Annotated in this window: 232 protein-coding genes, 1 tRNA gene, 11 pseudogenes, 7 riboswitches and 1 other annotated feature (1 of these 252 only partly in view); of the genes and pseudogenes, 71 read left to right on the forward strand and 173 right to left on the reverse strand. The window is 46.5% G+C overall.

Going from position 1 to position 225,198, the window contains the following annotated elements; genetic code table 11:
* From QMZ64_RS07150 to fadH, 6 genes are all read right to left on the reverse strand, one after another.
* Window positions 1–514, reverse strand: the 5' portion of a protein-coding gene (locus QMZ64_RS07150) for a ribonuclease H-like YkuK family protein (protein WP_020451199.1). 5 nt of this gene lie to the left of the window's left edge; 514 of the gene's 519 nt are visible here — the first part of the coding sequence; its start codon is at window positions 512–514; its stop codon lies beyond the left edge, outside the window.
* A 57-nt stretch (window positions 515–571) separates the two neighbouring features.
* The gene (locus tag QMZ64_RS07155) at window positions 572–721 is read right to left on the reverse strand and encodes a hypothetical protein (RefSeq protein WP_165395389.1); all 150 of its coding nucleotides are present in this window, start codon (window positions 719–721) and stop codon (window positions 572–574) included.
* Window positions 722–732: 11 nt separating this feature from the next.
* The gene (locus tag QMZ64_RS07160) at window positions 733–975 is read right to left on the reverse strand and encodes a YkuJ family protein (RefSeq protein ID WP_003181299.1); all 243 of its coding nucleotides are present in this window, start codon (window positions 973–975) and stop codon (window positions 733–735) included.
* A gap of 458 nt (window positions 976–1,433) precedes the next feature.
* Window positions 1,434–2,060 carry a DUF3993 domain-containing protein gene (locus QMZ64_RS07165; protein WP_265627167.1) on the reverse strand — a complete coding sequence of 209 codons (627 nt, stop codon included), beginning with the start codon at window positions 2,058–2,060 and terminating at the stop codon, window positions 1,434–1,436.
* Between the two features lie 95 nt (window positions 2,061–2,155).
* Window positions 2,156–3,376, reverse strand: a complete 1,221-nt coding sequence (locus tag QMZ64_RS07170) for an EAL domain-containing protein (protein WP_265627168.1) — start codon at window positions 3,374–3,376, stop codon at window positions 2,156–2,158.
* A gap of 68 nt (window positions 3,377–3,444) precedes the next feature.
* The gene (gene fadH / locus QMZ64_RS07175; protein WP_065644033.1) at window positions 3,445–4,209 is read right to left on the reverse strand and encodes a 2,4-dienoyl-CoA reductase; all 765 of its coding nucleotides are present in this window, start codon (window positions 4,207–4,209) and stop codon (window positions 3,445–3,447) included.
* 145 nt (window positions 4,210–4,354) lie between these two features.
* Here fadH and QMZ64_RS07180 point away from each other — a divergent pair, with 145 nt between their 5' ends.
* The 4 genes from QMZ64_RS07180 to QMZ64_RS07195 all read left to right on the forward strand — a co-directional run bounded on the left by QMZ64_RS07180 (window position 4,355) and on the right by QMZ64_RS07195 (window position 7,880).
* Window positions 4,355–5,212, forward strand: a complete 858-nt coding sequence (locus QMZ64_RS07180; RefSeq protein WP_165426871.1) for a metallophosphoesterase — start codon at window positions 4,355–4,357, stop codon at window positions 5,210–5,212.
* Between the two features lie 177 nt (window positions 5,213–5,389).
* Window positions 5,390–5,887, forward strand: coding sequence for a L,D-transpeptidase family protein (locus QMZ64_RS07185; RefSeq protein ID WP_165426870.1), 498 nt, complete (start codon window positions 5,390–5,392; stop codon window positions 5,885–5,887).
* An 88-nt stretch (window positions 5,888–5,975) separates the two neighbouring features.
* Window positions 5,976–7,277 (forward strand): MFS transporter, encoded by a 1,302-nt coding sequence (locus QMZ64_RS07190; RefSeq protein ID WP_165426869.1) that lies wholly within the window; start codon window positions 5,976–5,978, stop codon window positions 7,275–7,277.
* Window positions 7,278–7,418: 141 nt separating this feature from the next.
* Window positions 7,419–7,880: a YkyB family protein gene (locus QMZ64_RS07195; RefSeq protein WP_003181285.1), complete on the forward strand. Its 462-nt coding sequence runs from the start codon at window positions 7,419–7,421 to the stop codon at window positions 7,878–7,880.
* A 29-nt stretch (window positions 7,881–7,909) separates the two neighbouring features.
* Here QMZ64_RS07195 and QMZ64_RS07200 read toward each other — a convergent pair whose 3' ends face one another.
* From QMZ64_RS07200 to QMZ64_RS07210, 3 genes are all read right to left on the reverse strand, one after another.
* Entirely contained in the window at window positions 7,910–8,827 is a 918-nt protein-coding gene (locus QMZ64_RS07200; RefSeq protein ID WP_075753085.1) for a chemotaxis protein, read from the reverse strand.
* Between the two features lie 73 nt (window positions 8,828–8,900).
* Window positions 8,901–10,220 carry an MFS transporter gene (locus QMZ64_RS07205; RefSeq protein ID WP_243940052.1) on the reverse strand — a complete coding sequence of 440 codons (1,320 nt, stop codon included), beginning with the start codon at window positions 10,218–10,220 and terminating at the stop codon, window positions 8,901–8,903.
* Between the two features lie 96 nt (window positions 10,221–10,316).
* Complete coding sequence (locus QMZ64_RS07210) at window positions 10,317–10,841, reverse strand: RDD family protein (protein ID WP_165426867.1); 525 nt, start codon at window positions 10,839–10,841, stop codon at window positions 10,317–10,319.
* 171 nt (window positions 10,842–11,012) lie between these two features.
* Here QMZ64_RS07210 and QMZ64_RS07215 point away from each other — a divergent pair, with 171 nt between their 5' ends.
* Window positions 11,013–11,171 (forward strand): hypothetical protein, encoded by a 159-nt coding sequence (locus tag QMZ64_RS07215; protein WP_301441211.1) that lies wholly within the window; start codon window positions 11,013–11,015, stop codon window positions 11,169–11,171.
* A 190-nt stretch (window positions 11,172–11,361) separates the two neighbouring features.
* Window positions 11,362–12,584, forward strand: a pseudogene (locus QMZ64_RS07220) (aminotransferase A).
* On the opposite strand, the gene QMZ64_RS07225 reads toward QMZ64_RS07220, so the two are convergent.
* Complete coding sequence (locus tag QMZ64_RS07225; protein WP_265627169.1) at window positions 12,562–14,370, reverse strand: PAS domain-containing protein; 1,809 nt, start codon at window positions 14,368–14,370, stop codon at window positions 12,562–12,564. The pseudogene QMZ64_RS07220 and the gene QMZ64_RS07225 sit on opposite strands and share 23 nt — an antisense overlap.
* A gap of 161 nt (window positions 14,371–14,531) precedes the next feature.
* Window positions 14,532–16,640 carry a peptidoglycan D,D-transpeptidase FtsI family protein gene (locus tag QMZ64_RS07230; protein WP_301441212.1) on the reverse strand — a complete coding sequence of 703 codons (2,109 nt, stop codon included), beginning with the start codon at window positions 16,638–16,640 and terminating at the stop codon, window positions 14,532–14,534.
* Window positions 16,641–16,985: 345 nt separating this feature from the next.
* Between QMZ64_RS07230 and QMZ64_RS07235 the strand changes: the two genes are divergently transcribed.
* Entirely contained in the window at window positions 16,986–17,747 is a 762-nt protein-coding gene (locus QMZ64_RS07235; protein WP_301441213.1) for a CAP domain-containing protein, read from the forward strand.
* A 43-nt stretch (window positions 17,748–17,790) separates the two neighbouring features.
* On the opposite strand, the gene QMZ64_RS07240 is transcribed toward QMZ64_RS07235, so the two are convergent.
* From QMZ64_RS07240 to QMZ64_RS23285, 4 genes and pseudogenes are all read right to left on the reverse strand, one after another.
* Window positions 17,791–18,663, reverse strand: coding sequence for an NAD(P)-dependent oxidoreductase (locus QMZ64_RS07240; RefSeq protein ID WP_265627172.1), 873 nt, complete (start codon window positions 18,661–18,663; stop codon window positions 17,791–17,793).
* Window positions 18,664–18,676: 13 nt separating this feature from the next.
* Window positions 18,677–19,468 (reverse strand): SDR family oxidoreductase, encoded by a 792-nt coding sequence (locus tag QMZ64_RS07245; RefSeq protein ID WP_265627173.1) that lies wholly within the window; start codon window positions 19,466–19,468, stop codon window positions 18,677–18,679.
* A 95-nt stretch (window positions 19,469–19,563) separates the two neighbouring features.
* Entirely contained in the window at window positions 19,564–20,511 is a 948-nt protein-coding gene (locus QMZ64_RS23280) for a methyl-accepting chemotaxis protein (protein WP_409365409.1), read from the reverse strand.
* Window positions 20,506–21,429: pseudogene (locus QMZ64_RS23285) on the reverse strand (HAMP domain-containing protein); the annotation flags it as partial. The pseudogene QMZ64_RS23285 and the gene QMZ64_RS23280, both read right to left, overlap by 6 nt.
* 221 nt (window positions 21,430–21,650) lie before the next feature.
* Between QMZ64_RS23285 and QMZ64_RS07255 the strand changes: the two are divergent.
* Window positions 21,651–22,343: a GNAT family N-acetyltransferase gene (locus QMZ64_RS07255; RefSeq protein ID WP_265627823.1), complete on the forward strand. Its 693-nt coding sequence runs from the start codon at window positions 21,651–21,653 to the stop codon at window positions 22,341–22,343.
* A gap of 7 nt (window positions 22,344–22,350) precedes the next feature.
* Here the strand turns inward: QMZ64_RS07255 and splB are convergent, their stop codons facing one another.
* The 8 genes from splB to QMZ64_RS07295 form a co-directional block, all read right to left on the reverse strand.
* Window positions 22,351–23,379, reverse strand: a complete 1,029-nt coding sequence (gene splB, locus QMZ64_RS07260; protein WP_023857297.1) for a spore photoproduct lyase — start codon at window positions 23,377–23,379, stop codon at window positions 22,351–22,353.
* Window positions 23,380–23,452: 73 nt separating this feature from the next.
* Window positions 23,453–23,686: a transcriptional regulator SplA domain-containing protein gene (locus QMZ64_RS07265; protein ID WP_025808421.1), complete on the reverse strand. Its 234-nt coding sequence runs from the start codon at window positions 23,684–23,686 to the stop codon at window positions 23,453–23,455.
* A gap of 119 nt (window positions 23,687–23,805) precedes the next feature.
* Window positions 23,806–25,524 carry a phosphoenolpyruvate--protein phosphotransferase gene (gene ptsP, locus QMZ64_RS07270; protein ID WP_243940034.1) on the reverse strand — a complete coding sequence of 573 codons (1,719 nt, stop codon included), beginning with the start codon at window positions 25,522–25,524 and terminating at the stop codon, window positions 23,806–23,808.
* Window positions 25,524–25,790: a phosphocarrier protein HPr gene (locus tag QMZ64_RS07275; protein ID WP_003181247.1), complete on the reverse strand. Its 267-nt coding sequence runs from the start codon at window positions 25,788–25,790 to the stop codon at window positions 25,524–25,526. The genes ptsP and QMZ64_RS07275 overlap by 1 nt, the downstream gene beginning before the upstream one ends.
* 100 nt (window positions 25,791–25,890) lie before the next feature.
* Entirely contained in the window at window positions 25,891–27,987 is a 2,097-nt protein-coding gene (gene ptsG, locus QMZ64_RS07280; protein WP_265627177.1) for a glucose-specific PTS transporter subunit IIBC, read from the reverse strand.
* Between the two features lie 222 nt (window positions 27,988–28,209).
* A complete protein-coding gene (gene glcT / locus QMZ64_RS07285) occupies window positions 28,210–29,055 on the reverse strand; it encodes a glucose PTS transporter transcription antiterminator GlcT (protein ID WP_265627178.1) in 846 nt (281 codons plus the stop codon).
* 132 nt (window positions 29,056–29,187) lie between these two features.
* Complete coding sequence (locus QMZ64_RS07290; protein ID WP_265627179.1) at window positions 29,188–30,159, reverse strand: LacI family DNA-binding transcriptional regulator; 972 nt, start codon at window positions 30,157–30,159, stop codon at window positions 29,188–29,190.
* Between the two features lie 209 nt (window positions 30,160–30,368).
* Window positions 30,369–31,094 (reverse strand): NPP1 family protein, encoded by a 726-nt coding sequence (locus QMZ64_RS07295; RefSeq protein WP_243940030.1) that lies wholly within the window; start codon window positions 31,092–31,094, stop codon window positions 30,369–30,371.
* A gap of 479 nt (window positions 31,095–31,573) precedes the next feature.
* Here QMZ64_RS07295 and QMZ64_RS07300 point away from each other — a divergent pair, with 479 nt between their 5' ends.
* Window positions 31,574–31,708, forward strand: a complete 135-nt coding sequence (locus tag QMZ64_RS07300) for a hypothetical protein (protein WP_003181237.1) — start codon at window positions 31,574–31,576, stop codon at window positions 31,706–31,708.
* 70 nt (window positions 31,709–31,778) lie between these two features.
* Here QMZ64_RS07300 and QMZ64_RS07305 read toward each other — a convergent pair whose 3' ends face one another.
* From QMZ64_RS07305 to QMZ64_RS07330, 6 genes are all read right to left on the reverse strand, one after another.
* Window positions 31,779–32,873, reverse strand: a complete 1,095-nt coding sequence (locus QMZ64_RS07305) for a M24 family metallopeptidase (RefSeq protein WP_105978966.1) — start codon at window positions 32,871–32,873, stop codon at window positions 31,779–31,781.
* Between the two features lie 176 nt (window positions 32,874–33,049).
* Window positions 33,050–34,957, reverse strand: coding sequence for a heavy metal translocating P-type ATPase (locus tag QMZ64_RS07310; protein WP_301441215.1), 1,908 nt, complete (start codon window positions 34,955–34,957; stop codon window positions 33,050–33,052).
* Window positions 34,958–35,212: 255 nt separating this feature from the next.
* Entirely contained in the window at window positions 35,213–35,704 is a 492-nt protein-coding gene (gene stoA, locus QMZ64_RS07315; RefSeq protein ID WP_265627181.1) for an endospore biogenesis thiol-disulfide oxidoreductase StoA, read from the reverse strand.
* Between the two features lie 63 nt (window positions 35,705–35,767).
* Window positions 35,768–37,108 (reverse strand): polysaccharide biosynthesis protein, encoded by a 1,341-nt coding sequence (locus tag QMZ64_RS07320; RefSeq protein ID WP_075753111.1) that lies wholly within the window; start codon window positions 37,106–37,108, stop codon window positions 35,768–35,770.
* A 179-nt stretch (window positions 37,109–37,287) separates the two neighbouring features.
* Complete coding sequence (locus tag QMZ64_RS07325; protein WP_265627182.1) at window positions 37,288–37,887, reverse strand: cell wall hydrolase; 600 nt, start codon at window positions 37,885–37,887, stop codon at window positions 37,288–37,290.
* A gap of 228 nt (window positions 37,888–38,115) precedes the next feature.
* The gene (locus tag QMZ64_RS07330; RefSeq protein ID WP_371268714.1) at window positions 38,116–38,334 is read right to left on the reverse strand and encodes a hypothetical protein; all 219 of its coding nucleotides are present in this window, start codon (window positions 38,332–38,334) and stop codon (window positions 38,116–38,118) included.
* Between the two features lie 142 nt (window positions 38,335–38,476).
* Here QMZ64_RS07330 and QMZ64_RS07335 point away from each other — a divergent pair, with 142 nt between their 5' ends.
* Window positions 38,477–38,665, forward strand: coding sequence for a YkvS family protein (locus QMZ64_RS07335; RefSeq protein ID WP_003181225.1), 189 nt, complete (start codon window positions 38,477–38,479; stop codon window positions 38,663–38,665).
* Window positions 38,666–38,924: 259 nt separating this feature from the next.
* Here QMZ64_RS07335 and QMZ64_RS07340 read toward each other — a convergent pair whose 3' ends face one another.
* From QMZ64_RS07340 to QMZ64_RS07345, 3 genes and pseudogenes are all read right to left on the reverse strand, one after another.
* Window positions 38,925–39,779 carry a DUF1672 family protein gene (locus QMZ64_RS07340; RefSeq protein WP_301441216.1) on the reverse strand — a complete coding sequence of 285 codons (855 nt, stop codon included), beginning with the start codon at window positions 39,777–39,779 and terminating at the stop codon, window positions 38,925–38,927.
* 413 nt (window positions 39,780–40,192) lie between these two features.
* Window positions 40,193–40,506 (reverse strand): annotated as a pseudogene (locus QMZ64_RS23290) (MafI2 family immunity protein).
* A gap of 205 nt (window positions 40,507–40,711) precedes the next feature.
* Complete coding sequence (locus tag QMZ64_RS07345) at window positions 40,712–40,933, reverse strand: hypothetical protein (RefSeq protein ID WP_483298498.1); 222 nt, start codon at window positions 40,931–40,933, stop codon at window positions 40,712–40,714.
* A 107-nt stretch (window positions 40,934–41,040) separates the two neighbouring features.
* Between QMZ64_RS07345 and QMZ64_RS07350 the strand changes: the two are divergent.
* From QMZ64_RS07350 to QMZ64_RS07395, 10 genes and pseudogenes are all read left to right on the forward strand, one after another.
* Window positions 41,041–42,467, forward strand: a pseudogene (locus QMZ64_RS07350) (lipase).
* Window positions 42,468–42,478: 11 nt separating this feature from the next.
* Window positions 42,479–42,811, forward strand: a complete 333-nt coding sequence (locus QMZ64_RS07355; protein ID WP_020451163.1) for a hypothetical protein — start codon at window positions 42,479–42,481, stop codon at window positions 42,809–42,811.
* A 553-nt stretch (window positions 42,812–43,364) separates the two neighbouring features.
* On the forward strand, window positions 43,365–43,847 hold the full coding sequence (locus QMZ64_RS07360; RefSeq protein WP_301441217.1) for a DUF2975 domain-containing protein: 483 nt from the start codon (window positions 43,365–43,367) through the stop codon (window positions 43,845–43,847).
* 10 nt (window positions 43,848–43,857) lie between these two features.
* Entirely contained in the window at window positions 43,858–44,079 is a 222-nt protein-coding gene (locus QMZ64_RS07365; protein ID WP_020451161.1) for a helix-turn-helix domain-containing protein, read from the forward strand.
* Between the two features lie 110 nt (window positions 44,080–44,189).
* A complete protein-coding gene (locus tag QMZ64_RS07370; protein WP_023857306.1) occupies window positions 44,190–44,981 on the forward strand; it encodes a DUF817 domain-containing protein in 792 nt (263 codons plus the stop codon).
* A 365-nt stretch (window positions 44,982–45,346) separates the two neighbouring features.
* Window positions 45,347–45,856, forward strand: coding sequence for a DinB family protein (locus QMZ64_RS07375; RefSeq protein WP_301441218.1), 510 nt, complete (start codon window positions 45,347–45,349; stop codon window positions 45,854–45,856).
* Between the two features lie 53 nt (window positions 45,857–45,909).
* A complete protein-coding gene (locus tag QMZ64_RS07380) occupies window positions 45,910–46,122 on the forward strand; it encodes a DUF3967 domain-containing protein (protein WP_301441219.1) in 213 nt (70 codons plus the stop codon).
* A 616-nt stretch (window positions 46,123–46,738) separates the two neighbouring features.
* Window positions 46,739–46,910: pseudogene (locus tag QMZ64_RS07385) on the forward strand (DUF8096 family protein).
* A 179-nt stretch (window positions 46,911–47,089) separates the two neighbouring features.
* Complete coding sequence (locus QMZ64_RS07390; protein ID WP_101560800.1) at window positions 47,090–47,659, forward strand: hypothetical protein; 570 nt, start codon at window positions 47,090–47,092, stop codon at window positions 47,657–47,659.
* A gap of 24 nt (window positions 47,660–47,683) precedes the next feature.
* The gene (locus QMZ64_RS07395; protein ID WP_180806801.1) at window positions 47,684–47,857 is read left to right on the forward strand and encodes a hypothetical protein; all 174 of its coding nucleotides are present in this window, start codon (window positions 47,684–47,686) and stop codon (window positions 47,855–47,857) included.
* A gap of 261 nt (window positions 47,858–48,118) precedes the next feature.
* On the opposite strand, the gene queF is transcribed toward QMZ64_RS07395, so the two are convergent.
* The 5 genes from queF to QMZ64_RS07420 form a co-directional block, all read right to left on the reverse strand.
* Window positions 48,119–48,616, reverse strand: a complete 498-nt coding sequence (queF, locus tag QMZ64_RS07400; protein ID WP_009328607.1) for a preQ(1) synthase — start codon at window positions 48,614–48,616, stop codon at window positions 48,119–48,121.
* A gap of 21 nt (window positions 48,617–48,637) precedes the next feature.
* Window positions 48,638–49,369 (reverse strand): 7-carboxy-7-deazaguanine synthase QueE, encoded by a 732-nt coding sequence (gene queE, locus QMZ64_RS07405; protein ID WP_265627191.1) that lies wholly within the window; start codon window positions 49,367–49,369, stop codon window positions 48,638–48,640.
* Entirely contained in the window at window positions 49,362–49,802 is a 441-nt protein-coding gene (gene queD, locus QMZ64_RS07410; RefSeq protein ID WP_243940007.1) for a 6-carboxytetrahydropterin synthase QueD, read from the reverse strand. The genes queE and queD overlap by 8 nt, the downstream gene beginning before the upstream one ends.
* 2 nt (window positions 49,803–49,804) lie before the next feature.
* On the reverse strand, window positions 49,805–50,464 hold the full coding sequence (gene queC / locus QMZ64_RS07415; protein WP_020451152.1) for a 7-cyano-7-deazaguanine synthase QueC: 660 nt from the start codon (window positions 50,462–50,464) through the stop codon (window positions 49,805–49,807).
* A 139-nt stretch (window positions 50,465–50,603) separates the two neighbouring features.
* Window positions 50,604–50,648: riboswitch (PreQ1 riboswitch) on the reverse strand.
* A gap of 81 nt (window positions 50,649–50,729) precedes the next feature.
* Window positions 50,730–51,767, reverse strand: coding sequence for a YkvI family membrane protein (locus QMZ64_RS07420; RefSeq protein WP_065644015.1), 1,038 nt, complete (start codon window positions 51,765–51,767; stop codon window positions 50,730–50,732).
* A 220-nt stretch (window positions 51,768–51,987) separates the two neighbouring features.
* On the opposite strand from QMZ64_RS07420, the gene QMZ64_RS07425 reads away from it, so the two are divergent.
* The 3 genes from QMZ64_RS07425 (at window position 51,988) to motB (ending at window position 55,858) form a co-directional block, all read left to right on the forward strand.
* Window positions 51,988–54,084 (forward strand): ATP-dependent Clp protease ATP-binding subunit, encoded by a 2,097-nt coding sequence (locus QMZ64_RS07425; protein ID WP_265627192.1) that lies wholly within the window; start codon window positions 51,988–51,990, stop codon window positions 54,082–54,084.
* Window positions 54,085–54,282: 198 nt separating this feature from the next.
* Window positions 54,283–55,086 (forward strand): flagellar motor stator protein MotA, encoded by an 804-nt coding sequence (motA, locus tag QMZ64_RS07430; RefSeq protein ID WP_265627193.1) that lies wholly within the window; start codon window positions 54,283–54,285, stop codon window positions 55,084–55,086.
* Window positions 55,079–55,858 (forward strand): flagellar motor protein MotB, encoded by a 780-nt coding sequence (gene motB, locus QMZ64_RS07435; RefSeq protein WP_243940001.1) that lies wholly within the window; start codon window positions 55,079–55,081, stop codon window positions 55,856–55,858. Before motA ends, motB begins: the two co-directional genes overlap by 8 nt.
* Window positions 55,859–56,086: 228 nt before the next feature.
* On the opposite strand, the gene mhqR is transcribed toward motB, so the two are convergent.
* Window positions 56,087–56,542: a MarR family transcriptional regulator MhqR gene (mhqR, locus tag QMZ64_RS07440; protein ID WP_020451147.1), complete on the reverse strand. Its 456-nt coding sequence runs from the start codon at window positions 56,540–56,542 to the stop codon at window positions 56,087–56,089.
* 237 nt (window positions 56,543–56,779) lie between these two features.
* On the opposite strand from mhqR, the gene QMZ64_RS07445 reads away from it, so the two are divergent.
* Window positions 56,780–58,291, forward strand: a complete 1,512-nt coding sequence (locus QMZ64_RS07445; RefSeq protein ID WP_265627194.1) for a sporulation kinase KinD — start codon at window positions 56,780–56,782, stop codon at window positions 58,289–58,291.
* Window positions 58,292–58,349: 58 nt separating this feature from the next.
* On the opposite strand, the gene QMZ64_RS07450 is transcribed toward QMZ64_RS07445, so the two are convergent.
* Window positions 58,350–58,592 (reverse strand): aspartyl-phosphate phosphatase Spo0E family protein, encoded by a 243-nt coding sequence (locus QMZ64_RS07450; protein ID WP_075753135.1) that lies wholly within the window; start codon window positions 58,590–58,592, stop codon window positions 58,350–58,352.
* Between the two features lie 215 nt (window positions 58,593–58,807).
* Between QMZ64_RS07450 and QMZ64_RS07455 the strand changes: the two genes are divergently transcribed.
* Together QMZ64_RS07455 and fosB are read left to right on the forward strand one after the other, a co-directional pair.
* A complete protein-coding gene (locus QMZ64_RS07455; protein ID WP_301441220.1) occupies window positions 58,808–59,128 on the forward strand; it encodes a YkvA family protein in 321 nt (106 codons plus the stop codon).
* Entirely contained in the window at window positions 59,115–59,579 is a 465-nt protein-coding gene (fosB, locus tag QMZ64_RS07460) for a metallothiol transferase FosB (protein WP_165426845.1), read from the forward strand. Before QMZ64_RS07455 ends, fosB begins: the two co-directional genes overlap by 14 nt.
* Before the next feature lie 27 nt (window positions 59,580–59,606).
* Here the strand turns inward: fosB and QMZ64_RS07465 are convergent, their stop codons facing one another.
* From QMZ64_RS07465 to QMZ64_RS07485, 5 genes are all read right to left on the reverse strand, one after another.
* Window positions 59,607–60,143 carry a 1,2-dihydroxy-3-keto-5-methylthiopentene dioxygenase gene (locus tag QMZ64_RS07465; protein ID WP_265627196.1) on the reverse strand — a complete coding sequence of 179 codons (537 nt, stop codon included), beginning with the start codon at window positions 60,141–60,143 and terminating at the stop codon, window positions 59,607–59,609.
* Window positions 60,144–60,162: 19 nt separating this feature from the next.
* On the reverse strand, window positions 60,163–60,786 hold the full coding sequence (locus QMZ64_RS07470; RefSeq protein ID WP_265627197.1) for a methylthioribulose 1-phosphate dehydratase: 624 nt from the start codon (window positions 60,784–60,786) through the stop codon (window positions 60,163–60,165).
* Entirely contained in the window at window positions 60,747–61,445 is a 699-nt protein-coding gene (mtnX, locus tag QMZ64_RS07475) for a 2-hydroxy-3-keto-5-methylthiopentenyl-1-phosphate phosphatase (protein WP_265627198.1), read from the reverse strand. The genes QMZ64_RS07470 and mtnX overlap by 40 nt, the downstream gene beginning before the upstream one ends.
* Window positions 61,442–62,659: a 2,3-diketo-5-methylthiopentyl-1-phosphate enolase gene (gene mtnW, locus QMZ64_RS07480; RefSeq protein ID WP_265627199.1), complete on the reverse strand. Its 1,218-nt coding sequence runs from the start codon at window positions 62,657–62,659 to the stop codon at window positions 61,442–61,444. Before mtnW ends, mtnX begins: the two co-directional genes overlap by 4 nt.
* A gap of 84 nt (window positions 62,660–62,743) precedes the next feature.
* A riboswitch (SAM riboswitch) is annotated at window positions 62,744–62,843 on the reverse strand.
* Between the two features lie 49 nt (window positions 62,844–62,892).
* Window positions 62,893–64,083, reverse strand: a complete 1,191-nt coding sequence (locus QMZ64_RS07485) for a pyridoxal phosphate-dependent aminotransferase (protein WP_265627200.1) — start codon at window positions 64,081–64,083, stop codon at window positions 62,893–62,895.
* 95 nt (window positions 64,084–64,178) lie between these two features.
* Here QMZ64_RS07485 and QMZ64_RS07490 point away from each other — a divergent pair, with 95 nt between their 5' ends.
* From QMZ64_RS07490 to mtnA, 3 genes are all read left to right on the forward strand, one after another.
* On the forward strand, window positions 64,179–64,958 hold the full coding sequence (locus QMZ64_RS07490; RefSeq protein ID WP_265627201.1) for a carbon-nitrogen family hydrolase: 780 nt from the start codon (window positions 64,179–64,181) through the stop codon (window positions 64,956–64,958).
* A gap of 83 nt (window positions 64,959–65,041) precedes the next feature.
* Window positions 65,042–65,185: riboswitch (SAM riboswitch) on the forward strand.
* A gap of 83 nt (window positions 65,186–65,268) precedes the next feature.
* Entirely contained in the window at window positions 65,269–66,465 is a 1,197-nt protein-coding gene (gene mtnK / locus QMZ64_RS07495; protein ID WP_265627202.1) for an S-methyl-5-thioribose kinase, read from the forward strand.
* A 5-nt stretch (window positions 66,466–66,470) separates the two neighbouring features.
* The gene (mtnA, locus tag QMZ64_RS07500) at window positions 66,471–67,532 is read left to right on the forward strand and encodes an S-methyl-5-thioribose-1-phosphate isomerase (RefSeq protein ID WP_265627203.1); all 1,062 of its coding nucleotides are present in this window, start codon (window positions 66,471–66,473) and stop codon (window positions 67,530–67,532) included.
* Window positions 67,533–67,539: 7 nt separating this feature from the next.
* Here the strand turns inward: mtnA and QMZ64_RS07505 are convergent, their stop codons facing one another.
* The 3 genes from QMZ64_RS07505 to QMZ64_RS07515 form a co-directional block, all read right to left on the reverse strand.
* Window positions 67,540–67,653, reverse strand: coding sequence for a hypothetical protein (locus QMZ64_RS07505; protein WP_003181063.1), 114 nt, complete (start codon window positions 67,651–67,653; stop codon window positions 67,540–67,542).
* A 91-nt stretch (window positions 67,654–67,744) separates the two neighbouring features.
* Complete coding sequence (locus tag QMZ64_RS07510; protein WP_301441221.1) at window positions 67,745–68,242, reverse strand: methylated-DNA--[protein]-cysteine S-methyltransferase; 498 nt, start codon at window positions 68,240–68,242, stop codon at window positions 67,745–67,747.
* Window positions 68,243–68,249: 7 nt separating this feature from the next.
* The gene (locus QMZ64_RS07515; RefSeq protein ID WP_265627204.1) at window positions 68,250–70,463 is read right to left on the reverse strand and encodes a PAS domain-containing sensor histidine kinase; all 2,214 of its coding nucleotides are present in this window, start codon (window positions 70,461–70,463) and stop codon (window positions 68,250–68,252) included.
* Between the two features lie 308 nt (window positions 70,464–70,771).
* Here QMZ64_RS07515 and QMZ64_RS07520 point away from each other — a divergent pair, with 308 nt between their 5' ends.
* Entirely contained in the window at window positions 70,772–71,797 is a 1,026-nt protein-coding gene (locus QMZ64_RS07520) for an acyltransferase family protein (protein WP_265627205.1), read from the forward strand.
* Window positions 71,798–71,849: 52 nt separating this feature from the next.
* Here QMZ64_RS07520 and QMZ64_RS07525 read toward each other — a convergent pair whose 3' ends face one another.
* The 5 genes from QMZ64_RS07525 to htpX form a co-directional block, all read right to left on the reverse strand.
* Window positions 71,850–72,032, reverse strand: coding sequence for a hypothetical protein (locus QMZ64_RS07525; protein WP_145652504.1), 183 nt, complete (start codon window positions 72,030–72,032; stop codon window positions 71,850–71,852).
* A complete protein-coding gene (locus tag QMZ64_RS07530; protein WP_243939976.1) occupies window positions 72,029–72,244 on the reverse strand; it encodes a hypothetical protein in 216 nt (71 codons plus the stop codon). The genes QMZ64_RS07525 and QMZ64_RS07530 overlap by 4 nt, the downstream gene beginning before the upstream one ends.
* A 47-nt stretch (window positions 72,245–72,291) precedes the next feature.
* The gene (locus QMZ64_RS07535; protein WP_265627206.1) at window positions 72,292–74,292 is read right to left on the reverse strand and encodes a penicillin-binding transpeptidase domain-containing protein; all 2,001 of its coding nucleotides are present in this window, start codon (window positions 74,290–74,292) and stop codon (window positions 72,292–72,294) included.
* A 112-nt stretch (window positions 74,293–74,404) separates the two neighbouring features.
* Window positions 74,405–75,754, reverse strand: a complete 1,350-nt coding sequence (locus QMZ64_RS07540; RefSeq protein ID WP_265627207.1) for a TrkH family potassium uptake protein — start codon at window positions 75,752–75,754, stop codon at window positions 74,405–74,407.
* 148 nt (window positions 75,755–75,902) lie between these two features.
* On the reverse strand, window positions 75,903–76,796 hold the full coding sequence (htpX, locus tag QMZ64_RS07545) for a protease HtpX (RefSeq protein WP_101560786.1): 894 nt from the start codon (window positions 76,794–76,796) through the stop codon (window positions 75,903–75,905).
* Window positions 76,797–76,937: 141 nt separating this feature from the next.
* Here htpX and QMZ64_RS07550 point away from each other — a divergent pair, with 141 nt between their 5' ends.
* Both QMZ64_RS07550 and QMZ64_RS07555 read left to right on the forward strand, forming a co-directional pair.
* A complete protein-coding gene (locus QMZ64_RS07550; protein WP_265627208.1) occupies window positions 76,938–77,657 on the forward strand; it encodes a DUF1836 domain-containing protein in 720 nt (239 codons plus the stop codon).
* Window positions 77,658–77,789: 132 nt separating this feature from the next.
* On the forward strand, window positions 77,790–77,987 hold the full coding sequence (locus QMZ64_RS07555; protein WP_020451125.1) for an alpha/beta-type small acid-soluble spore protein: 198 nt from the start codon (window positions 77,790–77,792) through the stop codon (window positions 77,985–77,987).
* A gap of 12 nt (window positions 77,988–77,999) precedes the next feature.
* On the opposite strand, the gene QMZ64_RS07560 is transcribed toward QMZ64_RS07555, so the two are convergent.
* From QMZ64_RS07560 to QMZ64_RS07575, 4 genes are all read right to left on the reverse strand, one after another.
* Entirely contained in the window at window positions 78,000–79,091 is a 1,092-nt protein-coding gene (locus QMZ64_RS07560; protein WP_265627209.1) for an anti-sigma-I factor RsgI family protein, read from the reverse strand.
* Window positions 79,088–79,843, reverse strand: coding sequence for an RNA polymerase sigma factor SigI (gene sigI, locus QMZ64_RS07565; protein WP_265627210.1), 756 nt, complete (start codon window positions 79,841–79,843; stop codon window positions 79,088–79,090). Before sigI ends, QMZ64_RS07560 begins: the two co-directional genes overlap by 4 nt.
* A gap of 295 nt (window positions 79,844–80,138) precedes the next feature.
* The gene (locus tag QMZ64_RS07570; RefSeq protein WP_020451122.1) at window positions 80,139–80,906 is read right to left on the reverse strand and encodes a TerC family protein; all 768 of its coding nucleotides are present in this window, start codon (window positions 80,904–80,906) and stop codon (window positions 80,139–80,141) included.
* Between the two features lie 271 nt (window positions 80,907–81,177).
* Entirely contained in the window at window positions 81,178–81,819 is a 642-nt protein-coding gene (locus tag QMZ64_RS07575; protein ID WP_265627211.1) for a DedA family protein, read from the reverse strand.
* A 288-nt stretch (window positions 81,820–82,107) separates the two neighbouring features.
* Between QMZ64_RS07575 and QMZ64_RS07580 the strand changes: the two genes are divergently transcribed.
* From QMZ64_RS07580 to QMZ64_RS07590, 3 genes are all read left to right on the forward strand, one after another.
* Window positions 82,108–83,760: a diguanylate cyclase domain-containing protein gene (locus QMZ64_RS07580; RefSeq protein WP_265627212.1), complete on the forward strand. Its 1,653-nt coding sequence runs from the start codon at window positions 82,108–82,110 to the stop codon at window positions 83,758–83,760.
* Window positions 83,761–83,908: 148 nt separating this feature from the next.
* Window positions 83,909–84,781 carry a non-homologous end joining protein Ku gene (ku, locus tag QMZ64_RS07585; protein ID WP_265627213.1) on the forward strand — a complete coding sequence of 291 codons (873 nt, stop codon included), beginning with the start codon at window positions 83,909–83,911 and terminating at the stop codon, window positions 84,779–84,781.
* Window positions 84,782–84,784: 3 nt separating this feature from the next.
* The gene (locus QMZ64_RS07590) at window positions 84,785–86,635 is read left to right on the forward strand and encodes a DNA ligase D (RefSeq protein WP_265627214.1); all 1,851 of its coding nucleotides are present in this window, start codon (window positions 84,785–84,787) and stop codon (window positions 86,633–86,635) included.
* Window positions 86,636–86,640: 5 nt separating this feature from the next.
* On the opposite strand, the gene QMZ64_RS07595 is transcribed toward QMZ64_RS07590, so the two are convergent.
* The 3 genes from QMZ64_RS07595 to QMZ64_RS07605 form a co-directional block, all read right to left on the reverse strand.
* Window positions 86,641–87,102, reverse strand: a complete 462-nt coding sequence (locus QMZ64_RS07595; RefSeq protein WP_020451117.1) for a MarR family winged helix-turn-helix transcriptional regulator — start codon at window positions 87,100–87,102, stop codon at window positions 86,641–86,643.
* Between the two features lie 174 nt (window positions 87,103–87,276).
* Complete coding sequence (locus QMZ64_RS07600) at window positions 87,277–87,456, reverse strand: hypothetical protein (RefSeq protein WP_025812004.1); 180 nt, start codon at window positions 87,454–87,456, stop codon at window positions 87,277–87,279.
* Window positions 87,457–87,560: 104 nt separating this feature from the next.
* Window positions 87,561–87,716, reverse strand: a complete 156-nt coding sequence (locus QMZ64_RS07605) for a hypothetical protein (protein ID WP_095323572.1) — start codon at window positions 87,714–87,716, stop codon at window positions 87,561–87,563.
* A 190-nt stretch (window positions 87,717–87,906) separates the two neighbouring features.
* Here QMZ64_RS07605 and QMZ64_RS07610 point away from each other — a divergent pair, with 190 nt between their 5' ends.
* Complete coding sequence (locus QMZ64_RS07610) at window positions 87,907–88,239, forward strand: MerR family transcriptional regulator (RefSeq protein WP_020451114.1); 333 nt, start codon at window positions 87,907–87,909, stop codon at window positions 88,237–88,239.
* Between the two features lie 32 nt (window positions 88,240–88,271).
* On the opposite strand, the gene QMZ64_RS07615 is transcribed toward QMZ64_RS07610, so the two are convergent.
* The 3 genes from QMZ64_RS07615 to QMZ64_RS07625 form a co-directional block, all read right to left on the reverse strand.
* Window positions 88,272–88,679, reverse strand: a complete 408-nt coding sequence (locus QMZ64_RS07615) for a hypothetical protein (protein ID WP_301441222.1) — start codon at window positions 88,677–88,679, stop codon at window positions 88,272–88,274.
* An 89-nt stretch (window positions 88,680–88,768) separates the two neighbouring features.
* Complete coding sequence (mgtE, locus tag QMZ64_RS07620; protein ID WP_243939953.1) at window positions 88,769–90,124, reverse strand: magnesium transporter; 1,356 nt, start codon at window positions 90,122–90,124, stop codon at window positions 88,769–88,771.
* A 248-nt stretch (window positions 90,125–90,372) separates the two neighbouring features.
* Window positions 90,373–90,537, reverse strand: a riboswitch (M-box (ykoK) riboswitch).
* A 139-nt stretch (window positions 90,538–90,676) separates the two neighbouring features.
* Window positions 90,677–90,832, reverse strand: coding sequence for a transcriptional regulator SplA domain-containing protein (locus QMZ64_RS07625; RefSeq protein ID WP_243939950.1), 156 nt, complete (start codon window positions 90,830–90,832; stop codon window positions 90,677–90,679).
* A gap of 292 nt (window positions 90,833–91,124) precedes the next feature.
* Between QMZ64_RS07625 and QMZ64_RS07630 the strand changes: the two genes are divergently transcribed.
* The 4 genes from QMZ64_RS07630 (at window position 91,125) to QMZ64_RS07645 (ending at window position 96,067) form a co-directional block, all read left to right on the forward strand.
* Window positions 91,125–92,078 carry a S8 family peptidase gene (locus QMZ64_RS07630; protein ID WP_243939948.1) on the forward strand — a complete coding sequence of 318 codons (954 nt, stop codon included), beginning with the start codon at window positions 91,125–91,127 and terminating at the stop codon, window positions 92,076–92,078.
* 130 nt (window positions 92,079–92,208) lie between these two features.
* A riboswitch (cobalamin riboswitch) is annotated at window positions 92,209–92,397 on the forward strand.
* A 149-nt stretch (window positions 92,398–92,546) separates the two neighbouring features.
* Complete coding sequence (metE, locus tag QMZ64_RS07635; RefSeq protein ID WP_265627217.1) at window positions 92,547–94,835, forward strand: 5-methyltetrahydropteroyltriglutamate--homocysteine S-methyltransferase; 2,289 nt, start codon at window positions 92,547–92,549, stop codon at window positions 94,833–94,835.
* A gap of 207 nt (window positions 94,836–95,042) precedes the next feature.
* Entirely contained in the window at window positions 95,043–95,357 is a 315-nt protein-coding gene (locus QMZ64_RS07640; protein WP_265627218.1) for a DUF5082 domain-containing protein, read from the forward strand.
* Complete coding sequence (locus tag QMZ64_RS07645) at window positions 95,354–96,067, forward strand: hypothetical protein (protein ID WP_265627219.1); 714 nt, start codon at window positions 95,354–95,356, stop codon at window positions 96,065–96,067. Before QMZ64_RS07640 ends, QMZ64_RS07645 begins: the two co-directional genes overlap by 4 nt.
* 167 nt (window positions 96,068–96,234) lie before the next feature.
* On the opposite strand, the gene QMZ64_RS07650 is transcribed toward QMZ64_RS07645, so the two are convergent.
* On the reverse strand, window positions 96,235–96,867 hold the full coding sequence (locus tag QMZ64_RS07650; protein ID WP_265627220.1) for a histidine phosphatase family protein: 633 nt from the start codon (window positions 96,865–96,867) through the stop codon (window positions 96,235–96,237).
* A gap of 146 nt (window positions 96,868–97,013) precedes the next feature.
* Here QMZ64_RS07650 and guaD point away from each other — a divergent pair, with 146 nt between their 5' ends.
* Window positions 97,014–97,484 carry a guanine deaminase gene (gene guaD / locus QMZ64_RS07655; protein WP_020451105.1) on the forward strand — a complete coding sequence of 157 codons (471 nt, stop codon included), beginning with the start codon at window positions 97,014–97,016 and terminating at the stop codon, window positions 97,482–97,484.
* Window positions 97,485–97,517: 33 nt separating this feature from the next.
* Here the strand turns inward: guaD and QMZ64_RS07660 are convergent, their stop codons facing one another.
* On the reverse strand, window positions 97,518–98,180 hold the full coding sequence (locus QMZ64_RS07660; RefSeq protein WP_265627221.1) for a hypothetical protein: 663 nt from the start codon (window positions 98,178–98,180) through the stop codon (window positions 97,518–97,520).
* A 70-nt stretch (window positions 98,181–98,250) separates the two neighbouring features.
* Window positions 98,251–98,664 carry an organic hydroperoxide resistance protein OhrB gene (gene ohrB, locus QMZ64_RS07665; RefSeq protein ID WP_265627222.1) on the reverse strand — a complete coding sequence of 138 codons (414 nt, stop codon included), beginning with the start codon at window positions 98,662–98,664 and terminating at the stop codon, window positions 98,251–98,253.
* Window positions 98,665–98,824: 160 nt separating this feature from the next.
* On the opposite strand from ohrB, the gene QMZ64_RS07670 reads away from it, so the two are divergent.
* Window positions 98,825–99,277: a MarR family winged helix-turn-helix transcriptional regulator gene (locus tag QMZ64_RS07670; RefSeq protein ID WP_265627223.1), complete on the forward strand. Its 453-nt coding sequence runs from the start codon at window positions 98,825–98,827 to the stop codon at window positions 99,275–99,277.
* Window positions 99,278–99,319: 42 nt separating this feature from the next.
* On the opposite strand, the gene QMZ64_RS07675 is transcribed toward QMZ64_RS07670, so the two are convergent.
* From QMZ64_RS07675 to QMZ64_RS07735, 13 genes are all read right to left on the reverse strand, one after another.
* On the reverse strand, window positions 99,320–99,745 hold the full coding sequence (locus QMZ64_RS07675) for an organic hydroperoxide resistance protein (RefSeq protein ID WP_265627825.1): 426 nt from the start codon (window positions 99,743–99,745) through the stop codon (window positions 99,320–99,322).
* Between the two features lie 108 nt (window positions 99,746–99,853).
* Window positions 99,854–101,101, reverse strand: coding sequence for a glutamate-5-semialdehyde dehydrogenase (locus QMZ64_RS07680; RefSeq protein WP_265627225.1), 1,248 nt, complete (start codon window positions 101,099–101,101; stop codon window positions 99,854–99,856).
* A gap of 12 nt (window positions 101,102–101,113) precedes the next feature.
* Window positions 101,114–102,211, reverse strand: coding sequence for a glutamate 5-kinase (gene proB, locus QMZ64_RS07685; protein WP_243939928.1), 1,098 nt, complete (start codon window positions 102,209–102,211; stop codon window positions 101,114–101,116).
* A gap of 60 nt (window positions 102,212–102,271) precedes the next feature.
* Window positions 102,272–102,490, reverse strand: a binding site (T-box leader).
* 55 nt (window positions 102,491–102,545) lie between these two features.
* On the reverse strand, window positions 102,546–103,448 hold the full coding sequence (gene purU / locus QMZ64_RS07690) for a formyltetrahydrofolate deformylase (RefSeq protein WP_265627226.1): 903 nt from the start codon (window positions 103,446–103,448) through the stop codon (window positions 102,546–102,548).
* Between the two features lie 112 nt (window positions 103,449–103,560).
* Entirely contained in the window at window positions 103,561–103,875 is a 315-nt protein-coding gene (locus QMZ64_RS07695; protein ID WP_165426808.1) for a DMT family transporter, read from the reverse strand.
* Window positions 103,875–104,204 (reverse strand): DMT family transporter, encoded by a 330-nt coding sequence (locus tag QMZ64_RS07700; RefSeq protein WP_165426807.1) that lies wholly within the window; start codon window positions 104,202–104,204, stop codon window positions 103,875–103,877. The genes QMZ64_RS07695 and QMZ64_RS07700 overlap by 1 nt, the downstream gene beginning before the upstream one ends.
* 59 nt (window positions 104,205–104,263) lie before the next feature.
* A riboswitch (guanidine-I (ykkC/yxkD leader) is annotated at window positions 104,264–104,366 on the reverse strand.
* 46 nt (window positions 104,367–104,412) lie between these two features.
* Window positions 104,413–104,934 carry a DinB family protein gene (locus tag QMZ64_RS07705; RefSeq protein ID WP_265627227.1) on the reverse strand — a complete coding sequence of 174 codons (522 nt, stop codon included), beginning with the start codon at window positions 104,932–104,934 and terminating at the stop codon, window positions 104,413–104,415.
* Between the two features lie 4 nt (window positions 104,935–104,938).
* Window positions 104,939–105,439, reverse strand: coding sequence for a small multi-drug export protein (locus QMZ64_RS07710; RefSeq protein ID WP_243939922.1), 501 nt, complete (start codon window positions 105,437–105,439; stop codon window positions 104,939–104,941).
* 92 nt (window positions 105,440–105,531) lie between these two features.
* Entirely contained in the window at window positions 105,532–106,281 is a 750-nt protein-coding gene (locus QMZ64_RS07715) for a DUF1129 domain-containing protein (protein WP_265627228.1), read from the reverse strand.
* A 4-nt stretch (window positions 106,282–106,285) separates the two neighbouring features.
* Window positions 106,286–106,618, reverse strand: coding sequence for a PadR family transcriptional regulator (locus QMZ64_RS07720; protein WP_265627229.1), 333 nt, complete (start codon window positions 106,616–106,618; stop codon window positions 106,286–106,288).
* A gap of 336 nt (window positions 106,619–106,954) precedes the next feature.
* Window positions 106,955–108,262 carry a pectate lyase family protein gene (locus QMZ64_RS07725; protein ID WP_301441223.1) on the reverse strand — a complete coding sequence of 436 codons (1,308 nt, stop codon included), beginning with the start codon at window positions 108,260–108,262 and terminating at the stop codon, window positions 106,955–106,957.
* 210 nt (window positions 108,263–108,472) lie between these two features.
* Window positions 108,473–109,207, reverse strand: a complete 735-nt coding sequence (locus QMZ64_RS07730; RefSeq protein WP_165426802.1) for a DUF421 domain-containing protein — start codon at window positions 109,205–109,207, stop codon at window positions 108,473–108,475.
* Between the two features lie 117 nt (window positions 109,208–109,324).
* Window positions 109,325–109,843 (reverse strand): acyl-CoA thioesterase, encoded by a 519-nt coding sequence (locus QMZ64_RS07735; protein ID WP_023856769.1) that lies wholly within the window; start codon window positions 109,841–109,843, stop codon window positions 109,325–109,327.
* A gap of 191 nt (window positions 109,844–110,034) precedes the next feature.
* Between QMZ64_RS07735 and QMZ64_RS07740 the strand changes: the two genes are divergently transcribed.
* Window positions 110,035–110,901, forward strand: coding sequence for a dimethylarginine dimethylaminohydrolase family protein (locus QMZ64_RS07740; RefSeq protein ID WP_265627231.1), 867 nt, complete (start codon window positions 110,035–110,037; stop codon window positions 110,899–110,901).
* Between the two features lie 80 nt (window positions 110,902–110,981).
* Here QMZ64_RS07740 and QMZ64_RS07745 read toward each other — a convergent pair whose 3' ends face one another.
* The 11 genes from QMZ64_RS07745 to proG form a co-directional block, all read right to left on the reverse strand.
* A complete protein-coding gene (locus tag QMZ64_RS07745; protein ID WP_265627232.1) occupies window positions 110,982–112,646 on the reverse strand; it encodes a patatin-like phospholipase family protein in 1,665 nt (554 codons plus the stop codon).
* 64 nt (window positions 112,647–112,710) lie between these two features.
* Entirely contained in the window at window positions 112,711–113,724 is a 1,014-nt protein-coding gene (locus tag QMZ64_RS07750) for an ABC transporter ATP-binding protein (protein ID WP_265627233.1), read from the reverse strand.
* Window positions 113,725–113,743: 19 nt separating this feature from the next.
* Window positions 113,744–114,631, reverse strand: coding sequence for a C40 family peptidase (locus QMZ64_RS07755; RefSeq protein WP_265627234.1), 888 nt, complete (start codon window positions 114,629–114,631; stop codon window positions 113,744–113,746).
* Window positions 114,632–114,645: 14 nt separating this feature from the next.
* On the reverse strand, window positions 114,646–115,725 hold the full coding sequence (locus tag QMZ64_RS07760) for a mandelate racemase/muconate lactonizing enzyme family protein (RefSeq protein ID WP_265627235.1): 1,080 nt from the start codon (window positions 115,723–115,725) through the stop codon (window positions 114,646–114,648).
* Between the two features lie 18 nt (window positions 115,726–115,743).
* Window positions 115,744–116,676, reverse strand: a complete 933-nt coding sequence (locus QMZ64_RS07765) for a S66 peptidase family protein (RefSeq protein ID WP_265627236.1) — start codon at window positions 116,674–116,676, stop codon at window positions 115,744–115,746.
* Window positions 116,677–116,749: 73 nt separating this feature from the next.
* Entirely contained in the window at window positions 116,750–118,375 is a 1,626-nt protein-coding gene (locus QMZ64_RS07770; protein ID WP_265627237.1) for a peptide ABC transporter substrate-binding protein, read from the reverse strand.
* Between the two features lie 31 nt (window positions 118,376–118,406).
* Window positions 118,407–119,405, reverse strand: coding sequence for an ABC transporter ATP-binding protein (locus QMZ64_RS07775; protein WP_301441224.1), 999 nt, complete (start codon window positions 119,403–119,405; stop codon window positions 118,407–118,409).
* A gap of 6 nt (window positions 119,406–119,411) precedes the next feature.
* A complete protein-coding gene (locus tag QMZ64_RS07780; RefSeq protein WP_265627238.1) occupies window positions 119,412–120,371 on the reverse strand; it encodes an ABC transporter permease in 960 nt (319 codons plus the stop codon).
* 4 nt (window positions 120,372–120,375) lie between these two features.
* A complete protein-coding gene (locus QMZ64_RS07785; protein WP_243939902.1) occupies window positions 120,376–121,302 on the reverse strand; it encodes an ABC transporter permease in 927 nt (308 codons plus the stop codon).
* A 15-nt stretch (window positions 121,303–121,317) separates the two neighbouring features.
* Window positions 121,318–122,142, reverse strand: a complete 825-nt coding sequence (locus tag QMZ64_RS07790; protein WP_265627239.1) for a M55 family metallopeptidase — start codon at window positions 122,140–122,142, stop codon at window positions 121,318–121,320.
* Between the two features lie 218 nt (window positions 122,143–122,360).
* The gene (gene proG, locus QMZ64_RS07795; protein WP_265627240.1) at window positions 122,361–123,173 is read right to left on the reverse strand and encodes a pyrroline-5-carboxylate reductase ProG; all 813 of its coding nucleotides are present in this window, start codon (window positions 123,171–123,173) and stop codon (window positions 122,361–122,363) included.
* Between the two features lie 158 nt (window positions 123,174–123,331).
* Between proG and QMZ64_RS07800 the strand changes: the two genes are divergently transcribed.
* Window positions 123,332–124,636 (forward strand): S1C family serine protease, encoded by a 1,305-nt coding sequence (locus tag QMZ64_RS07800; RefSeq protein ID WP_265627241.1) that lies wholly within the window; start codon window positions 123,332–123,334, stop codon window positions 124,634–124,636.
* 83 nt (window positions 124,637–124,719) lie between these two features.
* Here the strand turns inward: QMZ64_RS07800 and QMZ64_RS07805 are convergent, their stop codons facing one another.
* On the reverse strand, window positions 124,720–125,673 hold the full coding sequence (locus QMZ64_RS07805) for a ring-cleaving dioxygenase (protein ID WP_265627242.1): 954 nt from the start codon (window positions 125,671–125,673) through the stop codon (window positions 124,720–124,722).
* A gap of 320 nt (window positions 125,674–125,993) precedes the next feature.
* On the opposite strand from QMZ64_RS07805, the gene QMZ64_RS07810 reads away from it, so the two are divergent.
* Window positions 125,994–127,322, forward strand: coding sequence for an APC family permease (locus QMZ64_RS07810; RefSeq protein WP_265627243.1), 1,329 nt, complete (start codon window positions 125,994–125,996; stop codon window positions 127,320–127,322).
* Window positions 127,323–127,358: 36 nt separating this feature from the next.
* On the opposite strand, the gene QMZ64_RS07815 is transcribed toward QMZ64_RS07810, so the two are convergent.
* The 22 genes from QMZ64_RS07815 to ggt all read right to left on the reverse strand — a co-directional run bounded on the left by QMZ64_RS07815 (window position 127,359) and on the right by ggt (window position 157,208).
* The gene (locus tag QMZ64_RS07815; RefSeq protein ID WP_265627244.1) at window positions 127,359–128,243 is read right to left on the reverse strand and encodes a carbohydrate ABC transporter permease; all 885 of its coding nucleotides are present in this window, start codon (window positions 128,241–128,243) and stop codon (window positions 127,359–127,361) included.
* 18 nt (window positions 128,244–128,261) lie between these two features.
* Window positions 128,262–129,215 carry an ABC transporter permease gene (locus QMZ64_RS07820; protein WP_326131547.1) on the reverse strand — a complete coding sequence of 318 codons (954 nt, stop codon included), beginning with the start codon at window positions 129,213–129,215 and terminating at the stop codon, window positions 128,262–128,264.
* A gap of 41 nt (window positions 129,216–129,256) precedes the next feature.
* On the reverse strand, window positions 129,257–130,780 hold the full coding sequence (locus QMZ64_RS07825; RefSeq protein ID WP_409365393.1) for an extracellular solute-binding protein: 1,524 nt from the start codon (window positions 130,778–130,780) through the stop codon (window positions 129,257–129,259).
* A gap of 86 nt (window positions 130,781–130,866) precedes the next feature.
* Window positions 130,867–133,458: an exo-rhamnogalacturonan lyase family protein gene (locus tag QMZ64_RS07830; RefSeq protein WP_265627245.1), complete on the reverse strand. Its 2,592-nt coding sequence runs from the start codon at window positions 133,456–133,458 to the stop codon at window positions 130,867–130,869.
* Window positions 133,459–133,618: 160 nt separating this feature from the next.
* Window positions 133,619–135,616 carry a beta-galactosidase gene (locus QMZ64_RS07835; protein WP_265627246.1) on the reverse strand — a complete coding sequence of 666 codons (1,998 nt, stop codon included), beginning with the start codon at window positions 135,614–135,616 and terminating at the stop codon, window positions 133,619–133,621.
* Window positions 135,613–136,257 carry a rhamnogalacturonan acetylesterase gene (locus QMZ64_RS07840; protein WP_265627247.1) on the reverse strand — a complete coding sequence of 215 codons (645 nt, stop codon included), beginning with the start codon at window positions 136,255–136,257 and terminating at the stop codon, window positions 135,613–135,615. The genes QMZ64_RS07835 and QMZ64_RS07840 overlap by 4 nt, the downstream gene beginning before the upstream one ends.
* 15 nt (window positions 136,258–136,272) lie before the next feature.
* Window positions 136,273–137,265, reverse strand: a complete 993-nt coding sequence (gene mgrA, locus QMZ64_RS07845; protein ID WP_265627248.1) for an L-glyceraldehyde 3-phosphate reductase — start codon at window positions 137,263–137,265, stop codon at window positions 136,273–136,275.
* 122 nt (window positions 137,266–137,387) lie between these two features.
* The gene (locus QMZ64_RS07850; RefSeq protein WP_301441225.1) at window positions 137,388–139,274 is read right to left on the reverse strand and encodes a rhamnogalacturonan lyase; all 1,887 of its coding nucleotides are present in this window, start codon (window positions 139,272–139,274) and stop codon (window positions 137,388–137,390) included.
* A 68-nt stretch (window positions 139,275–139,342) separates the two neighbouring features.
* Window positions 139,343–140,974, reverse strand: a complete 1,632-nt coding sequence (locus QMZ64_RS07855; protein ID WP_265627249.1) for a rhamnogalacturonan acetylesterase — start codon at window positions 140,972–140,974, stop codon at window positions 139,343–139,345.
* 19 nt (window positions 140,975–140,993) lie between these two features.
* Entirely contained in the window at window positions 140,994–142,862 is a 1,869-nt protein-coding gene (locus QMZ64_RS07860) for a rhamnogalacturonan lyase (RefSeq protein WP_409365394.1), read from the reverse strand.
* 180 nt (window positions 142,863–143,042) lie between these two features.
* Window positions 143,043–143,654, reverse strand: a complete 612-nt coding sequence (locus tag QMZ64_RS07865) for a YesL family protein (protein ID WP_265627250.1) — start codon at window positions 143,652–143,654, stop codon at window positions 143,043–143,045.
* 14 nt (window positions 143,655–143,668) lie between these two features.
* Window positions 143,669–144,328, reverse strand: a complete 660-nt coding sequence (locus QMZ64_RS07870) for a YesU family protein (RefSeq protein ID WP_265627831.1) — start codon at window positions 144,326–144,328, stop codon at window positions 143,669–143,671.
* Window positions 144,329–144,347: 19 nt separating this feature from the next.
* Complete coding sequence (locus QMZ64_RS07875) at window positions 144,348–145,064, reverse strand: rhamnogalacturonan acetylesterase (RefSeq protein ID WP_265627251.1); 717 nt, start codon at window positions 145,062–145,064, stop codon at window positions 144,348–144,350.
* A gap of 13 nt (window positions 145,065–145,077) precedes the next feature.
* Complete coding sequence (locus tag QMZ64_RS23295; RefSeq protein ID WP_265627252.1) at window positions 145,078–147,363, reverse strand: AraC family transcriptional regulator; 2,286 nt, start codon at window positions 147,361–147,363, stop codon at window positions 145,078–145,080.
* Window positions 147,364–147,408: 45 nt separating this feature from the next.
* Window positions 147,409–148,443 carry a glycoside hydrolase family 88/105 protein gene (locus QMZ64_RS07885; protein ID WP_265627253.1) on the reverse strand — a complete coding sequence of 345 codons (1,035 nt, stop codon included), beginning with the start codon at window positions 148,441–148,443 and terminating at the stop codon, window positions 147,409–147,411.
* An 18-nt stretch (window positions 148,444–148,461) separates the two neighbouring features.
* A complete protein-coding gene (locus QMZ64_RS07890) occupies window positions 148,462–149,271 on the reverse strand; it encodes a carbohydrate ABC transporter permease (RefSeq protein ID WP_265627832.1) in 810 nt (269 codons plus the stop codon).
* Between the two features lie 87 nt (window positions 149,272–149,358).
* Window positions 149,359–150,276, reverse strand: coding sequence for a carbohydrate ABC transporter permease (locus tag QMZ64_RS07895; RefSeq protein WP_265627254.1), 918 nt, complete (start codon window positions 150,274–150,276; stop codon window positions 149,359–149,361).
* 34 nt (window positions 150,277–150,310) lie between these two features.
* Window positions 150,311–151,606 carry an ABC transporter substrate-binding protein gene (locus QMZ64_RS07900; RefSeq protein WP_301441226.1) on the reverse strand — a complete coding sequence of 432 codons (1,296 nt, stop codon included), beginning with the start codon at window positions 151,604–151,606 and terminating at the stop codon, window positions 150,311–150,313.
* A 146-nt stretch (window positions 151,607–151,752) separates the two neighbouring features.
* Window positions 151,753–152,919, reverse strand: coding sequence for a response regulator transcription factor (locus QMZ64_RS07905; RefSeq protein WP_265627255.1), 1,167 nt, complete (start codon window positions 152,917–152,919; stop codon window positions 151,753–151,755).
* A 2-nt stretch (window positions 152,920–152,921) separates the two neighbouring features.
* Window positions 152,922–154,658, reverse strand: a complete 1,737-nt coding sequence (locus QMZ64_RS07910; protein ID WP_265627256.1) for a sensor histidine kinase — start codon at window positions 154,656–154,658, stop codon at window positions 152,922–152,924.
* A 13-nt stretch (window positions 154,659–154,671) separates the two neighbouring features.
* Window positions 154,672–155,316 (reverse strand): YesL family protein, encoded by a 645-nt coding sequence (locus QMZ64_RS07915; RefSeq protein WP_265627257.1) that lies wholly within the window; start codon window positions 155,314–155,316, stop codon window positions 154,672–154,674.
* A gap of 134 nt (window positions 155,317–155,450) precedes the next feature.
* Window positions 155,451–157,208: a gamma-glutamyltransferase gene (gene ggt, locus QMZ64_RS07920; protein ID WP_165426773.1), complete on the reverse strand. Its 1,758-nt coding sequence runs from the start codon at window positions 157,206–157,208 to the stop codon at window positions 155,451–155,453.
* Window positions 157,209–157,540: 332 nt separating this feature from the next.
* Between ggt and QMZ64_RS07925 the strand changes: the two genes are divergently transcribed.
* The 5 genes from QMZ64_RS07925 to QMZ64_RS07945 all read left to right on the forward strand — a co-directional run bounded on the left by QMZ64_RS07925 (window position 157,541) and on the right by QMZ64_RS07945 (window position 160,425).
* Window positions 157,541–158,158, forward strand: coding sequence for a DUF47 domain-containing protein (locus tag QMZ64_RS07925; protein ID WP_165426772.1), 618 nt, complete (start codon window positions 157,541–157,543; stop codon window positions 158,156–158,158).
* 12 nt (window positions 158,159–158,170) lie between these two features.
* On the forward strand, window positions 158,171–159,169 hold the full coding sequence (locus QMZ64_RS07930) for an inorganic phosphate transporter (protein ID WP_026586618.1): 999 nt from the start codon (window positions 158,171–158,173) through the stop codon (window positions 159,167–159,169).
* Between the two features lie 109 nt (window positions 159,170–159,278).
* A complete protein-coding gene (locus tag QMZ64_RS07935; protein ID WP_165426770.1) occupies window positions 159,279–160,025 on the forward strand; it encodes a type II toxin-antitoxin system SpoIISA family toxin in 747 nt (248 codons plus the stop codon).
* On the forward strand, window positions 160,025–160,198 hold the full coding sequence (locus QMZ64_RS07940) for a type II toxin-antitoxin system SpoIISB family antitoxin (protein ID WP_265627258.1): 174 nt from the start codon (window positions 160,025–160,027) through the stop codon (window positions 160,196–160,198). Before QMZ64_RS07935 ends, QMZ64_RS07940 begins: the two co-directional genes overlap by 1 nt.
* 95 nt (window positions 160,199–160,293) lie before the next feature.
* A complete protein-coding gene (locus QMZ64_RS07945; protein ID WP_265627259.1) occupies window positions 160,294–160,425 on the forward strand; it encodes a hypothetical protein in 132 nt (43 codons plus the stop codon).
* A 68-nt stretch (window positions 160,426–160,493) separates the two neighbouring features.
* Here the strand turns inward: QMZ64_RS07945 and QMZ64_RS07950 are convergent, their stop codons facing one another.
* From QMZ64_RS07950 to QMZ64_RS08150, 41 genes and pseudogenes are all read right to left on the reverse strand, one after another.
* The gene (locus tag QMZ64_RS07950) at window positions 160,494–161,765 is read right to left on the reverse strand and encodes an MFS transporter (RefSeq protein ID WP_265627260.1); all 1,272 of its coding nucleotides are present in this window, start codon (window positions 161,763–161,765) and stop codon (window positions 160,494–160,496) included.
* A 51-nt stretch (window positions 161,766–161,816) separates the two neighbouring features.
* Window positions 161,817–162,828: pseudogene (locus QMZ64_RS07955) on the reverse strand (zinc-binding alcohol dehydrogenase family protein).
* Between the two features lie 27 nt (window positions 162,829–162,855).
* Window positions 162,856–163,704, reverse strand: a complete 849-nt coding sequence (locus QMZ64_RS07960; protein ID WP_265627261.1) for an SDR family oxidoreductase — start codon at window positions 163,702–163,704, stop codon at window positions 162,856–162,858.
* Window positions 163,680–164,777 carry a mannonate dehydratase gene (uxuA, locus tag QMZ64_RS07965; protein WP_301441227.1) on the reverse strand — a complete coding sequence of 366 codons (1,098 nt, stop codon included), beginning with the start codon at window positions 164,775–164,777 and terminating at the stop codon, window positions 163,680–163,682. Before uxuA ends, QMZ64_RS07960 begins: the two co-directional genes overlap by 25 nt.
* Window positions 164,778–164,797: 20 nt before the next feature.
* Window positions 164,798–165,814: a zinc-binding alcohol dehydrogenase family protein gene (locus QMZ64_RS07970; protein WP_265627263.1), complete on the reverse strand. Its 1,017-nt coding sequence runs from the start codon at window positions 165,812–165,814 to the stop codon at window positions 164,798–164,800.
* Between the two features lie 22 nt (window positions 165,815–165,836).
* Entirely contained in the window at window positions 165,837–166,514 is a 678-nt protein-coding gene (locus tag QMZ64_RS07975; protein WP_265627264.1) for a GntR family transcriptional regulator, read from the reverse strand.
* Window positions 166,515–166,614: 100 nt separating this feature from the next.
* The gene (locus QMZ64_RS07980) at window positions 166,615–167,679 is read right to left on the reverse strand and encodes a peptidoglycan recognition protein family protein (RefSeq protein ID WP_265627265.1); all 1,065 of its coding nucleotides are present in this window, start codon (window positions 167,677–167,679) and stop codon (window positions 166,615–166,617) included.
* Between the two features lie 52 nt (window positions 167,680–167,731).
* Window positions 167,732–167,995 (reverse strand): phage holin, encoded by a 264-nt coding sequence (locus QMZ64_RS07985; RefSeq protein WP_265627266.1) that lies wholly within the window; start codon window positions 167,993–167,995, stop codon window positions 167,732–167,734.
* A 14-nt stretch (window positions 167,996–168,009) separates the two neighbouring features.
* A complete protein-coding gene (locus QMZ64_RS07990; RefSeq protein WP_265627267.1) occupies window positions 168,010–168,279 on the reverse strand; it encodes a hemolysin XhlA family protein in 270 nt (89 codons plus the stop codon).
* Window positions 168,280–168,322: 43 nt separating this feature from the next.
* Window positions 168,323–169,282, reverse strand: a complete 960-nt coding sequence (locus tag QMZ64_RS07995; protein WP_265627268.1) for a hypothetical protein — start codon at window positions 169,280–169,282, stop codon at window positions 168,323–168,325.
* A 37-nt stretch (window positions 169,283–169,319) separates the two neighbouring features.
* On the reverse strand, window positions 169,320–170,525 hold the full coding sequence (locus tag QMZ64_RS08000) for a pyocin knob domain-containing protein (RefSeq protein ID WP_265627269.1): 1,206 nt from the start codon (window positions 170,523–170,525) through the stop codon (window positions 169,320–169,322).
* A gap of 15 nt (window positions 170,526–170,540) precedes the next feature.
* Window positions 170,541–170,927: a phage tail-collar fiber domain-containing protein gene (locus QMZ64_RS08005; protein ID WP_265627270.1), complete on the reverse strand. Its 387-nt coding sequence runs from the start codon at window positions 170,925–170,927 to the stop codon at window positions 170,541–170,543.
* A gap of 13 nt (window positions 170,928–170,940) precedes the next feature.
* Entirely contained in the window at window positions 170,941–171,861 is a 921-nt protein-coding gene (locus QMZ64_RS08010; RefSeq protein ID WP_265627271.1) for a putative phage tail protein, read from the reverse strand.
* Window positions 171,848–172,891 (reverse strand): baseplate J/gp47 family protein, encoded by a 1,044-nt coding sequence (locus QMZ64_RS08015; protein ID WP_265627272.1) that lies wholly within the window; start codon window positions 172,889–172,891, stop codon window positions 171,848–171,850. The genes QMZ64_RS08010 and QMZ64_RS08015 overlap by 14 nt, the downstream gene beginning before the upstream one ends.
* On the reverse strand, window positions 172,884–173,309 hold the full coding sequence (locus tag QMZ64_RS08020; RefSeq protein ID WP_265627273.1) for a DUF2634 domain-containing protein: 426 nt from the start codon (window positions 173,307–173,309) through the stop codon (window positions 172,884–172,886). Before QMZ64_RS08020 ends, QMZ64_RS08015 begins: the two co-directional genes overlap by 8 nt.
* Window positions 173,310–173,327: 18 nt before the next feature.
* Window positions 173,328–173,636 carry a DUF2577 domain-containing protein gene (locus tag QMZ64_RS08025; protein ID WP_165426754.1) on the reverse strand — a complete coding sequence of 103 codons (309 nt, stop codon included), beginning with the start codon at window positions 173,634–173,636 and terminating at the stop codon, window positions 173,328–173,330.
* The gene (locus tag QMZ64_RS08030) at window positions 173,633–174,613 is read right to left on the reverse strand and encodes an XkdQ/YqbQ family protein (protein WP_265627274.1); all 981 of its coding nucleotides are present in this window, start codon (window positions 174,611–174,613) and stop codon (window positions 173,633–173,635) included. Before QMZ64_RS08030 ends, QMZ64_RS08025 begins: the two co-directional genes overlap by 4 nt.
* A 56-nt stretch (window positions 174,614–174,669) precedes the next feature.
* Window positions 174,670–175,326, reverse strand: a complete 657-nt coding sequence (locus QMZ64_RS08035; RefSeq protein ID WP_265627275.1) for a LysM peptidoglycan-binding domain-containing protein — start codon at window positions 175,324–175,326, stop codon at window positions 174,670–174,672.
* Window positions 175,319–179,083, reverse strand: coding sequence for a transglycosylase SLT domain-containing protein (locus QMZ64_RS08040; protein ID WP_265627276.1), 3,765 nt, complete (start codon window positions 179,081–179,083; stop codon window positions 175,319–175,321). Before QMZ64_RS08040 ends, QMZ64_RS08035 begins: the two co-directional genes overlap by 8 nt.
* Before the next feature lie 3 nt (window positions 179,084–179,086).
* On the reverse strand, window positions 179,087–179,242 hold the full coding sequence (locus tag QMZ64_RS08045) for a hypothetical protein (protein ID WP_265627277.1): 156 nt from the start codon (window positions 179,240–179,242) through the stop codon (window positions 179,087–179,089).
* A gap of 23 nt (window positions 179,243–179,265) precedes the next feature.
* A complete protein-coding gene (locus QMZ64_RS08050; RefSeq protein WP_003180832.1) occupies window positions 179,266–179,715 on the reverse strand; it encodes a phage tail assembly chaperone in 450 nt (149 codons plus the stop codon).
* Between the two features lie 123 nt (window positions 179,716–179,838).
* Window positions 179,839–180,282 carry a phage tail tube protein gene (locus QMZ64_RS08055; protein WP_020451024.1) on the reverse strand — a complete coding sequence of 148 codons (444 nt, stop codon included), beginning with the start codon at window positions 180,280–180,282 and terminating at the stop codon, window positions 179,839–179,841.
* Between the two features lies 1 nt (window position 180,283).
* On the reverse strand, window positions 180,284–181,630 hold the full coding sequence (locus QMZ64_RS08060; RefSeq protein ID WP_265627278.1) for a phage tail sheath family protein: 1,347 nt from the start codon (window positions 181,628–181,630) through the stop codon (window positions 180,284–180,286).
* Entirely contained in the window at window positions 181,630–181,854 is a 225-nt protein-coding gene (locus QMZ64_RS08065) for a YqzN/YkzM domain-containing protein (RefSeq protein ID WP_152849058.1), read from the reverse strand. The genes QMZ64_RS08060 and QMZ64_RS08065 overlap by 1 nt, the downstream gene beginning before the upstream one ends.
* A complete protein-coding gene (locus QMZ64_RS08070) occupies window positions 181,855–182,295 on the reverse strand; it encodes a phage portal protein (protein ID WP_265627279.1) in 441 nt (146 codons plus the stop codon).
* Window positions 182,296–182,307: 12 nt separating this feature from the next.
* Window positions 182,308–182,796: an HK97 gp10 family phage protein gene (locus QMZ64_RS08075; RefSeq protein ID WP_243939811.1), complete on the reverse strand. Its 489-nt coding sequence runs from the start codon at window positions 182,794–182,796 to the stop codon at window positions 182,308–182,310.
* Window positions 182,793–183,149 carry a YqbH/XkdH family protein gene (locus QMZ64_RS08080; RefSeq protein ID WP_265627280.1) on the reverse strand — a complete coding sequence of 119 codons (357 nt, stop codon included), beginning with the start codon at window positions 183,147–183,149 and terminating at the stop codon, window positions 182,793–182,795. The genes QMZ64_RS08075 and QMZ64_RS08080 overlap by 4 nt, the downstream gene beginning before the upstream one ends.
* Window positions 183,146–183,520 (reverse strand): protein YqbG, encoded by a 375-nt coding sequence (yqbG, locus tag QMZ64_RS08085; protein WP_165428641.1) that lies wholly within the window; start codon window positions 183,518–183,520, stop codon window positions 183,146–183,148. Before yqbG ends, QMZ64_RS08080 begins: the two co-directional genes overlap by 4 nt.
* Before the next feature lie 115 nt (window positions 183,521–183,635).
* A complete protein-coding gene (locus QMZ64_RS08090) occupies window positions 183,636–184,571 on the reverse strand; it encodes a phage major capsid protein (protein WP_265627281.1) in 936 nt (311 codons plus the stop codon).
* Window positions 184,572–184,588: 17 nt separating this feature from the next.
* The gene (locus QMZ64_RS08095) at window positions 184,589–185,437 is read right to left on the reverse strand and encodes an XkdF-like putative serine protease domain-containing protein (protein ID WP_265627282.1); all 849 of its coding nucleotides are present in this window, start codon (window positions 185,435–185,437) and stop codon (window positions 184,589–184,591) included.
* Window positions 185,438–185,444: 7 nt separating this feature from the next.
* Complete coding sequence (locus tag QMZ64_RS08100; RefSeq protein WP_265627283.1) at window positions 185,445–186,959, reverse strand: phage portal protein; 1,515 nt, start codon at window positions 186,957–186,959, stop codon at window positions 185,445–185,447.
* Between the two features lie 3 nt (window positions 186,960–186,962).
* A complete protein-coding gene (locus QMZ64_RS08105; RefSeq protein ID WP_265627284.1) occupies window positions 186,963–188,261 on the reverse strand; it encodes a PBSX family phage terminase large subunit in 1,299 nt (432 codons plus the stop codon).
* The gene (locus QMZ64_RS08110) at window positions 188,258–189,058 is read right to left on the reverse strand and encodes a terminase small subunit (protein WP_265627285.1); all 801 of its coding nucleotides are present in this window, start codon (window positions 189,056–189,058) and stop codon (window positions 188,258–188,260) included. Before QMZ64_RS08110 ends, QMZ64_RS08105 begins: the two co-directional genes overlap by 4 nt.
* Window positions 189,059–189,200: 142 nt before the next feature.
* Window positions 189,201–189,704: a sigma-70 family RNA polymerase sigma factor gene (locus tag QMZ64_RS08115; protein WP_265627286.1), complete on the reverse strand. Its 504-nt coding sequence runs from the start codon at window positions 189,702–189,704 to the stop codon at window positions 189,201–189,203.
* 116 nt (window positions 189,705–189,820) lie between these two features.
* A complete protein-coding gene (locus QMZ64_RS08120) occupies window positions 189,821–190,024 on the reverse strand; it encodes an XtrA/YqaO family protein (protein ID WP_165426741.1) in 204 nt (67 codons plus the stop codon).
* A complete protein-coding gene (locus QMZ64_RS08125; protein ID WP_265627287.1) occupies window positions 190,021–190,362 on the reverse strand; it encodes a hypothetical protein in 342 nt (113 codons plus the stop codon). Before QMZ64_RS08125 ends, QMZ64_RS08120 begins: the two co-directional genes overlap by 4 nt.
* A gap of 98 nt (window positions 190,363–190,460) precedes the next feature.
* Entirely contained in the window at window positions 190,461–190,631 is a 171-nt protein-coding gene (locus tag QMZ64_RS08130) for a hypothetical protein (protein ID WP_265627288.1), read from the reverse strand.
* Window positions 190,631–191,431, reverse strand: coding sequence for an ATP-binding protein (locus QMZ64_RS08135; RefSeq protein ID WP_265627289.1), 801 nt, complete (start codon window positions 191,429–191,431; stop codon window positions 190,631–190,633). Before QMZ64_RS08135 ends, QMZ64_RS08130 begins: the two co-directional genes overlap by 1 nt.
* The gene (locus QMZ64_RS08140; protein WP_265627290.1) at window positions 191,331–192,155 is read right to left on the reverse strand and encodes a helix-turn-helix domain-containing protein; all 825 of its coding nucleotides are present in this window, start codon (window positions 192,153–192,155) and stop codon (window positions 191,331–191,333) included. The genes QMZ64_RS08135 and QMZ64_RS08140 overlap by 101 nt, the downstream gene beginning before the upstream one ends.
* Complete coding sequence (locus QMZ64_RS08145) at window positions 192,156–192,452, reverse strand: hypothetical protein (RefSeq protein WP_265627291.1); 297 nt, start codon at window positions 192,450–192,452, stop codon at window positions 192,156–192,158.
* A complete protein-coding gene (locus tag QMZ64_RS08150; protein ID WP_265627833.1) occupies window positions 192,442–192,774 on the reverse strand; it encodes a helix-turn-helix transcriptional regulator in 333 nt (110 codons plus the stop codon). Before QMZ64_RS08150 ends, QMZ64_RS08145 begins: the two co-directional genes overlap by 11 nt.
* Before the next feature lie 100 nt (window positions 192,775–192,874).
* Here QMZ64_RS08150 and xre point away from each other — a divergent pair, with 100 nt between their 5' ends.
* Both xre and QMZ64_RS08160 read left to right on the forward strand, forming a co-directional pair.
* Window positions 192,875–193,228, forward strand: a complete 354-nt coding sequence (gene xre / locus QMZ64_RS08155; protein ID WP_265627292.1) for an HTH-type transcriptional regulator Xre — start codon at window positions 192,875–192,877, stop codon at window positions 193,226–193,228.
* 188 nt (window positions 193,229–193,416) lie between these two features.
* A complete protein-coding gene (locus tag QMZ64_RS08160) occupies window positions 193,417–194,073 on the forward strand; it encodes an ImmA/IrrE family metallo-endopeptidase (RefSeq protein ID WP_165426734.1) in 657 nt (218 codons plus the stop codon).
* Window positions 194,074–194,085: 12 nt separating this feature from the next.
* On the opposite strand, the gene QMZ64_RS08165 is transcribed toward QMZ64_RS08160, so the two are convergent.
* On the reverse strand, window positions 194,086–194,733 hold the full coding sequence (locus QMZ64_RS08165) for a poly-gamma-glutamate hydrolase family protein (protein ID WP_243939785.1): 648 nt from the start codon (window positions 194,731–194,733) through the stop codon (window positions 194,086–194,088).
* 335 nt (window positions 194,734–195,068) lie between these two features.
* Here QMZ64_RS08165 and QMZ64_RS08170 point away from each other — a divergent pair, with 335 nt between their 5' ends.
* From QMZ64_RS08170 to QMZ64_RS08190, 5 genes are all read left to right on the forward strand, one after another.
* A complete protein-coding gene (locus QMZ64_RS08170) occupies window positions 195,069–195,551 on the forward strand; it encodes an immunity protein YezG family protein (protein WP_265627293.1) in 483 nt (160 codons plus the stop codon).
* Window positions 195,552–195,925: 374 nt separating this feature from the next.
* Entirely contained in the window at window positions 195,926–196,339 is a 414-nt protein-coding gene (locus tag QMZ64_RS08175; RefSeq protein ID WP_023856707.1) for a regulatory YrvL family protein, read from the forward strand.
* Window positions 196,340–196,439: 100 nt separating this feature from the next.
* The gene (locus QMZ64_RS08180; RefSeq protein WP_301441228.1) at window positions 196,440–196,607 is read left to right on the forward strand and encodes a hypothetical protein; all 168 of its coding nucleotides are present in this window, start codon (window positions 196,440–196,442) and stop codon (window positions 196,605–196,607) included.
* A gap of 110 nt (window positions 196,608–196,717) precedes the next feature.
* Entirely contained in the window at window positions 196,718–197,296 is a 579-nt protein-coding gene (locus QMZ64_RS08185; RefSeq protein WP_265627294.1) for a TetR/AcrR family transcriptional regulator, read from the forward strand.
* Window positions 197,297–197,312: 16 nt separating this feature from the next.
* Window positions 197,313–198,737, forward strand: coding sequence for a DHA2 family efflux MFS transporter permease subunit (locus QMZ64_RS08190; RefSeq protein ID WP_265627295.1), 1,425 nt, complete (start codon window positions 197,313–197,315; stop codon window positions 198,735–198,737).
* Window positions 198,738–198,793: 56 nt separating this feature from the next.
* Here QMZ64_RS08190 and QMZ64_RS08195 read toward each other — a convergent pair whose 3' ends face one another.
* The gene (locus QMZ64_RS08195) at window positions 198,794–199,537 is read right to left on the reverse strand and encodes a LysM peptidoglycan-binding and 3D domain-containing protein (RefSeq protein WP_243939776.1); all 744 of its coding nucleotides are present in this window, start codon (window positions 199,535–199,537) and stop codon (window positions 198,794–198,796) included.
* Window positions 199,538–199,976: 439 nt separating this feature from the next.
* On the opposite strand from QMZ64_RS08195, the gene QMZ64_RS08200 reads away from it, so the two are divergent.
* On the forward strand, window positions 199,977–200,525 hold the full coding sequence (locus QMZ64_RS08200; protein ID WP_243939774.1) for an IseA DL-endopeptidase inhibitor family protein: 549 nt from the start codon (window positions 199,977–199,979) through the stop codon (window positions 200,523–200,525).
* Between the two features lie 44 nt (window positions 200,526–200,569).
* Here the strand turns inward: QMZ64_RS08200 and QMZ64_RS08205 are convergent, their stop codons facing one another.
* On the reverse strand, window positions 200,570–200,947 hold the full coding sequence (locus QMZ64_RS08205; protein WP_243939772.1) for a VOC family protein: 378 nt from the start codon (window positions 200,945–200,947) through the stop codon (window positions 200,570–200,572).
* 48 nt (window positions 200,948–200,995) lie between these two features.
* On the reverse strand, window positions 200,996–201,868 hold the full coding sequence (locus QMZ64_RS08210) for a DMT family transporter (RefSeq protein WP_265627296.1): 873 nt from the start codon (window positions 201,866–201,868) through the stop codon (window positions 200,996–200,998).
* 91 nt (window positions 201,869–201,959) lie between these two features.
* Here QMZ64_RS08210 and QMZ64_RS08215 point away from each other — a divergent pair, with 91 nt between their 5' ends.
* Window positions 201,960–202,847 (forward strand): LysR family transcriptional regulator, encoded by an 888-nt coding sequence (locus QMZ64_RS08215; RefSeq protein ID WP_265627297.1) that lies wholly within the window; start codon window positions 201,960–201,962, stop codon window positions 202,845–202,847.
* 56 nt (window positions 202,848–202,903) lie between these two features.
* Here QMZ64_RS08215 and cysI read toward each other — a convergent pair whose 3' ends face one another.
* Window positions 202,904–204,622 carry an assimilatory sulfite reductase (NADPH) hemoprotein subunit gene (gene cysI, locus QMZ64_RS08220; RefSeq protein WP_265627298.1) on the reverse strand — a complete coding sequence of 573 codons (1,719 nt, stop codon included), beginning with the start codon at window positions 204,620–204,622 and terminating at the stop codon, window positions 202,904–202,906.
* A 27-nt stretch (window positions 204,623–204,649) separates the two neighbouring features.
* Window positions 204,650–206,479, reverse strand: coding sequence for an assimilatory sulfite reductase (NADPH) flavoprotein subunit (locus QMZ64_RS08225; RefSeq protein ID WP_265627299.1), 1,830 nt, complete (start codon window positions 206,477–206,479; stop codon window positions 204,650–204,652).
* A gap of 318 nt (window positions 206,480–206,797) precedes the next feature.
* Between QMZ64_RS08225 and QMZ64_RS08230 the strand changes: the two genes are divergently transcribed.
* Together QMZ64_RS08230 and QMZ64_RS08235 are read left to right on the forward strand one after the other, a co-directional pair.
* On the forward strand, window positions 206,798–207,688 hold the full coding sequence (locus QMZ64_RS08230; protein WP_243939762.1) for a LysR family transcriptional regulator: 891 nt from the start codon (window positions 206,798–206,800) through the stop codon (window positions 207,686–207,688).
* A gap of 135 nt (window positions 207,689–207,823) precedes the next feature.
* On the forward strand, window positions 207,824–208,174 hold the full coding sequence (locus tag QMZ64_RS08235) for a hypothetical protein (protein WP_243939760.1): 351 nt from the start codon (window positions 207,824–207,826) through the stop codon (window positions 208,172–208,174).
* Between the two features lie 103 nt (window positions 208,175–208,277).
* Here QMZ64_RS08235 and QMZ64_RS23300 read toward each other — a convergent pair.
* The 3 genes and pseudogenes from QMZ64_RS23300 to QMZ64_RS08245 form a co-directional block, all read right to left on the reverse strand.
* A pseudogene (locus tag QMZ64_RS23300) lies at window positions 208,278–208,427 on the reverse strand (DapH/DapD/GlmU-related protein); the annotation flags it as partial.
* A 187-nt stretch (window positions 208,428–208,614) separates the two neighbouring features.
* On the reverse strand, window positions 208,615–208,824 hold the full coding sequence (locus QMZ64_RS23305; protein ID WP_409365395.1) for a maltose acetyltransferase domain-containing protein: 210 nt from the start codon (window positions 208,822–208,824) through the stop codon (window positions 208,615–208,617).
* A 35-nt stretch (window positions 208,825–208,859) separates the two neighbouring features.
* Window positions 208,860–209,039 (reverse strand): hypothetical protein, encoded by a 180-nt coding sequence (locus QMZ64_RS08245; RefSeq protein ID WP_011197793.1) that lies wholly within the window; start codon window positions 209,037–209,039, stop codon window positions 208,860–208,862.
* Between the two features lie 173 nt (window positions 209,040–209,212).
* On the opposite strand from QMZ64_RS08245, the gene QMZ64_RS08250 reads away from it, so the two are divergent.
* Window positions 209,213–209,285 (forward strand) — tRNA-Val (locus QMZ64_RS08250).
* 479 nt (window positions 209,286–209,764) lie between these two features.
* On the opposite strand, the gene QMZ64_RS08260 is transcribed toward QMZ64_RS08250, so the two are convergent.
* Window positions 209,765–210,271: a hypothetical protein gene (locus QMZ64_RS08260; RefSeq protein WP_265627300.1), complete on the reverse strand. Its 507-nt coding sequence runs from the start codon at window positions 210,269–210,271 to the stop codon at window positions 209,765–209,767.
* 124 nt (window positions 210,272–210,395) lie between these two features.
* Here QMZ64_RS08260 and QMZ64_RS08265 point away from each other — a divergent pair, with 124 nt between their 5' ends.
* Window positions 210,396–210,626 (forward strand): hypothetical protein, encoded by a 231-nt coding sequence (locus tag QMZ64_RS08265; RefSeq protein ID WP_265627301.1) that lies wholly within the window; start codon window positions 210,396–210,398, stop codon window positions 210,624–210,626.
* A gap of 63 nt (window positions 210,627–210,689) precedes the next feature.
* Here QMZ64_RS08265 and QMZ64_RS08270 read toward each other — a convergent pair.
* The 4 genes and pseudogenes from QMZ64_RS08270 to QMZ64_RS08285 all read right to left on the reverse strand — a co-directional run.
* A pseudogene (locus tag QMZ64_RS08270) lies at window positions 210,690–210,779 on the reverse strand (peptidoglycan-binding domain-containing protein); the annotation flags it as partial.
* A 129-nt stretch (window positions 210,780–210,908) separates the two neighbouring features.
* Window positions 210,909–211,040: a hypothetical protein gene (locus QMZ64_RS08275; RefSeq protein WP_301441229.1), complete on the reverse strand. Its 132-nt coding sequence runs from the start codon at window positions 211,038–211,040 to the stop codon at window positions 210,909–210,911.
* A 40-nt stretch (window positions 211,041–211,080) separates the two neighbouring features.
* Window positions 211,081–211,380 carry an N-acetylmuramoyl-L-alanine amidase gene (locus QMZ64_RS08280; protein WP_301441230.1) on the reverse strand — a complete coding sequence of 100 codons (300 nt, stop codon included), beginning with the start codon at window positions 211,378–211,380 and terminating at the stop codon, window positions 211,081–211,083.
* A gap of 252 nt (window positions 211,381–211,632) precedes the next feature.
* The gene (locus tag QMZ64_RS08285) at window positions 211,633–212,028 is read right to left on the reverse strand and encodes an immunity 22 family protein (RefSeq protein ID WP_301441231.1); all 396 of its coding nucleotides are present in this window, start codon (window positions 212,026–212,028) and stop codon (window positions 211,633–211,635) included.
* A 1,243-nt stretch (window positions 212,029–213,271) separates the two neighbouring features.
* On the opposite strand from QMZ64_RS08285, the gene abnA reads away from it, so the two are divergent.
* The gene (gene abnA / locus QMZ64_RS08290; protein WP_409365396.1) at window positions 213,272–214,213 is read left to right on the forward strand and encodes an arabinan endo-1,5-alpha-L-arabinosidase AbnA; all 942 of its coding nucleotides are present in this window, start codon (window positions 213,272–213,274) and stop codon (window positions 214,211–214,213) included.
* Window positions 214,214–214,308: 95 nt separating this feature from the next.
* Here the strand turns inward: abnA and QMZ64_RS08295 are convergent.
* From QMZ64_RS08295 to QMZ64_RS08310, 4 genes and pseudogenes are all read right to left on the reverse strand, one after another.
* Window positions 214,309–214,741, reverse strand: a pseudogene (locus tag QMZ64_RS08295) (SMI1/KNR4 family protein).
* A gap of 100 nt (window positions 214,742–214,841) precedes the next feature.
* Window positions 214,842–216,215 (reverse strand): annotated as a pseudogene (locus QMZ64_RS08300) (serine hydrolase).
* A gap of 110 nt (window positions 216,216–216,325) precedes the next feature.
* On the reverse strand, window positions 216,326–216,676 hold the full coding sequence (locus tag QMZ64_RS08305) for a hypothetical protein (RefSeq protein ID WP_301441232.1): 351 nt from the start codon (window positions 216,674–216,676) through the stop codon (window positions 216,326–216,328).
* Window positions 216,663–217,232 (reverse strand): MarR family winged helix-turn-helix transcriptional regulator, encoded by a 570-nt coding sequence (locus tag QMZ64_RS08310; protein ID WP_265627306.1) that lies wholly within the window; start codon window positions 217,230–217,232, stop codon window positions 216,663–216,665. Before QMZ64_RS08310 ends, QMZ64_RS08305 begins: the two co-directional genes overlap by 14 nt.
* A 168-nt stretch (window positions 217,233–217,400) precedes the next feature.
* Here QMZ64_RS08310 and QMZ64_RS08315 point away from each other — a divergent pair, with 168 nt between their 5' ends.
* Window positions 217,401–218,591, forward strand: a complete 1,191-nt coding sequence (locus QMZ64_RS08315; protein WP_265627307.1) for a DUF819 family protein — start codon at window positions 217,401–217,403, stop codon at window positions 218,589–218,591.
* A gap of 44 nt (window positions 218,592–218,635) precedes the next feature.
* Here QMZ64_RS08315 and metC read toward each other — a convergent pair whose 3' ends face one another.
* Entirely contained in the window at window positions 218,636–219,811 is a 1,176-nt protein-coding gene (gene metC / locus QMZ64_RS08320) for a cystathionine beta-lyase (protein ID WP_265627308.1), read from the reverse strand.
* Window positions 219,801–220,925 (reverse strand): methionine biosynthesis PLP-dependent protein, encoded by a 1,125-nt coding sequence (locus QMZ64_RS08325; RefSeq protein ID WP_265627309.1) that lies wholly within the window; start codon window positions 220,923–220,925, stop codon window positions 219,801–219,803. Before QMZ64_RS08325 ends, metC begins: the two co-directional genes overlap by 11 nt.
* 64 nt (window positions 220,926–220,989) lie before the next feature.
* A riboswitch (SAM riboswitch) is annotated at window positions 220,990–221,106 on the reverse strand.
* Window positions 221,107–221,233: 127 nt separating this feature from the next.
* Here QMZ64_RS08325 and QMZ64_RS08330 point away from each other — a divergent pair.
* The 6 genes and pseudogenes from QMZ64_RS08330 (at window position 221,234) to QMZ64_RS08355 (ending at window position 225,050) form a co-directional block, all read left to right on the forward strand.
* Window positions 221,234–222,180, forward strand: a pseudogene (locus tag QMZ64_RS08330) (helix-turn-helix transcriptional regulator).
* A gap of 80 nt (window positions 222,181–222,260) precedes the next feature.
* Window positions 222,261–222,749: a DinB family protein gene (locus QMZ64_RS08335; RefSeq protein WP_243939743.1), complete on the forward strand. Its 489-nt coding sequence runs from the start codon at window positions 222,261–222,263 to the stop codon at window positions 222,747–222,749.
* Window positions 222,750–222,760: 11 nt separating this feature from the next.
* Window positions 222,761–223,216 carry a helix-hairpin-helix domain-containing protein gene (locus QMZ64_RS08340; protein WP_265627310.1) on the forward strand — a complete coding sequence of 152 codons (456 nt, stop codon included), beginning with the start codon at window positions 222,761–222,763 and terminating at the stop codon, window positions 223,214–223,216.
* 111 nt (window positions 223,217–223,327) lie between these two features.
* The gene (locus QMZ64_RS08345) at window positions 223,328–224,050 is read left to right on the forward strand and encodes an esterase family protein (protein ID WP_107661697.1); all 723 of its coding nucleotides are present in this window, start codon (window positions 223,328–223,330) and stop codon (window positions 224,048–224,050) included.
* A gap of 64 nt (window positions 224,051–224,114) precedes the next feature.
* Complete coding sequence (locus QMZ64_RS08350) at window positions 224,115–224,624, forward strand: YjcG family protein (protein ID WP_165426709.1); 510 nt, start codon at window positions 224,115–224,117, stop codon at window positions 224,622–224,624.
* Window positions 224,625–224,633: 9 nt separating this feature from the next.
* On the forward strand, window positions 224,634–225,050 hold the full coding sequence (locus tag QMZ64_RS08355) for a GNAT family N-acetyltransferase (protein ID WP_265627311.1): 417 nt from the start codon (window positions 224,634–224,636) through the stop codon (window positions 225,048–225,050).
* Window positions 225,051–225,198 lie beyond the last annotated feature (148 nt).

The following is a 225,198-nucleotide window of genomic DNA, read 5'->3' on the forward strand; positions in this document are numbered from 1 at the left end:
TTGTGTACCGGTTTGCATAGCTTGAAGCTGTGTAGGAGTCAGGTTTAATTTTAGCGCAGATCCCCATCGAGGTGATCCGACCTGTCATTTCCTGGATTAAGTCCTTTGTCATTCCTTTTTTTCCGATATCCAAATGAACTTCAAGGGTTAAATCTGCTCCCTCGTCTGTAAACGGAAGAAGCAGATCCATAATTTCATTAAAGTAATCATTTAAAAGATATGCGGCAATCTCTTGGCTGTAAGCTGTTTCAAGCGATATTTTCTCCCTGAGGCTATGTATCGGTCTGTTGACAACCGTGTTTTTCAGACAGCCCCACGCTCCTTTGCCCTTGCGGTGCAAATGGATAGCCGTGATAAACTTTGTGCAGTTCTGATGGATTTGCGAGTCTGTTCCGACGGACAGCAAATAGCTTGCCCGCGGATCTTGGCGTATGAACGCCTTCAGTCTCCCGATCACTTCAGGAAATGTCATTTGATCTTCAGAAAGATTATAAAAAAGAAAAGAATCAGCCATTGGAATGCCCCTTTTCATTTTTGATCTGCACCGAAGATGGAACGATTCGTCTGTCTGCTATCCTTTTTTGGTCGGTATATTTTTCAAGCTGAACCCGCAGCTGTCACATCTGTAAATCACATTCTGATTGGACTGGGCTGTCAGAACTTGATCCATATGCTCGGTTGTTTTGCAATGCGGACAAATAACGCTTGGAAAAGCTTTCATGCCATATCCTCCTATTGCTGAAGCAGTTCAAAGATTTCGATTGAAATCATATCGATGTTGTCAAACGGAAATGTGGTAGGCTTATCGCCTTTTTGATAAACTGTCAGCTCAAATGTTTGGTTTTTTTCAAAATATTTTACGCTGCAAATTTTTTCTCCGTTCACTTCAAAATTGCGCTGCGTCGGTTCTCCGGCAGCCTCCGCAGTCTCCTGCAGGCTCTGCAGTCTCGTGATGATACCCATTAATTGTGACATTCTAAAAAAGACTCCTTTCAAAAAAACAACTTCAGGATCAACAAGTATTAATTATAATACAAGTTCTACAAAGCATCATACCACAAAGTATCAGCCGATGACATTTTTCCTTTCTGATCATGAAAAAGAAAAACCGCTTTTCATAGTTTGAGTTTTCTTTTTTCATGTCATACATGAAAAATATTTTTTTGACTGCAAAGGAGCCTATTTTAACCACCAATTTAGATTTATGGAGGAACAGGATTGTCTTATTCCTGTCCCACACCTAAAGCCCAAAAATCCCGCAGCCATTTGCAGTGCGGGATTCCATGCAAATAAAAAACTTGGCGGGGGCAGCGCCAAGTTTTTTAAATCTTGATCTGATAGAGGGGTTGGGGAACAGAGAGGTTCATCTCTCTATAATTAAATGATAATGATTATCAGTATCATTGTCAATGAATTTTTTAAAAATTCTTTTTCTAGCTGAAAAGTTCGGACAATGTCCAGTTAATATCGATGGCAAACAGCGGGAATACAGCGTGGTCTGCTTCCTTGTTATCCGCAAAATTCGAGTTTGTTTCTTTCTCATCCGGTTGTTCGGACATCATGTCTTCTCCAGCCGGTTTTGTATCAGATTGGCCGATAGCCGTTACTTTGAAGCTGCCGCCGATATTCTCCAGCGTCACCGTCTGATAATTTTTTTGATATGAAACAGGACCGCCGTCTTGATCTCCAACACATTCATATACGGTATAGCTTCCGTCTTTCACCGCCACTTTTGTGTGTTCATCATAGCTGAAGAAAGGGATTGCAACTTCCGGCGCGTCTGTCCCGTAAAAAATCCATCCCGCTTGTTCGGGAAAGGCGTTCGCCTCTACGTACTTCGCTGCCATGGCGTGTTCCATATAAGGTTCCAAGAGGGATATCATGTCTGTTTTCGTTCTTTCCTTTTCGGTCAGCTGAAAATGGATGTCAGATACGGATTGAAGGGTCTCAAATAACGACGCTCTTGTCGGTTTTTCTCCGGCTTCGGCAAAATCCGCACAGAGGAATACAAAAGCCGCAGTCAATAGTCCGCACAGTAAGGATGACCAAACGTTCTTCATATGATCCGCCCCTTTTTTAGCATATATATATTCACATTTTCCTTTATATACGCAAAGCAAACCTCTCGAAAGAAAAAGCGGCGAAAGGCCGCCGCTTAAATTAATCCGTCTTGTTCGTATAAATATGAGTAGGACAGGTCAATGAACAGATACACTTCTTCATCCATCGGATAGGAAAACGTTCTGATCATTTCCCCCGTTTCGATATCGCTGTACAAATCGCTGAAAAACCCTTTTCTCATCGTTCTCATCCTCATGATATTCTCGAGAAAATAAGGGCGCCAGCTCCAGTTTTTGCCGATGTACTCAGGCTGAAATATCCATGCTCCGTCATGTTTAAACACGTTTTTCGTCAGCTGAATCCCGTCTTCATCGCACATGTAAATTCTAAAGCTGCAATCGGTCAGTTCTTTTCCGAGATTGAAGAGAAACTCATCGTCAGACTGAGCCGTTTTCTTTAGCGATGTGACAAGCTGATGAATCCGTTTGTAAAACTGCTCAGAGTGGTCGTACAGAATGGTTAGCTTCTTCTTCTCACGCGTGATAAATTGGTGAAACTCGGCCTGCAACCGGTCCTTTAATACATCCCGTTCGATAAATTCATCCTTCGGCAGTTCAAGATACTGCCCCTGAAAATACCGGCCACCGTTTCTCCATGCGTATTGCAGCTGAAAGCTCGCCTCAATATCCTCGTAAAGCAATGCGGCGCCGATTTTTCTGGCAAGGAGCGATATGCTGTAAAGCACATATTCATAGGATGGTGAAGGAGAAGACAGCTTGAGCGGCTGAAGGTCGATCTTTAACAGATCCGGGGAAAGAAGAGCGATTCTGTCGAGATTGCTGCTTTCTTTTCCGATATTATCAACAGCCACTTTAATTCCGTATGTACGGTAATAGGTCAGCAAATGATGCAGCTGTTCAATATCCCCTTCAAACTTTTGCTCCGTGATTTCGATAACGAAACGGCTAAGCTCGAGCCCTTTATCCTGATATTCCATCAACAGGTCGAGGAACGATTCACCGTGATCCATCATCAGCACATTTGCATCTTGATTGACGAAGATGAGCAGGTCGCGACCGCTCTCCAAAAAATGATCAAGCGCCTGGCGGATCACCTTGAGATCAACCTCTTTCTTGTATTCTTCCGGAATTGTCGGATCAGAAAAAAACGGCCCGAGGCTCTTCACTTCAGATTCTACCTTGATACGCCCCAGCACTTCATAGCCGATCACCTTTTGTTCTTCAGCACTGAAGATCGGCTGATAGTATGGAATGACATCTTCAATGTTCGTTAAAATATCGAGTGGATCCAACATGGCATATCACCTGCTTCTAATCTTTGTCTGATTATACCATACCGGCCCGCACCTTTGAATTTGAAATCTTAAAACGGACGGGGATTCAGCCATTGACCGCCGTCCATCGTCACACACTCCCCGTTGACATATCCCGCCTGTTCAGAAAGCAAAAATGCGGCGAGCCCCGCGATTTCTTCAGGGGTTCCCAGCCTGTTGAGCGGAACGCTTTTGATTGTCGCGCGCGCGGCTTCTTCCGATTCGAACAATTTTTCGGCACCGCCCGTCCGCTCGATCGGACCGGGCGCGATGGCATTGCACCTGATCCCGTATGCACTTCCCCACTCGACGGCAAGCGTCCTCGTCAGCGACAGCACACCTGCTTTGGCCGCCGCGGAATGAACGACACCGGCACCGGCGCCCCATGCATATGTCGCGACCATATTTAAAATCTGGCCGCGTTTTTTTTCCTTGATCCAGTAGCGGCCGGCTGCCTGACTGCAATAAAATGTCCCGTTCAGCACAATATCGATGACCGCCTTCCAGCCGTTGACCGACAGTTTTTCAGCAGGGCAGATAAAGTTCCCTGCGGCATTGTTAACCAAAGCGTCGATCGTGCCAAAGCGTCCTGCCGTCTCTGTGATCATCTGTTCCACATCTTCAACAGACCTGACATCCATCCGGCATACAGCCACCTGCCCCGCAAATGTTTCAATTTCTTCTTTCGCCGCTTCAAGCGTTTCTTGTGTTCTGCCTGTAATCATCACATTCCAGCCTTCTTCAGCCTGCTTTTTGGCGATCGCTTTTCCCATTCCGCTCGACCCGCCGGTCACGATTACAACTTTTCTGTCCATATCCATCCCCCTTGTCATGAATGATCATTCATTCAATTCATAGTTTATCATATTAGTTAAAAAAAATTAACAAAACACGCGGACTGTCCTAAAACGGCTTTTCTGGATGATATAATGTAGAGATTCTATTAAAGGTTGGTTGCTTATGAAAAATCCGTCCAGAAGACAATTTTTAAAAGGCTTCTTAGGCCTTGCTGCAGCAGGGCTCTTTACCGCTGCCGGCGGCTTGGGCTATGCGCGCTATCTCGAACCGCATATGCTTGAAACGAACTTGATCCCCATTCGGCATCGGCTCATTCCTAAAGGGTTTGACAAGTTTCGGATCGTTCAGTTCAGCGACACCCACTTAAGCGAATACTTTACAGCAGACGAGCTTTCAAATGTTGTCAGCCAAGTAAACGCCCTCTCCCCGGACCTTATCGTATTCAGCGGGGATTTAATAGATAAACCGCATCGCTACCGGGAACACGAGCGTGCTGTCAACGCCTTAAAAAAGCTTGCGGCCCCCTATGGAAAGCTGGCCATATTCGGAAACCATGATCACGGCGGTTATGGAACAAAAGTCTATCAGACGCTCATGGCATCGGCCGGTTTTCGGGTGCTGCGAAACGACTTCATGAAGCTTGAATTGATAGACGGAAGCGTCATTGAGATCGCTTCACTCGATGATTTGATGCTCGGCAGGCCGGACTATGAAGGCATCCTGTCAAAGCTGAGCGAAAAAGCCTTCTCGATTTTGCTCGTCCATGAGCCGGACGCTGCTTTAACAGCAAAACAATACCCCGTCAATTTGCAAATATCCGGACACACCCATGGCGGACAAATTCAGATTCCCGTATTCGGTCCTTTAATCACGCCTCCGTACGGAGAAATTTATACGGAAGGGATGTATGAAACAGCCGGATTGAAAATCTATGTCAATCGAGGAATCGGCACGACCAGGCTGCCGCTCCGCTTTCTGTCAAAGCCCGAAATCACCGTGTTCCAGCTTGAATCCATTTAAATTTTGACCGGCCTTTTGGCTCAAAACGCAAGACATCTGCATACATTAAGTAAAAACATTCCCGCTCCTTTCATCCAATCCTCATTAAAAAAACGAAACTTCCCCAGCCTCTTTCCGTCTATATATTAGCAGCGGAAAAGGCTCTCTTTTCGTTTTGAAAAGGAGATGTGCTGATTATTGCTGATGTACCAAGTAAAACCTGGAGAAACTCTGGAAAGCATCGCCGCCGATTTCAGAACGACCCGGCAGGCTTTGCTGCAGGCGAATCCGGGCTTAAACGGCAGCCAAGTGTCCGCAGGCCAATCGATTATCATTCCCGGCATTAGAAACCCGGACACAATTCCTTATCGGATTGTCGTGTCTCTTAGCGGAAGAACGCTCAGATTATATGAGCAAGACAGACTTGTAAAAACATATCCGATTGCCGTCGGAAAAATCCTCACACAGACGCCGAGAGGCGAATTTGTCATTGTCAACCGGCAGCCAAATCCGGGCGGCCCGTTCGGCGCCTACTGGCTGAGCCTCTCAAAACAACACTACGGCATCCATGGAACGAATAACCCGGCGTCAATTGGCAAAGCTGTTTCAAGGGGATGTATCCGCATGCACAATCAGGATGTTCTGGAACTTGCTTCTATCGTACCCAACGGAACCCGAGTGTCCATTACACCTTAGGCCAGTACATTTCCAGACAAATGCAATTTGAACAATCCAACATCTTGTATTAAGATATAATGGGACCTTTAGGGTAAGGAGCGTATATATGGATCTTTTTAAAAATCGTAATTTCGTCCGACTTTTTTTCGCAGCTTTCGCTTCTCAAATGGGAACGACAGTCGGAAATATGGCTTTCGCTTTTTTCTTGCTCGACCGGTTCAGCAGCCAGCCGGCCTACACGACAATCGCCGAGCTGATGTATTCCTTGCCGACGGTTTTTGTATTCTTTATCGTCGGGGTGGTCGCTGACCGTTTTGACCGCAAGAAAGTCGCGGAAAACTGTGATTGGATCAGAGCGGGATTGACTGTCGTTCTTTTCTTTGTACTGTATCTTCAGATCATACCGCTTGTGTTTTTAGTTCTATTTATCAGAAGCGCGGTTACAAAATTTTTCTACCCGGCCGAAGCAAGTTTGGTCCAGGCCATTTTAAGAAAGGATCAGTATGCAAAGGCAGCCGGACTGAACCAGATGCTTTTCAGCCTGTTTCTATTGTTCGGCGTAGGAATTGGAGCTTTTATGTACAAGACGATCGGCCTGCATGGAGCTATCGCTCTTGATTTTGTGAGCTTTATCGTATCCGGCATTTTAATCCGTTCCTGCGATATTCCGCTTGAAGCGCGGCAGCCGAACGGGCAAAAAGGCTGGAAAAACATGACCGTCAAAGATTCGATGCGCGATTTTAAGGAAGGCATCGTTTATATACTAAAAAATAAATTGCTTGCCTCACTCGTATTCGGATATTTTATCTTCGGGCTTGTCAGCGGCGGACTTTCGGTTCTGCCGATGTTTAAAATGAAGTATGAGCTGTCCCCTGACAGTTATGAGTGGCATACATCCCTCTTTACAATCGTACTGGGTATCGGACTTTTGACAGGGATTGCCGTTGCCGCTTTGCTTGAAAAAAAAGTGCAGCCGGCATACATGATGTCAGTCCCGATTTTTATAGCGGGTGCCTTTATCATTCTGCTTGGGTTTACAGATCAATTGCCCGTATATTACTCGGCTGCGTTTCTTGCCGGGATATGCATCGGGCCGATCAACACAGCGCTTGGCGGCTGGATTCCCAAAATCGTCCACCCGAGGCTGATGGGAAGAGTCAGCGGGTGGACCGATCCGCTGACAATGCTGGCGCAATCCTCAGCGCTTGGCGTGATCGCTGTTCTATTCCCGGGGATCATCGCCGATGTCGATTATATATATTACGGTTTGGCGGGAATTATTCTGCTGGCGGCGATGTACTATTTTATCGTCCTGCCTAAATTAAGCGCCGAGAGCGCGGAAATCGACGTTCAAGCGGCGCTGAAGAGACAAAAAAATACAAAAGCGAAAATGAACTCTGTTTTATAAAGATGAAAACGCGCGATTCCTTAAAAAATCGTGCGTTTTTTCTATGAGATATTTGCATTTTCTGTTCTATTTCGTATAATTTAGACATAAGCCTTGCATCTTTAGGAGGTGATCTAGAAACGAATGGATAGGAGAGAAAAGATGGACGACCATAATCATACGAAAGAATTAAAACCGACAGTTGAAAACCTTTCAAAAGCGATTTATACAGTTAATCGCCATGCGAAAACCGCGACTAATCCCAAATACCTGTATCTTCTGAAAAAGAAAGCTTTGCAAAAGCTGCTTAATGAAGGAAAGGGTAAAAAGGTAGGCCTTCACTTTTCGAAAAATCCAAGATTCAGCCAGCAGCAGTCAGATGTGCTGATTTCTCTCGGAGACTACTTTTTTCACATGCCTCCAACAAAAGAAGACTTCGCAAACCTTCCACACTTAGGTACATTAAATCATTCGTATCGGAACCCTAAAGCTCATATGTCTTTGAATATAGCGAAACAGCTTCTTCAAAACTACACGGGAATTAAGGAAAAACCGCTCGTCACAAACCGGAAGCGCCCTGCCTCAAAGCCCGTCTTCAAGAAGCTTGGCGAAAGCTATTTTTAATAAAAAAAAGCCTCGAAAAGAGGCTTTTTTTATTCCTTGAAAATATATTTATCAAGCTTTTCGATCAGTTCGTTGAGCTCTGGCTTGCTGATTTGTTCGTCAGCTCCGACTTGTTCCCCTTTATGGCGAAGATCGTCTGTAATCAAAGAAGAGAAAATCAAGATCGGCAGCTCCGAACTCAGCGGGTTATCTTTTAACAGCTTTGTGAGCCGGTGTCCATCCATCTGCGGCATTTCAATATCCGTGATCATGAGATCGACTTTTTCGTGAAGAGCTGTGCCGTCTTCCATCAATTGAAGCGCATGCTCGTAAGCCTCTTTTCCGTTTTCAAAAGATACGATGTTGTTATACCCCGCTTCATTCAGCTTTTCCACCAAAAGCCGCAAGAGGAGCGGAGAGTCTTCGACAATCATCAGCTTTTTGTCAGTCCGTCTCTGATCAAATTTTTCATCTTTCATTTGGTAAGGGTCCGTACCTGACTCAGACTCAAGATCAAAAATGATTTTTTCGTAATCAGGCAGGAAAATCATTGTGCCGTCAAGCTTAATGATGCCGGTAAGGTGACGGTCCATTCCTTGGTTTAAAGCGGTCGGCTTCTCGATTTCTTCCCACGACACCCGGTGAATCTGCGAAACCGATCCTGTGTGAAAGACGATTTTCCGCTTGTTGAATTCCGTCACAATGTATTTTTCCTGATGCTCGTCCTCACCGTGCTCGACGCCGAAGAAAGAGAATAAATCAATGACGGGAAGAATTTCCCCGCGCAATGTGATCATGCCCTCCATATGCTTGTGCGAATGAGGCACTTTCGTGATGTCAACCGGCTGAATGATTTCTCTGACTTTCATGACATTTATGCCGAAAATGTTGAGACCAACTTCGAACTTCACGATTTCTAATTCATTGGTTCCCGAACTTAATAAAATTTCCTGTTGGTTTGAAGACACTGATATCCCTCTCTATCCTACTTTGTGTTTACTTTTTATATCGGCGTCTTTTGTTAAAAGTTGATGCTCTGGGTTAAGCTTTTGCCTTAACATTTTGATGAATGATCAGGCCGATCGCTGCCAATAACACTAAAGATCCGAAAGCCATTCTGCTGGCCATGTTCCCCAGATCCCTGAACAGCAAAGTAATCGATCCGTACAGGACCGGACCGAAAATGGAAGAGATTTTCCCCGACAAAGCAAACAATCCGAAAAATTCGCCTCTTTTATGTTCGGGCGTCAGTTCGATAATCAGTGTCCTTGATGCGACCCATGTGCCTCCAAGCGAGATGCCGAACAAGCTTCCCGCAATCCAAAACAAGACCGTTGACGTTGTGCAGGCTCCGATCGTCAAAGCGGTGATCATAATGGCGGCGACAAGGCTGACCGCGTGTTTGGCACCGATCTTTTTTGTCACAAAGCCGAGCAGAAATGAACCGATGATGCTTGAGACCGTTGAAACAAGGTAAAGCAATACAAATTGTCCGGTCGTAAAACCGATGACCGTTTTTGAATAAACAGCCATCATGGCCACTGCTGTAGCAAGCGCGTCATTCAGGAAAAAGTAGGCGATCATGAACAAGAAGACCGGTTTGTACAGGCGAATGTCCTTGAACGTCTGCACGATTTCCCTGTATCCGCTGAAAAACGATTTCTTTTCTTTCGGTTCCGGTTTTCTTTTCTCTTTCGTGAAAAGCAAATACGGAAGTGAAAAAAGCAAAAACAAGAGAGCCGACGGGATGAAAGCGCGGTGAAAATCCTGGTTGCCGACCAGAAGGTAAACCGTTAAGCCGGCTAAAGTGCCGATATATCCGATCGCAATCCCGAATCCTGATAAGAGAGGAATTTCTTCTTTTGTACCCAAATCAGCCAAAATCGTATCATAGAACACCAGGCTTGAATGATAGAAAAACTTTGCGGTCACAAACATGATGACGACAAGGATCAAAGATAACGGAAGCCCGTATATGTCCTTCTGAAACGAGGCGCCCGCAAAAACCCCCATTAAGATGGTGCACAAAACACAAATCATCGTAAACAGACCGATGTATTTTTTCTTTCTGCCCGTCCGGTCGATCAGCACCCCGAATAAAGGCGTGAAAATGACGAGCAGAAAGCTTGCGGCTGCGTTCGAATAGGAGATGAAAGTGCTTGCCACCTGATTCATGCTGGCGTTTTCGCCGACTGCCTCCTGCAAATAAAAAGGAAAAAAGATTGTCACAATGTTTGATGAAAAAATCGTGTTTGCAAAATCGTATAACGCCCAAGATAGAATCGGCAGCGTCAAAAAGAGCTTGATTCCCGTTCTTTGCGCCTGCTTTACAGCTTGTTCACGTTCCGGCTGAGTATCCATCTGGATTGATGCCTCCTTATTTTTATTCCTGCCGTGAAACATTTTTCTGAACAAGACAGCACGCATTCATGCTGAAAGCGTGCTGTCTTTTGTCCGTTATTTTTTTACGACAATGGTTCCTGCCAACATATCATGAAGCGCCTGGCGCCTTTCTGTGAAAAAGGCCATAATGTAGCCGATCAACAAAATCGGAGAGAGAAAGCTTCTCGCCAGAAACCTTCCTGCCGCACAGCCAAAAGAGATTCTTCCGCCTTCTGCTTTCGCCACCTGAATGTTCATGATTTTCTTGCCGAGCGTCCCTTGCCATTTGGATGATTCCATCAGCGTGTAATAAAGAAAATAAACAATAAAAGTAATACTTCCAACGATTGCTATGGTTTTGAACATGCTGATGATAAACGTAAAGATTTCCTGATCGCTCAAATACTCGGGATCAGTCTCCATCATGATCATGATATCCGAATTTCCCAACATCAACGCCGCTGTTAAAACGTACGTGAAAATATATGCGGGAATCCCGAGAATCAATCCGTCGAGCAGGGAAGCTACAAAACGCGCGCCGATTCCGGCATACTCGCTCCTTTCAGGAGCAGTTTCGTGTTTGTCTAATTCCAATTCCAATGTGCTTTTCCTCCTAACATCTTAACTTCTATATACTACTAAGACTCGCTGAATATTATCAATACGTATCACGTTTTTTTAAAGTTAAATTAATGTACGGCTCACAAGTTTTTCATTGACTTTGACATTTATCGTGTTACAATGGTCAAGGATTTTTCAGGAAAGGTGTTTATGATGGGAACAATTGTAACGATTAAAAATCATGAAATGACCATTTTAGAAGGGGTCAGCCGGGCCGTTTACACAGAAATGCTCAAGGATGCTTCAGACAGTGAAAAACAAATATATATTTCGTGGAAAGAAGATGTTGACTTCGATTACGGCTATTAACGGAACATCATGTAAGGCAATCGTTTGATTGTCTTATTTTTCTATCTGCCGCCATCCGCATGACCGCATACCTTGGATTGTTTTGCATATACTTGTTACGAGTTTTTATAAAATTGATTGATTAAAAGATGACAATTAGTCTGATGATGGTAAAATAAGATAAACCATAACATTTTTAAGGTGATGCTAAATGGAACATTTGCTTAATCCAAATGTAAAAGAAATCGAAATCTCAGGGATCCGCAAGTTCTCAAACCTTGTATCCCAGTACGAAAACGTAATCTCTTTAACAATCGGCCAGCCTGATTTCTTCACCCCCCACCATGTCAAACAGGCCGCCAAAAAAGCGATAGATGAGAATCAAACATCTTACACTCACAACGCCGGATATCCCGAACTGAGGCAGGCTGTACAGCTTTATATGAAGAAAAAAGCTGATTTAAATTATGAAGCGGAAAGCGAGATCATTGTGACGACGGGAGCCAGCCAGGCCATCGATTCAGCATTCCGCACGATTTTATCACCCGGCGATGAAGTCATTCTTCCCGGGCCGGTATACCCCGGATATGAGCCGATCATCAAAATGTGCGGAGCGTCTCCATTGATCATTGACACCACGTCTCACGGCTTTAAGCTGACAGCAAAATTGATCGAGGAAGCGCTGACGCCGAAGACAAAATGTGTTGTTCTTCCTTATCCGTCAAACCCGACGGGAATGACGCTGTCCGAAGAAGAGCTGAAGGACATCGCCTCCCTTTTAAAAGGCCGGAACGTCTTTGTGCTCTCGGATGAAATATACAGCGAACTCACTTTTGACAGACCGCACCACTCCATCGCGTCTGTGTTAAGGGACCAGACGATCGTCATCGGCGGACTTTCCAAATCCCACAGCATGACAGGCTGGAGAATCGGATTTTTGTTCGCGCCGAAGGAAATCGCCAAACATATTTTAAAAGTCCATCAATACAACGTATCGTGCGCTTCATCGATCTCTCAAAAAGCGGCTCTGGAAGCCGTCACCAACGGGTTTGATGACGCGCTGATCATGCGCGAGCAATATAAAAAACGGCTTGACTACGTGTACGACAGACTTGTGACAATGGGCCTCGATGTGATTAAACCGTCGGGAGCATTCTACATTTTCCCGTCCATCAAATCGTTTGGAATGTCTTCCTTTGATTTCTGCATGTCGCTTCTTGAGGAAGAGGGGCTTGCGATCGTGCCGGGCAGCTCGTTTTCTGAATACGGGGAAGGCTATGTGAGGATCTCTTACGCATATTCTCCTGATACGCTAAGGGAAGGTCTTGACCGGCTGGAGTCCTTTGTTTTCAATAAGAGGCAATCGATACAGACTACGTAAACAACGGCTTTTACGCCGTTGTTTTTTATTTTATTTTGGAAATGAAATCTTAAATGTCGTGCCTTTTTCTGCTTTGCTGTCGACTTCGATTGTTCCGTTGTGATTTTCGATGATATTGAAGGTGACCATCAAACCGAGGCCTGTTCCTTTTTCCTTCGTCGTCAAAAACGGCTCGCCGATTCGCTTCATGACATGTTCAGGTATCCCTTCTCCTTCGTCCTCCACCTCGACGATGACCGAATCATCGGTTTCTCTGACGGTCAAATGGACCGTACCGCCGTTCGGCATGGATTCGACGGCGTTTTTGATCAGGTTGATAAACACTTGCTTTAATTGATTTTGATCCCCTTTAATATAGATATTGTTCGGGAGGATCGTATTGATCAAAATGCCGTTTAAGTTGGCCTGCGTTTCTAAAAGGGCCGTCACTTCGCGGATCAGCCTGATCAGATCTAGCTTTTCTTTCAATGCGTTTTGCTGCGGCTTTGCCAGCATGAGAAGCTCGCTCAAGATCAGTTCGATTCTGCTTAATTCGGAAAAGATAATATTAAAATAATGTTCATTTTCTTCCATCGTGGGCTTCATCAGCTGTAAAAACCCTTTGATCGCGGTGAGCGGATTGCGGATTTCGTGGGCGATCCCGGCTGCAAGCTGTCCGGCGATCGACAGTTTTTCCGAACGGACCATCAGCTCTTCGGTCTGCTTGCGTTCAGAAATATCCCTTAAAATCACCTGAACGGCCGTTTCTCCGAAAAATGTCGTAGGGATGCAAACCATTTCTGTATAGATAAGCCTTTTTTCAAATGTATACCACGTCTGCTTTATGATTTCAGATTCGGATTTTCGGTCTGTAATCCGTTTCAGCCTCGCTTTGACATCTTCGTGATCGCATGGGTGCAGATGTTCATAAATATCTTTGCCGATTAAATCCTCATACGTTTTTGCTTCAAACAGACGAATGCCTGATTCATTCATAAAGACCCATCTACCTTTATGAATAACGGCTATCGTATCGATTGAGTTTTGAATCAAGAGCTGATAGCGCTCCCTGCTTTTTTGCAAAATGGTCTGAAATTTCTTCCTCGATGAAATGTCAATGAGCAGGAGCAGCTCCGCTTTCTGGTTTTGATAAATGGTCGGCGCCGCCTTGACTTCGAGGTGAATCTGCGTGCCGTCGAGCTTATGCCAAGTTTGCTCGATCATTCCGACATCAAGTCCCTGCTGCATCCGCTTGATACGGTTTTTGACGATGTCATGGTACTCTTTCTCGATAAAATCGTAGGAATACTTTCCGATAATTTGCCGTTTGTGCTCGGCTCCGAGCAGGTTGACCATGGCGTCATTAACGTAGACGATTTCCCCTTGAACGCTGATGCACAGAGGGTTTGGCAAGCCTTCCACCATGGCTTCGAATTCCTCTTTTGCCGGCAGCCTGGAAGCTTCTTCCGGTTCGTCTTCCTCTTTTATAGAGCTGCTTTTCTTAGAGGGACGGTCTTCAAACACTTTCATTTTGAGTACAATCTCGCGTTCTTTTTCTCCAACATGGGTCGTCACGAAATCGATCGATGCTTCGATCCAGATCATCGTGTAGTCTTTTTTCACAAATCTGAAGGTGCAAGGCAGCAAATGATGCTCATTGTAAAAATAGCTTTCTACCAGAAAAAGATCGTCTTCGTGTAAATAGTCCTTCAAATACGTACCGATCAGTTCATTCTGCTCGTAGCTTAAGAGCTCTTTGCAATTTGCAGATATGTATATAAAACGGCCGTTAGCTGACAGGACTGCCTGTAAATTCATATGAGGCTTATATTGCTCAAAACGTTTTGTTTTTTGTTCCATCATATCCCTCCTTTATACCCTATTCATGACCAGCATTCATTAAAACTATTTTGCTTAAAAGGATTCGCTAAAATACGGGAAATCTCCTTCAAAACTTCTAGCATTCGTCAAATTTTGATAACAAAAAAAAGAACCCGGAAAAAATCCGTGTTCTTTTTTGTCTAATCCTTGATGTATTTTTTTTGCAGATCGACATAGGCTTTGACGATTTTGGCGGCGATGTTTTTGTTCATCTTCGTTTTGTCGTCAACAGACGGGACGACTACACTGAAGGCAACCTGCGGATTTTCTGATGGGTAATAGCCAGCAAAGGTGATATTATAAGTCGGTGTACCCCACCAATTTCGGTTTGTACCGTAGTAGTTCGTCTGTGCCGTTCCGGTTTTGCCTGATACGTCAAGTGAACCGAATGCGCCGGCTGCAGTTCCCGTCTGGGTTACCCTTTTAAATCCTTGCTTGACGATGGCGATGTCGCTTTGGGAGTTGTTGATACGATTCAGTACATTGGCAGAGCGTTCTTCGATGACAGGACCGAGTTTTTCGCTTTCAGGCTGGTGAATGCTTTTCACGACTCTCGGCTGCAACCTGTATCCGCCATTGGCAATCGTTGAAACATATTGGGCGAGCTGTAAAGGCGTATACGTGTCAAACTGGCCAATCGCTTCATCGAGCAAGAGTCCCCCGACAACCTTAGGATTCGTCTGCATTCCGGCCGATTCCTGCGGCAAGTCGATGCCTGTTTTTACCCCGAGCCCAAATTGATTGAAATAATACCTCATTTTATTTAAGTCTTCGAGGTTTGCGGGAAGAGAACCGCCCGGTTTATACGTGATCCCTGCCATTCTCATGGCTACATAAAACATATAAACGTTTGAACTTTTTTCCAGCGCTCTAACCTCATCAGCCCAGCCGATGGTGTTTCCTCTGTAGGAGCCTTTTTTAACAGGTCCCGCGAAGCTCAGCTCATGATCTAAATATCTCTGCCCATGCGGCATGCCGTCCTGATAGCCGGCCAGTACGGTCGCGCCTTTGACCGCTGATCCCATTTCGTACTGGGTCGTAAACGCGCCGATTGAATAGTCGGTGATTTTGCCGTCGACGATTCGTTTTCCGGCCATGGACAGAATGTCTCCGTTATTCGGATCCATCATGACGACGAACGCTCTGTCCAGCATGTAGTTTGAGCCGCGGAATTTATTAAGCTCCTCTTCGATCGCTTCTTCGACTTTCATTTGGAGCTCCATGTCGAACGTCAGCTGCAGATCGTAGCCGCGTCTTCCTTCATCAACCGTTTCCTGGCTGATAACCTTCCCTGAGCGGTTTTCTGTATATTGCACTTTCGCTTTTTTCGGATTTAAATATTCTTCATATTGATACTCGAGATAGCTTTTTCCCACTCTGTCATTCCGGGCATATCCCCTTGTCAGGTAAAAATCTTCCCGGTCCTTGATAAGCCCTTGCTCAGGCGTTGTGACCCCTCCGAAAATGGAGTAGAGCGTTTTTTCATAAGGGTATTTCCTGGTCCAGTCCATGATGACGTCAACGCCGGGCAGTTCCTCGAGATGCTCGGAAACGCGGGAGACTTCCTCATACGTCAAGTCGTTGGCCGGCATCTGTTTTGAAGCCTTCTCATCAAGGAGCTGCGCATCGTTTTTCCCCGCGGTTTTCGGGCTCATCGCTTTGACGATTTGCGGCTCATATGCATAGCCGCCTGAAAACCTTCTGAAAATCGCGGCGACTTTAAGCTCGTCTTTGTCCTTTTCCAGCGCTTTGATCTCTTCCGCCGGAACGCGGTCCACCTGCAGCTTGTATGTTTGGTCAGACTTGAGGGTTTTCTCGCTGTCTTTCAGAAGTGCAGCAGCTTTTTTCGGGTGCCTGGCAAGCCAGTAATCTTTCAAATCTCTCTCTTTCAGAAATGATGTATCGATATCGATCAATTCTGCGAGTTTTTTGGCTGTGCTGATTTTTTCCTCCGTTTTTGTGCTTGTCATCATCGTATATGTGATCGCGGGAACGCTTTGGTTGTCGACAACCACCCGCCCGTATCTGTCATACATTTTACCCCGCGGTGCCGGGTATGACGCAATTTTCGCCTCGGTTTTCGAAGCTTCCTGCTCATACGCCTCTCCATTGACGATTTGCACGAGGCCCAGCTTGACAATCAGCGCAGCAAACAAAGTGAACACCGCAAAGAAGTACAGGTTGATCCGCCATAAACGCGAACGCCTGCTCTTTTTGATTTCAGCCGGATCATGTTGAGATTCTGTCACTGAAACTCTCTCTCCTCTCACAATATTCAATTTTTACATTAATTAACTGAGATATATTGTAACACTTTTGTAATGGTTGTTACAATCTAAAGTTTTTAAAAAAGCTGTCAATCTCTTTTTATATTAAAATTTAACTAACATATTTAAATTTTACCACGTTTATGACAAGACGCGTAAAAGAACGATCTGGTTGCATATTGGCAGCAAAGGGTTTTTCTTTTTTTATGTCAAAATTAACAATAATACCTTGTCAAAGGAAATATATGGATCTATTATTTCAAAAAAGCCGTGTTATGATTCTAGTGTACGAAACAACAACTACAACATTTAGGAGGATTACTGTTTATGAAAAAAGCTTTTCTTTTATCAGCAGCAGCTGCAGCAACGCTCTTCACATTCAGCGGCGTTCAACACGCTGACGCTAAAGAGCAGCAGCAAGTACAAGTCAAAACCGTTCATTCCATAAATGTAACTGATCTCGCAGGCAAACTGAATATCCAAAACATGAACCAGCTTTCTAAAGCTGACCAGAAAAAAATTCAGTCTCTGCTTCATTCTTATATGAAACAAGCCACTCAACAGCCTAAAACTTCTGCACCGAAGTCTTCTGCACCTAAAGCTTCGAAGCCTGAAAGCAAGCAGACTCAAAAACAGGAAGCTTCAAAGCCTGCGGCTTCAAAAGAGCAGACTTCACAGCAAAAGCAAAATACAGCGCCTTCATCTTCTTCTGTAAGCGCGTATGAAAAAGAAGTTGTTGAGCTGACGAATGCGGAAAGAAAGAAACAAGGGCTAAAACCTCTTACTTTGGATGAAAAACTGAGCAAGGTTGCCCGCACGAAATCTCAAGATATGAAAGATAACAATTATTTTGATCACAACAGCCCGACTTACGGTTCTCCATTTGACATGATGAAGAAATTCGGCATCACATACCGCACTGCCGGAGAAAACATCGCGAAAGGCCAAAAAACGCCTCAGGAAGTTGTCAAAGCTTGGATGAACAGTGAAGGCCACAGAAAAAACATTATGAACCCTAACTTCACACATATCGGTGTTGGATATGTGAAAGACGGCAACTACTGGACTCAGCAGTTCATCGGAAAATAAGAACCAGCAAAAAACCACTTGCATACAGCAAGTGGTTTTTTCGTTATTTGTATTCTGTCCAAAGCTTGTACAGACTTTGGGTGCCGCTGTTTTCTTCGCCTTTTTCCACAAGGGTGTCGTAAAGGCTTTTCGCAAGCTCGAGCCCCGGCATTTTCTCGTCCATCAACTCCGCTTCTTCAAGCGCAATGCCCATGTCTTTAACAAAGTGTTTGACGTAAAAGCCCGGTTCAAAGTCGCCTTTCAGCATTCTAGGCGCGAGATTTGAGAGGGACCAGCTTCCCGCAGCGCCGGTCGTAATGCTTTTTAACACATTGTCGGGATCGAGTCCGGATTTTTTGGCGTAAGCCATCGCTTCCGCGACGCCGATCATACCTGCAGCAATCGCAATCTGGTTGCACATTTTCGTATGCTGGCCGCTTCCGGCCGGTCCCTGATATTGGATGTTTTCACCCATGATCGAAAAGATCGGGTAGCATTCATCAAAGGCTTTCCGTTCTCCTCCGACCATGATGGCGAGCGTGCCGTTTTTCGCGCCGACGTCCCCGCCTGAAACTGGAGCATCCAAAGCGTAAAGTCCTCTCTCTTTTGCAGCAGCCTCGATTTGTTTGGCGAGAGAAGGCTTGGAAGTCGTCATATCGATGAGGAAAGAACCTGTTTTGGCATTTTCAATAATGCCTTCGCTTCCAAAGTAAACTTCTTCAACGTCTTTTGGGTAGCCGACCATTGTGATGATCACATCAGACGACTGCGCCAGTGCTTTGACGGATGATTTCCATTCCGCCCCTTTTTCCACGAGGCTGTCCGCTTTCTGTTTTGTTCTCGTATAGGCGCTGACGGGATAGCCTTCAGCCAAAATATGCGAGGCCATGCTGTTTCCCATTACACCGAGTCCGATAAATCCGATTGTTTTTTTCATGATGTCATCCCCCTTAAATTGCTTTTACCATTCCGCCGTCTATCAGCAGTGTCTGTCCAGTCATATATGTATTGCATTCTGATAAAAGAAAGCTTGCATACTGTGCAAAGTCGTCAGGTTTTCCGTAGGAGCCGAGCGGAATCTCTTTCTCATAGCTTTCCTTCACCTGCTGCTCGGAAAGGCCTGTTTTCTCGGCTTTCAGCCGGTCAAGCTCTGCCACGCGGTCTGTTGCGATTCTTCCCGGAGCGAGCGTGTTGATCAAAATGCGGTTTTCGGCCAACTCTTCAGCAATGGATTTTGTCAGACCGACGATTCCCATTCGAAACGTATTGGAAAGCAGCAATCCCGGAATCGGTTGTTTAACTGATGATGAAGCGATATTAACGATGCGTCCCCCATCCTTTTTTAGATATGGAAAAGCTTCGCGGATTAAACGGACATAGCTGAGCAGATGCAATTCAAATGATGAGGTCCAGTCATCATCTGTCAGATCCAGCAGGCTGCCGCCCTTCGGTCCTCCGACATTGTTGACAAGCATATCGATCATTCCAAATGTGTCAGCCGTCTTTTGAACGATCGCTTTGATCCCGTGGGCGTCTGCAAGATCACATACTTGATAAGAGATAGATCCGCCGCCGAGTTCGCTCAGCTCTTCCGCTGCTTTTTTCAAGTCTGCTTCGTGCCTCCCGGACAGCATGACATTTGCCCCTTCTGTCGCAAGGGCTTTTGCGATCGCATTGCCGAGTCCTTTGCTGCTTGCTGCCACAAGCGCCGTTTTGCCATTCATCTTTAAGTCCACAATCATCACTCCCTTCATACTTATAGTGTAACACGCATATTCTGAAAATTGGGATTGCGAGCGTTGAAAAAGTCCCTCTTTCAACAAGAGGGACTTCTTTATTATACGTTAAACTTATTGATCGCATTTAATAGTTCTTGGTTGGCTTCGCTCAGCGCTTCAGCCGATTTTGCGATGCTTTCCAGCGCTGTCAGCTGCTCGTTCGTCGAAGCGCTGACCTCTTCCGCAGCCGCTGCTGACTGCTGGGAAATGGCTGAAATGCTCTGGATCGAATCGGTCATTTTTTGCTGCTCTCCGCTCATATCCGATATTTCAGAGTAAATGTGGTCAATTGAGTTGACGAGCGCCTGCATTTCTGCAGTAATTTTGCTGAGTGCTTCTCCTGTCTCGTGAATCATTCCATTTTGCTCTTCGTTCATCTTGCTTGCTTCCGTCATCGCTGAAACGGCTTCTTTCGTTTCCAGCTGAATCTGCTTGACCGTTTCGCTGATATGCTGTGAAGAGACCGCCGATTGTTCGGCAAGCTTTCTCACCTCTTCTGCAACTACCGCAAAACCGCGTCCGCTTTCGCCGGCACGGGCTGCTTCAATGCTGGCGTTCAGAGCAAGCAGGTTTGTTTGATCAGAGATCGCCGAGATGGCTGTAACAACGTCTTCGATGTTTTTCGTTTTTTCTTCAAGCTGCAAAAGCATATGTTCCACTTTCTTCGTCTCCGAGTTGGCTTCATTTGATTTTGCAAGCAGCTGCCCGAGAGCATCGATTCCTGTATAGCTTGCATCTTCTGATGTTCTCGAAAGCTTCTTGATGCTGTCGGCATGATGTTCAATTTCTTTAATTTTGACAGACAGCCGTTCGGATTGTTCATTTACATTTTCGACCTCTGCCGCTTGTTCTGTCGCGCCTGTCGCCACCTCTTCGATTGCTTTGGCGATCTCATCGCTCGCAGAAACTGTTTCTTCTGAAACAGCGCTTAATTGATCGGTCGTTTTCGATACTTTTCCAGACGATGTTCCGACTTGCACAATCATTTCTTTCATGTGTTCGACCATCTTATTGAAGTCTTTTGTCAATATGCCGATTTCGTCTTTTGAGGCAGCAGCTGTCTGGACCGTCAAATCGCCGCCCGCGACTGCCTTTGTTTTGGCAATCAGCCGCTTAATCGGGCCTGTGATCGTTTTGGCAAGGAAATAACTTGAAATGATCGCAGCTGCCAAAGCAATGATTGAAACGATGATGACGATTTTGTTCATTTCCTGTGCGACCCACATCAGCTTCGCCGTGTCGAATTGCGTACCGACTTTCCAGCCCGTACCCCCGACGGTTTGATAAGCGATCACCGTATCTTTGCCTACTTTGATTCCGTCTTTGGATGACGGGATATCCCGATATGTTTTGTCTTTCGATATATCGTCACCTTGTTTTGACGGGTGGGCGAGCATTGTCCCGTTTTGGTCCATAATAAATGCGTAGCCGTCATATGGCATCTTTTGATTTTCGATGATTTTGTTTAATGAATTCAATGACAAGTCTATACTGACAACGCCTTCAACTTGATTATTGACGACGATGGCTTTTGCCGCAGTAACTGTCATATCTCCGGAAACCGCATCTTTGTAAGGTTCCGTCCAAACGACTTTGTCGGGTGTTTTTGCAGCTGACATATACCATGGCCTTTCAGCCGGATTATAATCATCATCAAAGGTCGTTTTCGGAAATGTAAACATTTCCTTCTTCTTTGTGCCGATATAAGCTAAATTGACATACTCATTTTTTTCTTTTAATTGTTTTAATTCATCATTGACGATTTTTATAATTTTATTATCACCGTCTTTTAAGAATGAGTGAGCCAATTCTCCATCACTTATACGATTCAAAGAAATCTCGTAGTTTTCTAATTGAAGCTCAATATTTCTTTTAATTGAACCGAGGAGGCTGGACGTCGATTCTTTTGCTTCATCTTCAAGCATTGATTTCAATAAATATGTTGTGGAAAACTGTAGGACGATAACCGTCAAAATCAGCAGGATGGCAACAAATCCAGCAATTTTGACATGCAGTTTTTTAAACAAATGAAACCCTCCTTTACATGCACCTTCATATTCTTTTTATCGGCCAAAATTTCGCAAAATTAAGATAGCCTGCTAAAATAACGATATAATGAAGGAAATATCAAAAGGAGTGATGGGCGATCTATAAACAGTTTTACGTCGATAACGGCACTTCTTATCAGCAGGTGGACATCCGCAACTACAGCAAAAAAGATATTCCCGATTTGATTGCACTTCAAAGAGAATGCTATCCGCCTCCGTTTCCGGAAGACCTTTTGTGGAATGAAAAGCAGCTCTATTCCCATATTGAACGATTTCCCGATGGTGCGCTTTGCGCGGTTTCCGAAGGCCGAATCATCGGTTCGATGACGACGCTTATGACTGATTTTGATCCGCATCATCCGCACCACAGGTGGGACGAAGTGACGGACAACGGGTATATCGGCACACATCAAAACGATGGAAACTCCCTTTATGTCGTCGATATTTCCGTATCCCCACACTATCGAAAACTCAGCATCGGAAAGCGGCTGATGCAATCCATGTATGAACTGACGGTCTTTAAAGGGCTCAATCGGCTCATTGGCGGCGGGCGGATTCCCCATTATCACAAGTCAGCTAAAGAAATGACGCCCGAACAGTATGTTCAAGCTGTCTTGGACGGGGAAAAGCGCGATCCCGTGCTCTCATTCCTGCTCCAGTGCGGACGATCGCCGGTTTGCGTGATCCCCGGCTACATTGAAGATGAGGAATCGCTTGATTATGCGGTCTTAATGGAGTGGAAAAACCCTTTTTTAACATCTCAAAACAAAAAACAGAGCTTTTCCGGCTAAAGCTCTGTTATGTGAAATATTCGATTTTTGCTTCGGGAAAATAGTTATCAATATACGTTTCAAGGGCGCTGCGAAGCTCTGCTTCTTCATCCTTCTGGTATATATATTTGCCAATCCCGTATCTGCCCCATTTGTAGCGCCGTTTTTCTTCATCCAGTTCGAGCTTTGTCTTTGGATAGTTTTTTTCAATGACTCTTTTTGCCGGCTTCGTGAATCTGTGCTGGATCATTTCAAAGGTAATGTCGCGCCTTGCATGCTGCGGCAGCGCACGATCGAGCTTTTCGAGCAGCACTCTGTAGCCTTCCTGCCAGCCGTCATGAATATAAATCGGAGCGATGATAAAACCAAGCGGATAGCCTGCTTCTGCTACTTTCACGGCGGCTTCGATCCGTTTATCCAAAGGGGATGTGCCGGGTTCAAAACTTTTGATGACATAATCTGCATTTACGCTGAAGCGGAAACGCGTTTTTCCGTTGTGCTTGGCATCAAGCAAATGGTCGACATGATGGAATTTTGTCACGAAACGCAATTTACCGTGGTCGGATTGACCGAAATGCTCAATTGCACGCTTTAATGTGTGTGTCAAATGATCAATCCCGACAATATCAGATGTGCAAGAAGCTTCAAACCGCGTATCCTCGGGAGCGCGTTCTTTCATATACTGGTCCGCCTGATCAAGTATTTCCTCCACATTGACGTACGTTCTGATATACGGCTTGCTGCCCATTGTCGTCTGCAGGTAGCAGTAATGGCAGTGACCCATACACCCTGTTGCAAACGGAATCGCATATTCTGCGGACGGTTTTGACGAATCGAATTTCAATGTTTTTCTGACGCCGATAACCAAAGTGGATTTCGCATTTCTGTATTTTTGCAGGTGGCCTTCCCCCGGGATATTCCTTACCTGGTTGTGTGAAGTCGTTTCCCTGATCTCAAGCCCCATGTTTGAAAATTTATCCCTTAGCTCTTTCCCCAGAGGATATTCCAGCGCTCTCGGTTCAATATAGACGAGCTGGGGAACAAACGGTTTTACCATTGGAAACAGACACATCCTTTACTTATTTACGTTACTTTTTGCATTTAGAGGATGCGATATACCGGTAATATCTTCATATCCCGTCAAATAATTCACGGTAAAGCCGTTCCGCCTCTTCATATGAAGAAAAAACGGCATCATCTTCGGCAAAGGCGTGATATGTATCATACATAAACAATGCCAGTTCACCTTCGTGAAGCGGGTGATCAACGACTTCAGCTTCCTTTATATGCGCGACATTGGCGGCATGCGGGTTCCGGTAAATGACATAGACCTCATCACCCGGCTTGAATGGCTGCCTGGGCATATCAAAATCCCCCTTTCTAACAATTGGTCACATGTATTATTTCCGCCGTAGCCGAGATCATTCAGATCAACAAAAAAACCGGACGGGCATTGGTTATGCCGGTCCGGTTTTTCAAGCGCTTATGCCATATTGAAGGTTTCTTTTACAAATTGTACAACCTCTTCTGTTGTGCTCATGGACAGAATTTGCTCTTTGAACGATTCCGCCTCTTTTTTAGAAAGCTTGCTGATTTGCGTTCTTGCCGGCAGGATTGACGTCGCGCTCATTGAGAACTCGTCCAGCCCAAGACCGAGCAGGATCGGGATCGCGATTTCATCTCCCGCCATTTCGCCGCACATGCCGACCCATTTTCCTTCTTTATGAGCCGCTTCAATGACAAGCGTGATCAGGCGGAGAATCGCAGGATTGTACGGCTGGTAAAGGTAAGATACCCGCTCATTCATCCGGTCAGCAGCCATCGTATATTGAATCAGGTCATTCGTTCCAATGCTGAAGAAATCGACTTCTTTAGCGAATTGATCAGCGATCACCGCTGTTGAAGGGATTTCAACCATCATACCGACTTCAATGTCGTCGGAAACTTGTTGACCTTCAGCTTTCAGCTTTTCTTTTTCTTCTAAAAGAATCGCTTTCGCTTCTTTAAATTCGTTTACAGTCGCGATCATAGGGAACATAATTTTTAAGTTTCCATATGTACTTGCCCGAAGCAGCGCACGAAGCTGCGTTCTGAAAATCTCTTGCTCATCAAGGCAAAGACGGATCGCTCTGTATCCCAAGAAAGGATTCATTTCTTTTGGCAGTTCTAAATATGGAAGCTCTTTGTCTCCGCCGATATCAAGAGTACGAACGACAACAGATTTGCCTTCCATACGCTCAAGAACGGTTTTATAGGCATCAAATTGCTCCTCTTCAGTCGGAAGCTGGTCTCTGCCCATGTAAAGGAATTCAGTCCGGTAAAGGCCGACTGCTTCTCCTCCATTTTCCAGAACGCCTTTTACATCATCAGGTGTACCGATATTAGCGGCAAGTTCCACATGATGGCCGTCATTCGTGACAGTCGGTTCATTGACGAGCTTCGCCCATTCGGCTTTTTGTGCCAGGAAGGCTTGATGCTTTTCTTCGTATTCGCTGATTGTTTCCTGGGAAGGATCAACGATGACATCGCCATTGATGCCGTCAACGATCACTGTTACGCCGTTTTGAATGCCTTTCGTTGCCGTTTTTGTGCCGACAACGGCCGGAATTTCAAGCGAGCGCGCCATGATGGCTGAGTGGGACGTCCGTCCGCCGATATCTGTTGTAAACCCTTTAACAAAGTTGCGGTTTAATTGCGCTGTATCAGACGGTGTCAAGTCTTCGGCCACGATGATGACCTCTTCGGAAATCAGGCTCGGGTTCGGAATTTCAACGCCGAGAAGATGCCCTGTGACACGCTTGGTGACATCGCGGATGTCAGCGGCGCGTTCTTTCATATATTCGTTATCCATCGACTCGAACATTGTGACGAACATGTCGGCCGTTTCTTTTAAAGCGAATTCCGCATTGACGGAGTCCGATTTGATTTTGTCTTTAATCGGGTTTAACAGTTCCGGATCGCTTAATACTAACAAATGTGCAGAAAAGATTTCCGCTTTATCTTCTCCAAGCTCTTTCAATGCATGGTTTTTAATGATTTCAAGCTCTTTTTTAGAACGCTCGATGGCGTCTTCAAAACGATTTACTTCCGCATCAGAATCAGAGATGTTTTTCTTTTCAACCGTTAGATCAGGCTCCTCAAGCCGATATGCTTTTGCGATCGCAATACCGGCGGAAGCGCCTATTCCTTTTAGTTCAAGCATTATTCGCCTAAACCTTCGCTTTTCATTGTTTCTTCAAGTGCGGAAAGAGCATCATTTTCATCAGCGCCGGAAGCAGAAATCGTAATTTCAGCACCTTTGGCAATACCTAGTGACATAACACCCATAATTGATTTAAGGTTGACGGTTTTTCCGTTATATTCCAAATTGATATCTGCATCATATTTGCTTGCTGTTTGTACAAGAACAGTCGCTGGACGAGCGTGGATTCCAGAATCTGCAGTTACTTTAAACGTTTTTTGTGCCATTTTTTATCAATCTCCTTTTAATTTAAAGCTTTTAGTACATTCACAATATTATATCATACAGCCGTACATGTCATCTGACAAGTACGGCCATTTTGTGAATTTATTTTTCAACGCGGACGATGTCGTCCTGTGTCAGGCTGACATTGCCTTCTGCCTGTAGGCTCACGCTTTCTCCTTCTTGAAGGTTCGTGAACACGATCGGCGTCATCAGGGAAGGTACACTGTCCTTCACTTTTTCAATGTCGACTTCCAGCAGTTTCTGGCCGGGCTCAACCCGGTCACCTTCAGAAACAAATGCAGTGAAGCCTTCGCCTTTCAGGCTGACCGTATCGATTCCAAAGTGGATCAGAATTTCTCTGCCGCCGTCAGACTGCAGACCGATCGCATGCTTTGTCGGGAACACGTTCAGCACTTTCCCTCTTACAGGTGATACAACTGTGCCTTCTGCAGGAAGAATCGCGAATCCGTCGCCCATCATTTTTCCGGAGAATACTTGATCCGGAACATCTGTAATCGGATGAAGCTCACCAGCAAGCGGTGAAACGAATACTTCTTCACCTGATTCGTTTTGAAGAGGCTCGACCATAGCTTCTTCGATTTGCTGCTCTACTTCCTCGGCAGCGTTTGGAGCTTTTTCAGGACGTGGCGTGCGGCCTGACATAATGTCTTGCATTTGCGATTTTAAATTGTCGGATCTTGGTCCGAAAATTGCTTGGATGTTATTGCCGACTTCCAGCACACCGGATGCGCCGAGTTTTTTCAAGCGCTCTTTGTCAACTTTCTTCTGATCGTTGACTGTGACACGAAGTCTTGTGATACAAGCGTCAAGGTGCTTGATGTTTTCTTGGTCACCCATCGCCTCAAGAATTTGATAAGGAAGATCTCCTGCTGCTTCTTTGCCTTCATCAGCGGATTCTGCGGCAGCATCTTCGCGTCCAGGCGTTTTCAAGTTGAACTTGCGGATGGCAAACCTGAATCCGAAGTAGTAGATGACAGCCAGGACTAAACCGACAGGAATGACAAGCCACCAAGCTGTACGGTTCGGCAGAATTCCGAACAGGAAGTAGTCGATCAAACCGCCGGAGAATGTCATCCCGATCTTAACATTTAAAATGTCCATCATCATGAATGACAGGCCGGCAAACACGCAGTGAATCGCAAACAGAATCGGAGCGACGAACAAGAATGAGAATTCAATCGGCTCAGTGATCCCTGTTAAGAATGATGTCAATGCTGCTGAACCCATAATACCGGCAACAAGCTTTTTGTTCTGCGGTTTTGCTTCATGATAAATAGCGAGCGCTGCCGCAGGAAGACCGAACATCATGAACGGATACTTACCGGTCATAAATGTACCCGCTGTCAATTCGACGCCGTCTTTGATTTGCGCCATGAAAATTCTTTGGTCACCGCGGACAATTTCTCCCGCCTGGTTTGTATAGCTGAAGAACTCATACCAGAACGGCGAGTAGAAAATATGGTGCAGACCGAACGGAATCAGAGCCCGCTCAATCATTCCGAAGATGAGAGCTGCGACCGCTTCATTGGCTGCAAGCAAGTTTGTCGAAAAGCTGTTCAGCGCGCCTTGGATCGGCGGCCAGATAAACAGCATGACAAGTCCCAGCAGCAATGCACAAATCGATGTAATGATCGGAACAAAGCGCTTTCCGGCAAAGAATCCTAAATACTGTGGAAGCTCGATTGTGTAGAATCGGTTGTACATGGCAGCGGCCAGGACACCGACAATAATACCCCCGAATACCCCGGTTGCCAATGTCGGTATGCCGAGCATTGTCGTGTATTGCGGATGGTTTTGAGTAAAGAACTGTGCTCTTTCAACTGCGTCGCTTGGAATCGAACCGTTTTGAAGAAGCACTGCACTCATCGTGACATTCATAACAAGATATCCGATAATAGCGGCGATTCCGGCAACACCGTCGCCGTTAGCCAAACCGATGGCAACTCCGACTGCGAAAAGGAGCGCCAAGTTGGTGAACACGACGTCACCTGAACTTTCCATCACTTTCGCAACAAGCTGAACGGTGCTGTTCGTTAAGAATGGAGCGACTTTTGTCATCTGCGGATTTTGCATGGCATTACCAAGCGCGAGCAGTATCCCTGCAGCCGGCAGGATGGCAACAGGAAGCATCAGCGCCCGTCCAATTTTTTGCAGAACGCCAAATAGCGATTTAAACATGTTTTAACCCCCTCTAAGGATAGTTTGACCTTACAGCAAAAATTCATGACAACTTCGTTCAAAAGACTGCTTTTTCATCCAAATAAACCGTTTACATTTCGCCTTTAGAACGACAAAAAAGGCATGGTGAAAACGGGTACACTGAGAAACATAAGACAGCGTCTTCATTTCTTCCCTTTTTTCACTCATGCCTGATCGAATCAGTAACACGTTATAAAGGCGTTATGAAATTTTATTAGTTAAACGGTACAAATGCAATGTCAAATAAACGGCTTCTGCCTCATGAACAGGTTTCTTGAGCGCTTGCTGCAAGATCTTGATCATCTTCCAAGCAGTATTGTAACACAGCGGATATTCCGTTTTCAACAACAACATTAATTTTTCCGGTTCCTGAATCGGCTCGTCCCGTTTAATCCTGTCAATCGTAAAGCGCAAGTGCCTGATCAGCCGCAAATAGTTCACGCTTTCCCTGTTGACCTGCATCTGGAACGAATCCTCGATGACCTGGACAAGCCTGGAGATCAGTTGTGAATGCTGATTGACTTCAGAAAGCGGGCGGTTCGTCATCGCACTGTGGATATGAAGTGCGATAAACCCGATTTCGCCTTCAGGCAGCTGAATGTCTGATTTTTCATTTATCATATCGACGGCTTCTTTGGCGACTTCGTATTCCTTCGGATAAAGCGATTCCGTCTCAAGCAAAAACGGATTCTTCATATCAAATCCCTTTTCTAAGCGCTTAACCGCAAATGCGATATGGTCCGTCAGCGCGACATGAATGTGTTCGTTCAGCGGCTGGCCGATTTTTTGCGCGATATGGTAGATAACATCATTGGCGATATCAACCATTTTTTCATCGATATAAGTGAGGAGCTTCTTATACTGCGATTGTTCCTTATCATTTTCCAGGATAAACATTTTTTCATAGTTCTCATGTTCGATAAGATCTCCGCGCTTTTTGCCAAAACCGATTCCTTTGCCAATCAAGACAACTTCTCTGTAATCATCATGGAGAGCGATTAAAACGTTGTTGTTGAGTACCTTTTCAACGGTAAAGGATCTGTTCACGATCCTCAGCTCCTTTTTGTCATCAATCTCTCATATCGTACAAAACTCATGAAAGCGCGTCAATTTATTTTGACCTTTTTGATGAAAAATGTCGAATTTTGATCACTGTCTGGAAAATGATTGATGCTTTGATTACACAGTCGCCCTTTTGATCAGCTTGTAAGGAACGGTCTGTTTTTCCGGGCCGGCACCGCCGATTCTTTTTCGCAAAAGACGAAATGCATGCTTCCCCATTTCCTTTATATTCATTTTGATCGTTGAAATGCCCAGCACTTCACTGATTGGCTGGTTGTCACAGCTTAAAATGGCGAGGCTTCCGGGAATATCCACCTGATGACGCTGCGCTTCAAGAAACATACCGGCTGATACTTGGTCGTTGGCGATAAATACAGCTGTCGGCTTCTCCTTCATCTCTCGCCATTCAGAGAACAGCTTTTGTCCGTCGGTAATCGTCAGCGACCGCTCGAATACCCATTCTTCCCGGTAAGGCTCCCCGATCGCGGCCAAAGCTTCCTTGTATGCCTCGAGGCGAAAGTGGCTGTTCATGCCATTTTTCCTTGCCAAACCAATGGCGATTTTTGTGTGCCCCTTTTCAATCAAAAAATCCAGTCCTAATCGGAAAGCATCTTTATGCGGAATGCTGACCGTTGAAAAATGCTGTTCGCTTGAGCCCTGGCACAGGATGAACGGACCGGTCTCATGCCAGTCCAACAGCGCTTCATCAGACATCGCTTTTGAACAGAAAATCAGGCCGTCCACCTGTCTTTGTTTCAGCTGCTCCAATGCAAAAACTTCTTTTTCCAATTGATAATTTGTTTGATAAAGCGAAAAGTGAACGCCTTCCTTCGCGGCTTCTTCAGCGATTCCTTCCAGCAGCTCGCCGAAATAAGGGAGGCCAATGGTCGGCAGCACAACACCTATCATATTGGAAAAGCCTTTGGATAAATGAACGGCATGCATATTCCTTGCGTATTCGAGCCGTTCAATCGTCTCAAGAACTTTTTGGCGTTTTTCTTCTTTGACATACGGGTGGCCGTTGAGAACCCTTGAAACAGTCGTGATGGAAACCCCTGCGGCTTCAGCTATTTCCCTGATATTCGCCATTCGTTTCCCTTCTTTCTTTCAAATCTTTTCATACATGCCGGATCATTTCGCGTCATAAAGAAATTATATCGCTTGGAGCCGTGGATTTTGATCCTTTTCGGGAATTTTTTCGAGGTTCTATAAATATGAAGAAAACAGCAAAGAAGATGTACGGAGAAAAATCGGCTGATATGAAAATATTTCACAATCAGCCGATACACGAAATATTTTTATCTAAACCATGCTTTTCCAAGGTTATTCGTGAAATTGTGATCATTGAAAGGAACGTTTGCGCTTCCGAAATCCGTAGTGTTCAATGCGTTTCTTGCGGCAGGCGTCAAATCTTCCCATCCGATGAGAGGCTGGGTTCCGCCCTTTGCGCTGTCCACATATAAACTGTGGTTAATCGGTGGTTGCGGAGCATCATAGCGGATTTTCGGATGATCACCTTCCATAATCTTGTTGTTTGGAGCTGTTTTTTGAAATTTACCGTGCTGAGAATAAGCGATGGAAAACACTTTTGGATTTTGATTTGCCGGGTTATCGATCCATACGACGATTCCTTCCCAATCATGTCGATGGCCGAATGCTTTAAAAGGCAGAGGTGAATCTTTAGGAAAATACCATGCGTACATAATCGCCCATACTCCATTGTACCATGCAGAGCGGGAGTACACTTGCCCCACGCTTTTGCTGCAGTGGCCTTCGGGCGCTCCGGTAGGCTCCAGGCCTCCGCTTGTATTGCCTTGTGCGTCAACTGCGGGAAAAGGCACGCAGCCGCTTGCGACCTTTAAATAAGGCTGAAAACGTTTGGCCGCTTTTTGAGAAATCGTCACAGGGGTTACTTCACTGAAGCCTTGCACTTTGTCATGATCAATCACTTTCGCGTCAGCTGCCGGTACGATACTGACAAAAGCAAATATCGACAAAAACAGTACATATCCTAATGTTTTCACTCTTCGCTATCTTCCTTTCATTGGTAATGGACATCAAATCATTAAAAAAGTTTTTAATGCTTATTTGTTGTGGGGGTGAATCCGCAATCGTTGCGGGACTGAAATATCTCGATGAGAGATGAAAAGATATTGTCTGCGGCAGATTTAATTCATCAGCGTTTTTCCCATTTAATCCCCCCCTTCTTCTGAGCTTAGTATACAAATTTTTCACATGAGAATAATGATGCAATCCGATTATCTTTTGATCAATCTAAATCACCATAATAAAAACAAAAAGACGCAGTAGATTCTTTCATCAAACGATCATCACAGGACTTTTTCAGCGTCAATCATATGAAGCGGCCCGGCAAAATTCCTGAAATCCCTGACATCAGGGTTTTCTTTATTGATTTAGGGCTTGCTATGGAAAGCGTTTCATAATTTAGAATAAAGGCAGCACCGGTGCTGAACACGTTTTCATTCCAGAAAGGGGAAGAAAAATGGGTATCTTCATTCTGATTCTATTATGTATCGTTATCGTACTGTCTTCAAAAGCAGCGATGAAACCGCTTAAAGAAAAACACGAGATCAAACCATTCCGTTCCTTTGACGATTTTTTCATTTCAAAGGATTGACACGGGTAATAAGACAAACGATTCACGTCAGCATAAAAAAGAACCCGCACGCGGGCGCGGGTTCCGTTTTTTATGAAATGACAGTCAGCTCTTTTGGATACTTTGTCAGCGCTTCTGCTCCATCGGCAGTGACAAGTACATCATCCTCGATGCGCACCCCTCCGATTTCCGGCACATAGATGCCGGGTTCAATCGTGTATACCATACCTTGTTTTAAAAGCTCGTCATTGTTATGGCTCATGGACGGGTATTCATGAGGCGAAATCCCGAGCCCGTGCCCGAGACGGTGAGGAAAGTAATCGCCATAGCCCGCTTTTTCGATGATGCCGCGCGCTTTTAAATCAAGGTCGCCGATTCTGACACCGGGTTTGCTCATCTTAAGCGCCTCCGTTTCGGCCTGAAGCACCGTATCATATATTTCTTTTTGTTTTTCACTCACATTTTGATACACGAGCGTTCTTGTAATATCAGAGCAGTATCCGTCAATGATCACGCCTAAATCAAAGAGGACGAAATCGCCCGGCTTAAGCGTGCGGCTGCCCGGGTTTCCGTGCGGCTGTCCTGACTTTTCTCCGAAAAGGACCATTGTGGAAAATGACATCCCCTGAACTCCTTTTTTCTTCAGCTCATACTCGATTTTCGCGACGACATCGATTTCCGCTATCCCTTCTTTTAATGCGGCGGCTCCTGCTTCGACCCCGTAGTCGGCAAGCTTGGCCGCTTCACGGAGGATGCTGATTTCTTTTTCGTCTTTGATGACGCGGATTTGGTTCAGCCTTTCTTCTGCAGAGACAAGCTCCGCACCGTTTGTGACCGCCTGCAGCATTTCGGCGCGCGACAGAGCAAGCGTTTCTTTTTCAACCGCCACTTTTGAACATTGGCCGTTTCGCTTTTGAAGCGCTGAGGATATGAGTTCCCAAGGGTTTTGATGATCCCCGTATCCGATGATCTCATACGCCCAGCCGGCTGCTCTCGCCTGACCGGCCTCCATTTGCGGACAAACAAAAAACGGCTCTTCATCTTGAAAAATAAAAACGCCCATCAGCCGTTCGTGCGGTTCTGTATAAAAGCCTGTAAGATAAAACACGTTTTCTTTTGAATGAATAAAAGCCGAAGATATGTTTTTTTCTTTCAGCCAGGAAGAGATTTGTTCAATTCTTTCCATGCTCTTTTCACTCCTTGAGACAGTTTCCGTACCATACATTTAACATGTAAAAGCATCACATCCATTGTATCAGTTTTTCCCGTCTCTTGCTCACCGCTTATGTATGTGTTGCCTCTTTCTCAAAAAGCGTTCTGATGTGAAAAACGGCTGCCGTTAATGTGCAGCCGTTTTTTTGTTTAGGATTTCAGCAGCCTGAGGCCGTTTAAAATAACAAGCAGCGTGCTGCCTTCATGGCCGATGACACCGAGCGGCAGATCAAGAATTTGAAGAAAGTTGCTGCAGATTAAAAGACAGATCACACCAAGAGAGAACATCACGTTTTGTTTAATGATCGTATTCATTTTCCGGGAGAGCCGAATCATTTTGGTCAGTCCTGTCAATTCGTTTTTCATTAAAACGACATCGGCTGTTTCCAGTGCGACATCTGTGCCTCCCCCCATTGCGATCCCCACATCAGCGGCGGCAAGGGCCGGTGCATCATTGATTCCGTCTCCCACCATCACGATTGTTCCGTATGTTTTTTTCAGCTTTTGCGCTTCCTCTACTTTTCTGTCAGGAAGACATTCTGAAACGACGATTTTCAAGCCCGCTTCTCGTGCGATGGCCGCTGCGGTTTCAGGCTGATCCCCGGTCAGCATCGCCGTCTGAACACCAAGCGCGTTCAGCTCTTCGATCACCGCTTTTGCTTCCGGTCTGATTTGGTCTTTTAATGCAAAACACCCTGCGATTTTTTCGCCTTTTTTCACGAACACAATTGTTTTTCCCTGCTTGGCAAACTTCTGAACAGCAGCCGTGAGAAATTGCCCGGCTGCCTCTTCCCCGACAAATCCGGCTTTGCCGATCAGCCATGTCTCTCCATTGTACCGAGCCTGAACGCCAAACCCCGACGTCTCCTCGATCGACACATTTGCGGCAGGTTTGATGCCTTTTGCTTCTGCATACTCGACAATCGCTTTGGCAAGCGGATGGCCTGACTGCTTCTCAATCGCAGCTGCAGCATCCAAGCATTCGCGCTCCTCGATATCAGCAGCTAAAAGCATATCCTCTACGCCGGGCTTTCCGTTCGTAATCGTTCCCGTTTTATCCAATGCAACAATTTTGCTGTTTCCGAGCTTTTCAAGGAAGACGCTGCCTTTGACAAGCAGGCCGTTTCTTGCGCCATTAGAGATCAAGGACAGCGCGGCAGGCATGATCGAAGCGACAAGGGCACACGGCGAAGCGACGACCATAAACACCATCGCTCTGTAAAATGTCTCGCTCCAGCTCCAGCCAAGCAGAAAATGCGGCAGAAAGAGCAGCAGTCCGACAGCAAGCAATACCCCTTTAACGTAAATATTTTCAAATCGCTCAATGAACGCCTGTGACGGCGAAACGCTGTTTTGCGCAGACTCAACGAGCCGAATGATCTTTTTGAACAACGAATCTTCATTTGTCTTTGTGACACGGACGGTTAGCGATCCGCTCAAATTGACTGTCCCCGCAAAAACCGCGTCTCCGAGGTTTTTTTCCGCGGGGATTGATTCGCCCGTTAGTGCCGATTCGTCGATACTCGTTTTTCCCGATTCGATCTCCCCGTCTGCCGCAATGCGTTCCCCGGGTTTAACAAGAATGAGGTCGCCCGCTTGAAGATCGGCTGCCGCCACGGTTCTTGTTCCTTCTTCTTCAAGTAAAACGGCTTCCTCCGGCTCCAATTTCATCAGCGATGTCAAATCGCGTTTGCTTTTATTTAATGTATACGTTTCAAGCGCTCCGCTGAGAGAAAAGATAAAAATCAACACGGCCCCTTCAGCCCAGTAGCCTATCAGCGCAGACCCGACCGCCGCAAAAATCATCAGGAGTTCAACATTCAGCGTTTTTTCCGCCAGCGTTTCTTGTATACCTTCTTTCGCTTTGGCAAAGCCGCCGATACAAAAAGCTAAAATAAACAGAACAACGGACAATGTGTCATTGCCGGACAACAGCCAGCCTAAAAGAATCAACAAACCCGACAAAAGCGCAGCAATCAATTCTCCGTGCTGCCTCCAATTTTCAAAGTGAAACGTGTGACGGTTCTGCTGCGATTGTTTCCCGATCTCTAATTGCATCTCCAATATCCTCCCTAATTGAGAATGTAATTCATCGTCAATTTCCTTCTTAAAAAACAAATTGCCGCCTCATCGGCAGCATAAACATGAAGTATTTTATTTATATAAAGGGTATGACTGCTTCTTGTCCATTGAACACACCCTTTTCTATTTCTCATTATAGCACGGCTTTCTACGTTTTCAAATAATAATTATTATAATTTCTTCATGATATTAATTATCATTTACATTCCAAAAAAAAGCTGAACTCCCGGCTCAGCTTTTCCCTGCCCATTCTTTCATTTGTTCCACAGTAATGGGTCCGACAACCGATTTCTCCAGCTCTCCTTTTTCGTTAAAGAAAAAAGTCGTTGGAATCGTCATGACATTGTAGGCTTTCATCATTTCGCCCTTTTTGTCAAAAACGATCGGAAATGTCAGCTTGTTTGCTTTAATAAACTGTTTCACCTTCTGTTCGTTTTTTTCGGCATTCAGCAAATTCACGGTCACGAGCTTTACGCCGGATTGCTTGCTTTCATAGTAGGATTGGAATCGCGGAAGCTCTTCACGGCACGGCGGACACCAGGTCGTCCAAAAATGAACGATCGTCTTTTGGCCTTCGGCGGGAATGACGACGCTCTGACCTTCCACCGTGTTCATCTGCATAACTGCCGGAGAAGCATGTTTTGCAGAGGCCTGCGGCTGAAATACGAAGGCTCCGAAAAAAAGCACCAGGATGAGCGGGTAAATAAGACTGATTCTTCGCATATGAACTCCCCTTCTTTTTAGTATTAGCTTCCCCGCAAAAACCAAAACTATGAAGAGGGTCAATCAGCGGCTTTCGATTCTCGGAGATCGGGATTTGTTTGTCAACAAAAGCGTGACGCCCAGCTCTTTGCAAATCGTTACATAATGCAGCGCCGTCAGCAAAATCATCCCGGTATTCATCGCAAGGATGATCCCCGTCATCTGCAATGTCTGCATAGATCCGAGAACATACATCATCAAAAACGACAAGACACTGGCCCATACGTTATGATAAAAGGCATCTTTGGCCAACCCCATTCCGATTAAACAGGCCTGAAACGGCATCGCAAAAAAGTGGAATAAAAAGTACGGCCACAGCATTTTTAGGTAAAACGACGCCTTGACCGAATCGAAAAATAAGTGGGTCAGCGGCTCTGCAAAGTGATACATCACCATAACGGACGGTATGCCGTAAAACAGCGTGATGAAGATCGCCTGTTTAATCCGTTTGATCACTCTTTCGTATTGTCCGTAAGCGTAGCTTTCGGAAATGCTCGGGATCATGACGACCATCAGTGAATGGGCGATAAAAGCCGGAAAAAAGCCGATTGTCATCGCCACCCCCGAAAGCATGCCGAACTGGTCGATGGCCGATGTTCTCGATACGCCAGCGGCAAGCAGCGTCCCCTTCACCAAAAAAGGTTCAACGGCGTTTGTCACAGCGTGAAAAACGCGCAGCCCCGTCGTCGGGATCGAAACAGTGAGCAGGCGTTTTAAAACATCGTTTCTCCGCAAGTGGATCTGCTGCCCTTTTTGAGCGGCGCGCCTGACCAAAACAAACTGCGAAAACAAATAAACAAACACGACCACTTCACTTGCAACGAGGACAAACAATGAGATCAGAAGAGAAGTATCCAATTCAAAGGAATACCATTGAAAAAATAAAAACAAGCCGATGAGCTGAAAGATTTTTTTCAGGGCATTCGCCGTTGCGATTTTACCCATTTGCTGAACGCCCATGAAATAGCCTCTCGCGATCGACGTAAATGCAACCGTAGGGATCATCCCGATCACAAGCCCTCTGATCAGAGGATGGTAAGAATCAAAAACCGGAATAAATGGAAGAATGATCACTGCAGCTGCCGTGGAAAAAACCGTGCAGACCGCAGTCATCCGCAATGCATGTTTCAGCATGCTTTCGTGCAGCTTCGGGCTGGACTCGGCGATAAACTTCGATATCGATACAGGCAGCTCAAGGCTCGCAATCACCACAACTAAAAAAATGGAAGGCAAAACACTCATGTAGAGCCCCATGCCATGCTCGCCAAGCTCCCGCGCAAGAATCATGTTGATGACGAATTCAAGACATTCTGCAAAAAAAGCAGCTAGCGAAAGAAGAACGATTCCTTTTACAAAACGGTTCATGAGGTCTCTCCTTGTCTCACGGGTTTATCCCATCATATGAGACAAGTCTAAAAATTATTTTCTTTTTCATTGAAAATTGATTTTCATAAAGGATCAAAAACAATTTTTTCTTAGGCTGTGAAAAGTGAGAAAGAATCGCATATAAAAAGCAGTCAAGGCGGATGGCCCTGACTGCTTTTTTAGATCGCAAAGACATGATTGCCGATGCGCTTCACGACTTTTCTCGTTTTAATCCAGTCATCAGAAGCGATGTCGGGATTATAGAAAAATAAAGCGTCTGTTTCTTTTTTATTTTGATCTACCGCTTCTTCCACAGCTTCAACTGATTCGCGGTCTGCTTTTTTCTCGATGCTGCCGTTTAGAACGGGCTCAAAAGCGTTTCTTTGATAGATCACGCTTTTTACGCTGTCAGGAAATCGGCCGTCTTCCACCCGATTCAGGACGACATTGGCAACAGCCACTTTTCCTTCAAATGACTCGCCTTTTGCTTCGGCATGTACAAGCCTTGATAAAAGATCTTTTTCTTTTTGTGTAAGATCTGTCGTCTCTTCTTTTTCCTCCTCCTCTTCAGCTGGCAGATGCGCGGCTTCAACGAAGCTTTTTTCATCTGTCAATTGAGAAAAAGCAGGATTTTCTTCCTGTTTAAGGCTTTCCATCAGCCGTTCCATTTCCTGTTTATCTTTTTTCGAGAACAACATGACAGCTTGAGCATGTTCGATTCTTGCTGCCGGCAGCATGCAGATTAAAAACGCAGCTAGCGCAGCAAATTTCGATTTCATTTCCTTCCTCCTTGTCAAATCTTCATCGAAAAAACATATGTTTTACACTAACAAGACGAATCGCTGATTTCATTGCCAAAATGTTGGCATGCCTTCCATCAAACCGTCCGGTTGTCACATTATTGCAGACGGCCGGACGATTTCATGCAGAAAACACCAAAATCTCCAGAAACATATGGCTTCACACAAATAAAAAAAGCTTTCTCAGCCGGTCTGAGAAAGCCTTTTTCAGCTTCTTGCCTCTTTCATATATTGAAATATAATATCTCCGCCATGCTGGGCAATGCCGCGAAAATGCTTAAAATCTTCCTGCTTTGTTAAGATGGCTCTGAAAGAAAGAAAATCTTCTTTTTTCACATGGAGTTCATGAATGCTCCCTGACCTTAATTGCTCGATCTGATCGATGGCATTTTGCTCTGTCACCTGTTCTCTCCCCTTTTCTCTCATCATCTTTAACTAATTAACTATAACATTAAGTCACACCAGGTACAACAATAGTGATGCCGCTTCCCAAATCGCTTTACTTCTCCAAGAAAATATTGCAAAATACTTTCAATAGGTTAATTTACTTTAAAGGAGAGGAAGTCACTTGAAAATTGCAAAAGTCGGGAACGTCATCGAATTTAAAAACGGACTCACCGGAATCGTAGAGAAAGTAAACGAAAACTCTGTGATCGTCGATGTCACGATTATGGAAAACTACAGAGACTTGGAACTGGACTCCTTAACCGTCGTCAATCATAAAAACTATAAAATTATTAAAGATTCCCTGCATTAATCAGCCGCCCTTTACAGCAAATATTCACGATTTCCACGCAGCTTTATTTCCACAAGTTTTTCTACAAAAGGAAAAACCGCCTGCCACCCGGCTTCGGCGGTTTTTTTCCACTTTTCCCTACACGTCCCGAAAAAGTTTGCGCAAATCGCCGTAATCGACTTTACTTTTAACTAGACAGCTGAAAAACCCGGCGACCGCGAGGAATGAAATGCTGACCGCTTTCCGGCTCATATCAATACATGATCAGCTTAGGAAGACATTATCGTCCAAGCGTGCTTTTTCTTCGATTATATCCTAAGTTTTTATCGATCCTATTGTCATTCAAGTAAATGCTGTATGTCCCTGGAGCCAGATCTTCCATGTCTTCGATATCCTGCACCACTTGATTATAAATGCGTTCGCTTGGCCTTGTATGTGCTTTTTTCATATATAACTGTATATTGATATCACATGATTTTGGGGTGATTTCTTCATCTTCTAATTTTTCCTGCCAGTCTTGTTTGCTTCTTTTCGGGTTCTCTAAATATGCTGAATAAAGGTCATCCTTCCAATCAGCAGTTAAAGAAACAGCATAATATGGCGTCTGATATCCCTTACCGCTTGTATTATCAACAGCTGCCTGCGTTTTGCCTACAATCGGTTCTTCTTCTGTCAGCTTCTCTAAATAGTAATCTAGCGCGGCAAATTCGTCTTCAAAAGCCAATGCGTATATTGCGCTCGTAATCGAGTCTTTCACATCGAACTCCGATGAGCTGATCGCGTCAGTCTGCACCTCTTTCTTGTCCAAATCAATTTTAATTTTTGCGCTTGTGTAGAAATGCAATTCTCCGACCGATTCAGCATACACCGTAACAAATCCATGCCCTCCGACAATGTTATGGACTTTTACCTTCGTTCTATATTGATCCAAGAAATACTCTCTTACAGTTTTTTCAACCTCATCTCGATGCGCTTCTGCGACCTCAGCAGTTTCTTTCTGATAACCCCTGCTCTGAATATGAAAGTCTTGTCCTTTGTAATCTTGGACGCTAATTTCAGAATCCTCTCTGTTCTGACATCCGCCTATAAATAAAAGTAAACCCATTCCAAGCGCTGCTGCTTTTTTATATTTCAAAAATGTATCCTCCAGTTCATACTGCAATGACCTTATACGTTTTTATTGAATCACGTTCCATGTTTGCTAATTATTAGGCACGCTTCATTATAAATCATTTGAAGTGTATTTTTGGTATTACGTATAAAAAATAAGACAATAGAACTAATAAAATTTGTGTCATTCTCGCTTTTTGAGTTCTTTAGTTCTAGGTAAAAGTTCTTTCCAAAAAGAATAGACATGCAATGATGCACGCCTAATCAACATGAATATCTTTTTATTATTGTGAACTTGTGCGTTTTTGAAAGTGGTTTCCCGATAACCAACTATGCATATTAAAGCTTTAATCCCTATAACCTTAAAATGAATTCACCTTTCGTTTATTACACTTGACACCAAACTCCGTAAAAAATAATAATAAAGTGTTTTACAGCTTATCCTATTTCATCATGCTCGTTGTCTTCCCATCTTAAAAATGCCCAAAACTGTAATTTATCCATTTTTAAAGGAAACTTATGATTGATATACTCTTCTTCACAGTCCTTAATATGTGGAAAGTCAGCAAGTACCTCTGTACAAGCTACGCTCAGCATTTCTATTTCATCGTCTGTCGGTTCCCGTTAAAATAGCCTTTCCAGTATAACGTTTCATTTTCTAACTTGACTGCGAGTCCCCTTAATTTGTATGGAATTGCCCCCAATAAAGCGTAATGGCAACTGATGATTAAATTATTCAATGCCGAATCCATATTTTCAATATTCACCTCAGTATATTAAGCTTTTTCTAAAGTATACCCTTCCTCACAAGATTGAGCTGAGCTAAATCGTTCCGGCTATTCATGGGAACGTTGTAGAAGTAAGGAAAAAGGTTCACTCATTTTAAAAGGGTTCTTTAATATCCGCAATCTTTATCTCTACACTCTTTTTTCATAACAGCGTCAACACTATGACTCATTATCTTATCATTAGACGGATCGTATATACCATCAAATTTATTATTTTTATCTTTATTATAATACCCAAACACCTGTACGCCCCCATTGGATCTATTTCATATCTATCCTCGAACTGAACACTATCTATCCCTTCATAATTTGACTTCAAGAATTTTTCCATATGTATTTTTGCAGTTTTAAACTCTTCAATTTCTTCATTATGTTGTGCGTTGTTCTTCACAATAAAACCTCCGACTGCTATAATTACTAAAGCTAGAATAATAAGGTATTTTTTCAAAGTTATTCATCCTTTCAAGACCATTTTACACTAAATTTGCGAGGGTTTGTATGAGTAAAAACATAAAAGTTCCAAATTTGTCGGATAGCACATTTTATTCATTAAGCAGAAATGCGTATAAGTATGATCAACTTAAAGAAAAGTTAAAACGTAACACGCCAATTGTAACAGAAAACAAGATTGGTTGGTACGTTGAGCGCGTTCGAAACGACGACGACACCGGACTTGATGCGGTTGTTCTGTCACAAGCCGAAAAGAGAAATGGCAAGTGGGTAAAATCCGATAACCCGAAAAACGTCGTTGTAGCTTTTGCTGGAACAGATCCAGGAAAGGACCCGTTAAGTGACGTAGAACAAGCGGACGTTAACCATATTGTCTTAGGAAACGATCCTAAAGATAAAACACAATATGTCGTCAAGAAAGATGCGAAAGATACATCTACGACACTTGGGAGATATACTGGTTCGATGGAACAAACTGCCATGCTTGAGTCCGGAGATTATAAATTAATTACAAAAACATCGCAAATCGATCAAGCCGATCAACTTGTGCGGGAAGTCAAACAAAAGTATAAAGGTACCTCAACGATTATTTCAACAACCGGACATTCTCTCGGCGGCGCAGAGGCGGAATACAGCGCAGTCAACAATGATATTTACTCTGTTTCATTTAACAGCCCATCAATTGTAAAATTACATTCAGAGGAAAAACAAAAGGAAATTAATAACAGAGACTATCACCCTTATGTAAAGTCAATTGTCAATCCGGATGATATGGTCGGTGCCGGTTGGTGGGACGAATTTGATCGCCACAATGGAACTACTATTTACACAAAAGATCCTTCTATCGCAATGGCTAATCGCGAAAAAGGCTTGACGGTAATAAACTCCAACAAGTCGGAAGAAACCTTCTGTATTTCGCAAATACGCTAATCTTTCAAAATCCCGATACACACTGGGTCGGCAGCAATAATTTCTCTTTCGACGAAAACGGCAACGTTCAAAATATAGAGGGCGATGAGCTCGTTTATGACAAAAATTTAAAAGCGATGCTCCCACCGGAAGTTGCATCCGGAAGTGGCGCAATTAAAGTAACACCCGCAGTTGCCAAACAGCTCGCGCAAAAAGTAAATGTGATGATCAACGATCTGCGGACGATGAAACGCGAAGCCGAAAACGCTTATCAGGAACACGACGCTGCGATCAACGACCTGAAACACGATACCTACCGTCAAGTCGGCCACGGTCTATACGACAAGCTGACACTCGAAGATGTAAACAATACGCTGAAAAACCTGGCGCAGTCGTTTGACAAAAAAGGCAATCCGCTCTTTTACGATGTTCATGCCGAAAAAGCGTACATCGCCTCATTACAAAATACGATTTCAGATTTAGAAGACATCAGCAGGTACCTTGCTCAGATCGCAAAAGATTTTAAATCAAAAGATAAAATGCTGGCAAACTGGCTTAAGCTTTAGGAGATGACATAATGGAAAATTTCAATAAACTAGCCTCACTCAACAACTTAAACGGTGATCAAGAAGATACGCTCCTCATACGGCGCAATCAGCTTCAAATGCTGAAAACGGGCATGAGGGTATCAGCCGCAACGAAGCTTGAAGGCATTAAAACGACACTAAGACCGAAGTTTAAGATAGACGATATACAAAAAGAAATGAACAGCGTCTATTCATCGCTTCTCTACAGCTTTGAAGGAAAAGCGCAAGAGGCGCTTGCTCAACGAATCAGCCAAAGCGCCCAGCAGCTTATTAACACGGAGCAGGACGGAGAAAGTTTTGTGAATGGATTTAAGACGAGATGAAGGCGCCTTAATTGGCGTCTTATTTTTATTTAAATCTAACAACATTCTCTTTTCTGTTTTCACCACACTAATCGTCTTCGGTCTTCACCTCAAATAACTCCTCGACTTCAACCCGAGTCTTCACGTTATGGGCAAAGACATGCCAATCGGAAGCTGTTTTATTGTCTCCTTGTTGACACATATTCCTTTATGGTACGTATGAGCTTTTTCACCCTAGGATTTATTTGACGATATGGTTCTGCTGAGTTCCGGTTAACTAACGCATAACCAGCGTTTTTCAATTCATTGACTGTCTCGAACCTGCGTTCATATAAGCTATCGTTCGAGACCCTTTAAGCTTGATCTTTTCGTTTGGCGGAAGCCGCAAATGTCCAAAAGAGGTGATGTATACTCCGCTGACGTATTTCTTTGCTTAGCTTTATAAACGCTTGTCTAAAATCAAAAAGGTATCATACCATAACAACAATAAAATTACCTTTATCAATATTTTTTTATTGTAAAACGATAAATAATGTGTTAAATTCAAATCGACAAAATAAGTGAGGTGCTTTTAATGAAACGGGGATCAACACTCTTTTTAAAGATGTCTGTTATTCTTATTGGAATCCCAGTTCTTGCTTTGTGCATATTTTTCGTGCCGAAGATAGCGAATTTTGCAGCTGATTTGTATCCAGATATTTCTTATCTGAAATATCTCGTTTATATCGATTTGTATGCAGCGGCGATACCTTTTTACTTTGCTCTGTATCAAGCCTTTAAACTTTTAAGCTATATTGACCACAATAAAGCTTTCTCGAAATTGTCTGTACGGGCTTTAAAGAATATAAAATACTGTGCAATCACCATCAGTATTTTATTAGCGGCAGGCATGCCGCTCTTCTATCTCATCGCGGAGATGGACGACGCTCCTGGCATCATACTAATCGGACTGGTCCTTATTTTTGCTTCAATGGTTATCGCCGTCTTTGCTGCTGTTCTCCAAAGGCTATTGCAAGAAGCGATTGATATAAAATCAGAAAATGATTTAACAGTCTGAGGTGAAAACAATGGCAATTATTATCAATATTGACGTGATGCTTGCTAAAAGAAAAATGAGCGTAACGGAACTTTCTGAGAGGGTTGGAATCACAATGGCGAATCTTTCTATATTAAAAAACGGAAAGGCAAAGGCTATTCGATTATCAACTTTAGAGGCGATTTGCAAGGCTTTAGAATGTCAACCCGGAGATATTTTGGAATACCGAAGTGATGAAGACACCCATGATTAAAAATTTAGCCTATTCGGCGGTGATCTTATGCGCATACCCGTAAATCTGTTTAGCTGCAATACTAAGCTGGCCTCGCATATATTCAGAAAAAAACTTCGGAGGCACACATGATGAGAGCACTAAATCAACTCGTTCGTTTTGGTTGGGAGCAGTCCTTGTCATGTTTATTTCCTGTCGTTATTTTTGCCTCTTTGGCAATTACACAAATCATCCCTCTTCCCTTCCTGCCGCGGTATGACTGGCTGCTCATTATCTGCCTTCTCATGCAGTGGTGGATGGTGTATTCCGGGCTTGAAACACGGGATGAACTAAAGGTGATCACATTGTTCCACCTTATTGGACTAGCTCTTGAACTTTTCAAGGTGCAAATGGGCTCCTGGTCTTATCCAGAGGAAGGTTATTCCAAAATCTTCGGAGTACCTTTATATAGCGGCTTTATGTATGCAAGTGTCGCCAGTTATCTTTGCCAGGCGTGGAGGAGGCTTAAGGTTGAACTGGTTAAGTGGCCGCCGTTTTTTGTCGTTGTACCTCTTGCCGCTGCGATTTATTTGAATTTTTTCCTCCATCATTATTGGATTGACGTCCGCTTTTGGTTATCTGGACTTGTAGTAATTGTCTTTTGGAAATCATGGGTCATATACGAGGTTAATGGAATTCGTTACCGTATGCCGCTCGCACTTTCTTTTGTGCTCATCGGATTTTTTATATGGATAGCCGAAAATATCGCAACGTTTTTTGGAGCCTGGACATATCCAAACCAAACCAGCGCGTGGAGTCTCGTTCATCTAGGAAAAGTGAGTTCATGGCTCTTACTAGTGATTGTCAGCTTTCTAATCGTGGCCACATTAAAACTGGTTAAGGAGAAAGATTCCACTAGAGTGGATGCCGGTCAATTTTTATAACTCTTTATTTTAAAGGGTATCAAGGAGTTTATGACGCCATAGTTGGCGTCTATTTTTAGTATTCGCAATCTTGGTCTCTGCATTCTTAGCTCATTATCTTATTATTTGTCGGGATGTATATACCGTCATGTTTTCTTCAATGATTTCCCATATGTATTTTCGCAGTTTTAAACTCTTCAATTTCTTCATTTTATCGGTCGCACTTGGCTATGTATCATTATTATGTATCTTTTCCCCCTCAAAATAGAGCGCCTTGATTTGCCTGCATTAAAGTTCGATTAAATCAAGCATTTAATGATGGTACACCTTTGTGTATAATTAGAAGAATATTTTGATATTTATTGTTTTTAAGGGGTGGGATAGTGATGGAAAAACACGAATATGATTGGGTGAAACAAACAAGACAGATTTTACTAGACCAGTGTAAAGTATTGAATAAAAATGATTTTACAAAAGAGTTTGGATTTGGTTTTCAAAGTATAAGAGATTCTTTAGTTCATGTGGCTGGTTGTTATCATGCTTGCCTGGGTTCTTTTGTGCTTTCAAAAACAACTTCACCACTCATAACAAAGGAAGCACTCCATAATATGCAGATAGAAGATATTCAACGTTATTTTCAACAGGCTGATATATATGTGGATACTGTGTTTGAACAATTCACTGAGAAATTTGATGATTTTATCGAAAAAGAGCCTTCTTGGAAAGCGGGCAGTGGAATCGTAAAAAAAACACCACACCAATTACTAGTCCATTCTATTACGCATGAGTTTCATCATAAGGGGCAAATTGTAGCAATGTTACGGTTGCTTGGTTATATTCCTAATAATACAGATATTTTGGGACTGCCTGAAAAAGAATTTTCTATAGATCAATAATAGATAACAACTGCGTATCTGTTACGTTCAGGCCACTGTGTAGACTAAAAGATATGCTGGACGGCCTGAAAATAGATCACGCCTTATCTCAATTTGTCAAACAACAAGAGGAATTCAATAAAATGATGCTGGAACGCATTGAACTTTTTGAGCAACGGCAGAAGGAAAGAGACGAAATGCTGATGAAATCCCTTCGTGAATCCCAGGAAACTCAAAAAATGCTGGCCGCCGTCCGCAAGAAAAAGTGGTGGCAATTCTGGAAATGATCTTCCTTGTTAAGTTTATTGAATGAACTAGTGAAAATATGGGGTGAAACTTTAAAACAAAAAAGTGATAATAAGAGAAAAACTCTCATAATGGAAGGATAACTATCTGAATGAATTAAAGAAGTTAACAAATTTACCTCGGATATCTATAATAATTCCTTTCACACTCGTGATAACAGCGTCTTTAATTTTTTCTAAAAGCTTTTTCAATAATAAAGAAATACAAACTCTCTCTCAAAATTGCTTTAATTCAGGAGGGAATCCCACTGTAGAATTAGGGACTCTTAATTTAGATTATTCATTCGAATGTATAAAATAAAAGTTAAAACACGCGACAAGGGATTGCGCAAGGAAGACAATGCGCTGCTTCTTTCGACATGGACGGCCAGTATGCCGGCGTTATGGAGTTTATGCCTTAGGATGCGCGGCGGAAGCTACACGCTGAGAGAAAAGACGTCGAAAGAAACGGAGAAGTACGTTTATATTGAGCCGGTTGGGTGCCGCGTCAAACACCGGGTCAAGACTGAAAACGGATTACTGCGGATTCCTTCGTTCCTTGAATGCGTTGAATTGAACGCACTATTGTCGCATTCTAATAGTTGGAGGTTGAGGCCGAATGGTTTACGAAACAAGAGGCTATGATACGACGATTGTTTACGATTATAAAGAGTATCCTGACGCCATTACGGGGGCTGCGATAACTGCGATTATACGCTGTTTAAATTTCGGCGAAGGACGGCGTTTTCCTACGTGAGTGCCGTCAGTGCGGTATGAAAAAAAGCATATAAAATCTCTAAGACACTGGTTTTCCGGTGTCTTTTTTATTTACAAGACATCATCCCATTCACATCACACTAACTTTTCCCTATTTTATAACATTATGTAAGCCTCATGATAGCCTTTTCCTTATATTGGTACAATTAATCTATCAACTACATATTCAAACAAATGAAAGGGAGATGCGAAGATGAAAAAACTCGTCATAACAACGACTGTTGCTTGTATGTTCGGCACATGTTTAGCGCCTTTTACTTCCGAAGCGCAAGCTAAGACAGACTCACAAATTCAACTAGACACGTTGACAATTGAGGAAGAAATGGAAACGCAACAAATAGCCGAGGACTTAAAGTTCATTTTTGGGGAAGCCTCCTCAGAAGTTGACGGAAAGTTCGTCATCAATAAGGATATGGTCGCGGAAAAATTCGGTCAATCGTCCGTTGCTACAGTGGAAGCATTTGTTAAACTTGTTAATGGAGAGGAGCTTACTGCGGAGGATTTAAAAGGCGTTCCCGATCCCCAAGCTAATTCTAGTCAATTTCAAACGGCTTCATGGTGGGGATGTCTTAAAGAAAAAATCATTGATTTTACCGGCTTAGGATTTATTGGCGGCGGCCTGGAAAAGATGCTTAAAAAGAAACTTTGGAAAAAAGCCGCGACTGAGATAATCAAGATTGTCGGGAAAAATGCAATCCGCGGTGGCGTCCTTGGATTAGCCGGAAGTCTTGCATGGTTTAGTGTGCGGTGCATCGGAAAATAAAGAGAACAAAGGGGATGTTATCATATGGCTAAATACGGGTCATTCTTTATAATTACTTTGGTGCTGCAATTGATTTTGTTTTTTGTTATAAAAAAAGACACAGGCGTGACTATTATCGATATGGTGGTAATGTCCTTACTGTTAGCGCTCTTCTCATTTATCTTAGACAAAGTCCTTAGAAAAGAAAAATCAGCATGAAAATAAAAGACAGGCGCCAATTACGGCCCCCTTTTTCGTTTATACGAACGATAAAGGTTGCGTAGTTAGAGGCGAACTAGCGAACGAAGACGTTAACGAGGCGAGCCGAGATTACATCTTTTTCACAATATGAATTGCGTGTCATATTATGCCCATTCCGTTAAAAGTGATAATTCAACTTCTAAAAAAATAACCCCGTCTATAAAGACGAGGTCACTCCGGTCACACATCGATCACAAACCCTCACTTCTCCTGCACCTCTTACCGATTATCAATCGTTTCCGGATACAGATCATGATTCATCATCCGATACTCGGCCATTTTTTCATACTTTGTGCCGGGCTTGCCGTAGTTGGTGTACGGGTCGATTGAGATTCCGCCCCTCGGTGTGAATTTGCCCCAGACTTCGATGTAGCGCGGGTCCATCAGCTCAATTAAATCGTTCATGATGATGTTCATGCAGTCTTCATGAAAATCGCCGTGATTTCGGAAACTGAAGAGATACAGTTTCAAAGACTTGCTTTCTACCATTTTTTTATCAGGGATGTAGCTGATATAGATCGTGGCAAAATCGGGCTGGCCGGTTTTCGGACACAGGGATGTGAATTCAGGGCAGTTGAATTTCACGAAGTAATCTCTGTTTTCGTGTTTATTCGGGAAAGACTCAAGCACTTCCGGAGAATAGTCAAACAAATAATTGGTGCCCTGATTCCCAAGAAGGGTTACGCCTTCGAGTTCTGAATCTTTTCTTGTGGTCATCATTCATCTTCCTTTCTTAAATCAAACGCCTCGTTTGTTACCCCAGATCAGGGTGTGGAGCTGCGGGAGAACGCGGACGCGGTTCAATTCAGGGTCGCGCGTGACCGCTTCTACCAGCTGTTCATACTTTTGAAGCAGCCGTTCGACGAGCCGCTCTTGGTCTTCTGTATGAACGTCGTCATTTCCGACTTGGAGAAAGAACGGGACATCGGGATAACGCTGGTGAACTTGCTTGGCAAATTGAAGGTCTTCCGCCGTGAATATGACGACCTTCAAACTTGCCGCTGCCGTTCGGCCGTGCTCTTTCAGTTTTTCAACAATATGATCAAGCTTGTTAAAATCGGTTTTCATATTGGAGCTCGGCGGCTTTGGCGAAATTGTTAAATCATCGATTCCGGCAAACCAGTCTTGATAAAACGTCCCTTGCGTCTCAAGCGCTGTCTGTATACCGTTTTCTTTTAAAAGGGAAATCAGTCCGTCCAGCTGTTTTAAAAGCGCCGGGTTGCCTCCTGAAATCGTAACGTGCGAGAAGGCGTTTCCGCCGATGTCTTTAAGAGATTCGTATACTTCTTCCGCGGTCATCCATTTGATGTCTTTTTTCGCCGAACCGTCCCAGGTAAAAGCTGAATCGCACCAGCTGCACGAATAGTCACAGCCGGCCGTTCTGACAAACATCGTCTTTTGCCCGATGACCCTCCCCTCTCCCTGAACCGTCGGACCGAAAATTTCAAGTACGGGAATCGGCTTAGCCATGCTGAACACCCGGTTTCGGACGGTAGACGACATAGCTTGTCGGCGTTTCCCTGACAAACACCTGAACGCAATGCGGACGGTTTTTGAGATCTTTCAAATAAGCCTCTGTTTTATCGTAAATCGTTTTCGCCACCACTTCTGTCGAAGGGATCTGATCCGCGCTTTCACCCGAAAATTCCTGATGGTCATTTAAAAGCGTATGATCGTATTCCCCGTGGATCAATTTTTTAATGGTGCTGAAGTTGACAAGGAATCCTGATTCATTCAATTCATCCCCGGCAATCGTGATATTGATTGTATACGTATGGCCGTGGACTCTGCTGCATGCGCCCGCATCCTCTCTCGGAATAAAATGCGCGGCTGACATCTGCATATCTTTATTTAGTTCAAAAGAGTAAGGATGGCTTGGTTGCGGGTAAATTTGTGTAAGCACTGTTAAGCTCGCTCCTTTTTCATTTTCATATATTCATTGTAGCCATTCGCTCGAAGCTTGCAGGCCGGGCATTCGCCGCAGCCGTCGGCAATGATTCCGTTGTAGCACGTCAGCGTCTCGTTTTTCACGAAATCAAGCGCATCAAGCTCATCGGCGAGCTCCCACGTTTCCGCCTTGTTCAGCCACATCAGCGGCGTGTGGATGACAAACGGGCGTTCCATCGCCAAGTTGACAGTGACATTGCAGGATTTGACGAACTCATCCCGGCAATCCGGATAGCCGCTGAAATCCGTCTCGCATACGCCTGTTATGATGTGCCGCGCGCCGACCTGGTAGGCGAGGATCGAAGCGAACGATAAAAACACGAGGTTGCGTCCCGGAACAAAAGTGGACGGAAGTTCGCCTTCTTTCGCCTCAATCTCGATATCATCCCTTGTCAAAGCATTCGGCGCGAGCTGATTTAACAGTTCCATATCAAGCAGATGATGCTTGACGCCAAGCTTTTCAGCGATCTTTTTCGCGACTTCGATTTCCTCCCGGTGCCGCTGATTATATTGAAAGGTGACCGCTTCCACCTCCTGAAATTGCCGAAGCGCCCACAAAAGGCAAGTCGTACTGTCCTGACCGCCGCTGAATACAACGATCGCTTTTTCCTGTTTCATAATTCCTCCTTCTCCGCTTTTCGTCAGCATTTCATAAAAGAAGAGATTCACTGATATTTAAACGAAAAAAACACCTTTCTCTGTGAGAAAGGCGTTCTAGCAAAAAAACAATAAAAAAGGCCATACCCCAAGGATACAGCTTTCCTTAGTTTTTTATAGAGGGTTTTGCTAGAACCTCTCCCGCAGTGTCAAGCGGATTTTGTTTCAATTTTCCTTCGCCATCTTATCACAAATCGCACGTTTCGCCAAGTGCAATGCCTGCCATTCAACGCTCAGGCACCCTTTTGACGATCAAAAAGAAAATAAAGACGAGGCTCAGCTGGCCGAACAAAGGATAAATGGTCGATATCAGCTTTCCGTAGCCGATCTGTCCCGTCAAGTAGATTGTCAGCAGGATGAACATAAATACATACAGGCTTTTCATATGAAGATATTCATTAATCTGCTTTTCAAGACCATATAAATTGCCGATGACCGATGTGAAGACTTCCCCGAAAATGATAAACAGATAGATGATATGGACAGAATGCTGGACAATGAATACGACCTGCGCCATCGGAACTTCATATAAAAGGACATCAGGCAATGTTGAAAGAGACAGAAAGCTCGCGATCAACACAAGGGTAAGCAGACACCCTCCGATTAATGCTCCTTTTATAATGAGCCGTTCAGATTTCAGTTCAGAAGCGATCGGCACGAGAACCGCCTGTGCGAGCGATAAATTAAAAGCGCCGTACGAAACAGCGGATAAAATCCAATCGGGTTTGGCCGCCGAGAATGCCGCCAAATTGTGAATCTCCCCCCCTCTGAAAATAAACGAATCAAACAGGACGATGACTGTGAACAGGAGCAGCAGCGGAACGACAATGACATTGACACCGAATATCCCTTTGACGCCCTTCATCATGACAAACAGACTCAGGGCAATCGTCGCAATCATCCCCGCTTGGTTTGAAAAGCCGAGCTGCTCCTCAAATATCGCCCCCGCTCCGGACAGCATGACAGACGTCACCCCGAGCAAAATCACGAGCATGAAGACATTGACAAATTTCCCGAGCGTATGGCCGAATAAATATTGATTCAGCTCCTGATAAGATTTGGCATTGATTCTGACCGCAATCAGCATCATTTTTGTGCCGAGAAATGTAAACATCAGTCCGCTGATCAAAATTCCGGCCAATCCCGGCCAGCCGAATCTTAAAAAAAACTCGACGATTTCTCTTCCGGTTGCAAATCCGGCTCCCACGACCGTTCCTACATAAACAAATGCCAGCTGAAAGGCTGATCCTTGTGATTGACTCATACGACTCCTCCGTAAACGAATTCCCTTTCTACACCATATGAGCCATGTCCTTTAAAAAGAAGGACAACTTCTCATTCAGGAACAAAAAGGAAAAAGCATAGAACTTGAAAGTCAAAGAAGGTCAATGTATACTAATAGTCAGAAATGGTCAAACTGCAGACCATTTTTTCAAAGTCAATTGGTCAAAAAAGGTCAAATTCAATAAAGGGGGTTTTGGCAAATGCGTTGTCAACATTGTCAAAAAAATGAGGCGACGATTCGCCTGAACATGCAAATCAACTTTACAAAAAAACAAATGGATTTATGTGAAGACTGCTATAAAGAGCTGACTCAGCCTTCTATGTTTTCAGGAAATCATTTTTTTGGCGGCGGAGGTTCTTTCTTCAGCCAGCCATCACAAGCGCAGACGCAAACCGCTGCCAAAAAAGGCTTGCTCGATGAGCTTGCCGTCAATTTAACGAATGCCGCAAAGACCGGTTTAATCGATCCGGTGATCGGCCGCGATGATGAAGTGGCCCGTGTGATCGAAATTTTAAACCGCAGAAATAAAAACAACCCTGTCTTAATCGGTGAACCGGGCGTCGGTAAAACAGCCGTCGCTGAAGGACTTGCTCTCAAAATCGCCGAAGGCGATGTTCCAAATAAATTGAAAAACAAAGAACTTTACTTGCTTGATGTCGCTTCCCTCGTAGCCAACACCGGCATCAGAGGACAATTTGAAGAAAGAATGAAACAGCTGATGAAAGAGCTGAAAGAGCGCAAAAACGCGGTCTTGTTTATTGACGAAATTCACCTTCTTGTCGGAGCCGGCTCTGCCGAAGGCTCGATGGACGCCGGCAACATTTTAAAACCTGCGCTTGCCAGAGGCGAACTGCAAGTCATCGGCGCTACGACATTGAAAGAATATCGCCAAATCGAAAAAGATGCAGCGTTAGAGCGGCGCTTCCAGCCGATCATGGTGCATGAACCGACAATTGAGCAGACCGCGGCGATTTTAAACGGGCTGAAAGAAAAATACGAAGCGTATCACGATGTAACTTACACGGATGAAGCGATCAAAGCCTGCGTCGTTCTGTCCAGCCGCTATATTCAGGACCGTCATCTTCCCGACAAGGCGATCGACCTTTTGGATGAAGCCGGTTCAAAAGCGAACTTGAAAATCGACACGGCCAGCGGTGAACAAGCTTCCCAACGCCTGAAAGAAATCGAAGCGGAAAAAGCCAAAGCGCTGCAGGAAGAAAACTATGAGCTTGCAGCAAAGCTCCGCGATGAAGAAGAAGCGCTGCACAAAAAAATGGAAAACCATACGGCAGAAAAACGGGCAACCGTTAAAGCGGAAGACATTCAAGCGATCATCGAACAAAAAACAGGCATTCCGGTCGGCAAGCTTCAGCACGACGATCAGAAGAAAATGAAAGAGCTTGAAGCGAACCTTTCAAGCCGCGTGATCGGTCAAAAAGAAGCGGTAAAAAAAGTGGCAAAAGCCGTCAAAAGAAGCCGCGCCGGCCTGAAATCAAAAAACAGGCCTGTCGGTTCATTCCTGTTCGTCGGCCCGACAGGTGTCGGTAAAACAGAACTTTCTAAAAGGCTTGCGGAAGAACTGTTCGGCACGAAGGATGCCGTCATCCGCCTCGATATGAGTGAATACATGGAAAAACACGCCGTATCGAAGCTGATCGGTTCGCCTCCTGGATATGTCGGCCACGAAGAAGCCGGACAACTCACCGAAAAAGTCCGGAGGAACCCGTACAGCATCGTTTTGCTTGATGAAATCGAAAAAGCCCATCCCGATGTCCAGCACATGTTCCTGCAAATCATGGAAGACGGACGTCTGACAGACAGCCAGGGACGGACGGTCAGCTTTAAAGATACTGTCATCATTATGACAAGTAATGCCGGAGTATCTGAAAAGCGGACAACCGTCGGTTTTAACCGGGAAGAACAAGTAATGGGCGAACAATCAATGATTGATTCCCTAAGCGGCTACTTTAAGCCGGAATTCCTGAACAGATTTGACAGCATCATCGAGTTCCAGCCGCTCGAAAAAGAAGATCTGATCAAGATTGCCGACCTCTTGCTGGAAGAGCTTGAAGAAACGTTAAAAGAGCAAAACATGACGCTTGAAGTTTCAGATGAAGCAAAAGAAAAAATCGCTGAAATCGGATACCATCCGGCCTTCGGCGCCCGCCCATTAAGACGAACCATTCAAACAGCGGTCGAAGATCAAATGACCGATCTGCTGCTTGAAGAAGAACACATTAAAGGTTTTGCGGTTATCGTTGAAAACAATGAAATCCTGGTGAAACCAACCGCATAACACACACAACGGCCTCCAATTGCGGAGGCCGCTTTACATACAACGTAAGAATCACAAAAATTCTATTTTTTAACATTAAATAACCCTAAAGTCCCTTTTCACCATGATTTTGAAACAATTTAAGAAACACCCTAAAGTTCCTATCGCGCAACACCGATATTAACGATAGAAAAGTTAGTTAAAGGAATTGGTGAAAAAATGGACAAAACATCGTTAATTGGAATCATCTTAGCTATCATCGGAGTAGGTGTCGGCATGGTCATGAAAGGTGTCAGCCCTTCCGTTCTCGTCAATCCCGCGGCATGGCTGATCATCCTTGTCGGGACAATCGCAGCAGTTGTGATCGCTTTTCCAATCCGCGAGATCAAAAAGGTTCCCAAGCTCTTCGGCATCTTGTTCAAAGAGAAGAAGATGATCGAAATCAACGAATTGATCCCGATGTTTTCCGAGTGGGCGCAAATCGCAAGACGCGAAGGACTTCTCGCTTTGGAAGCAAATTTGAATGAGATCGATGATGAATTTTTGAAAAACGGCATGAGCATGGCAGTAGACGGCCAAAGTGCCGAATTTATCAGGGACGTTTTAACTGAAGAAGTTGAAGCAATGGAAGAAAGACATCATGTCGGAGCGGGCATTTTTACCCAGGCGGGCACATACGCGCCGACACTCGGCGTTTTGGGCGCTGTTGTCGGACTGATCGCCGCGCTTGCGGATATGAGCGACACTGAAGCGCTTGGACATGCGATCAGCGCCGCTTTTGTCGCTACTCTTCTCGGGATCTTCACCGGATATGTACTATGGCATCCTTTTGCCAATAAATTAAAGCGGAAATCCAAACAGGAAGTCAAAGTCCGCGAAGTCATGATTGAAGGCATCCTTTCGATCTTGGAAGGCCAGGCGCCAAAAGTCATTGAACAAAAGCTTTTGATGTACGTCTCTCCAAGCGAACGCTCCAGCATCGTCATCCCAGAAGGAGACAAAGGAGACAGCAGCAATGGCTAGAAAAAAGAAGCACAAAAAAGACCATGAAGAACACGTGGATGAGTCTTGGCTCATCCCATATGCCGACCTGCTGACACTGCTTTTGGCCTTGTTCATCGTACTGTTTGCCATGAGCTCGATCGACGCCAAGAAGTTCGATATGCTGTCTAAATCATTCAATGCCGTATTTACTGGCGGAACAGGAATGATGGATTATTCCAGCTTCACTGAGCCGAAAACGAGCACAACCGAAGATGGAAAAAGCCCTGACCAGGCAAAAGATCTCACTCAAGATCAAAAAGAAAAAGACAAGCAGTCGCTGAAAAAAATTCAGGAGCAGGTCAACCGGTTTATTAAAGAGAAAAATCTTGAAAAACAGGTCAATACGAAGCTGACAGACGAAGGCCTCCTCCTATCCATCGAGGATAATATCTTTTTTGATTCCGGAAAAGCGGAGATCCGCCAGCAGGACATTCCGCTGGCCAAGGAAGTATCCGACCTCCTCGTCTTGAATCCGCCCCGCAATATCGTAATCAGCGGACATACGGACAATGTGCCGATTCGAAATTCTCAATTTAAATCCAATTGGCATTTAAGCGTGATGCGGGCTGTCAATTTCATGGGGCTTTTAATCGAAAATCCCAAGCTTGACGCCAAGATATTCAGCGCGAAAGGCTACGGGGAATTTAAACCGATCGCTTCAAATGACACCGAAGAAGGAAGAAGGAAAAACAGACGTGTTGAAATCCTCATCCTGCCGATCGGCCAGGAAAACTTGAATAAAAAAGAATAGGAAGCTGCCTTTTGGCAGCTTCCTTCAGATTGTTAATAAAATCCCAAAACGGCTCTTAGTTTTGGGATTTTGTCATCCTTTCAGCGTGATTGAAAACCCTTGCAGTCTAGGAAGGCCGAGCATCGGAGCGGAGCGAATGTTGGAATTCGTGAGCACCGACGCGCAGGCCTGACAACGAATGCGAGGGTTTGTCGACACGCTGTAGGAAGCTGCCTTTTGGCAGCTTCCTTATTCTTTGCCCTTATAAATATTTCTTGCGTTCAGTCCGACTTTCTTCAGCATTTCGATGCAGGCTTCTTTCTCCTCATCGCTTAACACGCTGATCATGTGGTGAAGCTCTTCTGCATGACCCGGAAAAATCTTCTCCAGGAGCTTGGTGCCTTTATCTGTAATCTGCGCATAGGTCACCCTGCGATCGGTCGCACAGGCTCTTCTCGCGATCAGCTCCTTTTGCTCAAGCTTGTCAACCACATATGTAATACTCCCGCTCGCCAGAAGAATCTTATCCCCTATTTGCTGAAGGGGCTGATCCCCTTTATGATAAAGGAGTTCTAAAACAGCAAACTCGGTTGGATTCAGACCATGATGATGAATATGTTTATTCATATGATCATTAATGGATCTGTACGCTCGAGATAATACAATAAATAATTTCAAGGACTGTTCCTGTTCTCTATTACTCATATCTCTCATCTCCAAAGAAACAACTACAGGAAAACATTAATAAACTATGAGGAAAATGTCAACTGTTAACATTCAAACCATGTTATGATGAGTAGGAATCGAACATCAAATAGATATATCCGGAAATTCCCCGGTATTGTGTCCTATTTTCACGGTATTGGTTATCTTTTCTATAAATCGGCTCTCACTAGTGATATAATACCTCTATTCCTGTATCGATTGGGAGAGAGTAAAAATATGCGCAATTTGAAAAATCTATGGAAGAAAGTCAGGCTTTATTTGATCTTGGTGATGATCCCCGCCTTCATTATAAGCTTTTTTGTATACGAACAAGAACGAGAAAATATCACTGAAAAGCACCGTCAGACTGCGACTCTCATGCTCAATATTCATCGCAACCAAATCAACTACCTGATCGGCGAAACAGAAGCAAGGCTCAGCTCCCTTGCCACGGCCCTCAACCACCCTGTTAATGAGCAGCATATCAAACGAATCCTGACGGAAACGTATAAAAAAGAACCGCGTTTTTCGGCTTTATACCTTTTAAATAAAGACGGCGATGTCATGGTGAGCACGTCTCCCGTCAAAGAAAAAAAGAAGGTTTCGTACAAGAGCATTCTGCAAAAAGCGGAAAAATCAAAGAAATCCGTCATCACAGACGATATACATACAGTGTCGGACAGGCTGGAGCTGAATATTTTTACTCCTGTCTATGACAGCGAAGGCAGAACGACAAATTTTCTGCTGGCTTCGATCCGCGTCGATTATCTGAAAAATATCATGAACGTCCTGAGCCCTGAGCTTTATATCAAAATTCTTAATCAGAAGAATCAGATTGTCTTTACGGCAGGCCATTCTCCTCCTGAGAAGCCGGACGGCGGCACCGTCGACGCTTTTTTGGACCAGATCGACTGGAAGCTTGAAGTTTATCCTGAACCGGTCCAGCTTGATGAAATCGTTCACAGTCTTCTGCTGTCATTTTTAAGTATTTTCATTCTGCTGAATATTATGTTCCTCATGCTCCAGTATGTGCTGCTGAAGCGGCGGACCAAGCAGGAGCGCGCTCAAAATGAAGCGCAGAAGCTCGAATTAATCGGCACCCTTGCAGCGAGCACCGCTCATGAAATCAGAAACCCGCTGACAGGTATCAGCGGCTTTATCCAGCTCCTGCAAAAAAAATATCAATCAAAAGAAGATCAAATGTATTTCTCAATCATCGACCAGGAAATCCGGAGGATCAACCAGATTGTCAGCGAGTTTCTCGTGCTCGGAAAGCCGACGGCAGAGCAGTGGCAGCTTAACGCCATGAATGAAATGATTGACGAAATCATGCCGATTATTCATTCTGAGGCAAATTTATATAATGTGGAAGTGGAAGTTCAAGACTGCGGAGAAGACCCGGCTTATGTGTATTGTAAAAAAGATCATATTAAGCAGGTTGTCTTGAACGTCGCCAAAAATGCTCTTGAATCGATGAAAAACGGCGGAAAGCTGCTCATTCAAATCGAACATCATCAAGAGAAGGCGCAAATTATTGTGAAGGATATCGGAGAAGGCATTCCAAAAGAACTGATGGAGAGTATTTTCCAGCCTTTCGTCACGTCAAAGGAAAAAGGAACCGGACTCGGCCTTGTCGTGTGCAAGCGCATCATTTCCATGTACGGGGGAACCATTCAGATCGAAAGCGAACAGCATAAAGGAACGACTGTAACGATTACGCTGCCGACTTCTAAGGAACAGGTTGACTGAAGCTTCCCCGTTCCTGCAAAGAGCCTGCCTTCTGCGGCAGCTCTTTTTCGTTCACCCACTATGCCGTATATTTTTCAACGGTCAGACAGTCGATGCAGCCTAAAAAATCTTGCAGCAGATTGTCCGACGCGTTTTCATTCATAGACAGTTTTTGATATTCATAGATTAATTGATCCAGCTCCTGGCTCCGCCTGATCGTTTCATCCCCTGTAAATCCATAGATTTCAGCGGCTTCAACCATCATTTGCCGCTTCTTGCTGATGGAAACGAGCAATGCTTCTTTTTCAACATAACTTTGCATACGCTTCACCCCTTACCGACATATCGTTTCTTAGAACCATCCAGATTTTGCGTACTTGAGCATTATTACAGATTATACTTATTTTGTAAACCTATTTTTCAAAAAATTATTTTGAAATCGAGTATAATAGATTTGTGGAATTAAAGGTGTAATACCCATCGATGAAATACGGCAAACACCTTTAAAAGAGTTCATGCGGATAAAAGGAGGTCTAAATGATGAAAAAACCAGTGTCAAGGCTCCGAACCATCTTTGCCGTGAAAGAAGCGTATTCAGGCCTCTTATTGTTTTTCAAGGCATTTAGAGCCTGGAGAAAGGGAGACTTCCCCTTATTCCCGAAAAAAACGATTTTACTGGCCGCGCTGGCATTGATTTATGTGCTGTCTCCGGTCGATTTGATTCCCGATGTTCTCGCAGGTGTCGGCTGGCTTGATGACGCGGCTGTGCTCGCTTTTCTATTCAGGCAAATCACTAAAGAGCTGGACGGGTTTGAAATCCATCTAACGGAAGGAATAAACGGCAATGGCAAACAATAATATTCTCGGTATCAATCATCTCTTGTTTTCGGTCTCTGACCTGTCCGCCTCTATTTCATTCTATGAAAAGGTGTTTGATGCCAAGTGGCTCGTAAAGGCCGAGAAAACCGCTTATTTTGACCTGAACGGCATCTGGCTCGCATTAAACGAAGAGAAAGACATTAAGAGACAGGAAATCCACGACTCTTACACCCATATCGCCTTTTCGATTCAACAGGAAGATTTGCCGTTCTGGGAAAAGAAATTACGCGATTTAGGTGTAAACGTGCTAAAGGGCAGAAAACGGCATGAAGGCGACAAAGATTCAATTTATTTCTCAGATCCGGACGGCCATAAGTTCGAGCTTCACACCGGCTCTGTGTTTGACCGTCTTCAATACTATCAAAATGAAAAACAGCATCTCTCCTTTCATGAAGGCCACATCAAGGCCCTTTATGACAGAAACAAATAAAAAAGCGTCCACGCGGACGCTTTTTCTTTATCGGCTTACACTCTCTTTCTCATAAATCGGCACCCAGCCCTCTGTCGTCACAAAGATTCTGACAGCCACGACTTTTCGGTCTTCCTGAAGCGTGAAATAATGGCGGGTGTTTTCAGGAACGGAGATCAAATCTCCCGGATTTAAGAGGACATCAAAAAATGTGCCGTCTTTTCCTTCGATCGCAAAGATGCCGTGGCCGCTGACGATAAATCTGACTTCATCGTCTGTATGATGATGCTCCTGTTTGAAATTTTTCAAGAGCTCATCGAGTTTCGGGTTTTGGTCGGAAAGCGAGATGACATCGCTCGCTTTATAGCCGCGGCGTTTTGAAATGTCTTTGATTTCAGCGGCAAAGACGTCTAAAATCTCCTGTTTCTCTTCATCGGTCAAATCGTATTTTTCTTTTAAGCCGGCCGGCAGCTTTGTGATATCCCACTTTTCATAAATGACCTCCTCCCCTTTTAGAAATTGTTCCACTTCTTCCTGCTTTTCAATGGTCGTGTTTTGTTCATCATGGATCCGAATTGTCGCCATGCTTTCTCCCCCTTTTTAATTAAACGTGGTAAGCCTGCAAAGCTTTCAGCTTTAAATGCCAGCTGAACAGAAATTCATACGCTTCAAGCATCCGCTTTGTCTCAAATGCCGTTTTTCCCCAGACAGTAATGCCGTGGCTGCGAATCAGCACTGCGCCTGAATCGCCTGAAAGGTGTCCGGCAAAATCAGCCGCCAAATCCGGAATATGAGCGCTGTTTTCGATAATCGGGATCGTAACCTCCGCATTTTCCTCCCAAAGACCGAGCGCCTTTATGATTTCCTGGCCTCTGAATGTCACTTGCTTTTCTTTTGCGTAAAGCTCTGAGATGACATTGTTGTCAATCGTATGGACGTGAAGACAGCAGCCTGCGTTTGTATTTTGATAGACACGGGTGTGCAGCAGCGTCTCCGCCGACGGTTTCAGCGCATGTCCGGTCTCCGCCGGCCTCCCCTCTTCGTCCGCCAGCAGAAAATCCTCCGCAGACGCTTTTCGCTTATCTTTTCCGCTTGCTGTGATGAGAAATCGCAGCGGGTCTTCTGATACTTTGATTGACAGATTGCCGCTTGTCGCCGGGAACCAATCCCTTACCGCAAGCTCTTTTTTTACCTCGGCAAGTTCGTGCCATTTTTGCTCAGGATCCATTCTTTCACCTCCGCGGTCTCTTCAAGTATTCGCTTTACATCGTGGAAATCGCCGAATTCCGCATGCTTCAGGCCGAGCCCCTCACATTCCCGCAGCAAATAATCGCGCGCGATGCACAAGTCGGAACATTTGGCAGCTTCAACATCTGTAACAGAGTCCCCGATCATGACAACAAAATCGTCCCGGCCTTTCAGCCGGCGGATGATGGAAGGTTTGCAGCAGCCGCATTCATTTCCGCAGCCGCCGTCACACGGATACGGCCAGCGGATCTCGATATTGCGTCCTGAGAAGCCGGCCTCATTGCAGTAAATGCGTTCCTTTTCGACAATTCCTTCAAGCAGAGGATAGACGAAAAAATCTATCCCTCCGCTCACGACGTAAAACGGAAGACTTTTCTCATCAAGAAAAGAGACAAATTCCTCAAACCCGGGGCGGATCTCGGCTTGTTTCAATACATATGCCGTAATGTCTTCTTTCAGGCTTGTCGGCAGCAATTGAAACATTCTGCCGACTCCGTCCTTAATCGATATGTCCCTGGACAAAACCCCGTCTTTTAAAGCGAGCCACTCTTCTGGAGCAAATTGTTTCATAATGCTGATGATGTTGTCGTTTGTTGTGATGGTTCCGTCAAAATCGCAAATGATAAGCGGCTGCCTCATACGGAAACCTCAACCCTTCCCCATTTTTCAAGGGCAAGCTTCAAATCGGGAGAACGCTTTGCTTTTTCTTCGACAGGCTCCGCTTCCAGGACGGCATCAATGATCGCCCGAAACGCTCTTCCTCCGCCTGCCGCTCCGTTTGGATGACCGTGAATCCCCCCGCCTGCGTTGATGATATGGTCAATGCCGAAGTCTTTCATCAAGAGCGGCACCATGCCAGGGTGAATACCGGCCGACGGGACGGCGAATGTCGGTTTAAAAACGTCTTCCTTCGTGCATTCATCATAGACGGCAAGCGCATCCCGCTTCGGCAGAGCAACGCTTCCGTACGGAGAAGGGAACAGGCTGAAATCAGCACCCGCATACCGGTTCAGCTTGCCGAGCAAGAGCGAATGGGAAAAACCGTAATGCGGCGACGAAGTGAATGCGCCGCTTACTGCCGGGTGCGCCATGATCGGTAGCGGGATGTCGTCGTCTTCCGCAAGACTTTGCAAAACATCGAGCCCGTAGGCGAACACATTCAGCAGCAAAACATCGGCTCCGAGCTCGACTGCTTTTCTCGCCTTCGATTTCAGCTCCATTGTCCTGCCCGTCAGGTTGACGGCATACAGCGTTTTGCGCCCTGTTTCTTCAAAAGCTGCCTCAAGCACTTTCTTTCCTTCCGTGATTCGTTTTTCAAAGGGTGCACTGCCTGTTTCGAATAAGATTTCATCGTCCTTGATCAAATCCACTCCGCCGAGCGCCTGCTGCCTCAGCTGTTCCTTCAAGTCTTCCATATCGCGGCCGATGACGCCTTTAAAAATGCTCATCAGCAGCGGCCTTTCAAATTCGCCGATTTTTTTCCGGATTCCGTATACGCCGAATTTCGGACCCGGCAATGATTGTTTAAAAGACTGCGAAAACTCCAAATCCGCCAATTTGATTTTTCCGTCGAGAGACAGCTTTCCAAAAACAGTCGTCAGCACAGCGGGAATGTCGCTTGTAAAATTGGCTTCCGGATAAGCGATGGTGACCGTTGCCTGTTTTTCCCCAAGCGCGCTTTCTGTTTCTTCGACCTTGACGACGCGTCCTTTATGCTTTTTCAGCTGTTCCTGCTTTAAGAGCGGCAGATCTGTCCACGACCCGACCGTCAGTCCGATCGCGATTTGTTCGGCCCGCTTTTCTGCGTCACATCCTTGATCTGTCAAGACATATGTTGCCAAAAGTTCACTCATTCTGTAGCTCCTTCCTGCTTCATGCATATAAAAAAACCTCTTTTGCCGCTTTAGCTAAAAGAGGTTTCGCTTTTCAGGTTCGAATCCTTATCTCTCAGCGTCAGCTGCAAGAATTAGCACCGTGCTTAAAAAGTCGGTTGCCGGGCTTCATCGGGCTTGTCCCTCTGCCTGCTCTTGATAAGAATATTGATTTTATAAATTATTTTGAATTATCCCATCGTTTCTCCCGGTTGTCAATGACTGTGGGCGGTCTTTTTGAATATATTCAGCTTGGCAATACGCGAAGCCGCTTCCCGGAGCCGGTCTTCGCTTGTCAAGAGGCCGACTCTCACATACCCTTCTCCGTGTTTGCCGAAGCCGATGCCGGGCGCTGTGACGACATTCGCTTTTTCGAGAAGCAGATCGGAAAAAGCCTCAGATGTATACCCTTCAGGGACAGGCATCCAGGCGAAAAAAGAACCTTGCGGAGCATCCGCGTGCCAGCCGATTTCGCGGACCGCACGAATCCATACATCCCGCCTCTTTTCGTAGCGCTCATTTTGCTCCTTGACACACGCTTGGTCTGATAGAAGCGCGGCTGCCGCGGCGTCTTGGACCGCTTTAAAAAGGCTGACATACATATGGTCCTGATAAAGGTTCAGCGCTTCGATCACAGAGGCGTTGCCAACTGCAAACCCGACCCGCCATCCAGCCATATTATACGTTTTGGAAAGCGTGTAAATTTCGATTCCTGTGTCTTTTGCCCCCGCCGTTTCGAGAAAGCTGACAGGCCTTTTGCCGTCGTAGCCGATCGCACCGTAGGCAAAATCGTGGATGACGCAAATCCCGTTCGACTTGGCAAACCGGACGGTCTCTTCGAAAAAAACAGGTGTGGCTTGGGCGCCGGTCGGATTGTTCGGATAATTTAAATACATGAGCTTCGCATTTTCTTTCACTTCCTTCGGAATCCGGCTGTAGTCAGGCAAAAACTGATTGCCCGCTGTAAGCGGCATCGTTTCCATGTTCGCTTTTGCCAGTTCAACGCCCGACCAGTAATCGGGATAGCCGGGATCGGGAACGAGCACGGTATCCCCCGGATTTAACAAACATTGCGGAAGCTCGACAAGACCGGCTTTACCGCCGAACAATACAGCGACTTCGCGGTCGGGATCGAGCTCTACGCCGTATTCCCTTTGATAGAACGCGGCTGCCGCCTCCTTGAGTGAACGGCTGCCGCGAAACGAAGAATACTGATGGTTTTCAGGGTTGCGGACGGCTTGCACCATTGTATCAACGATGTGATCTGGTGTCGGCTGATCGGGATTCCCCTGGCCGAGATTGATCACATCATGGCCGGCGGCGATTTTTTCATTCACCTTTTTCACCAAGGAAGCGAAAAACTGCTCAGGGAGCTGTTTCAGCACATCTGAAAGCTCAAATTTCATATGATTCACCCGCTTTTGAAAAATTCTTGAAATGATAGTCCATCATCATATATTGTTAAATGTAAAATGTAAAGAAAAAAATGAGGTGATCCAGATTGAAGCTGACAATTTCATGCCTGCAATTCGATATCGCATACGGCAATCCTTCTGAAAATTTTAAAAAAGCGGAGCAGCTGATCGAACAGGAAAGCCGTAAGGCGGATGTCCTTCTCCTTCCCGAGCTGTGGACGACGGGTTATGATTTAAAAAATCTCGGCTCCATCGCTGATGAAGAAGGCAGGCAAACGAAGAAATGGCTGCAGGAAACGGCAAAAGCAAACCGGGTCCATATCGTATGCGGCTCAGTCGCCGTTAAGAGAAAAAGCGGTGTGTACAATATCATGTACATCGCAGACAAAAACGGACATTTGATCAAAGAATACAGCAAAGTTCACCTTTTTCAGCTGATGGACGAACACCTCTATTTGTCAGCGGGCTCAGGCGACGGGAACTTCGAGCTTGAAGGGATCCCGGCTGCGGGGTTTATCTGCTATGACATCCGTTTTCCGGAATGGATTAGAAAACATACGAAGGAAGGTGCGGGTATCATCTTTGTAACGGCGGAATGGCCGCTTGCCCGCCTCGATCACTGGCAAAGCCTTTTAAAAGCCAGAGCGATTGAAAATCAGTGCTTTGTCGCAGCCTGCAACCGAGCGGGAAAAGACCCGGCAAACGAATTTGCCGGCCACAGCATCATCATTGATCCGCTCGGCCGCACCCTCGCTGAAGCCGGGAGCGATGAAGCGGTCATCAGCGCCGAAATCGACCTTGGAGACATTGAAAAAACGCGGGGGGAAATTCCGGTTTTTGAGGACATTCGCAAAGATTTATATTAAAAAAGTGTTGACAAGAAAACTGAGATGCTGGTAACATTTTCAGCAACTGACCGAACTGAAATTTCAAAATTTTATATTGATTTCTCTTATCGAGAGTTGGGTGAAGGACTGGCCTTATGACCCCAACAGCAACCGACCGTAATACCATTGTGAAATGGGGCGCGAAATTTTGCGCCGCTAGGGCACGGTGCTAATTCCATCAGACTTTGAATTCTGAGAGATAAGAGAGGCGAACGCGACAAATCAGCCTCTTTCTCTCGATGAGAAAGAGGCTTTTTTATTGTTATCGACATTTAGGGGGGAATCACACATGACCGTAACGAAAACCGTAGCATACGAAACTTTGACCGAAAGCTCCGCGGCCGCGCTGGCCGTCCGCCTTGGGCTTTTTCCAAGCAAAAGCACCTTGACATGCCGGGAGATCGGGGACGGAAACTTGAATCTCGTCTTCCGCGTGTATGACAAAGAGCAGCAAAAAGGGCTGATCATCAAGCAGGCGGTGCCTTATGCAAAAGTCGTCGGCGAAAGCTGGCCGCTGTCGCTTGACAGGGCGAGAATCGAAAGCAGTGCGCTGATCCGCCAAGCAGAGCATGTCCCGCACCTTGTCCCGAACGTGTACTATTCTGACACCGAGCTTGCCGTCACCGTATTGGAAGACCTTTCTCACTTGGAAATCGCCAGAAAAGGACTGATTGACGGGAAGGATTATCCGCACCTGTCGGAAGACATCGGAGAATTCCTAGGAAAAACGCATTTTTACTCGTCTGAATATGCGCTTGACCCAACGGTTAAAGGGCGGCTTGTGAAGCAGTTTACGAATCCGGATCTGTGCGATATTACAGAAAGCCTTGTGTTCACAGACCCTTTCTTTGACCATGAGACGAACGATTTCGAAGAAGAGCTTCGCGATGAAGCGGAAGATCTTTGGCGCAATGAAGCATTAAAAATTGAAGCGGCAAAACTGAAACAGCGCTTTTTGTCTGCGGAGGAAACGCTGATCCACGGCGACCTGCATACAGGCAGCATTTTCGCCAGTGAAGAAGCGGAAACGAAAATCATCGACCCTGAATTTGCGTTTTTCGGCCCGATCGGGTTTGACATTGGACAGTTTATCGCCAACCTGCTGCTACACGCGCTTTCCCGCGAAGAAAACAGGCGGGCTCCTTTATACCGCCATGTCGAGACCGTCTGGCATACGTTCAACCGGACATTCAGCGAAGCATGGGAAAACGATGCTCTTGACGCTTGCAAAAATGAGAAAGGACGCCTTGAATCAGTCCTGAAACAGGCGTTTGAAGACGCAGCAGGCTTTGCCGGCTGCGAAATGATCCGTAGGACGATCGGCCTTGCCCATGTGGCGGACCTTGATACAATCGTTCCGTTTTCCCGGAGAATCAGCCAAAAAAAGCTCGCCCTTAAAATAGGCGCAGCATTCATAGAAAAACGCAGCGGTTTCCGGACGCCAAAAGACTTGATTGAAGCGTTTCGGAACGCGCTTAAGGAGTGAATGACATGCCTGAACAATTTGCGGTGCCCCGCTCTGTCGAATGGGAAGAAACATCGGTAAAAATCCTGAACCAGCAAAAGCTTCCCGAAAAGACGGAATACCTGCACCTCACAACAAAAGAAGACGTCTATGATGCGATCCAAACGCTGAAAGTGAGGGGTGCGCCTGCCATCGGCATTACAGCCGCATTTGGACTCGCCCTTAGCGCCCAAAGCATCGATACATCTGACGTTTCCGCGTTTCTGCTGGAACTCGGCAAAATCAAAGATGAACTCAGTCAGGCAAGGCCGACAGCCGTCAATTTATCCTGGGCTCTCAATCGGCTCGTAAAAAGTGCGGAGGACGCAAAATCGGTCAATGAAGCAAAAACAAATCTGATCCATGAAGCCATTCAGATCCAGGTTGAAGACGAAGAAACGTGCCGGCAAATCGGACAGAATGCACTGCATTTGTTCAAATCGGGTGACAGCATCATGACCATCTGCAACGCCGGCTCGATCGCGACTAGCAGGTACGGTACAGCCCTTTCCCCGTTTTATCTTGCCAAAACAAAGGATCTCGACCTTCATATTTATGCCTGTGAAACAAGACCTGTTCTGCAGGGTGCGCGCCTGACGGCGTGGGAGCTTATGCAGGGGGGAATTGACGTGACGCTGATTACAGACAGCATGGCCGCCCATACGATGAAAGAAAAAAACATTTCAGCCGTCATTGTCGGAGCGGACAGGATCGCAAAAAACGGAGATACAGCCAATAAAATCGGAACATACGGCTTGGCAATCCTCGCCAAAGCCTTTCAAATCCCGTTTTTCATCGCTGCTCCCCTGTCAACTTTTGACGTCTCGATTCCATGCGGCGGCGACATTCCGATTGAAGAACGCGATCCGGATGAAGTCAGACAGATAAACGGAACGCTAATAGCGCCGCAAGAGGTGCCAGTGTTCAACCCTGCTTTTGATATCACGCCGCACGATTTAATCTCTGGAATCATTACGGAAAAAGGGATTATCACAGACAGGTTTGAAGAAGAAATTGAAGCGCTGTTTTCCGCTGAAGCCCTTACTTGAGGCCGCTTTAGCGGATTTTAATCGATTTGATGATGTCTTTCTTCTGCTCTTCGGTCAACACGTGCAGCTTGACGAACAATTCCGCGTATCCTGCTATTTTTTTCGGGCGGTTCGTTTTCACTTATTCGTCCTCCTTTTTTACCAAGACCAACATTTTTAACTTAATAAAATTATATGTCGCTGACGAAAAAAAGAAACGGCGTGCTCGTATATTATTTTCCCTTATACGCAATATTTTCGATGTCGAGCAGCGCCGCTTTTTTATCCGTTTCATTTCCGGAGTACCCCGTCAAAGAACGATTTTTGCCGATGACACGGTGGCACGGGACCAAAATCGGCAGCGCATTTCTTTTATTGGCCTGGCCGATTGCGCGAACCGCTTTCGGATTCCCGACGGCGCACGCGATATCTAAATAGCTCCGTGATTCACCGTACGGGATCGACTGCAGCGCCTCCCACACTTTTTTCTGAAACGGGGTTCCATCCTGGCGGAGAGGAAGGGTGAACGTCTTCCGTTCCCCCCTGAAATATTCTTCGAGCTGGAGCTTTGCCTCCTTCAACAATTCCGTTTCTGTCCGGCGAAGCTCCAGGCCGTCTTGTTGAAGCTGTTTTAGTTCATCTTTTTCAAATAGCAAATGTGTAATGTGGTTATTTTCCTCGACAATGTAAGCTTGTCCAAAAGGCGAGGTCATTTCAATATAAAAGCCCACGATGCGATTAAGCCTCCTCCTCCTCATGATGCTGTCTGATCGGGAGAGTCAGGTGGAATGTCGTGCCTCTCCCCTCTTCACTTTCAACTTCAATTTTTCCATTATGCTCTTCAATGATTTTATAACTGACCATGAGCCCGAGTCCAGTGCCCCGTTCTTTTGTCGTGTAAAAAGGTTCGCCGAGCCTCTTCAATTTGTCTTCTGTCATACCGATTCCTTCGTCAGCAAGCGAGATAATGATATGGTCGTCTCCTTTCGGTTTGATCGACACATATACGTTGCCTCCGTCAGGCATCACTTCGATCGCATTTTTCAAAATGTTGATAAATACCTGTTTCAGCTGATTCGGCTCGCAATAAATCAGCGGAATGCCGCCTTCGCACTTCAGATGCATCTGAACGTTGTCAAGGTTTGCCTGTGCGTGCAGCAAATCCATTGTGTCCTGCATGATTTTGACGATGTTTTTTTCTTCATACATAATCGCCTGCGGTTTTGCAAGGATGAGAAATTCCGTAATAATCGATTCAATCCTTTTGAGCTCTGATGTGATGACATTAAAGTAAAGCGCGTGATCCTCATTTTGGATGCTGCCTTTCAGCAGCTGGATAAACCCTTTTAACGCCGTCATCGGGTTGCGGATTTCGTGGGCAATTCCGGCTGCGAGTTCTCCTACGACATGAAGGGTATCAGACTTGCGGAGCCGTTCTTCAAGCTCTTTTCGTTCCGTCACGTCTCTGAGCATCGCCAAGTTCATATTTTGAATGATGTTTCGCTTAAATGAAAATTCAAGAATCCGTTTTTGGTCGCTCAGCAGGAATGGAATATCATTATCCATTTCTTCAAAGGAAATCGTTTTGGCGGGAGAAGCTGCGTTTTCTATATGATAGCCGGAGATGACATCAAGAAGATTGGACGTTTTCAGCTGTTCAAGAGGGGTGCTGAGAATTTTTCCGGCAAGGGGGTTCGCATCGATAATGTCGTACTGGTTGTTGAAAAGAACGATTCCGTCCATTGATCCGTTGAATACTTTTCTGAACTTCAATTCGCTTTCCCGCAATTCTTTTTCCATTCGTTTTCTGTCGCTGACATTCCTCAAAATGGTTAAGTCCTGGCTGTCGAACATGATCCGTTTTGATGTGAACTCAAGCTCTTTATATTGTCCGTTTGCCATACGAAACAGCAGTTCCGCCCGGATTTCCCCTTTTTGATCGTACTGCTTTTGGATAGCATGATACCGCTGATTGGTTTGGTCAATAAAATCGGTCATCTTCTTGTTGAGAAGCTGATCCATCGGCAGTTCGAAGATTTTGCAGGCCGACTGGTTCGCTTTGACGATGCGGCCGTCGTTATTCATCAGGATGATGGCATCCATCGCATTTTCAAAGACTTCCCTAAAGCGTTCTTCGCTTTTAAACAGCTGTTTTTCCATTGAGCGCTTCTCGGTAATATCCCTCATAATCGACATGTAAAAGCCGTTTAAAATATTCGAGGTTATCGTCAGCTCAAACAGCCGGTCTTCTCCTGATCTGAGCCGGACAGGAAGTTCCCCTTTTGCTTTCCCTCTTCTGAAAAGAGCGTTCCAGATTTTATCGAGCCGCCCCTTGTTTTCAGGGGATACGAATTGAGACAGCTTCAGTTTTGAAAGCTCTGTTTTTTCAATTTCGAAGCTCTGGCAAAACGAATGGTTCGCATCAATGAAACAGCCTTGTTTATCAAAGATGACGATTCCTTCAACCGCGCGGTGAAACAAATCTTTAAACAGCTTTTCATTAATGGTGCGCTCCCGCTCCAATATTTTTTTCGACGAAATGTCTCTCATGACGACAAAAAAGCAGTCCTCACCGATTCCTTTGCTAGCAGTAAACTCGATATATTTGACAGATCCGTTGTCAAGCCTGATGGCCACTTCCTTTTTCGCATATCCCCGCTCCAAAAAGCGGTGAATGTTCTGATTTAGTTCATCCGGCGGAACGGCGTGCAGAAAATCGAGCGCCGACCGGTTCAGCAAATTCTTTTTTTGGCTTTGGAGAATCTTGCAGGCAGCATCATTCGCCTGGATGATGTTCATCTGTTTATCCAATATAAAAATAGCGTCCAGCGTCCCGTTAAACAGCAGTTCATACTGATACAAATCCGCTTTCAGCTTGGCGTTTTCTTTCTTCAGTCTGTTCAGCTGGTTTTGCAGATTTAAGGATTCATTCAAATCAAGAGTTTCCTCCATTTATTACACTCCTTCTTGAAAACCTGTCCTCCAATTATTCTACAAACCGGAAAATCTTCCTTCATTTGTTTCGAACTTTTACAACCTTTCCGCCTATTTTACAGGAAGATGACGATATAAAAGTTCCTTACTGTTCAATTACAGCGGCCTAACAATAAGACTTAATGCATAGGAAAACACATGCTTTCTATTTTAAAATTTTAAAATGAGGCAAGACTGGTGGAAGACGTATTCCGGAAAGAATGTTCCAGGGTTCGAACGCTTCCCGCACCGGCGCCTCCTGAACATGTTTGTGAAAGGGTGATGTTATGGCGACTTCGCGCGACAGCTATTTCGACAATGCAAAATTCCTATTAATTTTTCTCGTCGTATTCGGACATATAATCAGGTCCTATATTCATGATAATGATGCACTGCTTCATATTTATAAATTTATTTACACGTTTCATATGCCTGCTTTTATTCTCATATCAGGCTATTTTGCAAAAGGATTCAACCGCCCCGGATATGTCAAAAAAATCGCCTGGAAGCTGATTGTTCCTTATTTGATTTTCCAGGGAATCTATACGCTGTTTTATTCCTTTATCGATGATCAAAGCTTAACTGCCGCAAATCCGATTGAACCGCAATGGTCGCTTTGGTTTTTGCTGAGCTTGTTCTTTTGGAATCTCCTGTTGTTTCCATTCACAAAACTGCCGCCGAAATGGGCGTTTGCCGCAAGCTTTGCGATCGCCGTTCTTGTCGGATATATCGACCTGATCAGCAACACGCTCAGCCTGTCCCGCACGTTTGTTTTCTTCCCGGTCTTTTTGGCGGGCTATTATTTGCAAAAAAACCATTTTAAAATGCTGAGAGGATGGAAAGGCAAGCAGGCCGCTCTAGCTGTTTTAGCAGCAACGTTCGTTTTCTACTTTTTTGTAGACTTCGATTACTCCTGGCTGTTCGGATCCAAACCCTATTCGGAATTCGGCAATGTCGGGATCAAAAGCGGGTTAAACCGAGTGGCGCTCCTCGTCATCACGTTCGCCTCAACCTTCGCGTTCATGGCGCTTGTGCCTGAAAGGCGGTATTTCTTTACCCTGTGGGGAACGCGCACATTTTATGTCTATCTGCTGCACGGCTTTATCATCAAGTCGTTCAGAAAAACGGGTGCGGAAGAATGGCTTGCCGATTATCAAAGTCTGACGCTATTAATCATCGCCACGGCGATTTTAACCTTCTGCTTATCAAGTGGATTTGTCAAAACGGTCGCCCAGCCATTCATCGAATTGAAAATGACGAATTTAATGAGGATGTTGAAAAAAGACAACGGATATAACCCTTATTTAAAATAATTAAAGGTGCAAATCGTTTCCGATTTGCACCTTTCTCGTTTGATCCGCAGTTTCAATCTTTATCCCGCTTCTGTCCGTCCGCCTTTTTGTTCTTCTTTTTATTGTTCTCGATCACATCAATAAATTTAAAGGCGTTGACATCGCCCAGTTCGTTTGAAAATTCCTCTTGAAGCACATCCGGATTCATCGGTTTTTTATGGTTTTGCATATCCTTGCTTTTTTGATGTTTTTTCATTGGTTCGACTCTCCCTGCTTCCCGTGTTTCGAGTTGCGGTTGGCGCCCCTGTCTCCGTTTTCGGCATCATATTGGGTCATGTATTGATGATCATGCATGCTTTCAGCAGGCGTTTTATTGTTAAGAGCCGCTTCATTTCTGGCAACTTTTCTTTTCATGATGACATTCCTTTCTTTTGTCGTTTCATCCATATCCTTTCCGTTTCCGTACATTCCACACATCCAGTTTTCGGCAAAAAAATAAGCACCCTGAAGGGCGCTTATTTAAACACTTTTTTCACTTTATTGACGACATATGAGCTGCCGCCGCGGTCTGACACATCCTCGATCATCATCGTGATTAAAAGGTTTTTGTTCTTGTAATCATAGGCGGTGAACCAGCCGTTTTCTTTACCTTTTTCGTCTTTTTTCGTTTTCAGCTCGGCCGTTCCCGTTTTCCCTGCGATCGTGAGCCCTTTGACAACCGGCTTGTAAGCCGAGCCGCGCGGGTCTTCTACAACGCCTTTCAACCCTTTTGTAATCGCTTCTGCTCCGCCTGTGGGCAGTACGTTTTTATGCCATATTTCTTTCTCTTCGCCGTCCTTTTTGATCAGGTGCGGCTTGATCAGATTACCGTCGTTCAAGAAAGGCGTATAGCTTGCCGCAAGGTGTATCGGCGACATCAGCATTTGCCCCTGTCCGTATCCTGAATCGGCAAGGAGAATATCCGAGTCGATTCCTTCGTTTGATATGGAGGAAGACTTCGTCGGGAATTCATAATCAAGCTTTTCCTCAAAGCCGAATGATTTCAGGCCTTCGACAAATTGATCCTTACCTGTGTCAAGGGCGGTCTGCGCGAAATAAATGTTGTCGGAGGTGATCAGCGCGTTTTCCAGGTTGACATCGCTTAATCGCTCGGAAACCCGTGTGACTTTATATCCGCCCCATGACGAATCTTTCTGCCATTCCTTCCCTTCGATCTTCTTCGGTTCATCCGCTTTGATCGCGTCATTTTTCAGACCGATTGAAGCCGTGATCGGTTTGATCGTTGAACCCGGAGCATAGGTTTTATTAAATTTAGAGGTGAATGGCGCAGACGCATCTTTGTTGAGTTTTTCCCATTCTCCTTTTTTCCAGCCGAACAAAAACCCGTTCGGATCGTATGAAGGCGCGCTGACAAGCGCCAACGTTTCTCCAGTCTGCGGCTCTAACGCAACGGCAGCGCCGGAATCATCTTTTAACTGGTTGTACAGTTCTTCCTGTTTGTTCATGTCGATCGTGGTGTGGATGTCTTTTCCGTCTTTTGCATCCTTTGAGGCAACCGTCGCGCCTGATTCAGGAATCGAAATCGTCCAGCCGATTTCTCCTCTGAGCTCTTTTTCATAAATATGTTCGAGACCGACGATTCCGAGCAGCGAATGCTCGCTGTAGCCTTCTTTATTCTGCTTTAATTCCTCTTCGGTAATCGGCCGTATGTAACCGGTAAGATGTGCGGCTTTTTCACCGTAAGGATAGTATCTTGATTGCGTATCTTGTTTCAAAACCCCGGGAAGAGAGGTCGCTTTTTTGAGAAGCTCTGTGCTGCCAGGCTTCACTTTTTTCAGGGGAACGAATGATTCGTCCGTCACCCAGCTTGCGGACAGCTGTTTTTCGATGTCTTTTTTTTCCATGTCAAGCATGTTCGCGAGCTTTTTGATGACACCGTCTTTATCATCTCCGAGCTGCCCCGGAACGACGCCGATTTCAGGCACTGTCGCATTCGTAGCGAGTTTCTTTCCGTTTCTGTCATAAATGATGCCTCTCGCTGGTTCTTTGGCGGTAATCCGGATGGTCTCCCCTTCCTTCAACTGTGAAAAAATAAAGGATGGGTTCCAGTTGACTTTCCATGATGTGTCACCGTCGTTTTTTTCTTTGACAAGCTTTGCCTTCCCTTCAAAGGAAACGGGGCCGGCCAATGTATTCATGCTGACTTTATACGGTATTGTCACTGCATCTTTTTTCTCTTTATTTTTATCATCTTCATCGTTATCGACGGCTGAAACCTTCAAATCGGAAACTCCGATCTGTTCATAAATGGATTGATTGCGCTTGATGAACTCGTCTTTTGAAATCGATTTTTGCGCTTCAGCCGACAGCTGTTCATACATTTCTTCAAATTTTTGCTCGTTCCATTTGTCTACATATTGATCCATGCTTTCTTTTGCTGTCGGCTCGTTAGAACAGGCTCCGGCGAGCAATAGAAATCCGGCGGCTATAAACAAATGGATGACTCTCTTTTTCATCGTTGCTTCCCCCTTTTTTTCAAGTCCGCCATTTAAGCATTATATCATACAAATAAATACAGCGACCGACTTTATGATCATAAAAAAAGACAGTTTAACTAAACTGTCTTTCTTATCCGATGATAATTCTTTCCTTTGGATAATGGTAATTCGCTTCGATTTCTTTTCTGCCGAACAAATAGAGCAGGGTGACAATACCGATTCGGCCGATGAACATCAGAAGGATGATGACACTTTTGCCAATCGTGCTCAGATCTGGAGTGATGCCCATCGACAAGCCGGTCGTACCGAAAGCGGAACACACTTCAAACAGCAGTTCAAGCAAAGAATGTTTTTCCGTCATTGTCAAAATGAGTGTCGAGCCGAAAACGAGAATGACCGCCATCAGCGTCACAATCAATGACTTCATTAAGTCCGCCTGGTGCAGTTCACGTTTGAAAATCTTCACCGATTTATTTCCCCGCGCGAAGTGATAGAGCGCCAACAAGTTTAAGGCAAAGGTCGTTGTCCGGATGCCCCCTCCGACAGAGCTTGGCGAAGCGCCGATGAACATGAGCATGCACATAAACAAGATGGTCGTATGCGTGAATTGGCTGATGTCGATCGTCGCGAGTCCGCCGCTCCTGGTTGTCGTCGACTGGAACAGCGAATAGAATATGACTTCGTGCCACGATTTTCCTGAAAAGGCAAAGCGCGCTTCCGTGGCGAATATGCCGATCGCGCCTCCTATCACTAAAAGGAAAAAAGTGACTGATGTCAATTTGGTAAACAGGCTGAAAGTGAATTTGCGCTCTTTGCTGAGCAGAAAATCCTTTACCTCAATCAGCACCGGGAAGCCGATCGCTCCCAAAATCAACAGCATGATGACGATAAACTGGACAAAATAATCGTGCTGAAACGGGATCAGCGAGTTGCCGGTAATATCAAAACCGGCATTGGTCGTTGCGCTGATACTCGTAAAAAATCCGTGTATAAAGGCTTCCCCCGGTGTGTCAAAATACTTTAAAAAGTATGTGCCGAGAATCAGCCCGCCAAACAACTCGATCAGCAGGATTAAGCCGAGCACGTGCTTCATCAGCTTGACGAGGCCCGATAAGTTGGATTGATTTTGATCGGTCATAATCAGCCGGCGCTCTTTCAAGCCGATCCGCTTGCCGAAAATCAGCCAGACGAATGTTCCGAGCGCCATCACACCAATCCCGCCAAACTGCAGAACAAACGCCAAAATCCAAATTCCGGCCGTGCTGAATGTATCAGCTGTATCAACAACCGTTAAACCGGTTACACTCACTGCGCTCACCGCAGTAAAAAGGGCATCGATAAATGACCATTCCACATCATTCTTGTGCGCAACGGGCAGACTCAATAATATAACGGAAACCGTCACCGCCAAAAAATAATAGAGCGCGATCAGCTGTACAGGAGACAGCACGCGCAGTAGTTTTCTCAATAAAACCTTCATAATCGTTCCTTCTTTTCAATATTCAAAAGTTGCGCTTCTTGTGTATAACGTGTTCCATTTTAAAGGAAACATGCTCTTATGTACAGCCGATTTTCGATTTTTAAATTTAAAAAGCAAACCCCCTTGAAAAAGGGGGTTTGCATATTGATTATTTTGCTTCAAGACGGCGGATTCTGTCGCTTAAATCAGGGTGTGTTGAGAAAAGCGATGTGTGCTTTTTCCCGTTGATTTTCAAAGTTGCAACAGATGCCTGCTCTTCTTTGACTCTTGAAGTGTACTGCTCAAGCGAGCGGAGCGCGTGAATCATCTTATCCTTGCCTGCAAGGTCTGCTCCTCCTCTATCCGCATGATATTCGCGGTGGCGGGAGTACGCAAACACGACAAGGCTTCCGAGAATGGAAAACACAATTTGGAAGACGATGACCGCGATAAAGTGAACGATCGGCGCCAGCTCTTCACGGACAACGCGTGAAACAGCCCATGCCGCAATCCGGGCGAAGAAAACAACAAACGTGTTGACGATTCCCTGAAGGAGCGTCATCGTCACCATATCGCCGTTTGCGATATGCGCCACTTCGTGAGCAAGCACGCCTTCCACTGCGTCGTCATCCATTTCCTGAAGAAGCCCCGTCGATACAGCGACAAGCGAGCGGTTTTTGGACGGCCCGGTCGCAAAGGCATTCACTTCGCGTGAATTGTAGATGCCGACTTCAGGCATCTTTGTCAGTCCGGCAGCGCGGGACAGCTTATATACCCGGTCAACGAGCTGCTGCTCTTCGTAGCTGAGCGTTTGCTTATCAGGATTCAGCACCTGAACGCCCATCGCCATTTTCGCCATCCATCTTGACATCAAAAGCGACATAAAGGAGCCGACAAAGCCGACAACAGCACTGAATACGAGAAGCGCAACAATATCGATGCCGCCGTCAGCCGTGAAATACGTGCCTACGCCTGTCAGCGAACCGATAATGGACAGCACGATACCGATCGTCGTAATGACTAAAATGTTCGATAAAAGAAAGAGAAAGATTCTTTTTCCCATGATTACCTCCATGTTATAATAAGATCAAATGAACTTGTATAATAAAATTATACGGCATAGAATTGAAAATGCAAGTGATAAGACGTAAGATAATCTTTATATTGTTTGCTATTTCATTTTAATACATAATGAGGTGGAATGATGAAACCTTTTAAACTGACTCGCCTGGAAATGGCCAAACTGATGTACGCTTTAAAAGGGCAGCTGGATGTCAGTCCGCTTGCGATTCTTTTGAGATCCGCCGATTTGGCGCCCGATGAGCCGGAAGACAATTTGGACATCCCCGAATTCATTGTCCGGTACGAACGAAAAAAACCAAAAACGGAACATGGGCTTTCCACAAATGAAATTGTTGAACTTGGAAATTTGTGCGAACTGACATCCTTAAAATCGACAGCCATCCAAAACTGGATCAAACGCGATATAAAAGATTTGATGGGACATCCGGAACTCGGCAAAAAATATTCCATCGACCAAGCCGTCATCCTTCTCATTGTACGAGACTTAAAATCGGTTTATGACTTCGAAACGATCCGGCCGATCTTAACAACGGTTTTTAATACGATTACAGACCGCTCAGATGATGTGGTGAGTCCGCTGCGCTTTTATGAAGGGTATGCGCGGGTTCTCGATTATGTGTACCGGATCAAAGACTATACGCTGAATGAATCGGCGCTTGAAAAAATCGTCATCGAGCAGACTGGACAGCTCCGCGGTTTTTATCAAGATCTGGCCCATCCCGAATGGAACAAAGCGAGAGATATCACCGCTGTCACGGTGCTATCCGTCATCGCTTCGCACATACAGGCGACCGCCCATTCCATGATTGACAGCGTCTTCTTAAAATATGATATGAAGTAATCGCCGCTGACCGGCGCGCCTGGCTGCCAATCGCCAGGCGTTTTTTTGCACCTTCAACAATTGCCAGCATAAAAAGCCTCAGTCTATTTCAAACTAAACAAGCAGTACCAATTGAAAAAGGAGTTGAGAATCATGGCAAGAACGAATAAACTCGTCGTTCCCGGGGCGGAGCAGGTTTTAGACCAGTTCAAATATGAAATCGCCCAGGAGTTCGGCGTCCAGCTCGGCTCGGACTCGGTCGCTCGCTCAAACGGGTCTGTAGGCGGGGAAATGACAAAACGACTTGTACAGCAGGCACAAGCTCAAATGAATGGGCATACTGACAAATAAATACCCTATGGTTTATTCGCCGGGCCCGCTCGGCGGATATTCTTGTTGATTTGTTTGGTCAGAAGGTTTTTTCTCCTTTTGGTAAGGAGTTTTAGGGCTCTCTTGATTTGTGCCGGAACCGCTTTTCTGCGTTCCTTCCTCCGACTGCTGACCGTCTTTGTCATTATGGATATGTTCTTGAGGGTTTTCGGTATTAGGGGATTTTGACTCCTTTTCTTTTTCCATTTCTTGATCAGGTTGAGACTGATCTTGATCTGAAGGTTTTTCGCCATCAGGATGATCTTCCGTATCTGCTTCTTCATCATCCGTATGTTGTTCCGGCTGATCTTCTTCTTTCACAGCTTTCTCTTTTTCTCCTGTATCTCCTTCCTGATTTTGATCATCTTTGTGATCTTCATTGTCATCATCTTTGTTTTTGTCTTCTAATTCATCTTTATGGGAACGGATATAACGGCCTGTTGAGATGCCTTCTTTTTGTGCTTTTGCACGCGTATCAAGGTCTGATTCCACCGCTTCCATCTTATAGTTCTGCTGCTCGTATTTTTTCGCGACATGATCAATTTCGCTTTTTACCGTCGCCTTATATGTGTCATCTTCATTGTTTTCATATACGGTGGCGATAAGCACTTCTTTTGATTCGGTGACATAACCGCTCTTATCGCTGTCATCGACAATTTCACTGATCACCTCTTTAAAGTCAGACTTTTCCCAATTTTCTATACTGCTCATTAAGTCCTTACCATCCTCGTTCAGCGGCACCAAATCGATAACTTCACAGTTTTTGTTGAGTGTCAATTCAAAGCTTGGGTTGATATCGATCGTCATATAGGCGTATGCTTTATTGTTGTTTAACACACCAGGGATGATCATGAAAGCGAGCAGCATGATCGCCGCGATTGAAAAAACGCCTGCTTTCAGCGGACGGAGCGAAAGCAGATCAAAAAAGCCCGCACGCTTCCTCGACATTCTCGTCTCCGCGGGAAAAGCAATTTCCTGACCGATTTCATAATCTTCCTCTGTGCTCTTTGCTTTTAAAAATTGTCCGTCAGGGGTTAGTAATGTGACGAATTTTTTATTTTTTTCTACAATAATTCCTCTTCTCATGAATTGAGCACCCCTTTTAGATAATCTTTAAGGTAAACATAATCGCCCGTTATAATGATCGCCATAGCAATGATATATTTGCGGTTTCTCTCTACAGTTTTTCTGCTGACAGCCACCAGCTTTTCAAGCTGTTTGACGGGAAGCTGCTTTTTTTCAAACAAGATCTTTTTTAATTCTTCATGTTCGACTAGCGTACATGCCACTTTGATGGCGTTTTGCCTTGCATCCGTATGTTTCGGGGAATGCTCCAGCAAATCGGAAAAAGACAGGCCAAAACTTTTAAGCCTTTCTTTAAAATGGAAAATCTCCTCCCGCCTTTGCTCCTGTTCGAGCATGCGGTTGAATTCATGAATGGAAAGCTCCGCTTCAATCATGCTTTGAGAGGATTCCTGCTCTTCTCCTTCTTGCATGTCCATATTGATATTCTGGGCATTTCTCGCTTCTTTTCTGATATAATCAATGACTTTGCGCTTAATGATCAGCTCTGCAAATGCAAGCAGAGAATTTCCTTTATCTGAAGAATATTTTTCAATGGCTTCATTGAATGCAATCAAGCCGATGCTGAATTCATCATCTTTTTCATCTATATATCGTTTGCACACGGATGAAACCGTTTTAGCCACAAAAGGCTTATACTGATGGATAAGCTCGTTTTGCAACTGCTGATTTCCTTTTTGTATGCTTATTACAGACTCTTCTAATGATTGTTTCTTTTTTCCTGTCTTAAACAAAAGGCTAAGCACTGGTTTCACCTCAGTTCCTCCCTATACTACTCATTAATGATAGCTAATTTGATAGGGATTCGCAAAGGAGAAAACACGGTATTCATTTCTAATTTTTCAATTGTGACAATGATTTGTTTGATCTCCTAGAACAATTCGTGATCTGTTTGACGATTAAGGGGGTTTTCCCGCCGTTTTTGTAACACGCCTGTTAATAAAATGAAATCTTATTTCGGTTGGACTAGAGCAATCATCCCCGGCGCTTCCTAGTGCAGGCAAACAAAAAAGACCGCCGGTGAAAGACCGGCAGTCTGGCGAAAGCTGTTTATTCCTCTGCAGCTTTATTCTCGTGTTTGTTCGGATTTGTCATAAACCATCCCCCAAGCGCAATGGCGATCAGCACCGCCCAGAAGATGAACTTCCAAGTACCTGAATGAATAAAATGTTCAGAGACGATGTTGATTTGCGGGTGTGCGAGCGTATAGAGCGTCAGTTTCACACCAACCCAGCCGACAATCAGAAAAGCAGCCGTTTCCAGGCTCGGACGTTTCTTTAACAAGTTCACAAATTGACTCGCAGCAAAACGCATAATAATCAGTCCGATGATCCCGCCGGCTAAAATCACCATGAACTGTCCGCCGTCAAGTCCGCCAATTTGCGGCAGGTTCGTTGCCGGAAGTGTGACAGCCAGGGCAACCGCCGCCAAAATCGAGTCGACGGCAAACGCGATGTCCGCCAGCTCAACTTTGATAACCGTCGGCCAAAAACCGCTTTGCTTCGACTCTTTCACCTTTTCGTCCTTTTTGAAAACATGGGTTTTCAAAATATGGTGAATGGAGATGTAAAGCAGATAGACGGCGCCGATCGCCTGCACCTGCCAGACGTTGACAAGAAAAGAGATCGCAAACAAAGCGCCGAACCTCATCACAAACGCGCCGGCCAACCCGTAGAAGAGCGCTTTTTTTCTGTCTTTTTCAGGCAAGTGTTTAACCATGACCGCCATGACAAGGGCATTGTCCGCGGCCAAAATACCTTCCAGCCCAACTAGGATGAGAAGAACCCAACCATATTCAAGTAATAATGCTGCGTCCATTTTATAATTCCTCCTAAGTGATTGTCTCTTTCTCTTATTCCCGCTAATGCAGCAGGGTATTTTCAGAAAACAAAAAAGACCTCTGCCAACATTAGGCAAAGGTCTTGCTAGACATGGTTATCATTGATTAAATCATGCCAACAAAGCCGATGGATGAACATCCATGAACTGACGACTTTGTTTCCGGTTTAACATCCGGACGCTACTCCCCTTTGGGATAAAAGAAAATATTGAATTATAAGATAATATTAACCTCATATGCGCCCGGCTGTCAATCCTTATTTTTATTTAAAAAGGCCGAAACGCTTTGCGATTTGACTTTGTTCCGCCGGCCTTTCACCCAAAGGTAAAGAACGAACAACACGATGAATCCGATGCCGACCGGAAGAAGGTATCCGTCCAATAGGCTGCCGACCTTGCTCCAGTTTTCGCCGAGGTAAAAGCCTAAATAGACATAGACGAACGTAATCGGTGTGATCGCAAGGAATGTATACATACAAAACACCCACACATTCATTTTAGCGAGTCCGCACGGAATGGAAATCAGCGTTCTGATGCCCGGTATAAACCGGCCGCTGAATGCGACAAACCCCCCGTGCTTTTCAAAAAACCTGTCCGATTTTTCGAGCGCTTCAGGCTTAATGAAAAAGTATTTGCCGTAGCGCTCCAAAAACGGCCGCCCCCCGTACCTCCCGAGCCAGTAAAGCGTCAGCGGACCTGCGACACCTCCCAGTGAACCTGCGGCAACGACCCCGATCAGCAACATATCGCCTTGATACACCCAGTAGCCGGCAAGAGGCAGAACGATTTCAGCCGGCACGAATTCGATGCACAGCGCCAGAAAAATCCCTAAATACGAGAGGCTCTTAAACGCCTCAGCCAATGATAAAATAAACTCCTCGATATCGACCACAACCTTTGACGATTGATAATTTCAAGTTCCAAAGAACGTACAAAAACGATTTTAACACAATTCAGGAAAATTGAAGAGCAAAATGGGAAGTCCTCCTTAGAAAGACCAGAAGGATATCATTTTTTATTGGCGAATTTCATTATATATAGTATAATTCACGAATTATACCGGATGTAGCGCTATTGCCGCTTTTTTATGTCAACGGTTAAGAGTACGGCAGTCTGGCCTTTCATAATACAGTATAGAAATTCAGATTTTTCATCATAGTACAAAAAGGCGGAGAAGAAAGTGACAGAAGTTTTTGGTGAATATAATGGATGGTTCGTTCTTTTATCCTATATCACTGCGGTTTTGGCAGCATACACAGCCCTTGATTTATCGGAACGGGTCGTCCATACAAAGGGCAGGAAAAATATCGGATGGCTTTTGGCCGGATCCCTCACGATGGGGCTTGGTATCTGGTCTATGCACTTTATCGGGATGCTGTCATTTCAGACAGCCGAAGAAATGAAATACGATTTGAGATTCGTCTTGCTTTCGATTGTTGCCGCTTTCGCAGGCTCGCTCATTTCATTTTATGTTGTGAATGGAAAAGAACCGACGAATGCAAGACTGGCGGCGGGCTCCCTTGCAATGGGAAGTGCGATCGCATCCATGCATTTTATCGGGATGGAGGCGATGGAGAATATGACAATCGTCTATCATCCCGTTCTTTATGCCGCCTCTTTTGCAATCGCCATTTTCGCCTCCTTCGCTGCCTTAAAACTGTCAGTGGTATTCGCCAAAAAAACCGGCTCCTTTCGGATCTTGTTCATTAAAATCGGAAGCGCGCTTTTAATGGGCGGCGCCATTTCCGGCATGCACTATACAGGAATGGCAGCAGCTACGCTTTTCATGACTGACGGCCGTGATACAGGCCGCGAAGGAATCGATGCAATTGAACTGGGCATTATGATCGTACTTGTCAGCCTGATGCTTCAATGCTTCTTGATTTTCGGCGCCTTCACTGACAAGCGTCTGCTGTTTCATATCGAGAAAATCAAAGATAATGAGGAACGGTTCCAGTCCTTAATTAACCACAACATTGATCCGATCTACGTGTTTTCGCTTGAAGGCAAAATGCTTTCCGCCAATTCATCGGGATACAGCCTTCTTGAAAAAATGGGAGTTGAGCCTGAGCGCCTGTCTTCGTTTTTTCGAGGGGAGGATCATGACAGACTGCTCAACTGGTTTCTTCAGGTCCAAAATGAAAAACAGGCCCTCAACCGCGACACGGAAATCGAAATAGCTGAAAAGCGTTTTGATGTAAATGTGACGCTGATACCGGTGTACGTCAGAAAGCAGCTTGACAGCATTTATGTCATTTGCAAAGATATGACAAACCAGCGTGAAGCAGAACGCAAAATCCATAGAATGGCTCACTATGACGCGTTGACAGATTTGCCAAACAGACGGTATGCAGTCGACCATCTCGCAAATGCTCTGGAGCGGCAGAAGACGGGGACGGCCGTATTGTTTTTGGATTTAAACCGTTTCAAAGTGTTTAATGACGCCCTTGGCCACGACGTCGGAGATCTGCTGCTGGTGGCAGCAGCACAGCGTTTGGCGCATTGTGTGCCTGATGAAGGCTTCATCGCCCGGTTAGGCGGTGACGAATTTATCATTGTCGCCCCTTTACAAGGGACAGATCAGCTGACCAGGCAATTGATCAGTCAGTTTGAAACGCCTTTTCACATTAAAGAGCACCGCCTCAAAACATCGGTAAGCATCGGAATCGCCGTTTCTCCGGCCGATGGAACAGACGGTGATGAGCTGATGAGAAAAGCCGACATGGCCATGTACGCCGCGAAGCACAAAAGCAAAAGCAGATATCAATATTTTTCTTCTTCTCTCGCCAGAAAGAACAGACCGTCTTTGCAGGAGGAACCCGAGCCGAACTAAGCGCTTTCCCCAAGCAAATCACTGTATCGCCGCAAGCATCCGGGCCGAAGCCTGGATGCTTTTTTTTCGCGCTGTTATCCATAAGTTGCTATTCATGAAACAATCTGCAGAGAGGCATCAATAAAAGAAAAGGAGTTGAACCGAACCGATGCATACGATGTGGAAAGGCTCAATCAGCTTCGGCCTTGTCAATATCCCCATTAAACTGTTCGCAGCGACAGAGGATAAGGATATTAAATTAAGGTCGCTTCATAAAGAATGCCGCGCCCCGATTCAGTATGAGAAAAAGTGCACAAACTGCCACCAGGAAATCGCGCCCAACGACATCGTCAAAGGCTACGAATATGTTAAAGGCAAATACGTCGTCTTATCGGACGATGAGCTGAAACAGCTCAAAGAAGAGCAGGAAGACAAAGCTGTCGAAATTGTTGATTTTGTCCAGCTAAAGGAAATCGACCCCATCTATTTCAACCGTTCATATTTCGTCGGACCGGGAGATAACGGTGTAAAAGCGTACTCACTTTTGCGCGAAGCGCTCAGAAAAACAGAAAAGATCGGAATCGCCCATATGACCATCCGCTCCAAAAAACAGCTCGCCATTCTTCGCGTCTACGAGAACTGCATTTTAATGGAGTCTATCCACTACCCTGATGAAGTCCGAAACGCGGCCCACGTACCCGGTGTTCCGGAGGAAACCGCGGTCAACGAAAAAGAGCTGCAAACCGCGATTTCACTAATAGACGAGCTGACGACGACATTTGCGCCTGAACAATATGAAGATACGTACAGACTTGCGCTGATGGATAAAATCAAAGAGAAAATCGATCATAATGAGGGTGTCACACCAAATGCCGGAGCCGCCGCTCCGCGCGAGGATGTCATCGATCTCGTGAGCGCTCTCCAAGCCAGCATCGAACGGACAAAAGCGCCTGACCGGGAAGCGGCAAAAACGCCTGTTGCAAAAGGAACCGGGGAAAAAAAGAAAAAAACGTCGCGCAAAAAAGCTTCAGAGGCAAAATAAAAAATGGGAATTACGATGCAGCCCGTGTTGACCACATCCGCTCCTTCAGGCGGCAATTGGCGGTATGAAGCCAAGTATGACGGGTATCGGGGGATTTTAAAAATTTCTGCGGCCGGCGACGTTTCGCTCATCAGCAGAAACGCGCAGCCGCTCGAAAACACATTTCCGGAAATTACGCAATTTGCAAAAAGCATGATCGAAAATCTCAAAGAACACTTGCCGATCACGATTGACGGGGAAATTGTGTCGTTGACAAACCGTTTTCGTTCCCGGTTTGAATACGTCCAAAAAAGAGGGTTAAGCAAAAAGGCCGAGTTGATTGAACAAGCTGCCGCGAAGAAACCGTGTCAGTACCTCGCTTTTGATTTACTGGTCTTTAAAGGAGAAAGTTTAACCTCACTCCCCTATACCGAACGAAAACGCGTGCTTTCCGACCTGATGAAAGAACTCGGCTTGCCGATGGCTCCCGATCCGATGGCTCACGCACGAATTCAATACATCCCTGACACTTCAGATTTCCATGCTCTATGGAATGCTGTTAAAAGGTTTGACGGCGAGGGAATTGTTGCGAAGAAAAAAGACAGCCGCTGGGCTGAAAATAAAAAAACAGCCGAATGGCTCAAGCTCAAAAACTACAAAAAAGCAGCTGTATTTATGACAGGCTACAACATGGCAAACCGTTATTTGACAATCGCCGTCTATGACCGCGGTCAAATCAAAGAAGTCGGTTCGGTTTCCCACGGACTCGGAGAACAGGAAAGAAACGCCATTCTTTCAATCGTCAAGCAGTACGGAACCGAAACAAAGCCCGGCGAATATACCATAGATCCGTCGATTTGCATGACGGTCCATTATTTAACGATTCATTACGGGACATTGCGCGAAGTGTCGTTTGTTTCTTTTGAATTTGACATGGCTTGGGAAGATTGTACTTACAAGCGCCTGCTGCTTCATTCAAGAAACGTCCACCCCGATTTGCAGCTGACAAGCCTTGATAAAGTCATCTTTCCTAAAAGCAATAAAACAAAAGCGGATTACATCGGATATCTGAATGAAATCGGCGATTTTCTGCTTCCGTTTCTCGACAATCGGGCGCTTACCGTTATCCGTTATCCGCACGGTTCCGGCGGAGAATCTTTTTTTCAAAAAAACAAGCCCGACTACGCACCCGAATTTATCACGTCGATTCGGGATGACGAGCACGAGCATATCATCTGCAGCGATTATTCGGTTCTGCTGTGGCTTGCCAATCAGCTTGCGCTGGAGTTCCATATCCCTTTTCAAACAGCGGATACGACCCGTCCGACCGAAATCGTTTTCGATCTCGATCCGCCTTCAAGGTCGGAGTTTCCGCTGGCCGTCAGAGCCGCGAAAGAGCTTCACCGTTTATTTGATCAGCTCGGCCTCTTATCTTTTCCAAAGCTGTCGGGGAATAAAGGGATACAAATCTATATTCCGATTTCAAAAAACGCCTTTACTTATGAAGAAACCCGCCTTTTCACAAGCTTTGCGGCTTCTTATTGTGTCTCGCTTTTTCCCGATCTGTTCACAACCGAACGCCTGATTAAAAACAGGGGCGGAAAACTCTATATTGATTATGTGCAGCACGCTCCGGGAAAAACGATCATCTGCCCGTATTCCACAAGAGGCAATGAGCTTGGCACAGTGGCCGCACCACTGTTTTGGGATGAAGTCTATTCAGACTTGGCACCCTCAAATTTTACGATGGAGGCTGTCATCAAACGCACAAAGGAACTCGGATGCCCTTTCGAAAGCTTCTTCAGACAGCCCCAAGACAAACAGATCAAAGCTATTCTCGATCACTTAAAAGAAAATGACCGTACGGAAAACTGACTTTTTCAGCGAAACAATAGGTGCTGGCTGTGGATTCCGGCTTTTTTCAGAAGGGCCATCAGCTGCTCCTGTTCCTCTTTTGTTAAGCCTGAAAAAGCCCGCGCAATTCTCAGGGAGTGGATCGGATAAATCTCATCGAGATATGCCTTTCCCTTCTCTGTCAAATTCGCATAGACAGACCGTTTATCTTTCGGGTCCTGCTCTCGTTTGATGAAACCGTTTTTTTCCAGTTTGTCGATCACATAGGTTACGTTTCCGCTTACAAGGAGCAGCCTCGAGCCGATTTGCTGCAGCTTTTGGGCTCCCCTCGTATACAAAAGCTCCAATACAGCAAATTCTGTAGGATTAAAGCCGTGTTCCTTGCTGTCCCGAATACTATGTTCTGAAACGCTTTTAAAAGCCCTGGCAAAAACCTTGTACAGCGACATAGCACGGTGAACTTCTTCCTCATTAAACGAAAGTCTCATATCATCTACCTCTTATACTATTTTCTTAAAATGAACCCGGGAAATGAAAACCCTTACAAATGTAGAAAAAGAAAGGGTCATGCTTTTCCCATATTCTATATGTATATATTTTCGTTATCCGAAAGAAAACTCCTGCTTATTTTTTTTAAGATATTAAAAAGAAGCCCGTTTTTTTCAAAATGGCCGATTTTGAAAACGGGCTTTATTTTTCCGGAAAAAATAAAAATATTCATTTCTGAGCTCCGTAATCGTCATCCTCTGCAAAACATCCTGATTATACTCACCGAGTGAGTTCAGTTTTTTTAAATAGTGGTTTCTTTCCTTTTCCAAAGCGTTTTTTAACAATCTGCTCATGATCTTCTCCTTTCATTTTCGTGTGTTGTAATATAAGAATAGACCTTATTTATTAACCAGGCTTTAAGGCCGTGTAAAGTTTGCCTTCACACCCACTTCCGGATTTAAGAGGACTTTTGATAAAATCCGTTCTGCACCGCCCTCAGCAGCGGAAACGCATCCTTTCCGGCAAGCTTCATGAATGTCTCGAGCAATTCGTCTCTCTTGATGTCTAAAGCAACGATTTCTTTGGCGAGTGTGACTGCTTTGTGTTCCTTCATCCAACGATTCCTCCTCATCAGTCTGTACCTACAGCATACAAAACACTTTTACCCCTTGCATTGTTCCTGTAAACTTTTCTTCCGCGATTTTTTAAAAAGTTTTTCAACAATGTTAGATTTTCTGACAAACGTCAGGTTTTTTCGCGCGTTTTCTTATATAATACAAAAAAGTCATCTTAGGGGTGGGAAAATGACAGTCGAAGATCTTTCTTATAAAGATAAAAAAGTGATTTCAATTGGCATTGTCAGCGAGCTGACGGGTTTGTCGGTCAGGCAGATCCGCTATTACGAAGAACGCAAGCTGATCTATCCGCAGCGCTCTTCAAGAGGCACGCGCAAATATTCCTTTGCTGACGTCGAACGGCTGATGGAAATCGCAAACAAGCGGGAAGACGGTGTTCAGACGGCAGAAATCCTCAAAGATATGCGCAAAAAAGAACAGAGGCTGAAAAACGACCAGCAGCTCAGAAAGAAAATGCTCGAAGGACAGCTTAACGCTCATTTTAAATACAAAAACCGCTAAAAAAAAACGAATCATTCCCTCCGGATGATTCGTCACCTGTTTTCCTGCTGTTTCGTTTCCTTTATGTATCCAATGAAATCGATCATAACGCCTTTATCTGGATCATTGCGTATCCGAAACGCGATCGTTCCGGGCTGACCGGTATTTTCCATCTTATAAGCGGCATGAAACACATGGATGCTCGCTTCAGAAATTTGAAAATCATCAGCACGAAGCCCGGAAATTCCCCATTTCTGTTTGTTTTCCAGGATTGTTTCCGGAGAGGGGGTTGCGCCCTCCACGTACAACCGCTTCATCTTTGATACATCATCGTTCAATATCGCCTCAAGCATATCCTCGACTGCGACGAGCCGCCTGTCTTTTCCTTCATCTTCATTCTGACAGCCGGCAGCAACCATTGCAACGGCTAAACAAATCAGCACAGGTGCAAATCTTCTCATACCAATCCCCCCTGATCTCTGCCTAAAATATATAGGCTTTTACGGATTCTGGCAAGCAAAAAACCCTCCCTAAAAAGGAGGGCTGCTGCTTACAGCGAATGAATGAATGCAGTTGCAATACCGAAATAGATCAGCAGTGACAAAATGTCATTTAATGTTGTAATCAGCGGACCCGATGCAATTGCAGGGTCGACGTTGCACTTGTGAAGGATGATCGGGACGATCGTTCCAGCCATCGTTCCGATGATCAGTGTGGCAAAAAGCGAAGTCCCTACCACAAAACCGAGCAGCAGATTCCCCTGCCATACAATCGCGATTCCCGTAATCACGACCGCACACACGACGCCGATAATAATCCCGGCTCTGAGCTCCCGGAAAATCAAACGGAAAATCGTTTTTTTGTTGAGCTCTTCTTTTGACAGCCCTCTGATGACGACAGCGAGAGACTGTGTTCCTGTGTTACCCGTCATTCCCGCGATCATCGGCATAAAAAAGGCCAATGCGACAACTTGCTGCAGCGTGTCTTCAAAATAGCTCATGATGCTGCCAGAGATCAAACCGATGAACAGAAGCAAGATCAGCCACGGCAGACGACGGTATGCAGCGACATACGATTTTGTATCAAACGTGATCGCTTTACCTGATGCAGCAAATTTTTCGTAGTCTTCATTCGCTTCCTGGATGACGATGTCGATAATGTCGTCAACCGTTACGATCCCGACCAGTTCATGGTCTTTTTCTACAACGGGAATCGCCAGAAAGTCGTACCGCTCGATGAGCCTTGCGACTTCTTCCTGATCTTGAAGAGCGTCCGCCGATATCACCCTTGTAAACATTAAATCCTGAACCTTCTCATCAGGTTCTGCCAAAATAAGATCCCGGTATGAGATAACCCCGACAAGCTGCTTTTGCTCATTGATAACATATAAATAGTTGATCGACTCTGCGATTTCCGCAAAGCTTTTCAGCTTGACGACCGCTTCTTTTACCGTGTAATGCTGCGGAATCCAGACATAGCGGTTTGTCATGATTCTTCCCGCTGTTTCTGGCGGGTAGTTCATCAGGACCCGGACCGCTTCAGATTCTTCCGCTTCCATGCTGGAAAGAAGCTGGTCTTTCAGCTCTGGGTCCATTTCCTCGAAGAGCGCGGCAAGGTCGTCGTTGTCCATTTTATTCATCACATGGATCGCTTTTTCTTTGCCGACCTTGTTCAAAACGACAAGCTGCTCTTCTCTGTCCAGTTCGCCCATGAGATCGGTAATGTCTTCAACCGTTAAAAAAGACAGATACCGGCCGCGGTGCTTTTCGGGCATCTCCTTAAACAGAATCGCCATATCATAAGGCTGCAGTTCTTCTAAAACGCTTTGAAACTCTTTTCGCTTTCCGTCTCTCAGCAAAATAATAATGCGTAAAATCAGTTCATCATATGTCATGTTTTTTACCATGGCAATCTGTACCTCCCTTTTCAGGAGATCCTTATATCACCATAGCAAAAGGGGTGAAGTATAAGGATCTCCTCATCAATCAATGTGTGATGCTGTAAAATATTTCTCGTATGTTTAAACCGCCTCGAATGGGGAGAATCCATACTTCCACCTCCTTGTTTAATACGGAAAGTTCACTTTCCTCAAAAAATAAAAAAACACCTATTTCATTGAAATGAAGGTGTTAAAAGCCATACAAAATAAAACCCTAACGCCTTCCATCGTAGAGCTTTAGCACTGTATGGCATAGGCAGCATGCCAGCTGCATTAAAAATCACCTTAGATCGATGATTTCTGTTGACCCATTGGCGTCTTTGGACATTTTTGGGCAGCAGCGTATCTCCATACAGGAGCCTCACCTAACGAAGAGCTGTATTTACCGGACACAATGAGATTACAGAAAAAAAGGATAACTGTCAATAAGAAAAGCAAACTTAATGCTCTCTATTATGGTTGATTCCCTTTTTCGTCAAAATTAAACCAGCTCTTTCGCCGAGATGCTGAGCTCCGTTCTTATTTTTCGCTATTCTGTTCAAGGTCGTCCTTTGACAGCAGGTGATAGTTTTCGTGGAGCAAAAGCGCGTATTCTCCTTCATACTTTGGATGCGGCACAAACTCCGCCTGCTCGATTGACAATTCGTCTCTTTTTTCGTTTTCTTGTTCTTTCATCTTGTATCAACTCCTTTTTTTAATAGGATATCCTTTTGCCGTGATAATATGATGAAGCGAAATCTCATATATCTAGTGATTCTCTCGTCCTTTCACCGATTTCACAGGTCTTTTCGCTTACAATTCCAGCATTGTTCGCATTTATTCGACTTTTCTCCTTTATTATCTATATTTTTTAACTTTTCATAAAATTCATACAAATGAACCTTTTTTTAACAAAGTGAATGTTTTACAATAAAATCACGCACCTTGTAACCCATCTAAAGCAGCATATAACAGGGAGGGCTTTGAAATGCAAATGCGATTAATTCCTTATGTCACTGACACAAAGCTGATGGACGTGAATGAATTGCCGGAAGGAATCGATGCGATTAAGGCACCGGAGCTGTGGTCACAAGGTTTTAAAGGAAAAGATATTACTGTCGCAGTGCTTGACACAGGCTGTGACGCAACCCATCCCGATTTGGCAGACCGAATCATCGGAGGCAGAAACTTTACTGATGATGACAACGGAAAAGAAGATCAATTTCATGATTATAATGGACATGGCACCCATGTGGCGGGGACGATTGCCGCAAACGATCAAAACGGCGGCATCTCCGGCGTGGCACCCGAAGCGAACCTATTAATCGTCAAGGTGCTCGGCGGTGAAGACGGCAGTGGCGATTATGAATGGATCATCAACGGGATCAACTACGCCGTCGAACAAAAAGCCGATATCATTTCAATGTCGCTCGGCGGACCTGCCGACGTTCCGGAATTGAAAGAAGCGGTGGCAAACGCCGTGAAAAGCGGAGTGCTCGTCGTCTGCGCCGCCGGAAACGAAGGCGACGGCAATGACCGTACAGAGGAGTACTCATACCCTGCTGCATACAATGAAGTCATCGCTGTCGGGTCCGTGTCATTGACGCGGGAGTCTTCCGAATTCTCAAATGCGAACAAAGAAATTGACCTCGTTGCACCTGGAGAAGAAATCCTCTCTACATTGCCAGATCATCAATACGGAAAGCTGACGGGAACATCGATGGCTACACCGCACGTCAGCGGCGCGCTCGCTCTCATTAAGTCAGCTGAAGAAGAGGCGTTTAAACGGAAACTGACAGAACCGGAACTGTATGCTCAGTTAATCCGCCGCACGCTTCCTCTTGATTACTCAAAAGCGCTGATCGGCAACGGATTTTTATATTTGTCGGCGCCGGAGGTACTGGCGGAAAAAGCCGGCGAAGCAAAACTTCTTTCCCTTTAACAGCCTAAGGAGGCTGCCGACAATGTCGGCGGCCTTTTTCATGGCTGTCGATAAGGCCGAATCTTTTTAATTGCAAGAATTCAAAAATTATTTTGACTAAAAGATCGTGACGGTATATAATCTACTAAACAATTTCATCGCCGGGAACATGGTAATCTAACGAGGTTAGATTTTAAAAGGGAAGTTTGGTGAAAATCCGACGCGGTCCCGCCACTGTGAATGAGGAGGTTATTTCATAAAACCCACTGTTTCTATACGGGAAGGGGGAAATAACCGTCGATTCATGAGCCAGGAGACCTGCCTGTTCTGACGCACCATCAACCTACGGTCGATAGGAGGTGTTCGAGTTGACGTAACAATCGCTACGTTTATTTCTCGTTCGCAAAAATGCTGTTTTCAGGCATTCACCTTCTCATTGTCCGAAGTGTGAGTGTCTTTTTTATTGAACATTAAAAGGAGGAGACCAGAATGACAAATGTAAAAACGAGCAGCTTGGGATTTCCAAGAATCGGCTTGAACAGAGAATGGAAAAAATCGCTTGAGGCTTATTGGAAAGGAAACACAGACCGTGAGACCTTTTTAAAAGAAATGGACGAACAATTTTTAGCAGCCCTCCAGACTCAACTTGATCAGCAAATCGATATCATACCGGTTTCCGACTTTACCCTTTACGACCACGTTCTTGACACGGCGGTGATGTTCAACTGGATTCCAAAAAGATTCAAGGATGTACATGATCCGTTAGATACTTATTTCGCAATGGCGAGAGGCACGAAAGATGCTGTATCGTGTGAAATGACAAAATGGTTTAACACAAACTACCATTATATTGTGCCTGAATTTGAAAAAGGCGCACAATACCGCGTGACGAGAAACAAACCGCTTGAAGATTACAAAAGAGCAAAAGCAGCATTGGGAACAGAAACGAAGCCCGTCATACTCGGCCTTTACACTTTCGTAGCCCTTGCAAAAGGCTATGAACAACAAGATATCAAAGATATTTATAACCAAATGACGCCTCTTTACATCCAAGTTCTGAAAGAGATTGAGCAGGAAGGCGGCAAATGGGTGCAAATCGACGAGCCTGCTCTAGTGACGGCTTCACATGAAGAAGCGGCTGCAGTCAAAGAAATCTATCAGACGTTGACAGAGGAAGTCCCTGGACTGAATATCCTTCTGCAAACCTATTTTGATTCGGTTGACGCTTATGAAGAGTTGATATCGTTTCCTGTCGCCGGGATTGGTCTTGATTTTGTTCATGATAAAGGGAAAAACTTCGAGCATTTAAAAGCGCACGGTTTTCCTAAAGACAAAGTCCTTGCCGCCGGTATTTTAGACGGGCGCAACATTTGGAAAGCCAATCTCGAAGAACGCCTGGACCTGGCGCTTGAGCTGATCCGGAGTGCGGGTGTTGACGAAGTCTGGATTCAGCCTTCAAACAGCCTGCTTCACGTCCCTGTCGCAAAACACCCGGACGAGCATCTTGCCAATGATCTCTTGAACGGTTTATCTTTTGCAAAAGAAAAGCTTCTGGAGCTTACACTGCTGAAGAACGGACTTGTTTCCGGAAAAGCGGCCATCCAAGCGGAAATCGATGAAGCTCACGGACACCTTCAAGCTCTCAAACGATACGGTGCAGCGACAAATTCGGCCTTTGCCGAAGAAAGAGACAAGCTGACCGAGGAAGACTTTAAACGTCCGACAGCTTTTGAAGAAAGACTGCGGATCCAAAATGAATCTCTCGGACTTCCTCTATTGCCGACAACAACGATCGGCAGCTTCCCGCAGACGGCGGAAGTGCGGAGCGCGCGGCAAAAATGGCGGAAAAAAGAATGGTCTGACGAGCAGTATGAAGTATTTATTCAGGAAGAAACAAAGAAATGGATTGACATTCAGGAAGAGCTCGGACTTGACGTTCTCGTTCACGGAGAATTCGAACGGACAGACATGGTTGAATATTTCGGTGAAAAGCTCGGAGGATTCGCCTTTACCAAATACGCCTGGGTTCAGTCATACGGTTCCCGCTGCGTCCGTCCGCCGGTCATCTACGGAGATGTCGAGTTTAAAGAGCCGATGACGGTAAAAGAAACAGTTTACGCCCAATCCTTGACCTCGAAGAAAGTCAAGGGCATGCTGACAGGGCCTGTTACCATTTTAAACTGGTCCTTTGCCCGCTATGATCTGCCGAGAAAAGAGATTGCCTTCCAAATCGCCCAAGCTCTCCGCAAAGAGGTTGAAGCGCTCGAAAAAGCAGGCATTCAAATCATCCAGGTCGATGAACCTGCTTTGAGAGAAGGCCTGCCGCTTAAAGAACGGGATTGGGACGAGTACCTTAAATGGGCTGCCGAAGCGTTCAGACTGTCCACTTCATCAGTGGAAGATACGACGCAAATTCATACGCATATGTGCTACAGCAACTTTGAAGATATCGTAGACACGATCGAAGATCTTGACGCAGACGTCATTACGATCGAACACAGCAGAAGCCACGGCGGATTCCTTGATTATCTGGAACAGCACCCTTACCTGAAAGGGCTTGGGCTTGGCGTCTATGATATTCACAGCCCCCGCGTCCCTTCCAGCGATGAAATGCTCACGATCATAGAAGACGCGCTGAAAGTCTGCCCGGCTGACCGCTTCTGGGTCAACCCTGACTGCGGTTTAAAAACGAGACAGCCTGAAGAAACGATCGCAGCGCTTAAACATATGGTTGAAGCAGCCAAACAAGCAAGAGGCAAACTGGCTCAAACTGTTTAATTTCACAAAAAACCCAACACAAACGCCGCCTGTTCACACGGGCGGCTCTTTTCATGTCCTCAGCCCTTTTTAGGTCGAAAGAACCGTTATATAAGGTGCGTCCGCCCAAAAATCATTAAGACTTTTGATTCATTCGTACGATTTCCTTCCGTATCCTTTTCTTTTAACATATTTGTAGTAGATGATGGAAGGGAAGGAAAATATGTAGTGATTGACGATGGAATAGCGTTAGAACGAAAAATCAAACGAAAAATATATCAGGAAGACATTCACTCTCTACAGTTATACGTAAAAGAAGTGACTGCCGCCATTGATGAGCTGAGGCAGGAAAGTTCTTCTATTTTAAAAGCGCACCAAATGTATATCAACGGATGGCGCGGACAGGCGCGCGAAATGTATGACGCGCTTTTGGACGACCTTGACCGGGCGGAATCGCGCGTGTATGACAAGCTGAGGGCCATTAAGGAGCAGGCGTCCGATGAAATTGAGCGGCTTCAGCTGAAAGCCGAGGAGCTGACATGACGATCCGGCTGAACATCAATGATCTGCAAGCGCTCGCCCGCCAATTTCGCTATTCCCACCAACGAATCAGCGATTTAATACGCCTTTTGAACCGCCATTTTCATGTTCTTTTCTCCAGCGTAAAAACAGCAAGGACATACGGCATCGATCAGGCGCAATCCGAAATGGAACATGAACTCAATGGATTTTTACACACGCTCGATGATTTGCAGCATCTCCTGCACTTTACAGAAATCCGCATGAAAAAGACCGATCAAATGCTTGCAGAGAAGCTCTTCCACAGCGGCGGGCGTCTGGCGGGCTACCTGCCGATCATGTCTTTTTTGGCTGCAGCCAAATGTTCCCCCGACAGCTACAGACTGACCGCGCCGCCGCTGTCTGAACCGCTTGCTCTCATGAAGCAGCTCAAACAAAACGGTCTGTCAGGACTCTTTACGAAAAAACGAGCCGCAGCATATATTCAGTTAGATGAAGAGGGACAGCAGCAGCTGTGGTCAGCACGCCGCATGATCAGCCGCACAATCGCCGATAACCTTTGCCTTCTGGCATATCAGCAAATCGCAAAAGGCCCGCTTTCTCTTACGGTCTTCCTTTTCGGAAAAAAAGCGGAAGCAGATGCGGCAGATGTCAAAACCGTTTGTCTTTCAAAAAACAAAACGATTTCCGCTGCCACGCTCCACAGCTTCAGTGCCAAAATGTATTCCGGCTAAGAGGCTCGGAGCGGACTTCAACAGGATGTGATGACGGCGGCGTTCAGGCAGGACGCCTGGATGGTTTGCCGCCGATCCTTCTCCTATTCGTGAGCGGCCTGCCAACGAATGCGAGGGTTGGCGACACGCTGAAAGCCTGATTGTTGAAATCAGGCTTTTTGGCGTGCTCACCAGGTGGCATTCTTTGCTTCTACTCTATGTTCCCCGTCTCCTTCTCTATCGATCGTGACGCTTCCATCCTCGGAAACTGTTACAACCGCAAGAGCTGTGTCATGAACATAGCTTGAGTTCCACAGTTCACTGACCGGCCTCTTTTTTAACAGATTCAAGAGCATTAAAATAAACACGGAATGGCTGACAATGAGGACATTGCCTTCCCGATGGCGGCGGAGAATGGATTCATACGCCCGGCTGACCCGTCTTTCAAAATCGTAAAAGCTCTCTCCTTCATCAGGCATGTATGTTTCAGGCGCATTAAAATACGCTTCCAGCAAGTCAGGATCGCTTTGTTTGATCTCATCATACGTTTTTCCTTCCCAGCGGCCGATCGAGATTTCTTTTAATCTGTCGTCTGTTATAAAGGGAACACTGCGGTTCTGCAGCATAGCCCGCGCAGAATCAACGGCCCTGCCGCTTGGACTGGAATATGCCGCTTGGAATTGAACATCTTTCAGCCGTTCGCCGAGGGCATTTGCGTTTGCCAGCCCCAAAGCCGTTAAATTGGAGTCTTCCCAGCCTTGCATTCTTTTTTCAATATTCCATTCCGTCTGCCCGTGTCTTGCAATATATAATGTAAGCAAAACATCATCCCCCGTTCATCATTCTAGCATTCATTGTATGCGATGGACCGTCCGAAATCAAACATACTGAATATTCTGATGCGCATTTATTTTGCAGGATTCATCAGCTATAATAAGAAGGCAGGACAACCAAGGAGGATACAGAAATGAATCATGAAACATTTTTGCAGCGCGCAATCGACCTTGCGGTGGAGAGCGTGAAAAGCGGCACGGGCGGACCTTTTGGCGCTGTGATTGTCAAAGACGGCCAAATTATCGCCGAGGGAAAAAACAATGTCACAACAAGCAATGATCCGACCGCGCATGCTGAGGTAACGGCTATTCGGCTCGCCTGTGAAGCACTTGGCGATTATCAGCTGAACGACTGCATTCTTTATACAAGCTGCGAGCCGTGCCCAATGTGCCTGGGAGCCATCTACTGGGCAAGACCGAAGGAAGTTTACTTCGCCGCTCAGCATTCAGATGCCGCATCGGCCGGTTTTGACGATTCTTTTATTTATGAAGAAATCACCAAAACGCAAAGCGAACGGACAATTCCCTTTTATAAAATGGACCTTCAAGCAAAGCTTGAGCCTTTTCTCACATGGGAAACGACCGATCAAAAAGTGGAATATTAAAATAAAGAAAGCTTCCTGGTGTAGGAAGCTTTTTCATTTTGAAGCAGACGGCTCATACCATTCAAGCTTTTGATCTTCAGATTCCAAGTCAAGACTTTCCGCCTTTCCATCCTTTTCAATTTCAAGCCTGACGATTTTCCCTTTCAGTTTTTCAGGTGCTTCGGCGACATCCCTCTCAAAATCAGCTGTTTTCTGATAAGTTTTTTCCCCTGCTTTTGTTTTGATTGTAATGTTTTGCTCCGATTCGCTGACAAACGCGGCAATGATTTTTTGGCTCCCGTCTTTCTCCTGTTCATATACGCCGTTTTGGTCGGCTTTTGACTGCGGCATGAGCTCGGCATCTTCCGCTTCTTGCGTTTTTCCGTCCACCTCTACCTTCACAAGCTTCCCGATTAAGTCATCATGGTCGTCTTCGCTGTGAAAACGGCTGCTTTTCGGGACAATCAGTTCCTTATCCTTTATTTCAAGCGTGATTTGGTCGTCTTCGGCATGAACATACTTGCCTATCAAATCAAAATCTTCTTCAGACCGGATTTTTTTGTCAAGAGAATATGTTTTCAAATCAGGCGCTTTCTGTTTGGCCGTATCAGCGGAGGGTTGATTTCCGTTGTTCTCCTTCGCTCCAGTTCCGCATCCTGCAAGGACGAAGGCGGCAGAGAGCACGGCGAATACAAGCGCTTTTTTTAAATATGCCATTTGCTGCTCCTTTCTAAAAAAGAAAGCAAACAAGCTTGTTTGCTTTCTCGTTTTCATCTTTCCCGTTTGTTTATTTTACTTCAAGATTGACGTCGATATTTCCTCTCGTCGCTTTTGAATAAGGGCAAAAGTCATGCGCGGCTTCGACCAGCTCTTTCGCTTTTTCTTTGTCTACCCCGCCTGATGTGACGATCAGCTTGACGCCGATTTTAAAACCGCCGTCACTCTCATCCTTCAGCAAGCTCACATGGCCCTCGACCTCAGAATCGATGTCAATGCCTTTTTGTTTTGCGACATGCTCTAATGCGCCGCCGAAGCACGCCGCGTATCCCGCCGCAAAGAGCTGTTCAGGATTTGTCCCTGATTCGCCATCTTTTTTTTCATTTGGCATGACAATGTTGTGGTCCAAAACCCCGTCATCTGATTTGACATGTCCAGATCTTCCGCCTTTGGCCGTAACTTTTGCTGTAAATATTGCAGTCATCCTGATTCCTCCTTACGTTTTTTTCCTCTACTCTTTATATTTCACAAAATGAGTTTTTTAAACATCCGTTTTTGTTTTTTCGGATTTTCTGCAGAGCAATGGGAAAAGAACGAAAAATCTTATACAATAAAAAGGAACATAGAAAAGAGTTGGTGAAACAATGACAAACGAATTTGAACATATGAGGCTTGACAGACAGCTTTGTTTTCTCCTTTATGCCAGTTCGCGTGAAATGACGAAGCTTTACAAGCCGCTGCTTGATGAACTCAATATTACGTATCCGCAGTACCTCGTACTCCTTTTATTATGGGAACACGGGGAATTAAACGTCAAAACAATGGGCAAGCTCCTTTATCTCGATTCCGGCACACTGACGCCGATGCTGAAGAGAATGGAGCAGCACGGGCTTTTAACAAGGGAGCGGTCACCTGAAGATGAACGGTCTGTGGTCGTCAGGCTGACAGCAGACGGCCTGGCACTTCAGGAAAAAGCGAGCAGCATTCCGCAACACATGATCGCCCGGACCGATCTGTCGGCTGGCGAACTGAAGAACTTGAAACAAACGCTTGAATCCCTTCTGGCTTCATTGACGAAAAAAACAGATGCGCTGTAAAGACAGCAAAAAGGCGCCTTCGATATGAAGGCGCCTCTCTTTTTAAGAAATCACTTCAAGGCTGACATCAACATTTCCGGAAATCGCTTTTGAATATGGGCAAACGTTATGAGCTTGATGAACAAGTTTTTCGAGTTCCGGCTGTTCGACACCGGTTCCTTTTACTTGCAGCGTGACACTGAGCTTATAGCCTCCATCTGCTTCATCTTTCAGAAGGCTGACGTTCGCCGTCACCTCTGTCTCCATTCGAAGACGCGCTTTTTGGGCGGTCAATTGCAATGCACTGTCAAAGCATGCCGCGTATCCGGCGGCAAACAGCTGCTCCGGATTGGTGGCATTTTCGTTCTTTTTGGCTTTTGGCGTACCCGGCATGGCCAGCTCCAGCTCAAGGACGCGGTCAGATGAGGTGACTTGTCCGTCTCTGCCGCCTTTGGCAGTAGCTTGCGAGGTAAATAGCGGTTTCATGATTAATCGTCTCCTTAATTTAAATTGTGCACAATTTAATTTTATAAAATTAAATACGATAACGCAACAAAAAAACATCCTGTCTGCATGTCAAAACAGGATGTTTCACTTTCATATCCGAATTTGTCCGTTTCCTTTAATGATATATTTAGAAGAAGTCAGCGCTTTAAGGCCCATCGGCCCCCTTGCATGAAGCTTTTGCGTGCTGATGCCGATTTCGGCGCCGTAGCCGAATTCATAGCCGTCCGTAAAACGCGTGGAAGCATTGTGGTAAACTGCTGCAGCGTCAACAGACGTTAAGAAAAACCGGGCGTTTTCCTGATTTTCAGTCAGAATCGCTTCCGAATGACGTGTGCCGTACTGCCTGATGTGCCGGATGGCTTCAGCGATTCCGGCGACCGTTTTGATGCTGACAACCGGTGCAAGAAACTCGGTTTCCCAGTCGGTCTCGCGAGCAGGAACCGCAGATGGCAGCATCGCGCATACGGCTTCGTCTCCCCTGATTTCAACACCTGCTTCTTCAAGCTTTTGAAGCAGCGCTGTCGTATGCTCTTCCGCCCAGTCTTTATGGATAAGCACCGTTTCAATCGCATTGCAGACAGAAGGACGCTGCGTTTTGGCATTGATTACAACCTGCTCGGCCATGTCGGGCTTTGCCGATTCATCAATGAATATGTGACAGTTCCCCGCGCCTGTTTCAAGGACAGGCACTGTGGATTCCCGCACCACCATATCGATGAGGTTTTTCCCTCCTCGCGGAATCAGCACATCCAAGCCGTCGTTTAACGTGAACAGCTGTTGTGCCGCTTCCCTGCTTGTATCTTCAATGAGCTGAACGGCATCCTGCGGAAGCGCAGATTGTTCGAGCGCTTCTCTGATCACGCGGACGAGCGCTTGATTGCTGTTGATGGCTGATGAACTGCCCCGCAGGATGACGGCATTTCCCGTTTTCAAACAGAGGGTCGCAGCGTCGACCGTTACATTCGGCCGGGCCTCGTAGATCATGCCGACGACTCCGAGCGGCACCCTGACATTTTCAATGAAAAGCCCGTTGTCTTTGCGGATCGTTTCAAGCGTTTCCCCCACAGGATCTTCAAGCTTGATGAGCAGCATGACGGCGTCTGCTATATCATTCAGCCTCTCCGGCGTTAAGGCAAGGCGGTCAAGCAGCGCAGGTGAAACGCCTTTTTCTTTTCCGCGAGCGATATCTTTCTCGTTTGCTGCCAATATCTCATCTTGCTTAAAGCGGAGCGCCTCGGCGATGAAGGAAAGCGCCTCATTTTTCTTTTCAGTCGGCTGATGAATCAGTTCTTCTTTTGCAGCTTTAGCCTTTTTTGCTTTTTCAATCACTTCGCTCATTCTTTCATCCCCTTATTCTTTAATACTTACCCAATCATTTCGATGGATGACTTCTATCCCTTCTTCATGATGGAACTCATCGCTTCGTTTCCCTTTCACCTCTTCAAGCTCTGCTGCGGAGTACAGCGTTTGGCCTTTTCCGGCCAAGCCGCTCGGTCCGTAAACTTCGACAACCGCCCCTTTCGGAAAATCCCCGGATATTGCTGTTACGCCGGCCGGCAGCAAGCTGCCGCCATTTTCGGTAATCGCCAGCTCAGCCCCCTCATCAATGGTAATCTTCCCTGAGACAGGAGAATGAAAAGCGATCCACTGTCTATGATTGTTGACGGAAGACAAGTCGGATTGACCGATATAGGTGCCGTCCCCGTTTCCTTTTAAAATCTGAATCAGCTTATCATCTCCCTCTCCGGCGCCTATGAAAACATTGACGCCGAGTGAAAGAGCGGTTTTTGCCGCCAAAAGTTTCGACTTCATTCCGCCCGTCCCGACTTTTGAACCGGCGGAAGCGGCGCAGCCCAAAAGTTCGTCCGTAATTTCGGGAATGTAATCAAAACGGCGGGCATCAGGATGTTCATTCGGATTCGAGTCATAGAGGCCGTTAATATCCGTTAAAATGATGAGTTTGTCGGCATGAATCAGTCCGCTCACCAGGGCGGAAAGCATGTCATTGTCTCCAAACGTCAATTCTTCAACAGATACCGAATCATTTTCATTAATAATCGGGACAAGCCCCCGTTCAATCAGTTCCATTATGGTCGCATATGCATTTCGATACCGTTCCCGTTTGGCAAAATCGTTCCTCGTCAATAAGATTTGCGCAGGCTTGATATCGCGGTCTGCAAAATGCTCGATATATGTTTGCATTAACAAGCTCTGGCCGACGGCCGCTGCAGCCTGTTTCCCCTTTAGCGTGACAGGCCTCGCGGGATAGCCGAGCTGTAAAAATCCCGCAGCGACAGCGCCGGACGAAATAAAGATGACTTCGTGGCCTTCTTTTTTCAGAGCAGCGATCGCCCGAACATGGTCATTGATCTTCTCCTCATCGATGCTGCCTTTCGAGTTGGTTAATGAACTGCTTCCGATTTTAATGACAATCCGTTGTTTTTTCACGTTTTTTCCCTCCGAGATGATCTGGCAGAAGCCAACAAAAAAAGCCCTTTTCGTCCAAATAAAAAGGACGAAAAGAGCTTTCCGCGGTACCACCTTCATTGAATGCGCGAGAAATAAGCGCACTCCTCTTTCCCCTTTAACGCCAGGGTATGCGCCCAGGTTTTCCCCCTGAGACTCTGAGGCAGGTTCGGCAGGTTTCATGTGGTGAAATGTTTCAGCATGCCATTTCACTCTCTTTCACAGAAAGAACTGCTTACTGGCCCTCTTCAACGCTCGTGATTTTTTATTATTATGCCTAGGAAAAACGCCTCTGTCAAGAGGGAGATCAAACAATTTAATTGAAGACGATCGTCTTGTTTCCATGCACGATAATCCGGTCTTCCAAGTGCCATTTGACCGCTCGTGCCAAAACGCTTCTCTCAATCGTACGGCCGATGTTTTTCAATGCTTCCACATTGTCTCTGTGGTCGACCCGTTCGATATCCTGTTCGATGATCGGGCCTTCATCCAATTCGTTTGTCACATAATGCGATGTTGCCCCGATCAGTTTAACGCCTCTTTCATATGCCCGTTTATACGGATTTGCTCCGATAAAAGCCGGCAGGAAGGAGTGGTGAATATTAATGATTTTGTTCGGATGAGCCGAGACAAAATCAGGTGTTAAAATCTGCATGTAGCGGGCGAGAACGATGACATCTGCACGGTACTCTTCAAGCCATTTCAGCTGCTGTTTTTCCACTTCCTCACGGATGTCTTTGTTCGCTTTCATATAAAGGAACGGGATATTGAACGATTCAACGGTTTCTCTTGCCTCTTCATGATTGCTGATAACCGCTGCAATTTCCGCCATCAAATTGCCGCTCTGCCATTCCCATAGCAGTTCATGCAGGCAGTGAAGCTCTTTTGATACGAAGATCGCGACGCGTTTCAGCTCGCTCGCCAAATTCATGCTCCACGTCATTTGGAAGGACTCCGCCACAGCGGCAAACGCCGCTTTCATCTGTTCGATCTTTTCGCGGATGCCTTCGGCTTCAAACTCAATTCGCAGAAAGAACCGGCCTCCTTCGGGGTCTGTCGTATACTGGCTCGATTCAATAATATTCGCGCCGTTTTCAAATAAAAATGAAGATACGGCGGCAACGATTCCAGGCTGATCCGGACAGCTGACCAGAAGGCGGGCCTTATCGTTATTGATTTCCTGATATTGCGATAACTGCTGTTTCATATATGCATTCATTTTCGTAAAACCCTCTTTGCTTGTAATTCGTAAACTATCTTTTCATTATACTGGAGTTTATTGAAAAATCAATTTACGGACGCCCATTTGCCTTAAAGTGCCGGGCCGGACTCTAGCTTATCAGTTTCAGCCCGACGGCAGATCCCAAAATGAGCGCGATGAAAAAGATGCGCTTTCCGTCTTTCGGCTCTCCGTAAAACAGAATGCCGACAAGCGCTCCTCCAACCGTGCCGATCCCTGTCCAAACTGCATACGCCGTTCCCATCGGCAGCGTCTCCATCGCAAGGGAAAGCAAGAAAAACGAGGCGGCAAAACCGATGATCAACAAAAAGATCCATCTCATCCGCTTGTCTTTATGAAACTGGTTCATCATCGTCACGCCGAGCATTTCCAGCAAGCCGGCGGCGATGAGGCAGATCCATTCCATTATGACACCTCCCCTTTCTCTTCATTTGTTACAAGCTTCAAGCCGATCACGCCGCATAGCAAAACACCGATCAGAGCAAGCTTGGCGATATTTGCCGGCTCATGAAACAAGACGATTTCACAGACGACCGTTCCCGCCGTGCCGAGTCCGGTAAATACGGCATACACGGTTCCGACCGGCAGCTTCTCTCCCGCCTTCACCAGTATATAAAAGCTCATCACGACGGCCGCCGCCGTGCCGATCCATTCAAGAGCCGAATCAGCGTGTTTCAGCCCCATGACCCAGCCAATTTCAAACAAGGCCGCAAGTATGACACTGCCCCATCTCATCACAATCCCTCCAATTCATTTTCAGCAAAAGAAAAAACCCGGGTTATCGATGAAAACGATACTCCCGGGCTTTTATCCCTCCGTGTGCATATGAACAAATCATATGTGTTTTCTCTCGGACCAGACCACATCCGAATGCGCGGAACCCTAGAAAACTTTAACGCTATGAAGTTTGCTAATTAGCATCATACCAAATCATTCGAAAAAATCAACTGTTTTGCCTGCGGTACTCCCCTAAGCAGGCTTGGATATGCGCCTGGTGATAGCGGTTATGATCAGACATATGCCAGATTCCCCAGCGGATCGTCGCAAATCCTCCCTCATACGGAACCTTCTTCAGCAAGTCTGTTTCCGAAAAGCCTTTAACGGTGCGTTTCAACATCTTCAGCACCTCGTCATACCACTCGATTAACACGGATAAGGGTAAGCCTTTTACCTCCGCCAATCGTCCGTTTTCATCTGTCATCGGCCCGTATTTCTCTTCCAGCTCTATTGGAAATTCGCTTCCCTTCAGCCTGTATACCCAGCGAATATCGACATTGATTAAATGATAGATCAGCTGGGCGATGCTGTTTTTATCGCCATGCTCCCCCTTATATTCCAGCTCCTCCTGGCTGATGCCGGAGACGATTGATTTCAGCCGTTCGATGTTTTCATTGACCGCTGAAAAAAGCATCCCGACTGTCGGCGCCATCTCTTCAACTGGAGATAAATCTTTCAAAAACGGCATGACTTCACTCCTCTTGTTTAAAGATATTTTTCAGCAGCCCTTCATTTTCAGGAGCGAGGAAACTGAAACCATAGTAGGCAGCGACAGCCGATGCCGTTGTCCATACTGCGAGACTCCCCGTCATCCACAGCGCCGTTTGCCTGCGCTTGGCCCCAAAACCCATGCACATAAACGCGGTTAAGTGGGAGCCGATAAAGAAAGGTCCCACGAAAGAAAGGCCCGGGATGCCGTAGGTCAGCCATATTTTTTTCGCCCTGCTTTTCCTTTTTGAGAGCTTATCGGTCTCTGTTCCCCGCTCCCCGCGTCTTCTTTCAAGCCACGCCTTCACTTTGTCAATTAAAAAAATAAGCAGCAGTACGGTTAACAGATTTCCGAATAGTGCAATAATAGCTGACGGAACCGGTTTAAGCCCGGCAATGATCGCTAGCGGCACGACACCGATCACTTCAAACCACGGAATCGCAGCCAAAATAAAGACGAGTACATAGCCCCACATCGTATCCATATATCGGCCACCTTTCATGCTCTGATCATAAACGTTGTGATCGCCAAAAGGCAAGAGTCTTTACCTTAAAAAATATAATGCTCTTCAATATTTCATTCATAGTGAGCCGTATTTTTCGCACGCTTTGTCTCAATGAACATGACGAGCAACAGCCCGATATAGGGAATATAAGTTTCTGCCATCATGGCTCCGGCTGAATCCCACTTCATATACTGAAACAAAAAATGCGTTCCGGCTAAAAGCAGCGGCAATATGGACAAGGCTGCAGCTTTCAACCTGAAAGACAAAAGTACGATCACGAGAAACGACAGAGCCATAATCAGCCAGCGGCTTCCCCCGTCAAACGAAAGAACAGGTGTCCCGAATTGCCGGTCAATAAAAATAATCGCCAAAATCGGAAAAAACGTCAAAGCGGTGTACATCATCGTATACATGAAGGCCGTTTTCTTCCCTTTAAACGCTGAAACGCGGCCCAAGAGCGGTAACATAGCCGCTGCCAGCAAAATATAAAGCGGATAGCCTGCCAGTACATAGACCGAATAATTGAGGCTGTCGTTCACGGCGTCACTGAATATAAAATAGGATATCGCGCCGATCAAAATGGCAAACAACAACTTGGCGATCTCCCCCGGCCTTGATGAAAGCTCTTTTGACAGCGCTTGAACATATGACTTGGGAGAGTCACCAAAAATTTGCCGGACGGTTTTTCCTTCCTTTTCCCCTTCCAAGGCATGAACAGTCAGCTCATTCATGATCCCTTCAATTTCTTTGTCGCTTTTTCCTACAGACATTAAATACAATCTCATGTCGTCCAATACGTTTTGCATGTCCTTTGATAGCACGATTTCACTTCTCCTTCAGTTTTTTTTCGAGCAGCGCATTGACGTTCCCGGATAATGCTTCCCAACGTCCGATGAACGATTGGAGCTCCGCTTCGCCAAGGGGTGTAAGCCTGTAATATTTTCTCTTCGGGCCGCTCGCCGACCTTTTTAATTCGGTCTCCACCCATTTTTCCTTTTGCATGCGGAGGAGAATCGGATAGATGCTTCCTTCACTGATATCCGAAAAACCGTATCCCGCAAGCACCTTTGTCATTTCATAGCCGTATATCTCCCCTTCGGATATGACGGCAAGCAGACAACCTTCTAAAATCCCTTTCAGCATTTGCGTTGAACTCATAAGCCACCTCTTTTATGTATCTTGCAATACAAGATACAAGAATCATAACATACACTATTTTGCATTACAAGATACCTGAGCAAAAAAAAGCGGAGATCTCATGTCCGCTTTTTTTGTCATCCTTTCAGTGGGACCCGCAACCCTTGCAGTCTAGGAAGGCCAAGCATCGGAGCGGACTTTCACAGGATGTGATGACGGCGGCGTTCAGGCAGGACGCCTGAGCGGTTAGCCGCCGACCCTTCTCCTATTCGTGAGCACCGACTTAGCAGGCCTGACAACGAATGCGAGGGTTTGTCGACACGCTGAGCGGACATCCTCATGTCCGCTTTGCGTGTATTACTTCAGTTTTCCTGCGCCTGCCTGCGCTTCAACGATTGCCGGCACATTTTCTGCGTCGTCGATTTTTTCAAACAGCGTCGGCTTCCAGCCGGCCGTTTTTTTGATAGACGCATTGTTGGCTTTGTTGTATGTGCTGACAACGTCAATTTTTGCGACGCTTTTTTGGTCGTTTACGAGCGTATCTTTTTCATATAAAGCGTCACCTTTAAAGACCTTCATCAATTTTTGAGGCTTCGTTCCTTCCGGCAGGTCGAAGTAGTTGTCCTCAGCATAAATTTTTGAAGAATAGCCTACGCCCCATGAATAATTGTAGCTGTTTTTCGTGCTTTTAAAATAGTTGTTGTAGATGTGCACTTTTCCGTAGCGGACACGCGGCGCCCGCTCTTTAATATTTTCGTAGAGATTATGGTGGAATGTCACCCTTAAATGCCCGTTGTCTGCTTTGTAGCTGTCGCTTGATCCGATAATCGTGTTTTTAGCATGTCCTGAAAATATGCTGTAGGAGACCGTAATAAAATCCGACTGCTTTTTGATGTCCAGCAGTCCGTCATGATGCTGGAATTCGCGGCCGAAATATGTTTCGGTCAGTTCATCAGGCTGATCTCCGTCATTGAATGAGCAGTGGTCGATCCAAATATATTTGGACGTTTCAATCAAAATGTTGTCATATTCTGAATTCCAGTTTCCGCTGCTTCCGTCAGTCGGATCCCAGCCAGGAAAGAAATCGTACGCGTTTTCGAATTCGATATTGCGGATAATCACGTTTTCCGCGTTTTTGACATAAAAGCCTCCGCCGTTGATTTTCGCATCATCTCCGAGCCCGATAATCGTCGTGTTCGAACCGACTCTGATTAAGACCCGTTCCTTCTGATTGTCTTTCGAGCGGAGCCTTGCCTCTTCAAGCTTCCCTGACGGCTCCTTTCCCCCCCATTTCTTCGGATCATAAGCTTTGAGATACGCTTCGATCGAGTATTCAGGGTCTTTATAATCTTCATAGCCTAAAGGATTGTTGTCTTCATCAACACTAAGATTGATTGTTCCCTTCACATAGATGATCTTCGGCGTATCATTTTCGCCGTTCTTTTTGTTGTCTCCCCCTAATGCCTCAACAAGCTGCTTGCGGTTTTCGACCGTATATACCTGATCGGAAGAAGCGTCAGCACCTCCGGTCGTTCCTTTTCCGTAAGCGCCCCAGCCGTCTTTTGAGCCGAGAACGTCGCGTCCGTAGTCTGCCGCTTCGATTGGCACAGAAGTGCCGAGCAGCAGCAGGGCCCCCAAAATCATTACATTAAAAAATCTTTTCATCAATTGCACCTACCATCAAAATTTTTTCACAAAAACTAATATATGCTACAAAAATACAGAAAACAACATATTTTCCTCCTGTTTTTTGTGACACCATTTTCAACTTTTATGACATATGCCCCGTTTCATTTTACGGATGAAGAAAAGAACAGACTCTTAATATTTTTCCGAAATAACAAAAAAATAAAAAAATCGCCTATTCGGCGAAAATTAATGGTCTTGCCCCGGTTTATAAAGATAGGGATCATCGGTTAACGGGCTGCCGGGATCTTCCGTATCAATCATAAGTTCATTTTTTTCGTTCAGGGTGCCGAGTGTAATGGTTGGCAGCATCGCTTGCTCAATCCCTTGATCCTCTAATTTTTGAAACAGCCATTCTTTCGTTTTTTTCAAGTATTTTAAATTGTGTTCGATAATTTCACCGTCTAAAATGAGCGGAATCGGCACGAAATTCCGCTTCGTCTCCAAGCTGAGGTCCCGCGGCTGTACAGGCCTCGCTTCCGATTTGGGAATCACGCTGATCTGGCCCGATTCTTCAATCAGGGCGATGTCGATATCTTTCGGGTCGGCATAGCCTTTTTCGCGCAATTTGCCGAGCAGTTCATTGACGGTCAGCCGCTCTCTTTTTAATCCCCCTTCATCAATATTGCCGTTTCGAATCAGCACAGTCGGGCTGACGACAAGAAACCAGCGCCATTTATTGTGTAATGACAGCTTTTCAATCAACAAATAGAAGATCAGAAAAGTAAGTGCATAATAAATCGACATCGAAATTTTAGAAGTAAGAATCGGTTCGCTGATGATCGTTCCGATCGCAAATGTCAGCAAAAGATCGAAGTTCGTCATTTGCGAAACGGCTTTCTTCCCTGCGATTCGAAAAAGAATATAGGCTATAGAGAACACTAAAGCTGGCTTGGCTAAAAAAGTCCATACAAATTCAAGCATTCAACCAAAACTTCTTTCCGTTTTTTGTCATTTATTTTGAACAGATATTGGTTTGTGTATGCATGACACAGCAAAACCCCGGCAACTGATGCTTGAGCCGGGGTTTTGATCGTATGTTTACCAAGGTTTGTCTACAGCCAGCGCCTGAGCCAGCGCTTTGCTGTGTTTGCGGTGGTTTTTCCGTTCTTCAGCACGCTGACGGGCGGTCTGGTGCAGCATGATTTCTTCTTCAGACTGCGGTACAACTTGAGGAACGGCTTGAGGGTTGCCGTCTTGATCAAGCGCCACGAAGGTTAAAAAAGAAGTCGCCGCAAGCTTTCGTTCGCCTGTCAGCAAATGCTCTTTAATGACTTTGACGAATACCTCCATCGATGTTCTGCCAACCCATGTCACATAAGATTCAAGACAGACGGAATCTTCCTGGCGAATCGGTTCGAGAAAATCGACGGAATCCATGGAAGCCGTCACGGTTTCACACCTCGAGTGTCTCGCTGCCGAAATCGAGGCGATATCGTCGATATAGCTCATCAGCTTGCCGCCGAACAAGGTGTTGTGATTGTTCGTATCAAGCGGAAACACCCTGCTAGTTTTGACAACTTTTGATTCTTTGCAGTATCTTTTCTCAGGTCCATTCATCATCCATTACTCCTTTGATGTCTACTAAGATGCGTTTGTAAAGTGGATTTTTTCTTTATTAAACACTATTAGAATTCATTTGTCTAAACTTTTTTATCCGAGTAACTTGTCAGATTTTCTGGCTAAAATGTTTATTTCCCGCTGCGGGAAGGGAATAATGAAATGACTAAAGAGAGGACGGGGGAATGAAAATGGACTCAGCAATCTCGAAAAAAAACCGCGGCGCGGGCTGCACAAGCGAATACGATGTCTTAAAAAAAGTGGTATTATGCAGACCGGAGTATATGGAGATCGCCGAAGTGATCAACGAAACACAAAAGTATTTCCAAAAGGATAATATCGATAAAACGCTGGCCGTCCGCCAGCATGAAACATTGATAAAAGAATTGGAGAGCCGGGGGATTGAAGTCGCAATTCTGCCCGCTTTAAGCCAATTCCCGGAACAGGTCTTCACGCGCGATATCGGGTTTACGATCGGAGACACCGTGTTTTCCGCTCAGCTTTCAGCCGACATCCGCCAAGGCGAAGAAAACGTCCTCCAGGAATGGCTGGCAAAAGAACAGATCGCCTGGGCCACATTTAATGAAGGATATCAAATCGAGGGCGGCGACATCCTCGTCGACCAAAATACCGTATATGCCGGCATCAGCCACAGGACGACATTTTCGGCCGTCCAAGAGCTGAAGCGCAGGCTACCCTCATATGAAGTCGTACCGGTTCCGTTTGAAGAGACTTTTCTTCATTTGGACTGCGTCTTCAACATTCTTTCGCCGACAGAAGCGCTTGTCTATCCAAAAGCCCTGGGAGAAAGAGAATACGATGTCTTGAAAAAACGCTATGAGATGATCGAAATTACGGATGATGAACAGTTCAGACTCGGCACAAACGTCTTGTCCATCGGCAATAAAACCGTCATCAGCCTCCCGGATAACCGCCACGTAAATCAGGAGCTCAGAAAAAGGGGCTATACGGTCATCGAGATCGACTTATCCGAAATCATAAAATCCGGCGGGTCTTTCAGATGCTGTACATTGCCGATTGAGCGTAGCTGTAAGTAAAAAGAGCCTCCGAATGAAGGCTCTTTTTTTACGCTTTTCTTTTTAACTTTTGCATACTGCCAAAGTATAAGAAGAGCTTATCAAACACTAGAAGGTACATATTCACAAAAATAAATCCCGTTAAAGCGATCAATACCGCAGGAACAATTTTGAACAAAATTTTGATTGCCGGGTTTCTGAGACGACCGGTATATATTGCTTTTAAAAGAAGCACATACAAAATTGGCAAAATTAAAAAGCACTGTTGGCAAGGATATATTAGAAGGAATATTGATGGTAGGCATAAGCATTATTCCTATAAATACCGCAACTAAAATGCCGATATTTTTCAGACCCCTGTTTATTCTAAAAGGTTTAAACAACGTTTTGCTTGAAGCTGTTAAAAGCCTTTTATAATATGGATGAATCTCTTCTGCCGTAAGCCAGCTATCTATTTCGAAAAAGCGGTAATTCTTTGGTTTTATAGGAGACTTTGCGGCAAGATCCTTTATTTGGGAGCGCTTAAACTCGTACTCGCTCATTTTGTACCCGTCAAGCATTAATGAGTAGGCTTCCACTTCAGAAAAAGAGTCAAGATCTGTCCGGACTTTTGAAAGCAGATTTTGAACTTCTTCGTTGACACCGTATGTGTGGTAAGGCCCTTTAAACGAGCAGCCTTGTCTTTCTTGATTTTTGATCGGGATCGAGTCAATTGACAGCCGCTTTTTCAAGTGCAACAATGCTGTCGTGCGATGGTATTTTTTCATATGGCCTGAAATCTGTTTTTCCCTCACCAGATCGGCGAGAATGCTGGCGCTTCGCCCCACCACTCCAGGGATATACGTAGACGGTTCTTTTTCATTTTCCATTTGTTTAGATGCATCACTAATAATAAAATGAGTGCACTTAGGTCTCTCACTCAACAGAGTACTAATCCCTTGGTTATCATGAACACCCCCATCAGCAAGCTGCACCCGAATGCCTTCCTCATAAAGATCACTGATGGCAAGGGGGACAAAGACTCCAGGGACGCTGGCTGAAGCAGCAACAGCATGGCCCAGCCTGAAACAACTATGCTTGCACGGTCCGCGTTTCCGTTTATTTTGTTCTTCACACCGTGAATCACAGTTACTTATACATAAGTCTTGATAGGATTTGACACGTTCTAATTTGAAATTTCCATCAACAAATAAAAGACTTTTATCTCTTTCGATTTCCCCCATTCCCGAATTGGTAAATACCCAATTATGGCCGTTATTTAAAACAGTGGCATTCATCAATAACTTGGGGATTTTCGCATTTTTTATAGTCGTGTTTATTGTTAAATCGTGCATGTAGACACATCGCTTGCATTCGCAAAACGCACCCACTGGTTTGAACATGAATTTTTCAAAAAGTTCGCCTGCATAGTCGCTGCGCGAGTAGTTTGGTAAACACATTTTCAAGTTTTTCAAAGGGTTAATAAAGGTGCGAAGTCTGATGTTGTACTGGACTGCTCTGAGAAAATCGTTTTGTATCTCGGCCATCATATTTTGATAATCTTCATCTTTTACTTCAGATCCTTTTTTACTTTCATACAGCTTTTTTAAACGCAGGTAGTACAGCGTACCGATGATTGACCCTCCTGAAACTGTTGAAATCACGTCAACGTGACGAAGCAGGCCTATATCAGCCATCCTTGACAAAACTCCAATATGAAAAAATCCGGCGCGAAATCCTCCGCCGGATAGAGCCAACCCCAGTTTATACGTCTTATCTTCCAGCATCCTCATGTCTCCTTTTTGATTGTTATTATTCTTATAGAGAGCACGAATTATGCTGGGATCTGCTTCACCTCGCCTGCAGTGTCACCTTCAGGCCGTCGTCCTCTTTTCTCACGTCTCCGTCATACAGATGGCAGGCGACAAAATGACCGTCATCGGCTTCTTTTAAGAGTGGTTTTTTGGCGGCGCAAATGTCCGTCGCGGCGGGACACCTCGTTCTGAACACGCAGCCGCTCGGCGGATCGATCGGACTTGGCAGCTCGCCTTTCAGTATGATTCGTTTCCGCTTATCTTCCACATCCGGATCGGGAATCGGGATAGCCGATAAAAGCGCCTGGGTGTAAGGATGCAGCGGTTCTTGATAAAGCCGGCCGCTGTCGGTGATCTCGACCATGTGCCCGAGATACATGACGCCGATCCGGTCGCTGATGTGCTTCACCATGGAAAGATCGTGGGCGATAAATAAAAACGTGAGCCCTTTTTCCTTTTGCAGCTTTTTCAAAAGGTTGACGACTTGCGCCTGGACGGAGACATCAAGTGCCGATATCGGCTCATCAGCGACGATAAATTCAGGTTCAAGCGCAAGCGCCCTGGCGATGCCGATTCTTTGCCTCTGTCCGCCGCTGAACTCATGGGGATAGCGATTGGCAAAGCTTTTGTGCAGGCCGACTGCTTCCAGAAGCTCGTCCGCTTTTTCAAGACGCGCCTTTTTCCCTCCGTACAGGCCGTGGATTTCCATGGGCTCTGTCATAATATCCCTGACCGTTAGCCGCGGATTTAGTGAGGCATACGGATCTTGAAAAATCATTTGAATTTTGCGGTTGTACTGGAATGATTCATCATCGCTCAAATGGTGGATGTTTTTCCCCCGATATGTAACTTCACCTTCTGTCGGCTGATAAAGGCGCATCAGCACCCTTCCGGAAGTCGACTTGCCGCAGCCCGATTCTCCAACGAGCCCGAACGTCTCTCCTTCTTTAATATCAAATGAAATGCCGTCGACCGCTTTGACCGTTTTGCCCCTTCCTGCGTCAAAGTGCATTTTCAGACGGCTGACTTTCAATAAAGCGCCGGTTTGCATGCCAATCCCCCCGTTTGAATTAAAAATAGCGCCTGATGGCACACAGCTCTTTTTCATAAATTGTGCCTTTAAGAGGTATGACCTCAATCGATTTTCCCGTTTTTGGTGAGTGAAGCATCTCTCCGTTTCCGCAGTAAATGCCGACATGGTGAACCCGCCCTTTGCCTTCTTCATATGCGAAAAACAGTAGATCGCCCCGCTTCGGGCTGCTGAAGGACACCTCTTTTCCGCCGTTCGCCTGATCGCCGGCATCGCGCGGCGCTGAGAGGCCGTTCGCCTTCAGCATATTGAAAACAAATCCTGAGCAGTCGTAGCCAAAACCGCTCATTCCTCCCCAAAGATAGGGCAGGTTCAAAAACGCCTCACCGGTTTGAACGATGTCGTCTCCACTGCCTTTTACAGGTGTTTCGATATCCGCATCTTCTTTTTTCAGCCATCTGCGGCCGAGCGGTGTATCAACCTCAAACCAGATACCGTCCGAAGACAAAACGGGCAGCTTAGTGAGAAAGCTCAGCTCAAGAACTTTCATTTTCTTGTCATCATATAGAAAAGCCGTCGGTTTTTGAATGACGGCGCTTGTCTCAGACTTCGCCGGGCTTTTTTCGACCAGGCAATCCTTTGGTATCCAGCCCGGGTAGCCGCGTTCGTCTTTTGCAGACGGCTGCCCGGGAATGATGACGAACGCCCAGTCTTCCCGCTCTTTTATAAGCTGCACATCTTCTCCGAAAAGCACCTGTGTTTGAACAAGGTTTGCCGTACACAGCTCAAGACGATCATCGAAGGACAATGTGTCAAGCCAGCTTCTTACATGTACGGGATTTGACATCATCAACCGGTCAATGCGGCGCGGTGCTTCCGGACTGGTCCAGACATTGGCGACCGAGACGGCTGTCGTATAAAGGCTCATTCGTCTTCCCCCTCTCAATGGTTGACTTTCGTGATACCGAGTCCTGGAGCATCCGGTATCGTGATCGTTCCTGCATGATAGCGGATGCCACCTTCAACAATATCCTCTTTCAGCATGAGCGGCGCATCAAAATCAAATTTTGTCACATTTTTCTGGCTTGCTGCGAAGTGGACGGCTGCTGTGATGCCGACCCTTGTCTCGATCATGCTTCCGGCCATGCATTCCACTCCGCATGCTTCTGCCATGGCGTTGATCTTCAGCGCCTGGCGGATGCCGCCCGCTTTCATCAGTTTAATATTGATGAGATCGGCGCTTCTCGTTTTCAGCACGTGAAAAGCATCCCTTGGGGTAAACACGCTTTCGTCCGCCATAATTGGCGTATCGACGGCATCTGTCACCTGTTTCAAGCCTTCGAGATCGCACCGGTGGACCGGCTGTTCGACAAGCTCGATCGAAAGCCCCTCATCCTCCATTTTCCGAATCGCTTTGACAGCCTGTTTCGCCGTCCAGCCTTGATTGGCGTCCACGCGGATCCGGACAGCGGACCCCGCTTGTTTGCGGATTTCCCTGATTCGTTCGAGGTCTGTTGCCATGTCGTTTTTTCCTACTTTAATTTTGAGCGTACGAAACCCTTCTTTTACATAACGGGCCGCGTCTTTCCCCATTTCTTCCGGGTCATTGACGCTGACGGTAAAATCCGTCTCGATCTCCCGCCTGTATCCACCCAGCAATTGATACAGGGGAAGACCGCAAAGCTGAGCCAAGCAATCGTAGACGGCTGTTTCTACAGCGGCCTTTGCGCTTGTATTTCCAACAATTAGCTTGTCGATATCATGAAATATCGCCTCCGCCATTCGCAAGTTGCGCCCGGAGAGCGCCGGTGCGAATATCGTGTTGACTGCCCCCTCAATACTGTCAAGCGTCTCACCGGTAATAACGGCTGTCGGAGGCGCTTCGCCCCAGCCTGTCATCCCGTTTTCAGCCGTTAGTTTGACAATGACGGCTTCCGCGGTGCGGACGGTTCGAAGCGCCGTTTTAAACGGCTTTTTTAGCGGCACGGCGATGCGGTTTGTCGTCATTTCGGCAATCTTCATGGCAGCCTCCTTTTTCCATCAAGAAATTCCCGGATCGATAGTAAGCTGTTTTTTGTCGGCGTCAAGGACGGCTTGCACCCCCACCGGAACGGCGATATTCGGTGAACAATGGCCGATGTTAAAGCCTGATAGCGCCGGTTTTCCTGCAGCGGCGATATAATCTTGGAAAACTTCTTTTAATGTAAGTGACTCACCGCGTTTTTTCGGGGTGCAGTTATGAAAATCGCACAGCAGGATGCCGGCGGCGTCCGATAATTTCCCGGCCATTTTCAATTGATTCAGCATCCGGTCGATTCGGTAAGGCTCTTCATCGACATCCTCGATAAACAAAAGCTTTCCTTTCGTATCGATTTCATAAGGCGTACCGAGCGTCGTCACCAGAAGAGCAAGGTTTCCGCCGACGAGCTCCCCTTTCGCCGCACCGTTTCCGAGCGTTTCCAAAGGCGACAGCTCCTCTGTATAGGTGAGCGTCATTTTTTGAAACAGCTGCCGGAAGGAGCGCCGGGTGAGCGGATGCACGTCTTCTTTGCCGATGTCCGAACTGAGCATCGGACCGTGAAATGTAATAAGTCCGGTGTTTTGCCTGATCGCTGTATGTAAAAAAGTGATATCTGAATAGCCCCAAAAAATTTTCGGGCGGCTTTTGATAAGACGGTAGTCAATTTTCTCGGCAATCCGCGCCGTGCCATAACCTCCGCAGGCACAGATGACAGCTTTGACCGAACGGTCTTCAAACATGTCGTGCAGATCCGCCAGGCGCTCTTCATCGCTCCCCGCCAAATAGCCGTGTCTTTCAGCGGCCGAGCGTCCCACTTTGACTTCAAGCCCGAGCTCTTTTAAAAACCGGACGGCGCGGTCAAGCTTTTCGGGGACTGGCGGACTGGCCGGCGCAATCACACCGACCGTATCTCCCTGCATTAATCTTTGAGGCGCAATATTCAACTGAGACATCCCCCTTTATGAAAAGTCCGCCCGCCTCTGTGCGCTAGCGTGCACAAAGAAAGTGGCAGACGGACAAGTTTGATCATGACGTTTTTTCGGCCCATTTCAGTTCAATATAGCCGACCGGATGACGGACGATGCCTTTCACATTCTCCTTTTCCAAATGGACTTGATTGTAGTAGTGGATCGGTATGATCGGCATCCCTTCAAACAGCAGTTCTTCAGCCTGATGCAGCAGCTCTGTGCGCTTTTCTTCATCAGCTTCATTTTTCGCCGCCTTGATCAGCTCGTCATACTCTGAATTGCTCCAGCCGGTTCTGTTCATTGCGTTGCCCGTTTGAAAGCTTTCCAGGAAGTTGATCGGGTCCGCATAATCAGCCAGAAAAGAGCTTTGGGAAAATTGAAATTTGAGCGCCTTCTGTTCTTCAAGGAATGTGTTCCATTCCATATTGGCGAGCTTCACATCGACGCCGAGCGTACTTTTCAGCTTCTGCTGAATCGCTTCCGCCATTTTTTTATGCTCCGGTTTTGTGCTGTATGTCAGCGTAACGGCGGGCAGCTTTTCGTAGTTTTCTTCCTTCATGCCTTTTTCGAGCAGCTGCTTCGCTTCATCGGCGTCATATTTGAGCAAATCGCCGCCTTCCTCGCGAAAATCCTTGCCGTTCGGCCCTTTGATTCCCGGAGACACAAACCCGCGGGCCGGTTTTTCACCGTTTTTTGTGACATAATCGACGATTTCCTGCTGATCGACGGCCATCGCAAACGCTTTTCTGATCTTTTCATTCTGGAACGGTTCTTTATTGACATTGAACCTGTAATAGTAAAGACCTGCCTGATCGAACACCTTCACCTCGTCAGAACCCATCAGCTTCTCGCTCATTTCAGCCGGGACATAAGCCGTATCAAGCTCATTCGACTCGAACATTTGGTAGTCGGTATTTCTGTCATCGACCATCGCCCATGTCACTTTATCAAGCTTCACAGTATCCCGGTCCCAATACGTATCGCTCTTTACCATCGTAAAGCTTTCATCATGCTTCCATTCTGTCAGTTTAAACGGACCGTTGCCGACGAATGTAGCAGCTTCTTCATGCCATTTCGGATTTTTTTCGGCGATTTTCTGAGGAACCGGGAAAAAAGCCGGATTGGCTACAATGCTTAAAAACGACTGCTGCGGACTTTCGAGCGTCACCTTAAGCGTTTTTTCATCCTCCGCTTTGACTTTGACATCATCTTTCGCACCTTTTCCGCTGTTAAAGGCCTCGCCGCCTTCGATAAAGTAGCCTAAAAACGCGGCTGAGGAGCCCGTTTTCGGATCGAGCAGACGCTTCCACGCATATTCAAAGTCCCCAGCGGTTAAAGGGTCTCCGTTCGACCATTTGGCATCATCACGGATTGTAAAAGTATATGTTTTCCCATCGTCGGAAATGTTCCACTTTTCGGCGGACGCCGCTTCCGGTTCATGGTCTGCGCCAAGCCTAGTCAAACCTTCCATCAGATTGTTCAGCGCCTGCCATGAGACATTATTAAAGCCGATCGGCGGATCGAAAGATGTCGGTTCATTTTCATTGTTCAGCCTCAGGACCTGTTCTCCAGCCGTTTCTTTCGCTTTCTTCTTCGTTTCCTGCCCAGCCTGTTCATTTGCCGTACATCCGAACAGCAGAATGACCGCAAATGCGGCAGCCAATACGCTCGCTAGCCTTTTCATCAAATCCCCCCATTAAAAATCGATTTCATGATTATGTCGTCAGTAGAGCCCGTTTCGCCCTTTCATCCTGAAGCCAGCAGCACACACGATGCCCCGCCGAGACTTCTGCAACGGCAGGATAAACCCTGCTGCACACTTCCATTGCATAGGAACAGCGCGCCGTAAACGGACACCCTTCAGGCGGAGAAAACAAGTCCGGCGGCGTCCCGTCAATCGGAACGAGATCCGCACCTTCGAGGTCAAGCCTCGGAACAGAATGCAGCAAGCCTTTTGTATACGGGTGCTGCGGACGGTAAAAAATATCCCTCCTCGCTCCCGTTTCCGCTATTTTCCCGGCGTACATCACGGCGATTCTGTCCGCCGTCTGTGCGACTACGCCTAAATCATGGGTGATTAAAATGATGGATACACCGGTTTTCCGCTGAATGTCTTTAAACAGCTCAAGAATTTGCGCCTGAATGGTAACATCAAGCGCGGTCGTCGGTTCATCCGCAATCAGAATCTCCGGTTCGCAGATGAGCGCCATGGCGATCACGATCCGCTGCCTCATCCCGCCGCTGAATTGATGCGGATACTGCCTCAAACGCTCTTGCGGATTCGGAATCCCGACGAGCTCAAGCATCGAAATGACCGCTTTTCGAGCGTCTGTTTTAGATACGGGCCGATGTTCCAACAGCGCTTCTGTGAGCTGGTCTCCGACGGTCAAGGTCGGATTCAGGGCCGTCATCGGATCCTGGAAGATCATTGAGATTTCGGCCCCTCTGATCTTTCTCATCTCTTTTTCGGACAGATGGCGCAAGTCTTTTCCCTTAAAGCGGACCGCACCGTCTGTGATCGTTGCCGAAAACTTCGGCAAAAGCCGCATAATGCTTTGCGATGTCACGCTTTTTCCGCATCCCGACTCGCCGACAATCGCAAACGTCTCCCCCTCATATAACTCAAAGCTCACACCGCGGACGGCTTTAACCGTGCCGCCGTATGTCGTAAATGAAACATGCAGATTCTCGACTTCCAATACTTTTTTCCGCAAAATACATTACCTCCTCAGCTTCGAATCTAACGCATCCTGCAGTCCGTCTCCAACGACATTAAATGCGAACATTGTTAATGAAATAAAGAAAGCAGGAAAAAACAGCCGCCACCAGTGACCCGACAAGATCACCGGAAGGCCGTCGTTCGCCATGACACCCCAGCTCGCAAACGGGGCTTGAATGCCCAAACCGAGGAAACTGAGAAACGCTTCGGCAAAAATGGCCGACGGCACCGTCAAGGTCATCTGGACGATGATCGTTCCCATCATGTTCGGAAGGAGATTCCGCCTGATGATCCTTACCGTTTTCGCTCCGAAGGTTTTGGATGCGAGAACATGCTCATCATGCTTCACCTTCAAAACCTGACCCCTGACGATCCGCGCCATGCCGACCCAGCCGGTGACGGTCAGCGCCACGATGATTGTCCCGAGTCCAGGACCCATCATGACCATGAGAAGAATGACGACCAATAAATAAGGCAGTCCGTGCAGCACTTCGATGACCCGCATCATGATGTGGTCTGTTTTGCCGCCTTTATAGCCGGAGATGCCGCCATAGATGACGCCGATTGCAAAATCGATCAAAGCCGCCATCACGCCGACAAACAGTGAAATCCTCGCTCCGTACCACGTTCTTGTAAACACATCGCGTCCGAGCTCATCGGTTCCGAACCAATGCTCCGTCGACGGAGGAAGGTTTTGCTCGGAAAGCGTCTGCTGGGTGACGCTGTGCGGAGAAAGAACCGGTCCGAGAACAGCCATGATGAACAGGAAGATTAACACGCTCAATCCCGCCATCGCCAGCTTGTTTTTCCTTAAAATCCGCCAGGCGTTCTGCCAGTATGACAGGCTCGGCCTTGCGACGGATTCACGTTCATCCTGCTTTTGTTTCAGCGGGGCAAACCATTCAACAGGGATATCACTGCCTGAAGACGCTTCGTTTTCTGTGCGGACTGGAAGGCTCATAAGCTCACCCTTTCTTATGCAGTTTAATACGCGGATCCAGGATTCCGTAGGCCATGTCGACAAGAAACAACATGATGATGAGGATGATGCTGTAAAAAACGGTGGTGCCCATAATCACGGGGTAATCGCGGGAGTTGATGCTTTCAACAAAATATTTTCCCATGCCGGGAATCGCAAAGATTTTTTCGATGACGAAGCTTCCCGTTAAAATCGCAGCGGTAAGCGTCCCGAGAATCGTTACGACAGGCATAAGGGCGTTTTTCAAGGCGTGCTTCATGACAATTTTAAAAGGGGAAAGCCCTTTAGCCCGGGCTGTTCGGATATAATCCTGTGTCAGCACTTCGATCATGCTGGAGCGGGTCAGCCTTGCGATAATCGCCAGCGGCCCCATCGCCAAAGCCGCTGTCGGCAGCACCATATGAAGCGGGCTCGTCCATGTCGACGGGGGAAATATGTTCCAATTAACCGCGAATTGCTGTATCAGCAAAGTCGCCATAATAAAGTTGGGAACCGAAATGCCGAGAACAGCAATGGTCATCGCTATATAGTCGATGATGCCGTTTTGCCGCAGCGCGGCAAAGATTCCGAGTGCAATCCCGGAAATGACCGCCATAATCAGCGCCGTCATCCCCAGCTCAAATGAAACAGGGAACCCTCTTGACAGCAAATCGTTCACGCTTTGTGAAGGCTGCTTGATCGACGGCCCGAAATCAAAGGTAACGATCGACTTGACATAATACAAATATTGAACAAAGAGAGGCTCATCAAGCTGATAGTAAGCCTCAAGGTTGCGCTGAACCGCTTCATTCGTGTTTCTTTCTTCATTGAAGGGAGAGCCTGGAATCACTTTCATCATCACAAAGGTCAATGTCGTGATCACCAAAATGGTCGCCAGCATCGACAGGAGCCGCTTCATGATGTAACCCGCCATTTTCATCCCACCTTCCTAGGAGAATGTCGTTCTCATCGCAAGCTCGGTCATGACAAGCATCGCTTGATAGGCTTCAAGAATGTCTTTCGCTTGATAGCGGACAGTCGTCGTTTGCGGTTCGATTTCAGCACCCGGCATCAGACTCGCCCACTCGGCTTGGCCGTAATTGACAAACTCTATCCGCAGCACCGGCCTGTCCGGAGGCGTGAGCGGCTTGACTTGACCGCGGTTTTGAATCGCATATGCCGTCCGCTCTCTTAATAGCTGACCCGCTTTCTCCGGCGTCATGCATTTGACCGCCGAACGGGAAACCGTTTCCTTGACGGCCGCTGTCGTTACGTTCGGAATCAGTTCCTCCGCCTCAGCTGCCGCCTCGCTGTCACCGGCAACCATAATAACCGGGACGCCGTAATAACCGGCAACATAAGCGTTGAAACCCAGCTCACCCACCGCCTGATCGTTTATGTAAAAATGTCTGACGCCGAAAATCATGCTGTGCGACATCACGCCTCTCATCGATGCTCTCGCATGGTAGCCGACGAACACAGCTCCATCGCATGTTTCGTCAAGTCCCTGAACCATCGAAAACGGCTTGACATCTCCGGAAATGAGCTGCGCTTCAGGATGGAGCCGCTCAATTAACAGGTTGTTCATTTTAGAGTGGCTGTCATTGACAAGCACCTCTCTGCATCCGCTTTTGAACGCTTCGTCAATCACATGATTGGCCTCGTCCGTCATGATCTTCCGGCCTCTCTCATAGTTCAGCTTGCTTGAATCGACGAACGTATCATCCGGAAGTCCGGAAATTCCCTCCATATCAACAGACATATACAGCTTCACAAAAAACCACCCCTTATGAAAAACGTCTCAAATTTTTTATTATTTTGGGAATATTCTAACAAATTATATTAGAATTTTAACAGAAATGCAATAACCATTGGTAATTTTAGAAATTTAATATAAAATTGGAATTTTGATGAATGTTGTCGAACTCAAATAAAAAAGCTGCCTGAGCAGGCAGCTTTGGGATGTCCGGATATGTCGATGAATGCCGCGGCTCACTGCCGGCGGACGGCGTCTTTGATGTCTTCATATTTCTTCATCGTTCTGGCGAACAGCTCGTCAAAGACTTCCGGCATGGCATTTTGAATGACCTCCGCCCCTTCTCCGGTGATACCGCCTTTTGTCGCCACCCGATCAAGCGTTTGTGTAAACGTCATGTCTTTTTCCATTAACAGCTTGCCCGTTCCCAGCAATGAATGAATCAGAAATTGAAACGCTTCTTCTTTCGTAAGACTGCTGTTTCTGACGGCAGCTTGAGCAAATTCTTCAAAGATCGAAGCGATGAACCCCGGTGAAGAGCTTGTTAAATTGCTCGCAGCGTCAATATCTCTCTCATGTATTTGTTTGACTGTGCTAAAAGCGGAAAGATATTCTTCCAGCCGGCTTTTGTCCGCCTCAGCGACCCGCTCCCCGTGGACAACAAGCGAAACGCCGATCCCGGCTTCAGATGTAAGTGTCGGAATATATCTCGTCACATGTCCGCTTGTCCAGTCGTGAAGCCGGTCAAGCTCGACCCCCGCGGCAATCGAAACGATGTGGACATCCTCCTGAAGAAACGGCTGTATTTTTTCAAGCGTTTCTTTTACCGCCATCGGCGGTACACAGATGAAGATCAGCCCGCACTGTTTGGCAAGCTCTTCGGCTGATAGACAAACGACATTCGGGTAAAGCTTTCTCAGCTCCTCTGTTTTCCCGTCATTCCTTGAGCTGACGACCACCATGTCATCGCTGATTTTCTCCTGATCAAGCAGTTTCACTGCAATCATCTGTGCCATGCTTCCGTATCCGATAAATCCAAGCTTTTTCAACGTTTAGAACACCTCTGACATGTCATATTATAAATAGCACCCTATTTATTCTATCCTTTTTCTTTGACAATTTCCCACAATGTTTTCATGTTTATCCCACAGTCTTTGATTATGATTAAGGCATCAAAGGATATGATAACAATAGGAGCGTGAAAATGATGGAATATAATAGAGAAGATCAGCTTGAAACGAAAAACGAACTCATCGTCTCCGATCAAAAGCCCGACCAGGCGATAAAAAAAGCAGAACAGCAAAAGCGGAGACTCTCGTGGATGACGCCGATCCTCAGCGGCATCATCGGAGGAAGCCTCGTTCTCGGCGTCACGACATACCAGCACAGCAAAGACGAAACGGCCAATACATCCGTCCAGACGCAAACAAACGAGACGTCGAACTCATCGGCTTCTTCCAATAAAGCGAATACCGAAAAATTGTCCAGCACCAATTCGTCTGACATTTCATCAATGGTGGAAAATGTGTCTCCCGCCATCGTCGGGATTTCAAACTATCAAAAACAAGCGGAGAGCGGTATGTTTGGCTTTGAAAGCAACAGCAGCAACAGCAGTTCAAGCGAACAAGAAACAGGCACAGGCTCAGGTGTCATTTATAAAAAAGCAAACGGCAAAGCATACATTATTACAAATAACCACGTTGTCGAAGGCGCGTCTAAACTGACGGTTTCCCTGTCAAACGGCAAAGAAGTGGAAGGCAAATTGCTGGGCAGCGATTCCTTGACAGACCTTGCCGTTGTTGAAATTTCCGCTGATCACGTCGAAAAAGTCGCATCTTTCGGTGATTCTTCAAGCTTGAAAGCGGGTGAATCGGTCATTGCAATCGGAAATCCGCTCGGCAAAGATCTGTCCCGCACGGTGACGCAAGGCATCATCAGCGGTGTTGACCGGACCGTTTCCGTTGATACGTCCGCAGGCCAAACCGAGATGAACGTCATTCAAACAGACGCGGCCATCAATCCCGGCAACAGCGGAGGCGCCCTTTTGAATACAAAGGGCGAAGTGATCGGCATCAACAGTATGAAAATCAGTGAAAGCGGAGTGGAAGGCATCGGATTTGCGATTCCAAGCAATGATGTCAAACCGATTGCAGAAGAGCTGATGTCTAAAGGAAAAATCGAGCGCCCGTTCATCGGAATCGGCATGATGGATCTTGAGCAGGTGCCGGAAAACTATCAAACAGGCACCCTCGGATTAAGCGGCAGCCAGTTAAACAAAGGCGTCTACATCCGCCAGGTCGCTTCAGGCTCCCCTGCTGATAAAGCGGGCCTTAAAGAGAACGATGTCATCGTCAGCTTTAACGGAAAAGAAACCGATACGGGAAGCGCGCTGCGCAACCTTCTTTACAACGATGCAAAAATCGGGGATACGGTAAAGGTTACCCTCATTCGAAACGGCAAAACAATGACAAAACAAATCACGCTTGACCAAAAAGAATCCGCATCATCTTAACAGCATGCCCCCCCTTTTAGGCTGTCGGCTGCGCCGGATGCCTTTTATATAAAAAAACGAGGTCCTTTTCGGGACCTCGTTTTCTATTGAATCGGTTTCAGCCGCGCTTCAATCTCTTTCCGCCGATGTTCCAAATACGGCGGAAGCGCAAGGCTCCGGCCGAGCTCATCGATCGATTCATCAACGGCAAAGCCCGGCCCGTCAGTCGACAGCTCAAAAAGTATGCCGTTCGGTTCTCTGAAATACAGCGCATTAAAATAATAGCGTTCCACAATCCCCGAATTCGTAAAGCCGTTCTCGCTGATTTTCTCATGCCACTGTTTAAGTTCTTCTTCATCTTTGACGCGGAATGCGACATGATGGACGCTTCCTCTCCCGGGACGCTCTCTCCTGCTGTCATCTGACTCTTTCACATGCACCTCCGCGCCAGCTCCTCCTTCACCCGATTCAAAAATGTGAAGCGTATGGCCGGTTTCATCAGCCTGTTCCTCACCGATTTTATGAAAGCCGAGAATATCGGTCAGCACCGCAGCCGTCGGACCGGCGTCTTTGACAGTCAGTTCGACCGGGCCGAGCCCCCTGATCGCGACATCCTCAGGAATGACGCCGTTTTTCACAGGCACTCCATGATCTTTTCCTTTTTCATCAGCCACAAGCATCATGTTCTGTCCTTCATGGTCTAAAAAGCGGAGAACGCTCCGCCCCGCACGCGTCTCGATGCCGTAAGTCTCTGCGCCGAGCTCATGAAGCCGCTTCTTCCAAAATTCGAGTGTTTGTTCGCCGGGAACCCGAAGTGATACGGCCGAAATGCAGTTCGTCCCTTCCCGCCTCCTGGCAAGCATCGGAATTTCGAAAAAGGTCAAATCTGAACCCGGAGACGCAACTTCATCACCGTAAAACAAATGGTACATCGTCGGCTCATCCTGATTGACCGATTTTTTTATCAGTTTCATGCCAAGCCCTTGGACATAGAAATCCAGATTATGTTGGGCGTTTGCCGTTAAAGCGGATACGTGGTGGATGCCATTTACGTTCATTCTTTCATCTCCTCATTAAATATCTCGAATTCGAGATTTCTTCTTTCTCAAAAATAGGCGATTTGATTTGAAAAGTCAACCAAACCGCCTTACAGGACCTTCCTTCCTGCCGATCCCTCAAAAAACTAACAATAAACCCAAAATCACTTATTAAAGTTCGGTTATTTTCGCCCCCTTCGGGTTTTACGACCTTAAAATGTTTAACATAAACAAGAAATACGAAAATCTGAAAATTTATTTAATTTTTCTTTTTTAAAAAAGGTATTACAATATAAAAATAGTTTTCTATAAAAGAGATTACATCAATGGGAGGCATCGCAATGAATGCAGAAGCAAACGGACTAAAAAAAGAGATAGGCTTGTTATTTGCGCTATCTCTTGTGATTGGAACGATCATCGGTTCCGGCGTGTTTATGAAGCCCGGCAGCGTGCTTTCCTATTCCGGAAACGCACAAATTGCTCTTTTCGCCTGGCTTCTTGGCGGAGTCTTGACGCTAGCCGGCGGGCTGACAATCGCCGAACTGGGCGCTCAAATTCCGAAAACGGGCGGGCTTTACACATATCTTGAAGAAATTTACGGCGAGTTCTGGGGGTTCTTATGCGGCTGGGTGCAGATTATCATCTACGGACCGGCCATCATCGGCGCACTCGGATTATATTTCGGCTCGCTAGTGGCCAACTTGTTTTCCTGGGATAAATCATGGACTGCACTCATCGGCATTATCACCGTCGCCTTTTTATGCATCGTCAACATCGTCGGAACAAAATACGGCGGAGCGGTACAGACGGTCACAACGATCGGAAAGCTGATTCCCATTGTATGTATCATTGTGTTCGGTCTATGGCAGGGCGATGAATATATTTTCAGTACAGTCACGGAGAGCATCGCCAGCAAAAACTTCGGAGCGGCGGTATTGGCGACACTCTTCGCGTATGACGGCTGGATCCTTCTTGCGGCACTCGGGGGAGAAATGAAGAATCCGGAAAAAGTGCTCCCGAAAGCGATGACAGGCGGGATCCTGATTGTCACAGCCTGCTACCTGTTCATTAACTTGGCGCTGCTTCACATTCTTCCTGCCGATCAGATTGTCAAGCTCGGCGAAAATGCGACAAGCACAGCCGCGACAATGCTGTTCGGGCCGATCGGCGGCAAACTGATCTCCATCGGAATTATCGTCAGCATCTTCGGCTGCTTAAACGGAAAAGTTCTGTCTTTTCCGCGCGTGATCTTTGCGATGGCTGAGAAAAAACAGCTTCCGTTCTCCCGCTGGATCTCGCATGTTCATCCGGCATTCCATACGCCTTGGATCGCGGTCATCGTCCAGATGATGTTCGCTGTCATCTTAATGATCATCAGCAATCCGGAAAAGCTGTCAGAGGTTTCGATTTTTATGATTTACATCTTCTATGTCATGGCTTTTTTCGCAGTGTTTATTTTGCGGAGACGGAAAAATGGCCAAGGGAGATCTTACAGCGTGCCGCTCTATCCTTACCTGCCTGTTGCGGCTATTCTCGGGTCATTGTTTGTTCTCGTCAGCACGCTTCTCACTGACTTTTACAGCTGTCTGTGGTCGATTTTGATCGGCCTCGTCGGTCTCCCGGTTTATTTTTGGATGAAAAAAAGAAATAAAAACGGCTCAGCTGCCTGAGCCGTAAGCCGCCGGCTCAAGTGCCCGGCGTTTTTTTTATCCCTTCACAGACCCGATCAGAATGCCTTTGGCAAAATGCTTCTGCAAAAACGGGTACACGGCTAAAATCGGAAGTGTCGCAATGACGATGACGGCCAGTTTAATCGATTGTTCAGGCGGCACCGTTTCCATCATATCATTCGTCGTCCCCGTCAGATCCGAAAGAATCGTCACTTGGCGCAGCACCATTTGCAGCGGCCATTTCGCGCTGTCATTGATGTACAGCAAAGCATGGAAAAAGTCGTTCCAAATTCCGACCGCATAAAACAGCGCAAAAGTTGCAATAATCGGCTTTGACAGCGGCAGCGCGATCCTTAAGAACACGCCGATTTCTGAACAGCCGTCAATCTTTGCCGACTCCTCAAGCTCTTTCGGAAGCTGCTGAAAAAAGTTCTTAATAATAATCAGATTGAACGGATTAATCGCCATCGGCAATATCAACGCCCAGTACGAATCGAGCAGTCCCAGTGATTTGACGACAATATACGTCGGAATCATTCCTCCGCTGAAAAGCATTGCAAAAATAACGAGATTTAAAAGCAGGTTTCTTCCCTTAATGTGCCGTTTTGCAAGGGGATAGGCCATCGTAAATGTAAAAAAGAGCTGGACGATCGTTCCCACAACCGTAATGAACACAGACACCCCCATGCTCCTGATAAATGTCGGCGTTGAAAAAACATAGCGGTACGCGTCAAGCGAGAACGTCTCAGGAAAGATAAAGAAGCTCTTTTCCGCCAGCTCGGCCTCCGTGGCAAAAGACCCCGCGATAATGTACAGAAAAGGCAAGACGGTTATCAGCCCGCAGCAGCCGAGAAAGATCATATTAAACCAATCAAATACCCGACCCGCTTTTGTGTTATGGATCGTTTCCGTACCGGACATCCCTTTCACCTCCATTCATTAAAACAGACCGTCCTGGTCAAACTTTTTCGCGATGTAATTGGCGCCGAATATCAGAATGATTCCGACAACCGATTTGAAAAGCCCGACTGCCGTACTGTAGCTGTATGCGCCTTGCGTAATTCCCACAACATAGACATACGTGTCAAAAATTTCAGCCACGCTCCGGTTTAAGGAGTTGGTCATTAAAAAAATCTGTTCAAAGCCGATGTTTAAAAAACTGCCGATTCTTAAGATGAGAAGCACGACGATCGTGCTTCTGATGGCCGGAAGGGTAATGTGCCACATTCTCCTTAATCTGCCTGCCCCGTCCATCACTGCCGCTTCATACTGCTCCTGGTCAACCGAAGCGAGCGCCGCCAGAAACAGAATCGTTCCCCAGCCCGTCTCCTTCCATATGCTTTGCAGCACAATCATCGGCCTGAACCATTCGGGATCCGAGAGAAATGCAATCTCTTGGCCCGTTATGCTTTGCAGCATTTTATTCATCACGCCCGTATCAACTGTAAAAAAGACAAACGTCATGCTGACGACGATCGTCCATGAGACGAAATGCGGAACATATATAAACGTCTGAATGCACCGTTTATAGATGGCGTGCCGCAGTTCATTCAGCATGAGTGCGACAATCAGCGGAGCCGGAAATGCAAAAATCAAATCGAGAGCGGCCAACATGAGCGTGTTGCGGAGCAGGCGGAAGAAGTCAGGGTTCATAAAGAAATCTTTAAAATACTCGAACCCGACCCATTCGCTCTGCCAAAATCCGAGATAAGGCGAATAATCTTTGAAAGCAATTAACACGCCCCACATCGGCCAATATTTAAAGATGAGAAAATATAAAACACCGGGAACAAGCAGAAGATAAAGCCATTTATCCCGTTTTACGGCTTGCAGCCCAGTCGGTTTCTTTTCTGTCTTAACAGCGGTTTTCCCTGTTTTAGCGGTGATTTCCACGTGCCGCATCCCCCCTTTCGTATGCCAGTTGAAGACCTGAGCTATTTCGTCTCCTTGTAGCGCTTGTTCAGTTCTTTCATCAAATCTTCGCCGCCGCTTTTATACCAAAGCTGAACGGCATCTTGAAAGCCTTTTTCATCGATGTCGCCGATGATAAACTGCGTTTTGGCATCGAGAATGATGTTGTCAAGCTGTGCCCCTTTTTGGGTGTATACATCTGAAACGAGCGATTCAGCCGGATTGAATACGGCGATTTTTTCCCCTTCTTTGAGAATCTGTTCACGGTGTTTGAACAGCTTTGATTCTTGTTTTTCCACATGGTATCTTTGTTCGGGAATGCCCATGCTGAACTGCGCAAGACCTTCGTGCTCATAGAGCAGTTTTTTATTGTTTTTTTCAAGGGACGTGTACGTTCCGTTCTGAAGCTTATAGTTGCGCCCTTTTATACCGTTGTTGGCAATAATTTGTGCCTCTTCATCGTTCATTTTGTCCAGGAAGCCGAGCACTTCTTTTAATTCTTTTTCCGTTTTGACGCTCGCTTTCGGAATGGCAATCATTCCGGCGTATCCCGATGTCGGGAATGTATACGTTCCTTTCGGGCCTTTGACCGTTCCGATGACGTCGATCACATCCTTGTTAGCGGGATCTGCTTCCTCCATTGCACTTTGAATTTGCGAGGACCGCGAACCGGTATCGACGATCACACCCGCTTTTCCTTTGACAATTGGATCGTTCCACTTCGCTGAATCCATGACGGCGAAGTCTTTATTGATCAGCCCCTCATCATACAGCTTTTTGAAAAACCGCAGTGCTTCCATATACTCTTCTGTCGTGAAATCCGGAATGAGTTCCCCTTTTTCGTCTATTCCGTAGCGGTTTGGTGCGCCGAACCATGTCTGCATAATGTCCCACGGGCTGCCGTTGCCAAGCCCCATCCATTTCGGCACCACCATGCCGTACGTATCATCTTTCCCGTTTCCGTCGGGGTCTTTTTCTTTAAACGCTTTCAGCACATCGTAAAATTCGTCGATTGTTTTCGGCATCTCCAGACCGACATTTTCGAGCCAGTCCGTTCTGATGATGATCGAAGCGCGGATCAGGTCCCTCGCCCTGTAAATGCCGTAAATCTCGCCGTTGATGGAACTGTTTTTCATCACTTTTTTATCGGCTTTTCCGAGGTTCGGGTAGTCTTTTAAATAAGGTGAAAGCTCCCAAAACGCACCTGATTTGACAGACTTGATAAATCCCGGCGACTTGTCCGTGACGACGATGGCTTGCGGCAAATCTCCCGAGGCCATGACGATGTTGAATTTATCATTATAGGAAGAGTTCGGAACCCATGTCACTTTAATTTGTTTTTTCGTGTATGTTTCGAGCGCTTTTAAAGACGGGCTGTTTTCTCCCGGACTTTCCGGCGACAGGAGCGGAGCCATAATATGAATGGCATCCTTCTCTTTTCCTTTCCCGTCTTGGTTGGCCGTCTCATTTGCGCTGCACCCCATCAAGAGCAAAAAAACAGCGGGTGCAGCGAGCCATTTGTTTCCCTTCAGCTTCAGTCTTGCCATTGTACAATTCCCCCTTTTGATCGTCTCAATTGTTCCACTCAAATTTAAAGCGCTTACATTTTTCCAGCAACCTTCATTTTTTGCCTTCACACGCGAGCAGGATGTTCTTTCATTGCCTGAATGATCTTTTCTTGCATGTCCTGATCAGGCGGCATATCTTTAAGCAGCTCTAGCACGGCTATTGTGTTGAGGCACCATTGTGAGACGCAGTTTGTCGTGACCCAGGGGATTTCAGTGATCGTTTTCCAGGCATAAATTTGTTTTGGAGTGATCGGCAGCGGTGTATGGCTTTGCTTTTCATCGAGCAACAGGCGCCATGCTTTTTCGGCAAGCTTCCGGTCTTGGCGGAGCCGGGCAGCATAAGCGGCCAGGGCAGCGGAGAACATCGGCCAGTGAAATAAATCATCGTGAAGCTTCCCGCCGCTCCTTTTGCGCTTTTCTTCATCAGTCAGCAAATAAAATTCGCCGAATTCCCCCAGCATCTCTTTCCATTCGATATCCTCAAGCAGTTCTGCAAGCTCCATCCATGTTTGCGGGGCGCCGAAGGCGATAACCATATGATAGCCGCCATGATTCCCGTCTCCCATATGAAGCAGATCCGAAGCTTCAGGATCGTATCCGAAAGTCGGTCCGGACAACAGACGGAGCGGCAGCGCTTTAAGCCGGCTGATCCCCCGTTTGATTTTATCAAGGTACGCTTCATCGCCGGTCCGCTCCCATTCCGTCAGCCAGTTGGAACAGAACGCCGCCCAGTCGGGTCCTACTCTCGCGTGGGCGGGGAACTCTTTTTCCGGATAATAGGCTCTCATCGGATCAAGCGTCTCAAGCGCTCGATCGGCATCTTTCACTTCAGATAACACGTCTCCCGTTCTCTCGTCCGCCGTCAAAAAGTAATAGGGCTTATGAAGGCCGGCCATGCTGATTCTCGCTTCCTTGCACCCGCAGCCCCAATGGAGGACATTGTGCCTTGAACCGAGGCCTTTATACTCCCCGAAATGGTAGCAGTCAACTTCGCTAGTGTGACGGGTCATCGCTTCCGCCATTCTGAAGACGTCTTCCCTCCCGGATCTGAAAAAAGACTGCCAAAGCCAGAGGTTCGGTACGAGTTCTGTATTTTGCCATGCATAGCCGCCAAGGTCGTACCGCCATACATGCCGGACGGCATCATACGTATGCATCACATCACCGTAATGCCAATAGCCGTACCAGCTCCGCTGATCGACTTCATTCATGTAAAACTTGAGAGCCTCGTCAAGCTGATCTTCAAGCGCAGCCGAGAGCGGGCGCCGTTTATCTTTCAGGCTCCAAACGCCCAGCGCGCGGGTGTAATAATAATAGTCAGGCTCACAAATAAGCAGCGGGGGATTTTGCCATTCGTCCGCCGCTCTGTTCAGCTCTTCATCGCTCGGCGGATTCGCAAAACAGGCAAGGCTGACTTCGCTCGTATTGGCAATGCCGACGGCCGTTGATCTCATTTCGGCAAACCCTTCATATGCGCTTTCAACATGAGTGTCTTTTGAATAATGGCGGAAGTCCATCGCTTCAGCTTCAGGAGGCCAGAACCATACCGCCAATTTCGTTTCGCCGCCGGCAAGACCTTTCGCTTCAAGCGATGACGGATATTTTTCAAAGAAGTTCCTGAGTCCAAGCGCGATGCCGCCGTTTTCCCCGCCTGCATACATCAGCCCTTTCGCTCTTCCCCCATGAATCGCGTCCACCCAGGCGCAGCCTTTACCGGTTCGCTTTTTTAAGCGCCAGTGATGCGGGGAATCCTGGATGAGCTTGAAATCGTTCCAGACGGCGTTTCTCTTAGCATCGCGCACAACTTCCGACTCTTCCGGTACAGGCTGTCCTGCAATCTGTTGTTCATAGAGCCCGTTTGTTTCATTGAATCTTCTCGTCACAAGCAGCTGAGAAGCCTCTCCGTAAATCCCTCCATCAGCCGCATAGCGAATATGCCTGTTCCTTGGCGCTCCGCTCAAAACCGCGCTCATTTCGAAACCGAGTCCTTTGATCCATTCCGTTTCTGCTTCACAGTCGATGAAAAGCGTGTGCACGATCCGGATGGACGGAACACCGGCATAGAAAGACAGCCTGACAGTAAAAGGGAGCCAAACATCGATGCCTCCGCCGCGGTGAACGCCTTCAATCTTGACGACTGTCTTAACCGGACCGTTTTGTTCGATTGCCGTACGTTTGATCATGCTCTCAAACCGTTCAATATGATACATGCATTGTGAATCTGAGCCGCTTCTTTTTTCTTTTAAGGCGATGAGCCGTCCTTCTTTCGCCATCATTTCCCCGGAAATGGAAATCGAACGGATGATTGCCGGCCCCGATTTCCCAAGCCTGCAGACGATCGCACCCGTATTCACCGTGATTTCATCTTTCTGCTCACTGACATTCATGACGGTTTTGGGGACGCCGGGCTCTCCTTTTTTCAATGTAAATTGGCTGTCGCTTTCTTTAGGGAATACTGCGGCATGACCCGTCCATTTAAGCGAGCCGTCAGGCCAATATGCGAGCGGCCATGTTTGCAAACACGGGGCGTTTTTCGCAGCAATGGCGACCGTCTCTCCTTTTTGCAGCACTCCTTTTGCCCAAGGCACACCCCAAGTCACCCCGCCGAACGCGGCAGGCGCCCTATTCAGCCATTTTAGTTCAGCCTGTGCTTTCACAAGCGTTCCTCCTTCCTTTCTGTTCAACCGATTGGTCAGTGAACATTTTCCTGTTTAGCCTTTTGACCGTCAATATTCCTTTTTTGCTTATGATAGAAAGGTGCCTGCTCTTGGTTTGTAAAACGAAACAAAAAAGCCGCGGGCAAGCGCCTGCGGCGATTCATTTATTCTCTGAAAACAAAATCACGCGGTATTCGTGCGGGCCGAGTGTCACGCGTCCGGATACGGGCCTGTCGGACAATAAATCGGTTCCGTTTCCGTCAAGTGTCACTGCGCCTCCTTTGCAGTCCATATTGATCGCGACCCAAACGAGACCGTCTGCTCCTTTCCGGGGCGCGACGACTGTTCCGGGAGTGGCCTCGGTTTTCTGTGTAACGCCCGCTTCTTTTGCATAATGGCTGATCAGCTTTTTCATCATGATGTCCCCTGCTTCGCCTGCCGGCATCGACCCGAGCATGACGATTTTTCCTTTTCCGCATTTATGTTCTGTGATGAACGCTTTGCCTGACGCCGGGCCTTTTTCAATTATCCCGACAGCCTCGGTGCCGCCGGCTTCAAAAACAGCGCTCCACAAGCTCAGCGGCGCCTTTACGCCAAACGCCGTTCCGCTCGAGTTCCGCTCATCCATCGGGAATGTATAAAGCGTTTTAACACCGGAACATTTTTCCAATCCCCCTAATCCGCAATCAGTGTGAATCGTATGGTGCTCTGTTCTTCCGCCCGTCAGCGGACCCGCAATCCAAATACCGCCGCTTTGTGCAAACGCTTCGGCTTTTTTGATAAACGCAGGCGGAAGATAGTGAATAAACGGCGTAAACAGCAGTTTATAGCCGTCAAGCGGGCTCCCTTCAAGAATGACATCTCTGTGAATGCCCATCTTTAACAATCGGTCATAAAACTCGGTGATCAGTGTTCTGTAGTGAAGACCCCGATGTGGCTCCGTTTTCAAAAACACCTTTGCACGGTCCGAATAGACGACGGCTGTTTCAGCCTGCAAAGGAGCCGTAGCCAGCATGATGTGCTCAATCTCCCGTCTCGCCCGCTCGACTTCGAGCACATTATCATATCCAACATCAGGCTTCCCCCATGTGCTGAGCACCGATCCGTGCGGCTGTTCGGACCCGGCTCTCTGCTGGCGCCACAGCCAATAGCAGAACGCGGCTCCGCCAAGAGCATAAGAAGAGACCGCTTCAGCTTTCAAATAGCCGTTTTGATGAGGTACCGCATAGCTTTCAAGCGAAGCGCTGTAGGAAGGGCTCGTCTCCATTATCCAAAACGGCCGTCCTTTTTTAATGTTTCTCCATAAATCACAATTAAACAAAAAGGCGGCACTGTTTTCCTGACTGGCGTACGTATCAAACGAGGCAAAATCAAGGCTTTTGAAAAGATCTTCATGATCAACGCCGAACATGACGCTGCTGTTATGGGTGATCGGGGCGTTGGAGTATGCTCTGATCACCTCAGCCTGCTCACGCGCAAATTCAGCAATCTTGTCCATCGAAAACAGCTGATACATCGTCCTTAAAGAAGAATTATGCAAAAACGGGGTCGGTCCGGGCTGCGGAACTTGCTCGAAGCGCTGATACGTTTCGCTCCATACGCCCGTACCCCAAGCCTCATTCAGACGGTCAATCGTCTGATAGCGGTCTTCCAGCCATTTGTGCCATAATGTGTTGCACGTTTCACACATGCATTCTGCGTCATGGCATTTGAATTCATTGTCAAGCTGCCATCCGATCAATCCAGGGAGTTCTCCGAGCTCTTTGGCGATATGTTGGATGAGCAGGCGGGCCCGCTCTCTGAAATACGGATGGTTTGTGCAGGCATGCTGCCTCGAACCGTGTCCCATCGTCTTCCCATTTTCATTCACATGCATTCTTTCCGGGTGCCCGTGGGTCAACCAGATCGGCGGCGTCGCAGTCGGTGTGCACATGACCGTTTCAATTTTGTTGTCGTGGAGCTTTTGGATGACGCCGGCAAAAAACCCGACATCGATCCTTCCTTCTTCCGGCTCCATCCTTGACCAGGCAAACTCCCCGATTCTGACGACATTGATCCCGGCTCGCTTCATCATCTTGATATCTTCATCCAGCACATCCTCATCCCACAATTCGGGATAAAAGCAAGCGCCATGGTACAGTTTGCCGTTCATCTTCATACCGTCTCTTTAACAAACGGCAGCCCGAGCTCTCGAATGCCGATAGCGACAAGTTTCGCCATTTCCCGGGCCCCTTTTTTCGTAAAATGTGTGTAGTCGTTGACATTTTCCGAGATCATAAAATATTTAAATACCTCGCTGTACCCTTTTTCCGCAAAATGCTGCAGGCTTTTGTCCATTAAATCGATCAAGCGGACATTTTCTTCACTTGCCACCTGCTTCATCGCGATGCAGTAGTCCGGGAAGTCGTTCAAAAAAACGCCGTCCTTGTAATGGAGCCTTGCGACAGGCGTGATGAGAAGCGGTGTGGCTCCTTTTTGACGCGCGCCGTTGACGTACATTTTCAAGTATTGTTTATACGTCGTATACGGTTCTGTATAGCGTTCTGGTTTGTCTTTTGACGCGTCATTGTGTCCCATCTGAACGAACAGCCAATCATTCTGTTTGATCACATCCAAAATCGATGCAAGTCTTCCTTCTTCAACGAACGTTTTTGAACTCCGGCCCCCGATGGCCCGGTTGATCACCTGTACATTTCCGGATACATAAGACTGGAGAAATTCGCCCCAGCCTCCCTGAGGCGAATCCGCCTTATAATGCTGTACGGTCGAATCGCCGGCCAGATAGATGCTGATTGTCATCACGACCACTCCTTTTTATGAAAGAATTTTATCAATTGTGTCGAGCTCTTCAGCTGAGAATCGAGCGGACTTAAGAGCAGCGGCATTTTCTTCGATCTGTTCGGTTTTGCTTGCGCCGATCAGCACCGAAGTGACGCGCGGATCTTTTAAAAGCCAGGCGATCGCCATTTGCGGCAGGGATTGTCCGCGTTCGGCCGCCACTTGATTCAGCTTGCGGACTTTGCCGAGCACGTCTTCTGTGATGCCCTCGGCCTGCAAAAACGGACTGTTCATATCAGCGGCTCTTGACCCGGCGGGAATCCCAGTCAAATATTTCGTTGATAAAAGCCCTTGGGCAAGAGGTGTAAACGCGATCGCCCCGGCTCCTTTTTTCTGCAGCACTTGCAGCAGGCCATTTTCCGGTTCTCTGTGGAACATTGAATATTTGGGCTGATGGATGAGGAGCGGAACCCCGTATTCTTGCAAAATATCGGCCGCCTTTTCGGTCTGTTCAGCGCTGTAGTTCGATAGACCGACATATAAAGCTTTTCCTTGCCTGACGATGTGGGCGAGCGCTCCCATCGTCTCTTCCAGCGGTGTATGAGGGTCAGGGCGGTGTGAATAAAATATATCGACATAATCAATGCCCATTCGTTTTAAACTTTGATCAAGGCTTGCCACGAGGTACTTTTTTGACCCCCAATCGCCGTATGGCCCGGGCCACATCGTATAGCCGGCTTTCGTGCTGATGACCATTTCATCGCGGTAGCCGGCAAAATCGGTTTTCAGCGCTTTTCCGAATGTTTCTTCGGCAGAACCGGGGGGCGGACCGTAATTATTCGCCAAGTCAAAGTGGGTGACACCCAGATCGAATGCTTTTCTTAACAGCGCTTTGGCATTTTGAAACGAATTTGCTTCTCCGAAATTATGCCAAAGCCCTAAAGACAGAGCAGGCAGTTTTAATCCTGAATGTCCGCAGCGGTTATATTTCATATTTTCATAGCGTGAATCACTCGCCTGATACCCCATACGAATCCCTCTTTTCATTTTGCAATGAAATCGCTTACTAATCATTTTATGGGAACAGGCTGTGAGATTACAATCATCCTTTTTTGTATATTTCATAATCCTGCCGGTGCCGCCGGTCTCTGTCATTCTTCATGTCTCTTACAAGGAACGGTATAAATATTCGGCCGGGGCGGCTTGTCCATTCCGGTTCCTAAATAAAATCCAGGGTGAGGCGGCTGATTGTAAGCGACATTTTGCCAGGCTACCCCCAAGCGGTAAACGGGATCGTGCATGAACGTATAGAAACGATGTTCAGTCAGCTCGGTCGTTGTGTATATTCGCAGAGCATCGTTTCGCGCGGTGCGGAACACGACATCTTCGCGCCAATCGCCGAATAGATTGGCCTGAAGCACAGGCGTCCCTTTCGTCCAATTGTTAGACAGCGTTCCCTCAGCAGTAAGCAGATTGACCAGCCTGCCGCTGTGATAGTCCCATTTATCAATTTTCGGGATGCCGGCGGGTTCTTTCCAATCGTGATCAAGCAGCTCGCGGAGAAGATCGCCGTCCCACCAAACCGCAAAATTGGCCGAAGCCGGAGCGGCGTCGCTGAGCTTTTCTCCCTTACTCGTATAGAGGCCGTATGATTTGCCTTCATTACCCGGGGGATCGATCGCCCAGACAAGCGCGCCTTTATAACGGGGATCGATATGCGCGGCCATTCCCCGCCCAACATCTGTATCGGCCGGCACTCCCCAGAGGATTTCCCCTGTACCCGCATCGCGAAATGAGAGGCCGTACGGAAGACGCGGGTCTTCATGCACTTGAAAGACTTCTAGCCCGGGCCGATCCGGGTCAAGATCACTCACATGCATGGCATCACCGTGTCCAAGCCCTGTCGTATAAAGTCCCGTTCCGTCATGATCCACAACCATCGCGCCGTAGACGATCTCATCTTTCCCGTCATCGTCGACATCAGCGACGCTCAGACTATGGTTTCCCTGCCCTGCATAGCCTTCGTTACCGGGCTTGTCGCTGTCAAACGTCCACAGCTTGGTCAGCTTGCCGTCCCGGAAGTTGTAAGCGGCAAGCACCGTTCTTGTGTAATAGCCGCGCGCCATAACAAGGCTCGGCCTTTCACCGTTCAAATAGGCGATGCCTGCTAAAAACCGGTCCATCCGGTTGCCGTATCCGTCTCCCCAGTCCTCAAGCCTGCCCCGCGGCGGATCGTAATCCACAGTTGCCAATTCCCTTCCCGTTTCCCCGTGAAAAATCGACAAATATTCAGGCCCATCCAAAATTCGTCCATCTTTATTTCTGTAATCGGCAGCCTGATCGCCGATCACCCGTCCGGTTCCATCAACCGTTCCGTCAGCCGTCTTCATGGCGATTTCCGCTTTTCCGTCGCCGTCAAGATCATAGACCATCAATTGGGTATAATGGGCGCCCGCGCGGATGTTTTTCCCGAGATGAATCCTCCACATGAATGTCCCGTCAAGCTTATAGGCATCGATGATGACTTCTCCGGTATAGCCGTTGTGCGCGTTATCTTTCGAATTGGACGGGTCCCATTTGAGCACAATTTCGTATTCTCCGTCGCCGTCAAGATCTCCGATGCTCGCGTCATTGGCGCTGTACGTATACTGTACGCCGTCAGGAGTTGTCCCGCCATCAGGCTTGTTTAACGGAACATCCAAGTACGGCTTCTGCCAGACAGCTGTTTTGTGCGACTGCTCGACTTCCTTATCTCCGAGAACCTTTGTCACATAATAGACAGATTCTCCGTTTCCGTGTTTATCAAGAAAGTTGGTCGATGATGAAACGGGTGTTGAGTTGATTCTGTGACCGTTGCGATATAGGTTAAAAGCCGTTTCTTCCGGATCGGTTCCTAAGAGCCGCCAGCTGAGAAAAACCCCTTTTTTTGTTTTTACGGCCACAAGTCCGCGGTTTAAGCGTTCCATTTGCCTCGGTTTTGCCGCCGTTTTCAGCGGCCGAACGCGTTCAGCTGCTGCATGTACGTCTTTTTCTCCCATCGTCCTCTCTCCCTCTTTACGGTTTGGAATGGCGAACGGGAGAACCGGAGACCGGCTCTCCCGACACCTTATTTCTTGAGCGAGTGTTTCAGCGGATATATGTTCAAATCGGAAATTTCTTCTGTCACGAGCCTTGCCAACTGGTTTGCACCGAACTCGTGAAAATGCACCCTGTCCTGGATTCCGTCTGGATAATTAGGGCTTTCTCCCGGCTCTAAAAACATAAATACGTTTTTAGTCGCTTCAACGCCGATCTCGTTGTAATAATCGATGCTTTTTTGATTTAAATCGATCACTGGAACGTTCATTTCCCGTCCGAGCTGTCTCATTGCATTCGGATATTCTCCGATGCTGTTGTAAAAAACGCCCGTTTCATCATAGGTTCGTTTACTTTGAGAAGTGACGAGCACAGGCCGTCCTCCTTTTTCGCGGGCTTTGTTAATGTATGTTCTCAAGTATTCCTGAAATGTCGTATAAGGATCTGTATGACGGGCCGGATCTTGCCCGGCGTCATTGATGCCGAACTGAATCAACAAATAATCGCCCCGTTTCATCCGGTTCAAAATCGTATCCAGCGACCGTTCATCCACAAAACTTTTCGCGCTTCTCGCGCGTTTCGCCTGGTTGTCGATGACGATTTCATCCGAGAAATAGCCGCCTAAAAATTGCCCCCAGCCTGCCATCGGCGCATAACCTGGTTCATAATCGGAGACCGTGGAATCTCCAGCCAGAAAAACCGTTGTCTTGTCATCTGTTACATGATAAGCCGTCTTCGTCAAAACCAGCGCATTGAGGTGCGGCGCTGTTCTCGCTGCTAAGGCTTGAATGGAAAGGCGGCCGCCGGAAATCTGAATCGGAAACGTTTTTTCGTTGTATCCGCCCGCTTCCGCTCCAAATGAATACAGCTGAAGCATGCCGTTTGCCCGTACATCCATGTTCGTTTTTGCCCGGGCATCTCCGGTGATCAGCCGGACATGATATTGACCGTCAGGCAAATCGACCGTAAACGCCGTCCCATCCGGTATGCAAAAGTCTGAACGAAGCGGATCGGCCGTACCGCGGTCCGTACAAGTCACCTTTGCTGTGTCGTCAAATCCGTAACCTTTTAGAGGGGTATAAGCCGATTGCGTGTCTACCGGAATAAAGCCCGAAGCAAGAGGCCCGTCACCGAAATCAAACCGATACACCTTCGAAATTTCGACGGCAAACACTTTTGGCTGAGGTCCTTTCCACTCCAAATCGAGACGTCCGTCCTCCACCGTAACGGTGAACGCTTTTTCGGCTGAACTTCCCTTTGCTCCGGCCGGGATCGTTCCCATTTCCTCTCCTTCGGCATAAAGCTTCAATTCACCGCGGGATGAGGCAAATACGGTCACGCGGTGTTCGCCTGGAGAAAGATCCGCCAGAAAAGCCGTCCGGTTCACGACACAATAGTCTTTCTTGAGCGCTTCTTTTTTTTGCGTCTTTTTGCACACAGCGCTCCCTGCCCGTGAAAATCCGTAGCCTGCACCATTTTGATACGCGGAGGCCTCGTTCACTTTCACATAATCCTTTTCAGCGGGACCTTTTCCAAAATCGAACAGAAAAAGATCCTGATTGTGATGTGCGGCAGCGGCTTTCGGCTGCACAGGTCCTCCCATTCCCGTGCTGAAGAAGAAAAGAAGGAGGATGACCCATACGCAGCGAACATATCGCTTCATTATGCAGCTCCCCTTTTCATCAGCGTGTATAAATGTTCGGCTTCTCAGGTGTCTGCATGCCTTCGCCTAAATAAAAGCCGGTGTGCGGCGGCTGGTTGTAGCCGACATTCTGCCAGGCGATTCCGAGGCGATAGACGGCATCATGCATCAGCGTATACAAGCGGTGTTCCGTCACATCTGTCGTCGTGTAGATGCGCAGTTCGCTGCTGTCATCTGCTCGCCAGACCACTTCTTCGCGCCAGTCTCCGAGAATGTCAGCCTGCAGTGACGGCGTCGCTTTTGTTCCGTTATTTGCCGAAGCTCCGGATGCTGTCTGCAAGTTAACGGTTCGCGAATTTCGATAATCCCATTTATCAATTCTGTTGCTGTCCAGAAGCTCTCTTTGGAGATCACCGTCCCACCAAATGCCGAAGTTCGTTGATGAGGGCAATGCGTTCCCGATTTTTACGCCTTTTGCCGTATAAAGACCGCCGTTCGCCCAAACTTCCGCTCCTTCGTAGCGCGGATCGATATCAGCAGCCATCCCGCGTCCGACATCCTTGCCTGCGTGAACTCCCCAGATGATCTTTCCCGTTTTCGCGTCCCGGAAAGACAATCCATAAGGAGAAGTGCTGTTTTCATGCACTTGAAAGACTTCGAGTCCCGGTCTTGACGGGTCCAGGTTTCCTGTATGCATGGCATCCCCATGTCCCCATCCGGTTGAATAAAGACCTTTACCGTCATGATCGACAGCCATCGCTCCGTATATGATTTCGTCCTTTCCATCTCCGTCAACATCAGCGACACTCAAACTGTGGTTGCCTTGACCGGCATAGGCGCCATTTCCGGGGGTGTCCGAATCGAATGTCCACAGCTTGGTCAGCTTTCCGCCTCTGAAGTTGTAAGCGACAAGTACTGTTCTCGTGTAATAACCGCGTGCCATGACAAAACTCGGCCGCTCCCCGTCAAGGTATGCGACACCGGCCAGAAAGCGGTCAACCCTGTTGCCGTAGCTATCTCCCCAATCGGCTACATTTCCCCGGGCAGGTTCGTAGTTGACCGTTGTAAGCTCAGCGCCTGTATCGCCTTTAAAAACCGTCAAATACTCAGGCCCTGACAAAATTCGGCCTTGGGCATTGCGATAATCGGCGTTTGCATTTCCGATCACCTTTCCCTTGCCGTCTTTCGTCCCGTCGGCCGTCTTCATAGCGATTTCCGCTTTTCCGTCGCCGTCAAAGTCATAGACGAGAAACTGCGTATAATGAGCGCCGGCCCGAATGTTTTTGCCAAGGTTGATTCTCCACATCATGGTCCCGTCAAGCTTGTATGCGTCAATCAGCACATCTCCCGTGTATCCGTCATGTGAATTATCTTTTGAATTGGAAGGATCCCACTTGAGAATGATTTCATATTCGCCGTCTCCATCAAGGTCGCCGACGCTCGCATCATTGGCGCTGTATGTGTATGACACCCCATCAGGCGTTTTTCCTCCGGCCGGTTTTTGCAGCGGCACAGATTTGTATGGTTTATTCCAAACTCCGGCGGTTTCAGAAGGAGCCTGCTCCACACCGTTCAAAACGGCGCGCACCTGGTAAACGGCATTCGAATCCCCGCCTGCATCCTGATAGTTTGTACTCGATGTGATCGGGGAACCGTTCAGCTTCTTTCCGTTTCGATACACATTAAATGAAACAGAAGCAGGCTCGGTTCCGAGCAGCCGCCAGCTCACAAAGACACCGTTCCCCGTTTTAACAGCGACAAGCCCCCGGTTCAGCGATTCCATTTGCCTTGCCTGCGCAGCCGTCCGCCCGTCTGCTTCCGCTTGTTCCGAGAAGCCGGTCACAAGCGTGATGAATAAAAGAGATGACGCGGCCAACCGTTTCTTCCACCTTTTCTTTCCTTTTTTCATCATCTTCTCCCTTCGCTTTTTTGTAAGCGCTTACTTAAAGGGATTCTATTACGGCTTCCATTTTTATTCAATTGCACTTTTTTGCCGAAAGGAAAAGATGTGTTAAAGTCCGATTTTAAGCGGTTCAGCCTTTTCAATTGATACTTTTTTGCTCACTTTTCTCATTTTTGCACGGTTCAGCTAGCCTTCCAGACGCAAAAAACAGCGATGTGCGATGAACATTGATACAAGAGCAAACAAACTGACACCATAAAATGGGATCAGTCCCGGAACCGTCAACAGCACATAAGCGACAAAGCCCCCAGCAGCAGCCATTCCGGCCGTCGTCAAAGGACGAACGAGACCGATCAGTGCAGCCTGTGAAAAATAGCGGGCAAACGGTAGCTGAACGTGAACGTAAAGCGGAAAAATATACACGAAAACGACGACATACATGAGCCCGGCCATCAGTGTGGCATAGCCGATGATGATTGAAAATAAATCCTCACGGACGCGGAAAAATTGATAGTTTACAAATAAAATTGTGCCGGCGGCGAGGAGGATGAGGCCAATTCCGTTTGTTTTGAAAAACTCTTTTTTATACGTTTGAAAAAATGTTTTGAATACCGGTGCGTCTGTCCGGCCGAGCAGCCACTTGCGCACGACCGTGAACATCGCGGCCGTGCTCGGAGCCCAGCCGAAAACAATACCTCCTCCCAGCGTGAATAGAACCCAGAGCGCGTTCAGCCAGGCGATTTTCATGATCGCTTCACAAGCGCCGTACATCATCGCCATCACGCCTTTTTCCCGCATGTCCGATCCCCCTTTCAGTCGCGCAGCAGCCTGCGCACTTCAAAGTTGGCGTAGGCTGCTTTCAGCGGAGCCATTTGCCTGAAGCCGATTTTTCCTCCGCCGTAAACCGGGCCGAAACGCCTGCCGTCATCCTCCCATTTCAAAATGGGCAGCCCGTTGATTGAAAAATGAACGCATGCCCCGTCTTTTATGAGCTTCATCCGGTAGGGAGGCAAAGCGTCACTAGCGGGCGGAAGCGGGTCGGCTCCCTCACAGACGAGGTGAAAACCGCGGCTTTTCCTGAGGTTGCATGTTCTGAATGCTCTTTCATCAGCATGCTTATGTCTGAAATACGACAGGTGCAATGTGTGGATGTCCCCTGAATGATATTGCAGATAATTCCCTGTTCTCTCCGCCAGCCGTCCGTCGAATAAATCTTCCCCATTCATGCCGGTTGCTGCAAAAAATATCATGCATAAGCCGGGCTCCCGCACGGGATAGAAATCCCATTTCACAACTATTCCATCAGGGAATGTCTCAGGACACCAGTAAACAAAATGGGCATCGTCCCCATATTGCTCAGCGTCGAGTTCATTCTCCATATGCAGGCGGCCGTGCGGAAAACGAACGATTCCTTTCCCTTCCATCACCCAGCCGCGGAGATCTTCAGGAGATGATAAAGGATTTTGATACATCAGGCTTCCTTCTCTTGCATTACACGCCGGCACGGAAATCTCTCCTTTCACAATGAAGATAAGCCGCTAGAGGCAGACCGAGCTCTCTGATTCCTTCTGTTACCAGCCTGGCGACTTGACGGGCCCCCGCCTCGGAAAAATGGGTATTGTCTTCGATTCCATTTGGATAATGAGGGTGTTCATGCGGCTGAAAGTGGACGAACAGCCGCTTTGAGCCTTCGATTCCGAGAGATTCATAGAGCGCTTTTGTTTTGGACCATAAATCGATCAGCGGCACTTCGAAGCTACCAGCGAGCGCCTTCATCGCTTTCGGAAAATCCCCGAGAGTGTCGGCGGTCTCTCCGTTTTGATCAAAACGTCTGCGCTCTGCGGAAGTGATCAAAACCGGAGTCGCCTGTTTTTCACGAACCGCTTCCACATAGCGGACAAGATGCTCCTGATAGGTTGTATACGGGTCTGTTCCGTACGGCTTTTGATCGTTGTGGCCGAACTGGATCAACACATAATCGCCAGGCGCAAGCCGATCCGTCATGTCATCGAGCCGGCCTTCATCAATGAAGCTGTTCGAACTGGCCCCGCCTTTTGCCATATTCACGACCGCAGCCTCATCTGAGAAAAACAGCGGAAGCATCTGTCCCCAGCCGGCCATCGGCGCTTCATGCGGGGGACAGTCTGCGACGGTCGAATCCCCAGCCAAATATACTGTCACTTTTGGCTTTTTGTCTGTTCGTTTCATAACACTCTCCCTTTCACGAAGATTCCTGATAGATCTGCCTGTAGCGGCTCGGCGGAATGCCGACCTGCTTCTTGAAAATCCGGTTGAAATAGCTGTGTCTGTAGCCGACCTCTTCAGAAACGTCATGGATTTTTTTATTCGTTTCTAGAAGGAGCTCTTTCGCTTTTTCGATTCTGAGACGGGTAACATAGTCGATAAAATTGATGCCGGTTACTTGTTTGAAAGCTTTGCTCAGCGTATACGAATTTGTCCCGGCTTGATCAGCGCAGCTTTCAAGCGAGATATCGTTCATATAATGCTGATGAATCATCTCAAGCACCTGTTCGACAACCCGTTTTTGCTGTCTGTTTTTCCTGCCTTCCATTTCTTTAAGATACGGGCTTACGACACGCTCCATCATCCAGCCGACGGCCCTTTCCGGCTCCCTCAGCTCTGAAAGCTCCTGCAGCAGATTTTTGCGGCTGAACAATTCATAAGGGTGAAGGCCGGAATGAAAGATCTCTTCCTGGATCTTTGCGAACAGCTGCATCATGCCCGGCTGGATGCGGATTTCCGTCTTTCCTTTATCGGACAGCGCCCGGATGAACAGCCTGATCCGCCTTTCGACTTCACCCCTTTCTTCAAGCCGCAACGCCCTGACGACCTCTTTTTCAAGAGTGAACGGATAGTATGATTCAGCGGGAGGCATGTCTTCCCGCCGGCTTAAATCGATCACCTGGCTGGCGTTTTCGAACTGTCTGTAATGCCTGCCTTCTTTCACCTCTTCATACATGCCGGGAATGTCTTTTAACATGTCAGCGGTTTTTGATACCGTCACTGTGACGTGGAGTCTTGATATGCCGCAGATCACATCCGTCAGCTCACGCACAAATTGGGCGGTTTCTTCCTTGAAGGCTGTTTTATTGCCGCTCATCAGCAGCACAGCGAGCGATAACGAACGGACATCGGTCATATAAATATGTTTGAATGTCCTGCCACCCAGTTCGCGCGTAATGTTGCCCAGCAAAAAGCCCGCCAGACTTTCATCCTTTTTTGTAAAAGCTCCGTTCCCTTCGTAGAGTCCCGTCAGCTGGATATCGATGATAGTAAACACATTGTCTTTCGCTTCCCAGCCCCACCTTTTCAGACGATCTCTCAAAGTCCTCTCTGATTCATCTGCAAAGTATCCGCCGAGAAGGCGCTGAAAAAAAACGTTTGCAGCCTGGGGCATTTCCTTTTTCAGTCTGCCGCTTTCTTCAGTCAGGTCTTCCCAGCGCTTCTCGAGCCAATGAAATTCATCCGGAAAATGGGCGGCCTTACCCTCTCCTGAGCAGAGCTTGATCAGCCTCGCAACAGGTGAATAAATTTTGTGTGACGCATACCATGACAGAATGAAAGCAAGAACGATCCCGGCGATGCTGACCGACGCGACGAGCTTCGATAAAAACAACACCGGAGCTGTAATCGCCGACATCGGTGAAGCCGAGACATAGGTCCATTCCTGGTTCAACCTGTCCATTCGTCCGTATGAAACGGAATACACCCCTCCGTCCCAATCCATCACAAAGGAGCCCTGTTGATTTTTTTGTTTCTCAAGCCTTTCTTTTAAAATGCTTTCAAAACCAGCTTTGCCGCGTTTGCTCCCGAAAAAAACAAGCTTTTGATTATGATGAAAAAGAAGCGCTGTTCCCTTTGAATACGGTGAAAGGCTTTCCAGCAAATGCCCCATTTCTTTTTCGTCAAGCGTCAAAATCAGCGCGCCGAACGGCTCTGAGATGCCTCCCGGAATTTTATGGACAAGCGCCATTCCGTATGGCGCGCCGCTCATGTCTTTCCAATAAACGTTTTGACCGCCTTCAAGCAGCGAATGATAGGCCTTTAAGATGTTCCGGTCGGTCATTCCGCTGTATTCCGGGTTTAAGAGAATCGGCTCCTTCCCTTGAATAAACAGTTCAACCTTGTGAATGAGCGGATTTTGATCCTGAAGCACAAACAGCGATTTTGAGAGCCTGTACGTCGTTTGAAAATCCGTTTGCAGATCGGCATCGGCCAGACCGTTCATCAGGCGCGGATCATATGCAAGCTGGGAGAGCATGATCTCAAGCCCTTCCAGCTTGTCATCGATTTGGCTGATTTGGCGTTTCACCTGGTTCTCGTGCATTTGTTGGAGCTCTTTTTCAATTTTTGCAGCGGAAAACAAATAGATTCCTGCACCCGTCAATAAACCGGGAATACACGCAATCAGCAGGATCAGCACAAAGCTTTTTTTGAAAAAACTCCCTTTACGCCGTGAAACATATCTTTGATGCAGCTTTTTCATCCCTCTCCCCCCACTGCAATGAAAAGAATGTTTCTTTTTCAATTTCTATTGGAACGCGCGCGACTTGGAGCGGACGACGTCGGCCAAAAAGGTCAAGGCAAGCCCCTGTCCCCAGCCTTGAATCCGTTTATACGGAACGTCTTTGTAGCCCTGCGCATCCCGCATCACGGCTGTACCCGCTGAAACTCGTTCCACCCTTCCGTCAGGCGCGACCGCATCTGTTATGGCTGAGAACGCCTTCTGAACAGATTTGTGGTATAGCGAACCTCTGGACAGCAGGCCGGAAGCAATCCCCGCAGACCCCGACACTTCAAGATATGAATCAGGGTCCGTCAATACGGTGTGCCATAAACCTGAAGGATGCTGAAGCCTGACAAGCGCGCTCAACAAGTCTCGAAGCGAACCGTCAATGATCATATATGAAGGATGCGTAACATCGATCAAAGGGAGCGCTTTTGCCATTGTCAATGCTGCCCATCCGTTTCCCCTTCCCCAAAATATGGCTGACAGATTGTTTTTGGCCACATGGTCCCATCCGTGATAATAAAGATTGGTCTCCATGTCCTGCAAAAATTCTTCATGGCCGTGATACTGGCGGAGCCCGTCTTCAAAATATTCCTCGCTGCCGACAAGTTTTCCGATTCGGAGAAGGAACAAGCCCGCCATCATCATCGTATCGACCCATGCCTGTTCAGGGAATACATGTTTCTCTGAGTTGACGGTGTGCTGCAAAATCCCGTCTGCGAACCGGGGCGCTTCGCGGAGCACATAGTCCGCCATTTGCTGGGCGGTGTCGAGATAACGGTCATCTCCTGTCGCCTGGTAGAGCGACAGAAGGGTATGGCCGATGGATACCCCGTTGATCGACAGCTTAGGCAAGCCGTCTTCAAGTTTTTCATCCGTCCAGTTTTTCAAAAGTTCGAGGTATTCGTCATTTTCGGTTGCTTCATACGCCTCGGCGACACCGTAAAACGCGACGCCGCCCGGCCAATCCCATTCGAAATCCATCTCAAATGTCCGCTTAACGATTCTGTCGATCACTTCATTCAGCTTTTCTTCATCAAAAACAAGCTTTGTCATGCACTTTTCTCCCCTTTGTTATTTTAATCCGCTCATGCTGATTCCTTGGACGATTGATTTTTGAAAAACGAAAAACACGAGGATCACCGGGACGAGTGAGACGACTGACATCGCAAACATCGCCCCCCAGTTAGACGCCGTTTCCGTATCTAAAAACAGCTTTAGTGCCAGAGAAACCGGGTAAAGCTCCGGCTTGTTCAAGTAAAGAAGCGGATTGATCAGCTCCTCCCACTTCCAGTAAAACGAGAAGATGGCGGACGTCGCGAGGGCCGGCGCGATCAATGGCAAAATAATTCTGAAAAAGATGCCGAGACGGCTGCAGCCGTCAATTTTCGCCGCTTCATCGAGTTCTACCGGGATCGTCCTGATGAACTGAATCATCAGAAAGATAAAAAAAGCGTGCCCGAAAAATTGAGGAACAACGATCGGCTTGAATGAATTCAGCCAATCCAGCTTTGCAAAAATGATGTATTGCGGAATCATCAGCACCTCGTGCGGCAGCATCATCGTCACCATCATGCAGCTGAACCAAAATGCCTTCCCTTTAAACGGAATCCGTGCGAATCCGTAAGCGATGAACGCTGAGGACAAAACCGCGCCGACCGTCGAGAGGCCGACGATGATAAGCGAATTTTTAATAAATGTGATGAACGGCTGTCCGGCGATCCCTTTCCAGCCCTCCGTGTAATTGGACAGGATCAAAGGATCCGGGATGAGCGAATGGGATGTGGCGAATATGCTCGCACTTTCTTTAAACGAGCTTGCGATCAGCCAGATAACGGGATACAAAAGGATGACCGCCAGACCTGCCGTCGCGATATGAAACACGAGATGCCCGGCTCTTTTCTTTCCCTTTCCTGCGGGAAGCGGGGCAGGCGCCGCCCGCCCCGAAATGTCTTTTACCGGCTCCACCGGCTACCCCTCCTTCGATTCGTAATGCACCCATAAGGATGAAGTTTTGAACAATATGAATGTGACAAGGCCGATCAGGATGAGCATCACCCATGCCATCGCCGATGCGTAGCCCATTTGGAAAAAGTTGAAGGCCCGCTGGAACAAATAGAGGGAATACAGAAGCGTCCCGTCAAGCGGACCGCCTTCCCCTTTTGAAATAATGTAGGCCGGCGTAAAGGTCATGAAGGCTGAAATGGTCTGCATCACCAGGTTAAAAAAGATGATCGGGCTGAGAAGCGGGAGCGTAATGAGAAAAAACCGCTGAAATCTGTTGGCACCGTCGACGCTTGCCGCTTCCTGATACATCGGCGGGATATTTTTCAATCCGGCAAGAAAGATCAGCATGGAAGAGCCGAACTGCCACACCGACAAAAGAATTAAGGTCCATAATGCGCTTGTCGGGTCCTGATACCAAAGAATCTTCTTGTCAAAACCGAGAAAGAACAAAAGCGCATTGATAACACCGTCATTGCCAAATACATTTCGCCACATAATCGCAACCGCCACGCTGCCGCCGATAATGGACGGGAGATAAAAGAGCGTCCGGTAAAAGCCGACACCTTTTTCGGCTCTGTTCAAAATCACCGCGATGAAAAGCGCAAACGCGAGGCGCAGCGGAACACCGGCGAGCACGTAATAAAACGTCACTTTCAGCGAGCCCCAGTACTTTTCATCATCTGTCAGCATCGCCTTATAGTTGTCAAGTCCGACCCATTTGGGCGCGGTGAACAGATCGTAGCTTGTAAAAGACAGAAACAGCGAGGCTCCCATCGGAATGACGGTAAAGCACAAAAATCCGATAATAAACGGGGAAATAAAGGCGTAACCCGCAAAATTGTCAATTCTATTTTTTCGCTTCACGTTCACTTCCTCCTGCATTTGATGAGCGGCCTTCCTCCACTTTCCCCGCTTATCATTGTTGATTTCTTTTCAGTATCGCGTCCGCTTCTTTTCTGAACTTCACGGCTCCTTCTTCAGGTGTGATCTTTTTAAACAAAATCTGGTCTGACGTGTCTTTTAGCAGTTTGATAACTTCGGCGCTGCCGATCGGTTCAGGCGGTTCCGCTTCTCCCGCGGACTCGGAAGCCCGTTCGACATATTCGAAAATCTTTTTCTCCTCTTCGCTCAGTTCTTTCTTCACCGTTTCCGCTATTTTGGAGGAAACCGGCACGCCTCTTTCTCCTTTGATCATGGCATTAGCTTTTTCATTGTTAATAAAGAAGTCGATGAATGCAGCCGCTTCTTTTTTTTGCTCGGAGCTTTTCGGGATTGAAAACAGCATGCTCGGCCTTAAAAACAGCGCCTTTTCTTTCGCCTGTTCAGGAGGTAGTTTTAAGGACAGAGGTGCATCGGTCAGCTGTGCGAACGCCGAAAACTGATTTGAATAATTCCATGTTGCAGCCGTTCGGCCTTTAACGATAAAATCGTCCTCCATTCCCTTCACTTGCGCGCTTTCATCAGGTGTCGGCGATGCTTTTTCATCAACGAGCTTCACCTGCCGCTTGAAGTAATCGACAAACAGCTTGTCGTCTGAATAAGCAAGGCCTGTGCCGTCCTCTTTATAAAAGCGCTCGCCCTTCGTCCTCAAGTAATAAGGGAAAAAGACATCAGGCGGATGCATGCCGTTTGAACCGTATTGCCCCGTCTTCTCCTCGGTCTCTAGCGCCAGGTTTTCAAAATCGGTCCACGTCCAGCTGCCGTCGTCAATCTCAACGCCCGCTTCTTTTAGCATGTCGTCATTTGTAATCACCGACAGCACATTCACACCGAGCGGGAAGCCGTATAACTGATCACCGATTTTGCCGCCTTTGATCGTCTTTTCATCAATCGCTTCGGTATTGATGGTCCCGTCCTTGACGTACGGAGTCAGATCTTCAAGCTGGCCTTTCTTGCCGTATTGGGATAAATACGCCATATCCATCTGAATCACATCTGGCAGCTGGCCCGCCGCAGACATCGGGGCAAGCTTTTTCCAATAATCGTCCCAATTCGCAAACTCCGCTTCGACTTTGACATGCGGATGTTCCTTTTCATAAAGCTCGATGATTTTTGAAGTATAATCATGCCGAGGCTGTCCGCCCCACCACGCGACCCTCAAGGTAACCTTCTTTTTGCCGTCCGCTCCGGCCGCCTCTTCACTGTTTGAACTGCATCCGAACAGGCCGAGCATCAGCAACACGCAAAATGAGATAAACACAAATCTTCTCATCAACATTTCCCCTCCTTATTTTGTAAGTGCTTACATTTCATTTTAAATTCAACTTTTTGTCCCAGAAACTCAAAAAACAGAGAAGAATGTTAAAAAAACAGAGATTCCGTCAATACGCAAAAAACCGCCGGATATACCCGGCGGCATTAAAACGTGTTTTCTTCTTTTTTTCGAAATTCAGACGGGGTGAGTCCCGTGTATTTTTTAAAAACAAGGCTGAAGTATTTCGGATTGTGGCCAAACCCCAGCTCCTCTGCCAGCACGCCGATGGCCGTGTTTTTAGACTTCTTCATCTTCGCGATCGCTTTTTCGATGCGCACCTTTGCGACATAGCTTGAAAACCTTTCACCGGTTTCCTGTTTAAACAGCTTGCCGAGATAATCCGGATTCATATACAGCATATTGCGGGCTGCCCATTTTAGCGAAAGCTTCGGATTCGAGGCTTCCTTTTCGATGAGATCGAACATCCTCCTGATTAAAACCGATGTCTCTCCTTCATCTTGGACGATCTGTGCGTATGCCTTTTCATACATCGCGGAGGCTTCGCTGATACTGCCGCTTTCGCTGAGAGATGCTTCAGGTTCAAATTGAAGCAGATGGCGTGAAAGTTCTTGGACGCTTTTCATTTTTTCCTCAAGCACGGCAGGAGCGACTTTTCCGTCTACTGCACAGACAAGCACTTGTTGAACGCGGGCTGAAGCGATGACAGAACCGTTCAGCACCTCATCCGCAATTGACTCAACGCCTTGTGCATAGTCTTTGTCATCTCCGTCCCGGACGGAAAACAGGATCAGCCTGATGACCTTTTGCTCTGAAAAGAATCGCAGGCATGCTTCATCCTCAATGCGGCCGCCGGTGACCAGCTCTTTTAACATTTGCTTCATAAGATGCGGCTTCATCATCTCCAGATCGGTTTTCACTTTTTGCGCCGATTCCTCTTTTTTCAGCTCGCCGATCACGCTTTGAAGCGAGTCTGTAATGTGGCTTTCATTGCAGGGTTTGAGCAAATAATGTCTGACTCCGTATGACATCGCTTTTTTTGCATATTCAAACTGGCCGAAGCCCGTCAGCAAAATAAACCGGATTGACGGGTGGTCGCGGGATACTTTCTCGATCAGTTCGAGTCCTCCCATCCCGGGCATTTTAATATCGCTGATCACAATGTCCGGCCGCTCTTCCATAATCAGGCGGTAGGCGTCAATCCCGTTTTGCGTGGCTCCGATCAAAGACGTCCCGAACGAATTCCACTCGATCATGCTGGAAATGCCGTCGAGAATAATCCGTTCATCGTCCGCCAACAGCACTTTATACATCATCACACCCCGCTTTGAAATGGTATTTTAATCATCATTTCGGTTCCCTTGTTCTTTTCGCTTGAAATCGTCAAGCCGTACCCTTTGCCAAACATCAGCTGAATACGCTCATCGATATTTTGCAGCCCAATTCCTCTGCCTCTTGTCCGGACAAGCTCTTTTCTCGCTTTTTCCAAAAAGTCTTCATCCATGCCCGGTCCGTTGTCGGCAACCGTTAAATAGACAAGCCCGCCTTTTTTATATGCTTTGATTTGAATATGGCATGGTTCAATGAAGGGCTCGAGACAGTATGTAATCGCATTTTCAGCCAAAGGCTGGAGAACAAGCTTAGGTATGCTGCATTTTTTCACCGCCGGCTCAATGTCGACCTCAAAAGCGAGCCGCTCCTCAAAGCGAAACCGCTGAATGGTAAAATAGTGGAGCACAATTTCAGCTTCTTCCTCGATCGTCAGCACGTCGGTTTTCATATTGATGGCATTCCTGAGCAAAAACCCGAGAGATTCCGTCATCTTTGAAATTTGCGGCTGACGGTTCGTTTTTGCCAGCCAGTTGATCGATTCGAGCGTGTTGTATAAAAAGTGGGGGTTAATTTGCGCTTGGAGCGCTTTAAATTCCGTCTCTTTCAGCATCAGCTGCTTCTCGTAGTTCTCGGCAATCAGTTCATTGATCCGTTCAACCATCGTAAAAAAGTTGCGGTTTAAGACGCTGACTTCATCCTGCCTGTCTGAAAGAGCGCGAGTGAGTGGCGCCAGTTTAAAATCGCCGTTTTGGACATTTTTCATAGCCGCAACCAGCTTCTCAATCGGACTCGTAATGCCCCTGGCCATTTTTCTTCCAAAGAGGACCGCAATCAAAAAGAAGAGAATAAAAAGGCAAATCAGGATCGTCTTCATCGCAGAGATTTTCGAAAACATAGCGTCAAAGGGGATCAGGCTCCAATACGTCCAATTCTTATACGCTGATTTGACATATGAAACGAAAAAGCGCTGGCCGTTTTCCTCCACAATGTCATATCCGTTTTCAGCATGGGAAGATAACCGGAGTCCATCGGTTTGGCTGAAAGGCATTTCAGAAAAAAACAGCTCCTGCCCGTCCGACATCGCAATCTTGCCTGCGCCTTCCCCCCAGTCTTTCGGAAGGTCGCCAATGACCCGTTTTAAATCGGCGACAATCACCACTGTTCCCAGGTGGTCAAGGTTTAAACGCTCGTAGGAGCGGATTTCCCGGACAGATAACAGCTCGCCGGTTTCACCCGGCATGGGCTCCCACGTGTTGCTGCCTTTTTGGCGCGACGCTTTTTCGATCAGCGCATTCTTTTGCTCCCGCAATGCTTCGGTCAAATTCGCCCCCGCGGAATACTCTGTGCCTGAAGCATCAAACAAATGAATCGATTTAATGTACCGCTTAGAGCCGGTATATTCGGCAAGCTTATCCCAAATTTTGCTTTTGATCCGGTAGCGCCCGTATTTGTTTTGGCCGCGGCCGGCTTTCAGAAGGTTCGCTTGGATGTCAGCGTCAGTGGTCAGTTGATATGACACATCCTCAATCTTTTTCAATTCATCTTCAATGCTTTTTGATGATAGCATCAGCACCTGTGACGACTTCCTGTAAATCTGCTGGTCATATACACGGAACGCGTATTGAACGCCGCTCAAGATCAAGATGAGCGAAACGGCCATGATCAGTGAAATCAAGATAAACAATTGATCTTTAATTTTTAAATGCTGATAGCGGTTCACCGAACGAACACCTTCATTTCAAGCGTGTGACGGCAGCCTGCTTATCTGTCCGGCGCCCGTCGATTGCGCGGAACGCCTGAAACGAGAGCTTCGTCAAAATGAAGCTTAAAGCGCTGCCGCTGAAAAACAGAAAAAATGTGACATGAAATAAAGCGAGCAGAATCATGCCAAACGCGCTGATCAGCATGAAAAACGAGGTGAGCGGACGGGAAAAGCCGATGATAAAGCTGTATTTCAGCACTGCAATCCGTTTTAAATCGTAGTGGACATCGATTGGAAAAGCGTATAAGAGGATGATGACATAAATGATAAACAAACTGATGAACAGGCTTAAGACAACCGGCTGATCGTGAAAATAGACGGCGGCAATTTGAAAATCAACCATCAGCAATATACCGACCAGACCCAATATCAAACCGAGAACGCTTGCTTTGGCCCATTTCTTTTTAAACGCCTGAAAAAACGTCTGAAACACCGGGATATCCGTCTTTCCAAGCGCCCACTGGCTTGTCACAGCGAACATCGCGGCAGTCGCCGGCGCTAAACCGAAGATGACCGCTCCCGCCAGCGTGAAGCCGACCCACAGCAGATTCAAATAGGCGAGCCGCATCACCCACTCGCAAAAGCGGTAAAATCCATTTGCCAACGTGTGAATCATGGTCTCCCTCCTTCGCAACTTAGTAAACGCTTACAAAAAATATATTTCTCTTCTTTCGAAAAAAATCCTCTTTTCACCGCTGACAGACGGAAGAAGGCTTGATCTAAAAGCCTTAGACCAAGCCCTTGCTTCCGCTATTTAGCCGATGTCTTAATGTTGACGCCGACGGCCGTCCCGTTTCTGCTTGAATCGGCAACTCCCATAAACGTTCTGTTCTCCCGGTCAATGAAAATGCTTTGGACATTGCCGATATCAACCGGATTCGCGCCGAATCTGTGGCCGAAGTCATTGAGCTTCAGTCTGACATCCTTCGGCATTCCCGATTCATAGCGGTACGAAGTCAGGCTGTTCGTATAAATTCTCGGCTCTTCAATCGCATCCTGAAGGCTCATGCCGTACTCAAAGTAATTCAAGATCGTCTGGAAAACGGAAGCAATGATCGTCGTTCCGCCCGGGGAACCGACAGTCAGCACCGGTTTTTCGTCTTTAAACACGATCGTCGGCGTCATGCTTGAAAGCGGCCTTTTATTCGGCTGGACTTCATTTGCTCCGCCTGGTACCGCATCAAAATCGGTCAGTTCATTGTTTAAAAACAGTCCGTAACCTGGCACTAAAATCCCCGTTCCAAAAAGCTGTTCAATCGTAGTCGTATAAGAGACAACATTGCCCCACTGGTCCGTGACGGTAAAATGCGTCGTCTCCCCGATCGTCTTATCTTCAGGCTGAGGCACGATCTCATAATTCGGCTCTCCTGCCTCGTATTTCCACGGATCGCCCGCTTTCACATCGCGGTTCATCGACTCAAGGCTGATCAGCTGCTGCCGCTCCTTAATATAATCGGGATCGAGCAGCCCTGAGAGCGGTACATCGACAAATTCCGGATCGCCCGCATATGCCGCCCTGTCCGCATAGGCGAGGTGCATCGTTTCCGCGAGCAGATGATATTTTTCAAACGATTTTGGATCGTATTGCGATAAATGAAAATCATCAATCAATTTCAGCATCTGCAGCATGAACACTCCGCCTGAGCTTGGTGGAGGCATGCTTGCGATATCATAGCCGTGGTACTCGCCCCAGATCGGCTTATCTGTTGTGACCTCATAGCGGGACAGATCATCAGGTGTCATCGAACCCCCGAAATCCTGCACGACATCCGCAATCGCCCGGCCGATTTCTCCATCATAAAAAGCTTTTGACCCGTCTTTCCGTATCAATTTAAACGTCTTGGCCAAATCCTTTTGTACAAGAATATCGCCTTCTTTCAAAGGTTCACCGTCGGGAAGGAAAATATCCTTTGCGGCCGTTTTGCTCAGCTTGTCCTGATGATCCTTTATCGCGTCAGCCAAAACCGAGTCGATCGGGAACCCTTCTTCTGCAAGCTTAATCGAAGGCGAGATCAAGTCTTCCATTTTCTTTGTTCCCCACTTTTTATGCGCTGCTTCAAGCCCTTTCAGCGTTCCCGGGACACCGACCGCATTTCCGTGTCTCGACCTTTCTGAAAAAGGAATCACCTTTCCGTCTTCATCCAAAAACATGTCAGGTTTGGCACCCTCTGGAGCACGCTCCCTGCTGTTGACGATCGACGTTTCCTTCGTCTCGCCGTCATAGACCATCATGAATCCGCCGCCGCCGATTCCCGACATCATCGGCTCTGTTACATTCAATGCATACTGAATCGCAATTGCTGCATCAATGGCATTCCCGCCCTTTTTCAACACCTCGGCTCCGATTTTTGATGCAAGCGGATGGGCCGTAGCCACCATACCGTCTTTCCCGACGGCGACTTTATCACCATCTCCGCCGCTCATGCCCCCTTCTGCTTTTGACACCGGACTGAACAAGCAACCAACTGCCAAGCAAATCGCAACAACTAAGAAAGCTAACCGTCTCATCAGATCACCTTCCTTTCCAGTTTATTACTACTATAACAGGAAAGAGAACTGAAAATAAGGAAAACTCACAATTTTCTATTTTTTTGAACCTAAAATCCTAAATTCCACAAAAAAATCCTGTCATTCGTTCTTTTGGCACGATGACTCAAAAGGAGAAAACGCCTATTATCATCATAAAATCCCGGATGACTGCTGGTGCTTGCGCCCATCTAAAAGATGTGAATATCTAAAAATTAAATGGTTTTTTTCGACTGCACCTGTTTTTTTTCGACAAAAAGTTATATAATATTTTGATGTGTGCATTGTCTCATTTAAACAATGGAGGGTTACAAATGTTGAAAAGAAAAAAAGACAAGTTTTCCGTGCTTTTGACGGAAATTGCAAAAAATTTAGACGAAACAGCTGAGTATTTTGTTAACTATAAAGTGACGAATCAGACAACCCTTAAAGAATTCGCGGATACCTTAAAAGAGTATGAGACAAAAGGAGATAATTATGTACATACGATGATTAAGGAGCTGAACAAAGCATTTATCACGCCGATCGAACGCGAAGACATCCTTCAGCTTACAAACAGCCTCGATGATGTACTCGACGGCATCGAGCACTTTTCAGCCATGATGGAAATCTTCTCGATCACATCTTCAGATGAGCATATTGATAAATTCAGCGGCTATATCAGAGAATGCGCAAAAGAAATTCTGTTGACGATTGAATTGCTGGCGGAAAATCGCCTGAATGAAATTCAGCCGCACGCCATTAAAATTAAAGAATACGAACATAACTGCGATAACCTGCACCGCAAATCGCTGAAGAATCTTTTCGGGAAAGAGACCGATCCGATTAAAGTGATCCAGTACAGGGAAATCTATGAGACGCTTGAAGAAATCGCAGATTCATGCCAAAGTGTAGCAAACAATTTAGAAACCATCATAATGAAAAATGCGTAACGAGGGATTATAATGGATCTTTTATTTGTATTAACCATATTGATTGTCATCTTTGCTTTGGCATTTGACTTTATCAACGGGTTTCATGATACGGCAAATGCGATCGCCACCTCGGTATCGACAAAAGCGTTAAAACCACGGCACGCCATTATTATGGCCGCTGTCATGAACTTCGCCGGCGCCATGACGTTCACAGGCGTCGCCAAAACAATTACGAGCGACATCGCCGATCCTTTCAAGCTTGAAAACGGATCGATCGTGATCCTTGCAGCTCTTATCGCCGGCATTACATGGAACCTGGTGACTTGGTATTTCGGAATTCCCAGCAGCTCATCCCACGCAATCATCGGAGCGATTGCCGGAGCTGTCATCGCATCGGAAGGATTCGCTGCGATTAAATACCACGGATTTATTAAAATTATTGAAGCACTTATATTATCGCCCATTTTGGCGTTTGTTTTAGGATATTTGATCTACAGCATCGTCAAAGTCATTTTTAAAAACAGCAATCTGGCAAAAACGAATAAGCGGTTCCGGCGCGTTCAAATCGCGACAGCTGCCATTCAGTCCTATACGCACGGCACGAACGATGCACAGAAAGCGATGGGTATCATTACGATGGCTTTAATTGCGGGTAACTTGCACAGTACAACTGACATCCCGTTCTGGGTGCAGTTTGCATGCGCCACGGCTATGGGTCTCGGAACATCTGTCGGCGGCTGGAAAATCATCAAAACCGTCGGCGGAAAAATCATGAAGATCCGTCCCGTCAACGGTGTCTCTGCAGATTTGACGGGAGCCCTTATCATCTTTGGTGCGACGATCGTCCATTTGCCTGTCAGCACGACACACGTCATTTCTTCATCCATTTTAGGTGTGGGGGCTTCCCACCGGGTGAAAGGCGTAAACTGGGGCACCGCAAAGCGGATGTTGATCACATGGGTCATTACCCTTCCTATTTCGGCAACCATCGGTGCATTTGCCTATTTCATACTTGATTTATTCTTTTAATCAGCACACTCCCGTCCGAATCCAGGACGGGAGTTTTCATGTTTAAAAGAAAGCCGGCATAACAATAGAATAGGAACTGCACTATTTCTCGGGAAGAGGGAAACCAGTTATGCTGCTATTTTATCAATTCCTTGTTTGGCTCATTGTTTTGGCGCTGGCTCTGTATGTGGCTGCCGTGTGGCGTTTTGAAAAAAAGCTCACCGAAAAAACGGTCGCGATCCGAAAAACGTGGTACCTGCTTTATGTTATCGGCGCCGTGATTTATTGGACGCACGATCCGCAGTCGATTTTCACGAACCCGCTTCATTACCTGATCGTTGCCGTTTTTTTCACGCTGACAGACGCTTTTATTTTCTTAAACGCCTACTTTAAAAAGCTCGGCAGCTCCGAACTCGCGACAGACACAAGAATGCTTCTCGAAGAAAACAACGACCTCCTCCACACGTATCAAAACAGGCTGAAAACGTTTCAATACCTATTGAAAAACGAACCGATCCACATCTATTATGGAAATATAGAAGCGTATGCAGAAGGGATCGAAAAGCTCATCAAACGGTTTGCCGAAAAAATGAATATATCCGCTGCACTTTGCGAATATAATTCAGAAGAAAGCAAGGATCATTTGCTTGAGCATATGGAAAACCGATTCGATGTTCAAGAAAAGCTTGAGCGCAAAGACGTTTATTATGAAGAAAACGGAAAAATGGTCCTCATTCCTTTTTCCATCCACGATTTTGACTATGTCATGAAGTTAACCTCAGAAGACCTTGTCACAGAATTTGACTACCTCCTGTTTACTTCTTTAACAAGCATCTATGATCTTCTGCTACCAAACGAAGAGGAAGGTGACAACTGATGGAGCCTGCTTTTCAGCAAGACCAGGAAAGCGCAAAAACGCGCCTCGCCTTTAAAATGTTTAAAAAGCAATCCAAAACCAATATCGCGAAATACGAAGTCAGCCCCCATACCGAACGGATTTTCCGGCAAAACGAACGGCTGATCGGCGAGTATAAAAGAAAAAAAGCTTAAACGAGGACGGGAAAATTTCTCCCGTCCTTATTCCGTTTTCCCATTTCATACATACAATAAACCAATCAACTAAAAGCGCTGAATTAGGTGATGCTGTGAAAAAACTGAAAAAACAAGTCAAACACGTCGATTTCGCAAAATTTGGCCTGTCGGACTATACCTCTCTTCTCAGAAGAAGAAGCGAGAAAATCATTAAAACGCTGAACAGAAGAAACAACAAACCGTGAAGCTTGGACTTTTCGCCCTCCTTCCCTGCTGAGTAGGGGGTTTTTTTATGCCTCCAGCAGCAAGAGCATCATAAAGGATGCCCCTGTCCGCCTTCTGCAACAGATTGAGGCAGCTTCTCAGAACGTATCGGTTTCACAAACAAAGCGACGCAAATAGAACCTGCCACCGCCAGCCCTCCCGCAAGCAAAAAAGCGCTTGTGAAAGCCCCGGTGTACTCGACGATGTACCCTGTAACCGTCGGGCCGATAATGCCGGACGTATTGGCAAGAAAATGCATGAATCCGCTCACGCCCCCGACCCTGTCCGGATGAACGATATCCTGTATAATCGCCCAGTATGTGATGCCGGTCAAATACAAAAAGAAAACCGACAGTGCGACAAGGGCAACAGCACCAAACGCAGTCGTGACAAGCCCGGCAAATCCAATGCATACCGCCGCAGCCAAAAGGCAGCACACAAGCACGGCTTTTCTCGAAAACATCTGCTTGCCCGTCAGCTTGAACAGATAATCCGATATAAATCCCCCAAGCGCGAGACCGAGAAATCCGACAACCCACGGTATCATCGTTGCCACGCTCATATCGTGTATGCTCAGCCCCCGGGCTGACGTTAAATAGCTCGGAAACCACGTTAAGAAAAAGAATAAAATATAGTTGTAAGAAAAGAATGCGAACGCCGTAAACAGCACGGTCGGCTGCTTCAAATAAAAAGACAGCGGGATGCCGGTATCCTTTTTCGGACGCGCTTCTTTTTCAGGGGACAAACTGCGGGAATCGTCCGGCTTATCCTTCATGAATTTCATCCAAAACCACGTCCAGATAAGTCCAATGATCATGATCAACACAAAGGAAGCCTTCCACCCCCAATGGATCGCGATCAATCCGACGATTGGTCCTGAAATGGCGCCGCCGAGCGGCGTTCCGCACATCGTCATGCCGAGCGCCCTTGCTCTTTCTTTTTGCGGAAACCAATTGTTGACCGACTTGCTTGTTGCAGCTGACAGCGGACCTTCCCCCATGCCGAAAATGACGCGGATGATAAACAGTGAAACGAAATTATATGTCAGTGCAATGGCGCCGCTGAAAACCGACCATACGACCATTGCAGCCGACAGCGTATGTTTCGCTCCATACTTATCTGATGCCCAGCCCCCGATAAAATTAAAGATGGCATATCCGATGAAAAAACTGCTGAACAGCATGCCCATCTGCGCCGGACGTATGTTCAAATCTTCTTGAATAAAAGGAGCGGCGACAGACAATGCTGAACGATCTAAATAATTAATCACTCCCGCCAAAAAAAGCATCATGATGACAAACCCGCGGCCGTTTGAAAACATGGGCAACCCCCTCTTTCCGAAATTTAGAAAACGCTTTCATTTTATGCAGTTTTACAGATGGATCAATACTTTCACAGGATTGGTTTCCGGAGCAAGTGCTGATTGAAATCCGTCAACAACATCGCGGAACGCAATCTGTCCGGTAACAAACCGGTTCGCATCCGCTCCGCCATCCCTGATGGCTTTCATCACTGTCTCAAAATCGCTTCTTAATGCGTTGCGGCTGGATAAAATCGTCAGCTCCCGCTTGTGGATTTCAGGATCGGGCATGACCAGATGGCCGTGGACCAGTCCGACATAGATCAGCCGTCCCCCGTGTGCGGCGTACTGATAAGCGCTGTTCATCGATCCAAGGTGCCCTGTCGCGTCAAAGACAGCCGCCGGATAGTCGCCGTTCGTCAACCGTTTGATCTCATCCGCCGCATGTTCTCCCGCTAATACAACTTCATCGGCTTCAGCCCATTCACGGCTAAATGTGAGGCGCTCATTCCTGACATCCATCGCGATGACTTTCGCCCCCTTCAATTTTGCGAATTTCATCACGCTGAGCCCGATGGGCCCCGCTCCAACGACAAGCACCGTTTCCCCTTTTTTAATATTTGCCCTTTCCGCAGCGTGGGCGCCGATGCTCAAACATTCAACAACAGCGGCTTCGCAGCGTCAATCCTTCTGTTTTTAGCAGGTGGTCTGCCGGGATGTTTATGTATTCCCGCATTCCCCCGTCTGTATGGACACCGAGGACGTTCAGATTCACGCAGCAGTTGGGCCGGCCGCTCCTGCAGGCGATGCATGTCCCGCATTCCAAATAAGGAATAATTGACACTTGATCGCCCGGCTTGAGCGTTCCGCCGGTATCATCGATGCTGACAATTTCACCGGACAGTTCGTGTCCGAGCACTCTTGGATAAGAGAAAAACGGCTGTTTTCCGCAATAAGCGTGAAAATCCGTCCCGCAAATTCCGATCCGTTTGATGCGGACCAATGCTTCCCCATCCTTAAGTTCCGGCATATTCACATCCGTCATTTTAAAATGATAAGGCTTTTCACACACAATCTGCTTCATGTACCGGCCTCCCCTTTATCGCTTAGTTTAGACACCGGCATAAGCCGTAAACCCGCCATCCACCGGCACTGTTATACCGGTCACAAATCCGGACATCTTCTCATCCGCCAGCCAAAGCAGCGTCCCCAGCAAATCTTCCGGGCTGCCGAAACGCTTCATTGGGGTGTGAGAGATGATCTTCTTTGCTCTATCGGTCAATTCGCCGTTTTGATCAAGAAGAAGCTGTTCATTTTGATTGGTTAGGAAAAAACCCGGGGCAATGGCGTTGACCCTGATCCCCGTTTCAGCCAAATAGACGGCAAGCCATTTCGTAAAATTGTCGATGCCCGCTTTCGCCGCGCTGTATGCAGGTACTTTCGTCATCGGGGTTTGAGCGCTCATTGAAGAAATATTGATCACGGATGCCCCTTTTTGGTTCAGCATCATTTTTGCAAATTGCTGTGTTGGAATGAAAGAACCGAGGAAGTTTAAATTGAGAACCGAACCGACATCATCGCAGTTCAGATCAAATAATGTCTTGATGTTATCCTGGAAGAGGTGCTCGGAGCTGAATGTTTCATCTGATGTCGTACCATTGGGGTGATTGCCGCCGGCCCCGTTCAACAATAGATCACAGCCGCCGAATCGGTCGGCCACAACGCGTTTCGCCCGTTCAACGCTTCGTTGATTGATGACATCACACTCAACGGCAATCGCTGCGCCGCCGGCTTTTCGAATAGCTTCGGCCACAAGTTCGCCGTTTTCAACGGTTCGATTAAGAATCGCAACATTCATACCCTGCCGGCCGAGCTCTCTCGCCATCGCGCCGCAAAGCACCCCGCTGCCGCCTGTGATGACCGCAGTTTTCCCCGCTAAATTTTCATGGATTTCAAGCATTGTGAAGCCTCCCGTTTTTCTCTATTAAGCGAATCCCATATGCCCCATAAATACATAATACCGAGCGCCCTGTCATACAGACCGTAGCCGGGCCTGCACTTTTCATCCCAGATGTGGCGGCCGTGATCCGGACGCACATAGCCTGAAAAACCTGTTTCATGATAGGCTTTGACAATCCCGCAAATGTCAACGGTGCCATCTTTTGTTCTGTGCGATGTTTCGATAAAATCGCCGTTTTCGTAGACTTTGACGTTTCGGATATGGGCAAATGGAATCCGGTCGGCATACGCATGGATCATGGCGGAAAGATCGTTTTCGGGATTGGCGCCCAATGAACCGCTGCACAGTGTCACGCCATTAGCCGGATGATCGACAAGCTGAAGCAGCCTTCCGATGCTTTCTCCTGAAGTCATGATGCGCGGGAGTCCGAAAACCGGCCACGGCGGATCATCGGGATGGATCGCCATTTTGATTCCGCAGCGTGCGGCGGTTGGAATGATGTGTTCAAGAAAATAGTGAAGATGGCTCCAAAGATCCTCCTCCGTCACATTTTGATAGGCTTCAATCAGCCTTGTCAGATGCTCCAGCCGCTCCGGTTCCCAGCCCGGCATCGTGAATTCGGGGTGATTGGCGATTTGATCGACAAGCGCAAAAGGGTCGATTGTGTGCACCTTTGCGTGCTCATAAAACAGAGCAGTGGAACCGTCTGGAGCCTTTTTGTATAAATCGGTCCGCAGCCAGTCAAATACAGGCATAAAATTGTAGCAGATCACTTTAACGCCGGCTTTGGCCAAATTTTCAATCGTGCGCTTGTATTTTTCAATATACAGATCTCTCGTCGGCAGCCCGAGCTTAATATCCTCGTGAATGTTAACGCTTTCAACAACTTCAATGTGAAAACCGTGCTGTTCACACTGCCGTTTCACTTCTAAAATTTCTTCTATTGGCCATTCTTCACCTGGCGGCTGATGATGAAGCGCCCAAACGATCCCCTCTACACCGGGAATCTGCCTGAGCTGCTCAAGGGTGACGGAGTCATTTCCTTCTCCATACCATCTGAAAACCATTTTCATCACACTTCCTCCTCACCGATTCAATAAGATAAAATGATCTTTGTGACCTGATGGGGACAGTTTTTCGCTTTTTTCAACGCCTCTTCTATTTCCATAAAAGGCATGATCTCAGTCACAAAAGACCGGGCTATTTCAGGGTTTTCATTCAAAAATTGAATGACGCCGGGAAATTGATTGACGCTGTGTTTTGTTCCGTAAATTTCAATGTCTTTCTTTGTGAGAAGAAGGCCCGGAATCGTTACATTCTCCCCCGTTAAGCCGACAATGACAATGCGCCCGGCAGCAGCTGCCAAACTGATTGATTGCTCAATCGTCGCGGGAATCCCGGCCGCTTCGAACACAATCCCCGCTCCTTCTCCGTCTGTCAGCTTCAGAATCATTTGCTCGGCATCCTCTTCACCAGGCTGTATAACGGCATCCGCACCGAATGTTTCGGCAAGCTCAAGCCTCTCCAGTACGGGATCGACAACGATGACACGGGAGTCAAAGCGCTTTTTAAGCTGGGCCAAAATTGTTAACCCGATCGGACCCATTCCCAATATGACAATCGTTTCTCCTGTTTGAATATCCGCCCGCCGAACCGCCTGCGCTCCGATTGAAAACGGCTCGCACAACGCGGCGGTCGCAAAATCCATTTGCTCAGGAATCGGATGGACATGCGTTTCCGGGACAATGATAAAATCAGCGAACCCTCCTCTGCGAACCGATCCGATCATATCGATGTTCACACAGGCGTTTGTCCTCCCTTTCCGACAAGGGTAGCAGCTTCCGCACGGAATAGCCGGTTCAATTACGACCCGTTCGCCCGCGGATCGCTCCCTCACCCCGGCCCCCGTTTTTTCAATGACGCCTGCGAGCTCATGGCCAAAAATCTGAGGATACTGTGCATATGGATTTGAGCCGTCGTAAAAATGCACATCACTTCCGCAAATCCCGGCGGCCTTTACCTTGACAAGGACTTCGCCGCTGGCCGGTTCGGGACGCGGAACGTCGCGAAATTCAATTGAAAATGGCTTCGTCATCACCGCAGCTTTCACATCACCACTCCTTTTAAAGCGCTTACTTTTTGAAATAACCGGGAAACTCATCAATGAGCATCTGTTTATCGACGATGACCAGCTGCAAATGCTCTTCAGCGATTTCCTTAGCTTTTGCCTTCTGTTTTGTCTGAATCGCTTCTGTTAATGCTGCGTGCTGCTGATGAATGGTGTTCCAGTTAAAATCGGCGGCAAGCCTTAAAAAGCGGATTCTTTGGAAGGGAACGTTCATCTGCTGAATCGCAGCCCAAACATTCGCTTTTCCGCAGCCTTCAAAAATCGTCTGATGAAAAGCTTCATCCAATTCAAACAAACTTTCATAGTTTTTCTGTGTGATCGATAATTCCTGCATCTTCACATTCTGCTCCAACTTAAACATAGCTTCCTCCGGAAAGCCTTCACACGCCAGTTCAGCTACAGCCTTTTCCAGGTTTTCCCGCATAAATCTCGCTTCCTCCACCAGATCAAGGTCGATCAGCGACACGCGGGTTCCTTTCTGCGGATAGACTTCGAGAAGCCCTTCCCTCGACAGCTGCAAAAAAGCCTCTCTGACCGGAGTGCGGCTGACTTCATACCGTTCTGAAATCTCTTTTTCCGATATCAGCTCACCCGGGACAAGCCGAAACTTCATGATTTCTTCCTTCAGCATCTGATAGATTTGATCTCTGACAGAACGCGGGTTTAATTGTTTCATTGTCATGACTCTCACCTCCTCTCTGCCATGCTACCATACAAGTATGGTTGTGGGGTAGATGTTTTTTGAAAATTTTAAAAATATAAAGGAACTTTCAAAAGTTCCTTTATTTCAAAAGGGCCAGCATTTTCGTTTTTGTCTTCGGTCCGTATATCCCGTCCACTCCCAAACCGTACATCAGCTGAAAACGTTTCACCGCATTTGCCGTCTTCACTCCGTAGTATCCGTCGATCCCGTGATTTTTGGCTCCTTTATCAGGGTAATAATAAAGAGCCGCAAGGGCTGTCTGAATTTGTGTGACAGCCGTTCCTTTCATCAGCGGGCTTTTCACCTTATAAATGCCGTCGGGAAGAGTCCATGTCTTGCTCTTGCCGCCCGCTGACGCTTCAGCGGCTGCGAGGGCTTTTTCGGTTGCCGGGCCGTAAATGCCGTCGGCTTTAATTCCCGCTTTCTTTTGTAAAGAAGCAACCGCTTGCACCGTCTCGTCTCCGTAGCTTCCGTCCGCCCCGTATTTGGGCAGTGAAAAACCGGCCGCGATCAAGCGCGTTTGCAGCTTTTTCACATGAGAGCCTGACATTCCTTTTTTGAGGATAATGCCCGACGATGAACTTGTCTGGCTGGTGGAGGCAGCCGACACGGATACGGTTTTCGTTCCCAAAAGGGCGTCTACTCTTTTACGGAAAGCCGACAATTGGCCGGCATCTTTCACCCACGGGGTTGGACAGCTTTTATTGGTGACATCGTAATGGCGGACAATCCGATCTGCGGACAAACCGTATGTCTTGCACAAATCCGCTACAAGCTCCGCCGCATTGCGAATCGTCTCTTCATGGATAGTACCGTCTTTTTCCACGCACATTTCGACCCCGAGCGCCGTAGTATTGGCATTCGGCTTCAGAAAGCTGACATAGCAGCGGTTTTGATCATGCGCATGATAAGCGACTTCCTGATCGGGAATAATATGCTGCGCCTCATAGCGGTCGACAAAATAGTGAGCCGAGGCATAACGCTTGTCAACAATGCAGGTGCCATTGAAATAATTGCGCTCATTTAAAGCCGAAGCCCCGGGCGTCGCCGTCCAATGCATGACAATGCCTTTGACTGCCGCAAGTTTCAGCCCGGGACGGGTGTATTGATTGACTTTTACAAAGTTCTTGATGACTTTGACCAAACTTCATCATTCCTTTTCACATTCAATTCAGGAAGCCGCCTCAAAGACGGCTTCATTTCGTTAAACCTTTGTTCTGTAAAACTTCTTTTTGCATTTTCCCTTTGCTTGTCACATAATTGTTCCTATACCAGGCAATCAGCGATGCAACGATCGTAAAAGCCGCAGACCCGGCCGAATAGAGGGCATCCGCCAATGTATGAATCTGATCTTCGGCGATCGGCAAGACCGGCTTTCCAAACATGATCAGCGTCTGATTGACCAGCGCAATAAAAAGAAGCACCGTCCTGACGACCGTGCCTTTGTCCATATGTTTCATTATCGTGTCCTCCCTTATTTCTGCAATAAATTATAAAAAACAGCGATCGCTCCGCCTATGATGCCGGTGCTGACCGCCGTTATGATCGCGCCTGTGATGCTACGCTTGATCCAAGTTGTATTCTCTTCGATTTTGTTCAATTTTTCGTTAATCGAGATGATTTGCTGATCGTGGCGGTCTGATGTTCTTTCGAGTGTACTGACGCGCAGTTCGAGTGATTTTTGATCAGCTTTCATTTCCTGAACTTCTTTTTGGAATATATCCAGTTCTGGTGCTTCCGGCATTTTAATTCCCTCTCTCATATTGTTCAAATGATTTTTTGAAAATCTATGCTGCTTTAAAACTAAATCCAAAACTGATATACTCATTTGGATTTACTGTATTTGAGCAGTTTTCGATCACGACATTACCATCAATACTCACTTGTAAGCGATGATACTGCGGAGTATTGGACATGCCCAGTTGAGATGCTACACCTACAAACTGAAAGGCGCGTGACGGCCGATAACCTTTCGGCAACACGAATGCAGGAATATTAAAACCAATCTTTCCTTTTGCAATTGCACCTTCTACGAATACTGTACCGGTGGCATCTTTTGTATAACGGGCTTTCGTGCTGTCCGCGTAGTTAACCCATTCATTTAAAAGCGTTGGAAAGTGCCAAGTTAAATTCGTCAGCTTTGCCTCAAGACTCTCCATGGAAACTAATTCTGTCCACTGAGTCCAGTTCCCCCCGGATATTGTTTTCCGATAGGTTCTATTTGCATTATCAAACGCGATCGCTTGACCATAGTTACCTAAAGCGTTGCAAGTCCAAATTCCTCGAACGGCCGCGCCTGGTCCGTTTGATGCTCCTGAAGCTGCCGTAAAATGTATCAGCCCGGTATACTGTGGGAGAACCGTTTGAAAGTCATCTTCAGCGCTTATATATACCTTTGCCTGTCCATTGTCCCCGGTAATATTAAAAATCTGACTTCCGTTCCATTTATCTCTTTCATCCTCAGTAACATGCCGTGTTTGATCGTTATGATGCAGGTCAAATTCATCTTTTGTGGCCTGCCTTTTGTTGATCACTTCCCCAAGGCCGACCTGGGATTTTGTTACACCATGCGGGTTATCTTTTTTTAAAATGTGTGCATCTGTATAAGCAGTCGAACGTTGTTCAGCTTCCGCGGCAAACTGTGCAATCGACTCATCATTTGTATTCAGCTGATCGATCACCTGATTAAACAAATCAGCGTGGGCTTTGTCCGTAGTGTTGAAAGATCTCGGTTTTTGGATATCCATTTAATTAACCCCCTCTGTGAAAAAGTAATACATTTTGTTATGCAGCCCTGAACTTAAACCCGAAAGTAATAAACTCGTTTGGATTAACTGTATTTGAACTGGATTGAATGCATACCCTTCCGTCAGTATCGATCAGTGTCCGGTGATATTGCGGTGTTGACCCTGTACCTACACTTGATGCAACACCAACAAAGTGCATCATTTGAATCGGGCGGAATCCTTCAGGCAGTATAAACGCAGGAACATCAAAACCAATCGTCCCACCCGTTATTGATCCGATGATTTCTACTTCACCAAGAACATTTTTACAAAACCGGACTTTGTGCGACCCATACTGTTTCCACCCATTTGTTAACGTTGGGGTTTGCCAAGCAACGTTTAAATCAGCGTTTGTGACTACTCTTTTCCATCCTCGAAACTGTCCATCTGTATGAACGGTTCCATGCCATAAAGTATTATCATAGCTCCGCCACGCATGGATGGTCTTTCTTCCGGCACCGGTTTCAATTACATCGTAATTGAACCAGGAGTCGTCGTTTTCTACTAGGTTGTTTTGAACAACATGGCCCATAGCATAATAAAAACCTGTCGGCAGCGTTAACAAATCCGTTCCGTCCGGCAGTTTTGTGCGCGTTCCATTACTATCTGTAATTTTATATAACTGTGCATTGTTCCATTTTTCCCGTTCATCTTCATTCACATGGAGGTTCGTATTTCGTTCATGAGCATCAACCTTGGCTTGCGCACCATTAGTCGTTTCCTGGGTCTGCCATGGCGTCCACGTTGTTGAATCGGATTTTCTAAATCTAAAATACGACTGTTTCCCTTCGTACGATTCATAAGCTGCCTGAACCAAAGTATTGCCGAAGCTCATGACAAGCAAAAATATCCGATTTGATGAAGGTGGTGAATTGATTCCTTCATTATAGATGAGATACATGCCTGTCTCTGTCAAAGTGTTAAAATCTGTTGTTTCTGAACTGCCTCTGTAAAAGACTTTTCCGTTATTTTCGGTTAATTTATATAACTGCCCCGCGCTCCATTTTTCCCGTTCTTTGTCGGTGATGTGAATCGAATGGTCGCCGGCATGCGCATCAGTATACGTTTTAGCCTTTTCTTCAGCTTCCTCAACCCGCTTTGCAATCCGTTCATCGTTCATATTCAGCTGATCTATCGCTTCGTTAAACAAGTCGGCATGGGCGCGGTCTGTTGTTTCAAAGCGTCTCGGTTTTTGGATGTCCACCTTGTTTCAGCTCCTTTAATAAATGTCGTCGATTTCGAAGACGAATTCGATGTCGCCGTCTTTTTGCTTGTCTGTCATCGTTCTGACCGCTGTGAATTTTCCGGCTTCATCGACAAGGGCGAGCTCGTTGATCGTTTCTCCTGCCAGTTCGCTTTCTCCCAATGTACATGTATAGCGGACTTTCGCCGGCTCCATAAAGACAAAGCCTTCGATGTCTTTTTGCAGGAGTTCGTTTTTCAGCGCTTGTTCGTTGCCCTGTAGCGCGATCGGTTCGCCCTTATCGTTTGTACCTCCGTTTCCGAAAGCCATCTTTGTGACTTTGGTGAGCTTGCCGCCCTCAGCCCGTGCTTTTGCCATTTGCTGTCTTGCATAAAGCGTTGTCACTGTTAATTGTTGTGCCATTTTGATTTCTCCTTTACAATGCGATTTTTTGCGCCGCTGCCGCCAGCTGCTTCGTTCCGTCGAGCAAAAATGCGCCGTTTAGCGTCCACCACTTCTCCCTCATTTCAAGCGCGCCTGCTTGTTTAAATTCATGCTCGCATTTGCAGCTGATTTTGAAGGATTGGATCTGTTTGTTTTGATTGGTAATGCCGGTTTTCATACCTGCTTTAGTTTGCTGTTTCCGCCGGTTTTCAGCTGCCGCCTTTATCGTCAAGCTCGAGGCGGACCGGATGTATTGCCGCTTCTTGTGGCGCAGTGTGAGCTGCTGTTTAAACCTGCGGGGCAGACCGTCGATTTCTCGAAAACCGTTCAAGTAGAATGAATCATCAAGCAGATACTGTCCGTCCAAATAAACCGGGATCGTACCGAAAAAGCCGTTTTGGCTTCTTAAAACGAGCCTGTTATGAACGCTTTTCGGCGGCCGACATTCATAATGAAACCCGCCCCGGAATGTATAAGCCAAATGGGCGGGCTTCATATGATTGACGGTTTGAATGATCGAAGGTATAAACTGTAGATCTTCACCGTTTACGCTCAGCAAAAAATGATACCGTCCGGCCGTCAGTCTGACGGAGGCGGACGGCTGTTTTAAAAAAGCATTGACCGCTCGCTCGATCGAGCGGCTTGTAATCGGCGGAATATTGGACATCTTGGTTAACAGTCGTGCCCTTCGAATATCAACGACGTCTGAAGCCTCGCGTCTGACATTCAAAATCTTTTCCCACCTGTCCAGCCCCCATGTGGCCGTCGTGACAAAAAGCTGGTCCGTCATATCGAAAATCTCTTGATTTTGCTTCTCAAATTCGGGCGCCTCGGCCGTTAAAATGTCTTGGATCTCCCGGATTTCCGTCAAGTATGGCGGCAGATGAAAAGCCATTTCATCAATCTTGCTCAATGATCGTCACCTGCCCCAGCTTTGGAATTTCCGTTTCTGTCAACTGCAGATTTTTCGCTTCCCCGTTGATGAAGACTTCCGAATAGTCACTGACAGAGGACGATTCATAGATCATGTTGTTGATCTGCGAGAGACGGATGACGCTTTCTTTAAAGGCCATTTCTTTAAACAACTCTGTGATTTTTTCTGCAATTTCCTGTTTGGCTTCATCGATCGTCCGGCCTGATTCAGGAATGATTTTTGCAGATATGCTGACGTCTTTCCATACCGCGCTTTCAACCGCGGTATAAGCTCCGATCGGCGCCATACCTTCCCCTTTGCCCGGATCGGGATCGATATACTGCTTGACTCTTTCGATTAATGCGTCAGAGGCAGGTTCCATTTTCGCGTTTGTAATGACAACCTTTACGGTTCCCTCGCCATTCCACAGCGGAAAGACCTTCGCTTTACCAACGCCGTCCACCTCTTCGGCCCATTGTTTGTAATGCATCTGATTCGCGCTGACCGCTTCGCGGCGGACGCGGATTAAATACCTTTCATACAGCGATTCATCCGCCTCCTCGTCACGGCCGGGAATTTCAAGGCTTCCCATAACCGCCTTTTCAAGCCCTGGAATGGTATCGAGCGGAAGCAAAGGCCGCCCCGAGAGATTGGCGTTTCCTTTTGTCCCGGCCGTTTCACATTCAAGCTTGCCGTCTTCGAGCATGGTAAAATATAAGTCTTCCAGAAAAAAGCGGGTTCCGGGGGGAACCGATACTCCATCCGTAAAGGCTGCTGACCAAATGGCTTTTGACGCTTGATAGCGCTCAAGGCCGGCCTCAGCCGCCCTTCTGTCCAAATATTCGCCTTCAGCCGTATCCGCATAGACTAAATTCAGCACTTGATCAAGCCAAATATAAGAAAGCGCCAGCTCGGCAGCTGCCGGGGCAAGCGCATTCCAAATGACGCTGTTTTCACGCTTGTCAATCTCATCTGAAATCCGCTCAAGCATGCGTTCCATGATCTCTTCAAATGTCTGGTTTTCAAACATCTTCCCCTATCACCTCCTCGATTTCCAATGTCCCTTCATCGGTTTCAACCGAAAAAGACACATGGAAGGCATCGTCTTGACGCTCAATCTCGAAATCGGTTACCGCAGAAATTCGGTCGTCATATCTGAGGGCTTCCTCGATCAGTCTCGGTATCTCCATTTCTTTATAAGCGTCGGTCGTTTCATGATCTGAAAGAACCTCTTGCAGTTCATTTCCGATGTTATGGCTGTAAACGGCATATGTGTAGCGCTCAGTTCTCAGCGCCATGTAAACCATTTGTTCCACCGCTGCGAGTCCCGAAATCATATCACCCGTCATCTTGCCTGTTTCAAAATCAATTTTGTACGTTTTTGAAGTCTCAATCACGTCGCTGTCATCCTCGATATCTTCAAAAGATATTTCCGGTGAAAGAGCCATCCGAGCCACCTCCTACTCCTACACTCTGTCTATCACGAAAAACGACTGCCCTCCAGGCATGGCCGCAATCATCACGTGGTCACCGGCATGCAATTGGTTGTAAAAGCGAATCGTTTTGTCTTCTCCGTCAATCCGGATCTGTTCCGTATGTTCTGTCAAATGCCTGGCCACCACCAGTAAGTCGGAGGGGATCAACAATTTATCATGATTGCGGAGCTTCAGCTTGAGCGGAGAAGCGGACACGACTTCCGCCGGCATGACATCAACAGGCGATTCAGCGTTTACGGCTCCAAGAGCCAGCTCTTTTATCGCATCGCTTAATTTCATGAAGACGCTCCTTCAGGTATTGTATTTTTCGCGACGACATCAATCGTCATCACATGCTTTGTCCCTGCAAAATCGTGTTTATCTTTATCAACCCAATAGGTTTCTTTAATGCCCGCTTCCGGAATCGATATATAAACCGGAAGTCCGCTTTGAACTTCCGGTATGCCGAGCGCCTGTATGCTTTTCAGCTCTTTTTTGACGCCTTTCTTTTCAGCCTGTATCTTCTTCGCCCGGTCGCGCAGCTGCGCCTCGTTAATATCATCCGATACCGTTTCTGTGTATTGAAGAACGCCGAATCTTTTCATTCCGGCTTCATCGATGGCTGATGCGGTATAGGTTTTGTTATCTTTCTGCTTTCTCAGTTTCACCCGGGTTGCCGTTTCATCGATTGACGTACTGTAAGCGTAATCCGTAATGTTCACACCCGTTTCCAAAACCCAGATATCCTCCGGTTCGGGCCACGCTCGTAAACACAGCTTTCCTTTTTCGGCATACAGCTGATAGTTTTTTCCGGTTTGCTTTTTTGTTTCACGCAGCGCTTTTAAGATGATGTCATACAGGCTCGTATTGTCTTTAAAGACGAGTGATTTAATCGTATGTCCGGTGCTTGCGATCGCGCCTTTGGGAATTTGAAAGTCGCTCGCAATTCGTTTGACAATGTCAGCAGCCGTTTTGTTCGAGAATACATATACATCCTGGTTTTTCACCAAGTACTGAAGCATGTCGTACGCTTTAAACGTGAGCGTGTATTCTTTCGGCACCCTGCTGAAAACAATTCCGCGAAACAGTTCTTTTCCTTTCCATTTAAATAAAACGGTATCGCCTTCCTGCACGCTGTAATATTTGTGGCTTCCCTGCTTGATGACAATCGACGCTTCGATCGAACGAGGCGCCTGATACCTTTCTCCTTCTAAGGTGACGCTTTCGGTGACAAGTTCATACCATTCGCTTTCTTTTATGACAAATAATTCGATCATCGCTATCCCCTGCTTTTGATTTAACAGAAAAACGCCGGTTCACCCGGCGCTTCGTTTTATGGTATTTTCAGCTTTTGCCCAGGAAAAATCCAGTGTCCCGGCTGTTTGATGTTTCGCTTGCTTCGTTTGATCATCGCCTGTTTGTTCGCGTTCCAAATTTTCCGCCATTCCTGGCTGTTTCCGTAAAAACGGCCTGCGATGTGCCAGAGCGTATCGCCTTTTTTGACGGTGTACATTTTTGGAGCCGGTTTGGACGGCCGTTTTTTCTTTGTTTTCTTTTTCTGTTTGATCTTCCGGGGTGATGCTGTTTGATACTCTTTTAATGTGAGATCAAAATCCCGGTCGCCGATATCCTTTTCACCCTCACGATGCGAAAAGTTTTCGATGCTGCATGTGAGATTGATCTTCGTGCCCGTCACGAGAAATTGAACCGGTTTTTTCGCTTTCATCCACTTCTCGATTTTGAGAATCGCGTTCTCCGGCGAAAGAAACCCTTTATATTCCGCAAGCGGAGAATACTTTTTCGGAAAATGAGACGAAAATGAAATCGTCTTTGCTACCGGTTCATTGATAAATGTAACCTCGCCGAACTTTGACACCTTTACAGACTCGTTCGCAAGATTATTGCTGACGTCAAGCTGCTCTGGAAGCACAGGGAGGCGCAGCTTTTCCTTTCCTTGCGACAGCCAAAATTCGTACACGGATTTAGTCATAAGCTACGCTTCCTTTCGTCCCAATATGAATATCCCGTTCAAGCTCATCGACAAGAGCGCGCTTGATTTTCGCAATCAATGTTTCCTGGTCGCGCTCACTGTGGTAATGATTGTCTCCGGTAATATAGATGTTGACTTCTTTGGCGCCGTTTTCAGCCGGCTGCCCGGATCGGGCCCCGCCTGCGGTGGCTGCAGCCGCCTGACCGCTTGAAATGGAACCGGACCCTTCAGCGGGGTCATGCACTTCCATCCCGAGCGCGCCTGCAGCCCGTTGAAGCAAATATCTGCCGCGGATGCCGCGTTCTTCGGGAATGATCCATTCGCGCTTGCCGCCTTCACCCACGCGGGCAATCTGCTCGCTCGTGATCAGGCCGCCGTTGGCATAGCCTTTATAAGCTCCGCCTCTTGCCATGCTTTTAATCCCCGGAGTGTTAAATGGCGACCCGTATCGCGATTTGATGTAGTTGATGGCCGCTACCGCGTTGTGAACAGGATTGAAAATATCATTCATTCCTTTTCCTTTGTACGCATTAAACGTTTGACCGATCGTCTGCATCAAGCCTCTGCTCGGGTCTCCCCGCTTGGCGTTAATGTCCCAGCCGTTAGAGGCGCGCGGATTTCCGCCGGATTCCTTTTGAGCAATGACAGAAAGCGGCTGAAGCCACGACACCGGTGAACCGGTAGCCATGATCGCCTGCATCAGCCACGACTTTACATTTCCGCCGACGGCTCCGATTCCGGAAAACGCAGCGGCCAGCGAGCCTGCTTGTTTTTCCGCAAAACTTTTGACATCGACAGAACTTAAACCTTTGACAATCCCGACCGACGCAAAACGCCCGAGACTCATCATGACCCGGGACGGAGAATGAATATCTAGTTCTTCGCGGAACGCTTTTTCCACTTTTTTCGCCAAGTTTTTTGCAGCTTGAGAAACTTCGCTGCCTTTTCCATTCATGCCGCTGATAAAGTGTCCGACCATTCCTGATCCCCAGCCTGCAGCCGACTGTTTCGAATCAAGGAACGGCTTGTTGATATTTTTATCAACATACTGCGGCGTCCCGGTCGGTGTTGCATTTTGCCCGGATGCGAAGTTTTTGACTGTATTTGCGCCCCAGGAAGATGACGTCTTTACCGTTGTTTGATAAGGCGCATTTACTTTTGTTTGAAGAAAACCGCCCGTTCCGGTCGCTGAAGCATTTTGCCCGGATGCGAACCCGGCAACCGTCTGTTTTCCATAATTAGACGATTCTGCCGGCAGACTGCTAAACGGCTTGCTGATGTTTTTTTGCTTCCATTGATCAAGGGAAGGAGCGTTTGAGCCGATCCCTTTGTCAAAGCCGCCGGTGAATTCCCGGCCGAAAGCCTGCGCCTCTGCCGTTATATTCCCGACGCCGACAGCAGGCGATACAGAAGCCGAATACGAAGCGGTGCTTGAAACCGGAGAAGCAGCTCCTCCGTCTCCCGCCGCGGCCCCCATGTCGTTAACAACGCGCATGCCGAGCTTGGTCGCTGCCTGGGCAAGCAGCATCTTCCCGCGGCCCCGGTTGTTTTCCGTCGGGATGACAAATTCGTTTCCGGCTTCACCGATCCAGGAGATGGTCGGTTTTGTGATGTAGCCGCCTGTGGCATTTTTATCAGGATTATCTCCTGTCATGAAGTTGATGACAGCATCAATACCGCCGCCAACTTTATCCCATATTTTACCTACCCATCCGAATGCTTTCTCAAAACCGTCGCTGATCAATCCGGCAATCTTTACAATTGGCTTTTGAATATTTTTCTCAAACCAGCCGGCGACACCTTCCCAAATGTCTGTTACCGTTTTTTTGGCCGCTTGAAATTTTTCTCCAATGGCTTCTTTTACGGTTGAAAACGTATTTTTTATCGGATTCCAAACCGTATTTATAAACCATGAGGAAACCGCGCCCCAAACTCTTTTGATCATGTTCCAGGTGAATTGAAAACGATCCCAAATCCCAGTTGCCACTTCAATGACTTTTGAAACTACGGGATTCCAAACATTTTCCGCAAACCAGCCGGCGACCGCCGTGAATGTCTCTTGTATCATCGTCCAGGCTGTTGTCAGCTGATTCCAGATCCCTGTCGCTACTTCAATCACCTTGCTGACAACAGGATCCCATACATTCTCTGCGAACCAGCCGGCGACCACCATGAATGTTTCCTGAATCATCGTCCAGGCTGTTGTCAGCTGATTCCAGATCCCTGTCGCTACTTCGATCACCTTGCCGACAACAGGATTCCAGACATTTTCCGCAAACCAGCCCGCCACTGTCATGAATGTTTCCTGAATCATCGTCCAGGCTGTTGTCAGCTGATTCCAGATCCCTGTCGCTACTTCGACCACCTTGCCGACAACAGGATTCCAGACGTTATCTGTAAACCATCCTGCTATCATCGACCAGTTTTCTTGAATGGCTCCGAGTACCTCAGCCGATTTATCTTTTATCGTATTCCACGCTTTCTCGACACCGCCGTTGTCATCGAACATCTTCCCGAAATATTCACCGATACTTGAGCCGCCCAAGCTTCCGACCATACCTCCAATGGCCCCGCCGATTGCCGTCCCCCCCACAGGGAGAATAGCTGTGCCAATTGCAGCACCTGCTGCTGCGCCAGCTAAACCGCCGCCAATTCCTCCGCCTGCCGAACCGACTTTTTCGCCTGCGTTTTCTTTGTTCATATCCATTAACTCAGTCGCTGATAAAAGCGCTCCAGCATATGGGAGGGCTTTGCCTCCAACTTTCCCCACTTTTCGAAGACCTTTCATAAACTTGCCGCCGGATCCGTTTCTTCCCGGTCTTGTTTCTCCATTAGTGGAGGTTTCTTCACTTCCTGGCCTGCTGCTTGTTGCAGGTTCATTGATTATAGAACCTCCGCCTCCACCACAGCAGCAACAACCGCCTCCACTTTCTTCACCTTTAAACACCTTACCGAGGATGGCATCAAATGATTTGTCCCAAATCTTCTCGGGAAGCCCCTTCACCCATTCAACAAATTTACTTTTACCCGCCTTTAGAATTTCAGTCCATATGGCCTCAGCTTTCCCATCCGAATCTTTTTTGTCTTCTTTTTGTTCCGTTTTTACAATTGCGTCAATTTTAAGGATACGTTTAGCCTCGATGCTGTTAAGCTTTTTTTGCAAAGCATTCAATTTCGCGGTCGCCTGGTCGTTAATCGTAAGAGTGGCTTGATATTCCCTTGCTAAATGATTTTTCAAATAGGAGGAAATCCTGCTGGCTGTCTGGGTGATTTTATCAATGACATAGAGCGTTGCAGAGTATCCTTTTTGCAATGCACCCTTCATGTAGCCGGAAATTTTTTGAACAGCCGGGGTGACTCGGTCATTAACAGCTGCAGTTAAGAAGTATTCAGCTGATGACAATTCAGACATGATGCTTCTGATCTTTTGAATACCCGGTGTCGCCTGATCATGTATTACAATTGAAAATTGATAGTTGTCAGGCAGCTTTTGTTTGAGCTGATTTGAAATATTGTCGATGGTTTTGCCGGCCTTATCGACTGCTGAAATTTCAAGTTGCCATGATTTCAGGTTGGCTTTTAAGAAAACATTAAGTTTTTTCAATGTTTTCTCTGCTGTTTTCGTTTTTATTTTCATTGCGAACGGGCGGCTGAGTTTTTTTCGTCTTTTTTCCAGGTCTTTAAACCCCTTCTGAATCCTTCGCAGCTTCTTAGATACCCGGTCTTCAAGTTCAAAACGTGCCGTCAGTTTTGCCATGGATTATATACCTCCTTTCCGCGCTTCTTTATCCAAGATTTGAAGTTTGTAGCTGATGAGTCCGTATAAAAATGATTTAAACGGTTTTGGGGCTTCGTACAGTTCCCGGAGCTGGGATGGAGAATAGTGAAGTTCGTGCATTGCAAAATAGAGATACACCGCTTCTTTATTCCCATCCTTGATTAGTTTTTTGCTTCTTCTTCCAGATCTTCAAGATCGTCTTCAAAGCCGTTGATTTCAATCGCTTTGTTGAGCCAGTTCGCATATTCCCCTCCGACGGACAGAACGCGTTTGGCCACTTCGACCGGATCGGCCGTTTTATAGGCTTCTCTTAATTCCTTTGAACGGAAATCAGGATAGATCGTCGATTCAATGGCGATTCGGGCGTAAAAGCGCTGGGTGTCGAGATCCTTGACGCGGCCCCTGCCTTTGATGTTTTTATAAGTCGTATTTTCTTTTTCAAGCTCGTCAATGCGCTCGGTTGTAATCGGCTTAAACACAAACGGAATGACATTGCCCTTTTTATCTACGAACCGCTTTGAGATCGGCACTTTGATTTCTTCGGCTTCAACGGTTTGTCCCGGCATAAAAAAGGATAAATCATATACTTTTTCTTCTTGTTTTTCGCTCATGTCTGCTTGCTCCTTTAACATTCAATTTTTAAATGAAAAAGCACCCTCGGCTTGACGAGAGTGCTTGGTGTTATATGTCCTGACTACTAGCCTATGTTTGAAAAGCGGGATACGGGGCTCTTTTTAAAACGTATCTTTCAGTTTTTCAGGAACGTCAAAATCTTCAAATGTGAACGGCACTTCTTCTTCGAGCGCTTCTGAGTCGACGTCAAGGCCGGCGATTTTGGCTGAGTCAAAATTCACGTCATACAGTGTGACCCGTTCCGTTCCGCGGCCTGATGACTGGTCGTCAAGGACGGCCTGGAGCGTGAAATAAGGATCTTCGCCTTTTTTCACATAGTTCATCATTAATGTGACAAATTGAGATGTGACTTTATAAAATGTCGCCGTTCCCGTGCCGTTTGCACCTGTTGTCTTGTGGCCCGTCATGCGGCGGCCCATAATATTGACTTCGGCTTTATTCTTTTCGACGTTTGCCTCAAATGTTTTGATGTGAGCCATCTCTTGTCCGTCGAGAAAAAGACGGCCTTCTTTTCCGGAAATCGTGTTTTGCGCTTTTAATGCCATATTATTTTACCTCCACATTAAAGTAGAATTTTTCTGCTGCATCAACCGGCTGAACGGCTAAATCGATTAAAAACCCGTCGCGGTCTTCATTCAGGGTGATGGCAATATCGCTTTCAGAATCAAAACCGGTGATGCCGCCGGCTTCCTGAAGCGCCGTCATATACTGAATGATCAGCGTTTTGACGTACTGCAAACCGTCGTCAGATGCAGGGATGTCGCTGCCGCTTGCTTTTCGCGCTTTGATTAAAGCCTTTAATTCGCGGGTCAAATCATTGTTAACGCCGTCAAGGACGCGGATGATTTTGTTTTTCGAGAATTTTTTGTTCTTGTCGGCAGTGAAACTCGTTAAAGAGTTGATGTCTTTTTCGACGCTGACCGATTGATCGCGTGCATCAAACGTAAATAAAAACTCGCCTTTTTTCAGACGTTCGATGACCTGGTCTTCATCCAGACGGTTCAGGACATCAACAGCTCCTTCGTATTCGACAAATGTCAGCGACTGGTTAAAAGTCGCGCCTGCGCTTGCTCCGGCAACCCATGCCGTCGCTTTTTCAGGAGTGATTTCTGTGCCGTCTTCCAGCACGACGCCTCCCGTTACATTGATGATGCCTTCATAGTCTCCGGCATAATCGGCGACTACGCCTTGGACTTTCTGGCCCTGCTTATCGCGGAGGCGCTTGATGAAAGCGGCAAAAGTGGCTTTCAGCTGTTCATTGTCTGCAACCGGAAGTGCGATCGTATTGAAGTATTCTGTTTCGGCCGCATCTAAAAATGCGGTGTAATCGGCAACGCTTGCTGTTCCGTTCTCTCCGCCTTCCAGCTTTGTGCCCGCTGTCAGTTCAAGCGCGCCTTCCCCTTGAAACGCGACGTACGCATTTGCGGTAAGCTCTTCTGCCGTTTTGACGGTTTGTCGGTCAGCTTCATCTGTTCCGACAAAGGTTGTGACATCAAACTTTTTAGAATCGAGCACATTTTCGGAAATGCGGATCGAGATGTCGTTTCCTTTCTCGCCCCCGTATTTTGCCGTTACGCTCAGCGTTTCGCCGATTTGGGCTTTCGCCGGCACCCCTGTGTTCAGACGGTACAGCAAAACGGTCTGTGCGTTTTTCTTCGCTTCGCGGAAAAGCAGAAGAGACGGATCATCGATGTTCAACCCTACTTTTTTATTTAAATCTTCAATGCTGGAAATCGATACAAATGTTTTCGGTTCCCCCCAGCTCATGACGACAGGGAGGGCAACAGTGCCGCGTTCCCCGACGGAAACCCGTTCCTCTGCTGTCGTTTTAAAATTAAAATAAATGCCGGCACGATCTTTTTCTTTGCCTGGTGTAAATGTTCCGCCGTTCATTAATTCATGACCTCCTTGGCTAAAAATGTTTGAATAAGCTGACTTGCCTCAAGCTTTGAAATCTGCTTTTCTTTCACATGAAAAAGAGCACCGTCGAGAACTTCCGGTTTAATGCCGAAAAGCTCTTTTGCGTGCTCCCTCAGATCTTCGATGTAGAAGAGCGCTTCACGTTCCTCTTGAGGCGCCTTTTTTGCTTCGGTCTTTGTTTTTTTGCTGACTGTCAATTATTTCACCCCGTTTGTAAAATCAATAGTTTCCAAAGAAAGTTCGTTTTCCCGTCTGTACCAGTAGCGGCTGTTCCATTGAATAATAATGGACGCGGTGCCGGAATCCCCTATCCTTGTCTCGATCCGGCTGATCCTCAAGCTGTCCCCTGTGCCTTTACCCGATCGGTCAATGAGCGGGATGGTGTGCCGCGCTTCCCTTACGGCATCTGCAATGCGCTCAGCATGATCGTGGGCCTGCTGCGAATCATGGTGAAACAGTTTCACATTCAGGGTGAAGACTTTTTTAAATGTTGAAACCGTATCATTCTCATCAAAAACAGAAGGGGGAGGAAAATATAGCGACGGTATTTGAAAATGGTCAGGTATTTCCTTTTCATAACAGACGACAGGAAAGACTTGATAAAAGAAATTCATGACAGATCCCGTTTCGTCGTTCAAAGCTTCACCTCCTTAAAGGGAATTCAGCCATGTTTGCAGCCTTTCATGCAGGCGTTTTTCAAATAAACGCTCAAATATGTAAAGCGCATGCTCCCAATAGCCTGTTCCCTTTACCCATTGCCGTTTTAAGGCCATGCCGGACGATGAACCGGGATCATATTGAAACCGGCCGCCGTGCCATTGTCCCGGAATCCACCTGACTTCACCTTTTCCGCCTGACCAATGGCCGTCATTTACGAATGAGGCATACTCTAACTCTGTCCCGACTTCAAGCGTGAGTCCGCCTTTTTCAATTTCCCATCTGTTCCCTTCGGCCCCTCGCTTGAAAGAGCGCAAAAGGCTTCCGGTATCAATCGATCCGGCGCGCACGATTTCGTCACGGACCAGGTCCAAAAAATCGGTTCCCGCCTGTTCAAGCCACTTGGCAGCTTCAGTTCGAAAGCCGCTCTGCCCCGCTTTTTCCAGCGTCTGTGACAGCTGTTTCAATCCTTTGATTTTCATAGTTTTTCATCCCTGACCGCTAAGACTTCCAGGTGATGGCCTTTGATGTTGCGCGGCTGCTGGAGCGTGTAGCTGACACCGTTCCAGACCGCCTGATCGTGAAGGCGCACATCTGCATCCGCCGGAAAATGGGCCAAATAGGAATGATAAATGACCTGTTCGGGATCTTGCTGGACGATCGACTGGTTTTTTTCCGTGAAATAGCAGGGAACGTCCTGAAGATCAGGTATGTCCCCGTATGTGCGGATCGGCTGCAGGTCTGGCGCGGGAATGCCGTACCTTGCTTCCTCGGCCTGGTCTTCCTTTAGATGGTAGATATCGCAGCGGTCGCTTAATAATTTTTTGTAGCTCATAGCGGCCGCACCTTGAATCGAACAGATTCATAATCAAGAATAAATTCTTCGAGCAGTTTATAGACGTCGGGCTTCGCCAGGTCTCCGCTTCTTGAGAGCGTATAAGAGTAGTCACCCAATTTCTCAGATTTGTAGCCTTTCAAAAGCGATTCATCACCGTTTTTCAATGCAAAGTATTGTGCCAGCTGCAGCAAAGCGAGCCTTGCCTTTTCCGGCAGCGGATCATATTTTTCATCTGTAAAACGATGCCCCGTGATCTGTTCGGCTTCCGCTTCAGCTTCAAGGATATCCTGCCGCAGCAATTCCTGCGGCCGGTTTTTCACGGCTTCAATAACGGAATATTGGATGATATCGTCGGGCGTGATCAGCATGTTCATCACATCCTTCCAGAGCTTTTACCTGTTGTCCGGGGCGCTTTTGCTTTTGCCCGGACTCGTTCCCCGCCGATCGGCAATGCTTTCAGTGAAAACGTTCGGACTCAGGGCATTACTCTTTTACATTGACGATTTTTGCAACTGCGTCTTCTTCTTCGAATTTGCTGTCCAGTTTTGCCGTCAGGACAATGATGAATTTGCGTGCGCGAATGTCCTTATCAACTTCAATCCTGATATTGCGCGAGAAACCGAGAATGATATTTTTCGGATGCGTTAACATAATGTCTGATGCTTCGGCGGCTGCATCTCCTTCTCCGTATGCATACGGCTGAATATTTGAGACCCCTTTAACAGGCACGCCAAAAGCGGTTGAAAGCCCGCCCTGTACGGCCGCATCCCCGAGCGTGGTTTGACGGTCTGCGACGCGGTCTTTCCATTCAATCTCCTGACCGAGCGATGTGTAGAATCTGAATTCCTGCGGAACGCGCATATATTTTGCCGGAACAGCTTTCAGCCCCTGTTTGAAAAGCTGTCGGCTGATTTGCTCCCCGCCTGCATCGACGATGTGGGAGACCGACTGCTTCCGGATCCCGTCAAGCTGAGCAAGGTATGGATCTGAAGACGCGACATCACCGTTGACGATCAGTTCTTCAATATCCACGGCAGCCCGCTCCGCCAGCATTTGCATCAGCGTCTGTTGAAGGCCGTCTTTTTCAATGTTATTTTCGAGCGTGTCATAAGTAATGTTGACTTCGGCAATGACTTCTTTCGCATTCAGCTCGACCGTGCTGGTCACCGGTGCGGTTAATTGGTCCTTCGCCAATGCTTGACCTTCATCTGCCGCTCTTAAAATCCGCTGGCCAAAACCGATTTTTTCAAATTTTTGCGAGTCGTTTTCCATTTGAATCACCCGCGACTCGCTGAAAATTGTCGGTGTGTTTTGCACCATGCGAATAAATGCAGAAGCCTGCGCCGGATTCATTAACCCTCCGCTTTTCAGCGTCGCAAGCGACATCTCGGCTTTACGAATAATCTCTTGATTTCTCATTGTCTTCCTCCTCCAAATTAAAGCAATCCGCTCCAAATCGATTTTTTAACTTCTTCTTCCCCGTCTTTTTCAGCCGCTGCCTGCTTTGAGGCGCCTCTCATCTTTTCGAGCGCTTCAATGCGCGCAATCAGAGGGGCGAGCATGTCCTCGACGATTTCCTTCACATGTGCGTCCTGGTCTGTCTGCTGCTCTTTTTCGTCCGCCGCTTTATCCCCTTCCAAATCGTCAAGACGTTTGAGAAGCGGAGCCAAGACGGCTTCAATCGTTCCTTGAACTTCTGATCGTTTCATCTTTTTTTCTTCCTCTCCCGTTTTTTGTTTGTCGCCGGCAAAAAACTGCTTAAACAGCTGAAAGAAACTGCCGGGCTCATCGGTTTCAGAGCCGGCGCGGGGCGGGTGTTCGACCGTTTCGGCAGTGCCCGCCATGCTGTAGCCGGTGATGCTTCCTTTTTTAATCTGTTCCCAGATTTCATCGCCGGCTTTTGTCACCAGCACCCAAGAGCCTTTCACAATCGTTTCGCCGTTTACTTCAAAATCAGCCGGCGCAACATATGACTCCACGACTTCTCCGACGCCTCCCTGGAAATTGTGATCCTTGTCGATCTTCCGGGCATTTTTCAGAAAACCGTGGGCGGCTTTTTGGATTTCGTCAGCCGTCATAAAATCGCCGTGGGCATCCGCAACGTCCGGCTCGTAGACCACGCCGTAGACGAGTTTCTTTTCATCCTCGGCTTTTGCAATCAGCTTGACTTCCTTTTGAAATGTCGGCGGTTCACTCGACTTCGTCATAAAAAATTTCTTTTTGTTCGCCGCTTTGTCGACATAACTGACGAAATTGATCTTGGCATTTTTAAGCTCTCTCGGCACGAAGTGTTCACCTCCTTTCAGTGATCTGTTTCAATGTCTCGACGGCTTCCTGCAGTTCAGGCAGCAGCGCTCCGGCTTCCGCTTCATTATTCTTTGAGCTTTCCTGGTAAACGAGCGGCCTGCTGAATTCTTCTTCCGGCCATTCATCAAGCGTCTTGCCGAGCACTCTTCCGGCCAGGTCGCGCAAATCATTTGCAGATACCGCTCCCGCTTGAATAAAAGGACCGAGCACTTTTGCAATCTCAAGCGGATCGCGAAAGTCCGGTCCTTTCAGCTGGAGCCTCGCGCGGAAAATGTTTAAATCACGGAGAAACAGCGTATTCAGCTTGCCGATCAATATTTTCCGCTCCGGTTCAAAAACCTGTTCTTCGGTGATTTTGCGGGCGGTATCGGCTGTCGCTCTGTTATATTCATGGGCATCACCGGTGTAGAGCGGCGGGAGCCTGAAGGAAGAGCGGATTTTATTCCGCGTTTTCTCGTCATATTCAAGAAACAGGGCATCTTCCTGCAAAATTTCGGCGAGGGATTTGATATCCACTTTCACCGGCGTAATGTCCTGGCTGCCGTGAATGTCTTTTTCCTGGGCGATCCCCTCCGCTTCGATCAGCAAAAATTTGTGGGCATTTTCAACGCCTTCCAAGTCGTTCATGTATTCCTGCAGCTCTCTGTACGAAGCCTCTGAGAGCATCCCGTTTTCAACCGTAATGACGGCGGGTACGTGCCTGCCTTGTCTGAAGTACATATAATTCAGCTCTTCCGCTTTCCGCGCTCCGTACAGGTTGACGATATTTCCGATCCAGCGCGGAACGCCGTAGACGCCGCTGCCGATTTTAAAATGGATCGCTTCATTCGCGCTTCGTTCAGGCGGAGTCTGTCTGTCAAACGCACCGGTGGTCATATCCATGACGCGTGGATCGCCGTACTCTTTAAAGTACACCTTTCTGCCGTCAATCATCTGAACGTATTTGCGGAACCTTTTTTCCCTTTTGATGTTTTTCAGCGATCCGTTTTCCATGTAGGCGAATTCAACTTCGATCGGTTCTGTCAATCCGCATACGCGCATATTTTTGACATCGAGATATTCAACTCCGGCCGGCTGCCCCGCGCCGTTTCTGAGCACCTCCAAAAACCCGTTTCCCGTTTTTTCGCGGTCCTCTATCATATGGCTTAAAATCGTTTCAGCCGATTCATCGAAATGAAGATGGCGGCAAAAATCTTCAAGCCTTGTCCAATCGGTCTCAGCAGCCTTTTTCTGATCGGGCGTCACATCCGCACCATTAAAATCAAAAGCGTACTCGACATCAAGCCCGAACCCCGCAATATTCGTTTTATAGGCGTCAATACACTGCTGGAGAATGGAAGAATATTCGGCAATGGCTTTCAGTTCTTTCAAATTGTACGGCGGTGCGATAATCTCATCTCCGTAGATCTCCGAAAATTGATCTTCATATATTTGTTTTGTTACAGGCTCGTGAAAACGGGATTTCATGACTTTCGCTCTTACCGTTTGCTGAGTGGACATACACTATCTCCCCCTTTTCCTGTTCGGACGTTTTCTCGCTTCCGGCTCAGCCTTCAAATCGGTGACTTCATAATCATCAAGCGCGTACCATAGCGCGGAAAGCGTGTGCGGATCAAATGTAAACTGATCCTCTTTCAGATTGCCGTCTTGATCCGTCGCATACGTCAGCGGCTGCAATTCGTAGATCGTATTGGCACATCGGTCAGAACAGAATATTTTTTTAAACCGCTTGATTTTTTTCGTATATTGCAGGCGCGAGCCTTGGAACTTGCGGGCCGCGGTCATGTTGAAACCGTTCTGCCTGAAAAACTGGATGCTTTTCGGCTCGGCCGGATCGGCTTTGATCAGCTCCTTCGTAACCGCGAATTCGTTAAGCTCTTCAGCCGTCTTGTCGTCTGTCATTTTATTTTTGTAGTACTCCCAATAAATATAGAGATATTTTTTGTCGGGATCGACGGCCGCCCGGACGACGGCATTGTATGATTCCTCAAATCCGAAATCCATTCCGGTTCTCTTCAGCGGGTTGGAAATGGCGGAGATCCGCCTCATGACCTCCTCATGCTTCATCACTTCAAATTGCGGCAAAACCCTGGTGCCGTTTACCCCGAACCGTCCTTTTCTGGCAATCCGGTACAGGTCAGGGTCATATGCTTTCATATCATCAAGCTGTTTGAGGTAGCTTTTCGGCAAAAACAGGTTGTCATCAGCTGTGGAATGGTGGTAAAACGTATCACCGACGACAGCGACCCGTCTTTCATACAAAACCTCATCATCCAAAATAAACCGCTTGTTCCGCTCGTCCTTGAAAAAGTGTCTGTACGTCCAGTTTGACTGGCTGACAGGGTTTGTCGTCAACATCATATACAGCCTGTGATCAGGATGCCTCAGCCGGCCGATCAGTTCCTTGAAGCCTTCATACTTCACTTCCGAACATTCTTCGATCCAAATCAGCGAGATGTTGTTGACGGATTTCAATTTCGCCGGGTTGTCCATCCCTTTAAAAATAATCCGGCTGCCGTTTGCAAACCTGATGTGCATCGGAGAAGAAACGGCCTCGGCCGCCGTTTGAACACCCAGCTCATCGATAATGGTAGCGAATAAAGAAAAAGTCGAATCCCTGTGTGTTTCAAACACTTCCCTTACCACAAGAGCGGTGCGCTTTTCCTGCAGCAGCTTTAATACGACTTTTAAAGCGGTATGATAGCTTTTCGACGAACCGTATCCGCCGACAAGAAATTGAAACGTCTGATCCCAGTTAAACAAATAATCTTCAAAATGCGGATTGACTTCTTTCATGATCAAGCCGAATCACCTTTTCGGGTGATGACCACTTCCACGGGTCCTGATTCCGCATCTTTGTCGGCTTTTTGTCTGGCGAGCTTCAGCTTCTCATTTTCAATTTTCCGCTTAAATGAATCTGGGAAAAGGTCGAAATACTGCGAGAGCTTCTCGAGCGCCTTCATTTTATCGGCCAGCTTGATTGCGATTCCTTCTTTTCCGAGTTTCGCTTCTGTGATGACTGTGCCATCGACGAGGTCGGAATGTTTCACATCGACAAAGCTGATCTCTTTCATAACCGGATTGTTTTCTTCATCAAACAGCGGTCCGGACTTTCCGACAGCCTGTACCTCTTTTTTGCCGAAAGTTACATAGTCGGTCATATCGGCAAATGCGATTTTCACATAGACTTGGAGAACATCCATCGCCTCAACGAATATCTCCCCTACCATTTCTTTTTTGATGCGCCTGATTTCATCGGCCACCTTTTCGTTTTTTAGAAGCCGGCAGCCTGTCACATGAGCGCTGGCCGGGGAATAGCCCGCTTTTACCGCCGCTTGGGTGGCATTGAAGCTTTTCACATAGTAGATGCAAAACAGCCGCTGCCGTTCATTCAGCCGTTCATTGCGGATGTCTGCTTTTCCTCGGCTCGTATCATCCCCGTTTACAGCCTCTTTCCAGCGGTCGCGGGTTTTCCAAACGCTGACTTTTTGATTTGAAACGCCGAGTTCTCTTGCGATTGCGAGATTCGTAATGTTTCCCCCGTATTGTTGATAGAGACGAAAAGCTTCATCCCTTTTTGGATCCCTTTTCCTTGGCATTGTTCATCTTCACCGCCTCTCATTCTCGGAAACAGTAATATTTCATCGCTATATGAATCTTCCTTTATGAACAGGATGCTTTGTTATTTTTTTCTCTTTTCACTTATAGGTGGCAAACGTATGACAAAAGACAGATATACCGTTATGCCATACAATCGAGAGGCTTTTCGATTTGTTTCGCGATTTTCAGCTGCGCCCGTTTCACATTGGTTTGAACAGTAGACTTTTTGATGCCGAGCATGGCGGCAATCCGCTCGTAGGAAAACTGTTCGACCTTATGTAAAATGAAGATTTCTTTTTCGCGTGCCGTAAGGACAGACAGCGCGGTTTCAATCCGGGCTTTATCGTACGCTGACACTTCCTGAGCCGGTTCAAATGCAATCTGTGCTGAGAACGTGTCGATGATCAGCGGATCTTTCAGAAGCATCCGTTTATAAGCGTCTCGCCTGTCAATCGCCCGTCTGATTCCCGGCTCCCTTCCGTTTTCAAGCCAGTCGATCACATATTCCAAATCGGTCATCATGTTTCTGATCAGTTTTTTATCTTTCAATTGTTCAGCCGTCAGCCCTTGTTCATCTTGATAGGGCCGATACAGCTTTTTCGTGTTTTTCAGCGCTCTTTTATATTCGAAAAGCAAATCTTCCATTTTGTGTACCTCCGTTTTTTTGTAATAAAAAAGGACACCAATCAGCGCACAGTAAGATGTGCATCTGATCAGCGTCCGCAGGCTTTCCGTCTTGGACAAATATTCAAGTTGTAGAACTATAGCTTATAGCCGATTTCAAATTCGACCCTTGCCAGGTCTCCCTTTCTCGTTTCAATGACGGTTTTGCCGTGTTCAGGCGCCTCGGCCTGCCATGCTGTGCCGTTCATTCCGTCAAGAACGATCACTGTCACCTTTCCTTTTTTAAGGCGGCTTGCAACCGTCGTATCGTGGATATCTGTTAACTTTGCCGGATGGTTCATCTATTTTCCTCCTCTTCAAATTCCGCTTTTGCGACGACTTTTTCTAAAATATTCATCAATTGATTCTCAACTGAATCAGAGCGAGCGGGCCGTTTTCGCCTCAAATAGGCAAGCGTGAGCTTCGCTGCAGTCAAAAGTTCGGGAGCCGCGGCGATTAACCGGGCATTTTTTTCCTTGGAATATGCGCTGTAGTCGGCGACTTTGGCAATTAACCGCCCGCTGGAATAAGGAAACCGTTTCTTTTCGGCTTTGCTGTAAGCTGAATAAATGTACAGGTCGGTATTTGTTCTGACGACGCGCCATGGTGACGGGCTGTACGTCGCACTTTCGTTCTTCACGTTGTCTTCCTCACTTTCCGTCTTCTTCGTGCCATCGTTTCATTTGTGCGTCTCTTTTTGCCGCTGTCCAGATGATGAGAATCATCGCTTTTAAACATTTAAGCACCTTGTTTCACCCTTGTTTTCATTTTTGCAATCAGCGCTTCCAGATGTTTGATCACATCCGTCAAATCACCGCTTTCGGCGCGGCAGTTCGGGCAAGCGCGGAAAATCGTTCCGATCCTTGCGTCCTGATGGACTGATTTTCTCCCTTTACATAGCGGACACATCAAACCATCCCCTCCAGTCTATGATTGATGCCGAAAGAGCTCCCGTTCACGATGACGAGAAAGTCCTGGCACATTTCAACCAGCCTCGTTCCGAGCGCTTCGTCGATGCTGACAATTTCTTCAACGCTTAGCTCGCTGGACAGCATGATCGGCTTATGGTTCAAATATCGGTAATTGACGACGGCATAAGTCTGTTCGATCTGCCATTCCGTCGCCCGCGGCCTGCCTCCAACCGGCTTAAACAGGTCATCGAGAAACAGCACCTCGACTCGCTTCATCCGGTTCAGCTTATCCTCAAGCAATGAGAAATCCTGTTTTAAATCATTGAATCCTTCGACAAACGGAAAATAAAGAACGGGTACGAAGAGCTTCCTCATCAGCTCATTGGCGGCGGCCGTCAGCAAATGAGTCTTCCCTGAACCGGGGCGTCCCAAGAGCGCGATGCTGTTTTTGCGGCTTTCCCGGATGTCCCGGTAAGCTTGTACATATTCAACGGCGCATTCATACGCCTCTTTTACAGATTGGTGCTTTCCTTCCGTCTTGAATTGAGCAAAATTTAAGTTTTTAAATTGTTCGGTGATTTCGCTCGTTTTCAACAGCTTTTGCGCTTTCCGCCATTCGCGGCAGGCGCATGATACCCATACTTCCATCGTGCCGCGGCGTTCGATAAATCCGAGTTCATCTTTGCACTTCGGACAGTCATATCGTTTTGCGGCGGATTCTTCCGGTTTGTCCCCCTGTGATAGACGGCTCCTGTTTCTCAGTTCGTCCATGATCTCTTCGATTGTTCTTTTGGGCATTGTTCTCTCTCCTGACAGTTGTTTTCCCTTCCGCTTCAGCCAGCCGGCCGATCATATATTTTTCACAGTAGCTGAAGACCTTGATCGTTTCGTGGCGGCTTCGGCGCCGCGCCTCATACTCTTCAAAGCATTGTTCAAGCCATTTGATTGTTTGCGGAAGAGACACTCCGCGGGCGACAATCCGGGCGATGGCCTTGTAGTCTTTTGACGAGGGATGGACAGGCCTGCCTTCCTGCAAAGACCTTAGGGCGGCAAATCGGTCTGCTATTGTTTTTATGGAAGTCATATTATGTTTTGTGTTGATTTGTGTGATATCTTTATTGGATTGGACAAGGATGTCCGCACGGCCAGTCTCTTCTGTCCGAACAGAACTGCCTGATCGGACATGGCTGGCATAGGCAAATTTCTTTGAATGTCTGACTGACAAAATCATTCCGTAAGGCGCTCTTGTGACTGCAATGTAGCCGTTTCGTTCGAGAAGAGCGAGCCATCTTCTGATCGTTTTTTCGTTGACGCCGAATTGAAGAGCCAGTTCTGCGGCTTTCAGCGGCTTGTTGCCGAGCACGATGCCCCATACCATCCCATCGCGCTCGATTTCCTTTGTTGTTGAACTGATGCACCATAAAAACAGCCAAATGGCATTGCCTATTTTCTCGTAGTGCACAGGTGTTAAAAGCCCAGAGTAAACCGAAAAGGGATAGCTTTGATCGAGCGGACGGGACATTCATCTTCCCCCTTCCTTCTGCCTTTTGCAGTTCAGCCTGAGATACCGTTCATATTGGCCTTTATGATCGAATTGGAAAACAGGCTTGCCGTCTTTCGTAAAAGCGATGAATCCCCCGGCTTCGCCGAGCCGCCATTGATCAAACCGGTCTGAGCTGTAGGAAATCACAATTTTACCCATGCTGCCTCCTTGTGGATGTCCGGCGAGTCCGCCGGGTCTTCGCATTTGCTCTCTGTCTGCTTCCTTTGGATAGCCGTGCGTTCGAATGTGTGTGACCATCGGATGTTCAAGATTCATGACATCGCCTTCTTTCATACAGAGTTTGATCGATACCATATGTATCAACACAGACCTGAAAAAGATCGGGAAACAGCAATCGATCAGGCACTGAGTAAAGCGTTTCGAATTTCAGCATCGTTTCTCTGCCGGGATTGCGTGTTCCCCTTTCGATTTTGCGAACATAAACCTCAGAGAGCCCAAGCCTTTCCGACACTTGCTTTTGGGACCATCCCCTCTTAGAACGCACTTCAATCAACCGTTTTCGCACATGTTCTGACTCCCTGTTTTTGATACAATACGTATCTGATGGTTTGATTATATATGATACACTTCTTATCATCAACACTTTTTTGATACTTTTTTTATCATATGTTTATTTCGATACATTTTGTATCTATAATAGAGATAAACATGCCGAATTGAGGAAGAGAGGTCATTCTATGTTAGGCGGCAGACTGAAGAGCCTGAGAGGAAAACGGACACAGGAAGAAGTGGCAAAGCAGATCGGTGTATCGCGGGCCCGCTACTCCCATTACGAAAACGGAAGAAGCGAGCCGGACTATGAAACATTAAAAAAACTCGCCGATTACTATAAAGTAACGATAGACTATCTGCTGACAGGAATGGAAAAGAAAAAGCCCATTGAAGATGATATCGCAGATCCGGATCTGCAAATTGCATACCGCGACATGCAGGAATTTTCCCCCGAAAGCAGACAGCAGGCCATCGAATTCATTCAATACTTAAAAGAAAAAGAGAAGAAACGAAAGCCCGGAGATAAACAAAACGGATAAATAAGGAATTTTTATTAAACATTTCCTAGTGAGCGCCGATTTAATAGATAAGACGATAAAAAAGGGAAAGATTTGCTAAAGAGGCTGCTCATCGTATATGATAGATTTGCATGAAATTATGACAGCCCCTTTGACGGGCTTTTCTTTCCCGCTAAAAACAGAACATTCGTTCGAAAGGGTGTCTCGTATTGAAGTTTTATTTATCTCACCTAGAAGAATACGTCAAAAATATGTATCAAAAGTTCGGTTTTTTTGAACCCCACCACATTGATATGAATCGCATAGCCGCTCATTTTAACATTTGGATTCACTATGAAAATGTCAACAGCATGATGATTAAGCATGACGGCATGTACAGTATCATTCTCAACAGCAGCCTTTCAAAGGAAAAGCAGTGGGAGGACTTTGCCCATGAACTGTGCCACGTATTAAAGCACGCGGGAAACCAGCTTTATATGAATCAGATGTTCAGGGAGCTGCAGGAATTCCAGGCCAATCAATTTATGTACCATTTTTGCGTCCCTACTTTTATGCTTTTAAAAATGGACTTTCCCCAGCTGCGATGCCAAGCCGCTAAAATGATCGCCGACCTCTTTAAAGTCACGGAATCGTTCGCTGTCAAACGGATCGAGCTCTTTGAAAAGCGGCAAGCCGGGATCCAATTTCATGAGGCGTGGATGGCGAGCCTTTCCCAAGAGAGCGAATCAGCGAATACTGCACGTCTTGAAGAAGAAGACGAACTTGCACGCTACCGCCGGGAAACCCGCCGCCCGTACGCAGCGGCAAACGGCCTCGGCAAATTGGTCGCGGCAGAAAGCCGGCCGGCGTATATGCTTAGAAAATAAAAAACAGCCGGCTCAGCTGCCGGCTGCACTCGGCCCATACGCGATGCGGGCTCCTTCCTTCAAAGCTTTGACATAGCGGATAAACACCTCATTTTGGGACGTTCGCCTGCCCTTTAATGTAAATTGCTCAAACATCGCCTTCCGCTGGGCAGTGCTGATTTCAAATTGCACGCTTAAACCGGTTTGGCAGCGATTGTTGATGCTTGCAGGGTTTGTACCTGAAAGATATCCCCTTTCTGCCGCCAGCTCCGCAGAAAATCCGTGCTTCTCCAATGTCTCCGCGAACATCAAGGCGCGCCTTCGATCTGTCCCCCCGATGAGCGTATGCCGGCGGAAAGGCTCGTCATATCCGTGGAACGCCAGTATGTATCGATGTCCTGCAGCCATTCGCACGGCAAGCGGGCAGTCAAAATGGGCGCTTGTCACATGAAGACTCTTATTGCCACGCTTTTTCAAACCTTCCAATAAATAAACCGATGAACCCGCTGCAAAAGCTCTGACAATTTCACTGATGCCCGGCTCGATCCCGCCCCCGTGGGGAGCCATCACAAGCAGTGCACTCCCTGCATCCCGCGCAGCCACCGAATAATCAGTTCCTTCTATTTCATTTTCTGCCATCTCTGTAAAGCTGCCGTATTGGTCAGTTAAAGCCTGCTTCATCTTTTGATTTTTTGCACCTGCCTGTCCTGTTTTTATGTAGTGTACCGGGAGTCGCGGCGGTTGTAAATATGTTGCCTCTAGGATAATGAAATCTCTAGTAGGTATATAAACCTAAATCTAAAATTGGATATACAGGATGTATTCACCAATACCCTTCCGTAAAGTGGTAAACTCTAAAATGATTGCAACTTTAGTATTAGAGGAGAATGCCATGAAGACTCTGGACGTTCAGGCGCTGCACAAAGCGATTGATCAAACGGTGGAACAATTATAAAATCGGAAAAAGGGAATGGGAAGTTGTGAAATTTGATAATAAGCCTTGAGGTAAGTAGCCAATGGATGAAAATAAATTAAACACCATATATCAAGAAATTGCGGAGACAGTTGTTGAGACTATACCAGAAGATTGGTCAAAGGTTTTGATTTATGGAGAAATTCTTGAAGATGTACAAAAAGGATTCTTTTATTATTATCCTGAAGGAAATGATTCACCGGTATATTGTCATAATATCCCTGAATTTTTTAGGATTGAAAGAGAAGACTATCGAAATCTTTGGAGACAATTAATCAATAACTTAGAAAAGCTATGGTACGAATTTAAGAATAGTGATCAAGAGGCCTGGACGAGTCTCACTATGATCATTCAAAGTGATGGTGAATTTAATATCGACTACGACTATGAGGATTTATCAGATGCTGATGATTATGAAAGAAGAATTGTATGGGAACACAAATATTTAGGACTCTGGCCAGAAGATGAAGATGATAAGGAATTTTTAGAGCAATACCTTGAATCTAATCATGATGAAAAAGAATAGAGAATACAAATGAGATTCAAAAAAGCAATTGAACCAAAATTCGAAAATCACCTAAATCACGAAAATGATTCTTCGGGTAAACACGTCGATTTAAGAACAAACAAATACGAAATATGATTAACAAAGTAAGGTTGCCGGCTGGCAGCCCTTTTTATTTTGGATCCTATCCTCTTGATTGCATCCCTTATGAAAACGCTCCAATTATGTTATATGGTGATTAATTAGTTCTCGAAAAACCCATTAGGAATTTTTCAGAACGCTCTCTTCACTCCCCCATCCACACAAACTTTCCCCCCAAATCTCATTTATCACTCACAACCGGATATTTTTCTGATATCATGAATATACACTGCATGATTAGGAATGAATGTTTAATGATTAAAAAAACTCTCGGTACCATGCTCGCAGTGACTCTGATCTTTCTGTTGATCCTCACTGTGTTTACGCTCTTATTCGGGTCTTATTATTTCGGCGTTGCCGGTTTTTTCGCGATTTTCGGCGTGACATACGAATCGCCCTGGTCGCTCTTCTGGTATATCCTTTTATCCTTTGGCCTCGGCGCGCTGTTTGAAATCCCGGAAAAAATTTTGAGCTTTATGATCGGGCATAAAGCCGTGACCTTTATGATCGAATGTTTTTTTACGTGGCTTGCCATCCATCTCGCTGATGAATTAATGGACAGCATCACCATCCCGCTGGATGTCGAAATTATCGCCTGTCTGTTTTTATTCGTCATTCAGCTGGCATTTGAAGACAACAAAGAAAGAAACCGGACATACGAAGATTGAGGAACATTCCGGCGAAGGGAGAACAGAACAGTGACGTTTTATCGTTTTAATGGCCGGATTGTTTCTTTTGATTCAACTCAAGTGACCGTTTCGAAGGAAAATGTTCGGCTATATTTTTTTGGCCGTTTATTTAACAGTGCTCGCACTCTATACCCTCAATTCCACTTTTGTTCACCTCATATCTGACAGCTTATTGTCGATTTTGGCAGTGATCGCAGTGGCGCCGCTGCTTGCCGGCTTTCTGAAGCCGTCAGCGGATTCCCGGTGAACCGAATATGGACAAATCGTCCTTTTTCTAAAATAGGCCTTCAAAAAGGGTCTTTTTTTTCGTTAAAATTATATAGACCGATCAGTATAAAACGATAAGGGAATGATAGAATGGCAGAAAAAATGAGCAGCCGCGACAAAATATTGCGGGCGGCTTCACGATTGTTCCGCAAACAAGGCTACCATGCCACAGGTCTGAACCAAATCACAGCCGAAAGCGGAGCGCCGCGGGGATCGCTTTATTATTATTTTCCCGGCGGCAAAGAAGAGCTGGCGCAAGAGGCGATTCAATTAACCGGAGAAAGAATCAAAGCGTATATATTGTCAGCGATCAGCCATGAAGCTGATCCTGTCAAGGCGTTTCAATCTTATATCAAGATGATGGCTGACGGAATCGAGGAATACATCATCGAAGAAAACGATGATATTCCGATCGTATCCGTCGCCGCAGAAACGTGGTCGTTCAGTGAGAAGCTCCGCCAAACGTGTGAACAGGTTTACCAAGATTGGCAGCTTGTCTATCAGGATAAACTGCTCCAGTCAGGCTATGCGCCGGAAACGGCCGAGACGCTGAGCGTCGCGATACAAGCGATGATTGAGGGGGCTTATGTGCTCTCAGTGACGAAAAAAAACGGCAGGCCCCTCAGTGCAGCCGCCGAACAGATTCCTTTTTTACTAAAACGATCATAAAGGGTGGAAAATGAAAATGGAACAAGCTAAAAAAGGCTCCTTCATGATTATCGCAATCTTAATCGTCGGAAATTTTCTCGCTCTGATTAATGAGACGGTCATGAATGTAGCTTTGCCGAAGATCATTGACGATTTCGGCATTTCAGCGAATACGGCCCAGTGGCTGTCAACCGGATATATGCTCATGATCGGCATCGCTGTGCCGATTACCGCGTTTTTAATGCAGCGCTTTACGACAAGGCAGCTGTTTCTGTCTGCGATGGCGTTATTCACAGCGGGAACCTTTCTGGCCGGAATCGCTCCGGTCTTCCCGCTCGTTCTCGCCGGACGGATCATCCAGGGCTCAGGGACAGGTTTGATATTGCCGCTTGTCATGAATGTGATATTGACTTTGATTCCGCCGCAAAAACGCGGAACGATGACCGGAATCCTCACGCTCGTTATTTTATTTGCCCCGGCGATCGGACCGGTCATCTCAGGCTATATTGTCGAGCATTATTCATGGCGGGTTGTTTTCTTCATGATGCTGCCAGTATCGGTTTTCATGATTTTTTATGCGGCGTTCCGCCTCAAAAATGTAACCGAACTGACGTATCCGAAAATAGACATATTATCGATCTTTTTATCGACTGCCGGGTTTGGCGGAATCGTTTTCGGCTTCAGCAACGCCGGGGAAGCAGCGGGCTGGAGCAGCCCGAAAGTGATCATCGGACTGGCGGCCGGTGTCATCGGATTAATATTGTTCGTCATGCGCCAGCTCAAATTGAAAGTGCCGATGCTAGATATGAGGCCGTTTCGTTCAAAAATATTTTCCGTCTCAGTTATCCTGATGTGGATCGTGATGATGCTGCAGTTTTCGATGATGCTGATTTTGCCGCTTTACTTCCAGATGGCGCTTGAGCTTTCACCGCTTTATACGGGCATTCTTATGCTGCCGGGCGGCCTTGTTCTGGCGATGACATCCCTTGTTGCAGGACGCCTGTTTGATAAGCTTGGCTTTAAACCGCTGCTGATCACCGGATTGATGATTGTGATTGCCATCCTTTCGCTGTTTACGAATATTTCAAGCGATACGCCGATGGCGGCCGGAATGATGCTGTACGCCGGCTTCACACTCGGCGTCGGGTTGACGATGGCTCCGATTATGACGCTCGGTTTAAACCAGGTGCCAAAACCGCTGTACCCGCATGGCTCGGCGATTATGAATACGGTCAATCAAGTGTCAGGGGCCATCGGTCCGGCATTGTACACGACAATTCTGACGACCGTTTCGAATCGCTTTATCGCGCATTCTCCAGGAGCCAGCCGTCAGGAGCTGCACATGCAAGGCATGACAGAAGGCGTTCATATGGTTTATTTCGTAGCCATCGTCTTTGCAGCAGCTGCTCTTGTGATTTCTGTTTTTGTGAAAAGCAGTCGCGGGGAACATCATCCAGCATAAACATCATCCATCAAAAAAATGCAGGAGGCGTTTCATGCCTCCTGCATTTTTTGATATTAGTTTAAAATTTTGACCTTTACGGTTTTGACGCCCCAGTTGAAAGCGTCTTTTTTATCTGGAATAAATACGTCTATTTTATGGCCTTTAATGGCGCCTCCGGTATCTTCAGCCGTCGCTTCGCCATAGCCTTCCACATATACTTTCGTACCGAGCGGAATCACGCTTGGATCAACCGCGATGACTTTTGCGTCACGGTTCGCATTCAGGTCGACGCCTGTTTTTGTGATGCCTGAAATGCCCCCGTCATTTGCCGTATACGCAGTTGCTGTCACTGTGATTTCCTTTTGCACGTTGACTGGCTGATCGATTTGTTTTTGCGCGGACTCTTGTTTCAGAGGCGCTGCTGTTACTGCAGCCTCTCCTGCTTGTCCGTTTATCGCAATCGTATGCCCTGCAATAATCAGGTCTGACTTCAGATTATTCCGTTTTTGAAGATCGCTTACAGTCACACCGAACTCTTTTGCGATTTTTGAGAGCGTGTCCCCTGGCTGAACGGTGTACTGCTTTTCTTCAGATTTTTCTTCTTGAGAAGAAATGTTCAGCTTTTGACCCGGTAAAATCAGATCTGATGAAAGCTGATTCCATTTTTTTAAGTCCTTGAGGTTCATTCCGTAGTTTTGAGAAATCCCCCAGAGCGTGTCTCCTTTTTGAACTTCGATTTCTTTTGCTGAGGCAGTCGCTCCGAATGCAGTCGCCGACATAGCTGCGGCTGCAGCCAAGGACATGATTGTCTTCTTCATAAGTTAAATCCTCCCTTGTTAGCCCTTTTGAAACTAACAGGGAAAATCGTAACACAGCAAAATGTCATCGCTATGACAGATTGATGCGAATTTCGTTACAGTTTTTTTACTGGTAAAGTTTGATTTTATATAAAATTCTGATTTTTAACAACATTATTCCTTGATGTTTCAGACGTCCTCTTTCCTGCTTTTGACGCTGGTCAAGCTGGAATTCTTTTTCAGTATAAGATGGTTTTTCTTCTATGTTTATGAGAGGAGAAATTCGGGAATACGAATCAATAGACGCAAATTATTTTCCTGAACACATAACCCCAGTCGCTTTTACGTCGTCATATATAAGAAAACAGCGGAGGAAAATTTTTCTCGCAAATCTCTTGTAATCTATCTGTAATTATTGTAACATTTGTAATATAAGAGATATATTTAAGGAGAGAGGAACATGAAAAAGTTAATCGTTTGTTTATTAGCTGTTTTACTCATCTTACCTGCCGGAGCATCTCTCGCAGCGAAAAACCAAACATCAGGGAATTTAACAAATAAACAAGTCATGCAAATGACCTTGCAGGCACGGGAGCACTTTTGGAATACGATGAGCGGCCACAATCCAAAAGCGAAAAACTCAACTTGCCAAACCGAAACATTTGAATACCGTGGTCTTCCATATACGTATATGTGCAGTGAATTCAGCACAAAAGCAAAATTAACAGATTACTTGACGCCGGTTTTCACAAAAGACGCCATTAAAAAAGGATTTGAAAAATACAACATTATGTCTTATAAAGGAAAAATGGCCGTTCCTGTCGGCGATGGGGACAACCTCTTAGGATGGGACAAGGCAAAAATCAAACTGATTTCTCAAAAAAACAATACCCGCACCTATGAATTTTCCGTACCGGCATTGGACGGATCAGTGACTGCGAAAAGAAAGATCACGTTTGTGAAAGAAGACAATAAATGGAAAATCAATCAGCTCGATGCTGCCATCTAAACGAAAAAAGCTAATGTCTAAAAACGGACATTAGCTTTTTTCCGTCAAACGGTCAGCTCAACGATGTTGCCGTCAGGATCCAGGATGACGCTTTCATAATACCCGTCACCCGTGACGCGCGGCTTTCCGGTAACCTGGTATCCTTCCTTTTCAAAGCGGCTCGTCATCTCGTCAACCTCTTGCCGCGACCCTAAGGAAAACGCCATATGTGCATAGCCGCAAGCGTTTTCCTCTCCTTTTGCAAGGTCGGGACGTCTCATCAGCTCAAGCCGTGTTCCCGATTCAAACTGAATGAAATATGATTCGAAATGCTTTTTCGGGTTGACGTATTTTTCATTCGCCTTTCCGTGAAAAAACCGGGTATAAAAATCTTTCATTTCCTCTAAATTGTTCGTCCATATAGCGATGTGTTCGATTTTCATAAAATTTCCCTCCCGTTACATCATACCATATAGACCCTCTGCCTTTTTTTACACCTTTTTAAATTGATAAGTATTCATAAAAATCCCGATGCAGATCATGAAGGCACCGATCAGGATGCTGATTGTGACCGGTTCATGCAGCTGCAGCCAGCCGAATAAAAGGCCTAATACGGGAACGAACATTAAAGCCATCGATGCTTTTGTCGCTTCGATTTGATTCAGGATCCAAAACCAAATGACGAACGTCAAAGCCGTAGAGAATAAACCGTTAAATAAAAGAGACAAGATCGCTTCATTTGACCAGTGAATCGGCCGGGACGGTTCCAGTATAAAAGAGAAGATCAATAACATCACCGCCCCTGTGAGAAGCTGCCATGCATTCATATGAATCATATCTGTATCCTTAAATTTCAGTTTGCTGTAAACATTGGCAACGCCCCAGCTGAGCGCTGCGATTAAAACACAAAGCTCGCCAAATATGACGTTTTGATCAACATTCAGAATCCCTCCCCCTAATATAAATAAAAGACCGATCAAACCGGAAAATAAACCGAGCATTTTATACACATTGATTTTCTCGTTTAATTTAAAATGACTGATGACAGTGACAAAAATCGGCATGGTGTACACCAAAACAGACGTTTTTCCCGAATCGACAAACTGCATGCCGTAAGTTAACACCCCCATATAACCTAAACCCATCAACAAACTCATCACCAGATAATGCTTGATATGCTCCTTTCCTATTGAACGCTTCTTTCCTTTGATCAAGAGAATCGCAAACAAAGGAATGGCTCCAATGAACAGCCGCAGTGCCGAAAATAAAACAGGGGGAATGTCAGTGATTGCGATTTTCATCGTCACCCAGGTATACCCCCAAATAAGCGTTACAGAGATGATCCCCAAAAGTACTTTAAACATAAACCGTCACCTTTCTTCTTTGTTTCATGTACAGTCTATGCTATATTGACTTATAACTGAAATATATTTTTATTATTGGAGGTATAACCATTTGGTTATGAATATGAACAGCCTTCACATCTTTGTGAAAGTCGCGGAGACACTAAATATGACAGAAGCCGCCAACGAGCTGTATATTTCACAGCCGGCCGTGAGCAAAGCCATAAAAACGATGGAAACGTCGCTCGGGGTCAAATTGTTGATTCGGGATAAACAAAACAAGTTAAAGCTGACTGACGCGGGAAAGGAAATCGTCGTACTGGCCAGACAGATGATCGTGATTGAAAACAAAATATACCAGGTGGCCGATCAAGAAAATCATCTGCTCAGAGGGAAAGTCAAAGTCGGCTCGTTTCCCGCCGTCTCAGCGAATATTTTGCCTCAGGCTATCGCCTCCTTCAGATCAAAGTATCCGCTCGTACAAATCGAGCTGGTCGAGGGAACCTCCGACCAAATCAAACAATGGGTCGAAACTCGCCTGGTTGATCTAGGCATCGTCGCCTCTCCCTTTGACGGTTTCGAAAGTCAAGTATTGTTTCAAGACCGGATGGCGGCCGTCATCCCTGAGCACTATCGTCACTTAAAAGACGCACCATTCATTGATCTGAAAAAACATCAAAATGAATTGATTTTTTGTAAAGGCGGGCACGAAATTGCGGTATCTCAAATCTTTCAAAAACACTGCCTCGAATTAAAAGAAAATCTGACTGTGCAAAACGCGGAAACATTGGTCAATATGGTCAATAACAACTTGGGGATCGGCTTGATTTCTAACTTTTCGCTTTCTTCCGTGTCCCATCAGTTGATCAAAAAAGACATCTCTCCTCAAATTATCCGCGAGGTCGGCATGATTACACCTTCATTTGCAGAAGCAACACCGGCGGCTGCCGAGTTTATGAAAATGATCATCGAATCGGAAACGGCCCGGTCATTTTCGTAAACAGAAAAACGCCTCAGCACCAATCAAAGGGCTGAGGCGTTTTTTAAAAATGACCATCAATCATGGAAATTCGTTCCGTCCGTCGTTTCTTTAACAATTCCGGCGCGGATGACGAAATCTCCGAAATGTTCTCCTTCATGGCGTTCTTTCGCATAGCGCGGAAGAATATCGCGAAGTTCTTTTAAAATTTCTTCTTCACCGATGTTTTCCCGGTACATTTTGCTCAGACGGCTGCCGTCAAAAGCGGCGCCGAGGTACATGTTGTACTTGCCCGGGGCTTTTCCGATGAAGCCGATTTCGCCAAGCGCATGGCGGGCGCAGCCGTTCGGGCATCCTGTCATGCGGATCGTAATCTCTTCATTCTTCAAGCCGTTTTCTTCAATGATTTCATCAATTTTATCAATCAGCTTTGGCAAATACCGTTCCGCTTCGGCCATCGCCAATCCGCACGTCGGCAGTGCGACGCATGCGATCGAGCTGCGGCGGAGCGCTGTATAATGCCTGCCGTCAGTCAAACCAAACTGTTCGATCAGCTCGCTGATCTTTTTCTTCTTTTGGCTTGTGACATTGGCAATGATCAAGTTTTGATTGGCTGTGAGGCGGATATCGCCGGTATGAACTTTGGCAATTTCCCTTAAGCCGGTCATCAGCTTGTAATCATCATAATCAGTGACACGGCCGCCCTCAATAAACATTGTAAAGTGCCATCTTCCTTTTACACCCTTTACCCAGCCGTAGCGGTCGCCGTTATGTTCGAAATGATACGGCTTTGCTTCAGGGAGGCTCCAGCCGAGGCGGTTTTCCAGCTCGTTTTTGACCGTTTCCAAGCCGAGGCGGTCAATTGTGTACTTGAAGCGGGCATTTTTGCGAACCGAGCGGTTTCCGTAGTCCCGCTGGATCGTAATCGTTTTTTCGGCGACATCGTATAACTGGTCAGGCTTGCAGAAGCCGATGACTTTGGCAAGCTGCGGATACGTTGCTTTGTCCCCGTGTGTCATGCCCATGCCGCCGCCGATCGCGACGTTGAAGCCGATGAGTTCATCATCCTCGACAATCGCGATAAACCCGAGATCCTGGGAAAATACGTCAATATCGTTTGACGGCGGAACGGCGATGCCGATTTTGAATTTCCGCGGCAGATACAGCGGTCCGTACATCGGTTCGAGTTCTTCCGCATCAGGCGTGCCGGCCACTTTTTCTTCATCAAGCCAGATTTCATGATATGCCCGTGTGCGGGGCAGCAGGTCATCACTCAGTTTTTTCGACCATTCATACACTTCTCTGTGGATTTCTGATTGATACGGATTGGAAACACACATGACGTTCCGGTTAACATCGCCGCATGCTGCAATCGTATCCAGCATGGCTGAATGGATCGACTGAATCGTTTTTTTCATGTTCCATTTTAAAATGCCGTGCATTTGGAAGGTTTCCCGGGTTGTCAGCTTCAATGTGCCGTTTCCGTATGTCCGGGCAAGCTCATCCATGACAAGCCACTGTTCAGGCGTTGCGACACCGCCCGGCATCCGGACGCGCAGCATGAACTGATACGCCGGCTCAAGCTTTTGCTTTTGACGCTCATTGCGGAGATCGCGGTCATCCTGCAAATAGCTGCCGTGATGCTTCATCAGACGGTTGTCGTCATCGGAAATTCCGGCTGAAAGCGGCTCAAGCATCGATTCCTTCAGGGTGCCGCGCAAATAGTTGCTTTCTTTCTTAATGCGTTCTACATCGCTCGGCGGGCCTTCAGGCGCTTTTAATATTTCGTTCCCCATGTTGAAAAAGTCCCCTTTCAATCAAAATCAGTATACATCGCGCTGATAACGTTTTTGCTTTTTCATTTCTGCCAGGTAGGCTTCAGCTTCCTCACGGCTTTTGCCGCCTTCTTTTTCGATAATTTCAAGCAATGCGTTCTGAACATCTTTGGCCATGTTGTTCTTGTCGCCGCAAACGTAGAAAGCCGCTCCTTCTTCAAGCCACTCAAACAGTTCTTTGCTGTGCTCAAGCATGCGGTGCTGTACATACACTTTTTCTTCCGTATCCCGCGAGAACGCGACATCCATTTTTGTCAGCACGCCGTCACTCAGCCACTTTTGCCATTCTGTCTGATATAAGAAATCGGTGACGAAGTGCTGATCGCCGAAGAACATCCACGATTTCCCCGATGCCCCGGTTTCTTCGCGCTCCTGCATAAATGACCGAAACGGCGCAACACCTGTGCCCGGACCGACCATGATAATCGGAGCCTCCGGATTTTCCGGCAGCTTAAAGCTTTTATTCGGCTGAATAAAAATAGGCAGCGTGTCGCCAGGCTGAAGGCGTTCAGCACATAAAACCGAGCAGACCCCTTTTCGGTCTCTGCCGTGCGTATTGTAGCGGACAGCGCCAATCGTCAAATGCACCTCATCCGGATTTGCAGCGAAGCTCGATGCGATCGAATAAAGACGCGGCGGAATTTTTCGAAGAATCGAAACAAATTCCTGCGGAGCTGCTGAAATCGGGCCGAAATCCTGAACAAAATCAATCAGGTCGCGGCCTGCGATGTACGCTTTTAATTGATCCGCGTTTTCCTGAGCGGCAAGCTCGCGCAGTTTTTCATGTTCAATGAGTTCTGCCGCCTGCTGAATGAATTTTTTTGTCAGTACCGTAATTTCATAGTAAGAAGTCAACGCTTCTTTCAAGGAAATGTTTTCTCCTTGATCAACAGTGATGGTAGCATTCGGATCCCATTTCAGCTCGGCCAGCAGCATGTCGACGAGTTCCGGGTCATTTTCCGGAAAAATGCCGAGCGCATCGCCAGGTTCATAAGTCAAGCCTGAGCCTTCGAGCGATAATTCAAGGTGGCGCGTTTCTTTATTTGATCCGCGGCCGTTTAAATTCAAATTTTCCAGCACTTCCGCTCTGAACGGATTTTTTCTCGAATATACCGTTTCTCCTCCTGCGGCTTGCGGTGCTGCCGTTTGAGCGGGTGCTGAGCTTGCGCCCTGTTCCTGTCCTTCGTTTAAGCTTGAGATGACACCGTCAAGCCATGCTGCAGCCGGCTCATCATAATCGAGATCGCAATCGACGCGCGGATGGAGCCTTGTGCCCCCAAGCTCACCAAGCCGCTGATCGAACTCTTTTCCGGTCTGGCAGAAAAATTCATACGACGTGTCGCCAAGAGCCAGCACAGAATAACGGAAATCATCGAGCTTCGGAGCCCGTCTGCCGTGGAGAAATTCATGGAATGACAGCGCGTTGTCCGGCGGATCCCCTTCTCCGTGCGTGCTGACGACGATGAGAAGGTTTTTTAATTTTTTCAATTGGTTCGGCTTAAAATCGCTCATTGCAGAGACGGTGACTTGGAAGCCCCGTTCTGTAAGCGTCTTAGCCGCGTTTTCAGCAAGTCCCTGTGCATTTCCTGTCTGCGACCCGAATAAAATGGTCACTTCTTTGGAAACAGGCTGGGCCGGACTTGCAGCCGGAGCTTCCGCCGGCAATGTTTCAAGCGCCGCCGCGGCATCGGCGGTTTGCACAGCCGCCAGATAACCGCTCAGCCAGGCTTTTTGCGATGCCGTCAAAGTTGGCAGAAGGCGGTTGAGGAGCTCTGCCTGCTCCTGATTAAAAGGACTGTTCATTACCTGAAGTTGCAACGATATCCACCTCACTAAGGAATAAAAAAATTATGACTTGTTTGAAACGGAAAAGGATTACCTTCATCATATATCCACTATTCCTATAAATCAAATCGGTTTTATTGACGCAAAACATCTGTCGATCACGGCTTTTGCTGCTAAGAAATATTGTAAGCGCTCACTCATCACGTCCCTTTTGCCGCTCGGCGTCAGCCTGCTTCAAACTAAACATTCCTAAAAAATATTCTAATTTAAAGTTTACTGGAATACTCAACATTAGTAAAATATATATTAATTATCACAGCTATTAAGGTTTTTAATAAAGGAGAGATTCGTGTGCATTATGATGCGCTGAAGACATTCGTTACCCTTGCAGAAGTCAAAAATTTCACGAAAACGGCCGAGCTTCTTCTCATGTCGCAGCCGAGCGTGAGCATGCACATTAAAAATCTTGAAAAAGAGTTCCAGACAAAATTATTTGAACGCTCTCCGAAATATTTGAAAATCACGCCGACCGGTGAAATTTTATACGATCGCGCCAAACAAATGATCACTATCTATGAACAAACGCGGCAGGACATTCTCGATCACCACAACTCGATCAAAGGCGAGCTGAAAATCGGCGCAAGCTTCACAATCGGCGAATACATTTTGCCATCTCTCTTGTTCGACCTACAAAAAGAATATCCTGAGCTCGAACTCAAGGCCGTCATTGGAAACACGGAAGAAATCGTGCAGTCTGTCCGCCTGTACAAAGTGGACATCGGCTTGATCGAAGGACAGACAAATGAAAAAGAGCTTTCTGTCCACGCCTTTATGCAGGACGAATTGTTTATCGCAGCTTCAAGCGATCACCCGCTTGCGGTCAAACAGGATGTGACAATGGCCGATCTGCAAAATCAAACGTGGGTAACGCGCGAAGTCGGCTCAGGCACACGCGAATACTTAAACCATGTCATCCGTTCAAACGGTTTGAAAGTGAAGTCGTTTCTGACGATCAGCAGCAATCAGGGGATCAAAGAAACGCTCATGACAGGCATCGGACTGTCTCTTTTATCTAAAAGCGTCATTGAAAGAGATGTGCAGCATGGAAACCTTTCCGTGCTCCGGCTGAAAAATCAAACCTTTAACAGGACGCTTTCATATATATATTCACCCGTCATGCAGGACAAGAAAAATGTGAAAACCTTCATTAACGCTTTGAACAAAAGAACGGCTTCGGGATGATGAACCGTTCTTCCTGCCGCTTCACGAAATGTTTGTTTTCGTTTGTCCAATGTATGAATCATCACTGGAAACGATTGACTGCCGGCTGATCATACCATATCCTGGAACTATCACATAGGAAAAGAGATGATGGTTATGAAATGGTTAGGTAAAAGTTTAGTTGCTTCATCATTACTGGCGGGTATGCTTGCGGTTTCGGGAAGTCCCATGCATGTACAAGCCCAGGAACTCTCTAAAACTGAAAGTCTCTCTTCTCACGTATCTGTCATTGCCCCTCAGGCGATCGTTATCAACAGGCCGATGAAAGTTGGACAGGAAGATCAATACGTCGGCATTTCGAACGTCTCCTACAGCGGCAGCGCCATTACCGTCAGCGTCACCTCGGACCGCGTGTACGTAAAAGCCGTCAGCCCAGGCAAAGCGACATTTTCGTATCTCAATTCATTGGGACAGCTGGTCATCAACAATATTACGGTCACCCGCTAGCACTTAAATCCGCGGAAGGAAACGGCTTCCGCGGATATTTTATATCTCCGGTCTAAAATAAAAACACCAATCACAGCGAATTGGTGTTTTTGCTATCAACGTATTTGATGATTTTCGCCGGATTTCCGCCGACGATGGCATTGTCCGGGACATCTTTTGTCACGACGGCTCCGGAAGCGATCACTGCATTGTCTCCGACCTTGACGCCGGGATTGATGACCGCGCTGCCGCCAATCCAGACGTTCCGTCCGATGATGACAGGTATCCCGTACTCCGCACCGCTTATCCTTTCGGACGGATCGAGCGGATGGGTAGCCGTATAAATATGAACACCCGGTCCGAGCATACAATGATCGCCTATCCGGATTTCGCATACATCGAGGAAAACACAGTCAAAATTGGCGAAGAAATTTTCCCCGACATGTATATTAAAGCCGTAATCACAGCGAAACACCGGTTTCGATGTGGAACGTTTCGCCTGTTGAACCAAACAGCTCTTTAATCAGCTTGGTCCTTTTATTGTCGTCGATTCCGTTCGAATGGTTGAATTCATTCGTAAGTTTGCGCGCCCTGAGTCTGTCATGGCGCAGCACCGGATCAGAAGCATGATAAAGCTCTCCGTCCAGCATTTTTTGCTTTTCTGTTTTCATTGGTTTTGGTCTCCTTGACTGCATTGTTACATTCCCTACATCAATTGCAACACTAAATTGAACACTTTTACAATAAAGTAGACATTGATGAGCAGCAAAAGCAAAATAACAGCCTTCCGCTTCTCATGTTTAATTTCATAAACGAATTTCCACATGAAAAAGATTGCTAAAAATACGATTAAAATACTATCAACACTTTTAAGTATCAGATCCATCCAATTCCTGCTCCCTTTTGACTTCTATATAAGACAATATTTTCATAACGCGCGGCGTACTGCAAGACTCTTTCCCAGTTCTCAAAAAAAAATCGAAAAACTGTTGACGAATCCATCTAATCTGCATATAATAGAACTTGTCAGCAAAACAAATACCCAGTGTTACATATCATGATTCCGTAGCTCAGCTGGGAGAGCGCTACCTTGACAGGGTAGAGGTCGCTGGTTCGAGCCCAGTCGGAATCATACCAACAAACCCTTGTATATCAAGGGTTTGTTTTTTTATGCATTACTTTAAATACACCCTGATGAATTGAATTGTTGGCAAAAAACTTTTTAATCAATGACAATGATGCTACCGGAACATGTCAGCATGCTCCCCGAATTGGAGAGTAATCACAATAGAGTGAAGAGACCTGTCCCTTTTCTGTATTTAAGCCACTGCCAATGCTTAACGGTCCGGAAACCGGGGAGATCGTTCAAATTGAGGGGAATCCATTACATAAACCCGCAGCAGAAAACTTTCCATGTCGTAGATTCAAAAGAGACACCAACCTCATTAAATTTGAGGATGTTATTGGTATAGAAATGATATAGGCCCTTCTCAAAAATTGAGAAGGGCTTTTTTAACTTCAGGAGAACAGTTTTGTTCGGGTAGTCTTCCCGGCGAAACTATCTGCAGAAAGGACCTTTCGTCTTTGAGAAGCCTTTAACGGATTTTTTTATTATCTTGGCGTCCTAAACCACTTATAATCATATCCGACTTGTTTTGAATACTTACTGTCTTTGTATACATACAATTCAATGATCGTATATCTATATTTTTTGTCATAAGCTAAATACTGTGTAGTCGAAAAATATCGTGTTGGCTTTTTCTCAAAGAATGTTGGAAAGAATGTGTTTGCAGCTATTGCAGCCCACTTATTCCAAAGTGCTGGAAGTGATGCGACAAATCTAGCAGCTAATTCAGAAGCCGTATCCATATTTTTTGAACTTCCCCTGAAATGGTCAACAATTTTCCATTTACTTGAAGGGGGTACAGCTTGAATATGTACCTTCCCATTTTCATCCATAACGGAAACGCTAGATAAATCGGCCATTTGCTGCAATTCAGTTTTAACAACTGTCGGTCTGAATGAGTTACTTTCTCCCTCAGCTGCCTGTGATGTTTGTGGAATTAATGAAGAGCCGATTAATACAGCAGCCAACGCAGTCCCAACAAATTTTTTCATTTTTTCATGCAACCTTTCATGTTATATTTGTTATGTAATTACCTGAGTTGACAGGGCAATTATACCAAACTTGTAAATTTCATCAATTGAATTTACAGAATATTAACAAAATGGAGGGTTTCTGATGAATGAAGATAAATTAAATATTTTCGAAAAAATTGTATATGGACTGGTTATTGCTTCTATGTTCGTGTGGGCATTTTCACCAGAAGCTATTAAAGAGATTATAAAGATTATTAGTTTTCTTTTGTTGACTACTGGATTCATTATTTCTGGCTTTTTGAAACGGGAAGAAAAACTTTTTATCATTATCCTTTCTTTAGCTTGGATTGTAATGGTCGCTGGTATCTTTTAATAGTAAATCACTCCACGGATTCCAATACTTATTGAGTGGCCCTCTGTCAAGAGGGCCTTTTCATTATTTCAGTAGGTCTTCAATTTTCGCTTTAGTCTTAGGCCCGTAAATACCATCCGCAGATAGCCCATACATCAGCTGGAACCGTTTGACCGTAACAAAGTGAAAAAGGCCGCCTGCTTTCAAAAAGGTTCGTCCAGGTAGCATTCTTTACTTCTGCTTGACTTCTACGTATTTTGTAGAAGCTGTGATGTACAATCCAGATTTCAGCTTGTACATTTTTTATCCATTGACCGTAAGCGTCTTATCAATCGTAAACGCTTCACCTGGTTTCACCTTTTGATACTTAGCCCCCCAGTCCGGTTTGTTATAAACCCATAGCCACCCGTCAGCGTTTGACTTCACTACAACCATTTTAACACCCTTTTCGACCGTTCCTTTTTTAGCCGTTTTCCTAAGTCCAACTGCTTCTGCAATGCCCTCGGCATGTCCCCTGGCTAATAAATGAAGCTTGCTTAAGTAATGCCGCGTCATTTTTATTTGCAGCCATTTTTGTGCCACGAAGGACTGAAAAGTTAGCCGATTTTTCCCCACGGTCTTTTACCCCTTTACCTTTGATCTTGTTGAAAATAGCTTTATGGACAGCCGCCTGCTTTTGACCTGTTCCAGATGATACAGCTAACTTGTGAAAACGATAGGTTTCAAATCCTGTCCCCCCTCCAGCATTGATATATGCGTCTCCCATTCCGGCCAATAAAAAAGCGGCCTCCAATCAGCTGCACAACATCCGTGTGCAAAAGATCAGTGTCCGCAGGCTCTCCGTCTTGGACTCAGGTATACGTTCGTTTTTCTTGTCTCTATCGTATGACAATGTGAAGAAAAAAAAAGTCCCCCATTTTATCCCCCTTTTTGTCGGCTTTTTCTCGGATTTGAACATAAAAAAGCACTCAATCAGAGATTAAGTGCTAAAACAAGTAATTGTCAGTTCTGTAGTTCCGTTTTATCTTTAAACATATGAAACGGATCCTATAAATTTAAAAGCATACCCATTGTTAACAATTTCATTTTTTTTCCCTTCATAATCAAAGTTATATAGTAAAATAGCAGAGTTTATATTGTTCGGAAGTTTTTTACCCTGAATAGCTTCAAAACGAGGTAAAATGATTTCATCATATGAACAGCCACGTATTAATTCGTGCAACAATTCTTTATTCTGATCATGAACAACTTTTTCGATAAAGTCTTCATCTAAATCATCAATATCTATGTAAAAGTCTTTTAAAAACGCAGAAGGGAGGAAATCACCTTCTTCTTCATCATACGGTAATTCAACGTATTCATTTAATTTATCATCAGTTTGAATACTACCAATCCATAATGAGACATAATTTTCTCGTTCCATTTTAAATCCTCCTATTTTTTTATCCTTAGTCCCTCAGGTAAAGCTTCAACTCCACCTTTTAGTCTGTAATTGGTCCAATTGTTTAACCTTCGTACAAACATATTATAATCTTTGGATGAATCTATAATCTTTAGTAGCTCGTTGTGAGCAGCAGTAGAGCCTAGTCCACCGTGCTTTCCAGTCGGGTTAACAAATTCCACTTCATTTATTGCCGTTCGTAGCTCCCTAATTTGTTCAGCCGTTACTCCCCAGTGTTTAAAAGTTGGGGCTCGTGAAACCAGATGCCACTCATGCATTCCTCCCGGAGCTCGGAGCTGCCTTTCTATGGCTCTCCTAATTTTTTGTCACTTCAGAATTCATCTAATTGTTTAGTTGATAATGAATTAAACCATTTATTGAACTCCCCACTTTTAACAGTTGGTACAATTGTTTCCCGTACTTTTTTTACAGTCTGACCCGAAGTCCCTTTATTAGGGTTGAAAAGCACACTCTTCTTCTTATCCTCAACCAACTCACGTACCAGAGGTGTATTCTTCGTTAATAGAATTCGGTGCATCCTGAAGAATCGTCCCATATTTTCGCATGTAACACAAGATTAATGTCTCAACCAGCTTAAACTTGCTTCAACAAGTATGAGGCGAACTTTGGCGGAATCTGTGGTTCCATAGACTTCCTCGCTCTGCCCGGCTACCTTTATCTAAGACTAGTCTTAAAAAAGATCAATAATGACTGAGAAAAAATACACCTGAACGTTTGACCCGTACGTTGAAGACGCACCTCTGGCCTTTTGTGATGCATTTCATTTTGACAGTCTATTTTCAAATTCTTATTACCAATTTCACCCCACTAAATCAACTAAAAGTGTCATTCACCTTCCGAGGCAAATGATGATATTCAAGGGCAAACGCGCTCTCCTTCCAACGGTTTTTATAATCCACATTAATTTCTCCACAAACATCACTAAGGCTTTGATAATCCATTTAATCCAATATATTCCAAAATAAGTCAAAATAATTACATCAATCCTTTAACTTTCAGGCAACGAAATGACTTTTGGTTGATTGTTTTTTAAACATGGATATTTTCTGGGTTTTTCGCTTTATTTCGGGACTAGAAAACAAGTCCTTTGTCAGATTGAGAGAGGCCGAACCCCTGCTAAAATAAAGTGCGTGTTGTTGGGAAATATTTCACAAAAGGGAGGGCCGCTTGTTAAAGGATATCGACATTTGAAAGGAGAACAACTGTGGCTAAGACTATTATTTCTGGTTTTATTTTATTTTTTCTGCTTATTTTTTCGGGAGCTGAACCAACATCGGCGGCTTCCTGGGATACAAAAGGAGACAACATTATTCATGATCCTTCCATGATTAAAGAAGGAAATACATGGTATACATTCGGCACTGGAATTGGCAATGGAATCCGCGTCATTAAATCGACAGACGGAAAAACGTGGAGCGCAATGCCAAGCATATTTGCAACTCCATTATCATGGTGGAAACAGTACGTGCCAAACCATGAAGAAAACCAATGGGCGCCTGATATCAGCTATTATAATGGACGCTACTGGCTTTATTATGCGGTATCCGCGTTCGGCCCGAATACTTCCGCGATCGGACTCGCTTCAACAGACCGACTCTCTTCCGGAAAATGGCGCGACGACGGGCTTGTCATCCGGACGACGCCTGCGAACGATTATAATGCGATCGACCCTGATTTAGTCATTGATAAAGAAGGAAATCCGTGGCTGTCCTTCGGCTCATTTTGGAGCGGCATCAAGCTGACAAAGCTTGATAATAACACGATGAAACCTACAGGGAAGATTTATTCCATCGCATCAAGGCCGAGCCATGGTGGAGCGGTTGAAGCGCCGTCTATTACATATAAAAACGGCTACTATTATTTATTCGTTTCGTTCGATAAATGCTGCCAAGGTGTGAACAGCACGTACAAAACCGCTTACGGCCGCTCGACAAAAATAACGGGACCTTACTATGACAAAAGCGGCAAGAAAATGACGGAAGGCGGAGGCACAATCCTCGATTCCGGAAACGACCGCTGGAAGGGCCCGGGCGGCGCGGATATAGTGAACGGCAGCATCATCGTCAGACATGGTTATGATGCGCTTGACAATGGGGCGCCTAAGCTGCTGATTAATGATTTATATTGGGATTGGCCGAAGTATTAGTTTTTAAACCGAGCAGATGTTTTTTCTGCTCGGTTTTTTCTATTGTTTCAGCAGTCTAGCTTTGTAAGAACTCCATCTAAAAAATCAAAAAATATTTAATCTGCCATATCTTCAAAGTATCGATCATTTTGATCAACTTTTTTAATAAATCCCTCTAGAGAGTCAGCTATTTTTTTAAAAAAAGAATACCGATGACTTATCGGTATCATTTAAATCAAGCGTTAAATATACACCTTCATTTACCTCATAAAAAACAAGCCTGTCTTCATCTTCATATATATCATCTAAATCAGGGTCAAATTCGTAAATATCTTCCCTTAAAGTGATATCTGCGATCGTAGCGGGATCTAAAAATCTGTTTATTGCACTTTTATTCCCTCTTATAAACCCGTACCCAATCTCTAAATAAAATTCTCTGAGTTCTTTAGGAAATAGAAAGCCAAGTCTATCTTCCGCTTTTATGAGATCGTTTTCTTTTAACTCATAAAACTCATGATGACTATTTTTTATAAAATTAAATTTGTTCAGCCTCATGAACCGCCTTAGACAGCCTTATAGATGGTGCACCTTTACTATGAATATCCGATTGATGCTCATCAAGAAATTCAGCCAGGCCGCCAAACAACGTTCATACCTTGCTGTTTGATTCCACTATCCGCACCGCTTCTTCCTCTGCGCCATTTTGATAAATAATCAAGCGGGTTACCACACCATTCTCCAAAATAAATTCCACTTCAACAGACAATGATCTGAGGAAAAAGTGCGTTTCCGAGGCTGGAAATAATTAAAAACGGATCTGTCCGGTGATTTGCATATAAAGCCGTTCCTTATCAACTGTCACATCAGCGACGGTGCCAGCCTGAAGTGAATAACTTCCGACATATCTTTTGTAAATGGCCGGATCGATCTCTTTTTTCTTTTTATCGGCGGGGCGGTCAGGGGTTTTGTAGGCCTTTTCAAACAGGATATTTTCAACGGCTTCAAAAATGGCCTGTTCATATTCATCATCCTGTTCCACATTGCTCAAATAAATGAAGGTTTTTCGTTGATCGATATATCGGATCATTACGGTTGAATAGCCTGGCCAGCCGCCGCTGTGACCGACAATTCGCCCTGTTTCAGGACTGTCCCGAAGCACCCATCCACACCCGTAATCTACGGACTCTCCGTTTTTCAGAGACGCGGGAGAAAAAGCAAGCTCTTTTGAGACTTGATTGATCAAATAATCTGCATATAAGGCTTGGTCAAACAAATACAAGTCATGAATGGTTGAATTTACGGTTCCGTCCCCCTGAATCCCGTCAAGATAGCAGACATATTTTGTTTCTTCAAGGTCATCAGGCAGAACGTACTGTTCTGTATGCACGTCATACACATATCCATACGCATAGTTCTCAATGGTTTCAGGTTGAAGCCTTCTGTTATACACCCTTGAGTTCCGCATTTCCACCGGTTCAAAGATACTTTTTTTCATATATTCGGCAAAACTCAGACCGGATGCCTTTTCAATGATAACCGCAAGCAGCACATATCCCGTATTGCTGTACAGCCAACCTTCACCCGGGGCAAAATAGCGTTGCGGCTGATGATTCATCAGCATATCAACGATATCTTGATTAACAGCAATCTTGTTATGATCCCAATGTTGTAAAAACCACTCCATATAATCGGGCAGACCCGACGTATGTGTCAATAAATCGCGAATCGTTATACCTTGATAGGGAAATCCGGTTATCCACCGTTCTACGGGATCCTCGATATTCAATGTCCCTTGCTGTGCTAATTGAAGGATACCCAAAGCAGTGAACGGCTTGGATAGCGATGCTAATTCAAATAAGGAATCTTCCTGCAATAAACGCTTATCTGCCAAGTTTGCATATCCGAAGGCGCCTTGATATAGAATGTCTCCGTCTTCAGCGACTAACACCGCCGCGTTGATCTGACTTTTTTCATTTAACACACTAAACAGGTTAACAAGTTGTTCTCTTTTTTTCTGTTTCACTTTTCCACCTCCCTTTCTTTATACGCATATGGAAATAAGAGGTTTCAACTAAAAAAAAGACAAGACTGCTTCTTGTCTTTGAAATCACTGTTCTACCATTCTAATAAGTTTCAACATCCTTTTCGCAAGTCACTCATTGATCTGCGGTGCGACCCATTTGCCACAGCACAAATGAATGTCAAATGGACTTTTGATTGCGGCGAAAGAATGTTGCAAACAGCAATAAAACGTTGCTCAAAAGAGTTGCCGCCCCTAACCAGACGAGCCATTCCGCATTTGTCCCCCAGGAATATCCGATGATGATCAGAGCAATGCAGCTTGAGAAAAAGGGTCCTGTCTAACTTTGCGCCGCGGCGAATGGTTTCCTTTGTCTGCAGGAATTTATCTTTTGCATGATAGAACCTCTTCTTTACCTTGATTTTAAAAATAGTTACCTTTGCATACAGATTATTTTTCATCATTTTCTCCTCCATAGCGGCGTTTCTCAAATTCTCCGAGAATCTTTTCTGTATCTAACGGATTTCCCACGCCAAGCTGAATGTTTGCATTCTCCTCAAAACCGTCTTGTTCTTCACCGTCAAAACGGTAAAGCTTTTGCAGCAGCCGCCAAAATGTCGCAACCTCTTCGGTTGTAAACTGCTGAAACAAGTCGGCCAAGAAATAGACGGACCTTTCGGAACAATCCACCAGCGCTTTCTTTCCTTCAGCGGTCATTTCAATATTAATGGAGCGTTTGTCTTTTTGACTTGGCACTGATTTGATATAGCCTTTTTTGATCAGACCTGTCATCAGCTTGTTGGCGGTCTGTTTGGTTGTGCCAAGCTTTTTGGAGATATTCGTAAGCGTGGCAGTTTCAGTCGGCAAATGCGCGATGGCGATGAGTGCCATATGTTGCCTGGAAGTTAATATTTCCATGTATTCATCACCTCGGGTTTGCACCTTATTGACAACTGAAAACAATGTCGCATAGCTTTGCTGCATCAAATGTAATTCTTTGATTAAGCCGTTGATATCCATTTTTTCTCTCCTTCGAATATAGTCAACATGCTGACAAATGTACAATACCCTCTTTCCGTAAAACTGTCAACATGGTGACTATTTTTATGATTGATCAATTGGGCATTCCGTTTTACACTATTTAATTATCAGATAATTCAAAATACTAATCAGAAACAGGGGGTTTTTATGAATTCTTCACTCATTTCAGCGGATGATGCATGGGTGCTTTGGGGGTTTATTGCGGTGTGGGCGGCGGTGAGTATTTATTTGGAGCAGCGGTATCGCTGGGCTGCGGCCGTATCGGGGGCTGTACTGGCGCTGGGCGGATCGATGCTGTTTACGAATGCGGGGATTCTTCCGGCCGAGTCGCCCGTCTATGATGCGGTGTGGTCCTATGTTGTTCCGCTTGCGATACCTTTGCTGCTTTTTCAAATCAATGTGCGGAAGATCCTGAAAGAAAGCGGCAGGCTTTTGATGATGTTTTGCATCAGCGCCCTGGGCACTGCGGCCGGAAGCGTGATTGCTTTTTTTCTGTTTAAGCAGCAGATTCCGCACCTTGAGAAAATCGGCGGGATGATCAGTGCCTCTTATATCGGCGGAGGCGTGAATTTTGCAGCGATGGCCGCGAAGTTCTCAACTCCCGGTGAGTATGTATCATCGACGGTGGTTGCAGATCATTTTATGATGGCTCTTCTTTTTTTCATTTTAATGGGGATACCGGCGCTTAAATGGTTTCAAAAACGCTTTGGCGTTCCTGAAGAGGCGGCCGGCCGCAAAAATCAGGCGGAAGCCTATTGGAAAAGAAAAGAGATGTCCTTGCAGGACATTTCTTTAAACATCGGAACCGCCTTTGCGATCGTTGTTGTGTCTGTAAAAGCAGCGGCCTTTTTCAAAGAGCATTTTTCTTCTGACGACGGGTTTCAGTTTCTTGCCTTTGTCTTGGGCGACCAGTTCTTGCTGCTGACGACGCTGACAATTTTGCTGACGATTGCCTTCCCCCGCTATTTTGAACGGCTGCGCGGCACACAGGAAATCGGGACTTATTTGATTTACCTATTCTTTGTCGTCATCGGCATTCCGGCAGACTTGCGGATCATTCTCATGAACGCCCCGCTCCTCCTTGCATTTGTGTTTGTGGTTGCCATGTCCAACCTGCTCGTATCGCTCGTCGCCGGAAAGCTGTTTCGTTTTCGGCTCGAGGAAATTCTCTTGGCCTGCAATGCGTCTGTCGGCGGTCCGACAACAGCGGCTGCGATGGCGATTGCCAAAGGTTGGCAGGGCCTCGTTGCTCCGGTAATGCTGGTCGGGACGTTCGGATATCTGATCGGTAATTATGTCGGCACCCTCTTGGGCACATGGTTTTCCACCCTGGTTTAAACGCAAAAAAAGCCGCAGATTCCCTGAAGAGTCTGCGGCTTCTTTTATGATCGGGCGAGCGCTCCGGATACAGCTTCCAATGCACGGGCAAAATCGGCCTGCAAATCATCGGCATTTTCCACACCGACACTCAGCCGCAAAAGGCCGTCGGTGATCCCCCGTTTTTCCCGCTCTTCTTTCGGCATGGCGGCGTGAGACATTTTTGCCGGATAAGAAAGGATCGATTCCACAGCGCCGAGACTGACGGCAAAGACCGGAAGAGAGACGCGTTCCACAACCTTTTTCACGGCTTCTGCATTCTCCAGCTCGAATGAAAGGACAGCGCCGGCGCCGTATGACTGGTGCCTGTGAACGGATGCACCAGGATGCGAAGACAGCCCCGGATAATACACTTGTTTGACAACCGGATGCTTTTCAAAAAATTCAGCGAGCTGCTGAGCCGTTCGCGATGATTTTTCAAGCCGAACCTGCAGTGTCTTCAGCCCTCTCAGCACAAGCCAGCAGTCTTGGACGCCGAGAACAGCGCCGAACGAATTTTGCAGTTTATAAAGTTCTTCCCCGAGCTTTTTGTCTTTCACGACGGCAAGGCCTGATAAGACGTCGCTGTGTCCGCTTAAAAACTTCGTCGCGCTGTGTAGCACAACATCGACGCCGAGCTCAAGCGGTCGCTGCAGCGCCGGGGTCATGAACGTGTTGTCAAGAAACGTCAGACAGCCGTGCGCCTTGGCAAGCTTGACGACCCCTCTGATATCCGTAATGCCGAGCGTCGGATTTGACGGTGTTTCAAGGTAGATGACTTTTGTGTTTTCCTTTATGTTTAAAGCAATTTCATTTAAATCCGTCATATCGACGAAAGTATGTTCAATCCCGAAGCGGCTCAGCACTTCCGTAATCATCCGGTAAGTGCCGCCGTACACATCTTTTGTGACGAGCACGTGATCGCCCTTTGACAAAAGCAGAAAGGCGGTGGAAATCGCGGCCATTCCGGATGAAAAAGCAAATCCCCTCGTCCCTCCCTCAAGCTCGGCTATCGTGTCTTCAAGCGCCGTTCTTGTCGGTGTGCCTGACCGGCTGTAGTCATATTCGCCGAATTTGTCAAAAGAACCTTGATGAAAGGTTGAGGCGTGCTGGATCGGCACGCTGACGGCTCCGGTTGCTCCGTCCGTTTTATTTTGGTTATGAACAAGCCTTGTTTCAAGCGTCCAGTTTTCATGACTCATGCGAAACCGCCTCCCCTTTCACTTTTTCCAGCGCAGTTTTGAGATCCTGCTTTAAATCTGAGACGTGTTCGATTCCGACTGAAAAGCGCAGAAGTCTGTTGCAGACGCCGTTTGCAATTCGGATGTCTTCCGGAATATCCATATGGGTCTGTGTCGCCGGGTAGGTGATGAAGCTTTCGACTCCGCCGAGGCTTTCGGCGAAACAGATCGTCTTGAGATTTTTCAGAAACGGATTGACCCATTCTTCTTTCTGAACGCGGAATGACAGCATGCCGCCTTTTCCCGGATAAAGAACATCGGCAATTTCCTCCTGCTCTTCCAAAAAGGCCGCGAGTTCCTGTGCGTTTTCCTGATGCTGTCTCATCCTGAGAGCGAGCGTCTTCATCCCTCTCATTAAGAGCCATGAATCGAACGGCGATAAAACCGCGCCGATGGCGTTTTGGTGCTGGAACATTTCCTCAGACAGCTCTTCGCCTTTTGCGACGACAAGCCCCGCCAAAAGATCGTTATGACCGCCCAAATACTTCGTCGCGCTGTGAATGACAAGATCAGCGCCGAGCTCAATCGGCCTTTGCAGAACCGGTGTATAGAACGTATTGTCGACAATGAGCAGCAAGTCGTGCTCTTTGGCGATTTGCGCGATTTTTTGAATATCGGCTTCCTGCATGAGCGGATTTGTCGGCGTTTCTACAAACAGTGCCTTTGTATTGTTCGTGATTTTCGACTTAATACAGTCTTCGTCTGAAAAATCGTCGTAGAAAAAGCGCAGTCCGTATTTCTTCCATTCGTTTTCAAAAAGGCGGTACGTTCCCCCGTATAAATCGGATGAAACGATGAGTTCATCCCCGCTTTGAAACAGAGCCATGATCGTCTGAATGGCAGCCATACCGGAACTGAACGCAAAGCCGCGCGTTCCCCCTTCGAGTTTCGCGATTGCATCTTCAACAAGCTGTCTTGTCGGATTTTTTGTGCGAATGTAATCAAAGCCTGTGGATTCCCCGATTCCTTTGTGTCTGTACGCAGAAGAGAAATAAACGGGAGGATTGACAGTTCCCGTTATTTCATCACTGCGGTTGCCGATTTGCGCCAGCGTTGTTTGTACATGTTCAGTCATATGACACCATCCTTTTAAAATAAAAAACCCCTTCTTCATAAGAAGAAGGGGGATTATGCGCTTCTTCTTATCTTCCAAGCATCTGCTTGCTGGATTTAGCACCTTGGTACACTGACATCGTCAGTGCAGACCGGTTGCTGAGGTTTCAAAGGGCCAGTCCCTCCACCTCTCGTGATAAGAATCTCTTCAATTTTCTGATTGTTCTTTACTTTAACCTAAGTCAAGACATTTTTCAAGGGTCATTTTTAAATCTTTCCTCATATTGAACATGGTATGATGAAACCAAACGACGGAACCGGAGGAATCAGATGCCAAAAACAGAGCGATTAATCGAATTGATGATGACCGTTCATACAAAACGAAAATTTACGGCCGGGGAGCTCGCAGCAGAATTCGGGGTTTCCTACCGCACGATTCTCCGCGATCTGGACGAGCTGAGCGGCTCGGCGTCCCGATCTATTCTGAAACAGGCGCGAACGGAGGCTATTATTTGCTGAATGAACCTGTGCTTCCGCCGCTCTTTTTTACACAATCAGAGGCGGCGGCTATGTTTTTCGCGTATCAATCTCTGCAGTTTTTCGGATCGCTTCCCTTTGATGCGGAAACGCGGATGGTTTTAAAAAAGTTCTACCGTCACCTTCCCGCGGAAACACAGGAGCGGATTGATGCGATGAAAGACAGAATCGTGTTCTGGAATCCGCATCGTCCCAAAGCCGCCGAACATTTAGAAACGCTTCTTGACGCAGCCATCACTCAATCCGTTTTGACAGTCGTTTATGACGGAACAGACGATTGCGCGGAGAGATCCATCCAACCCATCGGCTTGTACAGCTGGAACGGCTTCTGGTACTGTCCGGCCTATTGCTTTAAAAGGCAGGCGTTCAGACTGTTCCGCGCCGACCGCATCCTTCGGGCGGAAAAAGCGGCCAGCCCGCTGGCCCGCCAGCTTCCCTATCGATCGGTTCTCAGCTGGATCAAACATTCGGAGAGCGAGTGCCCTGAACCGGTGCGGCTGCAAGCGGAACTGACACGCAGAGGAGCCAGGCGGGCTGCGGCTGATGTGGATTTATGCAAGATCCTCACCATGCGGGATGACGGAACGGGGGTTATCGATGCAAACCTCCCCAGGTCAGAACTTGAGTATTTCGGAGACCTTTTGTGGAACCTCGGCACTGAGGCAACGGTCAAAGAACCCGCGGAAATCAAGCTTCAGCTGAAACGAAAGGCTTCTGAAATTTTAGCAAGGTACGACTGACTTTTTTAAAGAAACGTGACAAAGCCTGTCAGGATTAGGTGATACTTTTAGAATAAAGCCAAATGGAAAGGATGAAGCAAATGAATCAAGTTCAAGTCCTGCGGAGCGATTTGTTCCACGAAATGGAGACAGGCGTCCGCTCCACGTGTCATCTTCTGAAAAAAGTGAAGGAATCTGACTGGTCTTACCGGCCCGCCGACCGCATGCGAAGCCTAAAAGAACTGGCAAGCCATCTGACGGCCATCCCAGAAGCCGACTTGGCCATCATGCAGGAAAAGGAAGAGGCCGCCATCTCCCGGATTGAAAAGAAGTATAGTGCATTACAGTCTGCTGACCAAATGGCTGAAGCGATGCAGAAAGGATTCGCCGCTTTTCAAACGTATATGACTTCCCTCTCCGACGAGGAGTTTTTGACGAAAAAAACAAAGCCGTTTTACCTCGATGAAGGGATGACCCAAAGCCGCTGGCTGACGGAAACGCTCACCCACGTCTTCCATCACAGGGCCCAGCTGTTTAATTATTTAAAACAGCTCGGCTATGACGTCAACATGTTCGATCTGTATCTTTAAAAGGTGTTCATATGAAGCTGCCTCTGACAAAAAAAGAACGGTCAAACTTAAGGACAGCCAAGGTGAAAATAAAAAAAACGGCATATATGGATCTGTCCGTCCTTGCACATGCGCTCGGTTCGTCTTTGGAGCGCGCCGCATACATCAAGGCGCTCGCCCAGTTTCAAACGGTTCCTTCCATCGGGCCGAAAATGGCGCAGTGCGCCGTTGACTTAGGCTACTATTCCCTCGGCGACATCAAGCATGAATCAGGTGCGGATTTGATCATCCGCCTGGAAAAACTGAAAGGCTACTGGGAAGACCCTTGTGCAGAAGATGCGCTGCGCTGCATCGTCCATTATGCCAACGATCCCGAAAGCGACAAAAGCTGGTGGGATTTCACAGCGGAAAGAAAAAAGTACCGTGAGCGCTACGGATACCCTCCGGATAGACCGTCAACGCCCTGGTACGAAAAAAAACGATCATAAAAAAACACGGCTGCCGAACAGTTCGGCAGCCCTTTTCGCTTCTTTCACAAGAGAATTTCGTGTTAAAATGAATGGAAACGTTCACAAACATTATTTCTGGAGGAATTCACCTTGGCTATGAAAACAGGAGTCATTCAGGAGAAGAAGCTTTTTTCGGAAGAGCTCGGCGAGGAAATGGAGCTTCTCGTCTATTTGCCGTCATCCTTCTCGCCGCTTTATAAATATCATGTGATCATCGCACAGGATGGACATGACTATTTCAGGCTCGGGCGCATCAGCAGACAGGTGGAAGAACTGCTGGCGAACGGTGAAATCGAAAGAAGCATCATCATCGGCATTCCGTACAAAAACGTACAGGAGAGAAGGCTTACATACCATCCGGAAGGGTCAAAATTCGAAGCGTATAAACGTTTTTTGGCAAATGAACTCGTCCCTTTCACCGACAGAGAGTATCCGACATACCAAGTCGGATCAGGCAGAACGCTGATCGGGGATTCGCTCGGAGGAACGGTTTCTCTCATGACGGCGCTTGACTATCCGAATATGTTCGGGAACGTCATCATGCAGTCACCTTATGTCGACCGCCATGTTCTCGATAAAGTGAAACAGTCCGATTCCCTGCAGCTTATTTCAATTTGCCACCAAATCGGAGAGAAGGAAACCGCCGTCAAAACGACAGATGATCAAATTTTGGACTTCACAGGTCCAAATGAGCAATTAAAAGAATTACTTGAAGAAAAGCAGACAAACTACGATTTCAAAGCTTTCGACGGGGATCACAAGTGGACGTACTGGCAGCCGCTCATCACCCCCGCTTTAAAAAAAATGCTGTAGCTCTCTGTATATCGGCTCATCTTTGATATACTAAACCATATCAATTGTTTAAGGAGGGAACAAAATGAAATACGGTATTGTGCTATTTCCATCAAAAAAACTTCAGGACATTGCAAATTCCTACCGAAAACGCTATGACCCGAATTACGCTTTAATTCCGCCCCACCTTACATTAAGAACACCTTTTGAAGCGTCTGAAGACGAGATCGCGGGCGTCGTAAGACACCTGAGGGAGCTTTCAAAAGAGCTGAAACCCATCACGCTGAAGATTACAAAATTCAGTTCCTTTGCCCCCGTCAATCATGTCATCTACATGAAAGCCGAACCGACAGAAGAATTGACGCAGCTTCATGAAAAAATGTACAGCGGCGTTTTGGAAGACAAACCCGAATACGCGTTTGTTCCCCATGTCACAGTCGCACAAAAGCTGTCAGATGATGAGCATTCCGACGTCCTCGGCACGCTGAAAATGAGAGACGCGTCACACGAAGAAGTCATCGACCGCTTTCACCTGCTTTACCAATTGGACAACGGATCATGGACCGTCTATGAAACTTTTATTTTAGGAGCGTGAAGAAAGCCAGTGGAAGCCGTCATTGTGAAGAATCAACAACAGCTTGAAGACGCCTTCTTTGTTAGAAAGGAAGTCTTTATCAAGGAGCAGCACGTATCACCGGAAGAAGAAATGGATCATCTCGACCAGGAATCTTCACATCTCGTCATCTATGACGGAAAAGAGCCGATTGGCGCTGGCCGGCTGCGGCTTGTCGACGGCTACGGCAAACTTGAACGAATCTGTGTGCTGAAAAGCCACCGCTCCCTCGGCGTCGGCAACCTGATCATTCAGGCGCTTGAAGAGGAAGCCGCCAAGCAAGGTGCGGTTCAATTCATGCTGAACGCACAGACACAGGCTGTTCCCTTTTACGAAAAACACGGCTATAAAGTCGTGTCTGAAGAATTTTTAGATGCGAATATCCCCCATGTCAAAATGGTCAAATAATAACCACCCGTGCTAACGGGTGGTTTTCTCTGCGGCTGAAAGCCTTTGTTACTGACCAAACCCTAAAGGGTTTCTGAATGGTTCGCCTTATGTACTACTTCTACTGGCCAGACCTCAAAGGCCTTCGCCTTACTTTCGTTTCCTTTGC

This window comes from Bacillus sp. LB7, assembly GCF_030449715.1.
Lineage (GTDB): Bacteria > Bacillota > Bacilli > Bacillales > Bacillaceae > Bacillus > Bacillus paralicheniformis.

Bases quoted from the DNA above. Each gene is read 5' to 3' on its own strand.
- QMZ64_RS08040 (WP_265627276.1), bottom strand. From the start codon at position 179,083: ATGGCAAAACTGACGGCACGTTTTGAACTTGAAGACCGGGTATCTAAG.
- QMZ64_RS07990 (WP_265627267.1), bottom strand. From the start codon at position 168,279: ATGCCGGAAGCACCAGAACTGGATATATTCCAAAAAGAAGTTCAGGAA.
- QMZ64_RS07535 (WP_265627206.1), bottom strand. From the start codon at position 74,292: ATGAAAAAGAGAGTCATCCATTTGTTTATAGCCGCCGGATTTCTATTG.
- QMZ64_RS07425 (WP_265627192.1), top strand. From the start codon at position 51,988: ATGCGTTGTCAACATTGTCAAAAAAATGAGGCGACGATTCGCCTGAAC.
- QMZ64_RS07855 (WP_265627249.1), bottom strand. From the start codon at position 140,974: ATGAAGCGATATGTTCGCTGCGTATGGGTCATCCTCCTTCTTTTCTTC.
- QMZ64_RS07515 (WP_265627204.1), bottom strand. From the start codon at position 70,463: ATGGAGGAAACTCTTGATTTGAATGAATCCTTAAATCTGCAAAACCAG.
- QMZ64_RS08140 (WP_265627290.1), bottom strand. From the start codon at position 192,155: ATGTCCCGTCCGCTCGATCAAAGCTATCCCTTTTCGGTTTACTCTGGG.
- ohrB (WP_265627222.1), bottom strand. From the start codon at position 98,664: ATGACTGCAATATTTACAGCAAAAGTTACGGCCAAAGGCGGAAGATCT.
- QMZ64_RS08030 (WP_265627274.1), bottom strand. From the start codon at position 174,613: ATGATCGAATTATTTGTCATAAAAGAAAGCGAATGGTATGAACTTGTC.
- QMZ64_RS07550 (WP_265627208.1), top strand. From the start codon at position 76,938: ATGAAACCTTTTAAACTGACTCGCCTGGAAATGGCCAAACTGATGTAC.
- QMZ64_RS07320 (WP_075753111.1), bottom strand. From the start codon at position 37,108: ATGAACCGTTTTGTAAAAGGAATCGTTCTTCTTTCGCTAGCTGCTTTT.
- mtnA (WP_265627203.1), top strand. From the start codon at position 66,471: ATGCCTGAACAATTTGCGGTGCCCCGCTCTGTCGAATGGGAAGAAACA.
- QMZ64_RS07555 (WP_020451125.1), top strand. From the start codon at position 77,790: ATGGCAAGAACGAATAAACTCGTCGTTCCCGGGGCGGAGCAGGTTTTA.
- QMZ64_RS07380 (WP_301441219.1), top strand. From the start codon at position 45,910: ATGCTGGACGGCCTGAAAATAGATCACGCCTTATCTCAATTTGTCAAA.
- QMZ64_RS07865 (WP_265627250.1), bottom strand. From the start codon at position 143,654: ATGCGGGAAAAAGGCGTGATGGCGATGATGTACGGCGCTTGTGAAGCG.
- QMZ64_RS07810 (WP_265627243.1), top strand. From the start codon at position 125,994: ATGAATGCAGAAGCAAACGGACTAAAAAAAGAGATAGGCTTGTTATTT.
- fosB (WP_165426845.1), top strand. From the start codon at position 59,115: ATGGCAAACAATAATATTCTCGGTATCAATCATCTCTTGTTTTCGGTC.
- QMZ64_RS07360 (WP_301441217.1), top strand. From the start codon at position 43,365: ATGAAACGGGGATCAACACTCTTTTTAAAGATGTCTGTTATTCTTATT.
- QMZ64_RS07860 (WP_409365394.1), bottom strand. From the start codon at position 142,862: ATGAAAAAAGGAAAGAAAAGGTGGAAGAAACGGTTGGCCGCGTCATCT.
- QMZ64_RS08135 (WP_265627289.1), bottom strand. From the start codon at position 191,431: ATGCCCAAAAGAACAATCGAAGAGATCATGGACGAACTGAGAAACAGG.
- QMZ64_RS23305 (WP_409365395.1), bottom strand. From the start codon at position 208,824: ATGAAAACAGAAAAGCAAAAAATGCTGGACGGAGAGCTTTATCATGCT.
- QMZ64_RS07985 (WP_265627266.1), bottom strand. From the start codon at position 167,995: ATGAAACATATGGACAAAGGCACGGTCGTCAGGACGGTGCTTCTTTTT.
- splB (WP_023857297.1), bottom strand. From the start codon at position 23,379: ATGGTAAAACCGTTTGTTCCCCAGCTCGTCTATATTGAACCGAGAGCG.
- QMZ64_RS07240 (WP_265627172.1), bottom strand. From the start codon at position 18,663: ATGAAAAAAACAATCGGATTTATCGGACTCGGTGTAATGGGAAACAGC.
- QMZ64_RS07180 (WP_165426871.1), top strand. From the start codon at position 4,355: ATGAAAAATCCGTCCAGAAGACAATTTTTAAAAGGCTTCTTAGGCCTT.
- QMZ64_RS07720 (WP_265627229.1), bottom strand. From the start codon at position 106,618: ATGAGTTCAACGCAAATGCTGAAAGGGATTTTAGAAGGTTGTCTGCTT.
- htpX (WP_101560786.1), bottom strand. From the start codon at position 76,796: ATGGGAAAAAGAATCTTTCTCTTTCTTTTATCGAACATTTTAGTCATT.
- QMZ64_RS07205 (WP_243940052.1), bottom strand. From the start codon at position 10,220: ATGGATACTCAGCCGGAACGTGAACAAGCTGTAAAGCAGGCGCAAAGA.
- QMZ64_RS07930 (WP_026586618.1), top strand. From the start codon at position 158,171: ATGGATCTTTTATTTGTATTAACCATATTGATTGTCATCTTTGCTTTG.
- QMZ64_RS07705 (WP_265627227.1), bottom strand. From the start codon at position 104,934: ATGCCGTTTTTGAAAGATTTATCTCCAGTTGAAGAGATGGCGCCGACA.
- QMZ64_RS08110 (WP_265627285.1), bottom strand. From the start codon at position 189,058: ATGCCAAGGAAAAGGGATCCAAAAAGGGATGAAGCTTTTCGTCTCTAT.
- mtnW (WP_265627199.1), bottom strand. From the start codon at position 62,659: ATGAGTGAACTTTTGGCAACATATGTCTTGACAGATCAAGGATGTGAC.
- QMZ64_RS07950 (WP_265627260.1), bottom strand. From the start codon at position 161,765: ATGTTTTCAAACGGCCGCGGGTTTGTCATCATGATGCTTTTTTTGGCG.
- QMZ64_RS07325 (WP_265627182.1), bottom strand. From the start codon at position 37,887: ATGAAATCGAAATTTGCTGCGCTAGCTGCGTTTTTAATCTGCATGCTG.
- QMZ64_RS08260 (WP_265627300.1), bottom strand. From the start codon at position 210,271: ATGAAAAAATTTGTTGGGACTGCGTTGGCTGCTGTATTAATCGGCTCT.
- QMZ64_RS07700 (WP_165426807.1), bottom strand. From the start codon at position 104,204: ATGAGATGGGGCAGTGTCATACTTGCGGCCTTGTTTGAAATTGGCTGG.
- QMZ64_RS07530 (WP_243939976.1), bottom strand. From the start codon at position 72,244: ATGTACGGAAACGGAAAGGATATGGATGAAACGACAAAAGAAAGGAAT.
- QMZ64_RS08005 (WP_265627270.1), bottom strand. From the start codon at position 170,927: ATGGCACAACAATTAACAGTGACAACGCTTTATGCAAGACAGCAAATG.
- QMZ64_RS08205 (WP_243939772.1), bottom strand. From the start codon at position 200,947: ATGAAAATCGAACACATCGCTATATGGACGAACAATTTAGAGGAAATG.
- QMZ64_RS07835 (WP_265627246.1), bottom strand. From the start codon at position 135,616: ATGAAGATGAACGGCAAACTGTACCATGGCGCTTGCTTTTATCCCGAA.
- purU (WP_265627226.1), bottom strand. From the start codon at position 103,448: ATGAATGCATATATGAAACAGCAGTTATCGCAATATCAGGAAATCAAT.
- QMZ64_RS08210 (WP_265627296.1), bottom strand. From the start codon at position 201,868: ATGTTTAAAGTACTTTTGGGGATCATCTCTGTAACGCTTATTTGGGGG.
- QMZ64_RS23295 (WP_265627252.1), bottom strand. From the start codon at position 147,363: ATGAAAAAGCTGCATCAAAGATATGTTTCACGGCGTAAAGGGAGTTTT.
- QMZ64_RS07195 (WP_003181285.1), top strand. From the start codon at position 7,419: ATGGACGACCATAATCATACGAAAGAATTAAAACCGACAGTTGAAAAC.
- QMZ64_RS07445 (WP_265627194.1), top strand. From the start codon at position 56,780: ATGCGCAATTTGAAAAATCTATGGAAGAAAGTCAGGCTTTATTTGATC.
- mhqR (WP_020451147.1), bottom strand. From the start codon at position 56,542: ATGAGTAATAGAGAACAGGAACAGTCCTTGAAATTATTTATTGTATTA.
- QMZ64_RS07850 (WP_301441225.1), bottom strand. From the start codon at position 139,274: ATGGGAGAAAAAGACGTACATGCAGCAGCTGAACGCGTTCGGCCGCTG.
- mgtE (WP_243939953.1), bottom strand. From the start codon at position 90,124: ATGGTAAAAAACATGACATATGATGAACTGATTTTACGCATTATTATT.
- mtnK (WP_265627202.1), top strand. From the start codon at position 65,269: ATGACCGTAACGAAAACCGTAGCATACGAAACTTTGACCGAAAGCTCC.
- QMZ64_RS07755 (WP_265627234.1), bottom strand. From the start codon at position 114,631: ATGAGCCTTTATACGACAGCCGTCTCGGTCGCCAATGTCTGGACCAGT.
- stoA (WP_265627181.1), bottom strand. From the start codon at position 35,704: ATGCGAAGAATCAGTCTTATTTACCCGCTCATCCTGGTGCTTTTTTTC.
- QMZ64_RS08015 (WP_265627272.1), bottom strand. From the start codon at position 172,891: ATGTTTGAAAACCAGACATTTGAAGAGATCATGGAACGCATGCTTGAG.
- QMZ64_RS07330 (WP_371268714.1), bottom strand. From the start codon at position 38,334: ATGAGAGAAAAGGGGAGAGAACAGGTGACAGAGCAAAATGCCATCGAT.
- QMZ64_RS08075 (WP_243939811.1), bottom strand. From the start codon at position 182,796: ATGAAAATCAAAGGATTGAAACAGCTGTCACAGACGCTGGAAAAAGCG.
- QMZ64_RS07485 (WP_265627200.1), bottom strand. From the start codon at position 64,083: ATGAAATTTGAGCTTTCAGATGTGCTGAAACAGCTCCCTGAGCAGTTT.
- QMZ64_RS07765 (WP_265627236.1), bottom strand. From the start codon at position 116,676: ATGTCTCAGTTGAATATTGCGCCTCAAAGATTAATGCAGGGAGATACG.
- queC (WP_020451152.1), bottom strand. From the start codon at position 50,464: ATGAAACAGGAAAAAGCGATCGTTGTATTCAGCGGCGGTCAGGACAGT.
- QMZ64_RS07365 (WP_020451161.1), top strand. From the start codon at position 43,858: ATGGCAATTATTATCAATATTGACGTGATGCTTGCTAAAAGAAAAATG.
- QMZ64_RS07885 (WP_265627253.1), bottom strand. From the start codon at position 148,443: ATGACAAAGCTTGTTTTTGATGAAGAAAAGCTGAATGAAGTGATCGAC.
- QMZ64_RS08350 (WP_165426709.1), top strand. From the start codon at position 224,115: ATGAAATACGGTATTGTGCTATTTCCATCAAAAAAACTTCAGGACATT.
- QMZ64_RS08310 (WP_265627306.1), bottom strand. From the start codon at position 217,232: ATGGATATCAACGGCTTAATCAAAGAATTACATTTGATGCAGCAAAGC.
- QMZ64_RS08195 (WP_243939776.1), bottom strand. From the start codon at position 199,537: ATGAAGAAGACAATCATGTCCTTGGCTGCAGCCGCAGCTATGTCGGCG.
- QMZ64_RS08340 (WP_265627310.1), top strand. From the start codon at position 222,761: ATGAAGCTGCCTCTGACAAAAAAAGAACGGTCAAACTTAAGGACAGCC.
- QMZ64_RS07730 (WP_165426802.1), bottom strand. From the start codon at position 109,207: ATGCTTGAATTTGTATGGACTTTTTTAGCCAAGCCAGCTTTAGTGTTC.
- QMZ64_RS07760 (WP_265627235.1), bottom strand. From the start codon at position 115,725: ATGAAGATTGCCGAAATGACGACAAACCGCATCGCCGTGCCGCTAAAA.
- QMZ64_RS07975 (WP_265627264.1), bottom strand. From the start codon at position 166,514: ATGACAATGAAACAATTAAACCCGCGTTCTGTCAGAGATCAAATCTAT.
- QMZ64_RS07740 (WP_265627231.1), top strand. From the start codon at position 110,035: ATGGACTCAGCAATCTCGAAAAAAAACCGCGGCGCGGGCTGCACAAGC.
- QMZ64_RS07455 (WP_301441220.1), top strand. From the start codon at position 58,808: ATGATGAAAAAACCAGTGTCAAGGCTCCGAACCATCTTTGCCGTGAAA.
- QMZ64_RS07925 (WP_165426772.1), top strand. From the start codon at position 157,541: ATGTTGAAAAGAAAAAAAGACAAGTTTTCCGTGCTTTTGACGGAAATT.
- QMZ64_RS07695 (WP_165426808.1), bottom strand. From the start codon at position 103,875: ATGGAATGGATCTGCCTCATCGCCGCCGGCTTGCTGGAAATGCTCGGC.
- queE (WP_265627191.1), bottom strand. From the start codon at position 49,369: ATGGCTAAGCCGATTCCCGTACTTGAAATTTTCGGTCCGACGGTTCAG.
- QMZ64_RS07225 (WP_265627169.1), bottom strand. From the start codon at position 14,370: ATGGAACAAAAAACAAAACGTTTTGAGCAATATAAGCCTCATATGAAT.
- guaD (WP_020451105.1), top strand. From the start codon at position 97,014: ATGAATCATGAAACATTTTTGCAGCGCGCAATCGACCTTGCGGTGGAG.
- QMZ64_RS08090 (WP_265627281.1), bottom strand. From the start codon at position 184,571: ATGAGAAATCAAGAGATTATTCGTAAAGCCGAGATGTCGCTTGCGACG.
- QMZ64_RS07275 (WP_003181247.1), bottom strand. From the start codon at position 25,790: ATGGCACAAAAAACGTTTAAAGTAACTGCAGATTCTGGAATCCACGCT.
- QMZ64_RS07170 (WP_265627168.1), bottom strand. From the start codon at position 3,376: ATGTTGGATCCACTCGATATTTTAACGAACATTGAAGATGTCATTCCA.
- QMZ64_RS08120 (WP_165426741.1), bottom strand. From the start codon at position 190,024: ATGAACCATCCGGCAAAGTTAACAGATATCCACGATACGACGGTTGCA.
- QMZ64_RS07645 (WP_265627219.1), top strand. From the start codon at position 95,354: ATGACGATCCGGCTGAACATCAATGATCTGCAAGCGCTCGCCCGCCAA.
- QMZ64_RS07750 (WP_265627233.1), bottom strand. From the start codon at position 113,724: ATGCAAACCGGCGCTTTATTGAAAGTCAGCCGTCTGAAAATGCACTTT.
- QMZ64_RS08165 (WP_243939785.1), bottom strand. From the start codon at position 194,733: ATGAAGCAGGCTTTAACTGACCAATACGGCAGCTTTACAGAGATGGCA.
- ggt (WP_165426773.1), bottom strand. From the start codon at position 157,208: ATGAGACGGTTAGCTTTCTTAGTTGTTGCGATTTGCTTGGCAGTTGGT.
- ptsP (WP_243940034.1), bottom strand. From the start codon at position 25,524: ATGCTTGAACTAAAAGGAATAGGCGCTTCCGCCGGTATTGCGATCGCA.
- QMZ64_RS07780 (WP_265627238.1), bottom strand. From the start codon at position 120,371: ATGAGCCTTCCAGTCCGCACAGAAAACGAAGCGTCTTCAGGCAGTGAT.
- QMZ64_RS08180 (WP_301441228.1), top strand. From the start codon at position 196,440: ATGTTCGGCTATATTTTTTTGGCCGTTTATTTAACAGTGCTCGCACTC.
- QMZ64_RS08305 (WP_301441232.1), bottom strand. From the start codon at position 216,676: ATGATGAAAAATAATCTGTATGCAAAGGTAACTATTTTTAAAATCAAG.
- QMZ64_RS07265 (WP_025808421.1), bottom strand. From the start codon at position 23,686: ATGCCCAGGCAGCCATTCAAGCCGGGTGATGAGGTCTATGTCATTTAC.
- QMZ64_RS07900 (WP_301441226.1), bottom strand. From the start codon at position 151,606: ATGAGAAGATTTGTGTTTATCTCATTTTGCGTGTTGCTGATGCTCGGC.
- ptsG (WP_265627177.1), bottom strand. From the start codon at position 27,987: ATGTTTAAATCGCTATTTGGCGTTCTGCAAAAAATTGGACGGGCGCTG.
- QMZ64_RS07875 (WP_265627251.1), bottom strand. From the start codon at position 145,064: ATGAAACGAACAGACAAAAAGCCAAAAGTGACAGTATATTTGGCTGGG.
- QMZ64_RS07895 (WP_265627254.1), bottom strand. From the start codon at position 150,276: ATGCAGGAGGAAGTGAACGTGAAGCGAAAAAATAGAATTGACAATTTT.
- mgrA (WP_265627248.1), bottom strand. From the start codon at position 137,265: ATGGGGTATCAGGCGAGTGATTCACGCTATGAAAATATGAAATATAAC.
- QMZ64_RS07595 (WP_020451117.1), bottom strand. From the start codon at position 87,102: ATGAGACTTTCGTTTAATGAGGAAGAAGTTCACCGTGCTATGTCGCTG.
- QMZ64_RS07235 (WP_301441213.1), top strand. From the start codon at position 16,986: ATGAAAAAAGCTTTTCTTTTATCAGCAGCAGCTGCAGCAACGCTCTTC.
- QMZ64_RS08185 (WP_265627294.1), top strand. From the start codon at position 196,718: ATGGCAGAAAAAATGAGCAGCCGCGACAAAATATTGCGGGCGGCTTCA.
- QMZ64_RS08145 (WP_265627291.1), bottom strand. From the start codon at position 192,452: ATGAATCTTGAACATCCGATGGTCACACACATTCGAACGCACGGCTAT.
- QMZ64_RS07390 (WP_101560800.1), top strand. From the start codon at position 47,090: ATGAAAAAACTCGTCATAACAACGACTGTTGCTTGTATGTTCGGCACA.
- QMZ64_RS07805 (WP_265627242.1), bottom strand. From the start codon at position 125,673: ATGAACGTAAATGGCATCCACCACGTATCCGCTTTAACGGCAAACGCC.
- QMZ64_RS07630 (WP_243939948.1), top strand. From the start codon at position 91,125: ATGCAAATGCGATTAATTCCTTATGTCACTGACACAAAGCTGATGGAC.
- QMZ64_RS07310 (WP_301441215.1), bottom strand. From the start codon at position 34,957: ATGCAATTAGAGATCGGGAAACAATCGCAGCAGAACCGTCACACGTTT.
- QMZ64_RS08055 (WP_020451024.1), bottom strand. From the start codon at position 180,282: ATGGCATTAAAAGCGCAAAACACGATTTCCGGAAAAGAAGGCCGTCTT.
- QMZ64_RS08190 (WP_265627295.1), top strand. From the start codon at position 197,313: ATGGAACAAGCTAAAAAAGGCTCCTTCATGATTATCGCAATCTTAATC.
- QMZ64_RS07190 (WP_165426869.1), top strand. From the start codon at position 5,976: ATGGATCTTTTTAAAAATCGTAATTTCGTCCGACTTTTTTTCGCAGCT.
- xre (WP_265627292.1), top strand. From the start codon at position 192,875: ATGTTAGGCGGCAGACTGAAGAGCCTGAGAGGAAAACGGACACAGGAA.
- QMZ64_RS07960 (WP_265627261.1), bottom strand. From the start codon at position 163,704: ATGCTTGAAATCCATGAAAATTTAGCGGGGAAAACTGCGGTCATCACA.
- QMZ64_RS07770 (WP_265627237.1), bottom strand. From the start codon at position 118,375: ATGAAAAGGCTAGCGAGCGTATTGGCTGCCGCATTTGCGGTCATTCTG.
- QMZ64_RS07725 (WP_301441223.1), bottom strand. From the start codon at position 108,262: ATGAAAAGATTTTTTAATGTAATGATTTTGGGGGCCCTGCTGCTGCTC.
- QMZ64_RS08325 (WP_265627309.1), bottom strand. From the start codon at position 220,925: ATGACTGAACATGTACAAACAACGCTGGCGCAAATCGGCAACCGCAGT.
- QMZ64_RS07995 (WP_265627268.1), bottom strand. From the start codon at position 169,282: ATGGATATCCAAAAACCGAGATCTTTCAACACTACGGACAAAGCCCAC.
- QMZ64_RS07625 (WP_243939950.1), bottom strand. From the start codon at position 90,832: ATGAAAGAACAAGAAAACGAAAAAAGAGACGAATTGTCAATCGAGCAG.
- QMZ64_RS07355 (WP_020451163.1), top strand. From the start codon at position 42,479: ATGGAAAATTTCAATAAACTAGCCTCACTCAACAACTTAAACGGTGAT.
- QMZ64_RS07160 (WP_003181299.1), bottom strand. From the start codon at position 975: ATGTCACAATTAATGGGTATCATCACGAGACTGCAGAGCCTGCAGGAG.
- QMZ64_RS07370 (WP_023857306.1), top strand. From the start codon at position 44,190: ATGAGAGCACTAAATCAACTCGTTCGTTTTGGTTGGGAGCAGTCCTTG.
- QMZ64_RS07155 (WP_165395389.1), bottom strand. From the start codon at position 721: ATGAAAGCTTTTCCAAGCGTTATTTGTCCGCATTGCAAAACAACCGAG.
- QMZ64_RS07300 (WP_003181237.1), top strand. From the start codon at position 31,574: ATGGGTATCTTCATTCTGATTCTATTATGTATCGTTATCGTACTGTCT.
- QMZ64_RS23280 (WP_409365409.1), bottom strand. From the start codon at position 20,511: ATGGTCGAACACATGAAAGAAATGATTGTGCAAGTCGGAACATCGTCT.
- QMZ64_RS07710 (WP_243939922.1), bottom strand. From the start codon at position 105,439: ATGGATACGATGTGGGGCTATGTACTCGTCTTTATTTTGGCTGCGATT.
- QMZ64_RS07395 (WP_180806801.1), top strand. From the start codon at position 47,684: ATGGCTAAATACGGGTCATTCTTTATAATTACTTTGGTGCTGCAATTG.
- motA (WP_265627193.1), top strand. From the start codon at position 54,283: ATGGACAAAACATCGTTAATTGGAATCATCTTAGCTATCATCGGAGTA.
- QMZ64_RS08020 (WP_265627273.1), bottom strand. From the start codon at position 173,309: ATGGCTCTTTCACCGGAAATATCTTTTGAAGATATCGAGGATGACAGC.
- QMZ64_RS07680 (WP_265627225.1), bottom strand. From the start codon at position 101,101: ATGAGCGAAGTGATTGAAAAAGCAAAAAAGGCTAAAGCTGCAAAAGAA.
- QMZ64_RS07940 (WP_265627258.1), top strand. From the start codon at position 160,025: ATGGAGCCTGCTTTTCAGCAAGACCAGGAAAGCGCAAAAACGCGCCTC.
- cysI (WP_265627298.1), bottom strand. From the start codon at position 204,622: ATGGGGAACGAAATATTAAAAGCGCCTGAAGGCCCGCCGAGCGATGTA.
- motB (WP_243940001.1), top strand. From the start codon at position 55,079: ATGGCTAGAAAAAAGAAGCACAAAAAAGACCATGAAGAACACGTGGAT.
- QMZ64_RS07745 (WP_265627232.1), bottom strand. From the start codon at position 112,646: ATGCTGGAAGATAAGACGTATAAACTGGGGTTGGCTCTATCCGGCGGA.
- QMZ64_RS07305 (WP_105978966.1), bottom strand. From the start codon at position 32,873: ATGGAAAGAATTGAACAAATCTCTTCCTGGCTGAAAGAAAAAAACATA.
- QMZ64_RS07600 (WP_025812004.1), bottom strand. From the start codon at position 87,456: ATGAGCAGATTGTTAAAAAACGCTTTGGAAAAGGAAAGAAACCACTAT.
- QMZ64_RS08025 (WP_165426754.1), bottom strand. From the start codon at position 173,636: ATGAAATTAAGCGATGCGATAAAAGAGCTGGCTCTTGGAGCCGTAAAC.
- QMZ64_RS07935 (WP_165426770.1), top strand. From the start codon at position 159,279: ATGCTGCTATTTTATCAATTCCTTGTTTGGCTCATTGTTTTGGCGCTG.
- QMZ64_RS07615 (WP_301441222.1), bottom strand. From the start codon at position 88,679: ATGAGAAGATTTGCACCTGTGCTGATTTGTTTAGCCGTTGCAATGGTT.
- QMZ64_RS07570 (WP_020451122.1), bottom strand. From the start codon at position 80,906: ATGGACGCAGCATTATTACTTGAATATGGTTGGGTTCTTCTCATCCTA.
- QMZ64_RS07520 (WP_265627205.1), top strand. From the start codon at position 70,772: ATGGCGACTTCGCGCGACAGCTATTTCGACAATGCAAAATTCCTATTA.
- queF (WP_009328607.1), bottom strand. From the start codon at position 48,616: ATGACCACAAGAAAAGATTCAGAACTCGAAGGCGTAACCCTTCTTGGG.
- QMZ64_RS07560 (WP_265627209.1), bottom strand. From the start codon at position 79,091: ATGAGAAGAGGAATTATTGTAGAAAAAAATAAAAAATTCGTCACATTA.
- QMZ64_RS08335 (WP_243939743.1), top strand. From the start codon at position 222,261: ATGAATCAAGTTCAAGTCCTGCGGAGCGATTTGTTCCACGAAATGGAG.
- QMZ64_RS07785 (WP_243939902.1), bottom strand. From the start codon at position 121,302: ATGGCGGGTTACATCATGAAGCGGCTCCTGTCGATGCTGGCGACCATT.
- QMZ64_RS07590 (WP_265627214.1), top strand. From the start codon at position 84,785: ATGGGAATTACGATGCAGCCCGTGTTGACCACATCCGCTCCTTCAGGC.
- QMZ64_RS07165 (WP_265627167.1), bottom strand. From the start codon at position 2,060: ATGAAGAACGTTTGGTCATCCTTACTGTGCGGACTATTGACTGCGGCT.
- QMZ64_RS07540 (WP_265627207.1), bottom strand. From the start codon at position 75,754: ATGAAGGTTTTATTGAGAAAACTACTGCGCGTGCTGTCTCCTGTACAG.
- QMZ64_RS07870 (WP_265627831.1), bottom strand. From the start codon at position 144,328: ATGTATCAAAATCCTTTATCATCTCCTGAAGATCTCCGCGGCTGGGTG.
- QMZ64_RS07470 (WP_265627197.1), bottom strand. From the start codon at position 60,786: ATGGATCCTGAGCAAAAATGGCACGAACTTGCCGAGGTAAAAAAAGAG.
- QMZ64_RS08060 (WP_265627278.1), bottom strand. From the start codon at position 181,630: ATGAACGGCGGAACATTTACACCAGGCAAAGAAAAAGATCGTGCCGGC.
- fadH (WP_065644033.1), bottom strand. From the start codon at position 4,209: ATGGACAGAAAAGTTGTAATCGTGACCGGCGGGTCGAGCGGAATGGGA.
- QMZ64_RS07660 (WP_265627221.1), bottom strand. From the start codon at position 98,180: ATGGCATATTTAAAAAAAGCGCTTGTATTCGCCGTGCTCTCTGCCGCC.
- QMZ64_RS08175 (WP_023856707.1), top strand. From the start codon at position 195,926: ATGATTAAAAAAACTCTCGGTACCATGCTCGCAGTGACTCTGATCTTT.
- QMZ64_RS07465 (WP_265627196.1), bottom strand. From the start codon at position 60,143: ATGGCGACAATTCGGATCCATGATGAACAAAACACGACCATTGAAAAG.
- QMZ64_RS07375 (WP_301441218.1), top strand. From the start codon at position 45,347: ATGGAAAAACACGAATATGATTGGGTGAAACAAACAAGACAGATTTTA.
- uxuA (WP_301441227.1), bottom strand. From the start codon at position 164,777: ATGAAAATGGTTTTCAGATGGTATGGAGAAGGAAATGACTCCGTCACC.
- QMZ64_RS08080 (WP_265627280.1), bottom strand. From the start codon at position 183,149: ATGAGCTACAAAAAATTATTAAGCGACCGCTGCGATATCTACCATCTA.
- QMZ64_RS07670 (WP_265627223.1), top strand. From the start codon at position 98,825: ATGACAAACGAATTTGAACATATGAGGCTTGACAGACAGCTTTGTTTT.
- QMZ64_RS08285 (WP_301441231.1), bottom strand. From the start codon at position 212,028: ATGGAACGAGAAAATTATGTCTCATTATGGATTGGTAGTATTCAAACT.
- QMZ64_RS08115 (WP_265627286.1), bottom strand. From the start codon at position 189,704: ATGGAAGATTTGCTTTTCGAATATAAAAGAGCGCTGAAAAACACGAAA.
- yqbG (WP_165428641.1), bottom strand. From the start codon at position 183,520: ATGCTGATCACGCCCGACGATATCATCCAATATTCCGTTATTGAAGCC.
- QMZ64_RS07905 (WP_265627255.1), bottom strand. From the start codon at position 152,919: ATGTATAAAGTGCTGTTGGCGGACGATGAACGGATTATTCTCGACGGC.
- QMZ64_RS07610 (WP_020451114.1), top strand. From the start codon at position 87,907: ATGACAGTCGAAGATCTTTCTTATAAAGATAAAAAAGTGATTTCAATT.
- QMZ64_RS08245 (WP_011197793.1), bottom strand. From the start codon at position 209,039: ATGGATCTGATACTTAAAAGTGTTGATAGTATTTTAATCGTATTTTTA.
- QMZ64_RS07420 (WP_065644015.1), bottom strand. From the start codon at position 51,767: ATGAGTCAATCACAAGGATCAGCCTTTCAGCTGGCATTTGTTTATGTA.
- QMZ64_RS08035 (WP_265627275.1), bottom strand. From the start codon at position 175,326: ATGACTAAATCCGTGTACGAATTTTGGCTGTCGCAAGGAAAGGAAAAG.
- QMZ64_RS08100 (WP_265627283.1), bottom strand. From the start codon at position 186,959: ATGTCCACTCAGCAAACGGTAAGAGCGAAAGTCATGAAATCCCGTTTT.
- QMZ64_RS08265 (WP_265627301.1), top strand. From the start codon at position 210,396: ATGAATGAAGATAAATTAAATATTTTCGAAAAAATTGTATATGGACTG.
- QMZ64_RS07800 (WP_265627241.1), top strand. From the start codon at position 123,332: ATGGAATATAATAGAGAAGATCAGCTTGAAACGAAAAACGAACTCATC.
- QMZ64_RS07450 (WP_075753135.1), bottom strand. From the start codon at position 58,592: ATGCAAAGTTATGTTGAAAAAGAAGCATTGCTCGTTTCCATCAGCAAG.
- QMZ64_RS07840 (WP_265627247.1), bottom strand. From the start codon at position 136,257: ATGACAATCAGCATCTATCTGGCCGGCGATTCGACCGTACAGCATTAT.
- QMZ64_RS08050 (WP_003180832.1), bottom strand. From the start codon at position 179,715: ATGAGCGAAAAACAAGAAGAAAAAGTATATGATTTATCCTTTTTTATG.
- QMZ64_RS07525 (WP_145652504.1), bottom strand. From the start codon at position 72,032: ATGAAAAAACATCAAAAAAGCAAGGATATGCAAAACCATAAAAAACCG.
- ku (WP_265627213.1), top strand. From the start codon at position 83,909: ATGCATACGATGTGGAAAGGCTCAATCAGCTTCGGCCTTGTCAATATC.
- QMZ64_RS08275 (WP_301441229.1), bottom strand. From the start codon at position 211,040: ATGGTTGTAGTGAAGTCAAACGCTGACGGGTGGCTATGGGTTTATAAC.
- QMZ64_RS08200 (WP_243939774.1), top strand. From the start codon at position 199,977: ATGAAAAAGTTAATCGTTTGTTTATTAGCTGTTTTACTCATCTTACCT.
- QMZ64_RS08130 (WP_265627288.1), bottom strand. From the start codon at position 190,631: ATGTGTCCGCTATGTAAAGGGAGAAAATCAGTCCATCAGGACGCAAGG.
- mtnX (WP_265627198.1), bottom strand. From the start codon at position 61,445: ATGAGGCAGCCGCTTATCATTTGCGATTTTGACGGAACCATCACAACA.
- QMZ64_RS07815 (WP_265627244.1), bottom strand. From the start codon at position 128,243: ATGTCCGGTACGGAAACGATCCATAACACAAAAGCGGGTCGGGTATTT.
- QMZ64_RS07245 (WP_265627173.1), bottom strand. From the start codon at position 19,468: ATGATTGTGGACTTAAAGATGAATGGCAAAACGGCGCTTGTGGCAGCA.
- QMZ64_RS08170 (WP_265627293.1), top strand. From the start codon at position 195,069: ATGGATGAAAATAAATTAAACACCATATATCAAGAAATTGCGGAGACA.
- QMZ64_RS07290 (WP_265627179.1), bottom strand. From the start codon at position 30,159: ATGGCGAATATCAGGGAAATAGCTGAAGCCGCAGGGGTTTCCATCACG.
- QMZ64_RS07735 (WP_023856769.1), bottom strand. From the start codon at position 109,843: ATGAATGGACCTGAGAAAAGATACTGCAAAGAATCAAAAGTTGTCAAA.
- metC (WP_265627308.1), bottom strand. From the start codon at position 219,811: ATGAGTCATGAAAACTGGACGCTTGAAACAAGGCTTGTTCATAACCAA.
- QMZ64_RS08150 (WP_265627833.1), bottom strand. From the start codon at position 192,774: ATGATAAGAAGTGTATCATATATAATCAAACCATCAGATACGTATTGT.
- QMZ64_RS08235 (WP_243939760.1), top strand. From the start codon at position 207,824: ATGAAATGGTTAGGTAAAAGTTTAGTTGCTTCATCATTACTGGCGGGT.
- QMZ64_RS07215 (WP_301441211.1), top strand. From the start codon at position 11,013: ATGATGGGAACAATTGTAACGATTAAAAATCATGAAATGACCATTTTA.
- QMZ64_RS07605 (WP_095323572.1), bottom strand. From the start codon at position 87,716: ATGAAGGAACACAAAGCAGTCACACTCGCCAAAGAAATCGTTGCTTTA.
- metE (WP_265627217.1), top strand. From the start codon at position 92,547: ATGACAAATGTAAAAACGAGCAGCTTGGGATTTCCAAGAATCGGCTTG.
- QMZ64_RS07825 (WP_409365393.1), bottom strand. From the start codon at position 130,780: ATGGCAAGACTGAAGCTGAAGGGAAACAAATGGCTCGCTGCACCCGCT.
- QMZ64_RS07915 (WP_265627257.1), bottom strand. From the start codon at position 155,316: ATGATTCACACGTTGGCAAATGGATTTTACCGCTTTTGCGAGTGGGTG.
- QMZ64_RS08315 (WP_265627307.1), top strand. From the start codon at position 217,401: ATGAATTCTTCACTCATTTCAGCGGATGATGCATGGGTGCTTTGGGGG.